The organism is Bradyrhizobium sp. S3.3.6, from assembly GCF_040546905.1.
GTDB classification, from domain to species: Bacteria; Pseudomonadota; Alphaproteobacteria; order Rhizobiales; family Xanthobacteraceae; genus Bradyrhizobium; species Bradyrhizobium cytisi.
The window spans coordinates 1-226,791 of sequence record NZ_JBEPOT010000004.1 but is presented as its reverse complement, the minus strand read 5'-3'; the positions used below and the strand labels follow the sequence as shown (position 1 = coordinate 226,791).

The following is a 226,791-nucleotide window of genomic DNA, read 5'->3' as shown; positions in this document are numbered from 1 at the left end:
ACGGAGTTGAGCGCTGCAAACAGCCATTCCGTCGCCTCGTTGCGACCGCGAGGATCGGTGGGCATCAGCTTGGCGCTGCGCTCGCCGAGATGCAGCAGGATCGCGCCGCTCTCGAAGATCGAGATGTCGCCATCGGTCAGCCACGGCACCTGGCCGAACGGCTGGTGCGCGAAGTGCTCGGCGTTTCTGGCGCGGAACGGCACGCTCGCGACGCGATAGGGCAGATCGGCCTCTTCAAGGGCCCAGCGCACGCGGAGATCGCGCACGAAACCGCGCGGGGCTTCGGGAACCCAGTCGAAGGTGGTCAGGGTGAGGTCGGGCATGCCGTGTCTCCGTGGTGTTTTGGCATAGGACGGATGGAGCGGGCGCGTTCCGACAGCGTGAGACCGTTTTTCTCCGCAGGCAAAGACCGGTAGGGTGGGCAAAGGCGCAACTGCGCCGTGCCCACCATCTGTTGGCCGGTGTCAGAAGAGGTGGGTACGCTCCGCTTTGCCCGCTCTACGGGGCACTGGGTTTTGCTTACTGCCCGAGCTTCGCCAGCTTGCCTTGCTTCGCCGCCTCGACCGCGCGCTCCGCGTCCTCGGGCAGCAGGATCCGCTCCGCCACCTGCCTTGCCGCCTCACGCTTTACCGCCGCCACATAGGCGCCGTCATCGGCATAGCGCTCCGCGATCGACAGCCTGGGATCGTGCACTTCCTTGCGCGCCGCTTCGGTCGGTGCGAACGGCACCACTGCGCCTTGCAATGGATAGAGTGCGGTCGGGCCGAATCCTGTCGCGCGCGGATTCCAGGCGGTGTAGGTCGCACGCGGTACGGCGAGCGCGAGCTGGCGAATGCCCGCGATCGCCATGCCGTCATCGTCTGCCTTGGGCACGAACACGGGATAGCGGCCGATCTCCTTCGGCGGCAGCACGCTCTGGTCGGAGAAGGCGGCCAGCGTATGGATGCCGGCATAGGGCAGGCCGGGGATGTCCGTCGGCACCGCGCCTTGCGCCGGCACCAGCGTGCCGTGGGCGCGCATGGGGACGCGGCTTGCGGGCGGTTTTGTGCCGTCATTGATCCATGCGTTGAGGTCGGTGAGCAGCGCGCGCATCGGCATGCCCGCATGCATCGGGTTTTGCGGCAGCGACATCCCAGGCAGGCCTTTGCGCATGATATCGGCGGCTTCGGCGAAATGCGGTGTGCCAGATATCATGTAGGCGCGGACATTGTCGGGGAGGTCGAGGTGATTGCCGGCGAGATCGGTGACCAGCAGCGAGGCGTGCGAGGCCCACCATTCGTGCTCGCTGTCGGTCTGCATCACCTTCGGGCAGGTCGCCGAGAGCGAGCAGCGGCGCAAGAGGCCGTCGGTCTTGCCGGAATAAGGATCGCTCAGTGTTGCGTAGGTGAAGGGGAAGAGGTCGGCCTGCCACGCCGGGTCTTGCATGTGGCGCGGGTTGCGGCCGGGCAGGCCGAAGCGGACATTGGTCGCCATGCGCCGCGTGCCGGCGACATGCGGCATCAGTCCATCAAACACCATGCGCCCCTGGAGATCCTCGTTGAAGCCGAGATAAAGGAAGTCGCGCAGGAAGCGGCCGGATTGCGAGACGCCAAAACCGATGGCGCGGCTGACCGACGGATGCAGGCCATCGAGCAGCGGATTGGCCGGCGTCTCGTCGTGGCCGAGGAAGCTGACGACGTCGCGCACGGCGGCATAGCCCATGCCGAGCGGTACCGGATCGCGCGCCGTGTAGGTGATCTCGTAGAGCGCGCCGGCGTCAAAGCCGTCGGGCCGGGAAATCTCCAGCGTCGAGGGATCAACAAGCTTGGCGGAGAGGCCGGGCGGCGTCTGCCGCGGATCGGCCCAGGCGGCGCGCACGGTGACCTTGAGGTTGGCTGCATCCGCAGCGGGCCAGGTCAGCGTCGCGCGCACCGGGCTGGTCGTGTTGTCGAACACGACTTCTTCGCGCGCGGGGCCGGTGACGCCCTTGAGCACCGGGGCGGCCATCGCGAGTTGTCCCGGCTTGGAGAGGATGTCGCCCTGCCAGCCGACCCAGAGCATCGTGTAGCCTTGCCGGTGCAGGAAGCCGATGCCGGCATCCTCGGCCTTGTCCGCATTATTGGCGCCGGGCTGGGCGGAATCGTCGAACAATTGCGGCGCGAGCTTTCTGCCACGATTGGGCACGTCCAGCAGCAGCGTGCCGTTGCCGTGGGTCGGATCGGTCGGACGCAGGATCACGACGTCGGCGGTGGCCTCGACCTTGCCGTCGGCGTTGCGCGGAGCGAGTGCGAGATCGGTGATGACGGCATTGCGGTCGTCGGCCGGGTTCAGCGCGAAGGTCGCGCGCGCGGTGATGCGCTCATAGGTGCCGACGCTGCCAAAGCTGCGCCCCGAGAAGGCGGGCACGCGTTCCGTGATGTCGAAGCGGACGATCTCGGCGCGCGCAGCGAGGGGGAAGACGCTGGCGATCGCGATGATGCCCGTGATGATCCTGCGCATGGCCGGTCCTTCCCCGATGTCGCGCGCTCCTCATGTTCCGTCGCGCGGGCTTTTTGTTGCCGGCACTATAACCAGCTATGCTCTGGCCAAACAACAGGAGGAAATCCGATGCCCGCCGCCGACTTCGTCGTCCGCGCCATTGTCGCCGATGCCAGCAAGCGCGCCGCCTTCGTCACATTGAAGCGTTCGCGCGAGACGCTGGTGCTGGCGCAGGAATTTGCGAAGTAGGACGCGCTCCCGTCGCCTTTGCAATGAACCTGAACGCGCGATTCAGCAGCAGTTCATGTCGCGAGCCCGACACTTCCTTTGCATCACTTGATCGACCAAGCGGAGGACATGTCATGGAGCGCCGGAGTTTTTTGAAGCTAGCTTTGAGTGTCGCGGCCGGTGCCGCCACGTTCACGGCCGCCGCACAGGCGGCGCCATTGGCGCCCCAAATGCTCGGTGATCCCCGCATGCCGCAAGGCAATCCGGACGCTCATCCTGCCGTCACCAGCAGCGAGGAAGCAGCCCAACTCAAGCCGGAGCAGGTGCGCTGGGGCCACGGCCACTGGCATCACCGGCACTGGGGCTGGCGCCATCGTCATTGGGGCTGGCGCCGTCGCTGGCACCGCCGCCACTGGCGTCGCTGGTAACGCCGCGCCTGGACTGAAAAAGGGGATCGCGATTGCGATCCCTTTTTTGCTATGGGCGAATTGCTATGGGCCAAGCCTCTCAACAAAAAAGGCCGCGCAGCTTTCGCCGCGCGGCCATTTCGCAAGTGCGAGAGATCAGAATGGGCGGCAGCGACCGGCGTACCAGCGGAAGCCATAGGGGCACACGCGCGGACGCACGACGACGACCGGCGGAGCGACCACGACCGGGCCGGGAGCCACGACGACCGGACCGCGCATCGGACGGCAGCCGCCATAGGGACCGCGGTACCAGCCTGGGCCGCAACCACCGGCGGCACTGGCCGCCTCGCTGAAGCCGACGACCGCGCTGGCGAGCATCACGGCGGCAAACAGATATTTCATTTGATCTTCCTTCTCGTCCTTCGGGGCAAGTTTATGGGGGTAGATTGTAGGGTTTGCGCGCTTGTGGCGCACAATGAATCAAAAGGTACGATTCGACATGTTAATTTTTGCGACATGTCGGCACGGCGCGATCCAAACCTGCCAATCATGACCTGAATGCGGCATGAATATTCGCTGCGTACGGCCTTGCGCGACATGAATGGCGCTAGCTAGCGGCCGAGAAAGCCCAGCACCAACTCCCGGTACTTCTCCGGCGCCTCCAGGAAGACGAGGTGGCCCGTGTCCGGAATGACTTCAGCCCGCGCGTTCGGCATCTTCGCCGCGAACGCTTTTGCCAGCTCGGCGTTCTGCCCCATCTTCGGCCGCAGCGCCTCCGGTGCGTTGGGCCGGCCCGGTGCGTTGTGGTCATCGGCGCCCATGATGAACAGCGTCGGCTCGGTAATCAGCGGAATCTCGTGCGCGACCGGCTCGCGATAGATCATCTGGCCCGAAGAGACGAAGGCGCGCAGCCAGCGCGGATAATCCGGGCTGCCCTTGATATTGAAGCGGGCGTCGATGAACGGCGTGATCGCATCGCCCGGCAGCTTGATCGCGTAATTGGTCTGGAGCTGTTTTCGATAGCCGTCGGCGGTAAGCTTGTCCTCGGTCTCGATCATCTTCTCGGTCGGCGTCGGCGGCACGTAGAGGCGGTAGTCTTCCAGCCCGATCGGCGCGGTCAGCACCAGATGGGCGACGCGATCAGGATAGGCGCGGGCGATGCGCACGCCCAGCATGCCGCCGAGCGAATGGGCGACGACATCTGCCTTGTTGATCTCCAAGTGATCGAGCAGCGCAATGGTGTTGCGCGCCAGCGTGTCGAAATGCAGCTCGCCCACAGGCTTGGATGATTTGCCGAAGCCGACCTGGTCCGGCACCACGACGCGATAACCGGCGTCGTTGAGCATGTTGATGACAGGCGCCCAATAGCTCGACGGAAAATTGCGCCCGTGCAGCAACACCACGGTGCGGCCGTTCGGCTGCGCCGGCGCTACGTCCATATAGGCCATGCTGAGCTGCTCGCCGTCATTGACGACCGGAAGCAGGTGCACGGGATAGGGATAGGCAAAGCCTTCGAGCGCGATGCCGTAGGGCTCGCGTTGAGGCGTGTCGGCCGCGCGGGCGGCGAGTGGGAAAACGAGCAGGGTGGCGGCGAGGGCGGCCGGGAGGATGCGGATCATGGAGGTCTCTGACGGTCACGAAATGACCATCCGCATAAGCGCGTGCATGGCCGGGTCAAGCCCGGCCATCATGAGAGTGGAAGCTCACACGCAATTGTGTGCGTGGTCACTCCTTCTCGCCGCCGAACAGCGCCGCAAACTGCTTCTCGCCGGTGCGGGTGAAATTCACCACGCGACTGCCGGGCGTGGCGTCGCGCGCGGCCCATTTCAGCTCGGCGAAACGCTGCATGATCGCGGCACCTAGTGTGCCGGCGAGATGGTGACGCCGCTCGCTCCAGTCGAGGCAGGCCTTGCACACCGGGCGGCGCGGATGGCTGAGCATATCGGTCGAGATCTGCAAATTCTTGGCGAGGAAGCGCTCGCCCTCGGCGGTCAGCTCGATCTCCTGCTTCTTCTGCTTGACCAGGTTTCGCGTGCGCAGGCTATCTAGCATCTGCACGCCGAGATCGCCGGCCAAATGGTCGTAGCAGATCCGTGCGCGCCGCAGCGCCGGATCCTTCGGCCCGGTGCGCACCCGCATGTGCCCGGTGCGCGCCGCAAGGCCGGCAAGGCCTTCGAGCACGCCGGCGACGTCGTCGTCGGTGAGGCGGTAGTAACGGTGGCGGCCCTGCTTCTCCGGCTCGACCAGCCTGCCGGCCTCGAGCTTTGAAAGATGCGAGCTCGCGGTCTGCGGCGTGATGCCGGCCTCCTGCGCGAGCTCGCTTGCGGTGAGCGCGCGGCCGTTCATCAGCGCCGTGAGCATGTTGGCGCGGGCGGGATCGCCGACCAGCGCGGCGACCATGGCGATGTCGGGGCCTGATTTCATGCTTCGATGATAGCCGAAGCATTGCGGTCGGGCAAGGGCGTAGCTTTTCACCAACTCGTCATTGCGAGGCGCGCAGCGACGAAGCAATCCAGACTGTCCCTGCAGAGGGATTCCTGGATTGCTTCGCTGCGCTCGCAATGACGGAGGAAACATCAGGAGAGCCCCACATGTCCGTCACCGTCTTCATCCGCTACCAGCTCGATCCGTTCAAGCGCGCGCAGTTCGAGGAGTACTCGAAACGCTGGCTCACCATCATCCCGAAATGCGGCGGCGACCTGATCGGCTACTTCATGCCGCATGAGGGCACCAACAATATCGCGTTCGCGCTGATCAGCTTCGAGAGTCTCGCAGCTTATGAGGCCTATCGTGCGCGGCTGCGGCAGGATGCCGATGGCATGGCGAACTTCCATTTTGCCGAGGACAACAAATTCATCCTCGCGGAAGAGCGCACCTTCCTGCGCAAGGTGGTAGTGTAGGCCATCAACGATAAGGAGCCGCCCATGATCGCCGTGATCTTCGAAGTCTGGCCCAAGCCGGAACATCGCCAGGACTACTTCGACCTCGCGGCCGATCTGAAGCCGATCCTGCAAACCATCGACGGTTTCATCTCGGTCGAGCGCTTCGAGAGCCTGACCGAGCAGGGCAAGGTCCTGTCGCTGTCGTTCTGGCGGGATGAAGCTGCCGTGCAAGCCTGGCGCAACACGATGGAGCACCGGCGCACGCAGGCCAAGGGAAGAGCGCAGATTTTTGCCGACTATCATCTGCGCATTGCCAGCGTCATCCGCGACTACGGCATGAATGATCGCGCGCAGGCGCCAAAGGACAGCCGCGCCGTGCACGACGCGCACTAGCGCTCGTGGGCGCGTGTGCCTATCTCTGCGCGGCCAACAAGGGAGAGAAACATGCATGTGACAACTGCTGACAAGCGCGCGAATTTCAGGAAGATGCACGAGAGCGGCTGCTTCATCCTGCCCAATCCGGTCGATGTCGGCGGCGCCAAGGCATTGCAGCATCTCGGTTTCAAGGCAATCGCGTCGTCGAGCGCAGGCTTTGCCTGGACCATCGGCAAGGCCGACAACCGCGTCAACGTCGAGGACGTCTGTCAACATCTGGCGGCATTGAGTTCCTCGGTCGACATTCCCGTGAATGCGGATTTCGAGGGCGGTTTTGCGGTCGAGCCGGACAAGGTCGCGGACAATGTCGCGCGCGGCGTGCGCGCCGGTGTCGCGGGCCTGTCGATCGAGGATTCCACCGGCGACAAGGACAAGCCGATCTATGATCGCGCACTTGCGATCGAGCGTATCAAGGCTTCGCGCAAGGCAATCGGCGACAGCGGCACGCTGCTGGTCGGCCGTTGCGAAGCGTTCTTATGGGGCGTGACCGATCTCAAGCTCGTCATCGATCGGCTCACGGCCTATGCAGATGCCGGCGCCGACTGTCTTTACGCGCCGGGTCTGAAGACGCGCGAGGACATCGCCGCCGTGGTGAAGGCTGTCGCACCAAAACCTTTCAACCTGCTGATCGGCGGCTCCGGCCTGTCGTTGCAGGAAGCCGAGGATCTCGGCGTCCGGCGCATCAGCGTCGGCGGCTCGCTCGCCCGCGCCGCCTGGGGCGGGTTCATGCGCGCCGCAAAGGAGATGGCGGAGAAGGGGACGTTTGCCGAGCTCGCAACCGGTTATCCCGGCGGCGAGCTGAACAAGATGTTCAGCTAGATAGAAACAAACAGCGGCGGGATGTTGTGTCCCGCCGCTCTTGCGTCCGCTCGACGTCATGCCCGCGAAGGCGGGGCATCCAGTAAGCCGAGGCCTATCGATCAATCGATACCGTCTCGGAGTACCGGATCGCCTGGTCAAGCCGGGCGATGACAGTGGTGCGTTACTTGGCGCCGTCCGACGGTGCCTGAGTATCCGGGGCCGGCTTGCTTGGCGCCGCACCGGTGGTCACGCCCGGCGCAGTGTTGTTGCGCGGGGTCGCGTCACGCATGCCAGGAGGCGCAGCCGGGTTGGTCGGCGGCGCCTGCTGTGCGGTCTGGTTTGCCGGCGCGTTACTCGCCTGGTTACTGGTGCTGGTATTATTCAGCCCGTAGAACACGGCGCCCAGTATCAAGGCGACGGCCACGGCAAACAGGGCAACCTTGCCGCTGGAGGCGGGGCCCTCGCCAAGCTCGGGATCGGCCTGCAGGTCGGCGTCCCGGCGTGCCGCGCGAAGATACTCATCGTCGGCGAAGTTCGGGCGATACGGATCGTTGGGAAAACGGTCGTCAGCCATCGATTGGGTCTCCTCGATTATTGCGGCGAGACAACCCGGAGATGCGAGATTCTGTTCCGCGTCCCTTTATGCTTTCGTCGTATGTTGCCTCGCATCGGGAATCGGGAACCTGTTCATCCGGGAACCCCGACATAGGTTCCACTGCGGGACTGAGGGAACAAAGCGATGTGGAGCCTGCCGCCGAGCGATAGCGTGCTGCATTTCCTCTCCTTGGTCGCGGTCGCCGCGCAGGCCATGACGGCTGCACTCGCGGCTGGCCGCCGCAGCATGGATTGGTTAGGTGTCTGCTTCCTCGGCTGCATCACCGCGCTCGGTGGCGGCACGCTGCGCGATCTCTTTCTCGGGCATTATCCGCTGGCCTGGGTGCAAAACCCGATCTATCTCGCGCTGGCAGGCAGCGCCGCCTTCCTCACCATCCTGTTCGCCCGGCTCGTGCACCGGTTCAAGCTCGCCTTCATCGTGCTCGATGCCATCGGCCTCGTCGTCTTCACCATGACCGGCTGCGACATCGCCTGGCAGATCGATGCTTCGCTGCCGATCGTCATCGTCTCCGGCATGGTGACGGGCTGCGCCGGCGGGGTGTTGCGCGACGTGCTCTGCAATGACGTGCCGCTGCTGTTCCGCTCGGAGCTCTACGCCAGCGTCTCGGTGGTGACGGGGCTGTTCTATGCCACCGCTTTCGGCCTCAATCTCAACGCCGAGCTCTGGACCATTTTGACCTTCGTGCTGGGCATCAGCTTTCGCCTGCTCGCGGTGCGCTACAAATGGGATATGCCGAAATTCGCGTTCACGGGGGATGAGGAGTGAGGCTGACGTCGCCCCTCTCCATCCACGTCGTCATTGCGAGCGCAGCGAAGCAATCCAGACCGCCGCCGCGCAAAGATTCTGGATTGCTTCGCTGCGCTCGCAATGACGGAGGAGAGCTACGGCTGCTGTCCGCGTGCCTTGGCCACTTGTGCGGGCGTCACCAGCGGGCCGGCATTGCCCCAGGAATTGCGGATGTAGTTCGTCACCGCCGCGATCTCGTCGTCGGACAATTGCCTGGCGTAGCCTGGCATCTCGCCGGTGTTCGGCGCCCGCGGCGTTGTCACGGTGTGGGCGCCGTCGAGGATGATGCGCAGGGTGGAGGACGGGTTGATCGATTGCAGCAGCGCGTTGGCCGGCAGCGGCGGGTAGATCCGCGGCGCGCCGGAGCCGTCGGCTTCATGGCAGGCGATGCAGAGTTTCGCGTAGATGGCCTGGCCGGCTTTCATCTCGGCCTCATCCGGCGGCGTCACCTTCGGCTCGCGGCGTACCGGCGGCAGGTCCTTCAGATACGCTGCCATGGCGCGCACATCGGCATCGCTCATCTTCGAGGTCGAATTGACGATCACCTCCGCCATCGGCCCGTCGGCGTGGCTCCTCGCATTGCGGCCGCTCTGCAGATATTCGGTGATGTCGTCCGCACTCCACGATTGCAGGCCGGTGCGGGCGGCGCCATCGAGGCGCGGCGCGTACCAGCCGCCGAGCTCGCTGCCCGCCAGCGCCTGCGCGGTCTTGTCCGCGCCAAAATAGTTCTTCGGCGTGTGGCAGGCGCCGCAATGGCCAAGCCCGGTGACGAGATAGCCGCCCCTGTTCCACACAGCGCTCTTGCTCTGGTCGGGTTCGAACAGGCCGGGTGTGAAGAACAGCAAATTCCAGGCCCGCATCAAGCCGCGATAGCCGAACGGCCAGCGCAGCTCCGGCGGCTTGTTGCGGCTGGCGACCGGCGCGAGGGTGCCGAGATAGGCCCGGATCGCCAGCGTATCGTCCTTGGTCATCCGGGTGAAGTAGGGGTAGGGGAAGGCCGGGTAGTAAAGCGAGCCGTCCGGCGCGATGCCGTAGCGCACGGCGCGGGTGAAATCGGCATCCTGCCAGGCGCCGATCCCGGTGTCGCGGTCCGGCGTCAGGTTCGGCGCATAGATCGCGCCGAAAGGCGTGTCGATGCGCTTGCCGCCCGCAAACGGTTTGGCGGGATCGGCGGTATGACAGCCGGCGCAGTTGCCGGCCTCGACCAATGTCTTGCCGTAGGCGATCAGCTCGGGCGATGGCTCAGCGGCAACGGCTGCACCCGCAACCGCACTGCACAAGACCAGGCCAACCAGAATCCTCCGCATCGTCGACCCTTCTTGCTGCGACTCATCAGCCCATTCGCATCATACGGGCGGCACGTCGTTTCGCGACGCCGGGCCATGGTGACACAAACTGAAAATCGCCATGCCTTTCCGGCCACGAAATTGCGTTTTTTTCCCGTCGCCGCCGAAGGCCCAGATTTGTGATGCGCCGCGTCAAATATCCGACATAGAGTGGCGGCGGTGGTCGGCGCGCCCTAGCTAAAAACGACGGGCAGGCAACGGCTTAATGAGCAAGGCCTGAGCAGGGCGGCAAAGAGGACAACATGGGCATCAACCAGGGTCCGATCAGTCTCGATCAAAAATACACCCAGGACACCGGCCATATCTTCACGACGGGCATCCAGGCGCTGGTCCGCCTGCCCATGGCCCAGATCCGCCGCGACCGTGCCGCTGGCCTCAACACCGCGGGCTTCATCTCCGGCTACCGCGGCTCGCCGCTCGGCGGCTACGACCAGCAGCTCGTCGCGGCGCGAAAGCATCTCGAGCAGTACAACATCAAGTTCCAGCCCGGCGTGAACGAAGATCTGGCGGCGACCGCCGTCTGGGGCTCGCAGCAGCTCAACCTCTCGCCCGGCGCCAAATACGACGGTGTCGTCGGTATCTGGTACGGCAAGGGCCCCGGCGTCGATCGCAGCGGCGACGTGTTTCGCCACGGCAACGCGGCCGGCTCCGCCAAGAACGGCGGCGTGCTGTGCCTCGCCGGCGACGACCACGGCGCAAAATCCTCCACCGTCCCGCATCAGTCCGACCACGCCTTCATCTCGGCGCTGATGCCGTATCTCTATCCCTCGAGCATCCACGAGATGATCGAGATGGGCCTGCTTGGTATCGCGATGTCGCGCTATTCGGGGTGCTGGGTCGGCATGAAGGTGATCACCGAGACGGTGGAGACCACCGCCGAGATCGACCTCACCGACGAGATGAAGCCTTTCATCATCCCACCCGATTTCGAGCTGCCGCCCGGCGGGCTCAATCTGCGCTGGCCCGACGACCGTTTCGAGCAGGACCGGCGCCTGCAGGATTACAAGGGCTTTGCCGCGATCGCCTTTGCGCGCGCCAACAAGGTCAACCGCGTCACCATGGATTCGCCGAACGCCCGCTTCGGCATCATGGCCTCGGGCAAGAGCTACGAGGACGTCCGCCAGGCGCTGCGCGAGCTCGGGATTACCGAGCAGGTCGCCGCCAGGATCGGTCTTCGCCTCTACAAGATCGGCATGCCCTGGCCGCTGGAGCCGGAAGGCGTGCGGCAATTCGCGGTCGGGCTCGAGGAGATCTTCATCGTCGAGGAACGGCGCGAGATCGTCGAGAACCAGGTCAAGCAGGAGCTGTTCAACTGGCGCGATGACGTCCGTCCGCGCATCGTCGGCAAGATGGACGAGCACGACAAGCGCTTCCTGACCTTCTCGGCCGAGCTCAGCGTCGCCTCGCTTGCGACCTCGCTCACCGAACGTCTCCTTCGACTTAATCTCAATCCTGAAATCGCGGAGATGCTCCGCGCCAAGGCTGACTGGTTCAATGGCCGCCAGGCCACCCAGATGCAGGCGACAGCGCCTGTCTCCCGCACTCCCTACTTCTGCTCCGGCTGTCCCCACAACACATCGACGAAAGTCCCCGAAGGCAGCCGCGCGCTGGCCGGCATCGGCTGCCACTTCATGGCGCTGTGGATGGACCGCTCGACCGAGACCTTTACGCATATGGGCGGCGAGGGCGTGCCGTGGGTCGGCATCGCGCCCTTCACCAACGAGAACCACATTTTCGCCAACCTCGGCGACGGCACCTATTTCCACTCGGGCCTTCTCGCCATCCGGCAGGCGGTCGCCTCCAAGACCAACATCACCTACAAGATCCTCTATAACGACGCCGTCGCCATGACCGGCGGCCAGCGTCATGACGGCGATCTCTCGCCGCAGCAGATCACCTTCCAGCTCCATGCCGAGGGCATTCGCGAGATCTATCTGGTCTCGGAAGCGCCCGACACTTATCCGGCCGACACCATCGCACCCGGCGTGAAGAAGTATCACCGCGACGAGCTCGACAACGTCATGAAGATGTGCCGGGACTACAAAGGCACCTCGGCCATCGTCTTCGTGCAGACCTGCGCCGCCGAGAAGCGCCGCCGCCGCAAGCGCGGCCTGATGGAGGATCCGGCGCGCCGCGTCATGATCAACCCGGCCGTGTGCGAGGGCTGCGGCGACTGCTCGGTGCAGTCGAACTGTATCTCGGTCGAGCCGCTGGAGACCGAGTTCGGCCGCAAGCGCGCCATCAACCAGTCGTCCTGCAACAAGGACTATTCATGCCTCAAGGGGTTCTGCCCGTCCTTCGTCACCATCGATGGCGGCGCGCCGCGCCACCGCGCGCCGGCCGAGCTCGCTGACATCGGCGCGCTGCCGGAGCCGGCCTCGCGCCCGACGCTCGACAAGCCCTACAACATCGCGGTCGGCGGCGTTGGCGGCACCGGCGTGCTCACCATCGGCGCACTGCTCGGCATGGCCGCGCATATCGAGGGCAAGGCCTCGATGATCCTCGACATGTCCGGCCTCGCACAGAAGGGCGGCGCGGTGCTCAGCCACGTCCGCCTCTCGGATCATCCGGCGGAAGTGACGTGCTCGCGCATCGTCACCGGCACCGCCGACGTCGTGCTCGCCGCCGACGAGGTGGTCGCGGTCGCCAAGGACACGATCTCGCTCTGCGACACCACCCGCACCCGCGGAATCATCAACAGCCACGTCATCCCGACTGCCGATTTCGTCCTCAACCGCGACTTCAACTTCCAGACCCGCAAGCTGAACGGACTTTTGGAAACGGCGCTACACAAGGACTCCGTCTTCTTCGACTTCACCAAGCCGGCCGAGCAGCTGCTGGGTGACAGCATCGCCACCAACATGATGATGATGGGCTTTGCCTATCAGAAGGGCCTGCTGCCGCTGTCGGCGGAGGCGATCGAGCAGGCGATCGAGGTCAACGGCGTCTCGATCAAGATGAACAAGGAAGCCTTCCGCCTCGGCCGCCTTGCGGTCGCGGACCCCGCGCGCCTCGCCGAGATGCTGAAGGGAACGGACGAGGTGGTCGCGCCCAAGACGCTGGATGCCATGACGCTGGACGAGGTCATCGCGCACCGCGCCAAGCATCTCGCCGCCTATCAGAACGGCCGCCTGGCCAAACGCTATCGCAAGTTGGTCGATCAGGTCAGCGACGCCGCCAAGCAGGGCGGCTACGACGAGGCGCTGCCGCGTGCGGTCGCGATCAACTACGCAAAGCTGCTCGCCTACAAGGACGAGTACGAGGTCGCGCGGCTCTTCACCGATGGCGCCTTCGAAAAACAGCTCCGCGACCAGTTCGAGGGCGACTTCAAGTTCAGCTTCAACCTGGCCCCGCCGATCCTCAGCCGCGGCGTCGATGCGCTCGGCCGCCCGAAGAAGCGTGCCTTCGGCCCGTGGATGCTGAAGGCATTCCGCGTGCTGGCAAAATTCAAGTTCCTGCGCGGCACGGCACTCGACATCTTCGGCCGCAGCGCCGACCGCAAGCTCGAGCGCGATTTGATCACAGGCTACGAGAAGGACGTCGCCACCGTGCTCGGCCTGCTGTCGCCGCTCACGATCGACACCGCGGTCGAGCTGTTGTCACTGCCGGACCGCATCCGCGGCTACGGTCCGGTGAAGGAGAAGGCGGTGGCGGACGCCAAGGCCCGCTACGCCCAGCTCGCCGCGGATTTGGCGAGCCCGCCGCCGGCGCCGAGGCAGATCGCGGCGGAGTAGGGGCTTCGTAGGGTGGGCAAAGGCGCAAAGCGCCGTGCCCACCATCTCACCAACATTGCGGTCTGAAGAGGTGGGCACCTTCGCTTTGCCCACCCTACGATTTCCTGTTTGAAATCAACCACCGTTCTACGGTGCATGGGGTTGTTTTCGACCAATATGGTTGTTCCGATAAAAAGAAAATCGCTTGTGCCGTCGGGCAAAACACCTTTAGGGTTTTGACTGTGGTGTCCGTCATTGCGAGCGCAGCTCCGCGCCCGTTGCCACCTCACTTGCGCCAACCCGCTACCCTCTCGCCCGACGGAATATTTCCGCGCTTGCCAATCCGCCCAGTGCGGTTCAGAAAAACGAAGCAACAAGAAACGCGAGCGGAGACCTCTGTTTTGACCATTAAGGGCAAGGCCTACATTGCCGGGATCTACGAACACCCGACCCGGCATGCGCCGGACAAATCCACTGCCCAGCTTCACGCCGAGGTCGCGAAGGGCGCGATCGAGGATGCCGGGCTCAGTAAGGACGATGTCGACGGCTATTTCTGCGCGGGCGACGCGCCCGGCGGTGCCTGGCCGATGGTCGATTATCTCGGCCTCAACACCAAGAAGCTGCGCCACGTCGACTCGACCGAGACCGGCGGTTGTTCCTACATCATCCATCTCGGCCACGCGGCTGAGGCGATCGCGGCGGGCAAGTGCTCGATCGCGCTGATCACGCTCGCCGGCAAGCCGCGCACCGGCGCGATGCCGCCGCGCGCGGCCGGCGCGGAAGCCGATTTCGAGTCCGCTTACGGCGCGACCACGCACAATGCCTATGGCATGTGTGCCATGCGCCATATGCACGACTATGGCACCACCTCGGAGCAGCTCGCCTGGATCAAGGTCGCGGCCTCGCATCATGCGCAATACAATCCGCATGCGATGCTCAAGGACGTCGTCACCGTCGAGGACGTGCTGAACTCGCCGCTGATCTCCGATCCCCTGCATCGCATGGATTGCTGCGTCGTCTCCGACGGCGGCGGCGCGCTGATCGTGACGACGCCCGAGATCGCCAGGAGCCTGAAGAAGCCGCTGGTCAAGCTGATCGGTCATGGCGAGGCGATGAAGGGTCCGCGCGGCGGCAAGGATCTCGATCTCACCTACTCCGCCGGCATCTGGTCCGGCCCGCGCGCGTTCGAGGAAGCCGGCATCACGCCGAAGGACATCAAATACGCTTCCATCTACGACAGCTTCACCATCACCGTGCTGATGCAGCTCGAGGACCTCGGCTTCTGCAAGAAGGGCGAGGGCGGCAAGTTCGTCGCCGACGGCAACCTGATCTCGGGCGTCGGCAAGCTGCCGTTCAACACCGACGGCGGCGGCCTCTGCAGCAACCATCCCGTCAACCGCGGCGGCATGACCAAGATCATCGAGGCCGTCCGGCAGCTGCGCGGCGAGGCGCATCCGAAAGTGCAGGTCAAGAATTGCGATCTCGCCATCGCCCACGGCACCGGCGGCCTTTTGGGCGTTCGCCACGCCGCCTCGACGGCCATTCTGGAGCGCGTGTGATGGTAGATGCAAAAAAATATCCGGCCCCGGTCACGAACCCCGAGACGGCGGCGTTCTGGGACGCGGCCAGCCGCGGCAAGTTCATGATCAAGCGCTGCACGGCCTGCGGCGAAGCGCATTACTTCCCGCGCTCGATCTGCCCGTTCTGCTATTCCGACAAGACGGTGTGGGAAGAGGCCTCGGGCGAAGGCACGATCTACACCTGGAGCCTGATGCGGAAGTCGCCGACCGGTCCGTATGCGATCGGTTACGTCACGCTGAAGGAGGGCCCGTCGGTGCAGACAAATTTTGTCGACTGCGATCTTGAGAAGCTGAAGATCGGCCAGAAGGTGAAGGTGGTGTTCAAGCCGACCGACGGCGCCCCGCTGCCGTTCTTCACGCCGGCCCAGCTAGCACGGTCCTCATCCTGAGGAGCTTGCGAAGCAAGCGTCTCGAAGGATGGCCACGACAAAGAAGCGTTTCGGGCATCCTCATGGTTCGAGACGGCGCAAGAGCGCCTCCTCACCATGAGGATGAGAAACCACCGGGAGGAAACCAACAAAATGTCCGCCAGATACGAAGAACTCAAAGGCCTGAAAAACATCGGCCAGAAATATGTCTACAGCGATCGCGAAGTCATGCTCTACGCCTACGGCATCGGGCTCGGCGCTGATCCCATGGACGAGAACGAGCTCGCCTTCGTCAACGAAGGCACGTTGACGCCGCGGCCGCTCAAGGTGGTGCCGACCTTCGCCTCCGTCGCCGCGTGGGGCTCGGGCCCGGGTGAGATGAATCTCAACCGCGTCATGGTCGTGGACGGCGAGCGCGACATCACCTTCCACCAGCCGCTGCCGGTCGCCGCCAACATCACCGCCGATTCCTCCGTGGTCGAGGTCTACGACAAGGGCAAGGATAAGGGCGTCGTCATCAGCCACCAGACCGTGCTGAAGAACGAGAAGGGCGAGAAGCTCGCCACGCTGGTTGCCTCGCGCTTCGCGCGCGGCGATGGCGGCTTCGGCGGTCCGAACCTGACCCAGCCCGATCCGCACAGGATCCCCTCGCGCGCGCCCGACAAGACCATCGACATCGTCACGCGCCCCGACCAGGCGCTGATCTATCGCCTCTGCGGCGACCGCAATCCGCTACATTCTGATCCGGAGTTTGCGAAGAAGGCCGGCTTCCCGCGTCCGATCCTGCACGGCATGTGCACCTACGGCATCACCTGCCGCGGCGTGCTGCAGACCTATGCCGACTACGACGCCAGCGCGTTCCGCCAGCACGTCGCGCGGTTCTCCTCGCCGGTCTATCCCGGCGAGACCGTGACCATGGAGCTCTGGAAGGACGGCAACACGATCTCGTTCGAAGCCAAGGTGAAGTCGCGTGGCGTCACCGTGATCAAGAACGGCAAGACGGTCTTAGGTTAGGGGGACTCTCATGCCCCGGACGCAGCGCAGCGCTCCTTCAGCGGTGCGCTGCTGAGCCGGGGCCCAGAGCCGCCCAAGGAAGAACTGGGTCCCGGCGCTGCGAAACAGCGTTTCACGCTGCATCGCGTCCGGGACACAAAACAACAAAAGCAGGGAGAAGCCACCATGGGACTACTCGACGGCAAGGTTGCGCTGATCACCGGCGCGGGCGGGGGGCTCGGTGAAGCCTATGCAAAGCTGTTCGCGCGGGAAGGGGCCTCTGTCGTCGTCAACGACCTCGGCGGGCCCCGCGACGGCTCCGGCGCCGACAAGTCGATGGCGCAGCTTGTGGTGGACACGATCAAGGCGGCAGGCGGCAAGGCGGTCGCGAATGGTGCCGACATCTCGACCATTGAAGGCGGCCAGTCGGTGTTCGACGACGCCATCAAGCACTTCGGCCGCGCCGACATCCTCGTCAACAATGCCGGCATCTTGCGCGACCAGACCTTTGCCAAGGCTAGCGAGTCCGACTGGGACAAGGTCATCAAGGTGCATCTGAAGGGCACCTTCTGTTGCACCATGCCGGTGTTTCGCTGGATGCGGGAGAACGGCGGCGGGGTCATCGTCAACACCTCCTCGACCTCGGGATTGATCGGTAATTTCGGCCAGAGCAATTACGGCGCGGCCAAGGGCGGCATCTGGGGCCTGTCCAATGTGCTGGCGATCGAGGGCCGGAAGTACAACATCCGGGTCTGGACGCTGGCCCCGGGCGCGCTGACCCGCATGACCGCAGACCTGCCCCGCTATAAGGAGAACCCCGGCGCGGCGCTGGGGCCGGACGGCATCGCGCCGGCCGTGCTATACATGGTCAGCGATTTGTCGGGCGACCAGACCGGCAAGGTGCTGGGCGTGTCCGGGCCCCGCGGCGTGCGCGAAATGCGGATGATGGAAATGGAAGGCTGGAAACCGCCGCACTCGGGCTGGAACGCCCAGGACATCGCCGATCATGCCAAGGAGATCTTCTTCTCCGAGGAGCAGATCAAGATGGGTGCGCGGCGGTTTTAGCCACACTGTCATTCCGGGCCTGTCCCTTCGGGCCATCCCGGAATGACGAATAGAGAGAGACAAGGTAAGACGATGAAACTCACCGCCGACGCCAAGGGCACCTTCGCAATCGCGCCGACGCCGTTCCACGATGACGGAAGGATCGACGAGCGCTCGATCGACCGCCTGACCGATTTCTACGAGGAGGTCGGCTGCGACGGCGTCACGGTGCTGGGCATCCTCGGTGAGGCGCCGAAGCTCGATGCGGCCGAAGCCGAGCAGGTGGCGGTGCGCTTCGTCAAGCGCGCCAAGACAATGCAGGTGATTGTCGGCGTCTCCGCGCCGGGCTTTGCCACCATGCGCGCGCTGGCGAAGGCCTCGATGGACGCGGGCGCCGCCGGCGTCATGATCGCGCCGCCGCCCTCGCTCCGCACCGACGACCAGATCATCGGCTATTACAAGCAGGCGGCCGAGGCGATCGGTCCCGACGTGCCCTGGGTGCTCCAGGACTATCCGCTGACCTTGCAGGTGGTGTTCACGCCGGCCGTGATCCGCAAGATCGTCACCGACAATGCGAACTGTGTGATGCTCAAGCACGAGGACTGGCCGGGTCTCGAAAAGATCTCGACCCTGCGCAATTTCCAGAAGGACGGTTCGCTCCGTCCGCTCTCGATCCTCTGCGGCAATGGCGGTCTCTTCTTGGATTTCGAGATGGAGCGCGGCGCCGACGGCGCCATGACCGGCTACGCCTTCCCCGAGCTTCTGATCGACGTCGTGAACCTCTCAAAGGCCGGCAAGCGCGATGCCGCGCATGATCTGTTCGACGCGCATCTGCCGCTGATCCGCTACGAGCAGCAGCCGGGTGCCGGCCTTGCCGTGCGCAAGCACGTGCTGCAGAAGCGCGGCATCATCGCCTCCAGCGCCCAGCGCAAGCCCGGCGCGACCATCACGCCGGCGGCGAAGGCGGAGGTCGACTACCTGCTGTCGCGCGTCGCCCGCGTCGACAAGCGCGCCAATCTCGGCCCGCAATCGAGTGCCGCAGGTTAGTTGAATGCCCGAGACATCAGCATCGCGTCCCGCGTCGACGATCCTTCTGCTGCGCGACGCAGCAAAGGAAGTTGAGGTCTTCATGATGGTCCGCCATCATCAGATCGAGTTCAACTCGGGCGCGCTGGTGTTTCCCGGCGGCAGTGTCGATGCCGGCGACAACGAGATTGTCGCCCGCGCCGACCTTTGTTCGGGCGGCGAGGGCCTGAGCGAATCCGATCGCGGCTTCCGTATCGCCGCGATCCGCGAGACGTTTGAGGAAAGCGGTATCCTGCTGGCGCGGTCGAAGGGCTCGAACACGCCCGTTGATGCCAGGCGCGCCGGCGAGATCGCCGATGCGCATCGCGTCGCGCTCAACGAGCACAAGATCAGTTTCATGAGCATCCTGGCCGACAACGGCCTCCAGCTCGCGCTCGACACGCTCGTGCCCTACGCGCACTGGATCACGCCGGAAGGCATGCCGAAGCGCTTTGACACCTGGTTCTTCCTCGCGGCAGCGCCGCCCGACCAGCTCGGCGCGCATGACGGCCGCGAGTCTACCGACTCGATCTGGGTGTCGGCACGCGAGGCTGTGGAGGGCGGCGAAAGCGGCCGCTTCAAGCTGCCGTTCCCGACCACGCGCAACCTGATCCGGCTTGCCAAGCAAGGCAGCGTGAGCGCCGCGCTAGATCATGCCAAGGGTATGTCGATCGTCACGGTGATGCCGGTAATGACCAAGACCGAGAGCGGCCGCCAGCTCCGCATCCCCCGCGAGGCCGGCTATGACGGCGAAGTGTTCGAGGTCGGCGCGGTCGGCTGACACAGTTCGACGTACGACGAACTATTGCGCCTGTGGCCGCTGTATGTTCCATCCACTGAAAGCTGGACGGAGCGCGCCATGGATAACCGGCAGGACACAAATGTCGCCGTCGAGCTGGCGCTGCTGGTCGCGCTCGCAACGCTGTGGGGCGGGTCCTACACCTTCATCAAGCTTGGCGTCGCCACCATCCCGCCGGTCACGCTGGTCGCCGCGCGCACCACGATCGCAGGCCTGCTGCTGCTCGTCGTCATGTGGGTGAGGGGCATCAGGATTCCCAGGGACGTCGCGACCTGGCAGCGCTTCGCGTTCCAGGCCGTGCTCAACAGCGTCATCCCCTGGACGCTGATCGCTTGGGGCGAGCGCCATGTCGATGCTGCGCTGGCTACCATCCTCAACTCGGCCGGCCCGATCTTCACTTTCCTGCTCACCGCGGTCGTCACCCGCCATGAGGCCACGACCCCGCGAAAACAGTTCGGCGTGGTGGCCGGCATGGCCGGCATCCTGCTGATCGTCGGCGTCGATGCGCTCCACGACATCGGCAGCGGCCTCGTCGCGGAAGCCGCGATCGTTGCCGCCACCATCTGCTACGCTTGCGCTGCGATCTTCGGCCGGAGCTTCAAGAGCCTCGATCCCTTGGCGCCCGCGGCCGGCTCGCTGCTGGCGGGCGCGGCCGTGCTGATCCCGGCCTCGCTCGTGCTCGAAGCGCCCTGGGCACTATCGCCCTCGCTGAGCTCGGTCCTGGCGCTGCTCGCGCTGGCGGTGTTTTCGACCGCAGCGGCGTTCGCCATTTACTTCCGCCTGATCCAGACCCTCGGCTCGGTCGGAACCACCGCCCAGGCCTATCTCCGTGTCCCGATCGGGGTCGCCATCAGCGTCGCCTTCCTGGAGGAAACCCTGAGCCAGACCGCCTGGATTGGCTTGGCCTGCGTCGTCCTCGGCGTTGCCGCCATGACGGTCCCGGCTCGGCGCCCGGCTGTTGTTAAACCATCATGAAAAACAACTGCTTCCCAATGTCGGAGGCATGTTCCCCCGGAGCCGCGATACAGCGTATATTAGGGGTGTATGGAGTCCGGTTCCGCCCCAATGCCCGTCGAAACGCCACCGAATCTGCCGCCGAATCGATCGTTTTCGCTGTCGATCGGTCAGATGACGTTCGGCAGCTTCATTCTGGTGCTGGCGGTAATCATCGTCACCTCGACCGCCAGCGTGATCGCGATCCGGCATATCGACGCCACCTTCGCCGAGCTGCAGCGGCTGCAAAGCGTCGGCGATCTGGCGGAAGACATCGACCGCCGCATGAACGACCTGCGGCTCGCCGCGCGTGACTTCGTCACCGATCCCGGTGCCGGAATCCAGTTCAAGCAGGTGGGCGAGGCCGCCTCGACCCTGAGCGACATCCTCAAGAAGACCCGTATCGATCTTGCCCCTGAACAGCAGGACATGATCGACGGCGTCTCCGAGCGGCTAGCGACTTACCGCAGCGGGCTGGAGCGGATCTCGACCCTGATCGATCGCCGTGCGCAGTTGCTCGCCGGGCTGCCGCCGCTGCGCGATCAGTTCGATGCGGCGGTCTCCGAAAGCGGAGACCGCGATCTCGCCGCCCGCCTGTCGGAGGCGCAGAGCCGGATCGCGCTCGGGCTGCTCGCACGCAACCCGTCCGCGGCCGAACAGGCCGCGCAGGGCATGCTGGCGATGGACATCGCAGATAGCAGGCTGAAGGCGGCCGTGAGCAACTACGCCGATGCCCTCGTCGCGGTCGCTGTCCGCGAACGGCAGATCGCCGATATCGACCGCGAGGTGCTGGGAACCGAGGGCCGGCTGATCGGCCGCGTCACCGAATTGCTCCGTGACGTCAGCGACCGCCGCGGCCACGTGCTGTCGCGCGATTTCGCCCGGACGCTTGCGGAGGCGCGCTGGCAGAGCATCGTGCTCGGCAGCATGGGTGTGTTGATCGGCATCCTCGCCGCGGGCTTCGTGGTGCGCCGGACGGTGCGTCCGCTGGCCCAGATCGCGCGCTCCATTCGTGCCCTTGCGGCGGGCGAGAAGAATACGTCGATCCCGTCGGCCGATCTCAACAACGAGATCGGCGACATCGCACGTGCGGCAGAGGTGTTCCGTCGCGCGTTGGAAGAAGCCGACACCGCACGAGAGGCAGCCGTGCGAGCGCTCACCGAGCAGCGGCTGGCCGAGGAAAGCTATCGCAAACTGTTTGAGGGTTCGGTCGACGGCATCTACGTGACGACGCCGTCCGGCGACCTACTCAACGCCAATCCGGCCCTGGCGCGGATGATGGGCTATGACAGCCCGCAGCACCTGATCGACAGCATCAACGACATCGCCCACACCATCTACGTCGATCCCGAGGCGCGCGTCGAGTATCAGCGGCTGATGCACCGCGACGGCATGGTGCGCGAGTTCGAATATCAGGTGCGCCAGCGCAGCGGCAATGTTCTCTGGCTTTCCGACAGCGCAACCGGGGTGCGGGACGAGCAGGGCAGGATCGTCCGCTACGAGGGCACACTGCGCGACATCACCGACCAGAAGCGGGCGGAAGACGCCATCGCCGAAGGCCGCCGCCTGCTCCAGCAGGTCATCGACACCGTGCCCGCCGTCATCAACGTCAAGGACCGCGACCTGCGTTACGTGCTGATGAACCGCTACATGGCCGGCATCTTCGGCATCGAGCCCGGTGACGCGCTCGGCCGCACCACCGCGGACCTGATGTCGCGCTATGGCGCCGCCAAGACCGACGAGAACGACAAGCGCGTGCTCAGTTTCCGCAAAGGTCTCGGCTTCTACGAGGAGGAGTACAAGGATTCCTCCGGCAACATGCGGCAATGGCTGGTCAACAAGCTACCGCTGCTTGATGCCGAGGGCGAGATCGAGCGGATCGTCACCGTGGCGCTCGACATCGGTGAGCGCAAGCGTGGCGAGCAGGAGATGCGGAAGGCGAAGGACGCCGCCGAGACCGCGCTGCGCAATCTGCGCGAGACCCAGGCCTCGCTGATCGAGGCGGAGAAGCTCGCGGCCCTCGGCCGCCTGGTCGCCGGCGTCGCGCATGAGGTCAACAATCCCGTCGGCATCAGCCTCACGGTTGCCTCTGCGCTGGAACGCAAGACCGCGATCTTCAGCGCCGAAGTCGAGCGCGGCGAGCTTCGCCGCTCGACACTGAACGACTATCTCAACACCAGCCGCGACGCGTCCTCGCAGCTCGTCTCCAATCTCAACCGCGCAGCCGAGCTGATCCAGTCGTTCAAGCAGGTCGCGGCCGACCGCAACTATTCGGACCAGCGCAGCTTCGATCTCGCCGACCTCACCGAGCAGGTGGTGATGAGCCTGCGCCCGGGCCTGCGCAAACAGAACCTGACGCTCAACGTCGAGTGCCAGCCCAACCTCACCATGAACAGCTATCCCGGCCCGTACGGCCAGGTGCTGACGAATCTGTTCCTGAATTCGGTGGCACACGCCTTTCCGGACGGACGTCCGGGGATCATCGACATCCGGGTGCGCGAGTCCGGCAAGGACAATGTCGAGATCATCGTCGCTGACAATGGCTGCGGCATGTCGCTCGACGTGCGTCGCCGCGCCTTCGATCCGTTCTTCACGACGCGGCGCGACCAGGGTGGCACCGGTCTCGGATTGCACATCGTCTACAGCATCGTGACGAACCGACTCGGCGGGCGGCTCGACCTCGATTCCGAGACGGGCGAGGGGACGCGCATCCAGATAATCCTGCCGCGCACAGCACCGCTCGAGCAGGCTGCGGAATAGTCGGCCGGCTAATCGATATCGGCGAGCTTGTGCAGGGTGGCGCCAAAGATCTGGCTGGCCTTTCCGACGAGAGCGGTGCCCGTCATATCACCCCGCGTATCGGTGAAGGTGCCGCTGACGCCGATGCCGACTGCCGTTGGGCCGCCGAACAGAGGATTGTCGTCGCCGCGCGGGGAGGTGTGCCGTTGCACCAGCACCTCGCCCTTGAAGGTGTTGTCCTTCACCTTGTAGCTGCCGGTGTAATAGAGATAGGCATCGCCGCCAAGAATCTGGCCGTCGCGGAAAAGAATCACGCCGCTGCCCTTGCCGACTCGACCGTCGAGCAGGGTCACGTGAATCGAATAGAGGCCGTTCTTCATAACGTCCCGTTGGCCGGCCGCCATCGCCCAATGGCGTAACCAGTGAAGCTTTTATGCCAAAGCGCAACCCCTCGCGCAACGCGGCAGTTTTGCCGGCGGTGGTGTCCCGTGCCGGCACGCGAACCGTAATTGTCCCAGCTTGTGTGTGACGCGGTTATGACGGTCTCATCCTACAGCGAGGCCAGTCGTTGCGAATCAGAGTTGGCCCGCGAAATGCATAACCATCGTTGCACTGGCCGCGGGGTGCTGGAGCAAGACGAACGTGAGCAACTGGATCGATTCCGGCGGCGATGAGCCGCATCTGTACAGTGCGCGTCCCACGAATTGCGAAACACAACGACGGCGGATCGGCCGTCCCACACGGTGGCGAAGCGCGGCAAGTCTTGCTTGCGCGCTGGCGCTGATCGCGCTGGTTGCCCCGATTGGGCACGCACGCGATCGCGGCCAGTTTGTCAACACCAGTACAGAGCTGAAAGCCTGGTTCGACGGCTTGCGCAGCGGCAAGGGGCCATGCTGCTCCGATGCCGACGGCTCCGCGATCTCGGATTCCGATTGGGAGAGCAAGGACGGGCACTACCGTGTCCGCATCCCGCGCCTCGGCTACGTGATCGAGGGCCGGGAGCAAGAGCTCGTCTGGGTCGACGTGCCCGAGGAGGCCGTGATCTCTGAGCCCAATCGGGTCGGACGCACCATGGTCTGGCCGATCTACGGCTACATGGGCGTCACGATCCGCTGCTTTATGCCAGGTAGCATGACTTAGCCGGGCGATAGCGCACCCGGCTTATCCTCGATCTCAGATGCGGCGCTGCGTCAGGTATACTTCTTGTCGCGCTCGAGCAGCTCGATGGAGATGCCTTCGGGGCCGCGGATGAAGCAGATGCGGACGCCGGGCCGGATCGTGGTCGGCTCGCGGGTGAACGCCACGCCCTTGGCCTTGATCTCGGCGGCGACGGCGTCGATGTCCTTCACCGTGAGGCCGAAATGGTCGAGGCCCTGATGGGGGTGCGGGGGCGGCGGGTTGACGGCGCTCTCGCCCTCCAGCGGCGCGATGAAGATCCTTGCGCCGCCCAGGTTCACGTCGATGCGTCCCGGCGCGCGCACGATTTCGCCGCCGAGGATATCGCGCAGCCAGGCCGCGGTCGTTTCCGGATCGGGGCTGCGCAGATGGATGTGATCCCAGGTGACGACGACTGGCATTTCAATTCCTCCCGATAGGGCCTTCGCGGTGTTGCAGCGCATGTTAGCGATCCCGATCGATGATCGCTACCGTGGCTCCTATCCGAGATTCGCGCGGTTGCGGGAACCTTAGTTCGTCTCACGGATTGAGGAAGGAGGCGAGTGACGCACCCATGAACGCAGGGTTTGGCCGGATCGGACGGGGAAGCTTCGCTGGCAATGGCGAGGACCCGCCGCGGCGCCAGCCCCCAACTAGTGTCTGGCTCAAGCGAGGCCTGTTGTGGCTGCTGGCCATGCTCGTGGTTGGCGGTGCCCTCTGGCTGCTGATGCCGCCCTCCGAAGGCGAGCCTACGAAATTGGCGCTGGCAAGCATCGATCCAGCTCCCCCGACAACCGCCTCAGATACCTCCACTGCGGAGGCGGCCGGGCTCGACCGGATGACGATCTCATCGCAGACCTGGCGGCGCGGCGGACTCGGCTCGAAGGCACTTGTTACGTTTACCGTGCGAAATGACAATGAGTATGCCGTAAGAGATGTCGAGATCGTCTGCGCCTTCATGCGGCGCGACGGCAGCCATCTGACCGACCGCAGCCGTGTGCTGGCCGATATTGTCGGCATGAAGAGTCGCAAGACCTTTGCGCGCGTCCCCGTCGGATTCGTCAACGTGAACGCCGATCAGGCGAAGTGCTCGCTGGTGACGGCGCGGCGCGCCTAAAGGGCCCCCACATTCCGCTAGCGGAAAAGTTACCGTCCTTGCCCCTTGGTGGAAAAACTTGGCGTTGCCATTTGAACCGAACGGCTGGGCCTAGGAACCAATTAAAGGATCGCCTGTTAAGGCGGTTAGTCCACGCGGGGATGCGGGGGGCGGAGCGCGGCCAATGCCCATCTTTCGCTATTTCATGTTCGTCGGTGGAGCTCTGCTCGCCCTGTTGTTCGTGGCTGATTTCGTTTGGCCGACGTCGCCGGTTGCGCAGGTCGTTGCGGGTGTAAGCTACGATCAGCCGCTGATCCGGATCCGGTCCGATCGCCATCCGCCCGAACGCGTCGTGCTCGACACCAGCCAGCCGACCGTTGCCGCGCCGGTGACGAAGACGGCTGCCGTCGCGGCACCTCAGCCGACCGCGCAGGCGGACGTATTGGCTGACATGTCGGCAAAGACGCGGGTGCGCGAGACCTTTGCTCAGTTTACGCCGAAGGGCGACGTGGCGGCGGCCAGGAAGGTCGACGCCAAGCCGCAGGGTCAGGTGGCTCAGACGACCCAGGCTCAGCAAGTTCAGGTCCCAGCCCAGCGCAAGCGCAAGGTGGCCCGGGCGCGTCCGGCGCCTCAGCGTGGTCAGCCGATGATGCTGGTCGCACAGCAGCCGCATTTCGGTCTTTTCAACACGACCTGGTAACAGCGCGCCTCTGTCCTGCCTCGATAAAGGCGGGGAGGGCTTTTTATTGTTCGACCTCTCTGCTAATTCGTACCGATCCGAGCGTCGCAGATCAGCTGGCCTCCCAGCCTATGTCCGCGACGCTTCGGTTTGTGGCCCAATACGCGGGGTCATCAGGGCGCTCGTAGCTCAGCTGGATAGAGCATCGGATTTCGATTCCGAGGGCCGGAGGTTCGAATCCTTCCGAGCGCGCCATTCAAGCGGTGTCCAGACCGTGCCAGAGCCTTCAGGTCTGACCGATTCTGCAAGTCCTCGCCCTGGGGTTGGCGGCGCATTGCTCGGACCGGCCAACGCGGCTCGAAGGAACGGGTTCCGAAGCGGCCTCACGGGCGAGCCAGGGCAGGCACCGCGCCATGTGGTTGTGATCAGTTGGCCGGAAGACCGGTTTGCCGGGCCCGCGCGAGAGTGTCCGAGGGCGCTTCGTGGAAGGTCGTCCGGTACGCTGCGGCAAACTCGCCGAGGTGATGAAAGCCCTGGGCGCGCGCGCACGAGGCGACCGACGCACCACCGCTCCTGAGAAGCTGCGTGCGGGTAGCCCACAGCCGCTTCAGGCGGATGTATTGATGCAGGCTCATGCCGCGCACTTTGGCCACAGCACCGCCGAGGGTCCGGATCGAGACGCCGAACTCACCAGCAAGCTCGGCGGTATAGATCGGGGAGGTCGGATAGGCAGCGACGTAATCGTCGATCCGCTGCACGAGCCTGGCAGATCGCGCGCCCGCATTCGGGGCGCTACGCTCCGACAGCGGATTCGTTCGAAACAGGTCATCGAAGGCGAGCAGCAGCCCCTCCTGGAGATGGGCGGCGGCTTCCGTGGTCTCGAACATCTGCGGCGCGACCGATGCGGTCCTGAGGATGTCTTGCACTAGCTGCCGCGCGTAGAGATGAGCGGCGGGGTCTGCGATGCGAAGCCGCAATGCGTCGGCTCGATCGAACCATCCGCGATCCCTGAGCGTGGGCGAGAACATGATGAGCGCATGATGATTGATCTGGGGCTCGACGAAGTGGCAGTCATGGTAGCCACGCAGGGCAATGAAGAAGCGCGAGTCGATATCCATTCCGCTTGAGCTGGCGCGCAGATCATCGCTCATCGGCAGGATCACCATGCCGCCCGGCGCGCGGTAGGCGGTGTCAAGGATACGCGCAAACGATCTCGCGACGATAATCCTGCATGCCGGCAAGTTCACGATTGCCCGCGCGGCTGCGAAATTGGCGACGTCGAGCGGAATGCTGCGGGCGTCTTCCAGCGACTCAGCCGGTCGAAACGCGTCGACGTCGGTAAACCGGGTCAGCTGGAGCGCGGAGGAGGGGGCGAGAGCGTCGAAGAACATGCGTCTGGCCGGATGCTGCAATGTGACAATAAAATGAACGTTGGTACATGGCCATCAATGGCGAAACACGACGATTCAGTAAACAGGATTCAGTGCCGTAATATTGCGGACATCATGCCACGAGGAGCTCTCAGACCGATGTCACCGTCAACGGTCTCGGCTCATCGGCTGACCGGTGGTGAGGTCTTTTCGCAAAAGCGAAGGGGCCCCGAGGGCCCCTTCAATCTTACCAGCGGCGATAGCGGGGGCCATAATAACGCGGTCCGTAATAGCGGGGACCGTAATAGCGCGGCGGCCCATAATATCCGGGGCCGTAGCCGTAGACGTTCGGCTGCCACCAGCAGCGCCCCCAGGCGTTGCAGACCATGCGGACCTGCTCGACGTCGGAGACCTGCGGCGTCGCAGGTGCAGGCGCAACGGGCATGGCCGATGCCGTCGGCGATGCCGCGATGGCACCGAACAGGGACGCGGCGACGAGGCCGATCTTCAGCTTCATGATGTCTTTCTCCACTTACGCAATACAGAATATCGAAGTTGTTCTGATCAAATTGTGGCAGAACCGAAATGTAATACTGATGAAAGGCGAGCGGCGCGCTCCGGACGATCGATGCCACGCGCTCCGGGAGCGAGGTCGGCAAGGACCCGTCAAGCTGCTGGTCTATGAAATCGAGAAGCAGGTGCTGCTGTCGAGGGGCCCTCGGTTAGACAGCCCGCCGCAAGACGCCGCCGCGGCTCCCCTCAGTAGCAGGGGTGCCGCCGGCCATCCTGGCCGACATAGGCGGCCGCGCTCTGATAGCAGTGGTTGGTCGACGGGCCATCGTAAAAGGCGAAGGTGCCGGGGGTGATACCCGGCCCGTAATTGTGCAGATAGCTGATCTGGTAGGGCAGTGGGTTGGCGTAATAGCGATGGTACCGGTGGTGTCCTCGTGCCTCCGCAAGACCAGGGGCTAGGATTGCGGCCGACAGGGCAGCAACCGCGGCTAGAAGCTTCAACTTGCTCATCTCGATTCTCCGGAACCCGCGCGACTAAGTCTGCCATCTATAGCCATTTCGGGCCGCCGGGGCACCCGTCCCAGGCCCGGAAATCGGGGCAAATCCAGCAGATTCCCCGGTGGGTGTGACAGAATTGCCGGAACTGGGCTCGAAGCCTGCCCATTTTTGGCCTTTTGGGGATGCTTAACGAATTCCCCACACAAGTATGGCCAAAGAGAATTCGGTTTAAGATTCCTTCCGCCGGCGTCCTGGGGTTTTCCTTTGGGGGCTCTTCGAGGCCGGTTCATTCCTGCAAGGTTTCGTCGTCACGCCGCCATGCGCATCACGCTCCTCAGCCTGCTGTTGCTCTTCGTCGCTGCTGCCACGCCAGCGCGCGCCGAGCTGCATATCACGCGTGACCATGGCGGTTACGTCGAGGAGTACAAGGTCAGGTACAAGCGCGTTCGCGACAAGGGCGAGCGGGTCATCATCGACGGCATCTGCAACTCGGCCTGCACGCTGGTGCTCGGCATCGTGCCGATGAACAAGATCTGCGTGACGCCGCGCGCTAGCCTCGGCTTCCACCAGGCGTATTACGACAAGGCCTTCACCTTCGGCATGAAGATCACCAGTGCGGAAGGGACGTCCGACCTGATGTCGTACTATCCTGATACGGTGAAGGACTGGATCCGCCGCAACGGCGGACTCACCACCGACATGAAGAAGATCAAGAACGGGGTCGAGCTCTGGAAGATCATCGATCCCTGTCCGGAAGAATGGTGATCGGCTGATCTGAGCCGTCGTCTTCCTCGCAGCGCAGCATCCGAAATTCGCATTGCCGCACCGCCCCCGCTCGGGCAATGAGGACGGCAATGAATCATAATCAAGATCATTTGGCCGCAAGGGCGGCACCGGTGCTGTTCGTGCTGCTCTGGAGCACCGGTTTCATCGGCACCAAATACGTCATCAACAACGCCGATCCATTGACCTACCTCGCCATCCGCATGGCGGTGGTGGTCGGCTTGATGACGATCATTGCAGGCGTTGCCCGTCCGAAATGGCCCGATCGCATCGGCATCGCGCACAGCGCGGTCGCCGGCATTCTCGTCCACGGCTTCTATCTCGGCGGCACCGCGATTGCGATCGCCCATTCGATTCCGGCGGGACTCTCCGCGCTCATTCCGGGCCTGCAGCCGATCCTGACCTCGACCATCGCCAACCGCTGGCTCGGCGAGAAGGTGACGCCGGTGCAATGGGGCGGACTGCTGCTCGGTCTTGGCGGCGTGGCGCTGATCCTGCACAACCGCCCCATGACCGGCGAGGCCGGGCTCGGCTGGCTCGCTTCGGTGGTCTCGCTGATCAGCATCACGCTCGGCACGCTCTATCAGCGCCGCTATTGCAACCACATCGACTGGCGCGCCGGCAACCTCGTCCAGTATGTGGCCGTCACGATCTTCTTCACGGTCGGCGCCTTCCTGTTCGAAGATCGTGTCGTGCACTGGACGCAGGAGTTCGTGCTCGCGCTCGGCTGGCTTGCGGTCGCCCTCTCGATCGGATCGATAGGCCTTTTGTACTGGCTGATCCGCCACGCCGCTGCGACGTCGGTTGCGAGCCTGTTCTACCTCGTGCCGGCCGTCACGGCGCTGATGGCCTATCTGCTGTTCGGCGAGAAGCTCGATGCGCTGGCGATCGCCGGCATGGCGATGTGCGCGGCCGCGGTATTCGTGGTCAACCGGCGCTTCGGCTCGTAGGCGCCGCTGCCGGAATACATCCCTGACGTGCAGGCCGCGTTCGTGCTAGGCTTGCCGCATTTCAGTTTCCCTTTCACGCGGTGATTTCCATGAAGAAGGCGAAGCGCGCACTGCTCGGCAGATCCCTGAAGCCGGTTCGGATTGCCTGCATCAACTACGCCAGGGAGTCGATCAACGACCGTGAGATGAGCCAGCTCACCGCGGCGCTCCAGAAGTGTTACGACAAGCATTTCCTGCCGGTGTGGGGCTATCCGGTCGACCTCTATGTCACGCGCAAGCCGAAGGCCACCGACTGGCAACTGGTCTATTTCGACGATGCCTTGCACAAGAACATGCTCGGGCGCCATGAGCTGACCCATCGCGGCCAGCCGATCTCCAAGATCTTCGTCAAGGCACTGGGTGAGGAGCCGATCAGTGTGGCGGCGTCGCACGAGCTGTTCGAGATGGTGCTCGACCCCATGGCCAATCTCTGGGCTGACAAGAATCCGAACACCCAATATGCCTATGAGGTCTGCGACGCCGTGGAGGAGGATTCCTTCGACGTCGACGGCTTGCCGATGTCGAACTTCGTCTATCCGTCCTGGTTCGAGCCATTCAAGCATCCCCGCGGCACCAAGTTCGACCACAAGGGAACGCTGAAGGCGCCGTTCTCGATGACCGAGGGTGGCTATGTCATCAAGAAGGTCAACGGGAGGAAGGTGATCAAGGCGTTCGGCTCACCCGCAAAGCGGCGGCGCTTCAACGCCGAAGACCGGCGCGGCCATCGCAGCGAATTTCGCGATCCGAAGGGAAAGCACCACCCGGGCCGGCGCGCGTCGAAGCGGAGAGGGTAGGGCCTGTAGAGGAGACGTCTCCGGGCGCGCCCGCACCCGGAGACGCGCTGCGATCAGCGCTTGGCCTTCTTTTTCTTCTTCGCCGTTTTCTTGGCCGTTTTCTTGGCTGCTTTCCTGGCCGTCTTCTTCACGGACTTCTTGGCTGCCTTTTTCGACGACTTCTTGGCGGCCTTTTTGGCCTTCTTCTTGGAAGCCTTCTTCGGCGCGACTTTCTTCGCAACCTTCTTGGCGGCCTTCTTCACCTTCTTCGCGGCGGTGACTGTGGCGTCCTTGGTCACGTCCACGGCGCTGGTGATCGTCTGCATCGCCTGCTCGGTGATTGGCTTATCGTCGTCCATATCGTGTCCCCCACGGTTTGCATGGAGCGATGACGATAGCGGGTTTCATAATAGTGTCAAAGCAACGCTCAACCTTTGCGGAAGCGGCGAGCGCGCGCTCGCGTCCCTTGGCATGATCGAGGATCGGTTGCTGGGGCGCGGTGGTGACCGCGGTCTCGTCAACCGCGGGTCCGTTGGTGGCGGATCGTGTGACCGGATAACGGTCCTTATTGCGGCTGCGGCACGATCCGGATGTAGGGCTTCGGTTCCTTCCAGCCCTGCGGGTAGATGGTCTTGGCCTCGTCGTTCGAGACCGAGCCCGCAATGATGACGTCCTCGCCCTGCGACCAGTCGGCCGGCGTCGCGACGCGATGCTTCGCTGTGAGCTGGAGCGAGTCGATCACGCGCAGGATTTCCTGAAAATTCCGGCCCGTGGTCATCGGATAGACCAGCACCAGCTTGATCTTCTTGTCCGGCCCGATGATGAAGACGTTGCGGACGGTCTGGTTGTCGGCCGGCGTGCGGGTGAGGGGATCGCCCGAGGTCGAGGCCGGCAGCATCTCGTAGAGCTTCGAGACATTGAAATCGGTGTCGCCGATCATCGGGTAGTTCGGGGCGGCGCCTTGCGTCTCCTTGATGTCCTCCGACCATTTCGAATGGCGGTCGACCGGATCGACCGAGAGGCCCATCAACTTGACGCCACGCTTGTCGAACTCCGGCTTCAACTTGGCGAGAGCGCCGAGCTCCGTCGTACAAACCGGCGTGAAGTCCTTCGGGTGCGAGAACAGCAGGGCCCAGCTGTTGCCGATCCAGTCGTGGAACTTGATCTTCCCTTCGGTGGTCTCGGCTTCGAAGTCGGGTGCGGTGGTGCCGATCGGAAGTGTCATGGTTCTACCTCATCGCATTGAATTTGCTTGGGAATTACTGTCTGGCCGTCAGCATCATTATAGGGCCTCGGCGAGGCCAAGTGAACGCCAAGTGAACCGCTTCAAGTAAAATGTGAATTCCTTCTCTGAAGAGCCGATCTCCTAGCATCTTTCTGTTACAGGGGCACCTGCGGCGAAGCATCTCGACCCGGGATGACGGGGCTGGATTGCCCCGATAAAGCCTTTTATGACCCGCATCACGCTCGCCCGACGCTCTCCGGAACCGAAACGGTCCTCATAGCGACTAATCGGCAACCATTGAGAAAAGTCGCGATCCCCATATCGAATCGTTAACCACCCCTTTACGCCCGCATGAAAATGCTGGTCGATCAGAAGAAATCTGGAAGTGAACTATGTCCGCCGCTGCGCCTAAATCAGTTGAGTCGCCGTCCCTCGAACCATCCTGCCGCGATACCGCGGCCCATGCGCTCTCCATCGTGCGCGACGGCGTGATCACGGGCGAAGGCCCGACCACCAAGGGCCGGGTGCACTTTTCCCGCTCGCTCGATGCCGATGACACCGCCTGGTGCGTCCGTATCCTGACCGCCACCGCCGTCAACGACCAGCCGGTCAGCCGCGCCGAAGCCGAAGCGCTGTTTGAGATCAACGAGGCCGCGACCGAGCGCACCGATGGTGGCCGGTTCGACGATCTGCTTGCCAAGGCCGTGGCCCATTACGCCGCGAGCGCCTCCGGCCTGAAGGTGCCGCCGCGCAACGTCGCGCTGGTGCAGGACATCGAGAGCTGGGCACCGGCCTATGCCTCGAAGGTCAACAGCGAGATGCTGGAGTGGATCGCCGGCCAGATGCGCGGCAAGCGTCACAACAACCGTCGCCTGATGGCGATGGTGGCGACCTTCCTGGGCGCCACCGCCTTGCCTCTGGCGGGCCAATTGCCGAACGTGTTCGACATTGGAATGTAAGAACTAAGGACCAAGACATTCCCGCGCCCCTTGCGAGGCGCGAAAAAGAGCGGCGGGGTTATTTCCCCGCCGTTTTTTGCTTGCTGGCGTCCGGCTCGAGGCCGAGCGTGCGGCCGGGGAAGCCGGCGGCGTCGAAATAGCGCTGGCTGCCGACGCGCTGGACGTTGAGCACGGTCTCGAGACCGTTCTCAGACTTCTTCTTCGACTTCTCCACGGCCTTGAATGCCTTCGGCACGATGCCGTTGGGCAGCGCCTCCGACATCACCCGGCCGACGAGGCCGCCGTTCTCCGAGCCGCGCAGGCCGAGGAGCTGCGCCGCAGTCATGCCGACGTCGGCATTGCTGACCGGCAGCTCGTCGACGAAGCCGGCTTTGAAGTCCGGACCGATCGCAGCCATGAAGTTGTAGGTGTCGCCACGGCTGAAGCTGCCGTGCATGCCCTGGCCCTGGCGCAGCACGGTGTCGGCCACCTGCACCGAGCAGTTGGTCGGCGCCTCGCCGCACTCGCTGGCATAGGAGCGGAAGTTGACCACGATCGCCGGCGTCGGCGTTGCCGCCTTGCCGCGCAGATTGATGCTCGACAGCGGCAGGGTGCCGGGGAAGCGACCGAGCTGGTCGTCGACGAACAGGCCGGAGACGTAGTCCTGCTCCATCAGCGCCTTAATGGTCTTCGCTGCCAGCTTCTTGTCCTTATTCGGCAGGTAGATCAGGTCCGAACCGCCATTGGTGGCGATGACGAGGTCGGGCTTGGTCGGATCCTTGCCGAGCACGCCGTTGCCGGCCTTCGGATGGGCGTTGCCGGTGACGGCGGCGTTCTTGTCGTTGGGGTCGAACAGCGGCAGGTCCAGCGCTTTCGCAAGGTCGATCGCCAGGAACCCCATCGGCAAAAAGTCCTTCGGCGTGTCGTCGTAGCTGAGCTTGGCCGAGGGGCTGGTCTTGCTCTCCTTGGAGATGGTCGAGAAGCCGTGGTCGGCCTGGATCATGATGTTGGTGTTGGCGGAAAGGCCAAGCTCGTCGAGTGCCTTGCGGATCTGGGCGAGGTTGTTGTCGGCGTTCTTGATACCAGCCATCGAGGTCGGCCCGTTGATGCCTGGCAGGATCTGGTTCAGGCTGTCGCCGGTGTTGTGCTGACTGCCATCGGGATCGCGCGACCAGAAAACGAGGACGAACGGCTTGTTGCGTGCCTTGAACATCGGCAGCAGCACCTTGGTGGCGACGTCGGCGAAATAAGCCTGCTGCGCGACGTTGGCGACGGTGGTGCCGGGCGTCTTGGCATCGCCCGCCTTGGCATTGTCGCCGCGCGACGGCGCGGCGAGCGCAAGGCCGGCCTTCGTCAACGCCGCCTTCACCTCATCCGACAGCGGTACGCCAATCTTGGTGCCGGTGGCGTCGTCGAACACGACCGAATGCAGGCCGGGCTTGTCGGGATGATCGGTGTGGTCCCACTGGTAGGTCGGACCGTGCTTGCCCAGCGCGGCAGTGCTGAAGCCCTTGTCGCGGGCCATCTTCAACACAGTTTCTTCGTTGAGATAGTCGCCCTTGAAATGCTCGTCGATGTCGCCGAGCACGGCGTCGTTCTCGATGAAGGGGACCACGGTGTCGCCGGCGGGCACCGAGGTGTAGTTGGTCCAGATCGTGTTGGAGAACACGCCGGTGTCGCCGAGATAATGGCCGGTCGACATCGCCGAGCCGTTGGCCATGGTGAAAGTCGGGAACAGCGAATGCGAGTTCTTGAAATTGACGCCCTTGTCGCGGACCTCGGCCATGGCCGGCGCGGTCTCGGGGGTGATCTTCAGTGCGCGCAGCCCGTCGGGAATGAACAGGATCAGGTTGCGGGGCGTGTTGTTCTGGGCGGAGACAAATCCGGTGGAAAGCACTGTCAGTCCGGCTGATAGCAACACCAGTGAACGGCGCATCAAAATCTCCTAGCGGTGAGGCGGCTTGGCCGCCGAACCGCGGCCCCCGGCAATCGTTTAGTTTTGCTGTGTGACGGTTTTGTTACAAGAGCGAAAGTACATGCAGAAGTGACGGGAAGGTGGCCACGCGTCCACGGATTTATCGTTGCTGGGTACGGACGCCCTCGTGTCCCGGACGCGCTGCAATGCGTCGCATTGCTGCGCAGAGCCGGGACCCAGAAAGCGACACAGTGCGCTGATGCATGGGCCCCGGCTCTGCCGCGCACCGCTGAAGGAGCGCTGCGCTGCGTCCGGGGCACGAGACCTCTGTTTAACGATACACATAGCTGTTTGTCCTCGCGGCTTGTTTCGCCCGAGCTTTGCTCCGTCGCCTCACCCTCATTTGAAAGAGGGCGCAGGGAAGGCCGGGAGCCGGCTGGCTCCCATTGACCGCTATGCCATGAGTAGATTGCGCTACACTGCACAGCGGGTAACAGGGCAGCCGGAGGCATCCCGGCCTTCCCTGCGCGGATGGTTGGAACGGCTTATGTCGTGCTCTCCCCGGGGAGCGATGCACTATTGCCCCCGTCGCCTTGCGGATGATTGATACGCGTGTCCGGTTGGACACAACGCATCACCGCAAGCCTTGACGCACAGGCTCCGGGCGCCAGGACCACACGATTTGGCCGTACGCAGATCGCACCGGTCGTGTGCGCGAGGTCTTCGCTCACGGTTGCCCGCCCTGCAAAACCCTTCGCGCCGATGTGACCCTCGCCCACCGCCGCCCGGCCCGCGTTCGTGACGATCGCGATACGCCCCTCTTCCTTGGGCCGGAGTGGGACCACACATACGCCGTTTCCGAATTTCGGTAAAGTGGAATATTTTTGACCGTGCGGATTGACCGAGGGCTTGGGTGTTTTGCCCGTCGGGCAACGCAAGTGTTGGGCCTCCGGGCTTCGGTCGCCGAATTCCGGGCGTTCGGTCGCACCCGGTTCCCTGTTAATCCCGTGCCTTAACCAACAATTAATTATACGTTTGCGGGTGGGCAACAGCCCGGCCTAGCGTGCGGTGGGGAGCCGTTATCCGCGAAGCCAAACGAGTTGGTGCGTATCATGATGTCCAGATCAAATGGGGCCTTGCTCGCCTCGCTCAGCGCAGCCGCGCTGCTTCTTCCCCCCAGCGACAGTTTTGCGCGACCGGGCGGTGCCGCCCCGCATGGCATGGTGAGCGCTGCCGCACCGCCGGTTGCGGCACGTCCGCCGATCGCGCCGGGGATGCGGTTCCGCGGCCGCAACAATGCTCGCAACAATCCCTGGGTTTATTGGCCGGGCGGCGGCGGGTTCTTCTACGACGGTGCGGCGTACAGCGAACCTTTCGCCGATGCCGGCCAGCCTGTCACCAACGACGTTCGCTATACCTACACCTACGACGTTCCCTGGGACTGGGCGCATCGCTTCCCGCCGAACGTCGTGCCGTCCGACCGGCCCTATGTGCCGAGCTGCCCGACGGAATCCGTGACGGTGCCCGGCCGCGGCGGCGGCGAGCACACCGTCAACATCATGCGCTGCTACTGAGCGGCGCAACTCATTTCAGAATGCACTACAAGATTCCGACAGCGGCCGCCCGGTCGCGGTCGGATTGTTTCTGCCTGACGTTTGCGAGCTCGCGGCTGCAGGCCGCAAAAGAGGTCGTCCCCGGGCGCAGCCCGAACTGACCGCAGACGTCCCGATCCTCATCGGCAATGGCGCGCACGAGCTCCGCTTCGGCGGCCTCGCGCAGCGTGGGAGCCGAGACGAGCGTGTGCATCGCGAAGGCCGCCACAACGGCGAGCAGCAACGCAGCCCCGATTCCAAGGCGCGGCAGGTCGTCGGCCGCATGCTGAGAGGGGCGAGCCTTGCTTCTGGTTTCGGTCATGAAATCCTCGCGAATGAAATATAGATAATCAGAAAAATAATGATCGAGCCGTCCGGCAAATCGGCGGATTGAACACGAATACACGCCGCGCCGCAGCGCAGACGTGAAACAGATTACAAATTCAGGCCGGCATGGGCCAAATTCAGAGGCGATACTAGCCGAGCTCAAAACTGGTTATGCCGAACACGCGGTCGAGCCGCAGTGACGGAACTGGTCCAGTGTACATTCGCGCCGTTTCGAATGTCGGCTTCAGGCCAAGGGATTCCGCAAGCGCAATACCTTCGCGGTTCACCGCGGGGATGTCGAGCACAATCTCGCTGCTTCCGGGACTGGCCAGCAAAGCGTGCACGATGGCATCTGCCGCTGCGCGGTCATCGGCTACCAGCGGACCGATCTTGCGGCCGGTTCGGCAGGTGCGGATCACGCCCCACGCGGCGAGCTTATTGTCACGCATCAACGCGCGCCCGACGTGCCCAGGCGTGCTGATCCAGGCGCGCAGAAAGGCCGCGCGCGGGGCGGGGAAGACGGTTGCATCGTCGGCTTCCACAAGTGCGAATGGGATCGCGTCGAGCGCAACGAGATCGGCGGGCGGCGGCGGAGTCACGACAGCGCCGCTGTAGCGGATATTGGCGTAAGCAAGCTGGAAGCCGGATTTGCTGTAATTGTCCTGCTGTGCGACGACGCCGTCGAGCCCGATCACGCGTGAGCCCGCATGCGCGATCGCAGCATTCCAGATGCGCAGGCCGTGGCCTCTGCCGCGAAATCCTGCCCGCACGATGTAGAAGCCGAGGAAGGCGAAACGGTCGTCGTAATTGACGCAGGAGACAGTCGCGACGGGTTCGCCGTCGATCTCGCCGACGAAGAAGCCTTTCGCGTCGGGGATTGCGAAGCAGGCAGCGTCGCGCGAGCCCGGATTCCAGCCCTCGGCCGCGGCCCACTCGATCGCGATGGAGATCTCCTCACGGCCCAAATGGCGGATCTGCAAATCGCTCATGTCGCGTGGCCTCGTGGCGATGGACTTGTTAGCAAGTCTGGTTTGCGGGCAAGTCTGGCTGTAGAAGGCCTGGTGACAGGCTGAGCCTTCGGTTCGCCTCAACGCTATCACAGGGATGATCGGTCATGGCAGCAGAGAAGGTCGCACTCGTCACCGCGGGCGGCAGCGGCATGGGGGCAGGGGCGGCGCGGCGGCTCGCAGCCGATGGCTTTCGTGTGGCGATCCTGTCGTCCTCCGGCAAGGGTGAGGCGCTCGCGGCCGAGCTCGGCGGGTTCGGCGTGACCGGCTCGAACAAGTCCAATGACGATCTGAAGCGCCTCGTCGACGGCGCGCTGGCAAAGTGGGGACGCATCGACGTGCTCGTCAACAGCGCCGGCCACGGCCCGCGCGCGGCTATCACGGAGATTACCGACGAGCAGTGGCACCTTGGCCTCGACACGTATTTGCTGAACGTGATCCGTCCGACCCGGCTGGTCATGCCGGTGATGCAGGCGCAGAAGGGCGGCGCCATCATCAACATCTCGACCGCCTGGGCGTTCGAGCCGAGCGCGATGTTCCCGACCTCGGCGGTGTTCCGCGCGGGCTTGGCCGCCTTCACCAAGATCTTCACTGACACCCATGCGGCCGACAACATCCGCATGAACAACGTGCTGCCGGGCTGGATCGACAGCCTGCCACAGCTAGATGCGCGCCGCGACAGCGTGCCGCTGAAGCGCTACGGCAAGGTCGAGGAGATCGCGGCGACGGTCTCGTTCCTCGCATCCGACGGCGCCGCCTATATCACCGGCCAGAACATCCGCGTCGACGGCGGGCTGACGCGCTCGGTCTGAGGCGCGCCTGCGGCGAGAGCAGATTCGGATCCTCGCTCTCGCGCCCTGTCCTGACGCGACGCGGGCCTGCATTTTGCGTCGCTGCAATGGGAAAATGCGTGGCACTTCGGCCACACCCGTCGCACTTCGCGCGTGGCGGACCGCACCCTTCGTCACAGTCCATGCGAACTTCGCCGCAGCCCAAGACGCCGAGCGATGTGCCGCCTATGCCTAGGTTGCGTCGGATCCACTTGGCTGGCGCATTCGAGAACGCGGCTCCGATCGCGTGGGGCAAGGAGATTGCAATGAAGAAGTTTTTGCTGGCGGTCGCGTCGGTTGTTTTAGGCACCGTGTCTGCAATGGCGGCCGACCTCGCGCCGCAGTACACCAAGGCGCCGGCGATGGCGCCCAGCTACAACTGGACCGGGTTCTATGTCGGCGCCAATGTCGGCGGACAATGGGGCAGCGCCGACCCGACCACATCGACCGTGTTTTCTCCGACCGGCTACTTCGCCGCCAGCAGCGTTCCGGCCATCGCCGCGGTCGGCGCCCAGAAATTCAACAGCTCCAGCGTGACCGGCGGTTTGACCGCCGGCTATAATTGGCAGGTCAACCAGGCCGTATTCGGCCTCGAAGGCGACATCAACTATTTCGGCTTCAAAGGGGGGGCGACCGGCTCGGCGGTCTATCCCTGCTGCGCGCCGTTCAGCTTCGCCGTCAGCTCCCAGGTCTCGGCCGACTGGCTTGCCACTATCCGTGGCCGTATCGGCTTCGTCGCGACGCCGAATTGGCTCATCTATGCGACGGGCGGCGCGGCGATCGCCGAGGTCAGGAGCAATTTCAAATTCACCGACACGTTCACGGTAACGGAATCGGCCGCGATCCGCGACACGCGCGTAGGATGGACTGCTGGCGTCGGCAGCGAACATGCCATTGGCGGTGGCTGGTCGCTCAAGGCGGAATATCTCTATGTTGATCTCGGGCGCAGCACGGCGACAAGCACTAATCTGACTGCGGGCGCGCTGCAGAACGTCTTCACCCACTCGGTCGATCTCAAGTCGAACATCGTGCGCGTCGGCGTGAACTACAAGTTCGGCGGACCGGTCGTCGCCAGATACTGAGCATTCCGTTCCTGTTCTCGCGTGGAAAGCCCTGGCTCGGCCGGGGCTTTCTGCTCCGAACCTCAGCCGCCGTGCGAGCTCACCAGATGCGCCAGCGCGGGCAGGATCTTGTAGCGGGCGATCTCGTGCGGATATTCGCCGCGATTGGCGAGCAGCACAATGCCGATCCGGTGGGCCGGTACGAGGCCGATATAACCTGACGCGTTGTTGAGGCCGCCCGGCTTGTCGACGACGGTGACGCCGGGAAGGTGCACGGTCTCCCAGGCCATGGATTGGCCGAACGTGGCTTGGGCGAACCTTTGGTCGACGCGGAAACGTTCGCGCTGTGTCATGCGCAGCGCTTCGCGCAGGCTCGGATCGATCGAACGGCCGTCGACGGCCGCCGCAACGAAGGCTGCAAGATCCCGCGCGGACGAGAACATCTGGCCGGTGCCGGGGAAGTCGAAATAGCTCTGCTGGTTGCCGATCGGGCCGATCGCGCCGCCCTGGTCGGAGTAGCCCTGCACGACGCGCCGCATCGAGGCCGCGTCCATGATCGCGCGGTTGTCGGCTCCGCATTCGGGGATGGACGTGGCTTGCATGCCGAGCGGCGTGAGCACGCGGCTCTCGATCAGTCCAGCGATCGGTGTGTGATAGCAGCGCTCGAGCACGAGCTGGAGCAGGACGTAGCCGGCATGACTGTAGATGCGCTGCTTGCCGGGCGCGACGCCGGCGGGCGGTGTCCATGCGTTGAGCATCGCGATGAATTGCGTCTGCGAGTAGGAATCATTCGGCCAGGGCGGGTGATCGGTCGGCAGCAGCAGTCCCGAGGTGTGCGTGGCGAGCTCGCCGACGGTGACGCTGCGGACATAGTCGCCGTCGAGCTCCGGCAGATATTTCGGCAGGGGATCGTCGAGCCGCAGCTCACCGCGGAGCGCGCCGAGGGCCACCAGCGTCGCCTCAAACGGTTTTCGCAAGGAGGCGAGGCTGAACAGCGTGTCCGGCGTGACCAGCCGCTTGGTGGCGCCGTCTGCGAAGCCGTAATTGAAGAATTCGATATGTTGGCCGGCGTATAGCGCGGCTGCGAGGCCGCCGGGGTGGTCCGGCGTTGCGGTCGGCGCGAGTTCCTCCGCAACGATGTCGCGCATCTGCGCGATCATGTCGGAGTCCGCCGATGCGCGACGCGGCCGGAGCGCGATCGCAACAGGAACGAGCGCGGCGCGTGCGAGGGTTCGCCGGGTGAATTGCGGTGAGATGACAACAGGCGGCACGTGATCCGGATAATATGTGTGTGCGCCCCCGGGGAATCTTCTAGCGGGGAGCGCCCGCTGTCCCAAGTCACAATTGCGCGCTCCGGGTTCCACATCGCGGTCGGGCGAAATACTTAGCTTACGAGCTAACAATCATTGACGTCGGATCGCGGCAAGCTTATAGTTAGCTACATGGCTAACCAAGTATCCCAGCTCGACCAGGTTTTTGCTGCGCTCGCCGACCCCACGCGGCGGGCCATCGTGATGCGGCTGTGCGCCGGCGAGGCCTCCGTCGGCGAGCTCGCCGAGCCCTTCGAGATGGCGCTGCCGAGCTTCATGAAGCACATCCACGTCCTGCAGCTGAGCGGGCTCGTGCAGTCGGAGAAATCCGGTCGCGTGCGCACCTGCCGCCTCAGTCCGGACGCGCTCCTCAGTGCGGAAGACTGGTTCCAGCACCAGCGCGCGATCTGGGAGGCGCGGCTCGACCGGTTCGAGGCTTACGTGATGAAGCTCAAGAAGGAGAGGGCGGCCGCCAGGCGGCCGCCCAAGACGACCGACAAGACCACCAACAAGACAAGCAAACGGAAAGGTGCCTGACGATGACGAGTTCTGCCAATGCTGCCCTGTCGCAATGGTCGATCGACCGCGAGATCGTGATGTCGCGCGTGATCGACGCGCCGCGCGACCTGGTGTTCGAGGCCTGGTCCGACCCAAAGCACCTGCCGCAATGGTTCGGGCCGAAGGGATTCAAGATCGAGACTTTCGAGATCGACGTGCGTGTCGGCGGCGTCTGGCGCTTCAACATGATCGGTCCCGACGGCACCGTCTATCCGAACCGCATGCGCTTCCGCCGCATCGAGCGGCCGTCCCTTATGGAGATGGACCACGGCGCCGACCAGGACGATGACCCCGGCATGTTCCGCTTCACCATCACCTTTGCCGAGCAGAGCAACGGCAAGACCGTGCTGATGATGCGGCAGCTGGCTGCAAGCACCGAGCAGCGCGACGGCATGATCGGTTTCGGCGCCGTCGAGTACGGCTACCAGACACTGGACAAGCTCGCGGCTTATGTCGGCGGGCTGAAGAAATAAATGCCCCGCGTGTTCCGGGGGCTTCGAAGAACGCCCCCGGGATGAACTCGGAAACGCGAGGGAAGAGCAGTCGCCGTCGCAATTATGACAGCGCGCAGGCCAATTATGACAGCGCCGTCACCCAGATTTTTGTCGCGCCTTGCTGCTGATTTATGACAGAATTGCTACCGTTGGATGTCATATTGACTACGGCGGAGCGATTCATGTTGCAGTGGCAGGCACGGTCAAATCCCCTCGCGTGGTGGTGGGGGTCCCTGACGCTGGTCAGCGCTGCCAACATTCTTGTCTGGTTCATGCTGTACCGCGAGTTCTATCCGACCGTTGCCGGCAGTGTCGGCGGCGGTTCGGATATCGGCCTGATGTTCCTGCTCTGCGCGGGCTATGTGTTCGGCTGCGCCTTCCGCTCGGTGCTGCCGCGCGCCGACGTGCAGCGTATCTGCCTGTTCGACACCTGGCTGTCGAGCGTGTTCGTCGGCCGCACGGTCGCGACCATTGCCGAGGTCTGTTTCGCCGCGCAATGGGCGATCATCCTGCATCAGCTCGGTCACATGACCGGCGCAGAGACTGCGGTGAATATCGCGCTGGTGATCGTGCCGATCATCATCATCGCGGAATGTTTTTCCTGGTACGCGGTGGTGACCACCAACTTCCTCTTCAACGCAATCGAGAACTCGCTGTGGGCAGTGACCTTCTTCCTTGCCGGCATCGCGCTGTGCCGGCTGATGCCGGAATTCCAGGGCCCGGTGCGCTGGGCGCTGATCGCCGGCATCGTCGGCATCGCCTGCTTCCTTGCCTTCCTCGTTACCGTCGACGTTCCCATGTATCTCAGCCGCTGGCGGGCCGGGCATGCCGAAGGCGGCAGGTTCCTTGGATTCCTCGAGGGCCTGCATGACGTCTCGACGCGATGGGTGGTGACCCACGACATCGCGCACTGGAAGGGCGAGCTGACCTGGATGTTCCTGTATTTCAGCGCGGCCGTCTGGTCTAGCCTTGCGCTCTGCGCCCTCTATGCCATGGAAGGCTATCTCACGCGCTATCTCGCCTGAGCGTTCACGCCTCGCCGAGATCGAGCTGCGTCAAAATTCCCTGGCGCAGCGCCAGCCGGACCAGCTCGATGTCGGAGCCGACGCCGAGCTTGTCCTTGATCAGCGAATGCAAATTCGCCACCGTCTTCGGGCTGACGTGGAGCGTCTCGGCGATCTCCTCCGTGGTGTTTTCGGCGAGCAGCAGCCGCAGCACCTCGAATTCGCGCGGCGTCAGCACGTCGGCGGCCGAGCTCTCGCCGCTGATCCGGCTCAGCGCAAGCTCGTGGTCGATATCCGGGCTGATCGCGACCTTGCCGGCGAGCACGTCCATCACCGCGCGCACCAGCGTCTCCGGCGGGCTGGTCTTGGTGACGTAGCCCCTCGCGCCGGCGCGGATCGCCTGCACGGCGAAGCCGGCATTCTCGTGCATGGTGAAGACGAGGATCTTTGCCGCCTTGTCCCATTGCCGGATGCGCCTGACAGCCTCGACGCCGCCGATGCCGGGCATGCTGAGATCCATGATGACGAGGTCCGGCGTCTCGGATTTGAACAGGCGATAGGCCTCGGCGCCGTCGCCGGCTTCGGCGATGACGCGCAGGCCCGGCTGCTTCTCGAGCACGGAGCGATAGCCTTCGCGGACGACGGAATGGTCGTCGACCAGCAAAATGGTCGCGGTCATGCCGCGTGCTCCAGCGCTGGCGGATTGGCGGCCGCGAGCGGAATGACGACGCGTAGCGCGGAGCCGCCAGCGGGGCCGGCCTCAAAACTCAGGCGGCCGCGCAGCGCCGCAACGCGCTCGCGCATGCCGAGCAGGCCCATGCCGGATTTCGCGGCGCGATCGGTCGAGCGTCCGTCATCGTCGATGGCGAGTGCGATCTCGCCGGCATGCATCGTCAATTCCATGCTGACCTTGGTGGCGCCGGCATGCTTGGCGGCATTGGTGAGCGCCTCCTGCACGATGCGGTAGAGGTTGGCGCTGATCGTGGCCGGCAGGGTCTCGAACGAGCCGTCGAAACGGATCGAAAAACGGGTCTCGCCGCGGCTGCGTCCATTCCAGCCGGCAACGAGACCTTCGAGGCTGGCGACGAGGCCGAGCTCCTCGACGTCAGGCGGGCGCAGCCGGAACAGCGTGCCGCGCAGCGTCTCCATCATGCCGGTTGCGGTCCGCGCAATGCCGTCGCACTCGCCAAGCAAGGAGGGACACTCCTGCGCGGCAGTCTGGCGGGCGGAGGCGGCGAGCGCGCGGATGGCGGCGAGCGACTGGCCGAATTCGTCGTGCAGCTCGCGGGCGAGATGGCGGCGCTCCTCGTCCTGGAGCGCGATCAGTTTCCGCGTCAGCTCGGCGCGCTCGGCCAGCGCAGTGTCGAGGCTTTCGGCGAGATGATTGAAGACGTCGCGAACCGCGGACAGCTCGGCAAGATCGAACGGCGGCAACCGGGCGGTGAGGTCGTTGGCGGCGATCCGCTCGAGGCCGGCGCGGATCATGCGCGTCGGGCGCAGCGCGCGGGCAAGCGCCGCGTAGACCAGGACGCACAACAGCGGCAGCGCGATCGCAAGCGCCAGCATCAGGCGGCCGGCCTCGTGCCAGGCCTCGGCCGTCTGCACGGCCGGATCGACCGAGACCACGGCCTCGCCGAGCTTGGTTCCGCGCAGGATTACGGGCCGCGCGGCCTCACGGCCGGGGTCGAACAGGCTGTGGTAGAACGCCGTGAAGATCTGCGGCGGCGGGTCCTCCGGGATCGGCGCGCCGCTACAGAAGCGCTGCAGCATCTCGCCGCCGACGCCACGGAAGGCCAGGCATAGGCCGGGCGTCATCACATAGGCTGAAACGGGATCGAGGTTGGGAAAGTCCGAGCGGGGGCTCGCCGCCCACAGGACCTTGCCCTGTTGCAGCTCCAGGGTCTTCGCCACGATAGCGGCAATGCCGTCGATGCGCGCATGGGCTGCGCGGTCGGCCGTGATCAGGAAATAGGCGGAGATTGCGGCGAAGCAGGCGGCCGATATGGCGGCCACGCGCAAGGTCAGGCGGACCTTGAGATCGAATCTCGGGCGGTTCCACATCGGCGGGCACCTGGCGCGAACGGAATTGTCGCCTCCGCATTAAACGGCAGAACGGGAGCCGCGCAAAGCGGCACCCTTACTGCGGTGCAACGTCGTGAAATTTTCCCGGCGCTGGCCGGGATGGCCACGGCTGCATTGCGCGAAGCGTCCGCCTAGCCTGCAGTCTTTCCGTCACGCGAGGGCTGTCATGCGCCGAACCCTGTCGTTGCTGTCTTTCGTTGTTCTTCTCGCCGCCGGGCTGGATGGCCGGGCCGTAGCCGCTGAGACCACCGTCGCGCTCGACGATTTCAGCTATGCCGATACCTCGGCCGAGCCGGCCGACCAGAGCGCCGCCCACGAGCGGCGGCTGCAGGCATTCATGGTCGCGCTCCGGCGCGACATCGCCGCCGACCCGCGCTACCGGCTTGCGCCGTCGATGCAGCAGGGGGCGGCGTTCAAGGTCATCGGCGGCATCCAGAAGACCAGCACGCTGGTGCAATGGGCCAAGGTCGCGGTGATCGACGTGGGCGCCAAAAAGGTCGTGATGGACAAGCTCTACACCTTCCGCGGCGACAATGATGAATCGTGGGAGCGTGCCGAGATCTTCGTCTCCCGCGAGGTCATGGCCGCGCTGGCGCAGCCCTGAGGCTCCGGCTGGCCTCAGAACGTCAGCTGCACCTTCATCGATTGCGCGCGGTCGCTGGCGAGCTCGAAGGCGGCGACCGCGTTCTCGAATGGCATCGTCGCCGTGATCAGCGGCTTCACGTCGATCAGGCCTTCGCCCATCAGCCGTATCGCCAGCTCGAACTCGGGATCGAAACGGAAGGTGCCGCGGAGCTGCAATTCCTTGGCGACGATGGAGTTGATCGGCAGCGTCATCTCGCCGCCGAGGCCGAGCTGCACCAGCGTCGCGCCGGGACGGAGCACCTCGAGCGCGGTGCGCAGCGCGGCCTGATTGCCAGAGGCTTCAAACAGCGTGTCGAACACGCCCTTGCCGGCGCGCCAGGGATCGAGCGCCGTGGCACTGGTCGCGACGTTGATCGCATGCGTGGCGCCGAGCTTTTTTGCGACCGCGAGCGGCGCGTCGGCGACATCGGTCACGACGATCTCGGACGCGCCGCCGAAGCGCGAGACAAGAATCATCAGCGCGCCGATCGGGCCGCAGCCGGTGATCAGCACGCGCTTGCCGAGGAGGGCGCCGGCCTGCTTGCCGGCGTGGAGACACACCGCGAGCGGCTCGGCGACCGCGGCTTCCGCGAGCGACAGCTTGTCGGAGATCGGCACCGCCTGCGTCGCATCGACCGTGATGAACTCGCGAAACCCGCCCTGCACATGCGGAAAGCGCATCGCGCTGCCGAGGAAACGCATGTCGAGGCACTGGTTGCGTAGGCCTTCCTGGCAATGCAGGCATTGGCCGCACGGCTTGCTCGGATTGACCGCAACGCGCGTCCCGGTCTTTACGCTGGTGACGCCGTCACCGATGGCCGCGACCACGCCCGCGATCTCGTGACCCAGCGCCATCGGCTGCTGGATCCGGACCACGCCGAAGCCGCCGTGATGATAGTAATGCAGATCGGAGCCGCAGATGCCGCCATTGGCGATCTTGACGCGGACCTCGCCCGGGCCGGGTGCGGGATCGGGATAGCTGTCGATCCGCAAATCCTTCGGGGCGTGAATGACGACGGCGCGCATGGTCTCGTTCCCTCAGGTTTCGCGATTACATCGCGGCGATCATGCCGCCATCGACATAGATGATCTGGCCGTTGACGTAAGTGGAGGCATCCGACGCCAGGAAGATCGCCGCGCCGACCAGCTCGTCAGGCTTGCCCCAGCGCTTTGAGGGAACGCGGCCCATCAGCCAGTTGTTGAAATCGGTGTTGTTGACCAGCGCCTCGTTCATGTCGGTGAGCATGTAGCCGGGGCCGATCGCATTGGCCTGGATGCCGTGCTGGGCCCATTCCACCGCCATCGAGCGGGTCAGGTTCTTGATGCCGCCCTTGGCCGCGGTGTAAGGCGCAATGGTCGGACGCGCCAGCTCGCTGCCGAGCGAGCCGATGTTGATGATCTTGCCGTGCTTGCGCGGGATCATGCGCCTGGCGGCTTCGCGGCCGATCACGAAGGCGCTGGTGAGGTTGGTCTCGATCACCTTGCGCCATTCGTCGGTGGTGAACTCGACCAGCGGCTTGCGGTGCTGGATGCCGGCATTGTTGACGACGATGTCAACTGCAATGCCTTGTCTGTCGAAGTCGTTGAAGGCGGCAACGATCGCGGGCTCATCGGTGACGTTGAAGGCGGCGCCTTCGGCCTGATAGCCGGCGGCGCGAAATTCGGCGACGGCCTGCTCGACGCGCTTGGCGTCGACGCCATTGACAATGATCCTGGCACCAGCCTTGGCCATGCCTTCGGCAATGGCGCGGCCGAGGCCGCGGGAGGAGCCGGTCACGAGAGCGGTGCGGCCGGAAAGGTCGAAGAGGGCAGTGCTCATCTCAAAAAATCCTCAAGCGTTGGAGCGGCGCACGGTCAGATCGGAGCGATCGAACACGGCGGGCAGAAGGTCGACGCCAAGGCCGGGGCCTTCCATCGGATAGACATAGCCGTCCTTGATCGTGGGCATCGTGGTGACGAGCTCATTGTACCAGCCCCTGTAGAAGGCGCGCACGGATTCCTGAATCAGCGTGTTGGGCTGGCTGAACGACATGTGGATGGCGGCGATGAAACCGATCGGGCCGATGCAATCATGCGGCGCGAAGGGCCGGTGATAGGTCTCGGCCATCGCCGCGATCTTGCGGCCCTCGGTGAGGCCGCCGGTCCAGCACAGATCGGCCATCACCACATGCATGGCGTCGCGGTCGAGCATGTCCTTGTAGGGGAAACGCGAGCCCAGTGTCTCGCTGGCGCAGACCCAGACGTCGGTCGAGCGCGCATATTCGGCGAGCGCCTGCGGCGAGTTCATCCGGATCGGGTCTTCGTACCAGGTCGGCTTGTAGGGCTCGAGCGCGCGGGCGATCTGCTTTGCGGTCGGCAAATTCCACAACGAATGGAGCTCGACCATGATCTCCATCTTGTCGCCGACCGCCTTGCGGATCTTCTCGAACGGCTCGATCGCGTGCTTCATCTGCGCGGCGGTGATGTAGAGGCCCTTGTTCTCCTGTGCCGCCGGATCGAACGGCCAGATCTTCATCGCGGAGATGCCGCTCTCCAGCAGGCTTTCGGCGAGCGCATCGGCGTGGTGCATGAAGCCGTCGAGGTCCTCGTAGGGACCTTTGGAGGCGCCGAGATTCCAGTTGGCGACCGGGCTGATATTGGTTGAGCGGACATATTGCGTGCCGGCGCAGGTGTTGTAGATGCGCTGCTTGTCGCGGCAGAGGCCGCCGAGCATCTGGTGCACCGGCTGATTGCAGACCTTGCCGAACAGATCCCACAGCGCGATGTCGATCGCCGACGCTGCGCGATATTCGACGCCGGTCGAGGACTGCGCCATCGGCAGGTTCAACATGTCGCGATGGATGGCTTCGATGTGGAGGGGATTACGGTCGAGCAGGCGGCCGGCAAAGGTGTCGTGGATCTGCGCTTCGACTGCACCCGCACCATAGAACGTCTCGCCGAGACCGATCACGCCCGTGTCGGTGTGGACGCGCACCCAGATGACGTTGGAAAATTCCTCGGTGCGCAGCGTCTCGATCGAGGTGATCTTCACGGCAATGTCCTCCCGTCACAGGCGCCTCGCACCGGTCGTGTTTTCATTTTGCGCTGCAGCACGTAACGCATCCGCGAAAGTCTTACGCTTGCTTGTAATATATCACAACATGTTTTAAGGGTGCCACAAATAAGGCGCCACCCGGCAACGAGAGCGCGGGCTGACGGGAGAGGACGACATGGCACGGCGCAAGCGCTCGCTCGAGGTGGTGAGAAACGACGACGGCGAGGGCAAGCCCTCGCGGCGCAACCGGCTCAATTTCTTCGAGCTGGCCTATCAGAAGATCGAGGAGCTGCTCGTTCATTGCGAGCTCAAGCCCGGCCAGTTCATGACGATGCTGGAATTGCAGCAGATCACCGGCTTCGGGCGCACGCCGGTGCATCACGCCGTCAACCGTCTCTCCGCCGATACGCTCATCATCATCCGCCCGCGCCATGGCCTGCACATCGCGCCGATCGATCTCGCGCGCGAGCGCATGCTGCTGGCCTTGCGCCGCGACATGGAGCGCTTCGTCGTGCGTCTTGCGGCCGATCGCGCCAGCCTCTCGCACCGCAATCAGGCGCTGCACATCGAGCGTTTGCTGCGCGAGCGCCGCGCCACCCTGACCCTCGACGAGTTCAACAGTATCGATCGCCGCATCGATGCGCTGGTGCTGGAAGCCGCGGGCGAGCCGTTCCTGGTGCATACGCTGCGGCCGCTGCACACGCTGTATCGCCGCATCGGCTACATCCACCATCGCTTCATGCCGGGACAGACCGACCTGTCCGGCACGATCGATCGCCATCTTGCCATTCTCGCAGCCGTTGCCGGCCGCCGCGTCGAGGACGCGGTGAAGGCGAGCGATGCCCTGATCGACTACATGGACCTGATGTTCACCGGCATGGAGGCGGGGATCGATCCGCGCCTGCTCGATTGCAGCATCGAGCCGCTGCTTGGCGCTTAAGCTACTTGGCGCTTAAGAAGTACTTGGCGCGTAAAGAGTTTTGAAGAGAGGACCAAAGATGTCAACGATGGCCATGCCACAACCGACCGCGAGCGAAGCCGCGGTCCGCTACCTCATCACCAATTACAGCCCCAAGGGCAACAAGGTCGGCTGGCTGATGATGGCCTCGATCCTGGTCGAGGCCTGGGATCTCTATTCGATCGCCTTCGTCCTGATCTTCATCAAGGAGCAGTACAATCCCGATCCGCTGATGCTGGGCCTTGCCGCAGCGGGCACGCAGGGCGGCGCACTCATCGGCGCGCTCCTTGGTGGCTGGCTCTCCGACAAGATCGGCCGCCGCGTGATGTTCCTGGTGACGATGGTGATGTTCATCGTGCTGGCACTGGCGCAGGCCTTCGTGCCCAGCGTCGGCTGGCTCGTCGTGATCCGTTTCCTGCTCGGCATTCCGCTCGGCTCGGATATCTCGACCGGCTACACCTACATCATGGAATCCATGGCCAAGGGTGAGCGCGAGGTGATGGGCAATCGCTGGCAGTTCATGTTCGCCGTCGGCGAAGTGCTGACCATCGGCGTCATCGTGATCTTCCTGCTGTTCGACATCCACCACGAGACACTGTGGCGCGTGACGCTCGGGCTCGGTGCCGTGCCCGCTCTGATCATCCTGATCATGCGCCACGACGTGCCGGAGACGGCTGTGTGGCTGGTGCAGAAGGGACGTTATCGTGAGGCCAAGCAGGTCGCGCGCGAGATGTTCAACGACGATCTCGCCATGCTGCCCGATCAGGACGTGGTGATGCCGAAGGTTTCGACCCGAGACTTCATCGCCGACCTGAGGAAGGACCCGATCCGCTGGCGCGCCACGATCTACGGCTGGATCGCCTGCTTTGCGCAAGGCAGCGAGTTCTCGACCTTCGCGTTTTACCTGCCCGTGCTGTTCGTGATGGTCGGCGTATCGAGCGTGCTCGGCATCAATCTGGTGACGATGGCGCTGTTCTGCTTCGCCGCGCTGTCCGGCTGGGTCGGTCCGCTGCTAACGCCGAAGATTGGCCATCGCGGCATCTCGATCGCCGGTTTCGGCATCGTGCTGGTCTCGCTGCTGGTTGCGGCCTTTGCGCTCTACACCGACAACAAGATCCTGCTGCCGTTCGCGGCGGCCGCGATGTTGTGGGGCCATTATTGGGACGCGTCGAACTGCATGACCATTCCGACGATGGTCGCCAAGCCCAAGTATCGCGGCACCGCCAGCGGCTTCGCCTACATGTTCGTGAAGCTGCCGTCGTTCCTGGCGATCTTCCTGTTCCCTTCGCTATTCGCCGCGATCGGGCAAGCCGGCGCCACGCTGTTCGTCGCAATCTTCCCGCTGATCGGATTGCTCGCCGCAATCTTTATCCTGCCGGAAGTGTACGGCTACGAGAACGACTGATCTCGCGAGCTACCTGATCGCGGCGGCCAAGGCCGCGATCAGGGCCGGCGGCGTCACCAGCATGCCAAGCTTGAGGAAGCGCCAGGCGCCGACCTCGATCTTCTCCCGCCGCAGGGCGACCAGCCAGAGGATGGTCGCGAGCGATCCCGTCACGGACAGATTGGGCCCGAGATCGACGCCGATCAGGATGGCACTGACGACGGGCGCCGGCAGGTGATCGCTGGCCGCGACCGAGCCCGCGACGAGGCCGACCGGCAGATTGTTGGCGATGTTGGTGGCGATTGCCGTCGCAACGCCGACGCTCCAGGCGGCCTTCGGCACCGATTGCGCCACCGCTTCGTGGAGCAGTGCGCTGAGCTGCCCGATCACACCGGTCTTCACCAGCGCTTCCACCATCACAAAGAGCCCGCCGACCAGTGGCAGCACGCTCCAGGAAACCCCCTTCAGCACGGGGAGAGGCGACTGGCGGTTGATGAGCAGCACGGCGGCCGCCGTCGTACTCCCGCAGAGGAAAGTCGGCAGACCCAATTGCAGATCGAGTGCAGAGGCCCAAATCAACACGATGCCGATGGCGCCGATGCCGTAGGCGGTCAATCGGCCGCCGCGGCCGAGCTTCGGGTGAGGGACCCGCATTTCGATCGTTTCTTCCTTGAGCTCGCGATGCAGCACGAGGCGCAGTGCGACATAGGTGAGACCGATCGAAGCAAGCGAGGGCAGGGCGAACTGGCGCAGCCACGCCCCGAGATGCGGCATGTGCTTGCCGAAGACCACGAGGTTGGCCGGATTGGAGATTGGCAGCACGAAGCTCGCGGCATTGGCGATGAAGGCGCAGACGAACAGATAAGGCAGGGGCTTGGCGCCGGCCGCGCGCGTCGCGGCGTAGACGGCCGGCGTCAGCACGATCGCGGTGGCGTCGTTCGAGAGCAGCACCGTGACGAATGTGCCGACGAGATAGATCAGCAGGAACAGCCGCTGCGGCGAGCCGCGCGCATGTTCAACCGCGAACGCGGCCAGATAATCGAACAGGCCTTCAAGCCGGGCGAGCTCTGCGATCAGCATCATGCCGATCAGGAAGAGGTAGACGTCGACGCCCTTCTCGATGCCGGTGAGCGCATCCTGCCACGGCAGGAAGCCGAGCAGGACCAGGGCGCCGGCGCCGAGCACGGCCCAGATCGCTTCGGGCAGTCGAAAAGGGCGGATGATGACGCCCGCGGTCGCGACGACGATGATGCTCCAGGCCCAGATGGCGTCAGACGGCACGTTCGGCAATTGCAGTCTCCCGGTTGCGCCCGACTATCGTATCCGCAGGCTCAAAGCTTCACCGCCAGCAGCACCGCGCCTGCGCCGATCATGGCGATGCCGACCCAGCCTTGCGCGGTCGGACGCTCGCCGAGAAAGGCAAAGGCGAACAGGGCAACCAGTACGACGCTGAGCTTGTCGATCGGCGCCACCAGTGTTGCGGGCCCGAGTTTCAACGCGCGGAAGTAACACAGCCAGGACGCGCCGGTCGCAAGCCCAGACATCACCAGGAATAGCCATGTTTTCGACGAGACCGCCGAGGGCACGGCGAATTGGCCGGTGAAGAACAGCAGCACCGAGAAGGCCAGGAGCACCACGATGGTGCGGATGAAGGTGGCGAGGTCCGGATTGATGTTCTCGACGCCAACCTTGGCGAAGATCGCAGTCAGTGCGGCGAAGCAGGCAGAGAGCAGCGCCCAGGTCTGCCAGGCGGAGAAGAGGGTGGATTTCATATCATCAGGATCCGTTGGTGCATGACGGCGCCCTAGCGCCGCCATTGCGAGCGAAGCGAAACAATCCAGAATCTTTCCGCGGAGGGACTCTGGATTGCTTCGCTGCGCTCGCAATGACGGAATGTGGGGCAACTTTCCACGGCCAAAACTCTCACCGCGCCACCGACAGCTTCTCCGTGATCGCCTTGCGCAAGATGCGCGACAGCGACTCCACCGAATATGGCTTCTGGATCAATTCAAATCCGCGATGGGCGTTTTCGGCGAGCACGTTGCTGTAGCCGCTGGTCAGCACGACGGGCAGGCCCGGATAGCGCTCGCGGATGATGCCGGCGAGCTCGACGCCGTTCATGCCGGGCATGATGACGTCGGAGAACACCAGATCGACCGCGAACTCGTTCTCACCGAGGATGACGAGTGCGGCATTGGCGTTGGCGACGCGGCGGGTGACGTAGCCGAGGTCTTCCAAAAGTTCGGTCGAGAACTGGCCGACATCGTCATTGTCCTCTACCACGAGCACGCGGTAGCCGCGCCCGGTGGTCGCGCTCTCGCTGGTGAGCGATGCGGATTCTTTCCCGGCGGCCGGGCTCTCCGCCTGTGGCAGGTAGATCGTGAAGGTCGCGCCCTTACCAGGCGTGCTCGTCACCGCGACGTCGCCCTCGGACTGCTTTGCGAAGCCGAACGCCTGGCTGAGGCCAAGGCCGGTGCCTTTGCCGACCTCCTTGGTGGTGAAGAACGGCTCGAAGATGGCGTCGATGTTTCCGGGCGCGATGCCGCTGCCGGTATCGGCCACCGAGATTGCGACGTAATCGCCGCCGCGCGCCGATTGCGTGCGCAGGCTCGGAATGCCCTGGACTTTGCGGACGGCGATGGTGAGGCGGCCTTCGCCGTCCATGGCGTCGCGGGCGTTGATGGCGAGGTTGATCAGCGCAGTCTCGAACTGGGCGATGTCGGCGACGGTAAAACAGTCGGCATCGTCGATCTCGACAGCGATCTCGATGCGGCCGCCGACCAGCGGCCGGACCAGCTGCGCCACGCCCTCGACCTGGCTGCCGACATTGAAGATCTGCGGTTTCAGCGGTTGCCGCCGCGCGAACGCCAGGAGCTGCGCGGTCAGTTTTGAAGCGCGCTCGACGGTCTCGGAGATCGCATCGACATAGCGGCGGCGGCGCTCCTCCGGCAGCTCGCGCCGGCGCAGGAAGTCGGTCGCAGAGCGGATGATGGTGAGGAGGTTGTTGAAGTCGTGCGCGACGCCGCCGGTGAGCTGGCCGATCGCCTCCATTTTCTGCGACTGCCGCAGCGCCTCCTCGCCGCGGCGGCGCTCGGTAATGTCGACGGCCTCTGGCACCGCGCCGGTGATGTTGCCGTGGCGGTCGAGCACCGGGCGCATGCCGAACTCGAAATCGCGCTCGCCGATGGGAAGGCGCAACCGCATCTCCATCCGCACCGCTTCGCCTTTCAGCACGGTATCGAAGGCCTCGCGCACGGCGGTGCTCATGCCCTCGGTCGCGCTGAACCAGGGCGTATCCCAGAACGGCTTTCCGATCACGTCCGACGCGTTCGCCGTGATGCCGTCGAGCGCGGTCTTGTTGGCGTAGAGCAATTCACCCCTAAGGTTGACCAGCCCCTGGTACTGGTTGCTGGTGCCCAAAATCGCGCGCAGCCGCGCCTCGTTGGATTCGAGCTCGGCGGTGCGCTCGACGATGCGCTCTTCCAAGGTCTCGTTGAGTTGCCGCAGCTCGATCTCGGCCCGCTTGGCGACGGTGATGTCGTGGGCAACGCCGATGAAGCCGATATGCTTGCCGGTTGGATCCCAGCGCGGCTGCGATTCCGAGCGCAGCCAGCGCCATTCGCCGGAGGCATCCTTGTAGCGCGCCTCCAGCACGAACGGCTTGAGCGAAGCTTCGCCCTGAACCGATTGCTGCAAGACATGCGGCAGGTCGTCTGGATGCAGCACCTTGCGCCAGTCGAATGCGATCGCCTGGTCGTAGGGCAGGCCGACGAAATCGACATAGGCCTGGTTGACGAAGGAGCGCGTGCGGTCGAGCTTTGTGACCCAGATCGGCACCGGCGCGCTGTCGGCGATCAGCCGAAAGCGCTCCTCGCTCTCGCGCAAGGTCTCGCGCACCAGCATCTGGTCGGTGGCGTCGATATGGGCACCGACGAGGCGGATCGCGCGGCCGTCGCCGTCACGCTCGATCTTGGCGACGACGCGGATCCAGCGGGTTTCGCCATCGCTCGGGCGGATGATGCGGTATTCGGCGGTGTAGTCCTCACTGGTCCCGGACAGCGCCTCGAAGAAATGATTGACGGTCGCGTCGCGGTCATCGGGATGGATGCGGCTGACCCAGTCTTCATGGGTCTCGTCGACGGCCTCGGGCGGCAGCCCGTGGATCATCAGATATTCCGGCGAGCGGCGGTTCTTGAAGCCTTCGCGGAAGTCGACCTCGAGCCCGCCGACCTTGCCGATGCGCTGGATGCGCGCGAGCTCGGCCTCGCGCTCCTGGAGCGCGCGATAGGCTTCATCGCGCTCGCGCGCAATGTCTTCGAGGTGCTGGCGCAGCCTTTCGGCGGCAATGGTCTCGGGCAAAGGATCGTTCAAGGCGTCGGCCGTTGTGATGCGGGAGCGCACGTGCCGAGCCGATATTCACACAGACAAAGCGTGATAGCCATTGCTCAAAAGGGAATAGACAAGGAAACGCCCTCGCCGAACGGCATGTGGCGGGTATGAGCGAACGCGGGGTCTGGCTATTTGTTCCAAACATTGGAACGATGGGCCGTCGATAGGCCTGTCCGCGAGGCGCTACAACTCCCCTATCCGAAGAGGCTAAATCTTGAAGCTCTTTGTCTGCCAGGCCTGCGGCAACGTTCTCTATTTCGAGAACCGCGCCTGCGAACGTTGCGGCCACAAGGTCGCCTTTCTGCCGGAGAAGGAGACGATGTCGGCGATCGAGCCTGACGAGGAGGCTGGAGGCGGGACCTGGACCACGCTCGCCGACAGGGGCAAGGGGCGGATGCTGTGCCGCAATGCCGAGTATGATGCCTGCAACTGGCTGACGGATGTTAGCGATACCACCGGCTATTGCCGCGCCTGTCGCCATAACGGCATCGTGCCTGATCTCTCCGACCCCGCGCAGCTGGCGGGCTGGCGAGAGCTGGAGGTGGCGAAGCACCGGTTGTTCTATTCGCTGATCCGCTGGAAGCTGCCGCTTCAGACCCGGCAGGACAATCCCGAGCACGGGCTGATCTTCAATTTCCTCGCCGACGATCCCAACAGCGGCCAGAGAATCCTGACCGGCCATGACAACGGCCTGATCACGATCGCGCTGACTGAGACCGATGGCATCGAGCGCGAGCGGCGCAGGCTGGAGATGGGCGAGCCGTACCGGACGCTGCTCGGGCATTTCCGCCACGAGGTCGGGCACTATTTCTGGGATGTACTGGTGCGCGATGGCGGGAAACTGGAGGAATGCCGCTCCGTGTTCGGCGACGATTCCGCCGATTACGGTGAAGCCCTGCAGCGTCACTATGTCGAACGCGCGCCGCCGGACTGGCAGCAGGGCTACGTGTCGGCCTATGCGACGATGCACCCTTGGGAAGATTTCGCGGAGACCTGGGCGCATTACCTCCACATCGTCGACACCCTGGAGATGGCTAGCGAATTCGGCATGGAGGTGCGCCCCAAGGTCGATCGCGACGGGGAGTTGTCGACGCGGATCCGGTTCAACCCTTACGAGGCGAAAGGCGTCGAGGCGATCGTCGACGCATGGCTGCCCTTCACCTTCGCCATGAACAGCGTGAACCGCGCCATGGGCCTGCGCGACCTCTATCCCTTCATCCTGTCATCGGCCGTGGTCGCCAAGCTGGGCTTCATCCACAGCCTGGTCCGGGACGTGGCCAAGGCCGGGAAGCCGTAGGTCATCCGAGGGCTTGGCGAGGCCCGTTCGGTCTTGCGCCGGTACGCCAGCGGGGCCGGATTTAGACCGTTGCCTCCGGCCAGTTTTGATGTACCACGGGAGCCACACGGCCCGTCCTATAGGCCCCAAACGGTCAGGGAAGGGTCCCGCCCCAGGTCGAGACTCAAGAAAAGCATGTTCAAACGCATTCTGATCGCCAACCGCGGCGAAATCGCCTGCCGGGTCATCAAGACCGCGCGCAAGATGGGAATTCAGACGGTCGCGGTCTATTCCGAGGCCGACCGCGACGCTCTCCATGTCGAGATGGCCGATGAGGCCGTGCTGATCGGCCCGCCGGCCGCGGCCGAGAGCTATCTGGTGATTGAGAAGATCGTGGAGGCCTGCCGCAAGACCGGCGCCGAGGCCGTTCATCCCGGTTACGGCTTCCTGTCCGAGCGCGAGGCATTTCCGCGCGCGCTGGAAGCCGCCGGCATCGTCTTCATCGGCCCGAACCCGGGCGCGATCGCCGCGATGGGCGACAAGATAGAATCCAAGAAGGCGGCCGCGAAAGCCAAGGTTTCGACCGTGCCGGGCCATCTCGGCGTCATTGAGGACGGCAAGCACGCGGTCACGATCGCCGACGAGATCGGCTATCCCGTGATGATCAAGGCCTCCGCAGGCGGTGGCGGCAAGGGCATGCGCATCGCGCATTCGAAGGCCGAAGTCGCGGAAGGTTTCAATCTCGCCAAGGCCGAGGCCAAGGCTTCGTTCGGCGACGACCGCGTCTTCGTCGAAAAGTTTATCGTCGATCCCCGCCACATCGAGATCCAGGTGCTGGGCGACAAGCACGGCAACGTCATCCATCTTGGCGAGCGCGAATGCTCGATCCAGCGCCGCAACCAGAAGGTGATCGAGGAGGCGCCGTCGCCGCTGCTCGACGAAGCCACCCGCCGCAAGATGGGCGAGCAGGCGGTCGCGCTGGCCAAGGCCGTGAACTACGATTCCGCCGGCACTGTCGAGTTCGTCGCAGGGCAGGACAAGAGCTTCTACTTCCTCGAGATGAACACGCGTCTCCAGGTCGAGCATCCCGTCACCGAGCTCGTCACCGGCGTCGACCTCGTCGAGCAGATGATCCGTGTTGCCGCCGGCGAGAAGCTCGCGCTCGCGCAGAAGGACGTCACGCTCACCGGCTGGGCCGTGGAAACGCGCCTCTACGCCGAAGACCCGTTCCGCAACTTCCTGCCCTCGATCGGGCGGCTGGTGAAGTATCGCCCGCCGGCGGAAGTGAGCAAGGACGGCATCACCGTGCGCAACGACACCGGCGTGCAGGAGGGCGGCGAGATCTCGATCCATTACGATCCGATGATCGCAAAGCTCGTCACGCACGCGCCGTCACGCGCGGCCGCGATCGAGGCGCAGGCGACCGCGCTGGATTCGTTCTATGTCGAGGGTATCCGCCACAACATCCCGTTCCTGTCGGCGCTGATGCATCATCCGCGCTGGCGTGAGGGCAATCTGTCGACCGGCTTCATCGCCGAGGAATTCCCGAAGGGCTTTGCGGTGCGCGTGCCCGAAGGTGAGGTCGCGCGACGGATCGCCGCGGTCGGCGCCGCCATCGATCACGTGCTCGGCGAGCGCAAGCGGCAGATCTCCGGCCAGCTGGGCGGCCGCATCGTGCAGCGCGAGCGCCGCCGCGCGGTCTGGCTCGACCGCCAGGAGATTTTGCTCGAGGTTGCCCGCGAGGGAGAGGCGATCGCGGTGCGGTTCGTCGACGCCGAGGGCAAGGCCGGCAATGCGCATCTGCTGCAGTCCGCATGGAAGCCGGGCGATCCGGTCTGGCAGGGCACCATCGACGGCCACGTGGTCGCAGTGCAGGCGCGCCCGATCGCCAACGGCATCCGCCTCGCGCATCAGGGCGTCGAGGTGCCGGTCTATGTCTGGACCGAAACGGAAGCCGCCTCGGCGAAGCTGATGCCGGTGACGATGGCCTCCGACACCGGCAAGAAGCTGCTCTGTCCGATGCCCGGGCTCATCGTCTCGATCTCTGTGACCGAAGGCCAGGAGATCAAGGCCGGCGAGACGCTGGCCGTGGTCGAGGCCATGAAGATGCAGAACGTGCTTCGCGCCGAGCAGGACGGCACCGTGAAGAAGATCCACGCCAGCGCCGGCGCGACGCTCGCGGTGGACGCGCTGATCCTGGAGTTTGCGTAAAGGTGTGAGTTGGGACGGGTGATCGTCCCATAAGCACGCGTCATTGCGAGCGCAGCGAAGCAATCCAGACTGGTCCCTGCGGAAAGATTCTGGATTGCTTCGCTTCGCTCGCAATGACGGAGTATGATGCGGCCTCCGTAACTTGACCGAGACAGCACCATGGCCTTTCGTTCCCGCCGCGAAAAACTGCGATCGATCCTGTCGGGCGGGACCTGCATCCATCCCGGCTCAGTCTATGAAGCGATCTCGATCCGCATTGCCGAGGATCTCGGCTTCCCGCTCGGCATGTTCGGCGGTTCGGTGGCCTCGCTCGCCGTGCTCGGCGATCCCGATGTTACGCTGATCACGCTCACCGAGTTGGCCGAGCAGATGCGGCGGATGTCGCGCGCCTCCGCGCTGCCGGTGCTGGTCGATGCCGATCACGGCTATGGCAATGCGCTCAACGTGCGCCGCACGGTGCAGGAGCTGGAGGCGGCGGGAGCGGCCGGTCTCACCATCGAGGACACGCTGCTACCGCCCGCCTTTGGCGAGACGAAGGCGCAGCTGGTCTCGCTGGAGGAGGGCGTCGGCAAGATGAAGGCCGCGCTCGACGGTCGCAGCGATCCCACGCTGGTCATCATGGGCCGCACCGGTGCGGCCTCGATCAGCTCGATCGACGACGCGATCCGCCGCGCCAAGGCTTATGAAGCCACCGGCGTCGATGCACTGTTCTTCACTGGCATCAAGTCGCGCGCTGAGCTCGAGGCCGTTGTATCCGCAACGCGTCTGCCGATCGTGCTCGGTGGCGCGCCGGACGAATTGAACGCAATCGACTATCTCGCCAGCCGGCGCGTCCGCATCGCGCTTCAGGGCCACGCGCCGATCGCGGCAGCGACCCAAGCCGTCTACGAAGTCCAGAAGGCATTGCGCGAGGGCACGGCGCCGAAAGCGCTGAAGGGATTGCCAGCAGCGGAGCTGACTCATCGCGTCATGCGCGAAGCCGAAGTGAAAGCGCGTGGTGCCGACCTTCTCGGACTGAAAAAATGAGCCGGGCGATCCTCCAGGTCATGATCCGCGGCCGCGTGCAAGGCGTCGGCTATCGGGCCTGGGTCGAGTCCCAGGCGGTGACCTGCGGGCTCGAAGGCTGGGTCCGCAACCGCCGCGACGGCAGCGTGGAAGCACTGTTCGCGGGTACGCCCATGCATGTCGCCGACATGGTCGCGCTGTGTCGTCACGGCCCGCCGTCCTCGCGCGTGGATAGCGTCACCAGCGAGACGGCGAGCGTGGATGGGCTGGATTTGCGCAGGGCAGGGGAAACGTTCTCGGTGCTGCCGACGGTTTAGTCGGCCATCACTTCGGAAGCTTCGAGATCGCGTCGCTGAGCTCGTGGATCTCGTACGGCTTGCGCAGGATCGGAAAGTCGCCGCGCACGCCAGCGGCGGCGTCGCTGTAGCCGCTGGCGAGCAGGATCGGCAGGTCGGGGCGGATCTGGCGCAGGCGATGGGCCAAGCCGACCCCGTCCATCTTGCCGGGCATGACGACGTCCGAGAAGACGAGGTCGACGCCGTTATTCTCGACCTCACGCAGCGCGGATTCGGCATCCGCAACCCGGCGCACGCGATAGCCGAGCTGCTCCAGCAGGCCGATGCTGACGATGGCGACATCGGGATTGTCTTCGACCAGCAGCACCGTGCCGCTGCCGCGCACCGGCGCTACCTCAAAGGCCTCGTTCGGCGTGGCCGCGGTTTCGCGCGGCAGCAGGATGGTGAAGGTGGTGCCCTTGCCAAGCTCGCTTGCGACCTTGACCGTGCCGCCGGCCTGATGCGCAAATCCGTGCACCTGCGACAGGCCGAGGCCGGTGCCTTTTCCGACCGGTTTCGTCGTGAAGAACGGCTCAAAAATCTTGTCGACGACGTCGGAGGGGATGCCGAGCCCGGTATCGGCGACGGTGATGGCAACGAATTCGCCGCTGTGAAGCGGACCGTCCAGGACGATGTTGTGCGCGCCGATCGTCACAGTGCCGCCGTCGGGCATGGCATCGCGGGCGTTGATGACGAGATTGAGCAGTCCCGTCTCCAACTCGGAGACGTCGGCGTGGATCGGCCAGACCTCGCGCTCGATGTCGAAGGCGAGGCGAACCGCGCTGCCGACGCCGGCGTGAAGCACTTCGCGGATCGCCTCGATGCGGTCGCCGAAATGGATCGCCTGCGGATTGACGCTCTGCCGCCGCGCGAAGGTCAGGAGCTGTCCCGTCAGCGCGGCGCCGCGCTTGGTCGCGGTGTCGATCGCCGAGATCGCACGCTGGAACTTGGAATCGTCGAGGTCGGCCTTCTTCAGGACGTGAAGGCTGCCGCTGATGATCATCAGCAGATTGTTGAAGTCGTGCGCGATGCCGCCGGTAAGCTGGCCGAGCGCATCGAACTTTTGCGACTCCGCGAGCTGCGCCTGCATCGCCTCGAGCTTGATCTGGGCATTGCGCCGCTCGGTGATGTCGCGGGTGATCTTTGCAAAGCCGACGAGGGCGCCGTCCTCGTGGATCGGATCGATGATGACGCTGGCCCAGAAGAAAGTGCCGTCCTTGCGGACGCGCCAGCCTTCCTCCTCGTAGCGGCCTTGGTCCCGCGCGATGCCGAGGGCCCGCGCGGGCTTGCCGTTGGCGCGGTCGGTCTCGGTATAGAAGCGCGAGAAATGCTGGCCGAGGATCTCCTCGGGCGAATAGCCCTTGATCCGCTCGCCGCCGATATTCCAGCTGGTGATGACGCCGGTGGGATCCAGCATGTAGAGCGCATAGTCCGCGACTCCGTCCACCAACAGCCGAAAACTCCGCTCGCTTTCGAACAAGCCTCTCTGTTGACTGGACTCTTTTACCATTCCTGGACCCCGCCTCGACCGGGAAAAACGCTCAAGAGGGCGGTTGGTTCCCGCTTTCTGGGACGTTTTTAGGCAAAAACTGCGGTCGGTATGCAGGACCGGCACCATGTCATCGCGATGGTCCGCAGTCCCGCAAAGATGTCAGGTGGTGGCCACACTCCGAAATGTCGCCGCCATCGCACGCAGCGCGGCAAGCTTTCCGGGATCGCTGACCTTCGAATGGAGCATCACCTTCGAGCTGCCGAGCTTCGGCAGCTTGTGCGCCGGTCCGATGTCGATCAGGCCGGGAGGCGCGATCCGCCGTGCCAGCGGCGCGATAGCGAGCCCGGCAAGCGCCGCCGCAACCACCGCGGTCACGCCGCCGCCGACAAAACGCTCGCGCCAGGCGAGGCCGGCCTTGTCGAGCGCGCGCACGGCGACGGCGCGGACGCCGCAGGGCGGGGCGAGCGTCGCAAGCGGCAGCGGCTCGCCTTTCGGCAGGATGAGGCGCCGTGATGCGAACCAGCCGAACTCGTCCTCGGTCAGCTTCTCGCCGCCGCGGCGGCTGCCCTCCTGGCGGACGATCACAGCATCGAGCTCGCCCGCGTCATAGGCATCCTGCATCTGGCGCGAGAAGCCGATGGTGACGGCGAGGGTGAGGTTTGACGACATCGCATGCAGCCGTTCGAGCAACGGCACCAGCTCGGGGCCCGCGGCGTGATCGGAGATGCCGAGCGAGAGCGATTGCGCGGCCGGTGCCTCGCCGGATAGCGCGCGGTCATGCGCCGCGATCAGCGCGCGGGCGCGCTCGAGGAAGCTGGCACCGTCGGCGGTGAGGCGGACCGCGCGCGGCGAGCGCTCGACGAGACGTTTGTCGAGCAGTGCCTCCAGCCGTTGCAGCTTGAGACTTACCGCTGCCTGCGTCGTGCCGAGTGCTTCAGCAGCACGCGTAAAACTCTGGAGGTCGGCGACCAGCAGGAAGGCCTGGACGGTGGCGATGTCGAGTGGGGCTATCATTTTGAATGCTTATCACTGGTATCAATATAGATAAGATACCAAAATGACAGGGGAAGGTCTAGCTTCTCGCCAACACCGCGCAAGCAGCGCGATATCTTGAGGAGAACGACAATGCCCCTGATCACCGTGTCCTACACCTCGTCCCGCCAGTCGCCGTCGCTGAAGGCCGACATAGCCGACGCCGTCTCCGAGCTCACCGCTGAGATCCTGCACAAGGATCCCAAGGTCACCGCCATCATCGTGAAGTCGGTCGATGCGGGTGACTGGTTCGCCGGGGGCAGGTCGCTCGCCGAGCAGAAGCTTGCCAGCTACTGGATCGACATCCACGTCAGCGAGGGCACCAACACCAAGGACGAGAAGGCGGCTTATATCGCCGCGATGTTCAAGCGCATGGCCGGGATTTTGGGCCCGCTGCATCCCGAAACCTATCTGCATGTCGACGAGGTCAAGGGCGACGCCTACGGCTTTGGCGGCCTGACCCAGGAGCGGCGCTACATTGCCGGCAAGCTCGAAGTGTCGTTGGCTGCGGCGTGAGGCCGCAAGCCGCGGGTGAGTCATCTCACCCGCGGCTTTTGTCGTCAGCTCGCTGCGCGGAACTGAACCTCGGAATTGTTCATGAAACACATCTTGTCGAACAGTGTCAGGTCCAGCGGATTTGGGAGCCTGACATCGCTGAGATCGGGGCAGGGCTTGACGGAGGGGTCATAGGACCGGTCTATCTGCGAGATGAAGACGACGATCAGTCCCTTGTCGCGCGCAAAGGATTTTAGCGCGCGCACCTGAACCGTCAGATCGGGGTTTTCCCGCCTTTGGTCGAGCAGTTGCAGATAGTCGATCACAACGACCGTGCCGCGGGGGACCGCGGCCATTTGCTTGACGATGTAGTCGGCGCTGATGGCGTCGGAGCAATCGACCTCGAAGAGTTTGTCGAACTCCACCGGCTCGACACCAATCGCACGCAAGCGGTCCAGCACGTCCTTCTCAGTGTATTCGAGTGAGAAGAATGCCGCACGACTGCCGGACTTCATGGCCTCGACGGCGAGTTCGAGGCTCATCAATGTCTTGCCCTGACCGGGCCGTGCCCCGACCAGCACGAGGTCGCCCGGCTTAAATTGCGGGAACAGCCTGTTGGCCGGCGTCACGGCGGCGGCTTTCGCTGCGAGCATGCTCCAGGCGGAAAACCCTTCCGTCGCGGCGATGCGGTCGAGGGCGGCGTGCAGCGGGATGCCTTCCTCGCGGGACAGGCGCTTCGCTTGTCGCTTCAGATGATAGATCGGTGCAGACAACTTCATGGTTAAAACCTCCCATTGCGAGCAGAAGCGCAATCCCTCCTTATGCCTGGCGCTCGAACAGTCGGTCCGACGGTTTAGTCGCCCGACATGAATTCTGCTTTCCCGGCGGAGGGGGGAGGCGCGGGCGGCACCTGGTACAAGCGTAACCGATTCCGTGGCCGCGGAGAACGCGCGCGTGGCGCGCCGCCAACAGGAAAACGTCAGGCGGCTGCTTCCGGCAGCAGCGCGCGTGTCGGCCCGAACAGCTCTTCAAAAGCCTGCCGAAGCGCGACGTCGACATCGGCCAGGGTCACCAACTGGCCGAGATCGACCAGCGAGGTCACGCCATAACGAGGATCGGCGACGCCGCAGGGGACGATGCCGGCGAAATGCGCAAGCTCCGGCTCGACATTGATGGCGATGCCGTGGAACGAGACCCAGCGCTTCAACCGCACGCCGATCGCCGCGATCTTGTCCTCGTGCTCCGGCCCCTTGTCGGACCGCTTCACCCAGACGCCGACCCGATCTTCGCGCCGCTCGCCGCGGACGTTGAAGGCCGCGAGCGTCTTCAGGATCAGCTCCTCAAGGCTTGCGACATAGGCCCGAACGTCCGGCCGTCGGCGCTTGAGGTCGAGCATGACGTAGGCCACCCGCTGGCCCGGGCCGTGATAGGTGAGCTGGCCGCCGCGGCCGGTGGCAAAGGTCGGGAATCGGGGATCGAGCAGATCGGAGTCCTTGCCCGAGGTCCCGGAGGTGTAGAGCGGGGGGTGCTCGAGCAGCCAGACCAGCTCCGGCGCCTCGCCCGCCGCAATGGCGGCGACGCGGGCCTCCATGGCGGCCACGGCCTCCGGATAGGGCACGGGCGCGTCCGAGATTCGCCATTCGACGGGCTCACCGCCGGCGACGGAAAACGACGTCAAATCGAGCTCTTGGCGAGGGTTTTGAGGCGAATTAACCATTGGCTAACCATAACGTGGTGATGATCACAGGCGCAAATGCCAAGTCCTCTGGCGTAAGTCTCCAGTTGCGGTGGTGCTGACAGTGCCTACTCTCGACAAAGTCACCGTGGATCTCATGGTCGTCCTCGGGACGACCACCATGCCGATCCATCAAGTATTACGTCTTTCCCGCGGCGCCATCATCGAGCTGGACGCAACCGAGGCCGACGAGGTCAAGGTTCTCGCCAACAATCTGCCGGTGGCCTCCGGGGTGGTGCTGGTCGACCGCAACCGGATCGCGGTCGAGGTCAAGCAGATGCTGCCGCGGACGCAAGGGACGAGATAAGGCCGATCAGGGGGCAGGGCAGGAACTTTCCTGCCAAGCTTGTGGAATTCGGGGCCTTTGCAGGCTTGTACCCCACTGATGGATTTGTTAGATCGGCGCCGTTGATCCGGCGGGCCTCAAGCCCTAAGCCGGCATCCCCAAAGCGCTCGTGGCGGAATTGGTAGACGCGCTGCCTTGAGGTGGCAGTGAGTAAAATCGTGGGGGTTCGAGTCCCTCCGAGCGCACCATAAACCCACATTTCACATTGAAATCATTAGGCTTTTTTCTGGGTGCTGCCCGGAAATGCTACGACTCCGTTCTCGCTAGGCGTTCGCGTGCCGTTCGCCCGAGGCGCTGCCAGCCAGTCTTCGAGTGACTGGCTTTGATCGAACGTGACGATCTTCTCCATCGCGCTGATTCCAAGCCGCTGTCGATTGGCCTGAGCGATGTAGTGAGCGGGCATTTTTGGGTCGGCCCAGCCGAACATCGCCATCATCTGGCTTTCGGTGCAGTCTGCATAGGCAGCCACTTCGGCTCTAGCCTTGCGGACGCCATGGCAGCTCTTTTTCGGTTCGTTCACGGCGGCCAGGACCGCGTATTTCTTCAGTTTGGCCGCCCATGCCTTCTTGTTCGTCGGGAGAACCCGCCCGCGGACGAGCTTGCCGGTGAATACCTCGGTGCCAATGATGTTTGCCGCACGGGCAGCCCTGAGACTCTCGGCGAACTCCGGATGGAGGGGCACCGTGACGGTGGTATTGCCCCGGCTCTTCTCGGTGGCAATCTGCACAGCCATTTACTTCGCTGCTGCGCTGCTCATGCCGGAGTTGGCCTTCCGGAAGGAAATGAACCGTCACGACCCGGGCCTGACGTGTATCGAAGCACTCAGAAAGGCGTGTGAGACCTCGCTGACTGCCACCGCAATTCGCAACGCCTGTCTTACGCGTGATGGCGCCGCGGTCATCCTGAGTTCGGGCGAGACCATTGAGTACTGCTTCATGTCCGAAGGCCTGAAGGAAGCGAAGGGCATTAGCTGGCAACCTTTTCGGAGGTGGCCGACGCCGGAGCCCGATCGCCTCGGCATCCGGACCTCACGTTTCGTCAGGTTTCAGATCGTGTCATTAGCCTTCAAGGAGGAGCATGCGCTGCCTGCTTTTTTCTCCCGTTAATCCAGACCCTTAACGAGGGCCAGTAGCTCCCTGCGGCTCCTGGGATTGTCTCTCTCAGCCTGACTTCAGAAAAATTTTGCAGACGTCGGCACGACTCCATGAGATGCATGAGCGGGCGCAATGCCGCGCCCACGGGGTGGCAATCGATAGGTTCAGGTTTCGGATCGGAGCCGCCGCGCTGCTCGTTTTTTAAGAATGCGTTTGAGAAGGCTGTCACGCGCCGTTGGCGATCCGTGAGCCAGGGGAGGGAGGCTTGAGATCTTTTGCGATTGACGGTTTCGGACCGTCCGCCGGGTTGTCCCGACACCAATGGTGATGACGGCCGACGATATCCTGTCGCATCCGGCGTTGGAGAGCTGCGTTCGCGGCAAGGCTCAGGCGATGCTGGCGATACACGACGCGAGTCCACGAACTACGTCGCCGTTCGCGACCCAGCAGCGCTGGCTGATGACTCAGGCGATGCTGGCGGCTTATTTTCGCAACCAGGCACAGCAGATCGATTCCGGAATTCTGCCCGCACGACTGGTCGATTCGATCGTGGCCCATGCACTCGCAAGCCGCAACACAGCGACAGCCCTCATCAACGAGATGCTGAAATACGGCACCGTGCGCCATGTCGCGGGGAGCGAAGGCCGGCGCTATCGGCCGATCGAGCCGTCGCCAATAGCGCTTGCAGCGTTGTCGCATTGGCTGGCGGCGCATCTGACGTCGCTGGACGGGCTCGATGGCGGCAACAGATCGGTCGAACTGCGTGAGCGGCCGGCTCTGCTCGGCGCGATTCTGCCGCTCATCGCCGATGGCCTGCTGGCAACGCGCGCGGTTCGGGAGCCGAACGGAACCTTCTCGCTGTTTGCCTGGATCGACGATGGCGGCGTCGTGATGGATCGTCTGATCGTCGGGTGTCAGCAGGATTCGATTGCTCTCTCACGCATTCCGACCGATGTGACGTCGGTTTCGTGGTTGGCGCGGGGGCTCAATCTGTCGCGAAGCCAGCTCGCCCGCAAAATCGCCGCCGCCGAGACGATGGGCAGTCTTGGCTGGTCCGGCGTCCGCGGCAAATCCGCGTTATGGGTATCGGGCGAATTCTGGCGCGAATATCACGCCGCGCAAGCGGTGAAGCTCGCCATTATCGAGCAGGCTTTCGAAGCCTGTCGTCCGTGTTGCGCGGGTGATTAGGCGCGCAACGTTGCGGCATCCAGAAGATGCCGGTCATCGCGAAATTCGCGAGCATCAGCCGTGCCAGAACCGATAATCAAGACCGATGCGAAACTGGTCGAACCGCTCGCCGCGCGACCAGCTGAAGCTCTGGGTGCTGCCGGCAAATCCGGCCGTCGATACCGAACTGGTGACGTTGCCGAGATCGATATGGAGCCATTCGGCGCGCGCAAACCAATTGCCGTCGATATTCCATTCGCCGCCAAGGCCAGCGACCCAACCGGACCGCGTCACCGAACTGCTCGACGTTCCCGCGGTCGCTAAGGGCGACACGCCGCAGCCGCCAACAAGACAGCTCTGTGTTGCCGTTGTATCAATGCGTCCCCAAGCGGCGCCGCCGGTGACATAGACAAGAAATCTGTCCATGGCGATGGTGCCGAACCGGCCGCGCACCGTCGAAAGCCAGGCGGTCTTGCTGCTCAGCGAATCGGTGCCGAAGCCGGTATCGCCGCAGACACCCGGCACAATGGTCCCACGGCAGAAGCCGTATTTGGCATTGGTGAAATCGCCATCGGCTTCGATGCCGACAAGCCAGCGCGGAGCGAATTGCCAATTGTAGCCTGCTTGAACGCCACCGGTGAAACCGGTCGCGTTGATCCGATTGGCAGCCGGGAATGCGAGGTTGGGGAGCGAATCCGTAAAATTCGACGTTCCCGAATTCGAATTGGTGACGCCACCGATGTTGCCGCCGATATAAAAGCCGGTCCAGCCGAGCACCGGCGGTGCGGCGACCACGGGCGCCTTGACGGCCATGTCAGCCGCAAACACTGGCGTCGCGACGAGTGCCGCAAGGCCAAGAATACTGAGCGCGACTTTGTTCAATGCCCCCTCCAGAAAAACGCTTCGTCGGCGACGGACGAATGAAAGCAATTAGTGGTTGACCCTAGCATCCGAAAATAGCGCACACCACCACTATGTGAAAGTAGTGGCTTTCTCGGCATTTCAGAATGTCGAATCAGACGATTCATCCACACCGCGCGAATTCTGCAGGACGCGATTATTGCGGGGCGTTATTGCGAACGTGCATTCACATGCAAGCTCCTCCATCTGCTCATTTTTGGGGTTCGGGCCGCCCGAATGTGTTTTGCCCCACAAATGCGGACTGAACTGCCTTGCGCACGAGACAGGTGTCAACGATACGTGCTTCAGCCGACGGTAACCGGGAGGGTGGCGGTGAAGGCGAAGGGTAAACGCACAGACAAATCGTCGAGCGGCACGACCGCCAAATTCCAGCCCCTGAGCGCGGATGACCTCAACGGCATCGTTGGTGGAAATATCACGCCGCCTCCCGGCCAATTCAATTCGATTGCGGGCTTCGATACATCGCACCTCAATCTCGATGCCAACTCGATGCTTGCCGGTGTCTCTTCTCAGGAGATCGCGCAGGCCGTCGTCAATCATCAGACGACCGAAACGCAGGCGATGCATTTGATCGAGGCCGTGGCGGCTTACGATCAGACTCACACCACCCAAGCGCTTGCTGCCTTTGCCGGCGCGATCACGCAGACTTCGGGCCACACCAATGATGGCTATGCGGTCGGTGCCGAGATCGGCCATCTGATCACCGCGGGGCAGGTGAGTGCCACGCAGGCGATATCGGACGTCGCCGGCGCGGTTACCGCGGGGCAGTCGACCGGCCATGTGGCGGTCACCATGCTCGCGGGTATGAGCGGACCGGTTTCCGCGAGCGTTCAGGCCGCGGCCGGAACGGAAATCGCGGCGCTGGTGACCGCGGGCAACCTCAGCGCCACCCAGGCCGTAACCGACATCGTCAACGCATATGGTGTGGCCGGCGCGCTGACCCTCGATCAAACTATCGATGTCCTGAACGACGCCGCTGGTACGCCGGCCATGCACGCCGCCGTGGCGAGCGAGTACAACAGCCTGATGGCGAGCGGCCTGACTACGGGCAACCACATCGCCGCCGATATCGGTGCCGCAGTGGCGCAGTCCTATTCAGGTATCAGCCACGATTCGACCGCCGACATGAATATGATCATGGTCGCGAAAACCCTGACGATGGATGCGGTTATCGCTGGCGATTATGGTGCTCTGACTGGTTTCCAGCCGTTGTTGGCCACGATGCAGAACGCCGTCGCCAACGGCAACGAGTCCGTTCTCGACAATGCGGTGGCCAATAGCGTGCTGTCGCTGGTGAATGCCGGCGGCCTCACGCTGACGACGGCCGTTGCGGATCTGGTGCAACAGATCAACAGCCACGCCCTCAGCGGCGATCAGGGTTTCGCGCTGCTGAATTCGCTGGTGAACCTCGCGCCGAACTACTCCAATCTTGCGAACAACGTCGGTAGCTCGCTCTCGATCGATGCCGTACTCAATCAATTGGCGCCGGCGAGCGCGCAGACGGGGAGTCTTTCCGACGTCGTCGCTGAAGTGAATTCCGGTCGGTTGGCAGTGGGGCAGGCCATCGCCGCATTTGGCGGCCTTGCTGCCGGCTCCACGGTCGCGCAGATCACGGCAGGTGCCGACATCGCCGGCTTTATCCAGGCCGGCTATATCACCACCAATGCGGCCATTGCCGACATCGTCAGCTCCAACTGGGCCACCACGGAGACGTTCAATTTCCTGCTCGGCATGGCGAGCAGCGGCAACACCGCGATCGCGGGCGCCGCAATTGCTGAAATGCCGAGCGTAAGTTCGCCGTCGCAGGCGGTCGCCGCCATCAATTCCGCCATTGGCCTAACCGCGATCACGCCGACGCAGGCGCTTGGTATCCTGGTCGATCTCGCCAGTTCGACCGGGATGCAGGCGGCTGTCGCTGGTGAAATCGATTCCCTGATCTCGAACCACCAACTGACCACGTCGCAGGTCATGACTGCCATCGGCAGCGCGGTGACCTCATCGGTTCTGACCGCGACGGAAGCCGTGACCTTGCTGGCGGACATCGCGGCGCCGGCTTCCACGACCGTGCAGACCGCCGTCACCGCGGAAATTGCGTCTCTTGTTACGGCCGGCAATCTGACCGCCGATCAGGTGATCACGGCGCTGACCGGTCTTGTCGCGGGCGGCGGGGCTGCGATGCAGTCATTCGTTGTGACGGAGATCGGCGCGCTTGTCGCGGCGAACGAGATCACGACGGTGCAAGCGTTCGCCGACATCGCTGCCGCAGGTGCTTCACATGTTCTGAACGCCGGTCAGACCATTACCCTGCTGGCGTCTTTGGCTGCCAACTCAACGCCTCTGCAATTCACCTTGGGGTCCGACGTCGCCACGATGATCGGGACGGGCGCGATTACGGCAAGTGCGGCGGTGACCGATATCGCCGGCCTCAACCTGTCGTCGTCGGAGGCATTCAATATACTGCTCGGCCTGGCAACCAGCGGCGACACAGCGACCGCAAGTGCCGCTACCGCGGGAATGGCGAGCCTGCTGTCGCCAACGCAGCTGGTCAACGACATCGATTCCGCCATTGCCAATTTCACGATCACCACGGCGCAGGGAGTGGGCCTGCTGATCCACCTCGCCAGCGGTGCGAACATGACGTCGGCGGTCGCCGGCGAAATCGATGCGCTGATCGCAAGCAATCAGGTCTCCACCAGCACGGCGATGGCGAACATCGGCAGCGCCGTGACGTCGTCCGTCCTCACGGCGGCGCAGGCAGTGACCTTGCTGGCCTATATGGCAGCGCTGGCGTCGACGCCGTTGCAAACCGCCGTGACGGCAGAAATCGCCACGCTGGTGACGGGCACGACCATCACGGCAAATCAAGCGGTCAACGCGCTGACGGCGCTCTTCCCCAGCGGCACCACGGCGATGCAGGCGTTCGTGGTCGCGGAGATCAACGCGCTCGTGGGCGCGAACCAGATCACGGCCATTCAGGCCGTCAGCGACATCGCGGCCGCCGTGACGGCGCATGTCCTGACCGCCGACCAGGCGGTCACTTTGCTGAACATGCTGTCGAGCTCCGGTTCGACCGCCATGCAGGCCGCGGCCGGCGCCGAGATTGCGGCGCTGATCAGCTCGGCCTCGATTTCCACCTCCAATGCGGTCGCCGCGATCACCCACTCGACCAACACGAGCAGTGTTGCGTCGATCGAGCTCGCGATCGTGCAGCTGATGAACGTCGCGGCGAGCGGCAATGCGTCGGTGCGCGCGGAGATCAACGCCGACATCGCGGCGCTGATTTCGACGACCTTCCCGGCCGATACCGCTGTGGCGTTCCTTGCGAGCCTCGCGGCGAGCAATAACGCCGCGCTCGACAATGCGGTCGCCGGCACGATTCTGTCGCTGGTCGGCGGCGGCGCGTTGTCGATCACCTCCGCGATCGCCGACGTGACGCAGGCGGTCAGCGCCCAGGCCGTCAGCGCCGACCAGGCGGTGGCGCTGTTCGCGTCGATGCTGGGCGCCGTCGGCGCCAACGCGACCAATCAGGCCGCGATCATCACGGCGCTCGGTCATCTGGTTCCTGGTTCGCTCACGCTGTCGGCCGTCATGGCGGACATCGCCACCGCCGCGGGTGCTGGTCAGTTGACCCCGGCCCAGGCCATCTCGGCTTTCGTCAGCTTGATCGCCGGCGGGTCCGTCTCCGTGCAGGCTGCAGCAGGCACGTCCATCGCCGCGCTGATTCAATCTGGCGCGATCACTGCGAGCGCCGCCATCGCCGATATCAGGAGCCTCAATCTCGCGTGGAACGAGGCCTCCACTATCCTGCTCGGCGTGGCTGTCGGTGGCAGTGCCGCGACCGCGAGCGCGGTGACTACGGAACTCACCAGCGTGTTGTCGTCGGCTGGCCAGGCACGCAGCGAGATCGCCACCTTTGTCGCCGCTTCCGGGATCGCCGCAACGCCGCTGCTTGGCTTGTTGGTCCAACTCGCCAGCAACACCGCATGGCAGGAGGTTGTTGCCGAGCAAATCGAAACGTTGTCGGTGACGCCCGCGCAAGTGACGACCGCGGTCAACAACGCCGTGATCGCTTCCGTTCTGACGGCGGTCCAGGCCGTGTCCTTGCTGACCGATATCTGCGGAATGGCTTCGGCGAGCATGCAGACCGCGGCAACGACGGAGATTCTCGCGTTGGTCACCGGCGGCCGCATTACCGCTGTGCAGGTGATCGCGGGGCTGACCGGCGTCTTCTCCTCTTCGGGCGGTGAGGGGAGCGGGGCGTCTTCGGCGGCGATGACCTTCGTCTCGCACGTCATCGGCGCGCTCGTCGCGGCCGGGCAGATAACGAACACGGCCGCGATCAACGACATCGTTGGGCTGAGCATCGCGCCGGCGACAGCAGTGGTCGTGCTCGCCGGATTTGCGTCGAACAACAGCTTGACGCTCGACAATGCGGTGGCGGCCGCCATCGTGTCTCTGCTGAACGCCCAGACGTTCAGCATGACACAGGCCGCTCATGGCGTGACCACAGCGGTGAGCAACGGGGCGATCACCGCCGCGCAAGGCATCACGTTGTTGGCGGCGATGCTCGGCATCACCGGCAACGTCAATCCGAATTCGCCGCTCGGGCCGACCGGGATCTATCAGGCGCTTGGGTTCCTCGTCCCGTCCCAGATCACCGCGACAGCGGCCTTGGCGGACATCGTCACGGCGGTCGGCAACGGCCAGCTGACGGCGGTGGAAGCGATCAACGCGTTCGCCTATGTGGCGAGCTCCATCCCGGCGCAGTTCGCCGCGGGCCAGGACATCGCCGCGCTGATCCAGTCAGGCGCCACGACCGCCAGCGCCGCCATCGCGCAGGTCGGCGGCCTCGCCCCGGGTACCATCAACACCAACGAAGCGTTCTACATCCTCGCCGGCATTGCGCTCAACGGCAGCAGCGCGACCGCAAGCGCCGCCGCCGTCGTCATGGCTGGCCTCGGCGTGCCCGGGCAGTCGACCCAATACATCACCACGGCCGTCAACAGCTCGGCAATGACGGTCACGCAGGCGGTCAGCATCCTGCTCGAGCTCGCGGCCGTCACCGGCATGCAGGCGGCGGTCGCCGCTGAACTCGGCACATTCATCTCGAACAACCAGATCACCACGGCGCTGGTGATGACCGATATCGGCAACGCGGTGACGTCGTCGGTTATGACCGCGACACAAGCCGTGGATGTGCTGGCGGATCTCGCGGCACCGGCGTCATTGGCGGTGCAAAGCGCCGCTGCGACGGAAATCACCGCGCTGGTGAGCGGGGGTTACATCACCGGCAACCAGGCGACCACGACGCTGATCGGTCTGCTGACCGGTGGCACGGCGGCGATGCAGGTCTTCGCGCTCACCGCCATCAATGCGCTCATCGCCGCGAACCAGGTCACCGCCACACAGGTGGTGGCCGACGTCGCCGCCGCGGGCAGCGCCAATGCACTGACCCCGGACCAGACGATCTCGTTGCTGACATATCTCGCCGAGTCCGGGTCCGCGACGGTGCTGGCCGCCGTCGGCACTGATATCGCCGCAATGGTCGCGGCCGGCACGGTGACCGCCAGCCACGCGGTCGCCGACATCATGGGCACCACTGACACCGTCACGCCGACCAGCATCCTGCCCGCCATTCCGGTGATGATGTTCGCCGCGGCGAGCGGCAATGTGAGCCTGCAGAACGCTGTCATTGCACAATTGTCGTCGTTGGTCGCACCGTTCTACAGCGCGAGCAGTCTCGATCAGGACGTTGTCGATGCCCTGACGGACGCCTTCGCGGTCAGCAACGTCCCGAGCATCTTGCATATGATGCGGGATTTCGGCCCCATCAACGTCTCTGCCGCCGAGGTGAATGCCGATATCGTCAGAGCTGTTGCGAGCGGCGCGCTGACCGTGAGCAATGCCATCGCGGTCCAGCAGGCACTTGCCGTTCAGCTGGGTTCTGCGTGGCCCAACACGCCTATCACCCAACCGCAGATGGCGACGGCGCTCGGGGCGCTTGCCGCGTATAACAATCCGACGCTCACTGCGCTCGTCGCCAGCACGATCTGGTCCATGGTCAATGGCGGCCAGTTCGCGTCGTTCGCTGTCGCGCTGAACCCTGCCGTCAACAACAACGCCGCGCTCAACGTCACGCAGCAGGCGGCGCTGCTGCTGGCGCTCGCGGCCGATGTGCCCAGCGGCGCGAACAGCACCATCTACCTCAACACCATTGGTGGTGTCTTCGCCAGTCTGACGGCCGCCCAGGGACTCCCGCTCACCGAGCTGACAGCCGACATCGCGGCCGCGGTTAATTTCCATCAATTGACCGGCGATCAGGCGGTTTCGGTGCTGGTCGGTGCCGGATCCATCAGCGTCGCGGCCCAGATTGCTGTTGGCGGCCAGATCGACGCGCTGATCCAGGCCGGCAGCGTCAGCGTGTCCAATGCCGTCGCGCTTGTCGCGGCACTCAATGCTGCCGACGCGTCGTTCGGCGTTCTGATCGGCATGCTGATCAACGGCAACAGCGCAAACATCAGCACCGTTGCGCAGGAGATGCTGAGCCTTACTCAGATCCAATTCCCCGCGTCAGCCTTCAACGACATCAACACCGCGATCTATGCCGGCGCGATCACCGCAGATCAGGGCCTCGCGGTGCTGGCGGCATTCGCTGCTGCAGGCAACGCCTCGACCCAGATTTCGGTCGGCGGGGCGGTTGCCGCACTGATCGGCAACAGCACCATCACGTTGACCGGCGCGATCACCGACATCGGCGCGGCCGTCACGTCGACGGTCCTCAGCGGCGCGCAGGCGGCCAACATCCTGCTCGGTCTCGCGAGCCAGGGCAGTGTGACGACGCAAATTGCCGTCGGCGGCGAGTTTGCCGCGTTGGTCACGGCGAGCGCGCTTACCGGCAACGCTGCGATAGCCGACATTACGGGCGCGGTTCCGTCGATCCTCACGGCCAGCCAGTCCTTCAACGTCCAGATCGGCATGGCATTGAGCGGCGACCCGGCGCTGCAGACGACCCTGACGCCCACGCAGGTGATGACCGATATCAACGGCGCGCTGGGTGCATCGTCGATCACGGTCACTCAGGCGCTCGCTTTGCTGGCGCAGCTCGCGAGCGGCGGGAACAGCACCATGCAGTCGGCGGTGGCCGGCGAGATCAATCTGCTGGTCGGAAACGCGACCATCACCATGGCGACGGCGGATCAGGCATTCGCCGTGCTAGCGCAACTTGCGGGTGTCGGCAGCAGCAGCGTCCAGTCGGCGGTGATCGGCGACATCAATCTGATGATCGCGGATTCGCTCATCACCACGTCGCAGGCAATGACCGACATCGCGACCGCGGTGCACGGTGCGTCGTTGACCGGCGATCAGGCGGTGGCGCTGCTGGTGGGCATCGCCGCGCAAGGCACGCTCAGTGTGCAGTTCGCGGCCGGCGGATCGATCGTCGCGCTGATCGCGGCCGGCGCGCTCTCGGCCACCAGTGCAGCGACCGACATCGGCAACGCGGTCACCGCGTCGAGCCTCACGTCCGACCAGGCGGTCGCGATCCTGCTCGGCATGGCGATCGGCACCAATGCGGCCGCCGCCTCGGCGGCGGCGCACGAGCTTGAAATCCTTGTCACGCCCGCGCAGGTCATCACCGACATCAACAACGCGGTGACGGCGTCCCAGCTCACCGCGACCCAGGCCCTGAGCGTGCTGGCCACGCTGGCGGCGACCGGATCGACCGCGATGCAGACCGCGGCCGTGGCCGAGATCAACACCCTGATCGGCGGGCTCACCGTCACGCAGGCGATGAACGAACTGCTTGCCATCGCCGCCAACGGCCTGACCGTGCAGGGCGCGGTGGCGAACGAAATCAACAGGCTGATTTCAGGCAATTTGCTCACCGCCGCGCAGGCCGTCGCCGACATCGGCGCCGCGGTGCCGTCAGTGCTGACGGCGGACGAAGCCGTCACGCTGCTGATCAATCTCGCCACCTCGGCGCCGACAGCGGTGCAGACCGCCGTCAGCGCGGAGATCTCCACGCTGATCACCGGCAGCCACATCACCGCCGACCGGGCGGTCATCGACCTGGTGGCCGTGGCGGCGACCGGCTCCGCCGCATTGCAGGCCGCGGTCGTGGCCGAGATCAACAGCCTGATTGCCGCCAACCAGACCAACGCGGCGCGGATCATCGCCAATCTTGGCACCGCGGTCGCAACTGGCTTGCTCGGCGTGGACGAAGTGATCACGTTGACGACGATCCTGGTGGCCTCGTCGCCGCAGGCGCAGGTGTATCAGGCCGGACTCGGCATCGCGAACTTCGTCAACTCCGGTCTGGCCACGGCCGCTCAAGCCGTCGCGGATATCATGAGCGCGACGTCGCAGGGTGTGACGCTCGATCAGGCCTACGCCCTGCTGGTCAATGCCGCGGGGGGCAATTCGGCGCTGGACGCTGCCCTGAGGGACCAGCTCTTCAGTGGCACCGTGCCCGATCTCCCGTCTCTCGCCGCGCTGCTGCCGGCAGCGAATTCTGCGGTCGCTGCCGAGATCGGAAAAGCGGTCCTCTGGACTGTCTATCAGACTCCTGTGACGACGCAGGCCCAAGCCAACCTCGAACCGCCAATCGCCGTCAACGCCATCGTCACGCAGCCGTGCGATCAGGCCGTAACGGCTCTGGTCGCTATGGCGGGCCTCGGCGCCCAGTTCGGCATGAACACGAGCGACTTCGGGCGGATTTTCGGCGCGGCGGTGATCAACGGAATCGGCGCGATCATCGGCCACGGCCAGGTGACCGGCGCGAGCGCGGTTGCCGATGTCGTCAACGGCCTGAACGCAGGGCTAATCTCGGCCGACCAGGCCGCCTACATGATGACGTATCTGGCGAGCTCGGGCTACGTGTCGCAAGCCGCCGCCGGCGCCGGCATGGCCGGCATCGTCGCGCAATCTTCGGCCGTTCTCACCAATCTGTACAATGGCAACTACACGTTCCTCATTCCTTCGACGTACAATCTCGACCAGCAGGTCGAGCTGTTCGCAGGAGTGATCGGCGCGCCCAGCGCCAGCGCGTCGCTGCAAGCCACAGTGGCGGGCTGGATCGCCGGCTACACGCCGTTCAACGTTTCGGGCCCGCAAGTCGTCGCCGACATCGACGCGTTGCTCACGAGCGGCGCGCTCACGCCCGCACAGGCGGCGGTCGTGTTCTATCAGCTCGGCGCCAATGTCGGCAGCGCCCAGGGCGGATATACGGATTCGCTACAGACGGCCCTCCAGGGCACGATTTCGGGGCTCGGCCCCAACGCCACCGCCGGGATCGTCGAACTGATCAGCGATCAGATCATCACCGCGGATCATGGCGTCGCCTTGTTGCTGAGCCTCGTCGGCAACGGCACCGGCTCGAACAGCCTCGTCGCCAGCGAAATTGCGAGCCTGGTGCACAACAACGCCACCACCGCCGCGCAGGTGATGACGGACATCACCGCCGCCATGGGCTCGGGTGCCACCGCCGATCAGGCGGTCACGCTGCTGGCGATCCTGTCGGTTCAGGGCAATGCGACGCTGCAATCCGCCGCCGATGCCCAGATTCTCTCGCTCATCACTGGCAACCAGATCTCCCCTGCGCAGGCGATGGCTGACATCGGCAACACCATCGCGGCCGGCACGCTCACCGGCGACCAGGCGGTGGCGCTGCTGGCGAGCCTTGCCGGAAGCGGCAATGCTGTGGTGCAGGCCGCGATCGGTAGCGAAATCGCTGGCCTCATCGGGGCCAGCAATCTCACGGCGAGCCAGGTCAACACCGATCTCGGAAATGCGATCACCGCCCATGCGCTGACGGTCGATCAGGCCGTTGTCGTGCTCGGCAGCGAAGCCCGTGCGGGCAACGCCGCGGTGCGCACCGCGGCCATCGGCGAGCTCTCGGCGCTGGTCAGCGGCAACCAGATCGCGGCCGCCCAGGTCGGCACCGACATCGGCACTGCGATCGGCACCGGCTTCACCGCCGATCAGGCGGTCGCGCTGCTGGCCAGCATCGCGGCCCAGGGCAATGCGGCCCTGCAGGGCGCCGCCGCGGCGGAAATTCTCGCCTTGATCGCCGGCCATCAGGTCACCGCCGCGCAGGCGATGACCGATATCGGCAACGCCATTACCGCCGGCACGCTGACCGGCGACCAGGCCATCGGTGTGTTCGCCCTGCTGGCGAATTCCGGCACCGCGGCCGAGCAGGCCGTCATAGGGGGCGAGCTGGCGACGCTGATCGCCGCCGCCACGATCACGGCCACCCAGGCTACGGCCGATATCAACACGGCCATCACCACCAATGCGCTGACGGCCGATCGTGCGATTGCCGTGCTCGCCAATCTCGCGGCCGCCGGCAACGCCACGGTGGTGGGCGCAGTCATCACCGAAATCGCCGCGCTGGTCGGCGCCAACAGGATTTCGGCCACCTCTGTGGCGACCGATATCGTCGGCACCATCGGTGCGTCGCTCACGATCGACCAGGCGGTCGCGCTGCTGGCTGGCGCTGGCGGACGAGGCGGGGCGGCGCTGCAAGCCGCCGCCATCAGCAACATTCTCACGCTGGTCCAGAACAGCCAGATCACCATCGCACAGGCGCTCACCGACGTCGGCGGCACCGTCGCGGCCGGTACCCTCACGGCAGATCAGGCTGTCGGCCTGTTGGCGGCCGTCTCTAATGCCGGCAGCGCGGCGCAACAGCAGGCGGTCGGCGCCGAAATTGCGGCACTGATCGCGGCGAACCGCATCACCGCCTCGCGGGCGATGACGGATCTCGATAGCGCGGTCGGAGCGGGTGCGCTCACCGCCGACCGCGGCATCGCCGTGCTGGCCGGCGTCTGGCTCGCCGGCGGCACCGGCGTGCCGGCCACCGCGGTCAGCGAAATCCTCGCGCTTGTCACCGAGGGCCGGCTCAGCGCCGCTCAGGCCGCGAGCGATATCGGCGGCATGGTGGGCGGCGTGCTCACCGGCAATCAGGACGTGACGCTGCTGGCGAGCCTGTGGCTGCAGGGTGGCACGACGGTCCGGGGCGCTGTCGCCCAGGAGCTGGTCACGCTGATCACCAACGGCAACATCACGGCCGCGCAGTTCGGCGCCGCAATTACGGCGGGCGCGCTGACGGCCGATCAGGTCATTGCCTTGATGTCGGTGGTCGCGAGCGACGGCGACACCCAGATTCAGATCGACATCGGCGCCGGCATTGCGGCGCTGATCGCCGGCAATCAGATCACCGTCACGGCGGCGATCAGCGATATCGACACGGCCATCGCCGGTGGCGTGCTCACGCCGGACCAGGGCGTCGCGGTCATGTCGGGCATGTCGGCGAACGGCAGCACGGCGGTGCAGACCGCGGTCGCCGACGAGATCGAGGTCCTGGTGCATCCGGTCATTTCGGCGAGCCAGGCGGTGGCCGACATCGCCAATGCCATCGGCAATGGCATTACGGCCGATCAGGCCATCTCGATGCTTGCCGTGCTCTGGACCGAGAACGACGCAACGCTGCAAGGCGCCGTCGTCAGCGAAATTCTCACACTGATTTCCGGAGGCCAGATCACCGCCACGCAGGCGATGACCGATATCGGCAACACGCTCGCCGCCGGCACGCTGACCAATGCCCAGGTCACGGCGCTGTTCAGCGCGCTGTCGAGTGCCGGATCGACGATCGTGCAGAACGCCGTGGCCACCGAGGTCGCGAACCTGCAGGGCGTCGCCGGCATCGATGCGCAGGTCACCAGTCACGGCATCACGGCCGCCGTCGCCATTCCGGCGCTCTTGAGCCTGCTCGCCGGCGATGCGTCGTTGCAGTCGGCGGTCACGACCGAACTTCTCAAGCTGGCGGGAGAGACGCCCAGCGTCATCCCGCTGATCGCCTCCGACATCGGCGCGGCGATCGGACAGAACTTTAGCGCGGATCAGGCGATCAACCTGCTCATCAGCGTGGGCGCGCAGGGCAACGCGGCGCTGCAAGTTGCCAGCGGCGCGGAGATCGCGTCGCTGATCACCAGCAACCAGGTCAGCATCGCTCAGGTGATGTCGGACATGCTCGGCGCGGTCGATTCGCAGTGGCAGGCGGGTCTCGACCCGTTTGCGCGCACGGGAAGTGACATTCGGACCATATCGGCGGATCAGGCGGTTGCGCTGCTGACCGTGATCGCGTCGCATTCTGGGGCCGCCGTCCAGGTTGCGGCCGGCGACGCCATCTTCGTATTTACGCAGCTGAACTGGATATCGGCCGCGCAAGCGGTCGGCGACATCACCGCTGCGGTCACGTCGGGTGCGCTCGGCGCAGGACCTGCGGTGGTCATGCTGGCGGCGGGCGCCGAATTCGCCGCCAATATCCTGCAATCGGGCTACTATACGTTCTTCAGCAACGATATCCCCGCCAACTATGTGCCTGCGACCCAGTCGGTCTTCCTGGGCGGAATCACCACCCTGATTGCCAACAATGCGTTGAGCGCGGCTGCTGCCATGGCTGACGTCGCAGCCATTGCGGGCGTTCCCACCCTCGGCTTTGTCGATCAGGCGACCCAGTACTGGATTTATCGGACGCAGTTCGGCTCCGTCACAACCACCCAGTATCAAGGGCCCGGTTACATTTACGCCTACACGATCGATAGCGTCGGGGTGAATGCCACCACCGCGCCCGCCAACGCCAGCCAGGTGTTGTCGCTGCTGGTCGGCATTGCGGAAATCGGTACAACGGCTGTGCAGTCCGCGGCCGGCACCGAAATCGCCGCGCTGATCGGACAAAATCAGATCACCGCGCCGCAAGCGGCGGCGGCGATTGGCGGCGCGATCGGCAATGGCTTGACCGCCGACCAGGTCATGGCGATGCTGGCGGGCATCGCCGCCACCGGCAATTCGACCGCGACCGCGGTGGGCAACGAAATCCTCGCGCTTGTGACCGCCGGCAAGATCACCACCACGCAGGCGATGACCGACATCGACCACGCCGTCACCAGTTCGGTCCTGCCGGCCGGCGCTGCACTCGCGGTGCTCAATGCTGTTGCGGCCGGCGGCAATGCCAGCGAGCAGACCGCAGTGATCGGCGAGGTCGGCACGCTGCTGACCGAAACCAAGATCACGTTCTCGCAGGCACTGTCGCTGTTGGCGACCGTCGCGGGCGAAGGCCCGACCGCCGTGCAGACGGCGGCCGTCAGCGAGATCGCCACACTGATCACGGGCCATCAGCTCACAGCAACGCAGGCGCTGTCGACGCTGCTCACGATTGCGGGTGACGGCAACGGCACTGTGCAGACGGCGGTGGTCAGCGAGATTACCACGTTGATCTTGAGCAACCAGCTCACCGTGACCCAAGCGATCACCGGTATCGGCACTGCGGTCGGCGCCGGTCTCAGCGGCGCTCAGGCGGTGAGCATGTTGATGTCGCTTGCGGTGCAGGATACCGCGGCCCAGAGCGCTGTCACGGCCGAATTCCTTGTCCTGCTCAACGCCAACCAGACCACGCCCGATGCCGTGGCGAACACGATCGTCAATGCGGTTCTCGCAGGGACGATCGTGCCTGCACAGGCGCTTACGATGCTGATCGGGCTTGCCGAAGGCGGCAATATCGCGCTCGCGCTCGCTGTCGGCACTGCGATGAACGCCTACACCAGCGGCAACGCCAACAACGGCAATTTGTATACTCTCGACAGCAATGCCGCTGCCGCGATCGCGTCGGCCGTCAATGCCCATGCCATGAGCGCCAATCAGGCCGTCGCCATGCTTGTCGGCATGGAGGTCACGACGCAGGTCACCAGCGCTCTCGTCGCCGCCAACGTCATCACGGCCCAACAGGCCGCCACGGCGCTGTTGCTGGTCTGGACGCAGAACGATCCGTCCCAGCACGTGCAAGCAACCGTGGCCCGCGAACTGACCGCCCTGATGGCCGGCATTGGCTCGGGCGCCCTGATCGCGCCAACTGCGCTGATGGTGGACATCACGGCTACCGTCACGTCGAATACGATGTCCAGCTCCCAGGCCGTCATCCTGCTCGGCGCGCTGCTCTGGCAAGCGCCATCGACGTCTCTGCCTGCTCTCATCAACGAGGTCGGATCGCTGGCCAATCAATTCGGCGCTGCTCAGATCATCTCGCAAATCCAGGCGATGCTGACCTCGAACCAGGCTCTGGCCGTCTTCTCGAATTTCGAAGCGTATTCTTGGCGTTTGAACGCCGACGTGGCGAAGTACATGAGCCTGCTGTTATCCGGCATTGCCACCGGCAGCGCCGCCAACACCATGCTGGCGGGCGCCGCGCTCGCCTCGATGGTCGAACAGCAGCAGATTTCGTCCTACACGTTCAACATCACGCCGCTGATCACGAGCGGCGCCCTGACCCAGGCCCAGGGCGTCAATGTGCTCGCGGCGACGATCGCCAATCTCTCGCCATCGGACATCGAGTCCGTCGGCATCGCCGGACAGCCGGGCGTCAACGCGATCAGCAACCTCGCCAACTACATCGCCGCTCTGGCGGGTGTCGCCGCGATCGGCGAGATCGACGCCTTTGTCGGCGCGTCGTCGGCGTCGATGGCCGCCTGTGGCGCGCTCGCCGGGGCGTTCGCCGATCTTCTCACGCGGGTGGATAGCCACGGCCAGCCCCTCGCCACCGTTGCGCAGATCGTGACGCAGGTGAACACCGACGTCAGCAACAACGTGCTCGGGGCCGACCGGGCGATCTGGTTGCTCTCGGGCCTCGCCGCTCACGTGACCAGTCCGCTGATCGGCACCGAAATCGCTACGCTGGTGGCCCGCGGCCGCATCACCGCCGCGCAGGCGATCAACGATCTCGATGCCGCCGTCATCGGCAATCTGTTGTCCGCCAGCCAGGCGATCGCGGTCCTTGGTGGCATTGCGGCGAACGCGCATGGCAGCGCCACGCTGCTGACCGGTGTCGCCAACGAAATCGCAAGCCTCGAAGGCGCCGTCCTCGGCACGACGCAATTCCAGGCGGCCATCACGTACGCCGCGGGTGAGTTCGTCGCGCTGGCCAGCGGCCAGAAGACCGCCGCGCAGGTGATCACCGATCTTGAAACCTATTCGACCGCCAGCGTTCCGGCGGACGTGCTGTTGAGCGTGGCGCTGATCGAGAGCCAGGGCGCCGGCCTGACGACTGCCGCCAACGCGATCGCGATCGAGATCTACAACCGCATCAGCAACGATGCCGCGGAAAGCGGCCTCGCCCAGTTGGTCTCGGAGGGCGTTCTCTCCCTGACGATGGCCCAACAGATCGTCAGCCAGGCCTTGACCGCCGCGTGGTCGAACATCCCGACGCCCGTCCTCAATCTAGGGAACGTGCCGGCGACCGGCCCCTATTCGGCCAGCGTTACCGGCGGCATCACCGCGCCCATGACCTTGCAGCAGGCCCTCGTTCCCGCGATCGATCTGCTGAACCAGGATCTCATCGCCTATACGGACGCCCCCGCTGTCGTCGCCGGAACGATGACCGCCGCGACGGCGATCGCCAACGTCGAAGCCTACAGCGGGTCCTTCCCCTATGTGGTCGACGTGGCGCTGATGCATTTGTCGACGCTGGTGAACGCCGGTGTCGGCCCGGCGCCGAACCTGACGCTTCTGCAGCAGCTGGGCGGTTACACCCCGGCAGATCTCCAGGCCGTTCAGAACGCCTACAACATCCTCACCGGGGCGAACGCCGCAATTCTGGTGGCGCTGGGCCATCGCATCGGTACCGGCGCCACCGAAATCGGCCTGGTGGGCGCGATCACCGGCGGATACCTGCCGTACACGCAGGCGATGGCGCTGCTGAACGGCGAATTGACGGCCGCGCTGGTGCATGCCTCGTCGACCGAAAACAGCACGCTGCACAGTGTGGCGTATGCCTGGATCGACATCGTCGCCAACAACATCGCCAACGGCGGTGCTCTCTCGATCCACAACACCGCGCTGGCGGTGCAGAGCCAGATCGAAAGCGGCGGCCTCACGACCATCCAGTCGTTGTTGACCGGCATTGCGACCATCAACGCCGTCGAGAGCAATGCGGCCAATTACTCCGTCGAGACCGATCTCGCTGTTCACCTCAGCCAGATGTGGACTGTCTTGATATTGCCCGCCAATGCGAGCATCACGGACGTGGCCGCGGCTGCTCACACAGCGACGGCCTGGTACCAGACCGCCTGGACCGCGGCGTGGACCAACTTCCCGCTGTCGCACATCATCGGCGGCGAGATCGCCGGCAACGCGACCAGCGCGCAAGGCTACATGGATCTGCTGTCAAGTCTGCTGGTGTCCGGACTTCCGATCGGGCAGGGGCCACTGTTGAACGCCCTGGGGCTCGGCAAGAATGTCCAGTCCATGCAGAGTGCGTTGATCAACCAAATCTTCGGCACCACGGGCAGCACTGTCGATCCCGAGGACATGGCCAACGGCTTCGGCGATGTGCTCAAAGACGCGTGGGAAAAGATCAGCTTCGGCTATGGTAAGGGTCTGACCGGAAGCGGCGCCGGCGAGGCGGGGGAATTCGAGGTGACGCTCGACTCCGGCACGCTTGTCGAGTTCAGCCCGGCCATGACATTCACGATGGTTCAGCTGGCGTCGAACGGCATGGTCGCATTGATGACCATGGATGCGGTTGCGGGTGTCCTCAACTCCAATCCGGTCATTGCGAATATCTCAGGGCCTCTGCTGGGCGCGTTTAAGCTCGTCGCCAATACTTGCAACCTCGTCACCAACCTCCTGAACACCACGGCGCTCACCTACATGAGTCAGGTCTATACGATGGGTGCGGACATGGTGAATATTTTCGCCGACGGCAGCGACACCCAGAAGATCGCTGCCGATGGGGCGGCGCTTGGCGAGGCGTTGTTCCAATATTCGGTGGGCTTCCAGTTCCCGGCCGTGCAGAACCTCGCGCAGGATGTCGGCGCCGCGTTCCAGGATCTGTTCACCGGGCATCCGCTCAGCCTCGCCAGCGACGTGCTGTCGCTTGGCGGTGACACGATCCGGCTGATCCTGAGCAATCCCTACCTGCAGGCCGCCGCGGCCGTGCTCAACACCTATGCCACGCAGGTGGAGGACGATCTTGGCCTGAACAAGGTTGCCAACGCGTTCGAGAGCCTGGGGGATTGGCTGGCCGAGGCCACTGCGCTGCCTCCGAACACCACCGTGCAGCCGCTGGGCCTCAACTCGGCGACGTTCTATCATACCCTTCAATCGACCTTCAGCTGGCTGTGAGGCAAACGTCAGGTTTGGGATTAGGAGTTCACGTGTCCGATCAGACCGAAGTGGCGGCGTCCGGCAAGGCAGCCGATCCCGCAGACCAAAAGGGGGCGGAGGCCTTGGGTACGGCGCTGGGCCTCTCCCTCCAGCAACTGGCCGCGGCCAACGACGCGCAGCAGATTGCCATCATGGCGATGACCGCGGTCCTGGCGCTGTCGCCGGGGACCGCCGCCATCGACACCGAAAAGCTCGGGGCGGTGCTGTCGATCCTGACCAAAGGCCAGCCCAATGGCGACGCCTACCGGGCGCGGATCGCCCAGTACATCTCACTCATGGTCAATATCGCGCGCAGGCTGCCTGCGGCGATGGACGAGGCGAAAAAAGCGGCCGCTCAGGCGCCCGCGGGCGCCACCGAGAGCGCGCGAAAGGACAACTGACGGCGTGGGTCAGGCAGCCGCCGCGGAATTCACCATCCGCGGCAAAAGGCTGAAGTGCCGCAAGGCCATTGGTGTAGATGTGGCAGGCCACCCGGTCAGGACGGGCGCGGCCAGGCGTAGCGAACGGGCATGGCGAACGAGGGCATTTTTCGCGAAGCGGCACTCGAGAGGTTGTCGGCGCCGGAGCGGCTCGACCAGGGGCTCCGTATTGTCGGACGTCCGACTTGGGTCGCGCTGCTGGCGCTGGCGGGTCTCGTGGTCGGCGGCCTGATCTGGAGCATCGTCCTGACGGTGCCGGTCACGGTACCGGGCCAGGGCATTTTGCTATCGCCGGGCGGCTTGCTCGACGTCACCGCCGACAATCCCGGGCGTCTGTTGAGCTTCAGCGTGGCGGTCGGCGACAAGATCAAGGCCGGTACGGCGGTGGCCCGGCTCGATCAGCCGGAGATTCGCGAAGACCTGATCAACGCGGAAGCCGAATACCGCGACGCCGTCGGCGAACGCGACCAGATCGTGAAATTCCAGGAGCGCCGCGGGCCGACGCTTGCCGCCTCGATCGCGCAGCGCCGGCAGGGCTACAAGGACGATATCGCGTTTCTTGAAAAGCAGCTCGGCTGGCTCGACGATATCGCCAAGGGCGACGCCGTCCTGATGGACAAGCAGATCCTCACGCGCAAGAGCGCGCTCGAGACCCGCGTCGAGATCGGCAAGGCGGAGGCGCAACGCGCGCAGGCCCAGGACGGCATTCGCAACCTCGATTTCGAGGCCACCAAGGCGCAGACCGACGACGAGCGCGAACGCCTCAATGTCGAACTGAAGGTCGCGGCCGCTGAGCGCAAGATCCGCACGGTGCGCGAGAAGCTCGCCCGCCAAAGCGTGGTGCTGAGCCCGTATGACGGCACTGTCATCGAACTCAAGGTCAACCCGGGCGAAATCGTCGATCGCAACGCCGCTTTGTTCTCGCTGATTCCCGACAAGGTCGCCGAGGCATTGCCGAAGGCTGACAAAGACCCGATCGGGCCGCTCTATGCGGTTGTCTATGTGCCGTCGAACGACGGCAAGAAGGTCCGTCCCGGCATGAACGTGCGCCTGTCGCCCTCGACGGTGCGGCGGGAAGAGTTCGGCTTCATCGAAGGCCGCGTCCGTACCGTGGCGGAGGTGCCGGCGACCGCGGAAGGCATGTACCGCACGCTGAAGAACCGGCAGCTCGGACAGTCGCTCGCCAAGGACGGCGCCCCCTACGAAGTCGTGGTGGATCTGTTCGCCGCCAGGGACACGCCGAGCGGTTATCGCTGGTCGTCGTCGCGCGGCCCCGATCTCAGCATCAATGCCGGCACGACGGTCGGCAGCGACATCGAGACCATGTCGTTGCCGGTCCTGAGCCTGTTGATCCCGCCGCTGCGGCAGGTTCTGGGAAGCGGTTCGTGACTACACGGCCTGAACTCAAGACCCGGATCATCGACGCGGTGCGCACGACGCCACAGGTCGCATACTCCTTGCACGCGCTGCATGAGCTGCGCGACAGGGTTGCCGGCGGCTCCGCGCACACCACGCCCACCATCCTGCAATACGAGGCGGCCGAGTGCGGCGTCGCGTGTCTCGCGATTCTGCTCGGCTATTACGGCCGATGGGTGCCGATCGAGGAGTTGCGCGAAGTCGCGGGCGTCAATCGCGACGGGACCAGTGCCAACAACCTGCTGCTCACCGCGGCGCGTTATGGCCTCGAGGGCCGCGGCTACACGGTCGCTCCCGGCGATCTGACCGGCGACGTTCTGCCCTGCATCGTGTTCTGGGAGTTCAACCACTTCGTCGTGGTGGAGCGTCGCACCAGCGAGAAGGTCTGGATCAACGATCCGGCGACCGGGCCGTGCGTGATCACCGCGCAAGATTTCGAGCGGGCCTTCACCGGGGTGATCCTCGCGCTCGAGCCAGGCGCGGATTTCGTGCCGGGCGGTGAAGCGCCAAACTTTGTGCGCAGCATTCGCCAGACCCTACCGGGCGTCAAGGCGCCGATCCTGGCCGCCGTACTCGGCGGCTTCCTGTTGGTGGTGCCGGGCCTGATGATCCCCGGCCTGCAGCGCGCGTTCGTCGACTATTACATGATCGCCGGATTGTCGCGCTGGCTGTGGTGGCTGGTCGGCGGCATCGCGGCGATCGCGCTGGCGAAGGGACTGCTGACCTTCCTGCAACAGCGCACGCTGGCGCGGTTCCAGGTCAAGCTCGGCGTCGACACCAGTGGCCGGGTGTTGTGGCACATCCTTCGCTTGCCGATGGCGTTCTTCGCCCAGCGCAACAGCGGCGAAATCACCAACCGCCTCATGGTCAGTGACCGCCTGACCGGCCTGCTTTCGGGCAGTCTCGCGGTCACGTTCATCGGCCTGCTGTCGATCGTGATCTACGCGGTCGTCATGCTGGCCTACAACGTGCCGCTGGCGCTGGTGGTGATCGCATTCGCGGCTCTCAACCTGGCGCTGCTGGTCTGGTTGTCGCGCCGGCTGTCGGACGCCAACCGGCGGATGCTGCAGGACGAAGCCCGCATGCAATCCACCATGATCCACGGCTTCGCCAATCTTGATACCTACCGCGCCAGCGGCGCCGACAACCTGTTCTTCCGGCGCTGGGCGGGCGAGCACGCCAAAGTCGTCAGCGCCGAGCAGGCTATGGCGTTCTGGCAGCGGCTGCTAGCCGGCCTGCCAATCCTGCTCGGCACGATCGCCGGTGCCTGCATCGTGTTCATCGGCGGCATGGGCGTGATGCAAGGCACCGTCAGCATCGGCATGCTGGTGGCGTTCCAGGCGCTGATGGCCAATTTCAACGCGCCCGTCACCAGCGTGATGGGGTTGACCGCGCAATTGCAGCAGGCGCGGGGCCATATCGACCGGCTCGGCGATGTCGGCCGGCAGCGCGTCGATCCAATTCTCGAGGCCCCTGATGAGTCAGGCGTAATCCCGGCGCTGCATGGCGCCCTGGATATCCAGGGCCTGACCTTCGGCTACACGACGGTGACGGCGCCGTTCCTGCGCGACATTTCGTTGAAAGCGCCGGCCGGCGGTCGCGTCGCCATCACGGGCGCCACCGGCAGCGGTAAGTCCACGCTCGCCCGGCTGATGGTTGGCCTGATGACGCCGCGCGACGGCGTGATCCGGATCGATGGCATCGATCTCGCCCGGCTGTCGGCGCCGGTGTTGCGCTCGGCGGTGGCCTATGTGGACCAGACCACCACGCTGTTCGCAGGTACGGTGCGCGAAAACCTGACCATGTGGGATCTGACCATCAGCGAGGATCGCGTGGTGGCGGCGGCCCGGGACGCGATGGTGCACGAAATGATCGCGTCGCGTCCGATGGCCTACGAGACGCGCGTCGACGACAATGGCCGCAATTTCAGCGCGGGCGAACGTCAGCGCCTTGCCATCGCCCGGGCGCTCGCGGTCGATCCGGTGCTGATCGTGTTCGACGAAGCGATGAGTTCGCTGGATTCCATCGCCGAACAGGGAATTATCGACAACATCCGCCGCCGTGGCTGCACTTGCATCCTGATCTCGCACCGCATTTCGACCCTGCGCGATTGCGACGAAATCATCGTTCTGGACGAGGGCCGCATTGTCGAGCGCGGCCGCCACACCGCGCTGATGGCGGCGCATCGCCATTACCAGAAGCAGGTCGAGGCATGATGGCGACCCGCCCGCCCGTGCTGAGCCTGGCGTCGAGTGACGGAATGCTGGCCGCGCCGTTCGCGGCCGCGCCCAGCATCAATCTCGAGCCCGGCGAGGCGCTGGCGCTCAGCGAAACCCGGCAGGGCCACATCATCGCCGCCGGGCGGGTCGAGATCTATCTCACCGTGAAGAGCGGCGACGAGCCGTCGGGACGCATGTTCCTGTGCGAACTCGGCGGCGGCGAATACATCGCGCCGATCGTGGTGGCGGACGATCTGCTGGTGACCGCGGTGGCGGTCGAGACCAGCGCGATCGCCGCCATCCGCACCGACACGCTGGCGATCCAGGCCAAAGGCTCCGAGCAGCAGCATAACGCGGTAGCCGCATCCATCGACGGGTGGCTTAGTCATCTGAGCGCCGCCGTGAGCCGCATGGTCGGCCCGGCGCCGCTCGACATCGTCACCTTCGCGCCCGGCGAACAGGAGAAGGCCGCCGGTGAAGCCGCGCTCATGACCCGTGGCGGCGTAGTCTGGTTGACGGCGCTGGGCGCCGATCTGTCGTGCTGTGGCGGCGTGCCGGTCGCCGGCATGAATAGCCGTCAGGTGGCGGCGGTGGCCGGCGGCATCTGGATCTCGCCGGCACGCTCCTGCGATGTTCATGCGGTCGGCACCGCCGATATCCTTCGCCTGTCGGAATGGCAGCGTCTGCTGGAGTTCACCCACGCCACTTTGTTCTCGCTGGTCCGGCGCGCGCACGACACCCGCCAGGACGCGTTGCGCCAGGCGGTCCAAGGCCGGATGGCACGCACCACCCGCACGGTGAATCGTGCCTTCACGCGGTTCGACGCGGTACTGGGCAAGGTCGCGCCGCAAGCGGCCGCCGAGCCTGTCGGCGACGAGCCGTTCGTCGCGCCGTTCGTCACCATTGCGAGCAAGCTCGGGCTCGATTTCACCAACCGGCAGCGCGAACAGCTGTCGCAGGCGCGCAATGTCGACGACGCGGCGCGCGCGGTGCGGTTGCGCAACCGGCAGGTGGTGCTGAGTGGCGACTGGTTGCAGCAGGATCTCGGCCCGCTGATCGGTTTCCTCGACGACACGCGGCGCCCGGTGGCGCTGATCCCGACCGACGCGAAGCGCTGGGTGATGATCGAGGCGGAGCACGCCAGGCCGAAGCCGGTCGACGCGACGCTGGCGGCCCGGCTGGCGCCGCAGGCGCACATGCTCTATCCGCCGTTCCCGGATCGGCCGATCGGGTTTGCGCAATTCATCGGTTTCGGCTGGCTGCGCAACCGATGGGATGCGGCGCTCGCCGCCTCCATGGCGCTGGCCTCCGCGCTGCTCGGCCTCGCGACACCGATGGCGATGCAGCTGGCGTTCGATCGCTTCATTCCAGGCCACCAGACGCTGTCGCTGTTCACCCTCGGCATGGGCCTCGTACTGGCCGCGTTCATCGCCGCCGGCTTTCGTTTCGTGTTTGACATCGCGAGCCTGCGGCTCGACGGGCGCGGGGCGGGCGCCTTGCAGGCCGCCTTCATGGACCGGCTTTTGCGGCTGCCCGACAGCGCGCTGCGCATGAGCCCCGGCAATATCGCAAGTCGCTTCGTCGCGGCGGATCAATTGCGCCGCGGCGCCTATTCGCTGATGCTCGGCTCGATTTCGGCGCTGTTCTTTTTCGTCAGCAACATCGGCCTGATGTTCTACTACTCGCCCGCGGCGGCGGGGGCGGCGATCGGGCTGTTCGCGCTGATCGCCGCAATTGCAGCATTCTGCGGCTATCATCAGCTCGATGCGCTACGGCGCGGGGAGGAGATCCTCTCCGATATCTACGGCATTGTGTTCCAGCTCGTGAATGGCATCACGACTCTACGCGCCACCGGATCCGAGCAGCGCGGCTTTGCGCGCTGGGCCATGGACTTCGCCGAGCTGCGCTCGCGCATGTACAAGGCGCGGACCTTCGGCACCCTGTTCGAAACCGCGCTGGTGGCCTTCGAGCTGCTGGCGCTGGCGGTCATCCTGTTGATCCTGTCGCAGCTGTCGCGCGACGAACTCTCGACCGGTGCGTTCGTGTCCTTCATCGCCGCCTATGGCGCCTACTTGGGCGCCTCGCTGCAACTGGCGCGCAGCGTCGTCGCCGCCTGGAATTCGCAACCCTCCTGGGGGCGTGTGGCGCCTTTGCTGCGCGTCGCGCCTGATGTCGCCGGATCGAAGCGTGATCCTGGTGTGCTGACCGGCAACATCGATATCACCAACGTCTATTTCCGTTACGGCCCCGATGCGCCGTTCGCGCTCCAGGGCATCTCGCTGTCGCTGGCGCCGGGCGAGCACGTCGCGCTGGTCGGCCCCTCGGGGTCCGGCAAGTCGACCCTGATGCGGCTGCTGCTCGGGTTTGAGATGCCGGCGAGCGGCACTGTGCAATACGACCGACAGGATCTGCGCTATCTCGACATCGAATTGGTGCGGCGACAGATCGGCGGCGTGTTGCAGAACACCGCGCTGTTTCCCGGCACGCTCTATGAGAACATCATGGGCACCCACGAGGGCACGCTCGACCAGGCCTGGGAGGCCGCGCGGCAGGCCAATGTCGACCAGGACATCCACGCCATGCCGATGGGCATGCACACCATCGTGACCGAAGCCGCGTCGGCGTTTTCCGGCGGCCAGATCCAGCGCTTTGTGCTCGCCCGCGCCCTAGTCGGCAAGCCGCGCATCCTGCTGCTCGACGAGGCCATGAGCGCCGTCGACAATTTGACGCAAGCCCGACTGACCGACAGCCTGCACCGGCTGGCGGTGACGCGCCTCGTCATCGCGCACCGCCTCACCACGGTTAAGAGCGCCGACCGCATCGTCGTTCTCGACCGCGGCAAAGTGGTGCAAACCGGCCGTTACGACGAGCTGATGGCGGCCAAGGGCTTGTTCGCTGATATGGTCGCGCGGCAGCTCGTTTGAAATTCATCGCGGCTTCCAGCCTGTGGGACATCCGGCGGTTGCGCATGCAAATGATGTATCGTTGGCCAAGTTGGTGTGGTGACAACAAGGAATGGTGGCCCGGCAGGACTCGAACCGGCAACCAGACCGTTATGAGCGGTGGGGCTAGCGTTACCCTCGCATGGGGCAGGGCTCTTCTTCAGCGGTTCGGCCAAAAGGCATTTTCGCGCGCGAAAAGCACCAAAACTCGTTGCCCTCAGTCGTAACCCTTTGAAATCGCAGCGAATGCGAACGCCCTCCGAGCGCGCCACCTGGGGCATAAGTCATTGATGCGAAAATATTTTCGCGATTTCTACTCCCACATTGTTACTCGCAGTGAACCTTTTCTTTGAGCTTTTCCGTCGGCTTCTCTCCGACGTGCTTCTAGTCTAGCGTTCGCTCTTGTCGTGGTCAGCGCTCATTGAACCAAAATGTCGCGAAGGAAAACCACAAGCAGCATACAAGGGGGCAGCAGCGTAGCCCATCGTAGAGATAGGCGGGCGTACGTTCATTTCGAACGATAGAACAGCACGCGTCCGGTTGGTATGAGTTGGAGTAGAATATCATAGTCGCCGACATTTGCAGTCAGGACTACGAAGCCGAGCTTTTGCGCCTGAAGGAACAGTACGCAGTCCTGAAGCGCGCGCAACTTGCCGTCCTTTTCATATCCCTGGATGCGGCAGAGGATCCCCGATAGCAGCGCGGCTCGTCCCAGCACCTCTATGTCCGGCGCAAAGATCCGATGTGGTGGCATCGCTTTGATCTGCTTCCCGATTACATCGACGACAGGGGCGGTTCGCGCGTCGGACGGATTCAGCGCGCCGACCGTGTGCATCAACTCCTGGATCGCGACAGTCGAATGGTTGACTTGTCGCTGCGCGATCAGGTCGTCCAGGACCTGATGCGAACGATCTTGCATTTGATCGATATAGACGCAGGTATCGAGCAGTAGTCCCTGTCCGGCGATCGGACTGGCGCTGACGAATGGAAGTTCATCGTCGCTGCGCCGTGCCAGCGTGTTTTCCGGATCGAATCGCGCCCAACGTCGCGCCGCGTCAAAGTCGAATTCCGCCACTTAGAAACCGAGCTTCAACGTTGGATCGACCTTGCCCCGAGACTCCTTGAAAGCTTCTGCGAAATTATCCTCAAGTGCGACCGTCGCCAATGCAAACTCGATCAAGTCCGTATCCGCCTCGATGCCCGTCTGGCGCTTGGCCTGCCGGACCAGGGCGGGACTTACCCGGCCACCGATGCGGCTGTCTTTTTCGCCCAGAAGGCCAGATTGTTCCGCAGCCAGCATGACCGCTTTGAATCGCGCCTTGCTCACGACAAGCCCGCTGGTCGCAAGCTCGCGCTTAAAGGTCTTTATCAATCCAGAGCTGCCCTTGGATGCAGCTCTCCTCTGTTTCGCCCGGAGCAGTGTGCGCTTCTTCGCTGATGCCTTCGCCATGGAATTTCGCCGTGTGTTAGACAAAAATGGACTTTGTCTAACATAGCGCTTTGCTGCTCCATCTTCAAGGCGTCTGCCGAGGGGAAGCCTGGAGGGAAGGGTGTCGGACGCAGGAATTAGTTGGATGTTTGGCCGATCCCAGTTGTCAACCGCCCTTCGCGGCGGCTTTTCCTTGACGTTGCGGTCACGCCCGGAAATGTCTTGGTAAATCGGGTAATCATTCCTCCGCCTGCTCTTGCCAAGTCACCAATGCATCGCAGAACGCGTCTTCCAGTTTCCCGATTTCATGAGGAAATTCCACCATCGCTTCCTCACGGGTAAGCCGTCGCCGTGCCCAACGGCTTAGAGAAGAAATGTCGCACTGACCAACACCCGTGAAGTCGACATAGCAAACCCTGCCTTCGTGACCGCCGAAAGCGATAACGCGACGGAGCCGACCGGGGTTCCTCTCATCATAGAAGCCAGCCTCGATCAGTGAGGGGGCACGGTGTTCTGCTTCAGCTTCATTTTGTGCCGCCTTTCTTGACGGGCGACTTCTTTTTGGCCTTTGGCAGCTTGATCACCTTGGCGTCGTCACCATCCGCCTCAACCTCGTCGTCATCCACCAGTCCATCGTCATAACTTTCGATACGATCACATTCCACCTTGTGGGTCGGAAACGAGACGTAATCCAATGCCTCCGGGTTGAGGAAAACCGTTTGGTGATAGCCCTCATATGGCAGGCGGATCAGACCGGGCTCCGGGTCGCTGTAGGGATAGTGTTCGTCCTCAAACCGCTCCCAGCATTCGAAGAGGTTGCAGTCAAAGTATTCAATCTCCCGGCGCTTGCCGTTCGAAAGCTGGATCGTCACGGTGTGGGCCAAGGCGAGAATTTCGGCGGTGTCCGCCGCTCGCGCGGCCTTCTCGGTCTCAAGTTCCTCCGGTTTGACGCGGCCATCAGCGACCAGTTTGTCCCACTGTTCATCGGTGATCATGACCGTCTCACGGACGCGCTCGACTTGCTCCTTGGGATAATCTGACGTGGAATCACCGGCCCCAATTTCCTCGTCATAGATCGCCTCGACGATATCCCAATCGCGCGTGTCGGGCATCTGGACCGGTGTACCCAGCTTGTAATTGTTATGTTCTTCTTCCGGCCCGTACCAGTCATAGGCTTCGCTGGAAAAATAGAACTCGGAAATTGCCTCGCGCCGGATTGCCACGCTGCGGTTGCCCAAGTCCTTGAACGTGATGAACCGACGGTTCTCATGTAGCTGCGAATAGGCCGATGCGCGGACAGCTTCTGAGATCGACAGCACCAATGGTTCGCTGGCGCTCTTAAAATGCACTGCGATCTCGCCGTAGTACTGCAGATCAAGCGGCGCATTATCGCTATAGAACGCTGCCTCCACAGGTGGGTGCGTGCCCAGCAGTTCTGCCGGTGTTGCCTTGAAGTATTTTGCTAGCTTTGCCAGCGCGGTTTTCGGCACCTCCGCACGGTCAGTTTCCCAGCGTTGATAGGTTGGCTGAGTCACGCCCGCCGCCTTAGCAGCATCGGCTTGCGTTTTAGCGTTCTGAACCCTGTGATATTTCAGCCGGTTTACCATCTTGGTCCCCTGTTTGCCCAAATAAAATTATGCGTATATATGCGCATAAATCTATTTTTGCAGCAAAAGGCGGCCAATTTGAAAGACATTTAATGGGCGCGTCGCCGAGAGTGTGGTTGGGCATTGTATGCTGCTCTCTGAAATGCGCTCTCAGGCCTGAAAGGCACCTTAAGGTTTGCTGGACCCCGCCAAGCTCTTGATATTAAAAGGAATGGAGACGCCCTCCGAGCGCACCAAAGGCGTAAGTAATTGACACGAAAAATGTTTTCGCGATTTCTCTGCTCCCACATTGTTACTCACAACGAATGTTAGTACTTTGCCCGCGCAAATCTCCTGTTTGATCTCGCTCGTCTTGGTGCAGCGCTTAGTTGAACCAACGCCGCGCGAAGGAAAACCACCATTTGATCGCGAGAGGGCAGTGGCGTAGCCCAGCGTAGAAATCAGTGGGCTCGTGCTCATCCGTGAGCGCTACGCGGTTTGTGTCCCATCAAACGACATGTGGGCAGGGTGCGCCCGCACGTTGCACGACTAGTAGGTCCTTGAGCACGCCTACTGCCGCATGCCGCAATCGCTCAATGACAGCCAAGTCTCGTATGACGGTTACGGCAATGGACGGTGCCGAGACCGGAAAATTCATTTGTCCCGTTGATCCGTTGCCGACGCCCTGGCCATATGCGCGAGCGCTGATGCTACGCCGGAATTTCAGTTGAACTTGGCAGCGTCCAGCTCTGCGCTATCTCCGTGATTACGCTCAAGGAAGTGTCGGACGAGCGACGCAATTTCGTCGGTTGCTTCGTCGAGTGCGAAATGCCCGCTTCCAGAAGATGAACTTCCGCGTCCGGGGCGCGTGCCCGATTTTTGATCGCGCACCGTATAGCCGGGGAAATTGACATGGCTCCTCTGCAGAATTGAGATTGGAACGAGTTCGGAGCGAATGCGTTCGCAGGCTGCGGAACGTACGTTCACAGGTTGTGTAATGTCATGGAGAACAATCATGCGTCCAGCCACCTCAGTATTGGCTCTAAGCTTAGTCGCCGCTGGTCTAACCCTGCTGCCGGTTGAATCGGATGCACGTCCCCGTGGTCGGGCGGGCGGATTTCATGCAGGCGGTTTTCATGGAGGCGGAGTAAGACCCGGCTGGCACGGCGGTGGCACCCGATGGGCTGGAGGTCGGTACTACCGTGGAGGCTATTACGGCAGAGGCTGGGGAGCCCCCGTAGCCGCGGGCGTGGCAACTGGCGCTGCGCTCGGGGCAGCAGCTGCTTACGGGTCCTGCTATCAAACTCGGTCCGTGTGGAACGGCTATGCGTACGTTCAGCAGTCAGTCAGGGTCTGCTAGAAGCAGCAGCAAGCGCGCCGTCTCCGATCTTCAGTGAGGCAGGCTAGATCGGCCTTCGAATATCCGGGCGCCGGCATTCGAAGCAATTCATCGAGGTGTGTTGGGACGCGGTCTGATGACCTCGTCTGGGCCGGATGGTTGGTCCATGCCGCGTGGAATGTGAATCGGTGTGTCGGCAACGACGGCGGGTTCGTCTATTTTCGCTTCTATGCGCCGGAGCAGGCGTTCTTCGACAAAACGTTCAAGCTGGTTGATTTCGAGATGGTCGGATCGGAACCAACGGTCGGCTCGGGCTCGCGAGCGAAGTGACGCACGGCGGGACGCACCCCCATGTCGATCACCGCGAGGCGCGTGACCTGCGCCTCGCTTCGCCAGCGAAGCATTTCCAAAAGCACGAGAGCCTCCAATCTGAACGCAAAGAGGAAAGACATGAGAACCGGAAGCTCAATCCTGACGTCTGCCCTGTTGATCTCATCTCTGTATGGTGTCGTGCCGGCATTGGCGCAACAGGATCAAACAACCCCACCCCTGCTCAAACAGATCAACAACGGAAACTGGCTTCCGCAAAAGGAAGCGGAGACGCTGCGCGACGAGTTGTTTTACCAGCAAGCGGTTCATGCCTACATGACCATGCAGCCCGCGCTGAACGTCATCGGGATGCGCGACGGTTCGGAGGCGGCATTCGGAAAGGGCTACAACGTCCTGCCGATCTGGAAGGACCGCATGGACTCGCGTGCGTGGGTACCGACGCCCAACGCTGATGTCATCTACTCCATGAGCTATCTCGACCTCAAGGAGACCGGACCGCTCGTCATTGCCGCGCCGCCCAACGTAATCGGCATGTTCACCGACTTTTTCCAGCGCACGATCACCGATGTCGGTGCGATCGGGCCGGATCGTGCGCGTGGCGGGCTCTATCTCTTGCTACCTCCAGGTTATGACGGCGAGACACCGCAAGGCTATTTCGTGTTCAAATCGAAAACCTACAACGTCTTTCTGTTCTTTCGTACCGTCATGGCGAACGGCGACAACGGACCGGACCCGAAACCGGCTGTGGCACTTGCAGAAAGAACACGCGTCTATCCGCTGTGGGCTGCGGAGAAAGACGTCAAGCCGATGCAGTTTCCCAACGGAAGCGGCAAGCGCGTGAACATGATGTATCCGGTCGACAATACCTATTGGACCAAGCTCAAGACGTTCGTCGACTACGAACCGGACTCAGCCATCGATCCTGAATTGCGCGGTGTGCTGGCTTCGATCGGCATCATCAAGGGGCAGCCGTTCAATCCGACCAGGCAGCAACAAGAGCTGTTGCAAAAGGCGGTCGAGACGGCGCCCAAGATGATCCTTGCCATGCGGCAACTGGGCAGGCCAGACGGACGTCAGCTCTATTACAACGACAGAAAGTACGAAAACACCTGGGCCGGCGGGACGTCCGAATGGCTCCAGGACGGCTATCTCGACGTGAACCAGCGGGCAAGCTATTTTCAGTTCGCCTATTCGACGGCGTCCGCAATGGTGATGAGGACGCTGGGAGCCGGGTCGAAATATCCGTTCACCGCCCGCGACGCGAGCGGCGAGTTCCTCGACGGTTCGAACACCTACAAAATGCATCTGCCGCCCCATCCGCCGGCCGCGTTGTTCTGGGCGGTGACTGCTTACAACGTCACCGACGGGACCATGCCGGAAACGCCGCAACTGCTGCCGTCGATCAACGGATTCAACAAGGTCGCGACAAACAGCGATGGATCGATCGATATCTGGTTCGGCCCCACGAAGCCCGCCGGCGCTCCTGACTCGAACTAGATACAGACCGTCAGCGGCCGAAACTTCTTGGCCGCATTGCGCCTCTACGGCACCGGCGTCGAATTCTTCGATCAGAGCTGGAAGCCGGATGACGTGGTGAAGGTGAATTGATCTGCGCTCAATGAAGCTAATACAAGCGATCGGTCGGAAAGGAACGAGTAATGAAAACCACATCGGCAAATCAATCAGGGGCCACCCGGCGCGATACGATGAAGGGCGGTATTGTCGCGGCGTCGCTCGCTGCTCTGAGCGCCAGAGCGGCTGTTCCCGCCGCGCTATCGACCGCCTCGGTCTTGGCTGTCACGGAGACCGCGCAGGCTCGACCCGCCTCCGGCGCGGCATCGCAGGTCACGGAGCCTGCGACCGGCATCACGATGCATCCAGGCTACGCCAGGACGATTGCGCAGATGGCCTACGTCTGGGGCTGGCCGATTGTGAACATGATGAACCGCAGGGCCATATTCGCACAGGCGCCGCATCCGGGCCACCTTAATGGCGTGGTCCCCGTAGCGCCGACTGGTCAAGTTGGAATGCTCTCCGATTACGTCGATCCTGCGGAGACCTTTGTTACATGCCCGAACCAGGACGTCGTCTATGGCCTTGGGTTCTTCTCACTCGACGATGAGCCGGTGGTCGCGCAGGTGCCCGATTTCGGCGATCGCTTCTGGGTTTATGCCATGTACGATGCGCGTACCGATCAGTTCGGCAATCTCGGCAAGCCTTATAACTCCAAGCCCGGCTTCTACCTGCTTGCCGGTCCGAGGTGGAGGGGCCTGAAGCCGTCCGGCATCACCGACGTCATTCGGTGTCCTACGTCGTTGGCCAATGCCATTCCGCGCATTTTCCAGGATGACACGCCCGAGGACAAAAAGGCAGTTCAGCCGGTCGTGAATCAGGTCGTCTTCTATCCGCTAAAGGATTTTACCGGCAAGATGAAGACCATCGAATGGAGCAAGGCCCCCAACATTCCTGGCCCGAAATCAACCGGGGAAGAAACGAAATGGGTGGTGCCGGAGAAGTTCTTCGATGAACTCGGTCAGGCGCTCGACACCGTTGATCCCTTGCCGGGGGAGCAGGCGATGTATCAACAGTTCCGTCTGCTGCTCGACGCGGCCGCCCAAGACCAGGAACTGAAGAAGCTGCTGGTAGCGACCGCCATCGACACGGACGAGAAGGTCATTCATCCGTTCTTCCAGTGGAAGTACAACGGACGACCGGCCGGCAACGGATGGAATCGCTCGACCAACAACGCGCAATGGGGCGTCGACTATTACAACCGGACCGGGACGGCCAGATCGAACATGTTCGACAACCGTCCGAACGAGACTCAGTATTTTTATACTGACCTGGATGGTGCGGGTGGAGAACTGACCGGCAGAGGCAATTACGAGATCACGTTCGCAAAGGGAGAGGAACCGCCGGTCAACGGATTCTGGTCGCTGACGCTCTACAACGACAAGCATTTGTTCCATCCGAACAATCTCAAGAGCTATTCGCTCGGCACCAAGAACAAGAACCTTAAACGCAACGCCGACGGCTCGCTCACGCTCTATGCGGGCGCGAAATCGCCGGGCGGGGATAAGGAGGCGAACTGGCTGCCGGCGCCCGACGGAAAATTCTCGCTCTACATCCGTGCTTATTGGGGCAAAGAGGGCATCCTCGACGGCTCATGGCAGCCGCCCGTCGTTCGGAAAGTAACGTGACACTGATGAGGTAAGGCCGGCGCAAAACACATCGGCCACATCCGGCGAGTTGGCCGCTTCCCAATATGAAAGGGTCGTACAATGACGATCAAGCGATTCCGCACACGTATCCTGTCCTTTTCCGTCCTGCTGAGCGCAACTCTCGTCGCGACCGGCATGGCTTACGGCCAATCCAGCCGCTTCGACGCCTTGGCCAATCTGCCATTCGAACAGAACCGGCCGACGCCGGAGACCGCCAAGACGTTGATGCAGGAGCTTGAATTCCAGCAGGCCACGCAAGCGTACCTGTGGGCGATGCCGCTCATCAACACGCTCGGCATGAAATTCGGCTCCGAGAAGGTGTTCGGCGCCGGCTACAACATCCTTCCGGTCTGGAAGGAGCGGCTCGATCCGAAGACGTTGGTAACGACGCCGAACTCGGACGTGATTTACGCCATGAGCTATGTGGACATGGGCGAGACCGGGCCGATCGTGTTCGAGGCGCCACCCAATCTCCAGGGCATTCTGCTCGATTTCTGGCAGCGGCCGATCCCGGTCGACGGCGGCAAGTTCTTCGGCGACGTCGGATTGCCCGGACCGGACGCCGGCAAAGGCGGCAAGTTTCTCGTTCTGCCGCCAGGCTACAAGGGCGATGTGCCGAAGGGTTACTATGTCTACCGCTCCGGCACGAACAACCTCTTCATCTTCCTCCGCGCCTTCTACCAGGATCCGAAGGATCTTTCGCCCGCGGTGAAGCTGATGGAGCAGGCGAAGATCTATCCGCTGAATCTCCCCGAGGCCGAACGCAAGCCGATGAAGTTTCCGAACGCCTCGGGCGTCGCGGCAAACATGTTGCCGCCCTCCGATATTGCAGCCTTCGAACAAATCAAATGGCTGCTCGATCGCGAGGGTGAGAACCTGGCGGGTGAAGATGGTCTGGGCCTTCTCGCGAATATCGGCATCATCAAGGGCCGCCCGTTCGAGCCCGATGCCGACACGAAGGCGATCCTGAATGCGGCAGCGAAAACGGCTTACAAGACAAGCCGTGTAATCGGCAGAAAGACCGAGATCGGCGGCCGGGACCTCAAAATCTGGAAGGACCGCGGGTGGGTCAATCCGATCAACAATGTCAGTGAGCCGGGTTCCGAGAAGACACTGGATCTGTCGTGGCGCAACAAGAAGGCCGGCTTTACCGAAATCGAGCCTCGCGTCTGGATGTTCACCGACTACTACTCAATCAGTCCAGGAATGGTGTCGTTGTCGCCCGGCAAGGGCGCATTCTACGGGATCGCCTTCAACGACGCAGACGACAAGCCGCTGTCGGGTGATTCCTCGTACAAGGTGACGCTGCCGCCCAACGTTCCAGCCGCGCTGTTCTGGTCTCTCACCCTCTACGAAGCCGAAAACGCCTCAGGCCTGGCGACCGAAACACGGCGCTTCCCCTCGCTGGGATCGCGCGACAAGCCGGAGCAGAACGCCGACGGCACGACGGACCTCTACGTCGGCCCGAAGTCTCCCGCCGCGAAAGAAGCCAACTGGCTTGCCACCGCGCCGGGACGAGGATTCTTCGCCATCTTGCGGCTCTACGGCCCGGAAGAGCCGGCCGTGAACTATAGCTGGAGGCCTGGCGACTTCGAGAAGATCGGATCGGACAGCACGGCAGGTTCAGGCACGAAAGCGAAATGACGCACGGCGCGACGCGCCCATATCGATCCTGGCGAGGCGCGTCGTGCGCCTCGCTCGCAAACCAGATTCGTGACCGCTGAAATTGCCTTCCGCGGCGATCAAGACCGACGCCTGCGAGCGGCTTTGCGTAGATCGGCGACCGCCTGGCGCCAAACGTCGCCGTCGCGTCCACCGAAGCGGCGGGCGTAGGCCGGGTGGAAGGTGATGCGTAGCGGGTAGCCTTCAAACTGGAGCTTTGCTTTGCGCATTAGGCGGATCGACTGCGATTCGCCAAACAGGCGAGACGCGGTGCTGCCAAGAGCAACGATCACGTCCGGCCTGGAACGCCGGATGTCACTCAGCACTGCCGCTCCATAATGATCGACTTCCTCTATTGTTGGGCTGCGGTTACGTAGCCTCCGGTCTTTCGAATACGCGATCGGTCGAAAAGGTATGGCGTTTGCCAAACGCGCCTGTTGGGGGGCGATCCCGGCCTCATTTAGCATCTCGCGCAATGCCCTACCGGCCGGCCCGACAAAGGGCCTACCCTGCGCGACTTCCTCGGCGCCAGGTGCTTCGCCAACCACGTATAGCCGCGGTCGTCGGAACGGGCCCTCAGGCGCGACGCGACGATGATCGAGATGTGTCCTGGCGACGCTTTCCTTAGCCATCGGTTCCTGCGTCCGGCCTGGCCTGACTATGCAAGGTTCAGGCTCTATCAACCGCGATCCCGTCCCTGATTTCCAAAAAGCGCGCGGCACATCCCGTCTCGCCTGGCGGCCGACGGGGGCGTTAGGAACAACCAACGCCTGGGGATGTTTGGCGCTTCGCGGGTCGAAGTGTGCAGGCTCGTCGACCCGGGTCGTTGTGCCGACAGCCTTTGCGCCTACAAACCTTGAGTTCGCCCGTGGAACAAGCCGGCCTTCGCAATTTCACCATCAATTTCGGCCCGCAGCACCCTGCGGCTCATGGTGTGCTTCGGCTTGTGTTGGAACTTGACGGTGAGGTTGTCCGGCGGGTCGATCCTCACATCGGTCTGCTTCACCGCGGAACCGAAAAATTGATTGAAAACAAGACCTATCTGCAGGCGATCGGGTATTTCGACCGGCTCGATTATGTCGCACCGATGAACCAGGAGCATGCGTTCTGCCTCGCAGCAGAGAGACTGCTTGGCCTCGAAGTGCCGCGCCGCGGCCAATTGATCCGCGTGCTGTTCTGTGAAATCGGACGTCTGCTCTCGCATCTTCTCAACATCACGACCCAAGCCATGGATGTCGGCGCGCTTACGCCGCCGTTGTGGGGCTTCGAAGAGCGTGAGAAGCTCATGGTGTTCTACGAACGTGCCTCCGGCGCGCGCATGCACGCAAATTACTTCCGGTTCGGCGGCGTGCATCAGGACCTTTCCCCAAAGCTGATTGACGACATTGAAGCCTTTTGTGATCCGTTCCTTCGCGTGGTGGACGACCTGGATCGGCTGTTGACGCCAAATCGCATCTTCAAGCAGCGCAATGTCGACGTCGGGAGGGTGACGCTGAAGGAAGCCTGGGAGTGGGGCTTTTCCGGCGTGATGGTGCGCGGTTCGGGCGCGGCCTGGGACCTGCGCAAGGCGCAGCCCTACGAATGCTATCCGGAAATGGAATTCGACATTCCGATCGGCAAGAATGGCGACTGCTACGACCGTTATCTGGTCCGCATGGAAGAAATGCGTCAGTCGGTGCGCATCATGAGACAGTGTATCACAAAGCTGCGCGCTTCCGACGGACAGGGTCCGGTCGCGGTGCAGGACAACAAGGTCTTTCCTCCGCGGCGCTCCGAGATGAAGCGCTCGATGGAGGCCCTGATCCATCACTTCAAGCTCTATACGGAAGGGTTTCGCGTGCCGGCCGGCGAGGTCTATGCCGCGGTGGAAGCCCCAAAGGGTGAATTCGGCGTCTACCTGATCTCGGATGGCACGAACCAGCCCTATAAGTGCAAGATCCGCGCACCCTCGTTCGCGCATCTGCAGGCGATGGATTTGCTCAGCCGCGGCCATTTGTTGGCGGACGTCTCCGCAATCATCGGCTCGCTGGACATTGTGTTCGGTGAAATCGATCGCTGACCTCTTGAAGAGGAAACCGCGATGAAAACTGACAAGCAGTGGAAGGGAAGCAGAAATGGTTCATGAAAAACGAACTTTCATCTGCCGCCGAGCGTCCATCATTGGCAGTGCGATCGCCTCCGCGATCGTGTCGGTTGTGACTGTCGAGCCGGCACTGGCCGTCAATCCCGCACAACGGGCCCTATCCGGGGACGAGTCCGTGAACTTCATACGTCAGATCGCGGACCGTGAGAGCAATGCCGGACCGGCTAACTTCGCAGATCTCGCCGAAAGAGTTGTGCCGGCCGTGGTAGCGGTCAGCTCCAAAGCTGCGACGCCCAATTCGTTGCCCGACCAATCATTCGAATTCGGTCGGCCCGACGATGACTCGCCGCAAAGCGAGAATCCCGCGCCGGATGTCCCCGATCGCGGTACCGTTCCAAGAACGACACGCACGGTGAATATCGGATCAGGTTTCTTCATTTCGCCTGACGGCTATGCCGTGACCAACAGTCACATCGTGGAGACCAGTGACATGGCGGAGATCCGCACCAGTGACAAGAAGACCTATTCCGCGAAAGTGGTGGGAAGGGATTCCTTGAGCGACATCGCCTTGATCAAGGTCGAAGGTCGCAACGACTTCAGCTACGTGCAGCTCGCCGACCAGCCGCCGCGCACCGGTGATTGGGTCCTTACCGCCGGCAATACGTTCGGGCTCGGCGGCTCGGTTACAGCCGGCATTGTTTCGGCGCGTGAGCGCAACATCGGGACTGGTTCTGCGCAGGATTTCATCCAGATCGATGCGCCGATCAACCAGGGCGATTCTGGCGGGCCGAGCTTTGACACGAGCGGCAAAGTCATCGGCGTCAACAGCATGATCATTTCGCCTTCCGGAGGCTCGGTAGGCGTCGCGTTTGCGATACCCGCCGAAGTCGTCAAGACGGTGCTACCGCAACTCAAGGACAAGGGCACGGTGACGCGCGGTTGGATGGGTGTCGAGGTTCAATCGGTCACTGCGGAACTTGCCGACAGCCTGGGCGGAAGCGATCTCCACGGCGCGATCGTGGCAGGCGTTCAAGAGAACGGTCCCGCGGCGAAGGCGGGGCTAAGAACCGGGGATGTGATTACCTCGGTGAATGGGGAGCAAATCAAGAATGCCAGCGAATTGACCAAGAAGGTCCACGGGACGGCGCCGGGCTCTCGGATTCAGGTCACTGCGCTTAGACAGGGAAAAGTGAACCCGTTGAGCGTGACCGTGGGCCAGCTGCCGAGTGAACGCAACGTATTCCCTAGCATTCCGAGATAGCGGGATTGTAGTCCGTCACTTGTGAGCCGCTCGGCACAAAGAGATCGATGGTGCAAAAATCAGGAGAGCGCGAATGACATTCAGCTTGAAAAGCCCTGCGTTCCACGATGGCGACCGAATTCCCGCAAAATACACGGCGGATGAACAAGACCTCTCACCTCCGCTGGAGTGGTCGGATCCGCCGGCGGGAACCAAGAGCTTCGCCCTCGTCGTTGAAGATCCGGACGCGCCGTCCGGCACGTTTCACCATTGGGGCCTTTACAACATCATGGGCGAACGAACGCTGCTGCCGGAGGGAATCGGCCACGGCGCGAAGACCAAAACCGAGAGGCTCGGAAAGGGCGTCAATGATTTCGGCGAGATGCGTTATCACGGACCCGCCCCGCCGAAGGGACACGGAACCCATCACTACCACTTCAAGCTGGCGGCGCTGGATGTCGAAGCGCTTTCGCGAGCGCCCAAGATGTCCGTTGCCGACATCTGGAAGTCGGCTGAGAAGCACATGCTGGGGCAGGCCGAGCTCATCGGCGTCTATAGCCGGTGACGCAAACGGCGGTTCGCGATTTGAGAGCGTCTACGACTGCGATCCGGAAGCGCCGCTCGCGCTGGCTGCAAGCACGTTGCTCGTGGCGAAGCCCACCGCTACGAGCGGCCACCCAAAGGAGCGGCGGCGCCGTTCTCGCGCATCGATCGCAGATAGTGCTCTGCGTGTTGAAAGTAGTTCTCCGCGGCAATCCGGTCGCCCTTCAAGGCTTCGGCGCGGGCTAGCGCCAGATAGCGCTCGTAGTGTCTTTGAGCATTCCGGGACGAATTGATCGCGATGCCGTTGCGGGCAGCGTGCTTGGTTTTGCGCATCTGAGACTTGCGCGGCATTTTGATGCTGAAGCGCGGCTCGACCGCCCCGCTGAGTGCAGATGTTGTCATGTCCATCCATAAGTCGCCCGGCTGAAGCCGCACGATGTTCATCTAAAGTGGGTTGGGGGCAGACGTGGATTGCGGGACGATCATACGTCACCATCCGTCGAAGCTCGCCGCGGCGAGAACCGAAGCGATCCTCATCGACTGCAAACACAGATATAGGAAACCGAGCTGCCAATTCAAGCCGCGTCCAGTCCGAGGGACCGCGCCGAACCGTCCGGTGCAGTTCGCGCGAAACATTGCTTACGAAACGAACGGTACCGCCGCCTGGACGTTGCATGAGAAGCTGCAGCACAGGAGACGCGCATGGACCGTCCGTTGATCGTGCCCGCTGGCAGAGGGCTCCTGGACCCCGGAACCGGCAAACCGACGAGCGACGAGTTTTTCGGCGCGGTCAGGGGCGATCTCGCCGACAAGGGTTTCTTTGTCACCGCGGCCGATGATCTCATCACCTGGGCGCGAAGCGGTTCGTTGATGTGGATGACGTTCGGGCTCGCCTGCTGCGCTATCGAAATGATGCAAATGGCGATGCCGCACTATGACGCAGAGCGGTTCGGATTTGCGCCGCGTGCGAGCCCAAGGCAATCGGATGTCATGATCGTGGCCGGCACGCTGTGCAACAAGATGGCGCCGGCGCTGCGCAAGGTCTACGACCAGATGCCGGAACCGCGATATGTGATCTCGATGGGATCATGCGCCAATGGCGGGGGATATTATCACTACTCTTATTCGGTGACGCGCGGATGCGACCGCATTGTTCCCGTGGACATCTACGTCCCGGGCTGTCCGCCGACTGCAGAGGCGCTCCTTTACGGCGTGATGCTCCTGCAAAAGAAGATCCGCCGAACCGGAACGATCGAGCGTTGAGCGCGAACCGCCCCGGGAGGCAGTAGCATATCGATTGCGGCATCGCTGCGCCGGTATCAATCTCTCAATAATCGAGAACCCGTGGTGACGACCGACGTTGTCCGTTCAGCTGTCTTCGAGCAAAAAGGACGTAATCATGAGTGCAACAGGCCTCGATGTATTTGACAGAACGATCCATCTCACAAACACGTGGCTGGATGAGATGATGACGTCGCTCCCGCATGACAGGCAGCTTGCATGGCATGCGTTGGGAACGGTGCTCCGAACCATTCGCGATCGGATCCCGGTCAATCTAGCGGCACACCTCGGTGCCCAGCTCCCGTTGCTGGTCCGGGGCGTCTACTACGATCAGTGGCGGCCGAGTGAAGTCCCGAAGGACTGGCGTTCTGCCGCCGAATTTCTCGGGATCATTTCCGCAGAGCTGAGCTCGTTGCGGCCGATCGGCGCAGGCGATGCCGCGCAGGCCACGTTCCAGGTCTTGAACCATCACCTTGACCCAAATCAGGTCGAGAAGGTTCGCCATGCATTGCCTGAAGAGGTGCGGGCTCTCTGGACGGCCGGTCGTCAACAAGGGCAGTCTGCCGCCTAACCGGAACGGGACCACGCCTTCCGCAGAGCCGGACGGCCCGCCGGATTCTTCACTTGGGCTTGGCGAGCCGTCCGTCGAAAGGCCGCATCGCGGTCACCAGTCTGGGCCGATGCCAAAGCTGAAGCCCGGCCCATAGACCCCGATGCCCGGCCGGTCGTAGTAGCCACGATCGTAGTAGTCGTATCGCCGCGGACCGTAATAATAGTCGTTTCCAATGATGACGCGGCGATCGCCTCTGGTGTGCCAGCATCGGCCGGCGTCGTCACAAACGAGCCGCGCCTGATGGAGCAAAGGCGAGCCGTCTCCGACTTGAAATTCGTCGGCAGCATAAGCGCTCGACGCTATGAGAGCACCAGCACCGGCGAGCAGCGTCAGGATCATTCGTCTCATGTCCGTCTCCTCTGACTGCACGCCCCGACCAGCGAACGCTCCAGCCAGATGGCCGTTCCAATGAGTTGCCGGCTGCCGATTGGACAGAATCCTTGAGCTGCCCGGGGTGGGAATGGAAACGTGACCCCGAAGTATCATTATTAGATACGCTGAATGGTGGGTATTGCGGCCGCGGACGTCCAGCCACATCACCTATTGGAACCAAGTGCCATTTGGCGACTTCAGCGTCCATATGCGACATCGGCGGAGGCGAGAGATCATGGCGACATGTGAAACCTGCGGCAATGACTATGACAAGACCTTTCAGGTCTCGATGAACGGGAAAGCGCACACATTTGACAGCTTCGAATGCGCCATTCACGCGCTAGCGCCGAGCTGCGATCATTGTGGAATCCGTATCGTCGGACACGGCCTGGAGAAGGCGGGCACTTTTTTCTGTTGCGAGCACTGCGCCCAGGGCGAGGGTGTCAAAGGCCTGCGTGATCGGATCTAGCCCGCGCCACGCGCATCATGGCCCTTCGTTCTGCATCTCGCTTTGAGCGTGCTGCGTCGGGTGGCGACAAGTGAACCGGCCGTACGCGCAACGGCAGGTTACTTAGGGAAATCGGATGTTAACATCCATTCTTGTTCATATCGAACCAGACCACGCATCGCGCAACCGCCTTGAATGCGCCGCGCAAGTTGCGCGTCGCTTTAACGCCAGGCTGATCGGTGTAGCCGCAGCTCAGCTGCGGGCACCAGTGGTCGATAACTACGGCGGGGTTGCCATCGCAGCCGAGATGGAGGCAGAAGAGGAGCGCATCCGGACGGGATTCAAAAACGCTGAGGCGGGGTTCCGGAACTCTCCAGCGGTCGGCGGCCTGCAAACTGAATGGCGCTCAGTGGTTGGGGTGCCTGAAGCGGTATTGGTACGCGAAAGCCGTGCGGCCGACGTCATTGTTCTCGGCCGAGCCCCCGCCCAGCTTGGCGTTTTCAGCTTAATGGACCCAGGCGACGTGCTGATGCACGCTGGCCGACCGGTGCTGGTTGTCCCAGACGGAACACGGAGCCTGGAGGCGAAGCGCATCGTCGTCGGCTGGAAGGATACGCGAGAAGCGCGCCGCGCGTGTCTCGATGCGCTGCCGTTGCTTCAGAGAGCCGACCTCGTATCGGTTGTCGAAGTCGTCGACGAAACTGAAATCGATGCCGCCAAAGCGAGGGTTGCGGACGTTGCGACGTTTCTTGGCCGTCATGATGTCCGCGCAGAAGCGGAAGCGCGTGTGCGCGCGGAACGGTCGGTGGCGGACGCACTCATGCTGGCGGCGGAACAACACGGTGCCGATTTGACGGTCACCGGTGCATATGGACATACGCGGCTACGCGAATGGGTATTTGGCAGCGTCACGGCCGACTTGCTGACACGCAGTCCAAAATGCTGCTTTCTCGCTCACTGATCGGTCAAGAGGCCTGGAATGATTGGCGACATCGATATGGCGCCGGGGCCGAACTGGTCGAAACCTGCAGCCGCTGAGGCGCGAAAAAAATGCGGAAAAAATTGCGCCGACAGAGGAACGGGTAACCTGCGCGCCTCGTTATTCAGTCAGTGAGCGGTCGACGGAATGACAAAGCCAAACCGAGAGGAATGGCAAAGCAAGCCAAAGATCGTTTCACAAGCCCCGTCAGCCTACTTCGGTAGCTGGCGGGGTCGTTTCGCGCGCTTTGGCGCGACCCCTCAACAGGCTATCCACAGGGATATACCGACTTGGCGCACAGCGCTGGCGGCGGTCGGAGGGGCACCGGGCAAGGCTCCCCAGTGTAGGATGGTTGATCTGTCGCGCTTGGCGCGAGCATCATGACCTGCCCTCGCTGGAGGAAGATGCTCAAATCTCCCTGGCTAGCCATATTCCTCGCCGATCCCGTATTCGCGGTAGATCTCGAGCGGATCGAGGTCGGGGAACAGGCGGCATTTGGCCTGGGCGAGATGCAGGCTCACCGCGGCTGGCTCCTTGCCGCTCGACAGCAACTTGCGAATGTCGTCCATATGCGCGCACGGCTGGTGCTTGGCCTCGAGCTGCTCCAGCGCCACCAGCGCGGTCGCGAGCGCCTCGGTCAGAACCCAGTCGTCGTGGCCCGTGATTCCCTTCTTCGGCATCGGCAGACCCCAATCCGCTGACCTCGGGTGTGGCAGCGGCAGCAGTCTACCGTAGCTTCCGTCGAATCTCCATCGAGCCGGGCGCGTGGAACACGGCGAGGGGCTGCGCTCTCGCTTGCATTATGGCGGCGCGTGGCTAAAAGGCGGCGGCACGCGGGCGATGGTATCTTTGTTGAAACGAAGTTGGGCTAGACGGGCCTCGCGCGACCTCTCTCGCCTGGAGCCAGCATGGTCTTTCTAAGCTTCGTCTACCGCTTCCTGACCAACTTCGCGTTCATGGCGCTGGTCTACTTCAGCCTGAACTTCATGGAGAAGTACCAGAACCGGGCGATCCTCGCGATCCTGGTGCTGGTCTATAGCGGCATGCGCGCGGCCTCGACGCTGCGCGCGTTCTACTTCTTCCAGAAGATCGAGAAGCTGGAAGCCGAGACCAAGCGCCTGCAGGCGCCGATCAATGACGGCTCGGGCGGAACGAATACGCGCAAGCAGGTCGTGGCCGACGTGGCCCGGCTGCGCCGCGACGGCGAGCTCAAGTCCTATATGGATCTATTCTTTCTGGCGCTGATCGTGCTGCTCTGCGTCGCCAATATCATGCGGCAGTAACGGCTTTTACTCAGGCGCGCTTCTTCACGCTGGTGGCGACGCGGGTCGGGCGGGGTGCCGTGCTCTTGGCTTGGGCCGCGTGCTTCGGGTGTGCAGCATGCGCGGTTCGCCGTGCCTGCATCTTGGCCGGCTTGCCCTTGCCGGCATGCGGCGCTTCGGCCGCGATCGCGAGCCGGGTTGCGGCGCGTCGCGATAAGGTCGCCGACAGCAGCACATCGACCGAGCCCTCGGGGATCGCGAAGAGATCGCGCCCGGGCGCGGGCAGGGTGGCGGCGACATCGGCCTGAGCCATGGTCTTGCGCGGCAACACCAGCGGTTGGTGCCCGGTCTGCGTGTTGAGATCGGCGAGGCCAGGCGCAGGCAGCGTCGCGGTCTGCGTGAACGCGAAGTTCGGCACGGAAGGCCAGCGCGCGATCGGCGTCGTTTCCGTCGGCGGATGCAGCAGCCACTCCACCGCCGTGGTCGGCGTCGCCGGCTGGTCGGCGGTCGCGGGCACCACATGAACGATGCGATAGCCGCGTGCCTTCAGGTCGCGGATGATCTTTGGCAGCGCCGCCACGGTGCGCGCCTGGATGTCGTGCAGCAGCAGGATGCCCTTGCCCTTGGCCTCCAGCCGCTGGATCGCGAGCTGGTAGACGCGATCGGACGAGATATGGCGCCAGTCGTCGGCCGGGAAGTCGGCGCTCCAGACCTGGATGCCGCGGGAGATCAGCAGGTTTTCGACGCCCTCGGCGCGCATCAGGCCGGGAATGCGGAAGAACGGCGCCAGCTTGGACGGATCGGTCATCGCAGCCGACGTCCACTCGATGCCGCCGTTGATCTGCGCCTCGGCCTTGTCGAGCGGCATCCGGTCGAAGGTCAGCGGATGGTTCATGCTGTGCGTGCCGACAGTGTGGCCCGCCGCGACCAGCTTGCGCACGCCTTCCGGGTTCGCCTTGGCCTGTTCGCCGATGATGAAGAAGGTCGCCTTGATGCACTCGTCGGCGAGGATCTGGAGCACCTGGTTGGAATTCTTCGGCAGCGGACCGTCGTCGAAGGTCAGCACCACCTCGTGGTCTTTCAGCGGCAGCGTCTCGCGGTACTGCATGGTGCCGATGCGCGGATGCTCATGCGGATCGACGACGAGCGTGCGGGAGGTGCCGAGCGCGCCCGGATGGCCCGGACATTCGGCGGCGAAGGCCGCCGGCGACGCCGTGGTCAGCAGCCCCAGGAGCAGGACGGTCCACGGTCGCGTCCGAAAAACAACGCTACTGCCGATCATGAACCCGGTCTGCCCTCATCTGCGTTTGCCGCCATAGTAGGTCGGAGCCATCAGGAAACGGTTCAGGCGCAAAGACCTTTCCCCGCCTAGGGTCCCCTCAATCTTTGCAGGGCGTAGCATGAACAGAGTGTTAATAGGGCTCAAATCACCCCATCTCGGTCAGCCGTGACATTCCGGCATCAATGCGCGTTGGCGTTCTTCTGTGATGTGACCGCCGGGACCAAATGAACCACGTGAAAGCCGTTCTCCCGCAAATACCGGAGGAAGGCCGGCATCATGGCCGCCGTACGCGCCTGGGGATCGTGGAACAGGATGATGCCCTTGCCGGCGGCGGCTAGGCGTTCGGTGACCAGCTTGAGTTCCTGCTCCGGCGTCATGTCGTTCCAGTCGCTGGCCCAGAGATCAGCCCCGAACACGACGATGCCGCGCGACTGGAGCAGGTCGAGCTGGGCTTGCGTCTGTTCGAAATAGGGGAAGCGGAAGAACGGCGTCGACGGCGTCGTCGTCGAGACCCCGTGCAGCGCCATCTCGTCGGAGGCGATGCCGCGGTCGATCTCGTACTTCGCCGCATCGGCCGGGATCCGCGCCATGTACGGATGCGACCAAGTGTGATGGCCGATGGTGTGACCCTCGCGGGCGATGCGCTTGACGAGGTCAGGATATTCGGCGGCGCTCCGCCCGACCAGGAAGAAGGTCGCGCGCACGCATTCCTGTGCCAGCGCCGCCAGCACCTTCGACGTCATCGGCGGACGCGGGCCATCGTCGAAGGTCAGCACCACCTCGTGATCTGCGAGCGGCAGCGTCTGCGGAAAGCTCTTCAGGCCGACGCGCGGCGTGGTCTTGGCATCGACGCTCAGCACCCGCGACGTGCCGAGCGCATCGCTCCGCGGGCAGTCCGCGGCCTCGACTGAACCAATCGCGGTGAGGGCGGCGAGAGCCGGGCCCACAATGATCGAGGTCCATTTCGGTCGATGCATCTTTGCCATTGCGCTCGCGATTGCCTTGTGGGTATTGCCTGACCGTCAGCCCAAACCATCAACCTGTCAACGGCGAGGCGTACCATGGATGAACATATGGATGACGCCGCTTCCACCGGGTCCTTGGTACTCGACCACGTCCCGATGCGCAATGAAGACGGCGAAATTCGGCACGAATTCGTCGAAGAAATTGCCCATGCGATCGAGGCCGCCGACAGCGCCGCGCTGCGCGCCTGCGTCGCCGATCTGCACGAGGCCGATCTCGGTGATCTCATTGCGGCGCTCGCACCCGACGATCGTGTCCGCCTGGTCGAGCTGACGGGGCGCGACTTCGACTTTTCCGCACTGAACGAGGTTGACGAGAGCGTCCGCGAGGAGATCCTCGACGAGCTGCTGCCCGAGACGGTCGCCGAGGGCGTCCGCGAACTGGAATCCGACGATGCGGTCGAGCTGCTCGAAACCCTCGACCAGGAGGAGCAGGAGGAGATCCTCGAGAAGCTGCCGCTGCGGGAGCGCGTCGCGCTCGAGCGCAGCCTGCTGTATCCGGAGAACTCCGCGGGCCGGCGCATGCAGACCGAGTTCATCGCGGTGCCGCAGGATTTCACGGTCGGGCAGGCGATCGATTACATGCGCGATACGCCCGATCTGCCGGACCGGTTCTACGAGATCTACGTCGTCGACAAGGACCAGCACTGGCAAGGCGCGGTTCCGCTGGATGTGCTCCTGCGCGCGCGCCGCCCGGTGGCGCTTGCCGAGCTGACCGACGAGGATCGCCGCCGCGTCTCCGTCCTGGAGGACCAGGAGGAGGTGGCGCGCATGTTCGGCAAGTATAACCTCGTCGCAGCACCCGTGCTCGACACCCAGGACCGCCTGGTCGGCGTCATCACCGTCGACGACGTGGTCGACGTCATCGAGGAAGAGGCGGACGAGGACCTCAAGGCGCTCGGCGGTGTCACCAGCGACGAAGAGCTGTCGGACACGTTTCTGACCATCGCGCGCGGCCGCTTCAACTGGCTGCTGATCAATCTCGCCACGGCCTTCCTGGCGTCCTCCGTGCTCGGCCTGTTCGAGGGCCAGCTCGAGCAGATGGTGGCGCTCGCCGTGCTCGCGCCGATCGTCGCGAGCCAGGGCGGCAATGCCGCGACGCAGACCATGACGGTCGCGGTGAGGGCGCTCGCGACCCGCGAGCTCGGCTCCTCCAACGCCTGGCGCGTGGTCATCCGCGAGACGCTGGTCGGTCTCATCAACGGCGTTGCCTTTGCCGTGATCACCGGTATCGCCGCGGTGGCCTGGTTCAAGATCCCGGGCCTCGGCATCGTCATCGGGCTGGCGATGATCTGCAACCTCATCGCCGGCGCGCTCGGCGGCATCCTGATCCCGATGGCGCTCGAACGCGTCAGGGCCGATCCAGCGGTGGCGTCGGGCACGTTCGTGACGACGGTGACGGATGTCGTCGGCTTCTTCTCCTTCCTCGGCATCGCCACGCTGTGGTTCGGGTTGAAGTAGGAAGCGCCTCCGTTCCGTCATTCCGGGGCGCCGCGCTCTCTCCGCTCGTCATTGCGAACGCAGCGAAGCAATCCAGAATCCCTCCGCGGCGACAGTCTGGATTGCTTCGTCGCAAGAGCTCGTCGCAATGACGGGGAGAGGGCGGCGTACCCCTCTCGCATCCCGGGCGCCGCGCCTTTAATCCCACCTTAAGCGTGCTGCCGCATGATCCCTCACGCTTGGGGGAATGAGCATGCGGTTGCGGCTGAAGGCGGACGGACGGGTGGTTGAGTTGCGGGACGGGCAAGAGTTTCCTGTCCAGCCGGTCGTCTCTGCGGTTGAGCCTCCGCCGGCGGAGGCCGGTTCGCCCGCGGTGCGCGATTTGCGCCGGCGCGCCTGTCTCACCCAGATGGAGTTCGCTGCCAAGCTCGGCGTGCCCGTCGAGACCATCCGCAACTGGGAGCAGGGCAAGCGCGCCCCGCGCGGACCCGCTCGCGCACTGCTGGCCGTGATCGCGCATGCGCCCGACACGGTATTCCAGGCGCTCGCCAAAGCCTGAACGCCTGACGCGAACCCCCCGTTAGCATTGCGCTGAAGATCCGGCCCCGAGGTCGGCGTCCTCAGTTGCACTCTGGCGGACCGGGCCCATAATGATGCCAGTGATGACACTTGGGGCTGCCGCAACAGAGAGGATTCCTCATGCTGTTCGTCGAGGCCGATGGCGCGAAAATTCCGGCGATCGGGCTAGGGACCTGGGAGCTGAGCGGCCGGACCTGCGCGCGCGTGGTCGAGCAGGCGCTGCGGCTCGGTTACCGCCACATCGACACCGCCCAGGTCTATGACAATGAGCGCGAGGTCGGCGACGGATTGCGCGCCTCCGGCGTCCGCCGCGACGACGTTTTCGTCACCACGAAAGTCTGGACCAACCATTTCGCGCCCCACGATCTCGAGCGGTCGGTCAAGGAGAGCCTGGTGCGGTTGCGGCTTCCCGCCGTCGACCTGGTGCTGCTGCACTGGCCCAATTCGCATGTGCCGCTGGAGGAGACGCTGGGCGCGTTGGCGCACGCCAAGCGCATGGGCCTGACACGCCACATCGGTGTCTCCAATTTCACGGTGGCGCTGATCGAGCAGGCGGTCGCGCTGTCACCCGAGCCGCTCGTCTGCAACCAGGTCGAATATCATCCCTATCTGGATCAGGCGAAGGTGAGGGCGGCCTGCGACCGGCATGGGATGGCGCTCGTTGCCTACAGCCCGATCGCGAAGGGCCGCATCAAGGCTGACCAGACGCTCGCCGGGATCGGCCGCGCCCATCACAAGACACCGGCACAGATCTGCCTGCGCTGGCTGGTGCAACAGAATGTGTCCGCGATTCCCAGAACTTCGCGTGTCGAGCGTCTGTCGGAAAACATCGAGATCTTCGATTTCGAGCTCTCCGATGACGAGATGGCGGAGGTCGCGGCACTCGCCAGCCCCAAGGGCCGACTGACCGATTTTGGCTTCGCGCCGAAATGGGATTGAGGGGCTGTTCCGGTATGCTAGGAGCAGGCCGGCAACCCAAAATCGGGCGATGGAACTGCGGAAGATCATACGGACGGACATTGCGGCATCAGCCATCGCGCATCTGACGCTGGTGGTGCTGATCATCGTGATCAGCGAGGTCCATCCGTTTCATTCCGGGCCGCCCGAGACTGTCGCGGTCGATATCGTCACGCCGGAGCAGGTGAAGCAGGAGGAGGCCAAGGCAGAGGAAAAGGCTGAGGAAAAGGCTAAAGAGGAGGCGAAGGAGAGGCCGCCGGAGCCGCTCCCCGAGCTGAGGCTGCCGAAGCTGGATCTCAACGACAAGCCGGACGCCGCGCTGAAGCCTGCGCAGGCCAAGGAGAAGGCGTCACCGCAATTATCGCCGCAGAAGCAGGCCTCGCACGAACCGCAGCAGAAGCAGCCGCAGCCTCAGCCATCGCAGGTGCCGCCGCAACAGCCGCCGCCTCAGCCTCAGGCGGCTCAGCCGCCACCGCCGGCACCGCAGCCGCAGGCCGCGCCGCCAGCCTATCGGGCGCCGGAGCCTGACGTCACCGTCAAATACGGCGTGATGCTGGGCCTGCCGCCCGAATTGCCGCCCGCGCCGAAAGACGCGCCCAAGGATGACGGCGGCGATGCCATGGATTCGATCGGCGCCAGATTGTCGCCCGAGGTCATTGCCGAGCTTCGCCGGCACTTGAGGAGCTGTTCGAAACTTCCGGCCGGGGTCGCGCCGACCGATGCCGTGCGCATCAAGCTGCGTGCGGTGCTCGCCACCGACGGCACGCTGGCGCGCCCGCCGATCCTGATCGAGGCCCCGCCGTCGGCGAAGGGCGTGGCCATCGTGGAATCGGCGATGAGCGCGCTGCAGGCTTGCCAGCCCTACAAGATGCTGCCCGTCGACAAGTACGAGGAATGGAAGGTGATGGACCTGTCGTTCACGCCGGTGGATTTCGGGTCGTAGGCTCGGCGTCGCCCCGACGGGCGAAACACCGCAGAGGCTGTCAATCCGTCTTTGCAAAAATATTCTACTTTACCGAAATTCGGAAATGGCGTATGTATCGCCCATCCCGGCTCATCCTCGAGGGGCGATCGTACGTCGTCACTGATTGCGAGCCGGAGTTGCGGTGGACGCGGCAGCGTCGGCACGAGAGGTGCGGGCAGGGCGGGTAGTCCCTGTGAGCCCGAAACCGCGTGTGGATGAGCGGCGCTGTCAGTTCGTCTCGCCAACATTCTTGCGGCGCGTGTGCACACTGCCGCGAGACCCTGTGGCATCAGGCGAACATGCGTACGGCAAAACCGTGTGGTCCTGGCCGTCGTCGCTACGGTCAAGCCTGTTGCGGAGGTGTGGAGCGCCCAACCGGGTCAACCGCATCGCTAATCCGCGAGGCGAGGGAGGCCAGAAGGAATTCGGCTCCCGGGAGAGCACGGCATAAGCCGTCAAACCACTGCGCAGGGAAGGCCGAGTGATTGGCACCACCTGTATGCCGCTGTGCGGTTTTCCTGCGCTACATTTTTGCGCAGCGGACCGCGGGTGCGAGGTCAGCACCCGGCCTTCCCTGCGCCCTCTTGGACAAGAGGGCGGAGTGACCAGGCAAAGCTCGGGCGAAATGCGCCGCGAGGGCGCGAAGGCGCGTCTACGATTCAAATGCGAGGGGGAAGAGCAAAGCTGTTGCCTCATACTCCGTCATTGCGAGCGCAGCGAAGCAATCCAGAGTCTTTCCGCGGAGGGATTCTGGATTGCTTCGCTGCGCTCGCAACGACGATGGGGAGAGGTCCGCGCGACAGACTCCGCTCTCGTGCCCCGGACGCAGCGCAGCGTCTCTTCGACGGTGCGCCGCAGAGCGGGGCACATGTCTCAGAGCAATCCGTGCGGCGTGGGTCCCGGCTCCGCGCGGCAACGCTACGCGTTGCAGCGCGTCCGGGACGAGAGAGCATCAATGACCTTGCTTCCGTACCTCCCCACCGTCCACCACCACATCGGGCGCCATCGCCGCCCATGCACTGGACGCAAACTGCCGGCGCCAGGTTACGATCACCACGGCGGCCGTGGTCACGAACAGCACCCAGGGGCTGACGAACCAGCCGAGATAGCCGAGCGCGAAGAAGAAGGCGCGCTGGCCGCGATTGAAGTGGCGGCCGGCGGATTCGAACACGCGCGAGGTGCGGTTGACATGGGCCTCGGCCTCCGGCGTGCCGCGCTGGGAGGCGGGCGGCATGCCGCCGAACAGGATCGCGACATAGTTGAACAGCCGATAGGCCCAGGCGAACTTGAAGAAGGCGTAGACGCAGATCAGCACCAGGCCGACGCATTTCAGCTCCCACATTGCGGGCGAGGTGCTGAGGTCGATCGGCAGCTTGCCCAAAATGGTGATGGCGTCGTTGGTCGCATGCAGCAGCGCCAGCGCGCCGCCGAGCGCGAACAGGCTTGTGGAGGCGAAGAAGGCGGTGCCGTTCTGGAGCGAGGCCATGATCTGCATGTCGACCATGCGCGCATCGCGGTCGAGCAGGCGGCGGACCCAGACCTCGCGGTAGCGGTTCATCCGCGCCGACAGGCTGTCGCGGCCATAGGCGGAATGCTCGAGGGTTGCGGCATAGACCAGCCATTCGATGATGAAGAAGCCGACGGCGGTGATGTCGACCCAATGCCTGCTCATGTCTCTCTCCTCGCGAGGATCGCAACGATTGCCACGCATGCTGGGTTGCGGCAACGATTGATTGGCGGCAGGCAATGGCGCTAAAAGCAGCCGCATGAGAGGACTTACGGAAGGATCAGGACATGGCAGCGCTCAAGCTCGCGATCGGCAACAAGAACTACTCGTCATGGTCGATGCGGCCCTGGCTTGCGCTGCGCGCCAACGACCTCCCGTTCGTGGAGACCGTAATCCCGCTCTACACCGACAATCCTGAGGACAAGGAGCAGATCCTGTCCTTCAGCCGCGCCGGCAAGGTGCCGGTGCTGGTCGATGGCGACATCACGGTGTGGGATTCGCTTGCCATCATCGAGTACATCGCCGAGCGTTATCCGGAAGTGAAGCTGTGGCCCGATGACGTCGCGGCCCGCGCGTTTGCCCGTTCGGTGTGCGCCGAGATGCATTCCGGCTTCATGGCCTTGCGCAACGAATGCGGCATGAACCTGCACCGTCCCGTGCGTCCGGTGACGCTGTCGGCGGACGCCAGCGCCAACGTCGCACGCGTGCAGGAGATCTGGCGCACGTGCCGGACCCGCCACGGCGCCGGCGGGCCGTTCCTATTCGGCCGCTTCGGCGCGGCGGATGCGATGTATGCGCCGGTCGTGCATCGCTTCCGGACCTACGCCATCGAGGTCTCACCGGAGACCAAGGCCTACATGGACACGATGATGGCGATGCCGGCGTTCCAGGAATGGACCCGCGACGGCCTCGCCGAAACGCTTGTCATCGAAAAATTCGAGACTGTGTAATCGCGAGCATGATCCGGAGAAGTGGACACCGGTTCTCCGACAAGATCATGCTCACTAGAAATGTGAATGGGCGCGGCTTGACGGCATGGCCGCTCGCAGCGCTCAATCACAGGGAATAATGGAGAGGCGACCGCTATGGGAATTCTGGACTCGCTGGAGAACAATCCCGCGCTGCGCAGCGCGCTTGGCCAGCTCGGCGCCGCCGTTCTGCCGGCCGTGATGAACGAGGTGCTCGGCAGCAACAACCAGGGCGGCCTGGGCGCGATCGTCGCAAAGCTCCAGCAGGCGGGTTTTGGCGACCAGGTCAAATCCTGGCTCGGCAACGGGCAGAACCTGCCGATCTCCGCCGACCAGCTGCGCGCCGTGCTCGGCAACGACACCGTCCGGCAGCTTGCCGCGCGCTACAATATTCCGGTCGACCAGCTGGGCGAGATCCTGGCCCAGGAGCTGCCCAAGGCCGTGGATCAGGCAAGCCCGGAGGGTCATCTGCCTCATGGCGCCTGAGGCCTGGTTCCAGCGGTCTCCAGGCCGGCTCTGTTCCCGTTATCGTCCTGAAAAGACTTCAAAATTGGTAGGTTTGCCATGCTCGCGAGGCTGGTCAAAAACGCCGCATGCGTGCTATACAGTGGCTGGGCTTCGAGCCGCCTCGCAGTGGGACCACGGGCGAGGCAGGCGTTGTTTGAGTGAATGGAGAGGGTGTTGAAGCACAAATTCTCGATTGGAACGCGCGTATTGTTCACTGCTAGCAACGTCGCGCGCCCGGCTGCGAGTGGTTCGTACGAGATCATTCGCCTGCTGCCGACGGACGGCGACGACTGCCAGTACCGGATCAAGAGCTCGACCGAAGCGTTCGAACGGGTCGCCAAGGAAAGCCAGCTCGCGCTCTCATAAAGCGCTGACGGCACCACCATTGACATCGCGGATGAATTTGCTCCGCCCGCCGTCAAAAGGCCCCGCTTCGCCTCGACAAATTGGGCCGGGGGGCAGTTGCCGACTCGCGGTGCTCGCTTGACCATTCGCTCTTTGCTCGCGTGAGGGGACATCGCGCATGAACTGGGCATGGGCCTCGTCGCTCGACCAAATCTGGCGCTTGCCGGCCTTTCCGATGTGGATGACGCTGGCGGCTGCCGGCTTCTTCGGATTGATCCTGCTGATCACGCTGCTGCGGGCCGAGAAATCGGTCGCCAACGGTGCGCTGACCGTCATCACGCTGCTCTCGATCGGCATCGCGGTGGCCGCAACCATGCGCGTCTACGGACCCGCGGGGCAGGCCGCGCCGAGCGAAGCGCGCGCGCTAGCCATGGCGAATATAAACCTGCCGGCGCTGTCCTGCCTCGACGATCTCGCCGGTGATGCCGTGGCCGTTGGCTGCGAGAAGGCGCTGTTCGGTGCGCCTGACGCGGCGGCTGCCGCCGTTGCTTATACGGCGGCCCGGATCGATCGGCTGACCGCGCTCGGCGACGTCGCGACCGCCGACATGAGCCTGACACCGGACACGAAGGTGCTGCGCAAGTCGCTGGAGCGCGATCGCTACGGCCTCGTTGCCCAGGTGCTGGTCGTGCGCGACGGCTGCACCCAGTTCGATTGCGCCGCCTTCCGCTCGCTGACCGATCAGCAGCAGGTCGCCGCCCACATGGACGCCCATCTCTACGACATGCTGGTCGCACGCTACGCGCCGACCTGGAATGCCGCCGCGGCGCCGGCGGGGGCCTCGGGCCCGGTCGCCGCGCTGCCGCCGTCGATGCCCACGGGCAAACCGACCAATGCGGAGTTCCCGAGCGCCTCGTCGACGCCGCCGGTGAGCATTATGAATCCTGAGCCGCCGACGGCGGCCACGCGCCAGGGATCGGGCGCCAATGCGGCGGCGGCACCCGCTGCGCCGCCGGCACCACGTGCCCCGGCTGCGACCTCGGCCCAGGCCGCAGCACCGGCTGCGAAGAAGCCGCCGGCGCCGAAGGCTGCGCGCGCGCCCGCGGCCCCGCCGGTTCCGCTCGCGCCGCCGCCGGGCTCGGCTCCCGCGGCTGCGGATAACAACTAGTTCGGCTTTGAAAACCTGTGGCTGGCCCGCTAATGCTGGGCCATGCCACTCCATCTGATCAAGCTTGCCGTCGGCTGTGACTCCGTCAAGGAATTGAAGGGGTGGATCGCCGAGCGGATGCAGACGGCCAAGAAAAAAGGCCTGCCGCGACACCACATCCACATCACCCGCATGGTGCCCAAGCGCGACGCCGAGATTCTCGCGGGCGGATCGCTTTATTGGGTCATCAAGGGCGAGATCGCCGCGCGCGAGAAAATCATCGGCATCGAGCCGTTCCGCGACAAGGACGGCATCGGGCGCTGCCGGATCGTGATGCAGCCGAAAGTGATCTCGGTGTCGCCGCGGCCGATGCGCCCGTTCCAGGGCTGGCGCTATCTCACCGATGATTCCGTGCCGCCCGATCTCGGCAAGTCCGCCGCAGGCACCATCGCGGCGATGCCGGAGCCGATGCGGCGCGAGCTGCGCGATCTCGGACTGCTGTAGTCGCTAGTTCCAAGAGCAATTTTGAGATCAACCTCGGCTATCGCACCGCGATATTGTCGATCAGTCGCGTCGTGCCGAGCTTGGCTGCGACCAGAATCCGCAACGGCCCGTCCCTGCGCGAGGTGACAGGTGCCAGCGTCTCGCCATGACGGAGCTCGAAATAGTCGAGCGCAAAGCCGGCGGCGTTGATCGCCTCCGCGCCGCGCGCCATCGCGCTCGCGATGGCTTCGCCGGCCTGGATCCGCCCGGCGCTGTCCTTCATGGCGCGGTAGAGGACGGTGGCGGTCTGCCGCTCCTCGAGCGAGAGGTAGACGTTGCGCGACGACATCGCGAGCCCATCGCGCTCGCGCACAGTGCGGGAGCCGATCACCTTCACGCCAAGGTCGAGGTCGCGCGCGATCTGCGTCACCACCCGCAGCTGCTGAAAGTCCTTCTCGCCGAAGATCGCGACATCCGGCCGGCATTGCGTGAACAGCTTGCCGACGACGGTGGCGACGCCACCGAAGAAGTGTGGGCGAAAGCGGTCCTCGAGGCCGGCCAGCGCCGGTCCCTCAGGCACGATGCGCGTCGCAAAGTCCTCCGGATACATCGCCTCGACGCCGGGGTGCCAGACCATGTCGACATCCTCGGCCGCAAGCTTGGCGATATCGGCCTTCCAGGTTCGCGGATAAGCGCCGAAATCCTCGGTCGGCGCGAACTGCGTTGGATTGACGAAGATCGACACAACGACGCGGCTCGCGCGTCGCTTGGCCAGGCGCACCAGCGACACATGCCCGTCATGGAGCGCCCCCATGGTCGGAACCAGCGCGACCGTGGCTTTTCGCTTGCGAAGATTGTCGACGGCGCGTCGCAGGGCGGGCACCGTGCGGGTGATCAAGGGGTGTCGTGACATCAGGACTCGGGGATCGTTGGGGAATGGGAGCGGCCTGCCGCGCTAGCGGCTAACCTTAACAAGCGGCGGTCGTGGACGCCATGCGTCGACATGCGGCACAGCATCCCCGCAACGCGGATGTCGCGCCATTGTGGGCCGGATCACAGACGCGACACCGCGACACGATTCACGATGAAGACCCGCGCACTGTGATTTCGTTATCCTGTCACGCATTTCACTTGACCGCAGACGCGGCCAACTCGAAGATATTGTTTAGGGGTGTTGAGGATCGCCATGCTTGTGCAGGCTAGCCAAAGCCAATCCGGCTCGGCGCACGTCGTCGTGCTCGGCAATGAAAAGGGCGGCTCCGGCAAATCGACCACCGCCCTGCACATCGCGGTTGCGCTCCTGAAAGCCGGCCAGCGCGTCGCCACCGTCGATCTCGACTGCCGCCAGCAAAGCTTCACCCGCTACATCAACAACCGCTCTGCCTGGGCGCGCCGCACCAAGCTCGACCTCGAGCTGCCGATGCATCGCTGCATCAAGCTCGGCGAGACCATGCAGGTCGCTGAGAACGAGAATTCGGAGTTCCTCCAGTTCATGGAGGCGGTCTCGGCGGTCGAGAGCAGCTTCGACTTCATCGTCATCGATACGCCCGGCACCGACAGCTATCTGATGCGGCTGGCCCATTCGATGGCCGATACGCTGGTCACGCCGATCAACGACAGCTTTCTCGATTTCGACGTGCTCGGCACCGTCGACCCCGCCAATTACGCGGTGACAGGTGAGAGCCATTACGCGGAGATGGTGCGCGACGTCAGGCGCAAGCGCCGCCAGCTCGACGGCTCGACCACCGACTGGATCGTGGTGCGCAACCGCCTGTCGATGCTCGGCTCCCGCAACAAGCAACTCGTCGCCGAGGGGCTGAAGGATCTGTCGCTGCGGCTCGGCTTTCGCTACGTCGACGGCTTCGCCGAGCGCGTCGTCTATCGCGAGTTTTTTCCGCGCGGCCTGACGGCGCTCGACGAGATCGACGAGGCCACGCTCGGGATGCGGCCCAATCTCGGCCATCTCACCGCGCGGGAAGAGGTGACGAGTCTGCTCCGCCAGCTCAAGCTGCCGCTCGATGAACGTGGCCGCCGCCGTGCGGCAAATCGCGCCGAGTGGTTCAGCCAGGTCGACAAGCCGCTCGAGGTTCACGACATCCTCGGCGCCTGATCCAGGCGGTATAACGCTACTTCCAGCCAACCAAAACAGCCAGTTCCCGCGGGAACCGCGGTCGTGTTCGGCCGTTTTCATCCCACGTTTACCGCGAAATTGAACCCAATCGAGACGGGTTGCGTCGGATGGTGACCTACACCCTGACGTAGCCGTACAAGAACGCGATGCCCAAGAAACGTGTGCGGCGCACAACGAAAGGGCTGCCAGTTCACAATATTTGGCCTTCCTGTCACGCGGCTGTGACATATATTAGGGAATAGGCGCGAAGGGGCCGAAGAGCTCCTCGAATAACACGATTTTCAACAGGGATCAGGTCGCAGGACCTGAGGCTGAGGACGAAAATGAAGCGTGGAATTGCCGTTCTGGTTTCTGTCGGAGCCCTCTGCGGCGTCGCCTATTTCACGGCGAGCAAGTGGGCCATCAAGCACGAGACCATCACCTTCTACGACGCTTCGCGCGACAACCGTCCCGTGCCTGTCGACATCGCGATCCGTCGCGACAAGGAAATGCAGGCCAACGCCGGCATGATCACCATGCCGGTCGCCGTGATCAATCACGGCAACACCGTCAAGAACACCGAGTACGGCTTCCTCGCCAACATCTTCGCCGCGCGCGGCTACCTCGTCGTCAGCCCGCAGCATGATTTGCCGACCGATCCGCCGATGGTGACCAAGCCCGGCGAGATCTATGTCGGCCGCCTGCCGCAGATCCTGCGTGGTGTCGCCAATATCCATCTGGCAATGCAGGAGATGAAGAAGGTTCAGCCCAACGCCGACTATTCCAGGGTGACGATGGTCGGCCATTCCATGGGCGGCGACATCACGATGTATTTCGCCAAGCAGTATCCGGACGAGGTCAAGAAGGTCGTGACGCTGGACAATCTCCGCGTGCCCTTTGTCACTGCCGGCAAGTTCAAGATCCTGTCGTTCCGCTCCAAGGATCCGCAGTTCAAGACCGATCCGGGCGTGATCCCGACCGACGAGGAGTGCGAGAAGGCCGGTATTCAGGTCGTGAAGACCGACTTCCAGCACAACGACATGCGTGACACCGGTCCGGACGGCGCCAAGAACTCGATTCAGGGTATGCTCGATAAATTCCTGAGCGACACTGACAGCGCAATCGCGCCGGTCGATACCACGTCGTCGCCGCCGAAGGTGCTCGAGCCGGGTCCCGTCGCGCTGATGTCGCCGGCCAAGAGCTGATCAGTCCGACTATCGTTCGAAACACGCTTCAAAGCCTCCGCCGGCTTATGCCTGCGGAGGCTTTGCACATTGACCGGGCAGGGCGCGCTATCCACATTGGTGGTGTGAGACCAAGTGCGACCCCAGATGTCCGGCGATCCCATTAAGCCGCGCAATAGCGATGCCGTCTCGGCGAGAGCCGAAAGCGACGGCGCGTTGCCGCAGGCAAAGACCTCGACTTCGGAGGACGTCGCCGCCTTTGTCGCCAAGGCGCGTGCACTGTCGCCGCATGCGCCCGGCGCCAAGGGCCGCCTCATCTTCGCGCTGGATGCGACAATGAGCCGGCAGCCGACCTGGGACATGGCCTGTGCGCTTCAGGCGGACATGTTTCGTGAGGCCGCCTCCCTCGGCAGCCTCGACATCCGGCTCGTCTATTATCGCGGCTTCAACGAATGCCGTGCCACCGGGTGGATTTCGGACAGCGGCAAGCTTGCGACGCTGATGAGCAAGATCGATTGCCGCGGTGGCGACACTCAGATCGGCAGGGTGCTGACCGACGCGCGGCGCGAGGCGGTCGCGTCGGGCGTGCGTGCCGTGGTCTTCGTCGGCGACGCCATGGAAGAGCAGGTCGATGCGCTTTGCGCCAAGGCCGGCGAGCTCGGCATGCTGAAGGTGCCGGTGTTCCTGTTTCAGGAAGGCCATGATGCGCTCGCCGAACAGGCCTTTCGCGAGATCGCGCGCCTGACCGGCGGCGCCTGGTGCCGGTTCGATCCGGGCGCGGCGGCGCAGCTGCGCGAATTGTTGCGGGCCGCTGCGGCCTATGCCGCTGGCGGCCGCGAGGCACTATTGAAACTGGCGAAGACGGCGAGCGGTGCGGCGCAGCTGATCGGACAGATGAAGTAGCAGATCAAGCCGGCGCTGCCTGCGGCGGAGGCGGTGCGGCGACAGGCGGCAGCAAGCGTCCCTGCACAAACGTGGCCAAGGCTCTTCTGTCAATTGCGGACGCGCGAAACGACGCCATGCTTTTCGACAAGAGGGCGACTATATTCCAGCCATGACCCTGATCGCCGGCCTTGTCGCCGTTATCACGATTTATCTGCTGCTCCAGATGTTCCGCGCCGCCAATCCGGCGGTGCTGGCACGCACCATCAAGGTCGGGGGCGGCGTGGTCGCGCTCGCTGTCGCTGCCTTCACGGGCTTGCGCGGCGAATTGGCAGTGGCGATTCCGCTTGGGCTATTCGGTGCCGGACTGCTCGGCTGGACGCCACTGGCGAATGCGGGCTTCGGGAATATCGGAGGCCTGTTCGGCGGCGGCGCGACGCGCTCGTCCGGCCAGAGCTCGCGCGTGCGCTCGCAATTCCTGGACATGCGGCTCGACCACGAGTCCGGCCAGCTCTCGGGCCAGATCGTCGCCGGACCGCACGCCGGGCGTGAGCTCGACGAGTTCGACCTTGCAAGCCTGCTGGCGATGGTCCCGGCATTCGACGCCGAGAGCGTGGCCTTACTTGAAAGCTATCTGGACCGCCGGTTTCCCGCTTGGCGTCAGAACGCGCAGGGCAACGCGGCAGGGGGGCAGCGCCGCACGGCGTCGAGCGGCAAAATGACGGCGGAGGAAGCCTATCAGATCCTTGGCTTGCAGCCTGGAGCGGGGCGCGACGACATCAGCCGGGCGCACAAGTCCCTCATGAAGAAACTGCATCCCGACCAGGGGGGCTCGACGTACCTCGCTGCCCGTGTAAACGAGGCCAAGGATACTCTGCTTCGTACGCATAACGGCTAACTCCGGCACCACGCCACAAACGCCCGTACCGTGTGAGCTCCACTTGCTCTGTTTGCCGTCGCCCCGATGCCCGCCATTGTCGGCGTGGTCGATCCCTTGAGCAAAGTTTTAACCGTAAAGTCTTGACGAGAGGTTGTCGCGGAACAGCCTCCAGCGCTACCGCTTCCCAAAAACAAGAATGCCCGCGCAGGGCGCGGGCATTTCGCTTGGAGGGGTAGGGAAGATCAGTTGCGGACGGTCATGCAGGAGATGTCGGCGCGCTTCAGCGCCTTGCACACCGCCTCGGCCTGGTCCCGCTCGAGCCCGGCGAAGCGGGCGCGGTAGAGCTTGCGATTGTCCCTGGCGACAACAGGCTCGGTGAACGGATCGGCCTTGCTGAGCAGGCCGCGGGCCGAGCTGCGCGCGGCTTCAATTCGCTGCTGGGCTTCGCCCTCGCTCTCGAGCGCGCCGACCTGGACGATCCAGCCGCTATGGGTGGCGAGCGGCTTGGTGGCGGCGCTCGTCTGGATCGGCTGCGGCGCCGGATCGGCAGAGGCGAGCCTCGCGACCGGGGCAGCGGCGGTGGCCGCCGGCAGCACGCCGAGGATGCCGTTGCCGGTGCCGAAGCCTGCCGGCTGCTGCGGCATCTCGGTCCGGGTGACCTCGGCCCGGGTGGGCTCCGGCTTGTTGATGATGTCGGCCCTGGCGACGACGGCGCCGGAAGTCTCGGCGACGTCGGTGCGGGGCGAAATCGTGTTGGTGACCTGCGGCGCGACCTGGGTCGGGGCGGCGGACGCGACTTTGACCGCGCCGGCCTTGACCTGAACCGTCTTGACCCGGACCGGCTTCATCGGCTCGGACGAGCCCGGAATGAGGGCGAGCGGCTGGCTCGAGATCACCCCATTGGTGAGCGGTGCGGGCTCGATCTTGGACTCCATGGGCTTGGCTTCGGGCTTGGGCTGGGCCGGCGGCATCGCGGCGGTCGCAGCTGCAAGGGCCGACAGGCGCGAGGCGGGTCGTGACGCGGCTGCCTCGGGGGCGGGGGCGGCCGCGACCTGAACCGGCGCAGCGGGACGGGCCGGGGTATCCGAAGCGTCGGCAACGTCGGTGCTGGTGTCGGCGCTGTTGCGCTCGGTCACCGCCACGACAGTGTGGTTGGTCGCGCCCTTCTCGAGATTTTCCGCGAGCAGATTGCGCATGATGGCATCGCGCGAGCCTCCGCTGCGGCCGCCGAGCACCACGCCGATCAGATGACGGTTGCCACGGCGCATCGAGGTCACGAGATTGAAGCCGGAAGCGCGGGTGTAGCCGGTCTTGATGCCGTCCACACCCTCGACACTGCCGAGCAGGTGATTGTGGTTGCGGATCTGCTCGCCGCGCCAGGTGAACGACGTGGTCGAGAAATAGCGATAGTAGCGCGGGAAGCGCTCCTGGATGGCGCGGCCGAGCGTGGCCTGGTCGCGCGCGGTCGTCACCTGCTCGTCGTTGGGAAGGCCGTTGGCGTTGCGGTAGACAGTCTTGGTCATGCCGAGCGCGCGCGCCTTGCGCGTCATCATCGCGGCGAAATCGTCCTCGTCGCCGCCGATCGCTTCGGCGATCACAACGGCAGCGTCGTTGGCGGAGCGGGTGACGAGACCCTTGATCGCGTCCTCGACGCGGATGGTCTGGCCGGCACGCAGATTGAGCTTGGTCGGATCCTGATCGGCGGCGTGCTGCGACACCGGCATCTCGGTGTCGAGCTTCATCTTGCCGGATTCGAGACGCTCGAACAGCAAGTAGAGCGTCATGATCTTGGTGAGCGAGGCCGGATGGCGAACCCCGTCGGGGCTGGTCGACTGGAGCACTGTGCCGGAATTGCCGTCGACGATGATCGACGCGAATTGCGGGCTGTAGCTTTCGGAAACGTCGCGATGCACACGGTGGTGCGCGTAGTGGCGCCGATAGCGCCGCGCATCGGCGGCATCGGTCGTGAAGATGACGGCTGTGGTGACCGCGAGAAGCCCGAAAATGCCGACCCGCGCCAAGCGCGAGGAAGACCAGTTGTTACGAAGCATGGAACCCCGTCCCCGTTTGTGACTTGATCACCGGCTCGTGAGGCGAAATTGTGCCCTGCGTACCCGGGATCATTACCTGCTCAGGCTGTCCCTCCGCTGGTGCTCGCCGCGGGGGACGTTGGACCTGAGCCGCTATTCTGGCTAAGGTGATGTTCTCAAACGGCTTTTGACCGTCTGCGGAAGGTGAACACGTCCAGGGAATCAGGGTAGGGGTCCGCGGTTTCCAAAAGCTTAAGGAACCCTTGCGGGAAACCCAGGGAATCTCCGTAACTTGGATTGACTTTTGTGCGTCGCACAAGATTCTTGACTTTTTTGTGCGTTGCACTAATTGTGGGCAGAGTCAGGGAGCCGGGGCTTCCGGACACGAGCCAGGGAAAAGGATTCCAAGATGTTCAAGGTTGAAGACTTTCAGAACTACGGGAAAGAGCATTTCGAGACGTGCGTTGCTTCCGCGACCTCGGTGCAGCACGGCCTCCAGGCGATCGCCAGCGCTTACGGCGACTACACCAAGAAGTCTTTTGAAGATACCAAGTCCTTCGTCGAGAAGCTCTCCGGCGTGAAGTCGCTGGACAAGGCGATGGAAGCCCAGACCGATTTCGCCCGCTCCGCCTACGAGACCTTCGTCGCGGAATCGCAGAAGATCGCCGGCCTCTACAGCGATCTCGCCAAGCAGGCGTTCAAGCCGGTCGAGACGGTCGTGTCGAAGTTCACCCCGGCCGCCCAATAACGCATTCGAAGAGTGCTGGAATCGAAAAAGCCCGGCTGGTTCAGCCGGGCTTTTTCTGCGAGTGGCGGCACGTCAAGAGGTTGGACATGAGGTACCTGGGACGGGCGGCGTCGTCCCGCTTATGATGGTAGGGACAAAGCCCGTTTGACGTGGATACAGGTAGTAGCTGTCGCTGAGCGCAACTGTCCCGCTGATCGTGTAGCCGAGGTTAGGCGTATAGAAGTACGTCGCCTCACCAAGGATAAGCCCAGCTGTCGTCGGCACCCCCGTCAGGGATGTTGGCAGGATGACAGTCGCCCCGGCGGTCCTCGCTGTGCCGTTGAGTGACTGGCTCCAGATCACCTTGGCTGTGACGTTATCGCCGGTCGGCTGCACCTCCGAGACGGTCACGAAGGCCTTGGTGACGTCATAGGGTGATAGAACTTTCGACGAGGCGTTGAGAATGCCGGTGACGTCGCTCGTCGTCACACATTTGTTCTGCGACAGGATATCGGCGATGGTATGTACCGTAGCCGTGACCTTGACGTTGATCGAGAGCGCGTTGCCGAGCTCGACTCCGCCCATGCAAAGCAGCAGCATGAACGGCAGCACGATAGCAAGCTCGATGGCTGCCACGGCATTTTCGTCGGCTCGGAATTCCCTCAGACGCATGGGCAAGCGGGTCATTGATAGGGCTCGTTCTGGAAAGCGGCGGATGCCGTGATCTGGCGATTGCCGTTGGGCAGGTTTGCCAGGGTAAAGCCGAGCGGTCCCATGAAGACCGGCCATTGGTAGATCACCGCCAGGATGACCTTGTCGCTGGGGCCTCCCGGGTTGTAGGGCCAGCTGTTGGCGACACTGCCGTCGGCATTGAAAGTTAATGTTGGTGCAGCCGCGCTCAATGCCGACCAGCTGCTCCCGGATTGAACGCTGATCATCAACTTGTTGCAGTTGAAGATGATACGGACCTGCGAGCAGACCAGGGTCGAAAATTGGGTCTGCGTCATGCCGGCTGCCTGTACCTGGCCGGTCATGACCTGGCGCGCCGACTGCTGCACGACCTGCTGAAGCAGTTGCTGGCCGAAGAAGACCAGGAATATCTGGATGATTCCAACCAGCAACGCGATGAACACCGGCGCAACCAGCGCGAATTCGACAGCGTTCGCGCCGCCTTCGTCTTTGCGGAAAGTTGCGAACAGCTCGCGAAGGCGTCGCTTTCCGGATATGGCTGGCAACTCGGGCATGACGTCAGCTCAGTTCGTCAGGTGAGGGGCCGTTTCCACGACCAACAGGAACAGTTTCTTGAGTGCATCGGTGATGTCGCCGCCCGATTGCACGCCGTAGAACAAGCCGGGGGATGCACAGGCTTGCGCATTCTGCGCGATCTGTCCGGTCTTCGAGTCAGGATTATTGAACGGCGCGATATAGCTGTTGTACCAGCTGTTGGTCGGCAGCGGCAGGTACTCGGTATAAAGCACCGCGATGCGAATTCCCCGGTTCTTGATCGTCGTGCATATCGACGTGTTGATCGGCTGCTGGCACCGATACTTGGAGCCGTTCGCAAGCGGCGTTCCGTTGCAGGACGAGCTCAGCGACACCATCTTGTCATCAACCCCGTCGGTGACGAGGAACACCACTTCCTGAGGTGTATCCCCGGTCTGATTTGACCCCCCGCCGGGGAGAGGCATGAGTCCGTTGACGTTCGTGAGCGCATTTTCGATGTCGGTGCCGTAGTCGGTGGTGCAGCTCCCCGAAACGACGCAGTTCTGATGGTCGACGGTGAGAAGCGAGATGTTGTTGGCGGCCGAGGTCGCGGCACTCGACAGGTCGGCGGATGGCAGCCCCGACGGCGCATAAACCGTGTTGAACCCGTAGTCGAATGTATAGATCGCAGCCTTGTAGGTGTTGTTCTGCGTCGCCTGTACGGTTTGCGCAGTGCTCATGAGACTTGCGGTCGCCTGAGCCACGAGGTCGATTCGCAGCGTAATATTGTTGTTGCGCGCGATGGTGAGGTTGTCCTTGGTCGAGGCGCTCGCGCCGCTGTCGAGATTGGGATGCGCTTCATGACAGGCGAACGCGCAGCTCCTCGAGCCGGAGGGCTGGCTCGCGGTCGCGGCTATCATTTTGGTGATATCGTCCGACGTCGCTGCAATTCCCATCGACGGCGAGTCGTCGAGCAGCAGATAGAAGTTGATGTTCGGCGCGCCGGAGGCGCTGGCCGTCGCTGCGCCCCTGATTGGCCACACGGGGGCGCCGAGCAACGTCGGGAAGGCGTTGCTGGAGTTCGCGGTGTAGCTGACGGTCGCAGTGCGCACCAGGCCGGTGTTGCCGACGTTGACCGTCAGGATCGGATTCCCCGTCAGGCCGCCGGCGATTGCGTTTGCCGTTGCATTGAAGATATTCGTGGCGGTCGTCTGTGCGACTGTCGTGCTTTGGGCCATCATCGACGGCGTCACGGCCGCGATTGCGGCGGCATCGGCAGCGGCGTCCAGCTGCGATTGCCGGCGTTGGGCCTGGGTGTAATCGAGCGTCATGCCCAACAAATAGATAGTCGGGAACAGCATGATCGCGAAGATGACGGCGACGTTGGCTTGCTCAGCGGCGGCAAAGCGAGCCAGTGGTCGACGAATGCACCGGGCGGCGGGCAGGCGAAACATGACTTTCCCCGAAATCTCTAGTTTGCCTGATTTCGGGGTGCGCGGTTGAAGACCAGGTAAATTTGGCCGTACAAAACCGGGGCCAATTGCGCGCAAAAGGTCGCGCCCCCGCCGCTGAAGGGGTTCCTGGTTAATGTCGGTGAAACCGAGGATGGATTATTTTGGCAAATCGGTCCGGATTGGTTAACCTTGGCCCGGATCGCCCGAACCGGGAATCGGGACCGCCGCGGCCGCATCGGCTCGGCCGTCGCACGCTTGCGGCGAGCCGGGGGCGGGCCCATATTCCCTGCAATCGATCCGGCTTCGACCGGGCCGGTTGGAAGCGGCGATCCAACAGGGCGGCGCGCCCGTGCGAGGCTCCCCGGTGCGGGACCGCGCGGCAAGCCGCCATACGCTTCCGTGGGGAATTTGAACGCCTGAGCCATGCCGCAAGTGACTTCCAGACTCGATCCGTCCGCGGCCGCCGCCGCCCACGCTCCCCGAATGAGCAACGATGAGAACCGTTCCGGTGGACCGGCGGGTCCGAACACGTCCGTCATCACCAAGGTCAAGCCAAAGACCAAGCGGCCCAACCTCTATCGCGTGCTGATCCTCAACGACGACTACACGCCGATGGAATTCGTCGTCCACGTGCTGGAGAAGTTCTTCCAGAAGGATGTCGAGGCCGCGACCAAGATCATGCTGCACGTCCATCATCACGGGATCGGCGAGTGCGGCGTGTTCACCTACGAGATTGCCGAGACCAAGGTGACGCAGGTGATGGATTTCGCCCGCAAGCACCAGCATCCGCTGCAATGCGTGATGGAAAAGAAATAACTGCGCGTTCGAGTCCCGAGCTGTCCAGACCGGTTCTGTTCGTGCGGTGTGTGATGTCAGCGGATACCGCTGCATGATCCGGCGAAAATCGGCGCCGACGCCAATCCTGCCCAAACGGGTAGTTTTGCCCAAATCGGAACGGGTTTTGCATTGAGAATGCGGTGGGGCGCGTAATGCCCACCGAGTCGCGGAACCGGTCTTTTGCCGCGGTCTTGTATAACTATATGTGACAAAGGTTGTTGTTGCCTGACCGGGCGATGGCGATCATGATGGTGGGGGCCATAGAGGACGCGAATGCCGACTTTTTCCCAAAGCCTTGAACAATCCCTGCATCGTGCACTGGCGATCGCCAACGAGCGTCACCACCAATACGCGACGCTCGAGCATCTTCTGCTCTCGCTGATCGATGATTCCGATGCAGCCGCGGTCATGCGCGCCTGTAGCGTCGATCTCGACAAGCTCCGCACGAGCCTCGTCAATTATCTTGAGACCGAATTCGAAAATCTGGTGACGGATGGCGCCGACGACGCCAAGCCGACCGCCGGTTTCCAGCGCGTGATCCAGCGCGCGGTGATCCACGTGCAGTCCTCCGGTCGCGAAGAGGTGACCGGTGCGAACGTGTTGATCGCGATCTTCGCCGAGCGCGAGAGCCATGCCGCGTACTTCCTGCAGGAGCAGGACATGACGCGCTACGATGCTGTCAACTACATCAGCCACGGCATTGCCAAGCGGCCGGGCGTCTCCGAGGCGCGGCCGGTGCGCGGCGTCGACGAGGAGACCGAGACCAAGGGGGCCGAGGACGCCAAGAAGAAGGGCGAGGCGCTCGATACGTATTGCGTCAACCTCAACAAGAAGGCGCGTGACGGCAAGATCGATCCGGTGATCGGACGCAATTCCGAGATCAACCGCGCGATCCAGGTGCTGTGCCGCCGCCAGAAGAACAATCCGCTGTTCGTGGGCGAGGCCGGGGTCGGCAAGACTGCGATCGCGGAGGGCCTTGCCAAGCGCATCGTCGACAGCGAGGTGCCGGAGGTGCTCGCGGCTGCGACCGTGTTCTCGCTCGACATGGGCACGCTGCTCGCGGGTACACGCTATCGCGGCGACTTCGAGGAACGCCTCAAGCAGGTGCTGAAGGAGCTCGAGGCGCATCCCAACGCCATCCTGTTCATCGACGAGATCCACACCGTGATCGGTGCGGGCGCGACGTCGGGCGGCGCGATGGACGCATCGAACCTGCTCAAGCCTGCGCTCGCCTCGGGCACGATCCGCTGCATGGGCTCGACCACCTACAAGGAATACCGTCAGCACTTCGAGAAGGACCGCGCGCTGGTGCGGCGCTTCCAGAAGATCGACATCAACGAGCCGACGGTCGAGGACGCGATCGCCATCCTCAAGGGCCTCAAGCCGTACTTCGAGGACTATCACCGGCTGAAGTACACCAATGAGGCGATCGAGGCTGCCGTGCAGCTCTCCTCGCGCTACATCCACGACCGCAAGCTGCCCGACAAGGCGATCGACGTGATCGACGAGTCCGGTGCGGCGCAGATGCTGGTTGCCGAGAACAAGCGCAAGAAGACGATCGGCATCAAGGAGATCGAGACCACGATCGCCTCGATGGCGCGGATCCCGCCGAAGAGCGTGTCGAAGGACGATGCCGAGGTGCTCAAGCATCTCGAGCAGACCCTGAAGCGCACCGTGTTCGGCCAGGACAAGGCGATCGAGTCGCTTGCCGCTTCGATCAAACTCGCACGCGCGGGCCTGCGCGAGCCGGAGAAGCCGATCGGCTGCTACCTGTTCTCGGGTCCGACCGGTGTCGGCAAGACCGAGGTGGCCAAGCAGCTCGCGGCGTCGCTCGGCGTCGAGCTGCTGCGCTTCGACATGTCCGAATACATGGAGCGGCACACCGTGTCGCGCCTGATCGGCGCGCCTCCGGGCTATGTCGGCTTCGACCAGGGCGGCCTTCTGACCGACGGCGTCGATCAGCATCCGCATTGCGTTGTGCTGCTCGACGAAATCGAGAAGGCACATCCTGACCTTTACAACGTGCTGCTCCAGATCATGGATCACGGCCGGCTCACCGACCACAATGGCAAGCAGGTCAACTTCCGCAACGTGATCCTGATCATGACCACGAATGCGGGCGCTTCGGATCTCGCCAAGCAGGCGTTCGGCTTCACACGCTCGAAGCGGGAGGGCGACGACCACGAGGCGATCAACCGGCAGTTCGCGCCGGAATTCCGCAACCGCCTCGATGCTGTCGTCTCGTTCGGCCATCTCAGCGTCGAGGTGATCGGCACTGTGGTCGAGAAGTTCGTGCTCCAGCTCGAGGCGCAGCTTGGCGACCGCGACGTCACGATCGAGCTGTCCGAGCCCGCCAAGGCCTGGCTGGTCAAGCACGGCTATGACGAGCAGATGGGTGCGCGGCCAATGGCCCGTGTCATCCAGGAGCACATCAAGAAGCCCCTGGCCGACGAGGTGCTGTTCGGCAAGCTCAAGGGCGGTGGCCACGTTCGCGTCGTCCTGGTCAAGGACGAAACCGACGAGACCAAGGAAAAGATCGGCTTCGAGTTCGTCGAGGGCCCGGTCACGCCGAAGCAGGAAAAGCTGCCCGGCGCCCGCAAGCGCCCGCCGGGCAAGTCCAAGCCAGGCGGCCCCGGCGGCTCCAAGGGGCCGACCTCGAAGGGGCCGCTGGTCAAAGCGTGATCGGCGCATCATGAATCGAAAAGGCCGGCTGAAAAGCCGGCCTTTTTGTTGGCATGGCGGTGCCTGAATCTAGGTGCCGGCTTCGGGCGCGGCGGCAGCCGGTGGTCGCGGTTTCCTTGGGGCGGACGGCCGCGCGCGGGGAGCGGGAGACGGCTGCATCGTGACGATGACCGGATTCGGCTTGTGATCGGTTGCGGCGCCCGTCGCGGCATCGACGCCCATGCCGACGACACCGCCAAGCAGGAGATTGCCTGCGAAGCCGGCGGCCCCTCCGGTCTGGATGTCCCGGCCGAGCGGCACGATCTGCGGTTCATAGCCTTCCTTCTGGAAGGCGATGGAGATGTCGGCGTTCCGCTTGACGACCACGGAGCACGGCGTTGTGCAGGTCGTTGGCACTTCCAACCCGCTGACGACGGCTTCAACGCCAGACGGTGTCGATGAAATGCTGATGTTCTCGGTCGTGCCGCGCGTGACAGACGCGCAGCCGCCCAGCATGACGCTGAGCGCCACTATTCCAAATGAACGCATGAAATGCCCCTTGTCCCGGCGCAAATGAAGCGCAACCGGAGCGGGAGAGCAATCCCTCATAGGTCTGGATAGTTAAGCCACGCACAGGTTGCGCCTGGGAGCAACGGGAGCCTGTGCATGAACGCCTGTCATTCGCCCCGCAGGCGCTGGTCGTCCTGGACGCGGACATGCTCGGCGCCGCGCGCACCCGCGGGCGACAGCCGCAGCATGCTCAGCATCGCGCCGCACATGGCAAAGCCAACGCCGGTGAAAAGCGCGATCCGGGTTCCCTCAACCGGATAGCGGCCGAGGAACAGCGCGACCAGCGCAGCTCCGGTGGTTTGGCCGAGCAGGCGTGCCGTGCCCAGCATGCCGCTCGCGCCGCCGGCGCGTTGGCGCGGCGCGGCGGCGATCATGGTGCGGTTGTTGGGCGTCTGGAACAGGCCGAAGCCGGCGCCCGCCAGCGCCATCCGCCAGATCACGTCGAGCGGCGCCGGGCTCGCGGGCAGGACGGCGAGTGCTGCGAGGCCACAGGCGAACAGCGTCAGCCCGATGCCGCCGAGCAGGCCGGCCGGATAGTGCTCGACCAGGCGCCCGGCCAGCGGAGCGGCGAACGCCACCGCGATTGGCCACGGCGTGATCAAGAGGCCCATATGCACGGCCGAGTAGCCGAAGCGGCTCTGCAGGTAGAACGGGATCGCGACGAAGGCCAGCATCTGCCCGCAGAACGAGGCGATCGAGGTCGCAATCGAGAGCCCGAACACCGGAATGCGCAACAGGTCGACCGGCAGCAGCGGCGACTTCATATGCGTCTCGCGATAGATGAGCAACGCGCCGGCGACGATCGCGATGGCGAACTGGACGAGCCAAGTGATCGGCGCCTCGCCGTGGCCGACGCTGTCGATCGCGGCGATGCCGACGCCGAAGGTGATCGCCGAGAGCCCCGCGCTCTGCCAGTCGAAGGAATGGCTCGCCGGAATCGTATGCGGCAGGCTGCGCAGGCCGAGGACCAGCGTGACCGCGCCGAGCGGAACGTTGATGGCGAACAGCCAGGGCCAGCTGCCGACTGCGAGAATGCCGGCGGCGAGCGTCGGCCCGACCGCGGCGGAGAAGGCGACGACGAGCGCGTTGAGCCCGATGCCGCGGCCGAGCAGGTTGCGCGGATAGGTAAAGCGAACCAGCGCCGCGTTGACGCTCATGATGCCGGCCGCACCAAATCCCTGGATGATGCGCGCGACCGTCAGCAGCGGCAGCGTATGCGCCAGCGCGCAGAAAGCGGATGCAAGCGTGAACAGCACGAGTCCGACCAGATAGACGCGACGATAGCCGACGATCTCGCCGAGCGACGCCAGCGGCAGCAGCGAGATCGTGATCGCGAGCTGGTAGCCGTTGACGATCCAGATCGAGAAGGCGGGGCTCGCATTCAGGTCGGCTGCGATCGTCGGCAACGCGACATTGGCGATGGCGCTGTCGACGACGGCCATGGTGATGCCGAGCGCAATGGTCAGGATCGCCTGATTGCGCTGGGGCTGTGGCAGGCCGTCGGCATGCTCGATCGGGACGGACGACATGGTGGAGGCGTGCTTGATTCGAGCCGTGATGATCTCCGGACTAGGAAATTGCGCGATGCATCGCAACCCGGCAGGACACGGACGGTTCCTGTGCCGGACGCAGGTCTCCCGCTGCCACTGGCATGGATCGGTCAGGCTCTCGCAGGCTCACCAGCGCGATGTCCAGCCGCTGCTGGTAAGCCAACTACACCGGCGGCGGATTGCGGTCGGAGAAGGTCCCCCGCTGGTGCCAGTACGGATAGGGCAACGTCACCTTGCTAGCCGCGTCGAGCGCTTCGATCTGGTCCTTGGTCAAGGACCATCCGACCGCGCCGAGATTTTCGCGCAACTGTGTTTCGTTGCGGGCGCCGATGATCAGCGTCGAAACGGTCGGACGCTGCAGCAGCCAGTTCAGCGCGATCTGGGAGACGCTCTTGCCCGTCTCCTTTGCGACCTCGTCGATGGCCTCGACGACCCGATAGACGTGTTCGTCCGGTACGGGCGGCCCGAAATCGGCGGTCTGGGGCAGGCGGCTCACTTCAGGCTTCGGCTGGCCGCGGCGAATCTTTCCGGTGAGGCGGCCCCATCCGAGCGGTGACCAGACCACGGCGCCGAGCCCCTGATCGAGGCCAAGCGGCATCAGCTCCCACTCATAATCGCGCCCGACCAGCGAATAGTAGGTCTGGTTGGCGACGTAGCGTGGGAAACCGTGCTTGTCGGCAACGCCAAGCGACTTCATCAGGTGCCAGCCCGAGAAATTCGAGACACCGACATAGCGGATCTTGCCGGCGCGCACGAGGGTATCGAGGGTGCTCAGCACCTCTTCGGGCGGGGTGAAGGCGTCGAAGGCATGGAGCTGGAACAGGTCGATATAGTCGGTGCCGAGCCGGCCGAGCGAGCCGTCAACGGCCGCGAGCAGATGCTGGCGTGACGAGCCGATGTCGTTGGGGCCGTCGCCAAAGCGGAACGTGGCCTTGGTCGAGACCAGCACCTTGTCGCGGCGGCCCTTGATGGCTTCACCGAGGACCCGCTCGGATTCACCGAGCGAATAGACGTCGGCGGTATCGAACATCGACACGCCGGCCTCGAGACAAATGTCCAGCAGGCGCCGCGCTTCCGTGGCGTCGGTCGTCCCCCAGGCCGCGAGACGGCCAACGCCGCCGAACGTGCCCGTGCCAAGGCTCAAAGCGGGCACCATGAGGCCGGACCGGCCCAAGCGTCGGTGTTCCATCGAATTGCTCCTCGTGGCCGCTGATTGATTGGTGCGGCCTTGGAAGCAGATCGTAATGCAAGCAGCCGCGTTGTCCTATCGCGCGCTGACATACCCGCCTTGCTTGGAAAATGGCCTAGTCGTGCAGACGCATGTCATCAAATGTTGCGTCTGCGACGCGCGCACCGACCGTCGTCGCAGGAGGTTGCGCTTCGACCCTGGCTGCTGACGATGCGACGCAGGGAGCCTCGCTGTCACGCGCCTGCCGGGGCAGGAGCGTCAAGCCCCAGCCCACCAGGACCAGCACCGCGAGCCGGATCGCGATCACACCCAGCAACAGCTCCGACCCGCTTATCGTCGCGTGAGTCCTCATGCATGCGAACCTGATGCAGACTGCACGACCTGACAATCTGGAATTGGCGAGCATTGCCTTCGCCTGAGACGAAGGCTTGCGATGATGGCTGACCGGAGTGGCTCTCAGTGCGGCAGCTGACTGTGCCGGAAGTCGCGCGGTGACATCCCGAAATGCTCGCGGAAGACGCGGCCGAAATGCGAGACATCGTTAAAGCCCCAGGCGAACGCAATCTCGCCGATGTGGCGCTGGGCGAGCACGGGCGAGGCGAGGTCGCGTTTGCACTGGGCGAGACGCTCGGCCAGCACATGGCGCTGGAACGAAGTGTCCTCGTCGGCGAGGAGATCGTTGACGTAGCGCGAGGAGATGCCGAGCGCGGCGGCGGTCTCGGTCAGCGAGAGGTCGGGGTCGGCGAGGCGTGTGCGGATATGCGCCTTGAGCCGGTAGAGCAGGGCGGAGCGATGGGTCGAGGACGGCAGCGACGTCCCGCCGAGCCGTTCGCTCAGCGCCATGGCGAGCAGGTCGACGGCTTGCGCGGAGAGGGCGGCGGCGCTGTTGGGCGCGAGCCGGTCCGCGCTCTGGCAGAGGCGGAAGATGAAGTCATAGGCGAGCCGCTCGAGCGGTACGTCGGCCCCGAATGTGATCGCGGTGAGTGTCTCGGTGCCGCCGAGCCGGCGCTGCAACATCTCGCGCGGCACCTTGAAGATGGTCTGGGAGAAGCTGTCCTTGAACTTCAGCTCATACGGACGCGTGGTGTCGTAGAGCGCGAACTCGCCGGGATGAATCACGGTCTCTCGACCATCCTGCACCACGCCGCCATCGCCGCGATGGCCGAGCGCGACGAGAACATAATCCTGATCCGAGCGCGCGATGCGCGAGGGCGTGCGGAAAACGTGCTGACGGTCTGAGCAGACCTCGGAGCAAACGGCCTTGCCGAGCGCGACTTGCGTGACCGAGCCGTGGAAGGCGCTGCCGAGGTCCGACTTGCAGTCGAGCCCGACGAAAACGTCGCAGACGATGTCCTGCCAGAGGGCCAGCCGGCGATAGCCGGGGCTGCCGTCTGTCGTGAACTGGATTGGCATCTCACAGGCCTCCCTTTCACATCCAGCAAAACCGCATGGTGGCGCAGATCCAGCCTGACCGCAGGCAAGTTCCGTACCGGGGCGGCGATCCTTCCAGTCGAGTTTTTGTTCCGCCGTGGTCGAGCGCGCGGCTGCCCGGCTTGCCTCAATAGACTGCATCGGACGTGGTCTCCGATCAACCGGCAATGGAGGCGGCAATGGGCATTGAACATCCGAAATACAAGGTCGCGGTGGTGCAGGCGGCGCCCGCCTGGCTCGACCTCGACGCCTCGATCGACAAGTCGATCGCGCTGATCAGGGACGCCGCGGAGAAGGGCGCCAAGCTGATCGCCTTTCCGGAGGCCTTCATCCCCGGCTACCCCTGGCACATCTGGATGGACTCGCCGGCCTGGGCGATCGGCCGCGGCTTCGTGCAGCGGTACTTTGATAATTCGCTGTCTTACGACAGCCCGCAGGCCGAGCGGCTACGCGATGCCGCGCGTAAGGCCAGGCTCACGGCCGTGATCGGCCTGTCCGAGCGCGACGGCGGCAGCCTTTATCTGGCGCAATGGTTGATCGGGCCGGATGGCGAGACAATTGCAAACCGCCGCAAATTGCGGCCGACGCATGCCGAGCGCACCGTCTATGGCGAGGGCGACGGCAGCGATCTTGCGGTCCATGCGCGCCCCGACATCGGCCGCATCGGCGCGCTGTGCTGCTGGGAGCATCTCCAGCCGCTGTCGAAATACGCCATGTACGCCCAGAACGAGCAGGTGCATGTCGCGGCCTGGCCGAGCTTCTCGCTGTACGACCCGTTTGCGCCGGCCCTCGGCGCCGAGGTCAACAACGCTGCCTCGCGCGTCTATGCGGTGGAGGGCTCCTGCTTCGTGCTCGCGCCTTGCGCGACGGTCTCGCAGGCGATGATCGACGAGCTCTGCGACCGGCCGGACAAGAACGCGTTGCTGCATGTGGGTGGCGGTTTCGCCGCGATCTATGGCCCGGATGGCAGCCAGATCGGCGACAAGCTGGCGCCAGACCAGGAGGGGCTGCTGATCGCCGAGATCGACCTCGGCGCCATCGGCGTCGCCAAGAATGCTGCCGATCCCGCCGGGCATTATTCGCGGCCCGACGTCACGCGGCTGCTGCTTAACAAGAAGCCGTACAAGCGCGTCGAGCATTTCGCGCTGCCGGTGGATACCATTGAGCCCACGGACATTGCCGCGGCGGCGAGCTGATCGCCGGGATCAAGGGGAGGCACGATCATGGAATCCGCAATTCCTCTGCATCTCGAGACACAGCGCACCCGCCACAAGCGCGTGCCGGAGGATTACCAGCCGCCATACCCATCGTTCGTGGCGCGCTACAGGCCCGCGGTGAGCCGCGTCGTGATGGCCTATTTCGGCCTGCAGTATCGCGGGGCGACGCCGGCGGCTGCGGCGGAAGCGCTCGCAGAAATCGCCGGGCTGTTCGCCGGCGAAGGTGGTCCCTCGCATTGGGACCGCGCGCACTATGTCGACCAGGCCGGCCACGCTAACATTGTCTCGGTGGCCTATTGGGACGACATCGCGCGTTTCGACGCCTGGTTTGTGCCGGCACGCGAGGCGTGGACTGGAAAGCACCGCGACGGCATCGGCACCTTCATCGAGGTGCTGCGTCCCACGGTGGCGCGGCACGAGACGCTGTTCTCCTCGCTCGGCAGGCCCGAAGGCGTCGCGATGATCGCCGACGGCATGAGCGGCGAGGTTCAGGAGCACGCCTATTGGGGCGGCATGCGCGACCGCATTCCGCTGTCGCAGACCGACCCGATGTCGCCGGGCGGCAATCCGGGATTGATCCGTGATGGTGCGCGGCTGCGCGTGAAGGCGAACGACAACCTGTGCCTGATCCGCTCAGGCCAGGACTGGAGCGATACCGAGGCGTCGGAGCGCAAGCTCTATCTCGACGATGTCGAGCCGGTGCTGCGTGAGGGCATGGACTTCCTGCGCGACGACGGGCTTGCGATCGGCTGCTATGCCAACCGCTACATGCAAGTGCTCTCGGCTGACGGCAAGGCGAGTGAAAAATCCTACGGCCAGAGCTGGTGGAAAAGTCTCGCCGCGCTGGAGCGCTGGGCGGAATCGCATCCGACCCACGTGAAAATCTTCGGTGCGGCGATGAAATATCTCTCCACGCTAGGGCCGTCAGCGAAGTTGCGGCTCTATCACGAGGTCACGGTGGCAACTGTCGATGAGCAGTTCTTCGAATATCTGAACTGCCATCCGAAGACGGGGATGCTTGCGGCGGTCGAGACAGTCACCGCCTAGGCAACGCAATGGCCAAGCAGCTCCGGGTGCGCGGCGCAGATGTGATGCGCGCCGGCGTCCCGCAGCTCGGCCTCGCTGCCATAGCCATAGAGCACGCCGATCGCAGTCATTCCGTTGGTGCGGGCGCCGACCACGTCATGGCTGCGGTCGCCGATCATGATGGCGCTGTTTGCATCGACGCGGGCCTCGTCCAGCGCGTAACGGAGCAGGTCACACTTGTCGACGCGCGTGCCGTCGAGCTCGGAGCCGAACACGCGCTCGAAATAGGGTTTTAGGCCAAAATGATCGACGATGCGGTTGGCGTAGACGGCGGGCTTGCTGGTCGCAACGAACATGCGCTGGCCGGTCGCGGCAATCGTCGTCAGCGTGTCGACAATACCGGCATAGGCCTCGTTCTCGAACAGGCCGATGTTGCTGAAGCGGTCGCGATAGAGCATTAGCGCCTGGTCGGCCAGTGCGTCGGTTCCGGTGAGCTTCTTCAGGCTCGCATGCAGCGGCGGACCGATGCACCAGGTCAGATCGTCCTCGCTCGGCACTGCGACGCTCAGCCGCTCGAGGGCGTACTGGATCGAGCGGGTGATCCCGGGCTTCGGGTCGGTCAGGGTGCCGTCGAGATCGAAGAAGACTGTCGCCATCAGGAGCTGGCTCGCGTTGAAATTTCCGTTCTGTTGCTAGTCGGATCGGATCTCAAGTCAAGACCCGTTGCATCATTGCTGCTTCGTCCATTCGACGATCGCGGCGGCATCCGCGCCCGCCTGCGCCTCCCAGGCAGTGATCGTGCCCGTTGCGGCCGTTCGGAGCGCCGCGACGAGGGATGGCGGCGCGGGCTCGGCGATCTTGACGCCGTTGTCGCGCATGCGCGCATAATTCTCCGAGGTGCGATGGGTCAGGAGCGCGAGCTGGCTCTGCTCGGTCTCGGCCGCGGCCGCCATCACCTCGCGTTGCGTCGGCTCCGGTAGCGCGGCAAATGCCTCGCTGCGGACGAAGGCGATCGAGACCGGCATCGCGTAGTTGATGGCTGTGAAATAGGGCAGGAAGTCCCACAGCTTGCGTCCCGCGCCGCCGTCGCCGGAGGTGAGGAACGCGTTCAGTTGATGCTCCTTCAGGCCGACAAGCGCTTTGTCCATCGGCAGGAACTGTGCGTTCGCGCCGGCCGCCTTCATCACCTCGCTGGAATTGGCATCGTAAGCCCGCAAATTGAGTTTCGGCAGGTCGTCAGCGCCTGCAAGCGACCGGTCCGACCACAGGCCCGTCGCAGGCCAGATCGTCAGATAGAGCAGCTTGAGACCGTGGGCGGCGAGGGCCTTTTCGTAAAGCGGCCGTGCGCGCGCATTGGCGGCGCGAGCGATGTCGACCGATTGCACCAGGAAGGGTAGCGTCGAGAGGCTGAGCACGGGGTCGAGGCCCGAGAGCGCGCCTGCAAAGGCGTCGCCGCCCGCGATCCGGCCGTCCAGCGCCGCGCGCGGCATTTCGCCCGAGCTGATCTTCAGCTGATTGTCGAAGGCGTTGGTCACGCTCACGAAACCGTTTGTGCGCGCGGCCACGCGATCGGCGAAAGTGCTGAGCCCGATCCCGGATATGTTGTTCTCGGGATATTCGGTGGTCATCCGCCAGTTCACTTGCGCCATGGCTGGCGCGGCGGACAGGATCAATAATGCGAGGGCAAGGATCGCGCGGATCCGTTTGGCGGGGAAGCGCATTGGGAGAAGCAGGTCAGTCAGCATTTATTGGCAACTCGTCGAACCATGGCACGACGCCACGACATGGCAGATCATCTTGTTGCATGCCGCGCCCGCGTGCGCCACGGCGATACTTGGGCACGGCTGACGCGAATTGCATCACGCATCGTCCCCGCACTGCTTGTGTCCGCGACACAGGCGATGGCTTGGGACAGCTCACCCGCAAAGACCAACGTTGCCGTTCCCAGCGTCGAAGAGCTGGCGATGCCGCCTGCGATGCCGGCGGATGGCCGCGAGAGCGACACGCGGGAATCGATCTGCCTGATCGTTGAGGCGGCCGCGCGCGATGCCAAGCTGCCGTTGGAATTCTTCGCCCGCGTGATTTGGCAGGAAAGCCGTTTCCAGGCCGATGCGGTGGGCCCGATGACGCGCAACGGCGAGCACGCGCAGGGGATCGCGCAGTTCATGCCGGGCACCGCGAGCGAGCGCGGGCTTCTCAATCCCTTCAATCCGGTGCAGGCCCTGCCGAAATCGGCCGAGTTCCTGAATGAGCTCCGCAATCAGTTCGGCAATCTCGGCTTGGCTGCGGCCGCCTACAATGCCGGGCCGCGGCGGGTGCAGGAATGGCTCGCCGGCAGTGGTAGCATGCCGGAGCAAACCCGCAACTACGTCTACGCCATCACCGGCGCGACGGTTGACGCGTGGGCCAAGGCCGGCAGCACCGGCAAGGGGCCGCCCAGCTCACCGCCCACGAGCTGCCGCGACCTGATGGCGCTGTTGAAGCGCGCACCGAACCCGTTCGTGGCCGAGCTCGAGCAGCATGTCGAGCTCGCTGCCGCCAGGATCTGGGGCGTTCAGCTCGCGGCGGGCTTCGATCGCAACAAGGCGCTGGCGATGTATTCCCGCGCCGTCACGCGCCTCAGCGCCGTGATCGGCGAGCGCGATCCCAGCCTGTTGAGCTCGGTGATGCGCAGCCGCGGTTCGCATCCCTTCTACCAGGTGCGCATCGGCACCGACACGCGCCCCGAAGCGGACGATCTCTGCAACCGCATCCGGAAAGCGGGCGGGGCTTGCTTCGTGCTGAAGAACCGCGGCGTGGCGGGGTAGGCGATAGCTGGAGCTTTCGCTTTGCGAAGAGCGGATCATAGCCTGCATTGATCTTGCGCTGGGTGCAGCCGTGTGAAAGGACAATCAAGGAGCGAACGCCCCGCGGAGGGTGGGCCTTTTGGAGCTGCTGCAGGTGATTGGGGGCGCGACACACAGAGATCCCATCGGAACGATCCACAGAATTGCTCTGGCATGCGCTTGTATGGTGAGCTTCGTGCTCTGGCTTGCATTGGATTCGGACTTCGCCAACGCCCTGTTTTGGGCTGCGAAGCTGGAGGGGCATCCGATCAGTGGGACCGTCCCGGTGAGCAAAGTCGCAATCTGCCTCGGCTGGAGCTTGTTGGCATTCGGATTAATCTGCCACCGCTACTGGATAGGGACGATCGCTATTTTGGCGCTTTTGGCGGCCACCCTTGTTGGCGAGATCGGCTCCAGCATTGTCGACATCAGGTTTTTTGATCTGCCGGTAGCCAAATCGATCGTTCAGTCGGCGCCGCATGGATTGCTTTATGCTCTCAAGCTGCCATTCATCGCGATTGCTCTTGCCTACTTCATCGTTACCAGGCGTGCCTTCGCCAATGCATATGAGCGGCTCTGCCTGGCAGCCATATTGGGCTTGTGCGCTATCATGGCGTGGACCGGCTTGTTCGATCTGATCTATCCGGGCATCGCATGGCGCTAGCCAGCATTGCGCCGCGCATGCCAGCCCCGCCGCGTGTTTCCTTGACGCGGCCGCCGGCATTGCCCGTTATGCAGGCCCGATTCCACAACCCCGACCGGCCGTCCCTTGGCGTTTCCTCCGCTCAATTCTCCTCAATGGCAAAGTCCGTGGCGCACCTTCGCCTGGGGGCTGCGTTCAATCACGCAGACGATCCTGACGCTAGTGCTGTTCGCGACCTATCTCGGCATCGGCGCGCTCGCCCATGACAGCCATTTCAGCCTGCTCTGGGCGCTGTGCTCGACACTGTTCGTCTGGGCCGGGCCGGCACAGATCATTTTGATTACCACGCTCGGTTCGGGTGCGACCGTCATCCAGTCGGCGATCGCGGTCACTGTCAGCGCGATCCGGCTGTTTCCGATGGTGGTCTCCGTGCTGCCGCTGATGCGCACACCAACGACCAAGCGGCGTGAGCTGTTCTTTGCGGCGCATCTCACGGCCGTGACGTTGTGGGTCGAATGCCATCGCTTCCTGCCGCAAGTGCCGCGCGAGCGTCGCATCGCCTTTGTGAACGGACTTGGCTTCGGTCTGGTCTCGGTATGTCTGACCGCCAACACGATCGGCTATTTCCTCGCCGCCAACCTGACTCAGACATTGGGCGCCGCGATCCTGCTGCTGACGCCGCTATCCTTCCTGTTCTCGACCGCGCGCAACAGCCGCGAGGTCGCCGATGTCGTCGCGCTCGCGCTTGGGGTTCTGCTCTATCCGCTGGCCGCGAAGATGAACTCCGGCCTCGACATCCTCGTCAGCGGCCTTGCCGCGGGCACGATTGCCTATGGCGTGCATTGGTGGCGGGAGGTGCGCGCATGAGCGCCCCGCAACTCATCGGCGACTGGCACGCGCTGCTCTTGCTGTTCGTCGCCGGCGTCATTCCCAACCAGATATGGCGCATGCTGGGCCTGTGGTTCGGCGGCGGTATCGACGAGGGCTCCGAGCTTCTGGTCTGGGTGAGGGCGGTCGCGACCGCGATCCTGGCCGGCGTCATCGCCCAGATCGTGGTCGAGCCACCCGGCGCGCTCGCCAGCGTGCCGGATGCCTTGCGCTACGGCGCGGTCGGCGCCGGCCTCGTTGTGTTCCTGCTGACCCGCCGCTCGATCTTCGCAGGCGTTGTCGCCGGCGAAGTCTTCATGCTGGCCGGCAAGTGGTGGTTGGGCTAAAACCGTCGCGAACAGCCAAGGAACTGGAAATATGGTTCGCGAACAGGAGCTCCGGGAAGGCGAGGTCGCCATCGAGCTGCCGTCGACGGAGGATGCCGGCCTCGTCTTCATCGGCCGCATCCGCACCCCCTGGACCTCGCGGCTGGAGACGCCGCGCCAGGGCCGCGCCGACGGCCCGGTGTGTCGCCTCGAGATTTTCGAGCCGTTCTTGCCCGCGATCAAGGGCGTCGATTTCTACAGCAATCTCGAAGTGCTCTACTGGCTCGACAAGTCGCGCCGCGACATCGTGCTGCAGAGCCCGAAGAACAACGACAAGACCCGCGGCACGTTTTCGCTGCGCTCGCCGGTCCGGCCCAATCCGATCGGCACCTCGATCGTGAAGCTGGTCGGCATCGAGGGCGGCACGATTCTCGTGCGTGGCCTCGATTGCCTCGACAACACGCCGCTGATCGATATCAAGCCTGATCGCTGCGAGTTCACGCCATTGGCTGCGCCGCAGCCGGGGGACTTTCAGACGGAATAACGATCAGCTCTTCAACGCCGCGATCAGCTTGATCGCATTCTCTTCCAGCACCTTGACGTCTTCCTTGCGGCTCGCGGGCGGCAGCATCGCCACGCCGTCGTGGCGGGGCATCACGTGCATGTGGAGATGAAACACCACCTGGCCGCCGGCGGCCTCGTTGAACTGCTGCACGGTGATGCCATCGGCCTTGAAGGCCTTCATCGCGGCGGCTGCGATCTTGTGCGTGCCGCGGGCGACGTGAGCATAGTCATCGGGCTTGATGTCGAGGATGTTGCGGGCAGGAGCCTTCGGGATCACCAGCGTGTGGCCGGGCACCCGCGGCATGATGTCGAGGAAGGCGAAGACATGCTCGTCCTCGTAGACCTTGTGGCAGGGAAACTCGCCGCGCAGGATCTTTGCGAAGATGTTGTTCGGATCATAGGCGGTCATGGCGGCGGCTCCCAAGAATTTTGAGCTTAGTTTTGCGCTTAGTGTCACCAGCGATGGCAAACCGTCAAGGCGCCTCGTCGATGCCTTTCCGGAACGGGCCGAGCTCGGCGAGCTCGCGTCCGGCCTCGGCGACATAGGCACGCTCGCGCTTGAGATAATCGTCGATGGCGCGACGCAGGCCAGGATCGGCGATGAAATGGGCGGAGTGGGTGGTCCGCGGCAGGTAGCCGCGCGCGATCTTGTGCTCGCCCTGCGCGCCGGCCTCGACATATGTGAGGCCGCGCTTAATGGCGAAATCGATTGCCTGGTAGTAGCAGACCTCGAAATGCAGGAACGGATGATGCTCGACCGCTCCCCAGTTGCGGCCGAACAGCGCGTCCGAACCGATGAAGTTGATCGCGCCCGCGATCCAGCGCTCGTTGCGGCGGGCCATCACCAGCAGCACGTCCTGGCTCATGGTCTCGCCGATCAGCGAGAAGAACTCGCGCGTGAGATAGGGACGGCCCCATTTGCGCGAGCCGGTCTCCATGTAGAATTCGAAGAAGGCATCCCAGGCGTCCTCGGTGATGTCCTTGCCTGTGAGCCAATGGATGGTGATGCCGGCGGGTAGCGCATCGCGTCGCTCGCGCTTGATCGATTTGCGGTGGCGCGAGTTCAGCGTCGCCAGAAAATCGTCGAAGGTGGCAAAGCCCTCATTGCGCCAGTGGAACTGCTGGTCGGTGCGCTGGAGGAAGCCGTGCTGGGCAAGCAGCTTCCACTCGGCCTCGCGCGCAAAGGTGACGTGCACCGAGGAGGCCTTGCTGACGCCGCACAGCGCCACCAGCCCGCTCGCCAGTGCCTCCGTGATCCGCTCGTGGTCGACGCCGTCGCGGACCAGGAGCCGCGGCCCCGTCGCCGGCGTGAAGGGAACAGAGACCTGCAGCTTCGGGTAATAGCGCCCCCCGGCGCGCTCATAGGCGTCGGCCCAGCCGCGGTCGAACACGTACTCGCCTTGGCTATGCGATTTCAGATAGCAGGGCACGACGCCGGCGACACGGTCGTTGATCTTGGCCACCAGATGCCGGGGTCCCCAGCCGGTGCGGATCGTGGCTGAACCCGATTTCTCAACGGCGGAAAGAAACGCGTGAGATACGAACGGGTTATAGGCGGGCCTTAAGAGGCTGAGAGAATCGGCTGGAAGCCTGGATGAGGTTCCCGTGCCATGCCCGTTGCAGGCCTTGCCAGGATTGGCGCAGGCGTCCCAATCCTCTGGCGAGACTTCGCCAATGGACGGTACGGCCTCCAGCGTGATTTCCGATGATCGCATTGCGCCCAAGATCGTGCATTGCAGCAGCGACTTCAAGGGTGGGGAACATCAAGCCTGCGGCACGAAGCCCTCAAAGATCATCTGATCGGCATGTTGCCCAACCCGCGTCCGCTGCTCCGGCGTGCGCACGGTCCAGCCGAGCAGCGCGCAGCCGAAGAGGTTGCGGGCGATCCAGGGGGCGGACGCCGGCAGGTGATCGACCTTGAAGGCGACGAAGTGGGGCTGGGTTTGGAAGCCGTGGCGAAGGTACAGCATGCTGTCGCGCTGCGCTTGCGTCAGGTAGGTCCAGTACTCGTCCTCATAGCTCCGCTGCGCGACGATGCCGCGCGGGCGGGAGGGCAGCAGCTCACGCAGCGCCAGCACCTGGTCTGGGTCGAAGGACATCCCGACCGCTTTGCCCTGATACGACGCCAGCACCTCGGCCATCCGCTTCACCAGCTTGCGGTCGCCGTCAAAATGGCTTTTCACCTCGATCACCAGCGGCACGCGGCCGGCAACCATCGCGCAGAGATCGCCAAGCGACATCATCCGCTCAGACGTATCCCTGAACCTGATGGCCTTCAGCTCCGCCGCGGTCTTTGCCACCACCGGGCCGGTGGCCTCGGTGAGGCGGCCAAGCGCGTGGTCGTGGTGGACCATGGCCTCGCCGTCGGCGGAGAGCTGGATGTCGACCTCGATCGAGAAATTGCCCGCAACCGCCGCCTGCACCGCGCCCGGCATGTTCTCGACGATACCGCGGGAGATGTCATGCAGGCCGCGATGGGCGACCGGCCGCGCTGTCAGCCAATCCGGAGCACGCACGATGCTGACCTCAGGCGACCTCGAACACGCCTTCGACCTCGACCGCCGCATCCGCGGGCAGCGAGGCGACGCCGACGGTGGTGCGGGCGTGGCGGCCCTTGTCACCGAAGGCCGCGACCATCAGGTCGGAGGCGCCGTTGAGAACCTTTGGCCCGTCCAGGAAGTCCGGCGCCGAGTTGATGAAGCCGCCGAGACGCACCACGCGCACAACCTTGTCGAGGTCGCCAAGCGCCGCCTTGACCTGTGCGAGCAGGTTGACGGCACAGCCGCGCGCGGCCGCAGCACCTCCCTCGATCGAGACGCCAGCGCCCAGCTTGCCCTTGGCGATCAGCTTGCCGGCGGGATCGAAGCAGACCTGGCCGGAGACGAACAGCAGATTGCCGGTGCGCACGAACGGCACGTAATTGGCGACGGGAGTGGGGGCCTCGTGCAGCTTGATGCCCTGTTCCGCCAGTTTCTGCTCGACCGTGCCCGCCATGTCTCGACCTCGATGTCTGAAAAATTATCCGCTCCGGCGGGTCTGGTGACCGCCGGGCGCGCCCTGTTTCGCCCATCATGCCGCCACATGCAAGCAAGCCGATAGGGCGACGGGACGCCGGGGTGAACTGGATTTTCCCGAGGCAGGTCAGGAGGTTCAACGGAGAGGCGCAACTTTACGTGAAACCGCCGCAGTTGCGACGCAATGGAACGGTCATTAAAGTGTCGAATCTGCGCGTCCCCAGGGAACAGACATGGTGCACCTTTTCCGGACTTCATTCGGTCTGATGGCGCTCGCGATGGCCGCTGTCGGCGCCGGTGGCAGCGCGCATGCCGCGAACGGTCCGTTCCTCGCACACCAGGCGCTCTATGATCTGAGGCTGGTCAAATCGCGCTCCAACTCCATCAACAGCGCGCGCGGCCGCATCCTCTACAATTTCGCCGGAAGTGCTTGCGAAGGCTACACGTCCGAATTCCGCCAGGTCTCCGAGCTCGACAGCGGCGAGGGCAAGGTCACGCTCAGCGATCTCCGCTCCAATTCCTGGGAGGACGCCACAGGGAAAAGCTACCGCTTCAAGATCGAGACGCGGATGAACGAGACCGAGGCCGGCCTGGTCGACGGCTCGGCGGAGCGCGACGGCGACCACATCAACGTCAAGCTGAAGTTGCCGGCACCGAAGAATTTCACTCTCGACGGCAAGGTCGTGTTTCCAACCGAGCAGATCCAGCGCATCATTGCGGCGGCCAAGGACGGCAAATCGCTCCTGGAGCTCTCGGTCTATGACGGCTCCGACGATGGCCAGAAGGTCTACAACACGCTGACCGTGATCGGTCAGGCCATCCCTGCCGACCGCACCGCCTCGCCCGATCCCTCGACCTCGGACGAGCACATGAAGTCGCTGAAGCGCTGGCCGGTGACCGTCAGCTATTTCGATCGCGACGTCCAGCAGAAGGAAGGCGAGCAGACGCCGGTCTATGCGATGTCGTTCGAGCTCTACGAAAACGGCGTCTCCCGCCAGCTCGTGCTCGACTACAACGACTTTGTCATTTCCGGCGCGATGGGCAAGTTCGACGTCAAGGACAGCAAGCCCTGTAATTGAGGGGCCCCGCGCTCTCTCCTTCGTCATTGCGAGCGCAGCGAAGCAATCCAGAATCTCTCGGCGGAAAGATTCTGGATTGCTTCGTCGCAAGAGCTCCTCGCAATGACGGGCTAGCCCTCAACGCCATCTCCAGTTACGCTCAACCACAAACTCCGGGAGCCAGCACCATGCCCAAGCTCGACCATCTGCGCCCCAGCGGCCTGCACCACAATCCCGCTTATTCCCACGTCGTCACCGCCTCCGGCGCGCGCACGATCTACATCTCCGGCCAGGTGTCGGTGGACGAGGAAGGGCGGATCGTCGGCGAGGGCGATCTCGCCGCACAGACCACGCAGGTGATGCAGAATCTCGGCCATGCCTTGAAGGCAGCCGGCGCGAGCTATGCCAACATCGTCAAGATCACTACCTTCGTCGTCGGCTACAAGCCGGAGCTGCGCCCGATCATCGGCAAGGCCCGCTCGGTCTTCTTCGAAGGCATGGAGCCGCCGGCCTCGACGCTCGTCGGCGTCTCCGCACTTGCGGCGCCGGAGTGGCTGATCGAGATCGAAGCGATCGCAGTCGCGGATTGATGCTGAGCCGCGCCGGCTGACGCTCCCGCAAAAAATGGAAAACTACCCCATGCACAGTAGACGGGCGGTTGCACGGGGATAGCAATTCAAGGCCAGCACAAATTTCGCATTTAGCGAATTCCATTTGACGCGTCGGGCAAAACAGTGGCACTCTGCCATGCTGGCATTTTCGAAAAGCCCGTAGCCCGTAGATGGGTTGAGCGTTTGCGAAACCCATCGCGCTTGTTTGTTGGTAACGGGCGATCAGTGTGACGATGGCCACGATTACGGAGAGCGGTGAGCGGGAAGAGATGGGTTTCGCAAGGGCTCAACCCATCCTACGGACTGACATCTCTTGCAGCAGCATCATTGCGTCGTCGGCCCGGTTGGTCGGCACGAAGAGGTGGTCGTGGTGGAAGGCCGAAACAGCGTTGACGCTGATGCCGGATTCGGCGAGCCGGGCGGTGATGGCGGCGAGAAAGCCGACCGCATCGAGCGCGGAGTGAACCGTCAGGGTGATCAGGCGGGAGGGGAATGCGTAGCTTAGTCCTGCCGCTTGCGCCTCGTCACGCAGGATGACCAGCGTCGTCCCTTCCTGCTCGCGGAACATCAGCAGCGGATTGAGCCCTGCGGGAATGCGCTCGTTTGCCGCGATGGTGCAGAACACGAAGGTGCCCGGCTGCAGCTCCGGTTTCATGTGCTTCAGTAGCACGCTGAGATCGCGTTCACCTGTCACAGCCGTTTGTCTCTCGGGAACGGGGCCCGCCGTATCCCGTCATTGCGAGCGCAGCGAAGCAATCCAGAATCTTTCCGCGGTGACAGTCTGGATTGCTTCGCTGCGCTCGCAATGACGATGTGGATGCACTCTGCCATCATTCCTGCGCTTTCTCCGGCCCGTCATACGCGATGCCCCGAATGACGGCGGCGCTGCCGAACTTCTTGCGCAGGCTGTCCACCGCGCGCTCGGCATGCGCGGCGCGGCGGTCGAGCATGTCGGTGTCGTCGGCGGGGGAGCCTTCGCGCAGCGCGCTGACGCCGGCGCCCATCAGGCGGAAGGCAGTGCCGTCGATCTCTTTCGCCAGCATCTCGCGGCAGATCGAAAAAATCTTTGCGGCGAGCTGCGTCGGCGCTGCGATCGACTGCGAGCGCGTGCGCTGACGAAAATCGGCGGTCTTCAATTTCAGCGTGACGGTCGAGCCGGCAAGCTCGCTGCTCTTGAGCCGCGACGACGTCTTCTCGCACAGCCGCCACAGGATCTTTTCCAGCGAGGCGAAGTCGCGGATGTCGGTCTCGAATGTGGTCTCGCTCGAAATCGTTTTGGCGCCGCGATCGGCCTCGACGCGGCGGTCGTCGATGCCGCGGGCGAGCCGCCACAGCCTGCGGCCGTCGCTCGGAAACTGCCGCATCAGCTCGATCTCGTCGGCCTTCTGCAGGTCGGCGATGAGGCGGAAGCCGCGCTGGACCAGGCGCTCCTGCGTCGCCGGTCCCACGCCGAAAATGAAGCCGACCGGCCTCGAAGCCAGCATCGCGCGCGCTTCCTCCTGATCGAGCGCAGCAAAGCCGCGCGGCTTGTCGAGATCGGAAGCGATCTTGGCCAAAAACTTGTTGCAGGACAGGCCGACCGAGACGGAGATGCCGACATCGCGCTCGACGTCTCGGGCAAAGCGTGCCAGCACCTTCGCCGGGATCATGCCGTGCACGCGCTCGGTGCCGGAGAGATCGAGAAAGGCCTCGTCGATCGACAGCGGCTCGACCAGCGGCGTCAGCGCCTGCATGGCCTGTCGCACCTCGCGCCCGACCCGCACGTATTTCGCCATGTCGGGCGGGATCACGATTGCATGCGGACAGGCTTCCAGGGCCTTGAACATCGGCATCGCCGAGCGCACGCCATAGGTGCGCGCGATGTAGCAGGCGGCCGACACCACGCCGCGTCTTCCCCCGCCGATGATGACGGGCTTGTCGGCGATGTCAGGATTGTCGCGCTTCTCGACCGTTGCATAGAAGGCGTCGCAGTCGATATGGGCGATGGTCAGGCTCGCGAGCGCGCGGTGGCGGACGAGGCGAGGGGATCCGCAGGCGGAACAGCGCCGCAGGCCGAAATTCTGCAAACCGATGTCCAGATCGGCCAGACAATCCCGGCAGAAGCAGCGGGGCCCGGCCGGATCGGCGGCGCTCACGGCACATCGCGCTCCCAGGTCCGGTCGCCGAGCGCATCGCCCAGCACCTGCCGCGCTGCGGCAACGTTGGTCGGATGCAGCTCCGAGGCCTTGGCAAAGGCCTTCACGGTGTCGTCATCGCGCAGCACGAAATCGAGCACGCTGAGCAGGAAATTGGGGTCCGAGGCGGCGTTCCGGAGCGTCTCCGGGCCGACCCCTGTCTCAGCCAGGAACAGGCCCAGCCTTTCGGGATCGCCCGCCACAAAGGACAGCGCCTGAATCGCAACGATTTCAGCGACTTCGCGAGGGTTGTGAACAGGCTTTTTCACGGGCCCGGTTTGCCTTTCCATTAACTTTCAGTGTCTACTTTGGATCATGCCCGAGTCTTGGGAGTGAGTCTCGTGCCTGAGTCTTGCGACCCCAGACAAGCAACTGGAAACCACATCGCAGAAAGTGGCCCCTCGGGTTTAACGAAACTCAAGCGAATCTGAGGCTAGTTTGAATCCAGTTTTCGAAGCGCCGGAAAGCGGCGCCTGAGGCGTCACATGCATCGGTCTTTGGGACCAAACAGGAGGGCGGGATGGCTAAGACCGTCCTGATCGTGGAAGACAACGAGCTCAACATGAAGCTCTTCCGCGACCTGTTGGAGGCGCACGGCTACCAGACCTCGGGAACCAGCAACGGCTACGAGGCGCTCGACCTCGTCCGCAAGATGCGGCCCGACCTGGTGCTGATGGATATTCAATTGCCGCAGGTCTCGGGGCTCGAGGTGACGCGCTGGATCAAGGACGATCCGGAGCTGCGCTCCATTCCCGTCGTCGCGGTCACGGCGTTCGCGATGAAGGGCGACGAAGAGCGCATCCGCGAGGGCGGGTGCGAAGCCTATTTGTCCAAGCCGATCTCGGTCGGCAAATTCATCGAGACGGTCCGGCGTTTTATCGGATAGGAAGTGAGTTCAAAGTGTCCGCGCGTATCCTGGTTGTCGACGACGTTCCCGCCAACGTCAAACTGCTCGAAGCCCGTCTCTCGGCCGAATATTTCGACGTGATGACTGCCTCGAACGGCACCGAGGCGCTGGCGCTGGCCCGTCGCGCCGAATGCGACATCATCCTGCTTGACGTGATGATGCCCGACATGGACGGCTTTGAAGTCTGCCGCCGCCTCAAGACCGATCCGGCCACGCACCACATTCCCGTCGTGATGGTCACTGCGCTCGACAGCCCGTCCGACCGCAATCGCGGACTGGAAGCCGGCGCCGACGATTTCCTGACCAAGCCCGTTTCCGACGTCGTGCTGATCGCGCGCGTGCGCTCGCTGACGCGGCTGAAGATGATGACGGACGAGCTGCGCATGCGCGCCATCACCTCGCTCGAGATCGGCATGCAGGCGCCCGAACGCAGCGCCATCGCCGATGCGGGCAAGGGTGGCCGCATCCTGCTGGTCGACGACCGGCAGTCGTCCTATGAGCGGCTGGCGACGATCCTCGCCGCCGAGCACACCGTCGACGTCGAGTCGAATCCGACCGAGGCGCTGTTCCACGCTGCCGAAGGCAATTACGATCTGCTGATCGTCTCGCTCGACCTGAACAATTTCGACGGCCTCCGGCTCTGCAGCCAGGCCCGCTCGCTGGAGCGCACCCGCCACGTGCCGATCCTCGCGATTGCGGAAGCGGAAAATGCCACGCGGCTGCTTCGTGGTCTCGAGATCGGCGTCAACGACTATCTGCTGCGTCCCATCGACAAGACCGAGCTGCTGGCGCGCGCCCGCACCCAGATCCGCCGCCGCCGCTACACCGATCATCTGCGCGATAACGTGCAGAACTCGATCGAGATGGCGATCACCGATGCGCTCACCGGCCTGCACAATCGCCGCTACATGGAGAGCCATCTGGCGACGCTGGCCGAGCAGGCATCCACGCGCGGCAAGCCGCTGGCGCTGATGATCCTCGACATCGACTATTTCAAGTCGATCAACGACAATTACGGCCACGACGCCGGCGACGACGTGCTGCGCGAATTCGCGGTGCGCGTGCGCAAGTCGATCCGCGGCATCGATCTCGCCTGCCGCTATGGTGGCGAGGAGTTCGTCATCGTGATGCCGGAGACCGATCTGCACGTCGCCGGCATGGTTGCCGAGCGCCTGCGCCGCTCGATCGCGGGCGAGCCCTTTGCCGTCCACAAGGGCACCAAGCGCATCGAGGTCACGATCTCGATCGGGCTCACCACGCTGGAGCAGAAGGGCGAGGCGGTGGCCGACGTCCTCAAGCGCGCCGACACCGCCCTCTACCGCGCCAAGCACGACGGGCGCAATCGCGTGGTGTCGCAGGCGGCGTAGCGCCTCAGCCTCAGTGTCGTCCCGGCGAAGGCCGGGACCCATAACCCCAGGGAGAGGTTGTGGGTACGAGCTGATAACTCCGAGTCTTCGTCAAACTACGGCCTGTGGCTATGGGTCCCGGCCTTCGCCGGGACGACAGTTATGATTGCCGCGCGGGCTTGCCTCGCTTTATGACCGGCTTCACCGCACCACCCACATCCACCCCCGCGTTCCGCAGCAGCACCTTCGCCGCTTCCTTCGCCGCGCGCGCCATGGCGGGGTCGTCGCGGACGAGGTCTTGCGCAATCGAGCCATCGACCAGCAGCACGAGCTGCGTTGCGAGCGCGTCGGCATCCGCAACGCCAAGCTCGTTCAACCGCTCGCGAAACCAGACGCGGCGGCTTTCCTTGAAGGCGATGGCGATCTTCTTCACGGCGCGGTCGGAGGGGCCGAGCTCGGCGACTGCGTTCACGAACGGGCAGCCGCGAAAATCCTTGGCCGAAAAGCGCCGCTCCAGCGAATCGAAGGTGCCGAGAATCTGCTCGGCCGGCGGCTTGTCGGAGGGGCGCTGGGCTACGAAGCGGCGTTCCAGATAGGCGGCGATCAGCGCGTCCTTGGACGGGAAGTGGTTGTAGAGCGTCCGCTTGGAGATGCCGATCTCGGCCGCGATGGTGTCGACGCCGATGGCGCGAATGCCTTGCAGATAGAACAGCTTGTCGGCGGTCTCGAGGATCCGCTCTTTCATCGTCTGTGGGGCGGGCGGGGGAGCCATGCGGCCGGATAAGTCCTGTTGAGCTTCTCTTGAGCTTCTCTTGGCTTGACAGTGCAACCCTTCTATAGACTAATTACACAGGTCTGTGTACCCAAAATCAGCGCGAATTGCAGACGCCGGCACGCGCGCCGTGCCCATGAGGGAGAACAACAATGCCCCTGTTGCAGGTCCTGCGTCCGACATTGCCGATCCTGATCGGTGCCTCGATCATGCTGACGCTGAGCATGGGGCTGCGGCAATCGCTCGGCATCTTCATGCAGCCGCTGACGCATGACATCCACCTCTCGGTGTCGGATTTCACGCTGGCACTCGCCGTGCAGAATCTCGCCTGGGGCTTCCTCCAGCCTCTCGCCGGTGCGATGACCACGCGCTACGGTTTTCGCCCGATCATGATCGTGGGCGCCTTGATGTACATCGTGGGCCTCATCCTGATGGCGACCGCGAACGGCCTTGTCGCCATCATGATCGGCGCCGGCGTGCTGATCGGCACCTCGCTCGCCTGCACTGCGGCTGCGATCGCGATGTCCGTGGCGGCACGCGCGGTGCCCGCAACGGTGCGCTCGACCGTGCTCGGCATCGTCTCCGGTGCGGGCTCGCTCGGCGCGCTGCTGTCGGCGCCGATCGGGCAGATGCTCAACGAGGGATTTGGCTGGCGCATCGGGCTCGCCGGCTTCGTCGTGATGTCGGTGCTGATGATTCCCGCGGCCTGGTACGCCGGCCGTGTCGACGCGATTCCGCTGCCGAAGCCGGCCGCCGATGACATCGGCGATGCCACGGCCACGATTGCGGCGAAGACCGCGTTCGGCAACGCCTCCTTCGTGGTGATGACCTGCGCCTATCTCGTCTGCGGCATGCAGCTCGTGTTCCTCACCACGCATTTGCCGTCGTATCTGGCGATCTGCGGCCTCGATCCGATGCTGAGCGCGCAGACGCTCGGCATGATCGGCGGCTTCAACGTGCTGGGCTCGCTGTTCTTCGGTTGGGCCGGCCAGCGCTGGAACAAGCTGGCGCTGCTCGGCGGCATCTACATCTTCCGCTCGCTCGCGCTCGCCTGGTATTTCATGCTGCCGGCCACACCGGCATCGACGCTGCTGTTCGGCGCCATCATGGGCTTCCTCTGGATGGGCGTCGGCCCGCTGGTCGCAGGCGCCGTCGCCGAGATGTTCGGCCTGCGCTGGCAGGCCATGATCCAGGGCCTCGCCTTCATGAGCCACCAGATCGGCAGCTTCCTCGGCGCCTACGGAGGAGGGCTGATCTACGACCAGCTCGGCTCCTACACCATGGCCTGGCGCATCGGCGTGGCGCTGGGCCTTGCCGGCGGCATCATCCAGGTCGCCTTCGCGCTGATCCGGCCGTCGCAGCCGCCGGCGCCGGTGTTGCGGACGGCGTAGGCGAGGCACGGGCTCATCATAGGTGTGAAGCGGATGTCGCGACGCCTCGTTGCGACTGGCCGCTTCCGCCGCCAACGTTGATGTATGCCAGCGACCCCGCAACGAACTTCTTGTCGTATGCGGGATCGCTCGTGACGGCGCTTTCGCCTGAACTGCCCGGCCTATTCGGCCAGTTCGCGCATGACCTTGATCAGATCCGACTTGCCTTCGAAGCCGATGCCCGGAATGTCCGGCATGACGATATGGCCGTCTTCAACCCGGACCGAATCCGGAAATCCGCCGTAGGGCTGGAAGAGGTCGGGGTAGCTCTCGTTGCCGCCGAGCCCCAGGCCGGCGGCGATGTTCAACGACATCTGGTGACCGCCGTGCGGGATGCATCGCGACGGCGACCAGCAATGTTGGGCCAGGACGTCCAATGTCCGGAGATATTCGACGAGACCATAGGACAAAGCACAGTCGAACTGCAGCCAGTCGCGATCCGGACGCATGCCGCCGTAGCGGAGCAGGTTGCGGGCGTCCTGGTGCGAGAACAGGTTCTCGCCCGTGGCCATCGGGCCGGGATAGAATTCCGCGACGGCGGCCTGGAGGGCGTAGTCGAGCGGATCGCCGATCTCCTCATACCAGAACAGCGGGTACTCGCGCAGCATCTTGGCATAGGCGATGCCGGTCTCGAGATCGAAGCGACCATTGGCATCGACGGCCAGCCTGGCCTGCGACCCGATCTCCTTGAGCACGGCCTCGATGCGGCCGCGGTCCTCGTCGATCGACGCGCCGCCGATCTTCATCTTCACGACGTTGTAGCCGCGGTTCAGGTAGCCGCGCATTTCCGCCTGCAGCGCGGAGTTGTCCTTGCCGGGATAGTAGTAGCCGCCGGCAGCGTAGACGAAGACCCGCGGGTTGGCCTCCTTGCCCTTCATGTCCGCGAGCAGGCGAAACAGGGGCTTGCCGGCAATCTTTGCGGTCGCATCCCAGATCGCCATGTCGAGCGTTCCGACCGCGACCGAGCGCTCGCCGTGACCGCCGGGCTTCTCGTTCGACATCATCTTCGTCCAGATGCGGTGCGGATCGAGATTGGTGCCATCGTCGTTCAGCAAGCTCGCGGGTTCGGCTTCGAGGATGCGGTCGCGAAAGCGCTCCCGGATCAGCCCGCCCTGACCATAGCGGCCGTTCGAATTGAAGCCATAGCCGACCACCCGCCGCCCATCGCGGACGACGTCAGTCACGACGGCGACGAGGCTGGAAGTCATCTTCGAAAAATCGATGTAGGCATTCCGGATCGGTGACGAGATTGGCTTGGTCGTCTCGACGACGTCTACGATACGCATGGCGGTTATCTTTCTGTGGTTGTTGATGTCTTCGGTTAGGGATCGGTCGCCAGAACTTCGGTCTCGGCCGTGGCGGGCTTGTCATGGCGCAGCCGCATGGCTTCCATCGCCTGCTTCTGATCGAAGGCGCCGTCCCACTTGGCGATCGCGATCGTCGCGATCCCGTTGCCGATGAGATTGGTCACGGCGCGGGCTTCGTTCATGAAGCGGTCGACGCCGAGCAGAAGAACGAGGCCGGCGACGGGAACGGTGTGGATCGACGACAGGGTTGCGGCGAGCGTCACGAAGCCAGCGCCGGCGACGCCTGCCGATCCCTTCGACGTCAAAAGAAGCACGCCCAGCAGGACGATTTGGTCGCCGAGAGAAAGATCCGTGTTCGTCGCCTGAGCGACGAAGACAGCGGCCATCGAAAGGTAAATGGAGGTTCCGTCGGCGTTGAACGTGTAGCCGGTGGGCAGCACCATGCCGACGACGGTCTTGTCGCAACCGAGCCGCTCAAGCTTGACCAGCATCTGCGGCATCACCGCCTCCGTCGAGCAGGTGCCCAAGACGATGAGGATCTCGTCCTTGAAGTAGCGCAAGAACTGCGGCAGCGGAAAACCGGCCCACGCCGCGATGCCGCCGAGCACCAATACGACGAAGAGGATCGTGGTAATGTAGACGCCGAGCATCAGATAGCCGAGTGACCAGAGCGTCGCGATCCCGTATTTCCCGATCGTGAAGGCGACTCCCGCTCCAGCGCCCAGCGGCGCGAGGCGCATGACCATGGCCACCACCCGGAACAGGGCGTGCAGCAGGATGTCGATGACGTTCACCAACGGCTTGCCGTAGTCGCCGAGCTGGACCATGGCGATGCCGATCAGCACCGAAACCAGGATGACCTGCAGCATCATCCCCTTGGCGAAGGCATCGACGATCGTGGTCGGGATGATGTCGAGCAGGAATTGCACGAAGCCGTGGTTGCCGTCGGCGGCCTTCACGTAGGCCGAGATCGATCCCGCATCGATGTGGCTGGCGTCGATGTTCATGCCGGCGCCGGGCTTGATCACGTTGACGACGACCAGGCCGATGACAAGGGCCAAGGTCGAGACCACCTCGAAGTAGATCAGCGACTTCACGCCAATCCGGCCGACCTCCTTGATGTCGCTCATCCTGGCTATGCCGACAACGACCGTACCGAAAATGATCGGCGACAGCAGCATCTTGATCAGCTTGATGAAGCCGTCGGCGAGCGGCTGAAGGCTGGTTCCGACCTGGGGCCAGAGATAACCGAGCAGGCCGCCCAGCACGATAGCAAGGAGGACCTGCACGTAGAGTTCGCTCAAATATCCGAAAGAAGGCGAATTTTTCAATGTTTTCTCCCTGGCGGCTACGTCTATGCCGGGCCTTGGGGGCCTCTGTCGCTGTTTGGGAAGGGCCACTCCGGTCTCCGGAACGGCTTCCGTGCTGCTGTGGTGTTGTGTAGCTTGCGACGATCCGTAGGCTTCGGCCGGAGAGAACGCCAATGCTGTTGCCGAGATTAGTCATGCCGGTTAGGCATCACCGATGGAGCTGATCTGGTTCGAGGATTATCTGGCTCTCTCGGAGACCTTGAGCTTCTCCAAGGCGGCCGAAGCCCGTCACGTGACCCAGCCGGCCTTCAGCCGGCGGATCCGGGCATTGGAGGAATGGGTGGGGGCGCCGCTATTCGTTCGAACGACACACAGCGTGACGCTCACGCCTGCCGGCGAGCATTTCCATGGCCAAGCCGAAATTCTGACCCGGGCGCTGCATCAGTTGCGCCGCGAAACCCTCGAAGTGGCCGGACGGGGCACGGGGCCGCTGTCGATCGCGGCGACGCACGTGCTGTCGTTCACGTTCTTTCCGAAGTGGGTTCGGAGCAGCGAGAAGATTCTCGCCTTGGGCAATCTCAATCTCGTCTCGGATAGCATGTTGGCGTGCGAGCGGATGATGCTCCGGGGCGACGTGTCGTTCCTGTTGTGCCACTACCACCGCAGCATGGGCAGCCGGCTCGACACCAGGCAGTTCAAGAGCATCGTCGTGGGTACCGACACGCTCGTTCCCCTCAGCATCGCTGACGCCGGCCGGAAGCCGCGATGGTCGCTGCAGAACGACGAGACCGTCCCCTACCTGGCCTACAGCCCGCAGTCGGGGCTGGGTCGCATCGTGGCAAGCCAGTTGGCGAAGAGGGACCTGAAGAAGATCTTCACGTCGCATCTCGCCGCGACGCTGCTCTCGATGGTCAGGTCCGGAGACGGTGTCGCCTGGCTTCCTCGAACGCTGGCGGAAGACGACATCGAGGCGGGTTCGCTCGTCGAGGCTGGGGACGCCAAGTCCGCGGTCCCGATCGAGATACGGCTGTTCCGCCCGGCAGCACGACAGGGGCAAGAAGTTGAAGCTCTGTGGTCGGCATTCGAAGCCGCAGAGGTCGGCTGAAGAAACACTCGGCAGCCACGCGCTGCCGGGTTGCTATTGCATCCAACGTGGGGTGGGGAGATTTTTCTGACGCAGGAAATCCGGGTTGAACAGCTTGGATTGATAGCGCTGTCCGCCATCCGCGAGGATGGTCACGATGGTCTTGCCCGGGCCAAGGTCGCGCGCGAGCCGCATGGCGCCAACGATGTTGATGGCACTCGACCCGCCGAGCACAAGTCCTTCATGCTCGATCAGGTCGAATAGAACGGGCAACGCTTCCTCGTCCCTGATCTGATACGCCGCGTCGATTGGCGTGCCTTCCAGGTTCCTTGTCACACGCACTTGCCCGATGCCTTCAGTGATCGAGTCTCCTTCGATCGTCAGCTCGCCCTTGGTGAACCAGTTGTAGAGCGCGGCCCCCATGGGGTCGCTGAGCGCAATCCTGACGGCTGGATTGCGCTCCTTGAGCGCTCGCGCAACCCCACCCAAAGTCCCCCCACTGCCGACGGCACACGTAAAGCCGTCGATTTTTCCGCCGGTTTGTTGCCAAATCTCAGGTCCCGTCGTGCGGTAGTGACCCTCGCGATTGGCGACGTTGTCGAACTGGTTAGCCCAGAACGCACCGAGCTCTTCGGCGAGCTGGCCGGAGTAGCGAGCGTAGTGACCGGGATTCGAATAGGGAACGGCGGGGACCAGTCGCAGGTCCGCACCGCACAACCGCAACATATCCTTCTTTTCCTGACTTTGCGTGTCGGGCATCACGATCACGCTTCGATAACCGCGTGCATTGGCCACGAGCGCAATACCGATGCCGACATTTCCGGCCGTGCCTTCGACGATGACGCCGCCGGGCCTGAGCTTGCCGCTCTGCTCGGCATCATTGATCATGGCGAGGGCCGCCCGATCCTTGATCGAGCCACCGGGATTGAGAAATTCAGCCTTGCCGTAGATCTCGCAGCCCGTGGCCTCCGACGCCATTCGCAACCTGATCAATGGCGTGTTGCCGATGGAGTCCAAAAATCCCGTTCGCACGCCGTTCATCGCCTGCCCACCTTCGCGCTTCCGCAACTTTAAGCTGTTCGGCGGGCAATTCCGTTCTCTAGTTCAGGCGATCCAGGCAACGATTTTGGCGTGCGGGCGGCTCAATCGGCGATTTTATTCCGTGCGGTGTTTCGTTTTCGCTTGTGGCCAGGGCAGCATGCGCTGAACTGTCCTCATCCGTCGGATACGCAGTTGAACTTTGGGCCCTTGGGGCTATTGTCCTGGGATCGCCGAGTTGGACCTGGCATCGGCGCCTGAGAGCCCATTTCGCTCCCGCCGATCGGCGGAGCGAGTTCATGCACGAAGCTGCTGCCCGTCCCGCGATAGACTGAGGCGGTTCTCACCCAGGAGAGGGCGCCAGGCAGTCGCGTGGTGCCGACGTGCCTTTCTCAGAAAACAAGCTGGAGTGGGCCCTTCGCATGAAAATCCGTGTCGGCTTCGAGATGATCTACGAGTTTCCGCAACCAACGCCTTTGATCGCGGTGATGGGCATTCACTTCACGCGGGCCTCCGACATCATCGTGCCCGATTACCTCACAAGCCAACCCTCAGTGCCGATCACGCCTTATCGCGACGGCTTCGGCAACTGGTGCAGCCGGATCGTCGCGCCCGCCGGTCGCGTGCGCCTCTCCGCCGACGGGACAGTGCGCGATAGCGGTCTGCCCGATGTGATCGTGCCTTCAGCCGCGCAACACGCGGTCGAGGACCTGCCGCCGGACACCATCGTTTACCTCCTCGGGAGCCGGTACTGCGAGACCGATCGGCTGTCCGACGTCGCATGGAAGCTGTTCGAGAAGACAACGCCGGGCTGGGCCCGGGTCCAGGCGATTTGCGACTTCGTTCACGGTCATATCGCGTTCGGCTATGAGCATGCCCGCGCAACCAAGACGGCGTGGGAGGCCTTCAACGAGCGCAAGGGTGTTTGCCGCGATTACGCGCATCTGGCCATCTCGTTCTGCCGCTGCATGAATATTCCCGCGCGCTATTGCACCGGTTATCTCGGCGATATCGGCATGCCGCCGCCGTATTCGCCCGGCGATTTTGCCGGCTGGTTCGAGGCCTATCTCGGCGGCCGCTGGTATACCTTCGATGCGCGCAACAACATTCCGCGAATTGGCCGCGTCCTGATCGCGCAAGGACGCGATGCCGCCGATGTTCCGATCACCCAGACGTTCGGACCCAACACGCTTCTCAGCTTCAAAGTGTGGACCGATGAGGTCGCGGAGACGTCCGGCGCCGCCTCCAGCCCAAGCGACCGCGATTGACCTCGCTATCGGGGGAGGGGCCTGCTACACTCTTCGCATCACCGCACGCTGCCGGGCTGTTATCGGTGACTGAGAGCATTGCGCTCCCGCCTTGATCTTGAAGGGCGGTCTGCATGGCAAACACAGCAATCATCAGGGACGCCTACGGGACTCCGGCAACCTTCGTCGGCTCAAAAACCGGCCGGGACGACGCTCCCTTCGTTTTTGTCAGGGTTGGAGACGAGGAGCGCCGGATGCGATGGTCCGAATGGGATGCGCTTCCAGCGTGGACCGGCGCGCCGCCACCCTGGGCAGGCAAGCAGAAACAATGAATGGATGCTCGACATGAAAATCGTCCGGATAAGAACGCCAATGACGACACTTGTCCTGATCTCCGCGCTTGGCCTGTTCGCGCGCGCTGCTCTCGCCGCGGAGCCAAGCTGTCGAGCCATCGAAAGCACCTCTGAGCGACTGGCCTGCTATGACGCGGCGTTTCCTCCCAAGGCGAAGAAGCCCGCCATGGCCAATATCGATGCGCCGTCCGGCTATAAGGATCCGTTCGTCGAAGAAGAAGCGCGAACCGCGGCCAAGCTGAAGAACATTTGCCGCGGCTGCTGAGAGCTCACCTGACGTTTATCTGTCAATCATTGGCGGCGCTTGCATCTGCAGCCTGTGCATTGGCGAGATCGATCGAACCGATCGAGACCATCTCCATGGAGCCGCGGACGTTCTCCGAAGGCACCGTGATCATCGTGGCGACGCGGCGATAAACCGGGAAGCTGAGACCCTCGATCGCCTCCTCGTCGGTGACGACATCATATGTGCCAGCGGGCAGCAGCCGCTCGATGCCGCGGATCCGAAACGGATGTCTGAACGTGACGGTTTCTCGCCGCGAGCGGATGGTCATGTGGGCCTGCCTTTTCGACAAGAGGGGCTCAACCGACGCTGGCGGGGCGACCATGCGCCCGTTGCCCGGCAATAGCCAGCGCTATCGTCGAGACGTGGCGCGCTGCGCCCGCCGTGCGGCGAGCTGCCTCTCGAGTTCGCGGCGAACGTCGTCCACCACGCTGGCCCAGTCGCCGCGCGTGGGCTGCCTGAACAGCTTCATCGACCGATACCACGGGCTGTCGTCGCGATTCAGCAGCCAGCGCCAGTCCGGGTTGAAGGGCAATAGCGTCCAGACGGGGGCGCCCAGCGCGCCGGCGAGGTGAGCGACGCTGGTGTCGACCGAGATCACCAGATCGAGGCAGGACATCAGCGCCGCCGTTTCGCTGAAGTCCGTCAGATGTTCCGTGATGTCGACGATGTCACGGCGTTCGGCAAGGAAGGCCCGGTCGTGATCGCGGACGCCTTTCTGCAAGGAGACGAACTGGACGTCGCAATCGAGCAGCGGCGCAAGTGCGCGCAGCGCCATCGATCGATTGTGATCGTTCTTGTGATCGGGATTACCCGCCCAGACCAGACCGACGCGGAAGCAGGTGTGGGGACCAAGCCGGTCCTCCCAGGCCTTCACGCGCGCTGCGGGAGGCGCGGGAATGTAGCCTTCCGCAAGCGGGATCGCATCCAGCCGCGTCTTGAACGCCAACGGCAGCGCTCCAAGCGGGCAGTGCAGGTCGAACGCCCGCGGAGACGACCGGCCGACACACTCTGCGACCCCGGCGATGCCGCCGAGACACTGCTGGATCGGAGGTTCGACCTCCAGGATGACCCTGGCTCCGAGCGCGGCCACCATCGGCACATAGCGGGCGAACTGAATCGCATCGCCCAGTCCCTCATCGGAGTGCAGCAAGATGGTCTTGCCTTCGAGCGGCTGGTCACCACGCCAAAGCGCTTGCGAAAAGCCGCGATCGACCAGGCCGACGGATGGAAGCCGCCAGCGCGCCTCGCGCGCAAGCCAGCCGCGCTCGAAATCGCCGGTCAGGAGCTGAAGCGTCGCCAGATAGAACAGCGTCTGCGCATCGTCGGGGGCAGCCGCCTGCGATCTCTGCAGGGTCGCGAACGCTTCATCCAGCAATTGCAGATGCAACAGGACCACGGCCTTGTTGTTGAGCACGGCATGAAAATCCGGGCGAAGCGCCAGCGCCCGATCGAAGCAGGCAAAGGCCTGTTCCAGTCGGCCAAATCGCCAATGCAGCAGGCCGAGATTGTTGTGCGTCTCCGCGAGGCTCGGATCCAGCGCAACGGATGTTTCGTAGTCCGCTTGCGCTTCGTCGAACCGGTTTACGGCCGAAAGGCAAACGGCGCGCATTTGGTACAGGGCTGCGGAATTCCGATTCAGCTTCTCGGCTGTATTGAAGCATTCCAGCGCTTCCGCATGCCGGCCGAGTTCTAGCAGCAACATGCCGCAGTTTTGCGCTGGCTCCCAATATTGCGGATTCAGCGTCAGGGCCTGCTGGTAATGCAGCACAGCTTCGTCGCCCTGCGCGACTTGCCAGAGCAAGTTGCCGACGTGATTCCATAGGCCCGCATCATCGGGCTTGAGGCGCAAGGCTTGGCTGTAATGTTGCCGTGCGTCCTCGAGCCGACCCTGCCGCTCCAGGATCGTGGCGAGACTTAAGGAATACTCTGCCCTCGGCGCCTGCCGGACCGCGCGCCCGATCCATTCCACCGCGGCGTCGGGCTGCTGCGCGTGAAAGCAAATCACGCCCAGCAAGTGGAGAGCATCCGGGTGTTGCTCGTCCAGCGTCAGGGCCTGCTGGCAGCAAAGCTCGGCCTCGGCAATTCGTCCCGATTGAAGATGCGTGAAGCCGGTCTGGCTAAGCGCCGCCGGCGTCGCTTGTCCGGATGGCCTGGCCGTGGCCCGGCGCTCGCTGCGATTCATGAACGGCTGGAAATTGTCGCGCTCCGGGCTGACGACTGAGAGCGATGGAGGTCCTAGGAGCCTCGCAATTGAAGAGCGAGGCCACCCCATCTAACCACGCCAGGATTTCGCGAGGCTGGCGGCGCCTCGCCAATGACCTCGGGGCGCGTCCGGGACATGAGGGAGCGGCCCAAACGAAAACGGGGCCCGCAAGGGCCCCGCAAACTCTTCAACGCTGCGCCGATCTTACTTGATCTTGGCTTCGCGGAATTCGACGTGCTTGCGCGCCACGGGATCGTACTTCTTCTTGACCAGCTTGTCGGTCATGGTGCGCGAATTCTTCTTGGCGACGTAGTAGAAGCCGGTGTCCGCCGAGGACACGAGCTTGACCTTGATGGTGACCGCTTTGGCCATGTTCTGAACCTCAGAATATTGGGGAATCTGGAGCCGGCCAAACGGCCCGCGTTGGCCGGCAACCTAGCCAGAAACCGCCTGATGTCAAGGTTTCACATCCCGAGAACCACTCGAATCGGGCCCATCAGGCCTCGAAGAACCGGTTTTTCGGCCGGGGAAGGCCCAGATTCTCCCTCAAAGTGGGCCCTTCATATTCTTTCCGGAAAATCCCGCGCCGCTGCAGCTCCGGGACCACCTTGTCGACGAAATCGTCGAGGCCGGCGGGCAGGAACGGGAACATGATGTTGAAGCCGTCGGAGCCGCGTCCGACCAGCCACTCCTCCATCTGGTCGGCGATGGTTTTCGCCGTGCCGACGAAGGCCAGCCCGCCGTAGCCGCCGACGCGCTGGGCGAGCTGGCGCACCGTGAGCTTGTCGCGCCTGGCGAGGTCGACCATGCGCTGCCGGCCGCTCTTGCTGGCGTTGGTTTCCGGGATGTCAGGCAGTTGCCCATCCGGATCGAAGCCGGAGGCATCGGTGCCGAGGATGACCGAGAGCGAGGCGATGGCGCTGTCATAGTGCACGCGGCTGTCGAGCAGAGCGCGCTTCTCCTTGGCTTCCTCGATGCTGTCGCCGACCACGACGAAAGCGCCGGGGAGAATCTTCAGATGCTCGGGATCGCGGCCGATTGTCTCCATGCGGCCCTTGATGTCGGCATAAAGCTTTTGCCCATCGGCAAGGCTGCCGCCGCCGGTGAAGACGGCTTCCGCCGTCTCGGCCGCGAGCTGCCTGCCGTCTTCCGAGGCGCCGGCCTGCACGATCAGCGGCCAGCCCTGCACGGGGCGGGCGATGTTGAGGGGGCCGCGCACCTTCAGATATTTGCCGTTGTGGTCGAGCACATGCATCTTCGAGGGATCGAAGAACAAGCCGCTGTCGACGTCACGCACGAAGGCGTCATCGGCGAAGGAGTCCCACAAGCCCGTGACGACGTCGTAGAATTCGCGGGCGCGCTTGTAGCGCTCGGCATGCTCCATGTGGTCGTCGAGGCCGAAATTCAGCGCCGCATCCGGGTTCGAGGTGGTGACGATGTTCCACCCCGCACGCCCGCCGCTGAGATGGTCGAGCGAGGCGAAGCGGCGTGCCACGTGATAGGGCTCGTCGAACGTGGTCGACCCGGTCGCGATCAGGCCGATGCGCTCGGTGACGGCCGACAGTGCCGACAGCAGCGTGAACGGCTCGAACGAGGTCACGGTGTGGCTGCGCTTGAGCGCATTGACCGGCATGTTCAGTACGGCAAGGTGATCGGCCATGAAGAAGGCGTCGAACTTGCCGGCCTCGAGCTTCCTGATCAGCGTCTTGATGTGGCCAAAATTAAAATTGGCGTCGGGCCAGGCCCCGGGATACCGCCACGCGCCGGTGTGGATGCTGATCGGGCGCATGAACGCGCCAAGCTTGAGTTGCCGTTGTGCCATCGCGCCCTAAATCCCGTTCTGGTGTCGTTGGAGAAAGACATAGGCACGCCGGGGAACTCCGCCATTGGGGAAGGTGGGAAGAATTTTTTGTTTTTCGCGATCTGCTCAGCACAATCCCGTCATTCCGGGGCGCCGCGTAGCGGCGAGCCCGGAATCCATCGGGCCGCAGAGACGGCAAACGAGATCGGGCGAGCGCTCAAGCTTCCCGCGCGCCGTTCCATAGAAGGCCTAGCCACGACCTGTTGCGACCTGCTCCGGAAATTGCCATCCTCGCGGCCGAACACCGCAATGGAAGGCCATGACCTCTGCGAACAATTCCATTCCCGCGATTCTATCGCGCGGCAAAGGCCATCAATTTCTCTTGTATGGCGATGCCTGTTCGGGCGTGCCGGGTGCACCGCACGAGAAGACCTTCGCCTCGGTCAACGCGGTCGTTCAACGCCTCAGACCGCAGCCTGAATTCATTTTGTTTCCGGGCGATGAGATCATTGGACTAACGCCGGATCCGGACGCTCTGCGCGCGCAGTGGCGCTATTGGCTGGACACGGAAATGGCCTGGCTCGACCGTGCGGCCATTCCGATGTGGCACACAACCGGCAATCACACGACCTACGACGTGATGAGCGAGGCAGTGTTTCGCGCGGTACTGGACCTGCCGGACAATGGGCCTGCAGGGCAAGCCGGTCTCTCCTACTTCGTGCGGCGCGGCGACCTCGTGATGGTGTTCGTCAACACGCTCTGGAGCGGCCTTGGCGGTGAGGGCCATGTCGAGCTCGCGTGGCTGGAAGCAACGCTCAGAGAACATGGCGATGCCCGACATAAGCTCGTCCTTGGCCATCACCCGGTGTTTCCTGTCAACGGCTTTACGGGGACGTATCAGCGCGAGATCGGCCACGAATACGCTCGCCCGTTTTGGGACATCCTGGTGAACGAAAACGTGCTTGCCTACCTGTGCAGCCACATCCTCGCCTTCGATGTGCAAGCGCATCGCGGTGTCCTGCAGATCTGCACTGCGGGCGCGGGAACGGCTCACAGGATGCCGGAAGGCGTCGAGTATCTGCATTGCGTTCAGGCCGCGCTTGACGAGGAGGGCATGCGTTATCAGGTGCTCGATATCGACGGAGCCGTCAGGGAGAGGATGGAATGGCCGTTGCCCGCTCCTGATGCCGCCGGATGGAGAGTGCTGCCGCCCGGAGATGTCGATGCGCCGTTTAGCGGACTTGTGACGAGCGGACGTCGGATCGAGCTGAGACTGGTGGGGCAAAGCGCCGCGACCGATGTCGCGTCAGCCCAGACGATTTTTACGGCCTTCGCGCCTGGTTCGATCGCGCCGTTCTGGCTCGGGCTCCGGGGACCGAAGCAAACCCTGACAGCCATCGTTGGTCGTGAGCCGGGGCGCAGTCCGTCCTATTGGTTCGGACCTGATCTTCCAGCAGGCGACGGTTTCGATATTCACGTGACGATCTACCCGGATATGGGGCCAGGTGGTCTCCTGTACCGCGATCACAACTCTCCTCTTTGGTCGTCCTTCACTTCTGCGTCGGCGCAAGGCCTGGAGCAGCTTTCGTGGCCCCGGCATTGGGCGATCGGCCACGGACAAGGCGGCTGCGAAGACCGTGCCTTCAGAGGTGCGGCGCTGAGCTTGCTAATCGCGTGAGTGAGCTTAGTGAGATCGGTGGCTGGATCAGCTCAAAATATCCTTGTGCATCTTGCCGCCGTAGAAATGGAAGAACGGCACCGGCGCGTCGTGGCGCAGCGGGCCGGTGGCAAGGCGGGTATCGAGCTCGTTGAGCACGTTGCGCGTCATCGGATGCAGGTCGGCAAGCGGCTTCGAGCCGAGCTCGACCCAGACCAGTTCGACCAGCTCCGCATCGGCATGGATGACGCCCTCGACGCGGTGGGTGATCGCCGACGCATCCGCCGTGAAGAAGCGCGTGTCGAACCGCTTGACGCGGCCGGGCGGGGTGATCGCGCGCGCGATCAGGAACAGGCTGGACGGATCTGGCAGCAGGCCCGCATCCGCAAACGGCTTCCAGGCGCCTTCGAGCTTGGCCTTGCCTTCGCTCTTGCGCCCCAAGCAGAGACCGGTCTCCTCGCAGGCCTCGCGGATCGCGGCGATGGCTAGCGATTTTGCGCGCGAGGCCGGGGTCTTCGGGCTGCCCTTGGCGAGATTGGTCTCTAGCTGCGTGGTGATGGGGGCCGCGACTGGCACGCGATAATCGTCCTTGTCGACGCGGCCGCCGGGGAAGACGAACTTGCCGGGCATGAACACCACCTTGTCGTGGCGCTTGCCGACCAGGACTTTTGGAACGCTGTCGCTGCGATCGACCAGGATCAGCGTCGCGGCATCCCGGGGACGGAAATAGGGATGGTGATCGGCTTCCTTCTGATCGTGGACCTCAGCCTTTTCGTCCTGCGCAATATCCGTCATGTCCTCACCCAAACCGCTTTTATTTATTTTGCTTACACCGGCGGAATACCATCCGGCGGGGTGTCGTCAAACCCGTGCATGCGCAGAGCCCATTGCAAGCCGACCACAGCTCCCTTCACGGGCTGCAACAGGGCGAGCGAGGCGAAGAAGGTGAAGGGCAAATAGGCGGCAAAGGTCAACCAGACCGGTGTCGTGTAATTGGTCTCGATCCACAAAATGCTCGGCACGGTAATGTGGCCGACGATGACGATCACGAGATAGGCGGGCAAATCGTCGGCACGATGCGGCGTGAAGTCGAGGCCGCATTTCGCGCAATTGTCCGCCGTCTTCAGGAAGGCGCGGAACAGTTTTGCTTGCCCGCAGCGCGGGCAACGGCCGCGAAAACCGCGTTTCATCGCCGCCCAGAGGTCGCGCTTTTCGACGAGGCCAGTCTCGCGCGTCCAGATCTTTGGGGCCGTGCTCATGGTCACCATGCCTTGCCCTTCTTGCCTTTGCCCTTGTTCTTTCCTTTGTCCTTCTTGCCGGGCTTTCGCTTCGGCGGCTTGTGTTTTTTGTCCGGGCTGCGTCCGGGATGTGCCTTGAACGCGGGACGGCGTTGCGGACCAGCTTGCCTGCGGTCGCGCGGCGCGGTCTCGCTGGATGACGAAAGCAGCTCGAAACGCAGCGCGCCTGCGATGGGAGCTGCCTCGATCAGGCGGACATCAACGACGTCGCCGAGCTGGTACATGGTGCGGCTGCGGGTGCCGACCAGCGCGTGGCGGCCCTCGTCATAGTTGAAATATTCCGTGCCAAGGGATCGGATCGGGATCAATCCGTCGGCGCCGGTTTCAGCGAGTTTAACAAAGAGCCCTGCGCGCGTGACGCCGGAGACGCGGCCCTGAAAACTCGCGCCGATGCGGTCGGCGAGATGGTGCGCGATCAGGCGGTCGACGGTCTCGCGCTCGGCCTTCATCGCGCGCCGCTCGGTCAGCGAAATGTGGGCGGCGACTTCGCCGAGCGATTCCGCCGTCTCGCTGTCGAGCAGGGCGCCTTCGCCAAGCCCAAGTGCGCGGACCAGCGCGCGGTGCACGACGAGGTCGGCATAGCGGCGGATCGGCGAGGTGAAATGCGCATAACGGCGCAAATTCAGGCCGAAATGACCGTAATTCTCGGATGAATATTCCGCCTGCGCCTGCGCGCGCAGCACGACTTCGCTGACCAGCGGGAAGTGGTCGTGGCCTTCGAGCTGCGCCAGCACGCGGTTGAACAGAGCGGGGCGCAACGCGCCGCCTTTGGCGAAGGGGACGTCGAGTGTCTGCAAAAACTCCGAGAGCGCGTGGACCTTCTCCAGCGTCGGCTCGTCATGCACGCGGTAGATCAGCGGCAGCGATTTCTTCTCGAGCATTTCCGCCGCCGCGACGTTGGCGAGGATCATGAACTCCTCGATCAGCTTGTGCGCATCGAGCCTGTCAGGGACGACGACGCGGTCGACCGTGCCGTCGCTCTTCAAGAGGATCTTGCGCTCGGGCAGATCGAGATTGAGCGGATCGCGCTCGTCGCGGGCGCGCTTGACGCAGGCGTAAGCCGCGTAGAGTGGCCTCAGGATCGTATCGAGCAGGGGGCCGGTGGTGTCGTCCGGCCGGCCGTCAATCGCAGCCTGCGCCTGTGCGTAGCTCAGCTTCGCGGCCGAGCGCATCAGGATGCGATGGAATGAGTGCGAACGCTTACGGCCGTCAGGCGCAATAATCATCCGCACCGCGAGCGCGCCGCGCGGCTCGCCCGGCACCAGCGAGCACAGATTGTTCGAGATGCGTTCGGGCAGCATCGGCACGACGCGGTCGGGGAAATAGACCGAGTTGCCGCGGTCGAGCGCGGCGCGGTCGAGCGCGGTGCCCGGCCGCACGTAGAAGCTCACATCCGCAATGGCGACATCGACGATGAAGCCGCCCTTGTTGTTCGGATCGGGATCGGGCTGCGCGTGCACCGCGTCGTCGTGATCCTTGGCGTCCGGCGGATCGATGGTGACGAGCGGCACGTCGCGCCAGTCCTCGCGGCCTTTGAGGTTCGCCGGCTCTGCCGCTTCGGCCTCGCGCTCCGCGGCGGAGGAGAATTGCAGCGGAATATCGTGGGCATAGATCGCGATCAGGCTGATCGCCTTCTCCGACTTGACCGAGCCGAGCTTCTCCTTGACCCGGCCGGAGGCGAGCCCAAAGGCGCGGGAGCGGACGATATCGACGCTGACGAGGTCGCCGTCCTGCGCGCCGTGCGCGTCAGCGGCTGCGATGTTCAGCTCGCGGTCGGCGGACTTCTTGTCGACCGGGATCAGCCGTCCGCCGCCTTCAGGCAGGCTGCGGAACACGCCGAGGATGCGGCTCTTGGTCTTGTCGAAGACCTTGATGATGTGGCCGCAATAGGCCGGGCCTTCGGTCTCGTTGGTTGGCTCGACCCGCAGCAGCGCGCGGTCGCCGACGCCGGCGGCCGTGCCTGGCTTTGGTCGGCGCGGCATTGCGATGAGAATTTTGGGCGGCTCGCCGCTTTCGACCTCGTCCCATTCGGTGGGGGAGGCGATCAGCTCGCCGTCAGCGTCGCGGCCGGTGATATCGGCAACCAGCGTCGACGGCAGGCTGTCCGGCTCGGAAACCTTGTGGCGTTTCTTCTTGATGGTGCCGTCGTCGGCAAGCTCGCGCAGCAGGCGCTTGAGCTCGATGCGATCGGCGTTCTTCAGGCCGAACTCGCGCGCAATCTCGCGGGTCCCGACGTTTCCATGATTTGCCTTGATGAAGGCGACGATGGCGCTCCTGTCGGGAAAGCCATGGTCATTCTTGCGTTTCACTTAACCTCTTAAGTCGTGCCGGCACTTTTCTTGGCCGGAGCTTTGGCGGCGGACACCTTGGTCGGCGACGTCTTGACTGCTGAAGTCTTGGCGGTCGACGGCACGGCGGCGCGCGCCTTGCTGGTGGATTCGGATTTGGTTTTGGCCGCCTTCTTCGCGGCCGGTTTCTTCTTCGGCGCGACCTCGGCGCCATCCGCAGTCTTCTCTGCAGTTTTCTTGGCCTTGGCCGGCTTCGCCGCCTTCCTGGGCTTCTTGCCGCCGCCCTTGGCCGCGCGCTCGTCGATCAGCGCGATCGCCTGCGGCAGCGTCACGGTGTCCTTTTCGAACTCCGCGGGGATCGTCGCGTTGACGCCGCCCGCGGTGACATAGGCGCCGTAACGGCCGCTCTTCACGGTGACGGTGCCGAGCGTCGGATGGTCGCCGATAGTCTTGCCGGGATCGGCACCGAAGCGTCGGCTTGGACCCTTGGCGACCTTCTCGGCGATCAGCGTGACCGCGCGATTGAGGCCGATGTCGAACACTTCATCGCCGGCTTCTAAGCTGGCGTAGGTCTTCTCGTGCTTCACGAACGGCCCGAAGCGACCGAGGCCGGCGGTGATCGGCTCACCGGTCTCAGGATGCTTGCCGATCTCGCGCGGCAGCGACAACAGCTTCAGCGCAAGCTCGAGATCGACATCGCCGGGCGAGGTGCCCTTCGGGATGCCCGCGCGCTTCGGCTTCTCGCCTTCCTCATAATCCTTCTGCTCGCCGAGCTGGATGTAGGGACCAAAGCGGCCGGCCTTGACCCAGACGTCGCGACCGGTGTCGGGATCCTGGCCGAGCGAACGGTCCGCGGTGGTCTCGCTGTCGGCGGCGAGCTGACGGGTGTAGCGGCACTCCGGATAGTTCGAGCAGCCGACGAAGGCGCCGAACTTGCCGGCCTTCAGATTCAGCCGGCCGTTGCCGCAGCTCGGGCACTGCCGGATGTCGCCGCCATCGGTGCGGGGCGGATAGATGTGCTGTCCGAGCAGGTCGTCGAGCACGTCCAGCACCTGGGCGACGCGCAGATCCTTGATCTCGTCGACGGCACCGATGAAGCCGGTCCAGAAATCCTTCAGCACCTGCTGCCATGAGATCTCGTTGTTGGAGATGCGGTCGAGCTGCTCCTCCAGATTGGCCGTGAAGTCGTATTCGACGTAGCGGCTGAAGAAGCTTTCAAGGAACGCGACCACGACGCGGCCCTTGTCCTCGCCATGCAGGCGCTTCTTCTCCAGCTTGACATAGCCGCGGTCCTTCAGCACCTGCAGGATCGAGGCATAGGTCGAGGGCCGGCCGATGCCGAGCTCTTCCATGCGCTTGACCAGCGACGCCTCAGAGAAGCGCGGCGGCGGCTCGGTGAAATGCTGGGTGACGGACAGCGACTGCCGCTTGAGCGCGTCTTTCGGGCTCATCGCCGGGAGGCGGCGTGAGTCTTCGTCCTCCTCGTCGTCGCGGCCTTCCTGGTAGAGCGCCAGAAAACCGTCGAACTTGACGACCTGGCCGGTGGCGCGCAGCTCCAGCGTGCGGGCGCCGGCCTTCGCTGTGATGTCGACGGTGGTGCGCTCGAGCTCGGCCGATTCCATCTGGCTCGCGATGGTGCGCTTCCAGATCAGCTCGTAGAGCCGCGCCTGATCGGCATCGAGCTTGCGGCTCATGCTGGCAGGACGGCGCGACATGTCGGTCGGGCGGATCGCTTCGTGCGCTTCCTGGGCGTTCTTGGCCTTGGCCTGGTACTGGCGTGGGGCGTCCGGCACGTAGGCGTTGCCGTAATCCTCGCCGATCACCTTGCGCGCCTGGGTGATCGCGGACGGATCGATCTGCACGCCGTCGGTACGCATATAAGTAATGAGTCCGGTGGTCTCGCCGCCGATGTCGATGCCTTCATAAAGACGCTGCGCGATGCGCATGGTGTGCGCGGGCGCAAAGCCGTATTTGCGGCTGGCTTCCTGCTGCAGCGTCGAGGTGGTGAAGGGCGCCTGCGGATTGCGCCGGGCCGGCTTCGCGTCGACCGCGGTCACGGCGTAGCTGGCTGTTTCCAGCGCCTTCTTGAAGTCTTCGGCTTCCGCGCCGGTGCCGATGTCGAGACGCTGGATCTTCTTGCCGTCGGCGCCGACCAGGCGGGCCTCGAAGGTGTCGCCGCGCGGCGTCAGCAGGGTCGCGATCAGCGACCAGTATTCGCGGGCAACGAATTTCTCGATCTCGAGCTCGCGGTCGCAGACCAGACGCAGCGCCACCGACTGGACACGCCCGGCCGAGCGGGCGCCCGGCAGCTTGCGCCACAGCACGGGGGAGAGCGTGAAGCCGACCAGATAGTCCAGTGCGCGGCGCGCCATATAGGCGTCGACCAGTGCGCCGTCGATCTGGCGCGGATGCTTCATCGCGTCCGTGACCGCCTGCTTGGTGATCGCATTGAACACCACGCGCTCGATCTTGTGGTCCTTCAGCGCGCGTTTTTCTTTCAGCACCTCCAGCACGTGCCAGGAGATGGCCTCGCCCTCGCGATCAGGGTCGGTCGCCAGAATCAGGCGGTCGGCGCCCTTCAGAGACCTGGCGATGTCGTTGAGCCGGCCGGCCGCCTTGGGGTCGATCTCCCAGATCATCTTGAAATTGGCGTCGGGATCGACGGAACCGTTCTTTGCGGGAAGGTCGCGGACATGGCCGAACGAGGCCAGAACCTCATAGGACGAGCCCAAATACTTGTTGATCGTCTTGGCTTTCGCCGGCGACTCCACAATGACGATATTCATGTAGTTCCAGTAACTTACGGGGAAATATAGGGCCGAAATCGACGAGATTCGGGTCGGCCGTTTCGATCCGAACATGGGTGGTGAGGCCCTCGCTGTCAAATCGAAGGGTGTTGAAGCCCAGCGAAATGGGAAAAGTTTCATATCGAGAAAGTTGCAAATTACCACCTTGGAGTTGCGGCCGATGTAGGCGTAATGTCCCCAGCGGGCATGGATTCGGATGGGGCTGGTGGCAAAGCCAGGAAAGAAACGCGCGCGCGCCGCATTGGGCGTGCGGGAAGGCTCGCGCAACGAGGAACCGGGGGAGGGCGGGGTCGATGAAGCCGTGGGCTTCATCGCCGAGCAGGCGGGCGCGCTGCGCAAGCTCGCCGAGCGCCACAAGCTCGATGTGCTGCATTATCTCTTAGGGATGACCAAGCTCGAGGCCGACGAGCACTTAAGGCTGCGGAGCAAGCGCAAGCTGTCGTAAGGGGCGGCGGTGCGAGACTTGAGCGCGCCGCTGTCCGACCGTCATCCCCGCGCGAGAGCGTAGCGCTCGTCGCTGGAGGCGCGAGTGGCGCGATGCGAAGCATCGCGCCGGGAGCCTCGAAGGATGAACGGCCGAGATGCAGCCGGGCCGTCGTCCTTCGAGGCTCGTCCTGCTTCGCATGACGAGCACCTCAGGATGACGGTGCGGTCAGCCGTTGCGCCCAGCCATCTTCGCCAATCGCTGGCCGAGATATGCGGCGGTGCTGATGTCGCTCTGAGGCAGGGCGCCGTCGACCAAATGTGTCGCCAGGCCAAGCTGGCTGCCCAGGCGATTGCGGCCGCTCGGATCCTCTCCGCCCGGGAGATCCAGCCCGCACCAGAGCATGCCGTGCTGGGCAGCCAGAATGGAAAAGTAGGTGAGCGTGTGGAGTTGATCGCCGCTTGCACACGCGCCGGTCGTGAATCCGCCCGCGATCTTGTTGGCCCATCGCTGCTGGCTCCATCGATCACTTGAAGCGTCTGCGAAGGCTTTGAATTGGGCTGCTGGTCCGCCCATGTAGGTCGGGCTGCCAAACGCGACTGCCTCGGCACGGTCGATCGTTTCCAGCAGGCCCTCATTCTGGAAACGGCCTGACACGATGTCGTCGCCGGTGATCTGACACAGCGCGATCTCCGTCATTCCAGCCGCACCGCGCGCCATCGCATGCGCCAGCCTCTCGGTGGTGCCGGAGATTGAAAAGTAGACGATGGCGAGCAGGGGCATGGTGGCGCCACTTTGCGGTATCTCGTCATCTTCGACGCCGTCTACCTTTTGTACAAGTCCCCCCGCGTCGTCATTGCGAGCGCAGCGAAGCAATCCAGACTGTCTCCGCGGTGGCAGTCTGGATTGCTTCGTCGCAAGGGCTCCTCGCAATGACGGGTGTGGTGACGCTGTCTGCCATCATCAAGCCGATCTTCGCCGCGGCACCGGCCGCGGTTTCAAGGTGATATCGGCCAGGCTGAGCAATCGTCCATCCTCGGCGTGCAGCTCGAGCTTCTTCACGGCGCGGCCTTTCGCGCGATCGACCATGATGGTGTCGATCTCCTCAGGCGTATCGTCGAACTCCTCGCTCCATTGCCGGAGCGCGACCAGGATCGGGAAGAGGCCGCGTCCCTTCGGCGTCAGCACGTATTCGTGGTAGGCGCTGCCGTCGGAGGCGGGGGCAGTCGCCAGAATGCCGTGCTCGACCATTGATCGCAGCCGCACTGACAAGATGTTCTTGGCCATGCCGAGCTTGTTCTGAAACTCGCCGAAGCGGCTCAGGCCGAGCATCGCTTCGCGGATGATCAGGAGCGTCCACCAATCGCCGATCGCCTCCAGCGATCGCGCGACCGGGCAACCGTCACCCTCAAAACTCGTTCGTTTCACCATCGTCGTAGTCCTGTCGCATTCGCCCGATTTTGGCGCTGATCACGCGCTTGTGTGGTTGCATAATAAAACTATCTGCCCTAGACGCAACATAGTTTTATAATGCAACCACTGGAGACGAGCGTGAGGCTGAAGAACAAGACGGCGCTGATTACCGGCGGCAATAGCGGCATTGGACTGGCAACGGCAAAGCTGTTCGTGGCCGAGGGCGCCAAGGTGATCATCACCGGGCGCAACAAGGAGACGCTGGAGGCGGCCGCGAAGCAGCTCGGTCCGAACGCGCTCGCAGTCGCGGCCGATGCGACCGACATCGCCGCGACGGAAGCCGCGATCAAGCAGGGCGCTGAGAAGTTCGGCAAGCTCGACATCGTGTTCGCCAATGCCGGCATCCCCGGCGGCACGCCGCTGGGATCGGCAACGCTCGAGACCTTCGAGAAGGTCATCAGCACCAATCTCACCGGCGTGTTCTTCACCGTGCAGTCGGCGCTGCCTTATCTCAACGACAACGCCTCGATCATCCTCAACGGCTCGGTGATCTCCGTGCTCGGGATTCCCGGTTACTCCGCTTACGGTGCTGCGAAGGCCGGCGTGCGCGCGATGGCGCGGATCATGGCCTCGGAACTGTCGCCGCGCGGAATCCGCGTGAATGTCGTTGCGCCGGGTGCGATCCGCACGCCGATCTGGGGCGCGGCGATCGCAACGCCCGAAGCGGAGAAGGCGTTCGAGAAGCGCATCGGACTATCGACGCCGTTGGGACGCATTGGTGAACCGGATCACATTTCGAAGACGGTGTTGTTCCTCGCTTCCGAAGACGCCGCGCATATTCAAGGGCAGGAGATCTTCGTCGACGGCGGCGCGGTTGCTTCGCCAGCCGGCGCGCCGATCTATCGCGGTTGATCGACGTTTGCGAAAATTGAATCGGTCGGCGCGCGAGACACGGTTGCGCCGGCCGGTTCCCACACCTGGCGAGACGTATTTTCTGAAGCTTGCGTGATGCGTTGAACCTTCGCGCGTGCTGCCAAGACATTTCTACGGGCAGAGGTCATAAGACCCATTTAAGGGAGCCCCTGATGCCAAAGGCAGCTCGCATTTATTCTTCGATTTCAGCACCGCGTATTTACACCGAACGTTCCGCAGTTCCTGCCAAGCGCTCCGACACGTCCGAGTTCATTGGGGTCGCCATCTTCTCCGGCATCGGGCTTTTCATCTCGCTCCTTGCCGTGATCCTGGGTGTGCAGGGCGCCTGGTTTTAGCTTCGCGGACACCCGCCGGTCCATCAGCCGCCGCAGACGCTTTGGCGGCTGATGGTGTCGGCATGGCCTCAGGCCGCGCGCAGGTTCGTCGCCGCCTGGAGCGCGCCGGCCAGCGCCTTCTCGCGATGCTCCGGGCCGACCTGGATGCCGTCGGCGACGATGAATTCGGGGCTCGTGATACCCATGAAAGCGAACACGCCGCGCAAATAGGTTTCGAGATGCTCGAGCGAGGCGGCGGGCGTGCCCGGGCCGTAATAGCCGCCGCGCGAGATCGCCACGATCACGCGCTTGCTGCCGGCGAGGCCCTGCGGTCCGCTCGCACCATATTTGAACGTCTTTCCCGCCACCAGGACGCGGTCGATCCAAGCCTTGAGCTGGCTAGGAATCGTAAAATTGTACATCGGTGCGCCGATCACGACGATGTCGGCATCGAGGAACTCGTTCAGCACGGCCGCGCTCGCGGCAAGGTCAGGTCCGAGTTCCGCAGGCGCCGGTGCACCTTGCGCGGCGGCGAGGTGCGACCCGGAGAGGTGGGCGAGCGGGGTCTGGGTCAGGTCGCGATAGACGAGGTCGAGCGAGGGCGTGGCCTGCCGCAGTCGGTCGACGATGGCGGCGGACACCTGCCTGGAGACGGAGTGGGGGCCGAGCACGCTGGAGTCGAGATGGAGGAGTTTCATTTGGGTCACCTATGGTATAGATTTGTAACCCGCACTACATGAGTGACTATCAAATTCCCCGCAAGAACGCACTTTTTTGAGCCATGGGCACATCTTTGAGACCTGCACACACCGATTTGCCTGAGCCCCGGAGGCCGGATCCGAACCATGCGGACTGCCGCGGGGTCGCCTCGATCCTTGCGCGCGTCGGCGACAAATGGAGCGTGTTCGTCATCATGATGCTGAGCGACGGGCCCAAGCGCTTCAATGAGCTCAAGCGCATGATCAACGGCATCTCGCAGCGGATGCTGACCTTGACGCTGCGTGGCCTCGAGCGCGACGGCCTCGTCACGCGCACGATCTTCCCGACCATTCCGCCGCGCGTCGATTACGAGCTGACCGATCTCGGTCGCGGGCTGCAGGAGCCGGTGAAGGCGCTGGGAGAGTGGGCGATCGCGCATCAGGAGCAGATCGCATCGGCACGCACGCGTTTCGACCAACGGAACAGCACCTAAAGCAGCGACACTAATCCGCCGCCGTGGCGTTCGAGCCGGCCGGCGAGCTCCAGCTCCAGCAGCACCGTGCGGACGATCGCGGGCGAGGCGCCGGACATCCGCACGAGATCGTCGATCGAGATCGGCGTAGGGCCGAGCAGGCCCGTGATCTGGTCGCGGTCATGTCCTTGCGGATCGTTCTCGAACGGCTCGCTGTCGGGTTCGCTGATCGGATGCATCGGCGGCCGCTCCATGATCGGTGCGACCGCGTTGACGATGTCGGCGGCTTCGGTGACGAGCGTCGCGCCCTGCTTGATCAGATCATTGGTGCCGGCGGCGCGTGGATCGAGCGGCGAGCCGGGGACTGCGAACACTTCGCGGCCCTGTTCGGCAGCCATGCGCGCGGTGATCAGCGAGCCCGAGCGGTGCGCCGCTTCCACCACGACCACGCCGAGCGAAGCGCCGGAGATCAGCCGGTTGCGGCGGGGAAAGTCGCGGGCGCGGGGCTCGTGGCCGAGCGGCATCTCGGAGATCGCCGCGCCCTGGTGATCGAGGATCGCGGCGAGCAGATCGCCATGCTCGGGCGGATAGATGCAATCATGTCCGCCGGCGAGCACCGCGATCGTGCCGCTTGCGACGCTGGCGCGATGCGCGGCCTGATCGACGCCGCGCGCGAGCCCCGAGATGACGATGAAGCCGGCTTCACCGAGCTCGCGCGCGAGCTGGCCGGCAAACTTCAAGCCCGCGCCGGAGGCATTTCGCGATCCGACGATCGCGATCATCGGACGCATGAGCGTTGCGTTGTCACCGCGCACGGCGAGCAAAGGCGGCGCGTCGTCGAGCGTCGCGAGCCGCGCCGGATAGCCGTTCTCGCCGGGCGCGAGCCAGGCGATGCCGAGCTTGCGGCTTGCGGCGAGCTCGGCGTTCGCTTCGTCCGCGCTACAGATGCGCCCCGATCGTGCCGCGCCGCCGCGGCGCGCCAGATCCGGCAGCCGCTCCAGCGCGGCCCGCGCGGTGCCGAAGTGATCGACCAGCGAACGGAAGGTGCGCGGCCCGACATTGTCCGAGCGGATCAGCCGCAAGCGGTCGACCCGCTCGGCCTCGGTCAGCTCCACGCTCGGATTGATGGCGTCCACGGCATCTCCTTGTGGGCGCAGCATGGAACAACCTGAGGGCGTGGGCAACAGGGGGGAGCTCGATCGCGGTCAAAAGCACAACCGGGAAGACCCGCCGCGGTCGACGGGGTCTTCCCAAACTCGTCCGGTTAGCGCGCGTGCGCCGCCTGAACGGCACCGACGCTGCCACGCAAGAGGCGTGCGTCAAGGCTGAACGCACCAGCGCCGAAGGCATAGATCTGAAGCAGTCCGCCCGCCATCATCACGTTCTTGAGGAAATGGATCATCTGATTCTGATCGGCAAAGTTGTTGTGGAACGAGACCCCGGCAGCCACCGAGAAGATGGCGAGCGCCAGCGCGACCGAGCGGGCCTGATAGCCTGCGATCAGCAAGAGACCGCCACCGAGTTCGACCAGAACTGCGATCGCATAAGCCACCGGCGGCACCGGTAATCCAGCAGAGGCGATGTAGGCGGTCGTCGCACCATAGGCGGCGAGCTTGCCGAAGCCGCTCATTGCAAACGGGAGGCCGATCATCAGCCGGCCAACGAGGGAAGCATAACGGGTCGTATCCATGGTAGTCGCTCCTGTGCTTGGTTGAGGTCCGACGGCGGTGACGCATCAGCGTCTGCCGTTTGGAAGAAGTTGCGTCGCGGGCCTTCGTTGTGGCCTCACGGTGGCGCTTTTGAATTGCGGCATAAATAGAAATGATAGAAAGTCACCGTTTCTAATTTTGGGCCTAAGGACCAGCGCGCGCGGCGACGAGTGCTGCGGCCGAGATGCCTCTCTTGAACTGCTCGACGCATTCATTCGATCGGTGTTGTCTCGCCAGACTCCACGCATGGATTGCTCGCGTCGACGTGCGCTTGCACGGCCTCGTCGCGATGCTAAAAGCGATCCCAATAAGAAGGGTTTTGCCATGATCTCACTCGCCGACCTCCAGCGCCGCGTCGCGAGCGGAGAGCTTTCGCCCGATGACGCCATCGCCCAGTCGCACGCGGCGATCGAGGCCAAGGAGAAGGACGTTCGCGCCTTCGTCCGTCACGACAAGTCGGCGAAAGCTCAGTCCTCCGGCCCGCTGCGGGGCATCGCGGTCGGCATCAAGGACATCATCGACACCGCTGATATGCCGACCGAGATGGGCTCGGAGATCTACCGCGGCTGGCAGCCGCGCTCGGACGCGCCGGTGGTGATGATGCTGAAGCGGGCGGGCGCCACCATCATCGGCAAGACCACGACCACGGCGTTCGCCTCGCGCGATCCGACCCCGACGCTCAATCCGCACAATCTGGGCCATACGCCGGGCGGCTCGTCCTCGGGCTCGGCGGCGGCCGTCGGCGCCGGCATGATCCCGCTGGCGTTGGGCACCCAGACCGGCGGATCGGTGATCCGGCCCGCCGCCTATTGCGGCGCAGCCGCGATCAAGCCGTCGTTCCGGATGCTGCCGACCATCGGCGTCAAATGCTATTCGTGGGCGCTCGACACGGTCGGCCTGTTTGGATCCCGCGCAGAGGATCTCGCGCGCGGGTTGCTGGCAATCACCGGGCGTACTGAATTCGACGGCATTGTCGCGGCGAAGACGCCGCGCATCGGCGTTGTCAGGCAGGAGTTTGCCGAGGCCGTCGAGCCGGCGGCCGAAGAGGGGTTGCTGGCGGCGATCAAGGCGGCCGGGCGCGCCGGCGCCAGCGTGAAGACCATCGATCTGCCCGAGGCGGTGCAGGAAGCCTGGCGCATCCATCCCATCATCCAGGATTTTGAGGCGCATCGCGCGCTCGCCTGGGAGTTCGACCAGCATCACGACGAGATCGCGCCGATGCTGCGCGAGAGTCTCGACGCCACTGTCGGACTGACGCCGAAGGAATATGACGACGCCCGCCGGATCGCGCGACGCGGTCGTCGCGAGTTGGCTGAAATGTTCGAGGGTTTCGACGTGCTGCTGACCTATTCGGCGCCGGGCACAGCGCCGGCCAAGGAGCTCGCCTCGACCGGCTCGCCCCGCTACAACCGGCTGTGGACGCTGATGGGCAACCCTTGCGTCAACGTGCCGGTGATGAAGGTCGGGGGCCTCCCGATCGGTGTGCAGGTGATCGCGCGCTTCGGCAACGACGCGAGCGCGCTGGCGGCGGCGTGGTTCCTGGAGGATGCGCTGGCGAAGTCAGGCTAGCGCGGGTTCGCGATCGTCCGATTTGATCTGCACCGCGGCGGCATGCGAACTCTGCCCGAGCCAGCGCTCGGCGGCTTCGCGGCCGCTTCGGTGCAACAGGCGGATGAAGCCGCGGCCGAGGTCGGTGGACGAGCGCTGCGCCAGGCCCTCGATCGAGTCTTCCGCGGCGATCTTGGAGAGCCGCAGCGCGTTGGCTGCGTGGGACTGCGCCCATGCGATTGCTGCGATCTCGGCGTTGAGCGCGGCGTTGGCCGCGATCTGGTCGAGGCGGCGATCGATCGCGGCGAGCGTGATCGGCACATAGCTGTCGCGCGTGGGCGTGACCTGGACGAGCAGCAGATCGGCGGTTGCCGATTGCTGCGCCAGCTCGATCAGCGGCGGATTGCCGCCAAGCCCGCCATCCCAATAGCCCTCGCCGTCGATCTCGACGGCGCAGTGAACCAACGGCGGGCAGGTCGAGGCCAGCGCGACGTCGGCGGTCACGGCGTCATTGCCAAAAATCTGTTGCTGCCCGTCGCGGATCCGCGTTGCCGCGATCAAAAGCCTAGGGCATCTGGCATCGCGCAAGCCGGCAAAATTGATGTCGCGTGACAGCGCCAGGCGCAGCGGATCGAGATCGAACGGATCGAACTGGCCGGAGCGCAACGTCGGCCCGAAGGCGAGCGAGCTTCCCGCCGGCGAGAAGCCGCCGATCAGCATCAGCGAGCGGAACGAGGCCTCGTGCATCAGCCGGATCCAGAACCGGTTCAGCCGGCTGCGAGCGCCTTCGCGGCCGCCTTCGGCAAGGCCGCAGGCCAGCAGCAGCGCGTTGATGGCGCCGGCGCTGGCGCCGCTGATGGTATCGAATTCAATCGACGGCTCTTCCAGCAGCCGCTCCAGCACGCCCCAGGTGAAGGCGGCAAAGGTCCCGCCGCCCTGAAGCGCTAGTGACAGTTTTCGTGGCGGCCATGGCTCGGCGCGCGGCTGGGCAGGCGCAGCACTGGTTACGACCTTGACCGTTGCAGGAGCTTGCACCACGGGAGCAGGTGGAGGTGCGGGGACAGGCTTCGGCGCGGGAGGCAGTAAGGGCACGTTGGACCAGACGTTGGTCGATGAGAGCAGCCGGCTTGCCGCAGTGCCCTGCGAGCCGCCGTCGTCATGCGTGCCGTCCATCTTCTCGCTCATTCTGAGCAACCGCGTAACACCATTTCCGCCGTCAGGATGACAGGCATGGAACCCGCTCGCCACTGTGGCCGCGAAAGGCTTCCGAGTTGCGAACAGGAATTGGCATATAATGCGGTTGCCCCGCGGCGGTATCCGGACTTTTTCCGGCCTTACGCCTTCTCGCCGATCCGGCTTTCCTTGCCTGATTGCAGCCGCTTGATGTTCTCGCGATGCGCGTAGAACAACAGCAGCGTCAGCACCACGGCCAGTGAGGCCAACTCATAGTTGCCAAAAAACCAGAGTGAGATTGGCGTTACGAACGCCGCCACGAGCGCCGAGAGCGACGAGTAGCGGGTGGTGAAGGCGGTGGCGAGCCAAAGGATACAGAAGACCAAGGCACCGGCCGGAATCAGCCCTAGCAGGATGCCGATATAGACCGCGACGCCCTTGCCGCCTTTGAACTTCAGCCAGACCGGGAAGAGATGGCCGAGGAAGGCGCCGAGGCCCGCCACCATCGCGGCATTGGGGCCGGCGATGTAGCCGGCGATCAGCACGGCCACGGTGCCCTTGAGCGCATCGAGCAGCAGGGTGCCCGCGGCGAGACTCTTGCGGCCGGTGCGCAGCACATTGGTGGCGCCGATGCTGCCGGAACCGATCGAGCGGATATCCTGCGTGCCGGCAAGCCTGGTCAGCACCAGCCCGAACGGAATCGAGCCAAGCAAGTAGCCGATGACGAAGGCCACCGGCAGGAATGCATCAAGCCCCATGGCGGTGTCTCCATGGCCGACATAGCCAGCGCCCATGATCCGGTCCTGACATATTGCCGCGACGCGAGACGGGCCCCGCATCGCCAAAAGACGGCATCCTAGACATGCTCAAAAACCGTCCGTCCGCCAACGATGGTCCGCACCACGCGACCTGTAAAGCGGGCTTCGTCGAACGGGGTGTTCTTGCACGGCGATTTGAGGTCGGCGGGATCGACCACCCAGGGCACGTCGGGATCGATCACGATGACGTCGGCCGGGCTGCCTGCGCGCAGAGTTCCGCCGGGCAGGCCCAGAATCTCCGCCGGCCGGGTCGACATCGCCCGGATCAGCGTCTTGAGGTCGAGCTCCTCATTATGAACCAGCCGCAGGCCCGCGGGCAGCATGGTCTCGAGCCCGATGGCGCCTGGAGCCGCTTCCGCAAACGGCAGGCGCTTCATCTCGACGTCGTGCGGATTGTGATCGGACATGATGACGTCGACGAGGCCGGAGGCCACCGCCTCCACCAGCGCGCGGCGATCGTCCTCGGTGCGCAGCGGCGGCGACAATTTCAGGAAGGACCGGTAGGGGCCGATGTCGTTCTCGTTCAGCGCAAGATGGTTGATCGAGACCGAGGCGGTGACGGCAAGGCCTGCGTCGCGGGCGCGCTTCAGGATCTCAAGCGACTCGATGCAGGACAGTGAGGCGGCGTGATAGCGGCCGCCGGTCAGTGCAACCAGGCGCATGTCGCGTTCGAGGATCACGGCCTCGGCGGCCTTGGGGATGCCCATCAGGCCGAGGCGCGAGGCGAACTCGCCCTCGTTCATCACGCCTTCGCCGACGAGATCGGGGTCCTCGGTGTGATGCACGATCAGCGCGTCGAAGTCGCGCGCGTAGGTCAGCGCGCGCCGCATCACCTGCGCATTGGTGACGCTGCGGTCGCCATCGCTGAAGGCCACGGCGCCTGCGGCCTTGAGCAGGCCGAACTCGGTCATCTCCTCGCCGCGCATGCCCTTGGTCAGCGCCGCCATCGGCTGGATGTTGACGATCGCGGTGTCGCGCGCACGCCGCATCACGAAATCGACGGTCGCGGAGTTGTCGATGACGGGAGACGTCTCGGGCTGGCAGATGATGGTGGTGATGCCGCCGGTCGCGGCCGCCTGGCTCGCGGACGCAAAGGTCTCGCGATGGCTGAAGCCGGGCTCGCCGACGAAGGCGCGCATGTCGATCAGGCCGGGCGCCACGATCATGCCGGAGCAATTGACGACGTCGGTGCCCTCGGGGACACCGGCGGCACCAATGCCGCGACGGGTCTCGCGGATGACGCCGTCGGCAATCAGGACGTCGCCGGGACCGTCGAAATCCCTGCTGGGATCGACGACGCGGGCGTTGGCGAGCAGGATCGGGCGGCGGTCAATCAGCATGAGCATCACGCGTTCGGCAGGTTGCGGGCGAGCGCTTCGAGCACCGCCATGCGCACGGCCACGCCCATCTCCACCTGTTCGCGGATCAGGGACTGTGCGCCGTCGGCGACCGCCGTGTCGATCTCGACGCCGCGGTTCATGGGGCCTGGATGCATCACGAGTGCGTCGGGCTTGGCGTAGGCGAGCTTCTTCTGGTCGAGCCCGAAATAGTGGAAATATTCGGAGGTCGACGGCACGAAGGAGCCATTCATGCGCTCGCGCTGCAGCCGCAGCATCATGACGATATCCGCGCCGTTGAGCCCTTCGCGCATGTCGCGCGCGACCTCGACGCCCATCCGCTCGATGCCGGGCGGCAGCAGCGTGGAGGGGCCGACGACGCGGACGCGGGCGCCCATGGCGTTGAGCAGGATGATGTTGGAGCGGGCGACGCGCGAATGCAGCACGTCACCGCAGATCGCGACCACGAGGCCCTCGATCCGGCCCTTGTTGCGGCGGATGGTGAGTGCGTCGAGCAGCGCCTGCGTCGGATGCTCATGCGCGCCGTCGCCGGCATTGATCACGGAACCGTCAACCTTGCGGGCCAGCAGTTCCACCGCGCCGGAGGCGTGATGGCGCACCACCAGGATATCCGGATGCATGGCGTTCAGCGTCATCGCGGTGTCGACCAGCGTCTCGCCCTTCTTGATGGACGAGGAGGACACCGACATGTTCATGACGTCGGCACCCAAGCGTTTGCCGGCGAGCTCGAACGAAGACTGGGTCCGGGTCGAGGCCTCGAAGAACAGGTTTACCTGCGTCCGTCCACGCAGGACGGTGCGCTTCTTGTCAACCTGGCGGTTGAGCTCGACATATTCTTCGGACAGGTCGAGGAGGCCGCTGATGTCGGCCGCGGAAAGGCCCTCGATGCCCAGCAAATGCCGGTGGCCGAGGACGAAGGTCGATTTCGATGTCATTAAAGCGAGAGCTATAGGCGCGGATGGCGGAGGGAGCAAGGGCCAATGCCGGGGCGGGGAGTTATCCCCTGATCTGTCGGCCTATTGCCGACGTTGCATGCCCAAGCCGTCTATCTCCGTCATGCCCGGGCTTGTCCCGGGCATCCACGTTCTTAGGTGCTGCCGCAGAAAAGGCGTGGATGGCCGGGACAAGCCCGGCCATGACGATGTGGAGGCATCTCGTGAGATTATTTCCGACGGCGATTGGTGCGATAACCATAATCTCATCCGCTTCAGCCCAATCGCCTCCCGGCGGCTTCGTCTATCTGCGCGACGTCGATCCCACCATCATTCAGGACATTCGCTATGCCACCGCGAACAACTTCGTCGGTCGCCCGCTCGCCGGCTATGGCGCCGGCGAGTGCGTGGTGAAGCGCGACGTCGGGCTGCGACTGAAAGCGGTCCAGCAGGATCTGGCCGCGCAGAACCTGTCGCTGAAAATGTTCGACTGCTACCGACCGGCGCGCGCCTCGCTCGACATGGTGAAATGGTCGCAGAACGGCCACGAGACATCAGCCGATCGGCGCTACAATCCGAAGATCCCCAAGACCGAGCTGTTCCGCCTCGGCTATATCGCGAGCCGCTCGCAGCATTCGACAGGTGCCGCGCTGGATCTTACGCTGGTCGATCTCAAGGCTGACAATTCCGCCAAGATCGATCCGTCAAGATCCTACGCCGACTGCACGGCGCCGGTCGAGGCGCGGCCGCCGGAAGGCAGCGTCGACATGGGCACCGGCTATGATTGCACCGATGCGAAGGGGCATACCGCAGCACCGTCGATCACGCCCGATCAGCGCGCCTGGCGCAGACGGCTGGTGGCCGCGATGGCGAAGCAAGGCTTTGTGAACTATTCGAAGGAGTGGTGGCATTTTTCCCTGCCGGGGGCGGGCGGGGCGGCCTATGATTTCCCGATCCAGCCGCGGCGGAACTGATTCCGGTCCGAGGAAGCGCAGATGACCCAGCCAAGCTTCGCGACCCATGAGGTCTTCAACCAGTCGCCGCCGTTCGAGGACGTCAACCTGTTTGCCGTCGATCGCCCGCTGGGCGACGCTGTGAAGGCCAATGGCGGCGCCGCCGCGGAGCGGGAGCTGTCCGAGTTCGGGAAACATTGGGGCTCGGCGGCGATGGCCGATCGCGGGCGCGCAGCGAACGAGAACACGCCGAAACTCCGCGCCTTCGATGCCAAGGGCAATCGCCGCGACCAGGTCGAGTTTCATCCCGCCTATCACGAGCTGATGGCGCACAGCGCGCATGCCGGCGTGCACAATTCGACGTGGACGGCGGATGGGAAATCGGTGGGAGATGCCGCCGAAGTCATTCGTGCAGCAAAGTTCTACATGGCCTCGCAGGTCGAGACCGGGCATCTCTGCCCGATGACGATGACCCGCGCCTCCGTCGCGGCGCTGGCGATGCAGCCGGACCTGCTCGCCAAGGTGATGCCGGTGTTATCGACGAAGAGCTACGATCCCAGCTTCACGCCGTGGTGGGACAAGCGCGGCATGACGCTCGGCATGGGCATGACCGAGAAGCAGGGCGGCACTGACGTGCGCGCCAACATCACGCGCGCGGTGCGCGACGGGAACGCCTACCGCATCACCGGCCACAAATGGTTCATGTCGGCGCCGATGTGCGACGCGTTCCTGGTCCTGGCGCAGGCCGAGCAGGGGCTGACCTGCTTCTTCATGCCGCGCTTCGCGCCGGATGGATCGGTCAATGCGATCCAGTTCCAGCGGCTGAAGGACAAGCTCGGCAATCGTTCGAATGCGTCCTCGGAAGTCGAGTTCGTCGGCGCCCATGCCGAATGCGTTGGTGAAGAAGGCAAGGGCATCCGCACCATTATCCAGATGGTGCAGTTGACGCGGCAGGATTGCGCGATTGCCTCGGTCGGCCTGATGCGCTCGGGCCTCGCGCACGCGCTGCATCACGCCCGTCACCGCAGTGTGTTCCAGAAACATCTCGCCGATCAGCCCTTGATGCAGGCCGTGCTGTCCGACATGGCGCTGCATGTCGAGGCGAGCACCGCGCTCGTCATGCGGCTCTGCCGCGCTTTCGACCGCACGCCGCATGACGCGGCTGACGCGGCCTACATGCGTCTGCTGACGCCCGCGATCAAATACTGGACCTGCAAGAGCGCACCGCCATTCCTTTATGAAGCAATGGAGTGCCTCGGCGGCAACGGCTATGTCGAGGACGGCATTCTGGCGCGCCACTACCGGGAGTCGCCGGTCAACGCGATCTGGGAAGGCTCGGGCAACGTGATGTGCCTCGACGTGCTGCGCGCGCTCTCGCGCGAGCCGGAGGCGGCGATGGCCGTGCTGCAATCGCTTGCGGCCGAGACGAAAGACCTGCCCGGGGCGAGCGAGGCGGTCGCTCTTATCGGGAAAGCTTTCCGTCGCGCCGACGGCGAGCGCATCGCGCGGCTCGCGGTCGAGAAGCTGGCGCTGCTGGGCGCCGCAGCCGCGCTCAACGGCGTCTCATCCCACCACGCTGAGCTGTTCGCCGCGACGCGCCTCGCCGTCAATCACGCCAGCATGTACGGTGCCGTGGAGCTCGAGAGCGGTGAGGTGCGTGGGCTGCTGGAGCGGGCGCTGCCGTGAGCCCGCCAAACGAAAGCCTTCTGATGGACACGCTCAATCCCGATCATCCGCCGCTGATCTTGAGGCCTGCGCCCCTGCGCGTCTGGAAGTTCTGGGGCACAGCGTTGTGGGGCCTGCTTGTCTTTGTCGCGATGTTCGTCGGCCAGGTTGGGGCGGTCCTGCTGCTAGGGGTCATGCGCGGGCTGCCGCTCGACATGAACTCGATCCAGTCGGTCGGCCGCGAACCGCAGGCGCTGGCGCTGTCCGTGATCATGGGCCTGCCTGCGACGCTCGCGGCGGTGTGGCTCGCCATCCGCATCAAGAAGGCATCCTTCGTTGACTATCTGGCGCTGCGCTGGCCGGCCTGGAGCCAGCTTTTGCTCGGCGCCGCCGGCCTCATCCTGGTCGTGATGGCCTGGGAGGTCGTGTCGCGATCCTTCGGCCGTGAGGCCACGCCAGGCTTCATGACTGACCTGTTGAAATCGGGCCGTGACAAGGGCGCCGCGCTGTTGCTGCTGTTCGCCTTCAGCGTGGCCGCGCCGATGTCGGAGGAGGTGCTCGCGCGCGGCTTCCTGTTCCGCGGCTGGTCGGCGAGCTTCCTGCGCGTGCCCGGCGCGATCATCCTGTCGTCGCTGGTGTGGACGGCGGTGCATCTGCAATACGATCTGTACTTTCTCGCCGAGGTGTTCTCCATCGGCCTCTGGTTCGGCTACATGCGCTACCGCGCCAATTCGCTCTGGCTCACCATCGTGCTGCACGCGTTGAACAACATGACGGCGGTGGTGCTGACGATGTGGCTGGGGGGCTGAGGCGGGGGCCTGTTGTTTCGACCGCGCTGATCCTGAGCAGGGGCAATTGCCCGTCCGACGATCGCCTACTATGTTGGGGTAGTACCTACACCCACCTTTGCTCCGACATTGTCGGGGAAAGCCCAGATGTCCGAACTCGAAAAGGCAGGCCCGTCCGCGGCCGGCTCAACCCGGCCGCCCCGGACATGGGATTTCATGCAGACGTTGCTCGTCGTCTTACTTGCTTACGGTGCATTTGTGCTGACGGGCGGGTTCGCGCTGAGGCTCTTGCTCGCCGCCTATGGCGGAACGAAGAACCTGACGCCGGCCGAGTTTCAAGCAGTGTGGGAGCAGGGTCGCTGGCAGGCGTCAGGCATCATCCTGGGAACGCCGGCTGCGATCGCTGTATTGTGGGTAGCGGTCCGGATGGCCGGAAGAGATTTCGCCGACTATCTGGCGCTGAACTGGCCGAGTCGCGACGAGGTGGTCTGCGGGTTCGGCGTCATGATCATTCTGATGACCATCGACACCTTCGTGACGATCAAGCTTGGCATGGTGGAGCCTCAGACCAATTCCGGCATCCTGGTTGGAGGGTCGATAGGGTTGTTCACTTTGGCGATCGGGATCTGCGTTGGGGCGCCGGTGTTCGAGGAGTTCGTTTTCCGAGGATTTATGTTTCGGGGCTGGTCTCAGTCGTTTCTCGGGCCGTACGGCGCCGTCGTGCTAACAGCGGCCCTCTGGGCGCTCAACCACACGCAGTACGGCTGGTATGACCGCTCCTGGCTTTTTGCAATAGGCCTCGTGCTTGGCTATTTTCGCTTGCGAGCTAATTCCACTTGGCTACCAGTGATGCTCCATTCGGGCATGAACACGGGTGTCCTCTTCCTCGGTGGGCCTTACGTTTAGGGCCCGGTGGCCACCAACGCGATCGCGATCGGCATCGTGATCGCCGCCAAAATCGTTTGCAGCGTGATGATCTGCGCCAGCAGCGGTGCATCGCCGCCCATCTGGCGGGCCAGCACGTAGGCGCTGGGCGAGGTCGGCACCGCCGCGCAGATCGCGACGATCGCGAGGTTGATACCTGACAGGCCGAACCAGACGGCGAGTGCCAGCGCGAGCACCGGCATCAACGCCAGCTTGAACGCCACGCCCAGCGTTGCACCGAGACTCGGGCGGAGCAGGCCCTTGAGCTGGAGGCCGGCGCCGGTGACGAGCAGGCCGATGGCGAGCGAGGAGCGGCCGAGCGCGTCGGCAACCTCGTGCCAGATTTTCGGCAGCGGCAGATGGGTGACGTTGATGAAGAGGCCGATCGCGCAGGCCCAGATCAGTGGATTGCGGATCACGGTCATGACGATGGCGCGCGCCGATTGCTTCTCCGGCGCGGCGTAATGCGCGAGCACGGCGACGCTGAACACGTTGACCAGCGGAATGATCGCGACCATCGCGACCGAGGCCAGCGCCAGTCCGACGTCACCGTACAAATTGGCGGAGACCGACAGCGCGACATAGGTCTGCCAGCGCGTCGCGCCCTGGAAGATCGAGGTGAAGGCGGGGCCGTCGATGTCGAGGCGCGCCAAGGCTGGCCGCAGCGCAAGGCACAACAGCGACATCGCCAGCGCCGACAGCAGCAGCGCGCCGCCGACGCCGGCGACCGGCACTTTTGTGAGGTCGGCCTTCACCAGCGTCTGGATCAGCAGCATCGGAAACAGCACGAAATAAGTCAGCCGCTCCAGCCCATGCCATTGCGTGTCGAGCCGCATCAGGCTGCGCCTGAGCACCACGCCGAGCACGATGAGGATGAAGACCGGCAGCAGCGCCGCGATCACGACGGCCATGGATCAGCCATTCTCTGAAGCCGTACGAAGATTGGCGAGCCGGTCGAGCGCGCCCTGCAGGATGAAGATCGCGGCGTGCTCGTCGATCACCTCGGCGCGCTTGGCGCGGCTGACGTCCATGCCGATCAGCTCGCGCTCGACCGCCGCAGTCGAGAGGCGCTCGTCCCAGAGGCCGATCGGAAGCGTGGTGAGGTTGGCCAGATTGCGCGCAAACGCGCGGGTCGACTGGGCGCGCGGGCCCTCGCTGCCGTCCATGTTGATGGGCAGGCCGAGCACGAAGCCGACGACCTTGCGTTCGGCTGCGATGGCGAGCAGCCGCGCGGCGTCCTGCTTGAACGCCTTGCGCTGGATGGTCTCGACACCGGTCGCGAGCCGGCGGTCCGGATTGGATACGGCAACGCCAATGGTCTTGGTGCCAAGATCAAGGCCGATCAACCCGCCGCGGTCGGGCCAGTGGGTTGCAGCATCGACGAGGGGCAGGATAAGAGCCGGCATGGACTAGCGCATATCACGCGTCGCGCCGCGGAGTGAACCCCGATCTTGGCTCCCGTTGCGCTGCGGCGGTGGTTCATCAGGCCGCGATGATGTCGTCGGCCCTGGTCAGGCATGACAAGAAGCCATGAAGCGCGCTGGTTTGATGGCCGGCGCGGCGCTGGATGAACAGCGTCTCGACGCGGGCATGCGACGGGCTCAGCGCGTGCATCGTCACGCTGCCGTTCATCGCGCTGCGCTCGACCACAGCGCGCGGCAGGAGCGTCACGCCCATGTCGGCGGCGACGCAGCCGATCATGCCGTCGAGCGTGCCGAGCTCGAAGCGCGCTGCCGAAGGCCAGCCGAATTCGACGAAGATCTGCTCGAGCCGCTGCCGATAGGTGCAACCGGTGCGGAACGCGAGCGCCGTCGGGCCGGATTCCGGGGTGCCGGCGCGCAGTTCGGCAAGCGAGGCCCAGCGCCGCGCGCTGACCAGCACCAGCTCTTCGCGAAATGCGCTTGTTACGGTGAGGTCGGCGTGCGCGATGGGGCCGGCGACGAAGGCGCCATCGAGTGTGCCTTCGAGCACGCCGGCGACGAGATCGGCGGTCGGCGACGTGCGCAGGCTGAGGCGCACGGCGGGGAAACGGCGGTGGAAATCGGACAGCAGCGGCGGCAGCCGCACTGCCGCCGTCGTCTCCATCGATCCGATCGCCAGCGGCCCCTTCGGCTCGCCGTCGTCGCGCGCGGCGAGCACGGCTTCGCGCGACAACGCCGCCATTCGTTGCGCGTAAGGCAACAGCCTCTTGCCGGCGCCGGTCAGCGTCATGCCGCGGCTGTGACGCTCGAACAGCGGTGTGCCGATCTCGGCCTCCAAGGCCTTGATGCGCTGGGTGACGTTGGATTGCACCGTGTTGAGCTCTTCGGCGGCGCGCGTGATGCCCCCGGTGCGGGCGACCGCGGCAAAGGTCTGGATGTCGCTGAGTTCCATGGTGTCGTTTCGCTTTTGTGATGGCAGCGTTCGCTACAATTCATTTTTCGAGAATGCTAGTTGGGCCTAATGTTTCTGTCCAGAGCGGGAGAACGCATGCCGATCACCACGCCGCTGACGGAGCTTCTCGGGATCAGGCATCCGATCCTGTCGGCGCCCATGGACACGATCGCGGGCAGCCGGCTCACCCGCGCCGTCAGCGAGGCCGGCGGCTTCGGGATCCTCGGTGGTGGCTACGGTGACCGCGCCCGACTTCAGGCCGAGGCCGCGGAGTTGAAGGGTTTTGCGCCGTTCGGCATCGGCTTCATCACCTGGAGCCTGTCAAAGCAACCCGAGCTTCTTGAGATCGCGCTCGACGCCCGCCCGCAGGCCGTCATGTTGTCGTTCGGCGATCCCGCGCCGTTCGCGCCGCAGATCAAGGCCAGCGGTGCGCGATTGATGTGCCAGATCCAGAGCGAGGACATGGCGAAACAGGCGCTCGATGCCGGCGCGGAGATCTTGATCGCGCAGGGGACGGAGGCGGGCGGCCATGGCGCATCGCGAACGACACTCGATATCGTGCCAGCAATCGTCGATCTCGCGGCCGGGCGCGTGCCTGTCGTCGCGGCTGGCGGGATCGCCGATGGTCGGGGCCTCGCCGCGATGATGGTGCTGGGCGCCTCCGGCGTGCTGGTCGGCACGCGCTTCTATGCGAGCGTGGAGGCCAATGCCGCTGCGGACGCCAAGGAGCGCATCCGGACAGCCGATTCGAACGACACAGTGCGCGGCGTCGTTCCCGACTGGTCGCGAAAACTGTTCTGGCCGGCGCCGTTCACTGCGCGAACGCTGGTCAACGGCCATATCAAGACCTGGACCGGCCGCGAGGTCGAGCTGATGCAGCGCGCAGACGACGTTGCCAAGGAATACGCCGCGGCAAAAATGGCGGGCGATTTCGAAGTCGCGGCCGTCTTTGCGGGAGAAGCGGTCGGCCTGATTCATGATATTCCACCGGCGGCCGAGATCGTCGAACGGATTGCGACTGAGGCCGAGCAGCTCCTTGCCGGCCGGCGCAACGCCATCGCATCGCTCGCCTGAACCAAGAGAGACACACCATGTGGCCTGACCGTCGACTGATCGATCTCTTCAAGACCGAATTTCCGATCGTGCTGGCGCCGATGGCCGGCGTGATGGACGCCGAACTGGTGATCGCTGTGGCTCAGGGCGGCGGGCTCGGCTCGTTGCCGAGCGCGATGCTGTCGCCGGAGAAGGCGCGCGAGCAGGTCAACGTCATCCGCCAGCGCGTGAAGGCGCCGGTCAACATGAACTTCTTCTGCCACACGCCGATCGAGCTCACGGCCGAGGCCGAAGCGCGCTGGAAGCGGCGGCTCACGGGCTATTACACCGAGCATGGCCTCGATCCCGCTGCGCCGATCAATGCGGCGAACCGCGCACCTTTCGATGCCTCTTTCTGCGAGGTGGTCGAGGAGCTGAAGCCGGAGGTCGTCAGCTTCCATTTCGGCCTGCCGGAGCCGACGCTGCTCAAGCGCGTCAAGGCGGCAGGCTGTCTCGTCATCTCGTCCGCCACGACGGTGAAGGAAGCGGTTTGGCTCGAACAGCGCAGCGTCGATGCCGTCATTGCGCAAGGCGCCGAGGCCGGCGGCCATCGCGGCATGTTCCTGACCGACAAGATCTCGGAGCAGCCCGGCACGTTCGCGCTGGTGCCGCAGGTCGCCGATGCCGTGAAGGTGCCGGTGATCGCGGCCGGCGGCATCGCCGACGGGCGCGGCATCGCAGCCGCCTTCGCGCTCGGCGCCTCCGGCGTGCAGATCGGCAGCGCTTACTTGCGCTGTCCGGAATCCAAGGTCAGCGCAGGCGGCCGCAAGGCGCTTGCCGAGGCGCGGGACGATTCCACCGTCATCACCAATGTGATGACCGGCCGCCCGGCGCGCGGTGTCCAGAACCGGCTGATTCGCGAGGCCGGCCCGATCTCGCCGGACGCGCCGCCGTTTCCCCATGCGGCGACGGCGCTGGGGCCGCTGAAGACGGCTGCCGAAAAGCAGGGCAGGGTGGATTTCACCAATCTCTGGGCCGGACAGGCCATCGCGCTCGGCCGTGAGGTCCCCGCGGCCGAATTGACCCGGGAGCTCGCCAAATCGGCGCTGGCCCGGCTGCGCCAGATGGCCGGGTAGCTCCCGGCGCCGGTTGCGGCGCAAAACCGGCCTCTGCTATACGGCACATAGGTTTTGCCGTGAGAGGCCTTATATAATGTCCGTCGACGCCGCTACCGTCCGCCGCATCGCGCATCTGGCGCGCATTGCAGTTTCCGAGGACGAGGTTCCGCATCTGCAGGGCGAGCTCAACGCCATGCTCGCCTTTGTCGAGCACCTCTCCGAGGTCAATGTTGAGGGCGTCGAGCCCATGACCTCGGTCACCCCGATGCAGATGAAGAAGCGGCAAGACGTGGTCAATGACGGCGAGATCGCCGACGATATCGTTGCCAACGCGCCTGCGACCGAAGGTCACTTCTTCCTGGTGCCCAAGGTTGTTGAGTAGCTTTTAGGGCCAAGTCCGATGTGCATGCTTTGCGACGATGAGAAGGCCTATCAGGCCTACATGAACTACCTCGACAAGATGGAGCGGCAGGGCAAGGCTGCCGATCCCAATGTCGCCGTCAATGCCGTGCTCGACGAGATCGAGGCCGCTGCGAAAAAAGACGACCCGGCCAACGACAAGACCCTGTCTCCCTTCTTCTGCAGCCCGATCAATAAATGACCGATTTGACATCGCTGACGCTCGCCGAGGCCCGCAAGGGTCTCGCCGACAAGACTTTCACGTCACTCGAGCTGACCGACGCGCATCTGAGCGCGATCGAAGCCGCGCGCGTGCTCAATGCCTTCGTGATGGAGACGCCCGATCGCGCGCGTGACATGGCGAAGGCCGTGGACGAGAAGATCGCCAAGGGCGACGCCGGCCCGCTCGCCGGCATCCCGCTCGGCATCAAGGACCTGTTCGCGACCAAGGGCGTGCGCACCACGGCGTGCTCGAAGATCCTCGGCGATTTCGTGCCGACCTACGAGTCGACCATCACCTCGCAGCTCTGGCGCGACGGCGCGGTGATGCTCGGCAAGCTCAACAATGACGAGTTCGCGATGGGCTCGGCGAACGAGACCTCGTGCTTCGGTCCCGTCGCCAATCCCTGGCGGCGCGACGGAAGCAACACCACGCTGGTGCCGGGCGGCTCGTCCGGCGGCTCGGCCTCCGCGGTGGCGGCGCTGCTCTGCATGGGGGCGACCGCGACCGACACCGGCGGCTCGATCCGCCAGCCGGCCGCGTTCACCGCAACCGTCGGCATCAAGCCGACCTATGGCCGTTGCTCGCGCTGGGGCATCGTCGCCTTTGCCTCCTCGCTCGACCAGGCCGGACCGATCGCGCGCAGCACGCGCGATGCGGCGATGCTGCTGCGCTCGATGGCCGGTCACGATCCGAAGGACACGACCTCCGTCGACATTGCCGTGCCGGACTACGAAGCCGCGATCGGCAAGTCCGTGAAGGGCCTCAGGATCGGCATCCCCAAGGAATATCGTCTCGATGGCATGCCGGCCGAAATCGAAAAGCTCTGGAGGGAGGGGGCGGCATGGCTGAAGGCGGCCGGCGCCGAGCTCGTCGAGGTGTCGCTGCCGCACACCAAATACGCGCTGCCGGCTTATTACATCGTGGCGCCGGCGGAGGCCTCGTCTAACCTCGCGCGCTATGACGGTGTCCGCTATGGCCTGCGCGAGCAGGGCAAGAGCATCACCGAGCTCTACGAGAACACCCGCGCCAGAGGCTTTGGCGCGGAGGTGCGCCGCCGCGTCATGATCGGCACCTATGTGCTCTCGGCCGGCTATTACGACGCTTATTACCTGCGTGCCCAGAAGGTGCGCACGCTGATCAAGAAGGATTTTGAGGATTGCTTCGCCAAGGGCGTCAACGCGATCCTGACGCCGGCGACGCCGTCGGCGGCCTTCGGCATCGGCGAGAAGGGCGGCGCCGACCCCGTCGAGATGTATCTCAACGACATCTTCACGGTCACGGTGAACATGGCGGGCCTGCCGGGCATCGCCGTGCCCGCCGGCAAGGACGCGCAGGGTCTGCCGCTCGGCCTGCAGCTGATCGGCCGTCCCTTCGACGAGGAGACGCTGTTCTCGCTCAGCGAGGTGATCGAGCAGGCCGCCGGCCGCTTCACGCCCGCGAGGTGGTGGTGAATGTCGCCGATTTCATCGCGAGCCTCGACGGCGCGGCGCCCGCGCCTGGCCTGAGCGCGCCGCTCGCCGGTCTCTGGTGGGCCGCGAAGGGCGACTGGGACCAGGCGCACAAGATCGTCCAGGACGACAATGGCCGCGCCGCCGCCTGGGTGCACGCCTATCTGCACCGCGTCGAAGGCGATCTCGGCAATGCCGGCTATTGGTACCGCCAGGCCGGCCAGCCTGCGGCAAAGGATTCATTGGAAGCGGAGTGGGAGCGGATCGCTGCCACGCTGCTCGGGAGCAAGACATGAGCACGGCCACGCACAAGCTTCTGAAGGGCTCAACCGGCGACTGGGAGATGGTCATCGGCATGGAGATCCATGCCCAGGTGACCTCGAACTCAAAGCTGTTCTCGGGCGCGTCCACCACGTTCGGCGGCGAGCCGAACAGCCACGTGTCGCTCGTTGACGCGGCGATGCCAGGCATGCTGCCCGTCATCAACGGGGAATGCGTCAGGCAGGCTGTCCGGACCGGCCTCGGCCTCAACGCAAAAATCAACCTGCGTTCAGTGTTCGACCGGAAAAACTATTTCTATCCGGACTCGCCGCAGGGCTACCAGATCAGCCAGTACAAATCGCCCGTTGTCGGCGAGGGCGAGGTCACGGTTGAATTGGGCGACGGCAAGACTGCCACGATCGGCATCGAGCGGCTGCACCTGGAGCAGGACGCCGGAAAATTGCTGCACGACCAGTCGCCGTCGCTGTCCTTTGTCGATCTCAACCGCTGCGGCGTCGCGCTGATGGAGATTGTCTCTAAACCGGACATCCGCGACGCCGAGCAGGCCAAGGCCTATGTGACCAAGCTGCGCTCGATCCTGCGCTATCTCGGCACCTGCGACGGCGACATGGAGAAGGGATCTTTGCGCGCCGACGTCAACGTCTCCGTGCGCAAGCCGGGCGCGCCGCTCGGCACCCGCTGCGAGATCAAGAACATGAACTCGATCAACTTCATCGGCCAGGCGATCGAGTACGAAGCGCGCCGCCAGATCGAGATCCTCGAGGATGGCGGTCAGATCGACCAGGAGACGCGGCTCTACGACCCCAACAAGGGTGAGACGCGCTCGATGCGCTCGAAGGAAGAGGCGCACGACTACCGCTACTTCCCCGATCCGGATTTGCTGCCGCTGGAGTTCTCGCAAAGCTTCGTCGACGAGCTGAAGGCTGAGCTCCCCGAGCTGCCGGACCAGAAGAAGACGCGCTTTGTCGCCGACCTCGGCCTGTCGGCTTACGACGCGAGCGTGCTCGTCGCCGAGCGCGAGAGCGCGGTGTTCTACGAAACGGTGCTCGACAGGCTCGCCAACCGCGCCCGCGACGGCAAGATGGCGGCGAACTGGGTGATCAACGAGCTGTTCGGCCGTCTCAACAAGGAGGGACGGGATATTACGGGCTCTCCGGTCAACGCCGAGCAGCTTGCCGCGATCGTCGACCTGATCGGCGAGGGCACGATCAGCGGCAAGATCGCCAAGGATCTGTTCGAGATTGTCTGGCAGGAGGGCGGCGACCCTCGCGCGTTGGTCGAAAGCCGCGGCATGAAGCAGGTCACGGATCTTTCGGCGATCGAAAAGGTTGTCGACGACATCATCGCGGCCAATCCCGACAAGGCCGCGCAGGTGAAGGACAAGCCGCAGTCGCTCGGCTGGTTCGTCGGCCAGGTGATGAAGTCATCCGGCGGCAAGGCGAACCCGCAGAGCGTCAACGAGCTGCTCAAGTCCAAGCTCGGCGTCTGACGTCGCGCGTTCGGACGAGACGGCGAGATGCTTGCCGTCACCTCGCGCCACGTCGAGACGAGACGCGCGCACGCATCGCAAACAGCAAACTTCATCCCGTTGAGGTCACGTTGCAGATGCGAATCGCGGCGGCGCGATTCGCATGAAACGGCGACTTGCACACGCTCTGACGAGCGCTTCCGCCGTTAAGCATGAAAATAATTTCGTTGCCAAAATTCGCGACTCAGAGTCCGCGATTCGTCCCCGCGACGCCATCGCGCGCTTTGCAGTGCGCATCATCGCACTGATCATTCGTGATGTGCGCGCGCAGAATAATACTTGCTGCATAGTGTTTTCCTGCGATCGCTGCGCTTGCCGACGGCGGCGTCACGAGAAGCATTTGCAATCGCTGACGCGTGTCTGTGCGTGCCGGCAAATCAATCGCGGCTGGCGCACGCGCGCTGCGTCGTCAACACTTCCTTAAGTGAGAAGATGTTTTTTTCGTCGTGTTGGTGTATTCGGGGTGAGTGCACATTCGATCCCCGAATGCGCGCAGCGATTAAAGCCATCTCACACATCGGAGGGCAACATGGCCAAGAAAGCGAAGAAGGCGAAGAAGGCGAAGAGCGCAGTGAAGAAGACTGCGAAGAAGACCCGCAAGGTCGCGAAGAAGAAGAAGTAACTTCGACTTCTGAAGTTGCCGGCTCCCAGAGAGCCGGCACGTCATCAGCGCCTCCTGGAGGTTCTGGTCGACGATAGAGGGTGTCGGCGAGACATCAGGTCAACGGTCGGATCGTCAGCTTTCACGGGCTCGCTCGTCAAAGTCCGGTCCGGCAGAAGAAACCAGTTTTCTTCGTTCGGTGCGGCTCCTTGAATAAGGGCTCCGCAATTCCACAGACGGCCTTCGGGCCAATTTGGAATCTGATCCTGACGTGTTCGCCGACGCCCTCGTTCCCTGAGGCCGGGGTATTGCCGGCATTCCTTTCCCGACATTGTTGATCTGACCACGACGATAGTCGCACTGCGCCGTCGCGTTGCCTTGGCCGCTTGGGTCTTGGGCCAGGCGAGAGCTGTAGTGTGATTGCGCGCCGCTTTCCCGCACGCGGTGCCCGGCTTCGACCGGGCGATCCAGTACACCGCGGCTTCCCGGGGAACGATTGCTGCCTCTGGGAATACTGGGTCCCCAGTGCGCAAGTGCGCACAAGGCGGGTGACGACAGTCGGTGGAGAAACACCACAGGACACGCACCACCGCGCGCGATGGTTATCGATGTCCGAAAATCCCAAGGTAAACCAAATCTGACGAATCGTAGAAGTGCCTGCATATCAGGGACTTCTCGAATTTCCCGCGCGTGTGGCGCGCGCATCCGTTTACGTCTGCTTCATCGCGATACTTAAACTGCCATTCAAATTTGCCCGCCATCATCGTCTCCAACAGGCCGGCAAACGGCTGGGGCAAGAAGACTTGGACAACAAGACTTGGGCAACAAGACTCGGGGATGAGTTGAACAGCGCAGGATCCCAGAAGGGATCACGCAAATCAGAGTTGGACGGGAGCCGCGCTCGGGGAACGAGGCGGCATAAGAAAAAGGGGATGCGTTATGTTTCAGGGTACTTTCGATCTCGATGCGGCAACGCCGATCGATGCAAGCGCGCTGTCGGACGTTCTGTTCGAGCGTGGGATCTATTGGGCGAGCGGCCGCTCGGGCCTGGTCGACCTCGTCGCCGCGCACAAATGGTTCAACCTCGCTGCGCTGAAGGGCCGCAAGGACGCCGTCGCGCTGCGCCAGGAAGTGGCCGGCCAGATGTCCGAGGTCGAGATCTCGGCCGCCCAGCGTGACGCGAGGGCGTGGGTATCCGCTCATTGAATTAAGAAGCGCATCCGGCCCCGTGGCCTCACGGGGCGATCCGGTCGCGCTGAATCAAGTTCCCGCGTCGTGCCGCGACGTGTGAGAAATGCGGGCTTGGCCCGCGCGGCATGAGCGATCCCAGAAGAATGGCTCAGTAGTGAGTCGCGGATCGGGCGGTCCGGCCCGCGAGATGCGGACATACATATATAAAGAGCGCGCGAATCGGGCTGAGCTCAGCCGCGCGAATCCTGGCGCCGGGCTTTCGCAGCCGTGCGACGTCGCTTTTCAGATGAATAGGCCGGGATTCTGCCGCTGGATGGCGGAGAGGGAGGGATTCGAACCCTCGATACAGCTTGAGACCGTATGACGCTTTAGCAAAGCGTTGCCTTCAGCCACTCGGCCACCTCTCCGGTGCGAGCCTTATGCATCTAATTACTTGGGCCGGTCAATTTGGAAGCGTGTGTTTTCGCTCGAATATTCCCAACGATTTCCGCGGGACTGCGCGCCAATCAGGACGGTTTGCCTTCCAGTCGAGAAACATCACGTCGGAACAGCGGACGCAGAACTGAAGCGTTTGGCAGGGGCGACATAGACAGTTTCCGTGGGCGACGCCATGTCCGCTCTATCAAGCGATTGAATTTACTAGGAATTTCACGCGGCGGTCGGCTTTGCCAGGCAGATGCCGGCTTGCTGCGCCGTTCGAGGCTTATGAAGGCATCGACGGGCGAACCCCTTAATCTCCGCCAGCAGGGAGGCCGGTGCTGATTCCCCCAGTCGGCCGCGTGACTTCAGCTACATAAATGTCTGCGCCGTGCCGGCCGTTTGCACGCGACCGGCCAGAGATCAACGAGAGTTACGGCGCGTTACACATCCTCTGAGTCTGTGGGCCGATTCCACGATTCGAGCGTGTCAAAGCCGCCTCTGTGTGTAAGTCGACCCGCGCACCATCGGGTCGGGAATTTCGGCGGCAGATGAAACCGATCAAAAAAATACAGTAAAAACAATATGTTGCAGACGTCGCGTGATCACATCTGCGTGTTATTTGTGCAACACCCGTCGGAAAACACACGCCATAGGCCCGTTTCGGAGCGTTCTGTTGTTGTGTGTGCAAGGTCGTTCGGTAATTGTGATCGGGCGACGGAGGGGGGCATCCCAAGGTCGTCCCGTTTAGGTCTTTCGCTTAAGTCCCTCGCGTTCATGCGGGTGTGTCCGAAGACGCGAAGGTGGCCAAGGCGGTGATTTAAAGGGGGTTTGGGAATTGGCCATTCGGGTCAGTGACCTTCCCTGAAGAGCAACTTGGAGGTTTAACATGAAGTTGGTTAAGAGCCTTTTGCTCGGCTCAGCGGCGGGTCTTATCGCCGTGGGCGGAGCGCAGGCAGCCGATCTCCCCGTGAAGGCCAAAGCGGTCGAATACGTGAAGATCTGCTCCCTGTACGGTGCGGGTTTCTACTACATGCCCGGCACTGACACCTGCATCAAGCTGGGTGGTTACGTGCGCGCTGACGCAGTCCTCGGCGGCGCCAACGACTACGGTTTCAACAATAGCCAGCCGGCTGCGGCGAACGGTGGTTCGAACAACCGTCTGACGAACTACTATTACACCCGCGCTCGTATGGACCTCAACGTCGATACCCGCACGGCGACCGAATACGGTGTTGTCCGCACCTACGCTGACATGATCTTCAGCTACGATACGGGTAACATCACCGGCAGCGCCCCGGCGACGTTCGCGGCTGGTGGTGCCACGCTCGGCCTCTACCATGCGTTCATCCAGTTCGCTGGCTTCACCATGGGTCGCACGGTCTCGATCTTCGACGCACCGTGGAATTCCTACCCGGCTGGTGGTCCCGATACCATTCCGGGCGGCTCCAACCACGTCACCGGTATCAACCAGTTCGCCTATACCGCTGACTTCGGTCAGGGCATCACCGGTTCGCTGGCGTTGGAAAGCCCCGATACGCAGTCCAACGGTCAGGGCAACCTGTGGAACGTTACCGCCTTCACGGCCAGCGGTTCTGTTAGTGGTGCGGGTGTCCCGCTGTTTTCCTCCGCTGCTACAAACGCTGGTAACGCTCTCGTCCTGGGCCAGTACGGCCTCAACGGTTGGGGTGGAACGCGCTCTCCCGATATCGTTGGTGCTGTTCGTGTTGACCAGGCTTGGGGTCTTGCCCAGTTCTCGGTTGCCGCGCATGACCTGCATCCCGGCTACTACGCACAAACGGAACCTTCCGGTCATCCCTCCGACAAGTGGGGTTGGGCTGTCCAGGGTTCGTTGTCGATCAAGAACATCCCGACTGGTGCGGGTGACACGATCAACTTGCAGGCCGTCTACACCGATGGCGACAGCCGGCAGAACTTCCAGGTCCTGTTCCCGCAGAGCTTCTCGATGTACAGCGGTTCGGGCATCGCCTACCAGAGCGTCGGTTTCGCTGGCATTGCTGACGGCGTCTTCGGCGCTGGCGGTAGCATCGAGACCGTCAAGACCTGGGGCGTCCGTGGTGGTTTCACCCACAACTGGAACCCCTACTGGGTGAGCGCGATCTATGGTGGCTATGCTTCGCTGAGCTACACCAGCAACGCCAAGGCCCTGATCTGCGCCAACTTTGTTGCCGCTTACGGTGCCGCTACTGCGACCTGTAACCCGGACTTCAACTTCGGCGTCATCGGCGTCAACACCGTCTGGACCCCGGTCAAGAACCTGGCGTTCACGGCTGACCTGAGCTGGTCGCGCCTGGATCAGAAGTACTCTGGTACAATCGCGATCCCGGCCATCAACGCCTTCGCGAAGCCGACTGCGACGTATGAGCTGAAGGATCAGAACTCTCTGACCCTGCTCCTCCGCGCCAACCGCACGTTCTAATATCGATCTATCAATCGATAGTGAGCCCCCGGCAGGAAACTGCCGGGGGTTTTGCTTTGTGGCGGTACGGCCATTGGTTATGCGAGGCGCAAATCGGCAGATGGGTCATCGAAGGGCAAAAGTCCGGCCCGGGTCCTGCTTTCATTTGCGCCAAGAGCGACAGCAGCAATCAGAAAGTCGTCGAACGCAGGCTCGCGTTGAACTCGACGCCGTACTTTGATGCCGGGGACGTGAGCAATCGTGAAGAGGTGGCGGACTGGTGCGGCAAGGGCCGAAGCCTAGGTACGCGTAGCAACTCAACAGGAGCAATTGCGATGCGTGCGATCTTGGCCTTGGGTATCCTTGTCGCCCTGACCGTCTCGGCCAGTGCTGGAACGACAAATCATAAGCGGCATGCCGCGTCTGCCACACAGACTTTTGCCCCCCGATTGACGCCGCGTGCGGCTAGGGGCTTTGCCTATGTTCCCCACGCGGCCCCATACTCAGCACCGGTCGGACACGGCGATCCCTACCAAAGCCAACACTGGGGCGGTTAACCTCACAAGTGCATGATCGGGAAGAGTGTGAAGCGGTTTTCCGAAAGGGATCGTGCTTCCGCTTTAGAATGGCTCCCGGCAGCCGATATAAGCGCATCAGATTCCTCGATAGCCTGATCCAAATTACTAGAGCCTTCGGACAAAGCATCGGCGGTCGGGCCGCGCGCCGAACTTCTCGCCCCGATTGAGCCTCAGGGTGCGATGGCTTCCTCGCGCCCCTCGGTCGTTCGGGACGTGCCCGCCAAGACCCTATCGCGGGGCAGCCTCTTACGGGCGAGAGAGAAGGTCGCTATTCCACGCTGCCGGCGCCGCGGCGCAAATCGGCCTCGATCTGGAGCCGCGTGCCGCCGCCGAAGCGGGCGCGGTAGACTTGGAGATTCTCCATGATCCGCTGCACGTAGTTGCGGGTCTCGGAGAATGGGATCAGCTCGACCCAGTCGACGGCATCGATCTTGGCGTCGCGCGGATCGCCGTAACGGTCGATCCACTTCTTCACGCTGCCGCGGCCGGCGTTGTAGGCGGCGAAGGTCATGATGTAGGAGCCGCGATAATCCTCGAGCAGGCCGCCGAGCTCGGCTGCGCCGAGCGTGGCGTTGTAGGACGAATCGTTCTTCAGCCGCGAGAGGTCATAGGTGGCGCCGTGCCGTTTGCAGACGTAACGCGCGGCATCCGGCGTCACCTGCATCAGGCCATAGGCCTGCGCCGGCGAGACCACGGAGGGGTTGAACGCGCTTTCCTGTCGCGCGATCGCGTAGACGATGCTGCGCTCGACCTCGGGACCGATCTGCGTGAACTGCGGGATGCCGTTGACGGGATAGGCGTAGAAATCGAACGGCAGGCCACGATTGAGCGCTGCCTTGCCGAGCAGCAGCATGCCGCGTGCGTCGCCGTAGCGCTGGGTCAGCTCGCCGAGGCCGGCAAGCGCTTCGGGATCGCCGTTCTCGCCCATATCGGCGAGCAGCGGTATTGCCATCTCGCGCTCGTCGAGCTCGTAGAGCAGTTGCGCGGCGCGCACGATCTCCAGCCGCTCGGCGCCGCGGCCGCGCGGCTGGCTGTTCAGCTCGATCTGCGGCAGGCCGAGCTTTGCGCGCGCGAGCTGGCCGTAATAACTGGTGGATTGCTCGGCAGCGCGGGCATAGGCGTTGCGCGCTTCCTGCTGGCGACCGGCGGCCTCGGCCGCGCGGCCCTGCCAGTAACCGGCACGCGCGAGCGTGGTCGGATTGACGCTGCCGACACCGATGCGGGCAAAGTGCTGGGCGGCTGCGGCGGGATCGTTGAGGAAGCGCAGCGCGATCCAGCCCGCCGTGAACTCCTGCTCGGTCTTGTAGATGTCGCGTGAGGGGAGCGCCGCGTCGCGCGCGATCAGATAGGCGCTGCGGAATTCCTCGGTGTCGATCATCTTGCGGGCCAGCAGGCGCCGCTCGATCCACCATTCGTCGAGATTGTAGAGCCGGTTTGGATCCTTCGGCGCCGACAGCATGAGCTGGGCGGCTTCGGCAAACTTCTCCTCACGGCGCAGCAGCTGGATCTTGCTGAAGATGAAGCCGGGATCATTGTGCAATTCGCGCGGCACCTCTTCGAGCAGAGCGCGCGTGTTCGGCGCCTTCTTGAAGGAGGCGATGCGGGCCTTGGCGAGCGCGACATAGCCGGCGCCGAGCCGTTTTGCCGCGCGCAGTGCCGCCTCGTGCTCGCTGCCATACAGCAGCGTGTCCATCCGTGCCTTCTGGTCGCCCGGCGTGAGCAGGGCGCCGAACTGGTCGAGCGCGTTGTTCTCGGTGTCCTCCGACATCGGATCGCTGCGCCAGGCCTCGCGCACGAGCCGCTCGGCATTGGCGCGATCGCCGCGCGCCAGCATCGCCTTGGCGAGCACGAAGCGGCCCTTGGCCGAAACGGGGGATTCGTTCTCGAACCACGACCAGCCAACGGAATCGTCGCGCCTGTCGTCCCACATCGCGGCCTCCAGGCGCCGGCGCAGGAAGGTCTGCGACGGCCAGCTCGGATTGGCGGAGAGGAAGGCGCGGTAGCGCTCGACGCTCGCGCCATTGTCCTCGCTGCGCAGGATGATCCATTCCGCGAGCTTTCGCGCAACGGGGTCCGAAATCGAATCCGCGTAACTGCTGGCGTCGCCGGGCTTGCGCTTGCGCACCAGCTCGATGACGTTCTCGAGCGTGTCCTTGTCGGCTTGCGATGTCGACGAGGTCGCAGCAACCGCGGCCGGCGTGACCGGCTTGCGCGGCGCGGCGTGCTGGCGGGTCGCAGGCGCCAGCACCGGCGTCGCGACAGGCTTGGCGGGGACCGGGGCGGAAGGTCTGACGGTGGCCGTCACCGCCGGCGCGGTCTGCGAGGCCGGAGCATTGGCGGCCGGTGGTGCCTTTGGCGCGGGGGTGGCGGCCGCGGGCTTCGGCTTGTCCTTGGCGGCATCCTTGGTGGCGGGCTTCTTCGCAGCATCCTTCTTCGCAGGATCTTTCTTCGCAGGATCTTTGGCCGGCGCGGAAGCTGCTCCCTTGCTGGCGCCTTTGGCGGTTTCTTTGCCTGTGTCCTTGGTCGATCCCTTCGTCGCGTCCTTCGCGGAGGGCTTGACCGCTGGTTTCGCGGTCCCCTTATCAGTTCCTTTGGCGGGCTGCTTGGCCGGTTCCTTCGTGGCGTCCTCGGCCGGCTCATTGGACTTGGCCAGGGCGACGCAGCCGATCGACAGGCCGGCCATCAGGCAGATGGCCAGACCGGCAGATCGCCATGCGGCGCGCGGAAAGGAGGTCACGGAGGTTCGTCGCCCCGAATCAGTCAATTGGCTCAAGACCTATCTGTACAAGATCTGGCTGTATTTGATTGAATATGCGGACAAAATACCAACAGCCGCTTACCTTCGCCCGGTTTGCACCACCACCGCGGCAAAATCGCGGCTTAAACGGTGCGTCGGCCGGCAGCAGGTCTTTTACCGGCCGGACAGACCCGATAAGAATGGGCCTTGCTCTAAATTCTCGCCGCGTACGGAGGAAGTCCATGGCAGCCAAGACGAAATTCCGGGGGTCGTTCACCGCCTTGGTCACGCCGTTCAAGAACGGCTCGCTGGACGAGGCGGCGTTCCGCTCCCTGGTCAACTGGCAGATCTCCGAGGGCACCAACGGCCTGGTCCCGGTCGGCACCACCGGCGAGAGCCCGACGCTCTCTCACGACGAGCACAAGAAGGTCGTCGAATGGTGCATCGAGGAGGCCAAGGGCCGGGTGCCCGTGATCGCCGGCGCCGGCTCCAACTCGACCAAGGAAGCGGTCGAGCTGGCCCAGCATGCCGAAAAGGCGGGCGCCAACGCCGTGCTGGTGGTCACGCCCTACTACAACAAGCCGACCCAGGAAGGCATGTACCAGCACTTCAAGGCGATTAACGATGCGATCGGGATTCCGATCATCATCTACAACATCCCGCCGCGCTCGGTGATCGACATGTCGGTCGACACCATGAAGCGGCTGTGGGAGCTGAAGAACATCGCCGGCGTCAAGGACGCCACCGCCAGCATGGTACGCGTGTCGCAGCAGCGTGCGGCGATGGGCGAGGACTTCAATCAGCTCTCCGGCGAGGACGCGACCATCCTCGGCTACATGGCGCATGGCGGCCATGGCTGCATCTCGGTGACGTCGAACGTCGCACCGCGGCTGTGCTCGGAGTTCCAGGCCGCCTGGGCGAAGGGCGACCACGCCACCGCGCTGAAGATCCACGACAAGCTGATGCCGCTGCACAACAACCTTTTCATCGAGAGCAATCCGGCGCCGATCAAGTATGCAATGACGCTGCTCGGCAAGATGGACGAGACGCTGCGGCTGCCGATGGTGCCGGTGTCCGAACCAACGCGCGTTGCCGTGCGCAGCGCCATGGTGCACGCCGGCCTGATCAATTGATGCTTTAGCCACCGGGGACGCTTGTCATGAGCGCAGTCGACGAAAAGGGCAGGCGGATCCTCACGGAGTTTCGCGAGTTCGCCATGAAGGGCAATGTCGTCGACCTCGCGGTCGGCGTCATCATCGGCGCGGCCTTCGGCGCAATCGTCACTTCGCTGGTCGGTGACATCATCATGCCGCTCATCGGCGCCGCGACCGGCGGCCTCGACTTCTCGAACTACTACGTACCCTTGTCGAAGGCGGTTACCGCCACCAACTTAGCGGATGCGAAAAAGCAAGGCGCAGTGCTTGCTTATGGCAGCTTCCTGACGCTGACGATCAACTTCATCATCGTCGCCTTCGTGTTGTTCATCGTGATCCGCGCTATAAACACGCTGAAGCGCAAGGAAGCGGCGGCACCCGCCGAGCCGCCGAAGCCGTCGGCGGAGGTGGTGCTGCTGACCGAGATCCGCGATCTCCTCAAGAAGTGACGCGCGCGCTTCATCCTAACTGTTAGCTTACGCGCGTATCCCGATCAGGTTTGCTGCCAGGTTTTGAAGGTCATGGCCGATAAGAACGAACGTCCTATCAAGGTCATGGCGGAGAATCGCAAGGCCCGCTTCAACTATGCGATCGAGGATACGATCGAGGCGGGCATTGCGCTGACTGGAACCGAGGTGAAGTCGATCCGCAACGGCAAGAGCACGATCGCTGAGTCCTACGCCGACTCCAAGAACGGCGAAATCTGGCTGATCAACGCCACCATTCCCGAATACCTCCAGGGCAACCGCTTCAACCACGAGCCCAAGCGGCCGCGAAAGCTGCTGCTGCACCGCCGGCAGATCAACAAGCTCATGGGCGCGGTCGACCGCGAGGGCATGACGCTGATCCCGCTCAAGCTCTATTTCAACGAGCGCGGGCGGGCCAAGCTGCAGCTCGCGGTTGCGAAGGGCAAGAAGCTGCACGACAAGCGCGAGACCGAGAAGAAGCGCGACTGGAGCCGGGAGAAGGGCCGGCTGATGCGGGCGAGGGGGTAGGGAATGACTCAGAGGAACCTGCTCGAGGTCGATTGGAGCCAGATCCCGGCGCCCACCGATGACGGCGCCGCCGCGCATCTGAAAGGCCTGACGCTGCCTGCTATCAGCCTGCTCGCGACCGACGATACGTCAGTGACGTTGTCGACGCTCTTCGGGCGCACCGTGGTGTTCGCCTATCCGCGCACCGGCGAGCCCGGCAAGATCTCGCTGGTCGACGATTGGGACATGATTCCCGGCGCGCGCGGCTGCACACCGCAGACCTGCGCGTTCCGCGATCTTTTCGCCGATCTCCGGGCGGCCGGCGCCTCGCACGTGTTCGGCCTGTCGACCCAGGGCAACGAATACCAGACCGAAATGGCCTCGCGGCTGCATCTGCCGTTCCCGGTGCTCTCGGACGAGAAGCTAGCGCTCACGCGCGCCCTCAATTTGCCGACCATGGAGGTCGCAGGCCTGACGCTGATCAAGCGCCTCGCGCTGATCATCGACGATGCCACGATCACGCATGTTTTCTATCCGGTGTTTCCGCCGGACCGGAACGCCGGCGACGTGCTCGACTGGCTGAAGGCCAATCCGGCCGGCGCCTAGTCGAGATCGGCCTTCACCTTCGCGAACACGCTGCGAAACATGTCCGTCGTCAGCACGCCCGTGTTCGTGTTGTAGCGGGAGCAGTGATAGCTGTCGTAGAGCTTGAACCGGCCTGCCTGGTGCACGGCGCCGTGGCCGAAGGGGGCTTGCGAAGCCTTCAGCTTCAGCGGCTTGAGCACGCTGTCGTGTGCAATCCGCCCGAGCGCCACGATCGCGCGCAGCTTCGGCATCGTCTCGAGATTCGTGACGAGGAACGGGCGGCAGGTGTTGATCTCGACCGGCAGCGGCTTGTTCTGCGGCGGCACGCAATGCACGGCATTGGCGATCCGACAGTCGACCAGCTTCATGCCGTCGTCAGGACGCGCCTGATAGGTGCCCTTGGCAAAACCGTATTCCAGCAGCGTGGCGTAGAGCAGATCGCCGGCATAATCGCCGGTGAAGGGTCGGCCCGTGCGGTTGGCGCCCTGCATGCCCGGCGCGAGGCCGACGATCAACAGGCGCGCCTTGATGTCGCCGAACGGTGGTACCGGCGCATTGTGCCAGGATGGCTCACGCGTGCGGTTCGCCTCGCGGAAGGCGACCAGGCGCGGACAGAGCGGGCAATCACGCTCGGGGACGAGGGTGGGGGCCTGGCGGCTAGACCGGGCTACCTCACTCCTCGAAGTCGTCATCGCCCCTCGGCGCCATCGTGGTCGCGCGTTGGAGGAACTGCGGGGCGTGGTGGCGCGCCTCGCGCTCGCCGCGATCACGCGGGGCGGGGCGTTCGGACGGATCGCGGCCAAGCTTGGACTGCAACTCGACGAGGTCGGTGAAAACGTCGGCTTGGCGACGCAGCTCGTCGGCAATCATCGGCGGCTGGCTGGCGATGGTGGAGATCACCGTGACCCGCACGCCGCGGCGCTGCACGGCCTCGACCAGCGAGCGGAAATCGCCGTCACCCGAGAACAGCACCATCTGGTCGATGTGCTCTGCGAGTTCCATGGCATCGACCGCGAGCTCGATGTCCATGTTGCCCTTGACCTTGCGGCGGCCGGAGGCGTCGATGAATTCCTTGGTCGCCTTGGTGACGACCGTGTAGCCGTTGTAGTCGAGCCAGTCGATCAGGGGACGGATCGAGGAATATTCCTGATCCTCGATGATCGCTGTGTAATAGAACGCACGCAACAGCGTCCCGCGGCTCTGAAATTCCTTCAGAAGGCGCTTGTAGTCGATGTCGAAGCCCAGAGTTTTCGCAGTTGCGTAAAGATTGGCCCCGTCGATGAAGAGCGCGATCTTGTTGGTAGGGGAAGGTGACATTCAGTTTGCTCGCGTAGTGTTCGTGATAAATCGTTTATTGTTGGCGCGGCGGCAGCAAGCCGCGCAATTCAAAGTCCTGCCAAAACCCGTCGAAACCGCAAATCCGGAGAAGTCGGGGCAATCAAGGTATAGTTATGGCGGACCTTCATACACCCGTCGCCGCCCTCAATGGCGGCCCGGGAAACCACCCGTCCCAGCCCCAATGTGGAGGTAGCAGAGGCGTTTGGCGAGGCCAAATCACAAATTTGCCTTGCGAAACCGCCCCGGCCCCTATAACTACCCCCAATCATCCACATATTTCGTCCCACCCACAACGGAGCGACAGTCTATGGCTCGCGTCACCGTAGAAGATTGTATCGACAAGGTCGACAACCGGTTTGACCTGGTCCTGCTGGCCGCCCACCGTGCCCGCATGATCTCGTCCGGTTCACAACTAACGGTTGACCGCGATAACGACAAGAACCCTGTTGTATCTTTGCGTGAAATTGCCGACGAGACCATCTCGCCGGAGGATCTCCGCGAGGAGCTCGTGCACTCCCTCCAGAAGTTCGTCGAGGTGGACGAGCCCGAGCCGGATACGGTGCCGCTGATCGGTTCCGCCGGCGCCAGCGTCGATGCCGACGATACCGAAGTCGCTGTGGAGCGCATGACCGAAGAGGAGCTCCTGAAGGGCCTCGAAGGCCTCGCGCCGCCCGAAGAGCAGCCCGAGGAGGACGAGTAATCGTCCTATCGTGATCGTCGACTTCTTGTGATCTTATCAAAGGCCCGAACCCGTGTTCGGGCCTTTGCTTTTGTTGGCGTTTTCGTGGTTACCATAGCGCTGCCGGATTGCGCCGCGCGCCTGTCATTGAATTGATCGGCCGTGTCCGCGATCGGAGCTTAGGATGTATACAACGGGCCGTTTCATGGTCCGTTTGAAGGCAGGACGGCATGGTGTATCGACGCCGCAGACCCACGCAGATGCAGGCCGCAACCGAATCGGTTGCCGTGGCCCCGACTGCGCCGGTGGCACGGCCAGCGAAGCCGCGCGCGCGCATGATGCGTCAATATGACCTCGTCGAACGCGTCCGGTCCTACAATCCGAGCACCGACGAAGATCTGCTGAACCGCGCCTATGTCTACGCCATGAAGGCGCACGGCTCGCAGACCCGCGCTTCCGGCGACCCGTATTTCTCGCATCCGCTCGAAGTCGCGGCGATTCTCACCGACCTGAAGCTCGATGACGCGACCATCGTCGCCGCGCTGCTGCACGACACAATCGAGGACACCGAGGCGACGCGGGCGGAGATAGATCAGCTGTTCGGCCCCGAGATCGGCGCGCTGGTTGAGGGCCTGACCAAGCTGAAGCGGCTCGAGCTGGTGTCGCGCGAGGCCAAGCAGGCCGAGAACCTGCGCAAATTGCTGCTGGCGATCGCCGACGATGTCCGCGTGCTCCTGGTCAAGCTCGCCGACCGCCTGCACAACATGCGCACGCTCGACTTCGTGCCGACCGAGTCGCGCCGGCGCATTGCCGAGGAGACGCTCGACATCTACGCGCCGCTGGCCGGGCGCATGGGCATGCAGGAAATGCGCGAGGAGCTGGAGGACCTTTCCTTCCGCACCCTCGATCCCGAAGCCTATTCGGTGGTGATGCAGCGGCTCGATGCGCTCGCCGAGCGCAACCGCAACCTGATCGGCGAGATCGAGGACCAGCTCTCCAACAATCTGCGCCACAGGGGTCTCGGCGCGCGGGTCTATGGCCGCCGCAAGAAGCCGTTTTCGATCTGGACCAAGATGGAGCGCAAGTCGGTCGGCTTCGAGCAATTGTCCGATATCTTCGGCTTCCGCGTCGTCGTCAACGACATCGAGGCCTGCTATCGCGCGCTCGGCATCGTCCACACAACGTGGCCGGTCGTGCCGGGGCGTTTCAAGGACTACATCTCGACGCCGAAGCAGAACGACTACCGCTCGATCCACACCACCGTGATCGGCCCCGGCAACCAGCGCGTCGAGCTCCAGATCCGCACCGAGGCGATGGACCAGATTGCCGAGCGCGGCATCGCCGCGCACGTCTTCTACAAGGAAGGTGTGGGCTCGCCGACCGAATTCCTCAAGCGCGAGTCCACCGCGTTCGCCTGGCTGCGCCACACCATCGGCATCCTCTCCGAGAGCGCCAACCCCGAGGAATTTCTCGAGCACACCAAGCTCGAGCTGTTCCACGACCAGGTGTTCTGCTTCACCCCGAAGGGCAAGCTGATCGCGCTGCCGCGCCATGCCAATGTGATCGACTTCGCCTATGCCGTGCATACCGACGTCGGCAACAGCGCGGTCGGCTGCAAGATCAACGGCCAGTTCGCGCCGCTGTCATCCGAGCTTCAGAATGGCGACGAGGTCGAGGTGCTGACCTCGGAAGCCCAGTCGGCGCCGCCCTCGGCCTGGGAGACGCTCGCGGTCACCGGCAAGGCGCGCGCTGCGATCCGGCGCGCCACGCGCACCGCGGTGCGCGATCAATATGTCGGCCTCGGCCGGCGCATCGTCGAGCGCCTGTTCGAGCGCGCCAAGATCGAATACGCCGATGACAAGCTCAAGGGTGCGCTGCCGCGGCTGGCGCGCACCTCGATCGAGGACGTCATGGCCGCGGTCGGCCGCGGCGAGATCAAGGCCTCCCACGTCGCGCGCGCGATGTATCCCGACTACAAGGAGGAGCGCGTCGCGCGCTACGGCGTCAAGAAGGGGCTCGCCGCCAAGCTCAAGGAGAAGGCGCTGGAGCCGTCGCGCCGCCCGGTTGCGATCCCCATTGGCGGCAACAATTCCGACCTGCCTGTGAAGTTCGCGCCGAACGGCGGCGCCGTGCCCGGCGATCGCATCGTCGGCATCGTCACGCCGGGCGAGGGGATCACGATCTATCCGATCCAGTCGCCGGCGCTGAAGGATTTCGAGGAGGAGCCCGAGCGCTGGCTCGACGTCCGCTGGGACATCGAGGATTCGGCGCCGCAACGCTTCCCGGCGCGCATCAAGGTCGAGAATGTCAACGAGCCCGGCGCACTGGCGCAGATCGCGACCGTGATCGCCGAGCATGACGGCAACATCGACAATATCAGCATGCAGCGCCGCTCGCCCGACTTCACAGAGACGACGATCGATCTCGAAGTCTACGATCTCAAGCATTTGAGCGCGATCCTGGCCCAGCTGCGCGCCAAGGCGGTCGTCGCCCGCGTCGAACGTGTTAATGGATAGGCGTCTGTCGCAATCGCCTGTACCTCCGATCTCGTGAGTCCTGAAATGCCTGCATCTCCGCTCCGCCTCGGCGTCAATATCGATCATGTCGCGACCGTCCGTAACGCTCGCGGCGGCCGCCATCCCGATCCGGTCCGCGCCGCGCTGCTTGCGATCGAGGCCGGCGCCGACGGCATCACCGCGCATCTGCGCGAAGACCGCAGGCACATCCGCGACGAGGACATGGCGCGGCTGAAGGCGGAGATCTCCAAGCCGCTGAATTTCGAGATGGCGGCGACCGACGACATGATGCGCATCTCGCTCGCCACCAAGCCGCATGCGGTGTGCCTGGTGCCGGAGCGGCGCCAGGAGGTGACGACCGAGGGCGGCCTCGACGTGGTCGGCCAGCACAATGCGCTCGCGCCCCATATCGCGCGGCTGAACGATGCCGGCATCCGCGTCTCGCTGTTCATTGCTGCGGACCCTGCGCAAATCGAGATGGCGGCGCGGCTGCGCGCGCCTGTGATCGAGATCCACACCGGCGCCTGGTGCGACGCCGTGGTCGACGGCCACGGCGACAAGGCCGAGGCTGAATGGCGGCGGATCGTGGCGGGCGTGAAGCTCGCGAAGGACGCAGGCCTCGAGGTCCATGCCGGCCACGGGTTGGACTACGCGACGGCCGAGAAGATTGCCGCGCTGCCTGAAATCATGGAGCTCAACATCGGCTACTACATGATCGGCGAGGCGCTGTTCGTCGGTCTTGCGGAGACGGTCCGCACGATGCGCGCGGCAATGGATGTCGGACGGAGCCGGGCATGATCATCGGGATCGGCTCCGACCTCATCGACATCACCCGCGTGGCGAAGGTGATGGAGCGCCATGGCGAGCGTTTCCTCGACCGCATCTTCACTGCGGCCGAGCGGGCCAAGGCGGAGCGGCGGGCCAAGAACGAGAAGATGGTGGTGGCGACCTACGCCAAGCGCTTTGCCGCCAAGGAGGCCTGCTCCAAGGCACTCGGCACCGGCATCAGGCAGGGCGTGTGGTGGCGCGACATGGGGGTGGTCAACCTGCCCGGCGGCCGGCCGTCCATGCGGCTGACCGGGGGCGCGCTGGCCCGCCTCCAGGCCCTGACGCCGGAGGGATTCGAGGCCCAGATCGACCTGTCGATCACCGACGACTGGCCGTTGGCGCAGGCCTTCGTGGTCATTTCCGCCGTGCCGCGGGCTAAGCCCTGAAGGTCGGCGTTAATTTTATAATTCGTGTTAAAAATCAACACCTTATTTGTTTTTGATGCGATCCTTGATTGCGTGGCCTGCGACAACCGTCTAAAAGTCCGCGGACGCAAATCAGGCTGGTCGAATTCGGCTTTACGCCGGAATTGGCCCTCACTATCAGAATCAGGACAATCTCCTTGGGCTGCGAATCGGTGGGCCGTTCGCGGGAGGAGGGCGTTCTGTGATCGCCGGCCGAAATTGAGAGAGCAATGAGCGTGACTTCGGGAACGAAAACTGAAAGCGGCGTCGGCGAGACGATCCGGGTCGTGATCCATGCTCTCCTGATCGCGCTGGTGATCCGCACCTTCCTGTTCCAGCCGTTCAACATCCCGTCCGGCTCGATGAAGGCGACGCTGCTGGTCGGCGACTATCTGTTCGTCTCGAAATATTCCTACGGCTACAGCCACTACTCGATTCCGTTCTCGCCGCCGCTGTTCTCGGGACGGATCTGGGGCTCGGATCCGAACCGCGGCGACATCGTCGTGTTCCGGCTGCCGAAGGACGACACCACCGACTACATCAAGCGCGTGATCGGCTTGCCTGGCGACCATGTCCAGATGAAGGACGGTCTGCTCTACATCAACGACACCCCGGTCGAGCGCCAGCGCATGAGCGAATATGTCGGCGAGGATCCCTGCGGCTCCGAAGGCAGCGGCATCTCGCGTGTGAAGCGCTGGAAGGAGACGCTGCCGAACGGTGTCTCCTACGAGACGCTCGATTGCGCCGACAACGGCTACATGGACAACACCAACGTCTACACCGTGCCGTCAGGCCATTTCTTCATGATGGGCGACAACCGCGACAACTCCACCGACAGCCGCTTCCTCGGCCAGGTCGGCTATGTGCCGCAGGAGAACCTGATCGGCCGTGCCCAGATGATCTTCTTCTCGATCGCCGAAGGCGAGCATGCCTGGATGTTCTGGCGCTGGCCGTGGGCGGTGCGCTGGAATCGTTTCTTCAAAATCGTCCGATGAAAGACGAAGCCAAGGACATCACGACCCAATCGATCGAGGCGCAAGCCGCTCCTGAGGGCGAAGCTGCAACCAAGACGCTTGCGACCAAAACGCCTGATACCAAGGCGCCTGATACCAAGACTGCTGAAACCAAGGCTCCGGCGAAGAAGAAGCGGACGCGGAGCAGCAAGGCCAAGGCGGCAGCTGATGCGAATGCGGCGCTCGAGGCGCGCATCGGCCACAACTTCGCCGATCCGAACCTGCTGATGCAGGCGATCACCCACGTTTCGGCGCTGAAGTCCGGACGCAAGCGCGGCGACAGCTATCAGCGGCTGGAGTTCCTCGGCGACCACGTGCTCGGGCTCGTCGTGTCCGACATGCTCTATCATGCCTTCCCGAATGCCGATGAGGGCGAGCTGTCCAAGCGGCTTGCCGAGCTCGTGCGCAAGGAGAGCTGCGCCGACGTCGCCAAGTCGCTCGGTCTGCTCGATGACATCAAGCTCGGTTCGGTCGGCTCCAGCGCCGATGCGCGCCTGCGCAAGTCCATTCTCGGTGATATCTGCGAGGCGGTGATCGGCGCGATCTTCCTCGACGGAGGCCATGCGGCGGCGGACGAGTTCGTCAAGCGCAACTGGACCGAGCGCATGCACAAGCCACGGCGGCCGCTGCGCGATCCCAAGACCGTGCTGCAGGAATGGGCGCAGGGGAAGGGGCTGCCGACGCCTGTCTATCGCGAGGTCGAGCGCACCGGCCCGCATCACGATCCGGAGTTCCGCGTTGCTGTTGACCTGCCGGGTTTGGCGCCGGCCGAAGGCACCGGCGGCAGCAAGCGCGCGGCGGAGAAGGTCGCGGCCTCCGTCATGATCGAGCGCGAAGGCGTTGGTGGCGGCAATGACGGCTGAAGCGAGCGGCGAGGCGCCCATTGCTACGCGCTGCGGCTTCGTTGCGCTGATCGGCGCGCCGAATGTCGGCAAGTCCACGCTGGTCAATGCGCTGGTCGGGGCCAAGGTCACGATCGTCTCGCGCAAGGTGCAGACCACGCGCGCGCTGATCCGCGGCATCGTGATCGAGAACAACGCGCAAGTAATCCTGGTCGACACGCCTGGCATCTTCCTGCCCAAGCGCCGGCTCGACCGCGCCATGGTCTCGACCGCCTGGAGCGGGGCGCATGACGCCGATCTCGTCTGCGTGCTGCTCGACGCCAAGGCCGGGATCGACGAGGAAGCCGAGGCGATCCTCGGCAAGATTGCCAGCGTGAAACACGAGAAGATCCTGGTCATCAACAAGGTCGACCTGGTCCAGCGCGAGAAGCTGCTGGCGCTGGCGCAGGCCGCCAACGAGCGCATGCCGTTCGCGAAGACCTTCATGATCGCGGCAATCTCGGGCGACGGCGTCGATGACCTCAGGCAGACGCTGGCCGCGATGGTGCCGCCGGGTCCGTTCCTCTATCCCGAGGACCAGATGTCGGATGCGCCGATGCGGCAGCTTGCGGCCGAGATCACGCGCGAGAAGATCTATCGCAAGCTGCACCAGGAATTGCCCTACCAGTCCACGGTCGAGACCGACAAGTGGGAGGAGCGCAAGGACAAGTCGGTGCGCATCGAGCAGACGATCTTCGTGGAGCGCGAAAGCCAGCGCAAGATCGTGCTCGGCGCTGGCGGCGCTACCATCAAGTCGATCGGCGCGGACTCGCGCAAGGAAATCGCCGAGATTCTGGGCGTGCCGGTGCATCTGTTCCTGTTCGTCAAGGTGCGCGAGAACTGGGGCGACGATCCCGATCGCTATCGCGAGATGGGCCTGGAATTTCCCAAGGAATAAGCAAGAACAGATCGGTATTTGATGAGTGTGCCCCGTAACGTCCAGCGCTTCGAAGCGTTGCTCTATGCGTCGCTGATGCTGGATGCGCTGTCTGTGGCGGTGCAGGACCGCACGCCCACCACCGAGATGACCGAGCAGATGATCATGACGTCGACGCTGCTCGCCGGCGTGATGATTTCTCTGCTGATCTATTTCGTCTGGCTGGCGGCGCGCTGGCGCAAGAACTGGCCGCGCTGGGTGCTGGCCGCAGCGCTGGTGCTCTCCGTGATCTCGCTCGGCCAGATCATCGGCGAGAGGGGCATGGAGCTCGACAGCGCCATCGAGATCGTCTCCTGCGTGCTGACGGTGTTCGGGCTATATTTCTCGTTCACCGGCGACGCGCAGGGCTGGTTCAACGCGTGAGGTCTCGCGCGGTGCCGTAGGTTTGCAAAGGCGCGCCCTGGCGCGCCGTGCCCACCATTGATCGTCCGCGTCGCGTGGATCAAATTGGTGGGCACGCTTCCGCTTTGCCCACCCTACAAGCGCTCGAATTGCGCTACAATCGATCCCATGGAATGGACCGACGAAGGCATCGTGCTGGGCGTGCGGCGGCATGGCGAAAGCAGCGCCATCGTCGAGCTCTTGACGCGCCAGCACGGCCGGCATCTCGGTCTCGTGCGCGGCGGTGCCGGCTCGCGGATGCGGCCGCTCTTGCAGCCGGGGAACAGCGTCAGCGCGGTGTGGCGGGCGCGGCTCGACGAGCATCTCGGCACCTACGCGATCGAGGGATTGAAGTTGCGCGCGGCGACGCTGCTGGAATCGTCCCATGGCGTCTACGGCGTCACGCATCTGGCCTCGATTGCGCGGCTGCTGCCGGAGCGCGATCCGCACAACGACATCTTCGCGCTACTCGAACATTCGCTCGACGATTTCGACGACATCGGCAGCGCGGCCGTGCATCTCATTCATTTCGAGCTGGCGATGCTCGCAGAGCTCGGCTTCGGGCTCGCTCTTGAGAATTGCGCGGTGACCGGAGAGACCACAGACCTGATCTACGTCTCGCCCAAATCCGGCGGCGCGGTGTCCCGCGGCGCGGGCGAGCCGTGGCGCGACCGGCTGCTGCGGCTGCCATCCTTCCTGCGCCGTGGCGAAACCGCGAGCGAGCTTACCGATCAGGATCTCCAGGACGGCTTTCGGCTGACCGGCCTGTTCCTGCTGCGCCATGTTCTGGAGCCGCGGGGGCAGGTCCATTCCGACGCGCGCGCCGGCTTCATCAATGCGCTGACGCGGCAGCAGGCCAAAACCGCCCTTCCTGCGTCCTGAAAAGGGGGCAAACTCGTCGCCATGACGTCAGCGCGGCTCTGTATTGCCCAATCAGGCAGCTCTTGGCGGAACCAAAGCGGGTTTCCCGGATTGGCCCTTGGGTTCCAACCCCCGGGGGATAAACCTGATGCTGATCAAGGGACTTATCGTATCGGCAGCGCTGATGGCGCTGGCGCCGGACGCCCTCGCAGGCGAGCAACCAAGCGTGCTTCGTCGCGCTTCCTGCACGGTCGTCAGGTTCTATGTCGCCAAATATTCCGCTGCGGCCGCAGAGGCCTGGGCGCGGTCCAAGGGCGCAACGGAGGCCGAGATCGAGGCCGCCCGGCGTTGCCTGGCCAATGCGCCTGTCACCGCTCAGGCGAAGGTCCAGCCAACTGTAGCCGCCGGCTGGGCAGGGCAGTAGAAGCCCGCACGGAACCAATCCATCCTTGCCCGATTCGCTTCCACGGTTTAACCGGGCGGCATGGGAAAACGAATCGTTCCGCCGGAAGAACCGGCCGAAATTCATGATGTGCCGCTGCGTGAAGCGCTGGAAGAGCGCTATCTTGCGTACGCGCTCTCTACCATCATGCATCGCGCGCTGCCCGACGCGCGCGACGGCCTGAAGCCGGTGCACCGGCGCATTCTCTACGGTATGCGCCTGCTCAGGCTGGACCCGGGGTCCGGTTTCAAGAAGTCCGCCAAGATCGTCGGCGACGTGATGGGCTCGTTCCATCCGCACGGCGACCAGGCGATCTACGACGCCATGGTGCGCCTCGCGCAGGATTTCTCTTCGCGCTACCCGCTGGTCGACGGCCAGGGCAATTTCGGCAATATCGACGGCGATAATCCGGCCGCCTACCGTTACACCGAAGCGCGCATGACTGATGTCGCGCGGCTTCTGCTCGACGGCATCGACGAGGACGGCGTCGAGTTCCGTCCCAACTATGATGGCCAGTCCAAAGAGCCGGTGGTTCTGCCGGGCGGCTTTCCGAACCTGCTCGCCAACGGCGCGCAGGGCATCGCGGTCGGCATGGCGACCTCGATCCCGCCGCACAACGCCGCGGAGCTTTGCGATGCCGCGCTGCATCTGATCGAGAAGCCCGACGCGAAATCCAAGGCGCTTCTGAAGTGGGTGAAGGGTCCGGATTTCCCGACCGGCGGCATCTGCGTCGATTCCAAGCAGGCCATCGCTGAAGCCTACACCACCGGCCGCGGCTCGTTCCGTGTTCGCGCCCGATGGGAGCAGGAGGAGGGTACGCGCGGTACCTGGGTCGTCGTCGTCACCGAGATTCCCTTTCTGGTGCAGAAGTCGCGCATGGTCGAGAAGATCGCCGAGCTTCTCGACCAGAAGAAGCTGCCTCTGGTTGGCGAGGTCCGCGACGAATCCGCCGAAGACGTTCGTCTTGTCATCGAGCCGAAGTCGAAGAATGTCGATCCGGCCTTGATGATGGAATCGCTGTTCCGGCTGACCGAGCTGGAAAGCAAGATCCCGCTCAACCTCAACGTGTTGATGAAGGGCCGTATCCCCAAGGTGGTCGGCCTCGCGGAGTGCCTGCGCGAATGGCTCGACCATCTGCGCGACGTCCTGATCCGCCGCAGCAATTATCGCAAGACGCAGATCGAGAACCGGCTCGAGATCCTCGGCGGTTATCTGATCGCCTTCCTGAACATCGATGAGGTGATCAGGATCATCCGCACGGAGGACGAGCCGAAGCCGGTTCTTATGAAGACATTCAAGCTTACGGAGGTGCAGGCCGAGGCGATCCTCGATATGCGCCTGCGTCGCCTGCGCAAGCTTGAGGAAATGGAGATCCGTACCGAGGACAAGGATCTGCGCAAGGAACTGAAGGGCATCGAGGGACTGCTCGCGTCCGAGCCCGAGCAATGGAAGAAGGTCGGCGAGCAGGTCGCCAAGGTCCGCGACATGTTCGGACCGAAGACGCCGCTCGGCAAGCGCCGCACCACCTTTGCGGATGCGCCCGAACACGATCTTGCCGCGATGGAGGAAGCGCTCGTCGAGCGTGAGCCGGTGACGGTCGTCGTCTCCGACAAGGGCTGGATCCGCACCATGAAGGGCCATGTCGAGGATCTCTCGGGGCTCGCCTTCAAGCAGGACGACAAGCTCGGCTTCGCCTTCTTCGCGGAGACGACCTCGAAGCTGCTGCTGTTCGCGACCAACGGAAAGTTCTACTCGCTCGATGTCGCGAAACTGCCGGGCGGCCGCGGTCATGGCGAGCCGATCCGCCAATACATCGACCTCGAGCCGGAGGCCGCTCCTGTCACGCTGTTCGTCAACAAGGGCGGACGCAAATTCCTGGTCGCGAGCCACGAGGGCCAGGGCTTTGTCGTCAACGAGGACGATTGCGTCGGCACCACCAAGAAGGGCAAGCAGGTCCTCAACGTCGACATGCCGAACGAGGCGCGCACGGTCACCGAGGTGATCGGCGATACCGTCGCGGTCATCGGCGAGAACCGCAAGATGCTGATCTTCCCGCTCGACCAGGTGCCGGAGATGGCGCGTGGCCGCGGCGTGAGGCTGCAAAAATACAAGGACGGCGGCCTTTCTGACATCGCTGTCTTCGAGGCCAAGGCGGGCCTTACGTGGAAGGACTCGGCGGGGCGCGAATTCTCGGCGACCATGAAGGAGCTCGCCGAATGGCAAGGCACCCGCGCCGACGCCGGCCGCCTGCCGCCGAAGGGTTTCCCGAAGTCGAACAAGTTCGGCAAGGTGATCGGGTAGGGCGGCTCTCGCCTCGGGGGGGGGGGGGGGGGGGGGGGGGGGGGGGGGGGGGGGGGGGCCGGGCGGGGGGGGGGGGGTGGGGGGGGGGGGCGGCGACGCCGGGCGCGGGC

The 226,791-nt window shown here is 64.0% G+C and carries 206 protein-coding genes, 3 tRNA genes and 2 pseudogenes (1 of these 211 only partly in view); 122 read left to right on the top strand and 89 right to left on the bottom strand.

Annotated features, from left to right (window positions below; all coding sequences use genetic code 11):
• Together ABID59_RS13720 and ABID59_RS13715 are read right to left on the bottom strand one after the other, a co-directional pair.
• Positions 1-323: the 5' end (the start) of a glutathione S-transferase family protein gene (locus ABID59_RS13720; protein ID WP_354083736.1), read on the bottom strand. It extends 325 nt beyond the left edge of the window; 323 of the gene's 648 nt are visible here — the first part of the coding sequence; the start codon lies at positions 321-323; its stop codon lies beyond the left edge, outside the window.
• 196 nt (positions 324-519) lie between these two features.
• Positions 520-2,478, bottom strand: a complete 1,959-nt coding sequence (locus ABID59_RS13715) for an alpha/beta hydrolase domain-containing protein (protein ID WP_354083735.1) — start codon at positions 2,476-2,478, stop codon at positions 520-522.
• A gap of 341 nt (positions 2,479-2,819) precedes the next feature.
• Between ABID59_RS13715 and ABID59_RS13710 the strand changes: the two genes are divergently transcribed.
• On the top strand, positions 2,820-3,113 hold the full coding sequence (locus tag ABID59_RS13710) for a twin-arginine translocation signal domain-containing protein (RefSeq protein ID WP_148750435.1): 294 nt from the start codon (positions 2,820-2,822) through the stop codon (positions 3,111-3,113).
• Positions 3,114-3,248: 135 nt separating this feature from the next.
• Here the strand turns inward: ABID59_RS13710 and ABID59_RS13705 are convergent, their stop codons facing one another.
• From ABID59_RS13705 to ABID59_RS13695, 3 genes are all read right to left on the bottom strand, one after another.
• Positions 3,249-3,494 carry a GCG_CRPN prefix-to-repeats domain-containing protein gene (locus tag ABID59_RS13705; protein WP_128966804.1) on the bottom strand — a complete coding sequence of 82 codons (246 nt, stop codon included), beginning with the start codon at positions 3,492-3,494 and terminating at the stop codon, positions 3,249-3,251.
• A gap of 209 nt (positions 3,495-3,703) precedes the next feature.
• Complete coding sequence (locus tag ABID59_RS13700; protein WP_354083734.1) at positions 3,704-4,711, bottom strand: alpha/beta fold hydrolase; 1,008 nt, start codon at positions 4,709-4,711, stop codon at positions 3,704-3,706.
• Between the two features lie 106 nt (positions 4,712-4,817).
• Positions 4,818-5,516 (bottom strand): ArsR/SmtB family transcription factor, encoded by a 699-nt coding sequence (locus ABID59_RS13695; protein WP_187434741.1) that lies wholly within the window; start codon positions 5,514-5,516, stop codon positions 4,818-4,820.
• A 167-nt stretch (positions 5,517-5,683) separates the two neighbouring features.
• Here ABID59_RS13695 and ABID59_RS13690 point away from each other — a divergent pair, with 167 nt between their 5' ends.
• Genes ABID59_RS13690 through ABID59_RS13680 form a run of 3 tightly spaced genes read left to right on the top strand, consistent with a single transcriptional unit; the run spans position 5,684 to position 7,228 of the window.
• Positions 5,684-5,992 carry an NIPSNAP family protein gene (locus ABID59_RS13690; RefSeq protein ID WP_209959875.1) on the top strand — a complete coding sequence of 103 codons (309 nt, stop codon included), beginning with the start codon at positions 5,684-5,686 and terminating at the stop codon, positions 5,990-5,992.
• Between the two features lie 24 nt (positions 5,993-6,016).
• Positions 6,017-6,367, top strand: a complete 351-nt coding sequence (locus tag ABID59_RS13685) for an antibiotic biosynthesis monooxygenase family protein (protein WP_148750371.1) — start codon at positions 6,017-6,019, stop codon at positions 6,365-6,367.
• A gap of 51 nt (positions 6,368-6,418) precedes the next feature.
• Positions 6,419-7,228, top strand: a complete 810-nt coding sequence (locus ABID59_RS13680) for an isocitrate lyase/PEP mutase family protein (RefSeq protein WP_354083733.1) — start codon at positions 6,419-6,421, stop codon at positions 7,226-7,228.
• Positions 7,229-7,391: 163 nt separating this feature from the next.
• Here ABID59_RS13680 and ABID59_RS13675 read toward each other — a convergent pair whose 3' ends face one another.
• A complete protein-coding gene (locus tag ABID59_RS13675; RefSeq protein WP_148750373.1) occupies positions 7,392-7,784 on the bottom strand; it encodes a hypothetical protein in 393 nt (130 codons plus the stop codon).
• 165 nt (positions 7,785-7,949) lie between these two features.
• On the opposite strand from ABID59_RS13675, the gene ABID59_RS13670 reads away from it, so the two are divergent.
• Complete coding sequence (locus tag ABID59_RS13670; RefSeq protein ID WP_354083732.1) at positions 7,950-8,591, top strand: trimeric intracellular cation channel family protein; 642 nt, start codon at positions 7,950-7,952, stop codon at positions 8,589-8,591.
• A 116-nt stretch (positions 8,592-8,707) separates the two neighbouring features.
• Here ABID59_RS13670 and ABID59_RS13665 read toward each other — a convergent pair whose 3' ends face one another.
• Positions 8,708-9,919: a cytochrome c gene (locus ABID59_RS13665; RefSeq protein WP_354083731.1), complete on the bottom strand. Its 1,212-nt coding sequence runs from the start codon at positions 9,917-9,919 to the stop codon at positions 8,708-8,710.
• Positions 9,920-10,200: 281 nt separating this feature from the next.
• On the opposite strand from ABID59_RS13665, the gene ABID59_RS13660 reads away from it, so the two are divergent.
• From ABID59_RS13660 to ABID59_RS13620, 9 genes are all read left to right on the top strand, one after another.
• Positions 10,201-13,692: an indolepyruvate ferredoxin oxidoreductase family protein gene (locus ABID59_RS13660; protein ID WP_354083730.1), complete on the top strand. Its 3,492-nt coding sequence runs from the start codon at positions 10,201-10,203 to the stop codon at positions 13,690-13,692.
• A 380-nt stretch (positions 13,693-14,072) separates the two neighbouring features.
• Complete coding sequence (locus tag ABID59_RS13655; protein WP_354083729.1) at positions 14,073-15,230, top strand: thiolase family protein; 1,158 nt, start codon at positions 14,073-14,075, stop codon at positions 15,228-15,230.
• Entirely contained in the window at positions 15,230-15,640 is a 411-nt protein-coding gene (locus ABID59_RS13650) for a Zn-ribbon domain-containing OB-fold protein (RefSeq protein WP_354083728.1), read from the top strand. Before ABID59_RS13655 ends, ABID59_RS13650 begins: the two co-directional genes overlap by 1 nt.
• Positions 15,641-15,772: 132 nt before the next feature.
• The gene (locus ABID59_RS13645; protein WP_354083727.1) at positions 15,773-16,633 is read left to right on the top strand and encodes a MaoC family dehydratase; all 861 of its coding nucleotides are present in this window, start codon (positions 15,773-15,775) and stop codon (positions 16,631-16,633) included.
• A 165-nt stretch (positions 16,634-16,798) separates the two neighbouring features.
• Positions 16,799-17,677 carry an SDR family oxidoreductase gene (locus ABID59_RS13640; protein WP_354083726.1) on the top strand — a complete coding sequence of 293 codons (879 nt, stop codon included), beginning with the start codon at positions 16,799-16,801 and terminating at the stop codon, positions 17,675-17,677.
• Between the two features lie 72 nt (positions 17,678-17,749).
• On the top strand, positions 17,750-18,703 hold the full coding sequence (locus ABID59_RS13635; protein WP_354083725.1) for a dihydrodipicolinate synthase family protein: 954 nt from the start codon (positions 17,750-17,752) through the stop codon (positions 18,701-18,703).
• 4 nt (positions 18,704-18,707) lie between these two features.
• Positions 18,708-19,502, top strand: a complete 795-nt coding sequence (locus ABID59_RS13630) for an NUDIX hydrolase (protein WP_354083724.1) — start codon at positions 18,708-18,710, stop codon at positions 19,500-19,502.
• Positions 19,503-19,580: 78 nt separating this feature from the next.
• The gene (locus ABID59_RS13625) at positions 19,581-20,495 is read left to right on the top strand and encodes a DMT family transporter (RefSeq protein WP_354083723.1); all 915 of its coding nucleotides are present in this window, start codon (positions 19,581-19,583) and stop codon (positions 20,493-20,495) included.
• A 90-nt stretch (positions 20,496-20,585) separates the two neighbouring features.
• On the top strand, positions 20,586-23,273 hold the full coding sequence (locus ABID59_RS13620) for a PAS domain S-box protein (protein ID WP_354083722.1): 2,688 nt from the start codon (positions 20,586-20,588) through the stop codon (positions 23,271-23,273).
• Positions 23,274-23,281: 8 nt separating this feature from the next.
• Here the strand turns inward: ABID59_RS13620 and ABID59_RS13615 are convergent, their stop codons facing one another.
• Positions 23,282-23,632 (bottom strand): GrlR family regulatory protein, encoded by a 351-nt coding sequence (locus tag ABID59_RS13615; protein WP_354036594.1) that lies wholly within the window; start codon positions 23,630-23,632, stop codon positions 23,282-23,284.
• A gap of 262 nt (positions 23,633-23,894) precedes the next feature.
• Here ABID59_RS13615 and ABID59_RS13610 point away from each other — a divergent pair, with 262 nt between their 5' ends.
• Complete coding sequence (locus tag ABID59_RS13610; RefSeq protein ID WP_148750386.1) at positions 23,895-24,392, top strand: hypothetical protein; 498 nt, start codon at positions 23,895-23,897, stop codon at positions 24,390-24,392.
• Between the two features lie 50 nt (positions 24,393-24,442).
• Here the strand turns inward: ABID59_RS13610 and ABID59_RS13605 are convergent, their stop codons facing one another.
• Entirely contained in the window at positions 24,443-24,829 is a 387-nt protein-coding gene (locus ABID59_RS13605) for a VOC family protein (protein ID WP_148750387.1), read from the bottom strand.
• Between the two features lie 152 nt (positions 24,830-24,981).
• Here ABID59_RS13605 and ABID59_RS13600 point away from each other — a divergent pair, with 152 nt between their 5' ends.
• From ABID59_RS13600 to ABID59_RS13590, 3 genes are all read left to right on the top strand, one after another.
• Positions 24,982-25,524, top strand: a complete 543-nt coding sequence (locus tag ABID59_RS13600) for a hypothetical protein (RefSeq protein WP_354083721.1) — start codon at positions 24,982-24,984, stop codon at positions 25,522-25,524.
• Between the two features lie 163 nt (positions 25,525-25,687).
• Positions 25,688-26,203 (top strand): hypothetical protein, encoded by a 516-nt coding sequence (locus ABID59_RS13595; RefSeq protein ID WP_354036591.1) that lies wholly within the window; start codon positions 25,688-25,690, stop codon positions 26,201-26,203.
• Positions 26,204-26,360: 157 nt separating this feature from the next.
• Positions 26,361-26,437 (top strand) — tRNA-Arg (locus ABID59_RS13590).
• Positions 26,438-26,607: 170 nt separating this feature from the next.
• Here ABID59_RS13590 and ABID59_RS13585 read toward each other — a convergent pair.
• The 3 genes from ABID59_RS13585 to ABID59_RS13575 form a co-directional block, all read right to left on the bottom strand.
• A complete protein-coding gene (locus ABID59_RS13585; RefSeq protein ID WP_354084052.1) occupies positions 26,608-27,573 on the bottom strand; it encodes an AraC family transcriptional regulator in 966 nt (321 codons plus the stop codon).
• Between the two features lie 226 nt (positions 27,574-27,799).
• The gene (locus tag ABID59_RS13580; protein WP_354036588.1) at positions 27,800-28,069 is read right to left on the bottom strand and encodes a hypothetical protein; all 270 of its coding nucleotides are present in this window, start codon (positions 28,067-28,069) and stop codon (positions 27,800-27,802) included.
• Positions 28,070-28,311: 242 nt separating this feature from the next.
• Positions 28,312-28,575 (bottom strand): hypothetical protein, encoded by a 264-nt coding sequence (locus ABID59_RS13575; RefSeq protein ID WP_354036586.1) that lies wholly within the window; start codon positions 28,573-28,575, stop codon positions 28,312-28,314.
• A gap of 306 nt (positions 28,576-28,881) precedes the next feature.
• On the opposite strand from ABID59_RS13575, the gene ABID59_RS13570 reads away from it, so the two are divergent.
• The 3 genes from ABID59_RS13570 (at position 28,882) to ABID59_RS13560 (ending at position 31,129) form a co-directional block, all read left to right on the top strand.
• The gene (locus ABID59_RS13570; RefSeq protein WP_148750393.1) at positions 28,882-29,328 is read left to right on the top strand and encodes a hypothetical protein; all 447 of its coding nucleotides are present in this window, start codon (positions 28,882-28,884) and stop codon (positions 29,326-29,328) included.
• Positions 29,329-29,417: 89 nt separating this feature from the next.
• On the top strand, positions 29,418-30,296 hold the full coding sequence (locus ABID59_RS13565) for a DMT family transporter (RefSeq protein ID WP_148750394.1): 879 nt from the start codon (positions 29,418-29,420) through the stop codon (positions 30,294-30,296).
• 89 nt (positions 30,297-30,385) lie between these two features.
• The gene (locus ABID59_RS13560) at positions 30,386-31,129 is read left to right on the top strand and encodes a hypothetical protein (RefSeq protein WP_354083720.1); all 744 of its coding nucleotides are present in this window, start codon (positions 30,386-30,388) and stop codon (positions 31,127-31,129) included.
• A gap of 53 nt (positions 31,130-31,182) precedes the next feature.
• Here the strand turns inward: ABID59_RS13560 and ABID59_RS13555 are convergent, their stop codons facing one another.
• Both ABID59_RS13555 and ABID59_RS13550 read right to left on the bottom strand, forming a co-directional pair.
• Complete coding sequence (locus tag ABID59_RS13555; RefSeq protein WP_354083719.1) at positions 31,183-31,467, bottom strand: histone; 285 nt, start codon at positions 31,465-31,467, stop codon at positions 31,183-31,185.
• 206 nt (positions 31,468-31,673) lie between these two features.
• Complete coding sequence (locus ABID59_RS13550) at positions 31,674-32,333, bottom strand: peroxiredoxin (protein ID WP_354083718.1); 660 nt, start codon at positions 32,331-32,333, stop codon at positions 31,674-31,676.
• 392 nt (positions 32,334-32,725) lie between these two features.
• On the opposite strand from ABID59_RS13550, the gene ABID59_RS13545 reads away from it, so the two are divergent.
• Positions 32,726-33,292: a hypothetical protein gene (locus ABID59_RS13545; RefSeq protein ID WP_354083717.1), complete on the top strand. Its 567-nt coding sequence runs from the start codon at positions 32,726-32,728 to the stop codon at positions 33,290-33,292.
• A gap of 58 nt (positions 33,293-33,350) precedes the next feature.
• Here ABID59_RS13545 and ABID59_RS13540 read toward each other — a convergent pair whose 3' ends face one another.
• Positions 33,351-35,207: an alkaline phosphatase family protein gene (locus ABID59_RS13540; protein WP_354083716.1), complete on the bottom strand. Its 1,857-nt coding sequence runs from the start codon at positions 35,205-35,207 to the stop codon at positions 33,351-33,353.
• Positions 35,208-36,298: 1,091 nt separating this feature from the next.
• Between ABID59_RS13540 and ABID59_RS13535 the strand changes: the two genes are divergently transcribed.
• The gene (locus tag ABID59_RS13535) at positions 36,299-36,760 is read left to right on the top strand and encodes a hypothetical protein (RefSeq protein WP_187434745.1); all 462 of its coding nucleotides are present in this window, start codon (positions 36,299-36,301) and stop codon (positions 36,758-36,760) included.
• A 25-nt stretch (positions 36,761-36,785) separates the two neighbouring features.
• Here ABID59_RS13535 and ABID59_RS13530 read toward each other — a convergent pair whose 3' ends face one another.
• Positions 36,786-37,100, bottom strand: a complete 315-nt coding sequence (locus tag ABID59_RS13530; RefSeq protein WP_148750401.1) for a hypothetical protein — start codon at positions 37,098-37,100, stop codon at positions 36,786-36,788.
• Positions 37,101-37,254: 154 nt separating this feature from the next.
• Positions 37,255-38,094, bottom strand: coding sequence for a GNAT family N-acetyltransferase (locus ABID59_RS13525; protein ID WP_354083715.1), 840 nt, complete (start codon positions 38,092-38,094; stop codon positions 37,255-37,257).
• A 125-nt stretch (positions 38,095-38,219) separates the two neighbouring features.
• Here ABID59_RS13525 and ABID59_RS13520 point away from each other — a divergent pair, with 125 nt between their 5' ends.
• Both ABID59_RS13520 and ABID59_RS13515 read left to right on the top strand, forming a co-directional pair.
• A complete protein-coding gene (locus ABID59_RS13520; protein WP_354083714.1) occupies positions 38,220-38,924 on the top strand; it encodes an SDR family oxidoreductase in 705 nt (234 codons plus the stop codon).
• A gap of 284 nt (positions 38,925-39,208) precedes the next feature.
• A complete protein-coding gene (locus ABID59_RS13515; RefSeq protein WP_354083713.1) occupies positions 39,209-40,024 on the top strand; it encodes an outer membrane protein in 816 nt (271 codons plus the stop codon).
• 62 nt (positions 40,025-40,086) lie between these two features.
• On the opposite strand, the gene ABID59_RS13510 is transcribed toward ABID59_RS13515, so the two are convergent.
• A complete protein-coding gene (locus ABID59_RS13510; protein WP_354083712.1) occupies positions 40,087-41,163 on the bottom strand; it encodes a serine hydrolase in 1,077 nt (358 codons plus the stop codon).
• Positions 41,164-41,445: 282 nt separating this feature from the next.
• Here ABID59_RS13510 and ABID59_RS13505 point away from each other — a divergent pair, with 282 nt between their 5' ends.
• The 3 genes from ABID59_RS13505 (at position 41,446) to ABID59_RS13495 (ending at position 43,390) form a co-directional block, all read left to right on the top strand.
• Positions 41,446-41,850, top strand: a complete 405-nt coding sequence (locus ABID59_RS13505) for an ArsR/SmtB family transcription factor (protein ID WP_354083711.1) — start codon at positions 41,446-41,448, stop codon at positions 41,848-41,850.
• Positions 41,851-41,852: 2 nt separating this feature from the next.
• Positions 41,853-42,344 carry an SRPBCC family protein gene (locus tag ABID59_RS13500; RefSeq protein WP_354032572.1) on the top strand — a complete coding sequence of 164 codons (492 nt, stop codon included), beginning with the start codon at positions 41,853-41,855 and terminating at the stop codon, positions 42,342-42,344.
• A 203-nt stretch (positions 42,345-42,547) separates the two neighbouring features.
• Positions 42,548-43,390: a hypothetical protein gene (locus ABID59_RS13495; protein WP_354083710.1), complete on the top strand. Its 843-nt coding sequence runs from the start codon at positions 42,548-42,550 to the stop codon at positions 43,388-43,390.
• 4 nt (positions 43,391-43,394) lie between these two features.
• Here the strand turns inward: ABID59_RS13495 and ABID59_RS13490 are convergent, their stop codons facing one another.
• Positions 43,395-44,048: a response regulator gene (locus ABID59_RS13490; protein WP_354083709.1), complete on the bottom strand. Its 654-nt coding sequence runs from the start codon at positions 44,046-44,048 to the stop codon at positions 43,395-43,397.
• The gene (locus ABID59_RS13485; RefSeq protein WP_148750410.1) at positions 44,045-45,430 is read right to left on the bottom strand and encodes a sensor histidine kinase; all 1,386 of its coding nucleotides are present in this window, start codon (positions 45,428-45,430) and stop codon (positions 44,045-44,047) included. The genes ABID59_RS13490 and ABID59_RS13485 overlap by 4 nt, the downstream gene beginning before the upstream one ends.
• Before the next feature lie 187 nt (positions 45,431-45,617).
• Here ABID59_RS13485 and ABID59_RS13480 point away from each other — a divergent pair.
• A pseudogene (locus ABID59_RS13480) lies at positions 45,618-46,052 on the top strand (DUF2380 domain-containing protein); the annotation flags it as partial.
• Between the two features lie 17 nt (positions 46,053-46,069).
• Here the strand turns inward: ABID59_RS13480 and ABID59_RS13475 are convergent.
• The 3 genes from ABID59_RS13475 to ABID59_RS13465 are packed head-to-tail and all read right to left on the bottom strand — an operon-like array spanning position 46,070 to position 49,106.
• Positions 46,070-47,101, bottom strand: coding sequence for an L-idonate 5-dehydrogenase (locus ABID59_RS13475; protein WP_354083708.1), 1,032 nt, complete (start codon positions 47,099-47,101; stop codon positions 46,070-46,072).
• Between the two features lie 25 nt (positions 47,102-47,126).
• Positions 47,127-47,894 (bottom strand): SDR family oxidoreductase, encoded by a 768-nt coding sequence (locus tag ABID59_RS13470; protein ID WP_354083707.1) that lies wholly within the window; start codon positions 47,892-47,894, stop codon positions 47,127-47,129.
• A gap of 12 nt (positions 47,895-47,906) precedes the next feature.
• Positions 47,907-49,106, bottom strand: a complete 1,200-nt coding sequence (locus ABID59_RS13465; protein ID WP_354083706.1) for a mandelate racemase/muconate lactonizing enzyme family protein — start codon at positions 49,104-49,106, stop codon at positions 47,907-47,909.
• 178 nt (positions 49,107-49,284) lie between these two features.
• On the opposite strand from ABID59_RS13465, the gene ABID59_RS13460 reads away from it, so the two are divergent.
• Entirely contained in the window at positions 49,285-50,049 is a 765-nt protein-coding gene (locus tag ABID59_RS13460; protein ID WP_148750414.1) for a GntR family transcriptional regulator, read from the top strand.
• Positions 50,050-50,107: 58 nt separating this feature from the next.
• Positions 50,108-51,472, top strand: coding sequence for an MFS transporter (locus ABID59_RS13455; protein ID WP_354083705.1), 1,365 nt, complete (start codon positions 50,108-50,110; stop codon positions 51,470-51,472).
• Between the two features lie 9 nt (positions 51,473-51,481).
• On the opposite strand, the gene ABID59_RS13450 is transcribed toward ABID59_RS13455, so the two are convergent.
• The 3 genes from ABID59_RS13450 to ABID59_RS13440 all read right to left on the bottom strand — a co-directional run bounded on the left by ABID59_RS13450 (position 51,482) and on the right by ABID59_RS13440 (position 55,852).
• Positions 51,482-52,732, bottom strand: coding sequence for an arsenic transporter (locus ABID59_RS13450; RefSeq protein WP_148750437.1), 1,251 nt, complete (start codon positions 52,730-52,732; stop codon positions 51,482-51,484).
• Positions 52,733-52,782: 50 nt separating this feature from the next.
• Positions 52,783-53,223, bottom strand: coding sequence for an EamA family transporter (locus ABID59_RS13445; protein WP_148750416.1), 441 nt, complete (start codon positions 53,221-53,223; stop codon positions 52,783-52,785).
• Between the two features lie 151 nt (positions 53,224-53,374).
• On the bottom strand, positions 53,375-55,852 hold the full coding sequence (locus tag ABID59_RS13440; RefSeq protein ID WP_354083704.1) for a PAS domain-containing hybrid sensor histidine kinase/response regulator: 2,478 nt from the start codon (positions 55,850-55,852) through the stop codon (positions 53,375-53,377).
• Between the two features lie 202 nt (positions 55,853-56,054).
• On the opposite strand from ABID59_RS13440, the gene ABID59_RS13435 reads away from it, so the two are divergent.
• The 4 genes from ABID59_RS13435 (at position 56,055) to ABID59_RS13420 (ending at position 60,649) form a co-directional block, all read left to right on the top strand.
• Positions 56,055-57,137 carry a zinc-binding metallopeptidase family protein gene (locus ABID59_RS13435; protein WP_354083703.1) on the top strand — a complete coding sequence of 361 codons (1,083 nt, stop codon included), beginning with the start codon at positions 56,055-56,057 and terminating at the stop codon, positions 57,135-57,137.
• A 174-nt stretch (positions 57,138-57,311) separates the two neighbouring features.
• The gene (locus tag ABID59_RS13430) at positions 57,312-59,327 is read left to right on the top strand and encodes an acetyl-CoA carboxylase biotin carboxylase subunit (protein ID WP_354083702.1); all 2,016 of its coding nucleotides are present in this window, start codon (positions 57,312-57,314) and stop codon (positions 59,325-59,327) included.
• A 159-nt stretch (positions 59,328-59,486) separates the two neighbouring features.
• The gene (locus tag ABID59_RS13425) at positions 59,487-60,353 is read left to right on the top strand and encodes an isocitrate lyase/PEP mutase family protein (RefSeq protein ID WP_354083701.1); all 867 of its coding nucleotides are present in this window, start codon (positions 59,487-59,489) and stop codon (positions 60,351-60,353) included.
• On the top strand, positions 60,350-60,649 hold the full coding sequence (locus ABID59_RS13420) for an acylphosphatase (RefSeq protein WP_354032582.1): 300 nt from the start codon (positions 60,350-60,352) through the stop codon (positions 60,647-60,649). The genes ABID59_RS13425 and ABID59_RS13420 overlap by 4 nt, the downstream gene beginning before the upstream one ends.
• A gap of 7 nt (positions 60,650-60,656) precedes the next feature.
• On the opposite strand, the gene ABID59_RS13415 is transcribed toward ABID59_RS13420, so the two are convergent.
• The gene (locus ABID59_RS13415; RefSeq protein WP_354083700.1) at positions 60,657-62,177 is read right to left on the bottom strand and encodes a PAS domain-containing hybrid sensor histidine kinase/response regulator family protein; all 1,521 of its coding nucleotides are present in this window, start codon (positions 62,175-62,177) and stop codon (positions 60,657-60,659) included.
• A 141-nt stretch (positions 62,178-62,318) separates the two neighbouring features.
• The gene (locus tag ABID59_RS13410; protein WP_354083699.1) at positions 62,319-63,173 is read right to left on the bottom strand and encodes a LysR family transcriptional regulator; all 855 of its coding nucleotides are present in this window, start codon (positions 63,171-63,173) and stop codon (positions 62,319-62,321) included.
• Between the two features lie 111 nt (positions 63,174-63,284).
• On the opposite strand from ABID59_RS13410, the gene ABID59_RS13405 reads away from it, so the two are divergent.
• Positions 63,285-63,707 carry a tautomerase family protein gene (locus ABID59_RS13405; RefSeq protein ID WP_354083698.1) on the top strand — a complete coding sequence of 141 codons (423 nt, stop codon included), beginning with the start codon at positions 63,285-63,287 and terminating at the stop codon, positions 63,705-63,707.
• A gap of 44 nt (positions 63,708-63,751) precedes the next feature.
• Here the strand turns inward: ABID59_RS13405 and ABID59_RS13400 are convergent, their stop codons facing one another.
• Together ABID59_RS13400 and lipB are read right to left on the bottom strand one after the other, a co-directional pair.
• The gene (locus ABID59_RS13400) at positions 63,752-64,465 is read right to left on the bottom strand and encodes a DNA helicase (protein WP_354084051.1); all 714 of its coding nucleotides are present in this window, start codon (positions 64,463-64,465) and stop codon (positions 63,752-63,754) included.
• 200 nt (positions 64,466-64,665) lie between these two features.
• The gene (gene lipB / locus ABID59_RS13395) at positions 64,666-65,403 is read right to left on the bottom strand and encodes a lipoyl(octanoyl) transferase LipB (RefSeq protein WP_354083697.1); all 738 of its coding nucleotides are present in this window, start codon (positions 65,401-65,403) and stop codon (positions 64,666-64,668) included.
• 82 nt (positions 65,404-65,485) lie between these two features.
• Between lipB and ABID59_RS13390 the strand changes: the two genes are divergently transcribed.
• On the top strand, positions 65,486-65,728 hold the full coding sequence (locus ABID59_RS13390; protein WP_008141759.1) for a FliM/FliN family flagellar motor switch protein: 243 nt from the start codon (positions 65,486-65,488) through the stop codon (positions 65,726-65,728).
• Between the two features lie 142 nt (positions 65,729-65,870).
• Positions 65,871-65,955: transfer RNA gene (locus tag ABID59_RS13385), tRNA-Leu, on the top strand.
• Positions 65,956-65,981: 26 nt separating this feature from the next.
• On the opposite strand, the gene ABID59_RS13380 is transcribed toward ABID59_RS13385, so the two are convergent.
• Positions 65,982-66,500, bottom strand: coding sequence for a hypothetical protein (locus ABID59_RS13380; protein WP_354032586.1), 519 nt, complete (start codon positions 66,498-66,500; stop codon positions 65,982-65,984).
• Between the two features lie 49 nt (positions 66,501-66,549).
• Here ABID59_RS13380 and ABID59_RS13375 point away from each other — a divergent pair, with 49 nt between their 5' ends.
• Together ABID59_RS13375 and ABID59_RS13370 are read left to right on the top strand one after the other, a co-directional pair.
• Positions 66,550-66,873, top strand: a complete 324-nt coding sequence (locus ABID59_RS13375; protein WP_354032587.1) for a hypothetical protein — start codon at positions 66,550-66,552, stop codon at positions 66,871-66,873.
• A gap of 315 nt (positions 66,874-67,188) precedes the next feature.
• Positions 67,189-68,049, top strand: a complete 861-nt coding sequence (locus ABID59_RS13370; RefSeq protein ID WP_354083696.1) for a hypothetical protein — start codon at positions 67,189-67,191, stop codon at positions 68,047-68,049.
• Between the two features lie 54 nt (positions 68,050-68,103).
• Here ABID59_RS13370 and ABID59_RS13365 read toward each other — a convergent pair whose 3' ends face one another.
• Complete coding sequence (locus ABID59_RS13365) at positions 68,104-68,910, bottom strand: outer membrane protein (RefSeq protein WP_354032589.1); 807 nt, start codon at positions 68,908-68,910, stop codon at positions 68,104-68,106.
• Positions 68,911-69,261: 351 nt separating this feature from the next.
• Here ABID59_RS13365 and ABID59_RS13360 point away from each other — a divergent pair, with 351 nt between their 5' ends.
• The 5 genes from ABID59_RS13360 (at position 69,262) to ABID59_RS13340 (ending at position 93,144) form a co-directional block, all read left to right on the top strand.
• Positions 69,262-86,124: a beta strand repeat-containing protein gene (locus ABID59_RS13360; RefSeq protein WP_354083695.1), complete on the top strand. Its 16,863-nt coding sequence runs from the start codon at positions 69,262-69,264 to the stop codon at positions 86,122-86,124.
• 32 nt (positions 86,125-86,156) lie between these two features.
• Positions 86,157-86,546 carry a hypothetical protein gene (locus ABID59_RS13355; protein WP_354032591.1) on the top strand — a complete coding sequence of 130 codons (390 nt, stop codon included), beginning with the start codon at positions 86,157-86,159 and terminating at the stop codon, positions 86,544-86,546.
• A 129-nt stretch (positions 86,547-86,675) separates the two neighbouring features.
• A complete protein-coding gene (locus tag ABID59_RS13350; protein WP_354083693.1) occupies positions 86,676-87,974 on the top strand; it encodes an NHLP bacteriocin system secretion protein in 1,299 nt (432 codons plus the stop codon).
• A complete protein-coding gene (locus tag ABID59_RS13345) occupies positions 87,971-90,217 on the top strand; it encodes a cysteine peptidase family C39 domain-containing protein (RefSeq protein ID WP_354083692.1) in 2,247 nt (748 codons plus the stop codon). Before ABID59_RS13350 ends, ABID59_RS13345 begins: the two co-directional genes overlap by 4 nt.
• Positions 90,214-93,144: an NHLP bacteriocin export ABC transporter permease/ATPase subunit gene (locus tag ABID59_RS13340; RefSeq protein WP_354083691.1), complete on the top strand. Its 2,931-nt coding sequence runs from the start codon at positions 90,214-90,216 to the stop codon at positions 93,142-93,144. Before ABID59_RS13345 ends, ABID59_RS13340 begins: the two co-directional genes overlap by 4 nt.
• A 526-nt stretch (positions 93,145-93,670) precedes the next feature.
• Here the strand turns inward: ABID59_RS13340 and ABID59_RS13335 are convergent.
• From ABID59_RS13335 to ABID59_RS13320, 4 genes are all read right to left on the bottom strand, one after another.
• A complete protein-coding gene (locus ABID59_RS13335; protein WP_354032595.1) occupies positions 93,671-94,237 on the bottom strand; it encodes a type II toxin-antitoxin system VapC family toxin in 567 nt (188 codons plus the stop codon).
• Positions 94,238-94,612 carry a hypothetical protein gene (locus tag ABID59_RS13330; RefSeq protein ID WP_354032596.1) on the bottom strand — a complete coding sequence of 125 codons (375 nt, stop codon included), beginning with the start codon at positions 94,610-94,612 and terminating at the stop codon, positions 94,238-94,240.
• A 503-nt stretch (positions 94,613-95,115) separates the two neighbouring features.
• On the bottom strand, positions 95,116-96,198 hold the full coding sequence (locus ABID59_RS13325) for a helix-turn-helix domain-containing protein (RefSeq protein ID WP_354083690.1): 1,083 nt from the start codon (positions 96,196-96,198) through the stop codon (positions 95,116-95,118).
• Between the two features lie 702 nt (positions 96,199-96,900).
• On the bottom strand, positions 96,901-97,194 hold the full coding sequence (locus ABID59_RS13320; RefSeq protein ID WP_354083689.1) for a hypothetical protein: 294 nt from the start codon (positions 97,192-97,194) through the stop codon (positions 96,901-96,903).
• Between the two features lie 481 nt (positions 97,195-97,675).
• On the opposite strand from ABID59_RS13320, the gene ABID59_RS13315 reads away from it, so the two are divergent.
• From ABID59_RS13315 to ABID59_RS13300, 4 genes and pseudogenes are all read left to right on the top strand, one after another.
• Positions 97,676-97,846, top strand: coding sequence for a hypothetical protein (locus ABID59_RS13315; protein ID WP_354083688.1), 171 nt, complete (start codon positions 97,676-97,678; stop codon positions 97,844-97,846).
• A gap of 120 nt (positions 97,847-97,966) precedes the next feature.
• Positions 97,967-99,454, top strand: a pseudogene (locus tag ABID59_RS13310) (DUF1254 domain-containing protein).
• A gap of 50 nt (positions 99,455-99,504) precedes the next feature.
• Positions 99,505-101,046 carry a DUF1254 domain-containing protein gene (locus ABID59_RS13305; RefSeq protein ID WP_354083687.1) on the top strand — a complete coding sequence of 514 codons (1,542 nt, stop codon included), beginning with the start codon at positions 99,505-99,507 and terminating at the stop codon, positions 101,044-101,046.
• A gap of 81 nt (positions 101,047-101,127) precedes the next feature.
• A complete protein-coding gene (locus ABID59_RS13300; protein ID WP_502916798.1) occupies positions 101,128-102,711 on the top strand; it encodes a DUF1254 domain-containing protein in 1,584 nt (527 codons plus the stop codon).
• Positions 102,712-102,809: 98 nt separating this feature from the next.
• Here the strand turns inward: ABID59_RS13300 and ABID59_RS13295 are convergent, their stop codons facing one another.
• The gene (locus ABID59_RS13295) at positions 102,810-103,361 is read right to left on the bottom strand and encodes a uracil-DNA glycosylase (RefSeq protein ID WP_354032599.1); all 552 of its coding nucleotides are present in this window, start codon (positions 103,359-103,361) and stop codon (positions 102,810-102,812) included.
• Positions 103,362-103,597: 236 nt separating this feature from the next.
• On the opposite strand from ABID59_RS13295, the gene ABID59_RS13290 reads away from it, so the two are divergent.
• From ABID59_RS13290 to ABID59_RS13280, 3 genes are all read left to right on the top strand, one after another.
• Positions 103,598-104,788 carry an NADH-quinone oxidoreductase subunit D gene (locus ABID59_RS13290; protein WP_354032801.1) on the top strand — a complete coding sequence of 397 codons (1,191 nt, stop codon included), beginning with the start codon at positions 103,598-103,600 and terminating at the stop codon, positions 104,786-104,788.
• Between the two features lie 55 nt (positions 104,789-104,843).
• Entirely contained in the window at positions 104,844-106,073 is a 1,230-nt protein-coding gene (locus ABID59_RS13285) for a S1C family serine protease (protein ID WP_354032600.1), read from the top strand.
• A 73-nt stretch (positions 106,074-106,146) separates the two neighbouring features.
• Positions 106,147-106,617 (top strand): YbhB/YbcL family Raf kinase inhibitor-like protein, encoded by a 471-nt coding sequence (locus ABID59_RS13280; RefSeq protein WP_148754831.1) that lies wholly within the window; start codon positions 106,147-106,149, stop codon positions 106,615-106,617.
• A 98-nt stretch (positions 106,618-106,715) separates the two neighbouring features.
• Here the strand turns inward: ABID59_RS13280 and ABID59_RS13275 are convergent, their stop codons facing one another.
• Positions 106,716-107,003: a DUF4167 domain-containing protein gene (locus ABID59_RS13275; protein ID WP_148754932.1), complete on the bottom strand. Its 288-nt coding sequence runs from the start codon at positions 107,001-107,003 to the stop codon at positions 106,716-106,718.
• Positions 107,004-107,297: 294 nt separating this feature from the next.
• Here ABID59_RS13275 and ABID59_RS13270 point away from each other — a divergent pair, with 294 nt between their 5' ends.
• On the top strand, positions 107,298-107,858 hold the full coding sequence (locus ABID59_RS13270) for a NuoB/complex I 20 kDa subunit family protein (protein WP_148754832.1): 561 nt from the start codon (positions 107,298-107,300) through the stop codon (positions 107,856-107,858).
• A gap of 136 nt (positions 107,859-107,994) precedes the next feature.
• Entirely contained in the window at positions 107,995-108,447 is a 453-nt protein-coding gene (locus ABID59_RS13265) for a DUF2267 domain-containing protein (protein ID WP_354083686.1), read from the top strand.
• Between the two features lie 93 nt (positions 108,448-108,540).
• Here ABID59_RS13265 and ABID59_RS13260 read toward each other — a convergent pair whose 3' ends face one another.
• The gene (locus ABID59_RS13260; protein WP_148754833.1) at positions 108,541-108,837 is read right to left on the bottom strand and encodes a hypothetical protein; all 297 of its coding nucleotides are present in this window, start codon (positions 108,835-108,837) and stop codon (positions 108,541-108,543) included.
• A gap of 259 nt (positions 108,838-109,096) precedes the next feature.
• Between ABID59_RS13260 and ABID59_RS13255 the strand changes: the two genes are divergently transcribed.
• Positions 109,097-109,330, top strand: a complete 234-nt coding sequence (locus ABID59_RS13255; protein WP_148754834.1) for a metallothionein — start codon at positions 109,097-109,099, stop codon at positions 109,328-109,330.
• Between the two features lie 115 nt (positions 109,331-109,445).
• Entirely contained in the window at positions 109,446-110,270 is an 825-nt protein-coding gene (locus ABID59_RS13250) for a universal stress protein (protein ID WP_354083685.1), read from the top strand.
• Positions 110,271-110,710: 440 nt separating this feature from the next.
• Here ABID59_RS13250 and ABID59_RS13245 read toward each other — a convergent pair whose 3' ends face one another.
• Positions 110,711-110,968: a hypothetical protein gene (locus ABID59_RS13245; RefSeq protein ID WP_148754836.1), complete on the bottom strand. Its 258-nt coding sequence runs from the start codon at positions 110,966-110,968 to the stop codon at positions 110,711-110,713.
• A 228-nt stretch (positions 110,969-111,196) separates the two neighbouring features.
• Between ABID59_RS13245 and ABID59_RS13240 the strand changes: the two genes are divergently transcribed.
• Positions 111,197-111,571: a hypothetical protein gene (locus tag ABID59_RS13240; RefSeq protein WP_148754837.1), complete on the top strand. Its 375-nt coding sequence runs from the start codon at positions 111,197-111,199 to the stop codon at positions 111,569-111,571.
• Between the two features lie 10 nt (positions 111,572-111,581).
• Here ABID59_RS13240 and ABID59_RS13235 read toward each other — a convergent pair whose 3' ends face one another.
• The gene (locus tag ABID59_RS13235) at positions 111,582-112,832 is read right to left on the bottom strand and encodes a polysaccharide deacetylase family protein (protein WP_354083684.1); all 1,251 of its coding nucleotides are present in this window, start codon (positions 112,830-112,832) and stop codon (positions 111,582-111,584) included.
• 179 nt (positions 112,833-113,011) lie between these two features.
• Entirely contained in the window at positions 113,012-113,818 is an 807-nt protein-coding gene (locus tag ABID59_RS13230) for a polysaccharide deacetylase family protein (protein ID WP_354083683.1), read from the bottom strand.
• 75 nt (positions 113,819-113,893) lie between these two features.
• Between ABID59_RS13230 and mgtE the strand changes: the two genes are divergently transcribed.
• From mgtE to tolA, 4 genes are all read left to right on the top strand, one after another.
• A complete protein-coding gene (gene mgtE / locus ABID59_RS13225; protein ID WP_354032603.1) occupies positions 113,894-115,315 on the top strand; it encodes a magnesium transporter in 1,422 nt (473 codons plus the stop codon).
• A 226-nt stretch (positions 115,316-115,541) separates the two neighbouring features.
• Positions 115,542-115,853, top strand: coding sequence for a helix-turn-helix domain-containing protein (locus tag ABID59_RS13220; protein ID WP_148754841.1), 312 nt, complete (start codon positions 115,542-115,544; stop codon positions 115,851-115,853).
• Between the two features lie 140 nt (positions 115,854-115,993).
• A complete protein-coding gene (locus tag ABID59_RS13215; protein ID WP_354083682.1) occupies positions 115,994-116,812 on the top strand; it encodes an aldo/keto reductase in 819 nt (272 codons plus the stop codon).
• Positions 116,813-116,861: 49 nt separating this feature from the next.
• A complete protein-coding gene (gene tolA / locus ABID59_RS13210; RefSeq protein WP_354083681.1) occupies positions 116,862-117,773 on the top strand; it encodes a cell envelope integrity protein TolA in 912 nt (303 codons plus the stop codon).
• Positions 117,774-118,746: 973 nt separating this feature from the next.
• Here tolA and ABID59_RS13205 read toward each other — a convergent pair.
• The gene (locus ABID59_RS13205; RefSeq protein WP_148754845.1) at positions 118,747-119,466 is read right to left on the bottom strand and encodes a DUF599 domain-containing protein; all 720 of its coding nucleotides are present in this window, start codon (positions 119,464-119,466) and stop codon (positions 118,747-118,749) included.
• 122 nt (positions 119,467-119,588) lie between these two features.
• Here ABID59_RS13205 and ABID59_RS13200 point away from each other — a divergent pair, with 122 nt between their 5' ends.
• The 5 genes from ABID59_RS13200 to ABID59_RS13180 all read left to right on the top strand — a co-directional run bounded on the left by ABID59_RS13200 (position 119,589) and on the right by ABID59_RS13180 (position 122,772).
• Entirely contained in the window at positions 119,589-120,251 is a 663-nt protein-coding gene (locus tag ABID59_RS13200) for a glutathione S-transferase family protein (RefSeq protein ID WP_354083680.1), read from the top strand.
• Positions 120,252-120,386: 135 nt separating this feature from the next.
• Entirely contained in the window at positions 120,387-120,755 is a 369-nt protein-coding gene (locus ABID59_RS13195; protein ID WP_148754847.1) for a YidB family protein, read from the top strand.
• A gap of 183 nt (positions 120,756-120,938) precedes the next feature.
• A complete protein-coding gene (locus ABID59_RS13190) occupies positions 120,939-121,142 on the top strand; it encodes a hypothetical protein (RefSeq protein ID WP_148754848.1) in 204 nt (67 codons plus the stop codon).
• Positions 121,143-121,299: 157 nt separating this feature from the next.
• Positions 121,300-122,289 (top strand): hypothetical protein, encoded by a 990-nt coding sequence (locus ABID59_RS13185; protein WP_354083679.1) that lies wholly within the window; start codon positions 121,300-121,302, stop codon positions 122,287-122,289.
• Between the two features lie 42 nt (positions 122,290-122,331).
• Positions 122,332-122,772: a DUF1489 family protein gene (locus ABID59_RS13180; protein WP_354032608.1), complete on the top strand. Its 441-nt coding sequence runs from the start codon at positions 122,332-122,334 to the stop codon at positions 122,770-122,772.
• A 37-nt stretch (positions 122,773-122,809) separates the two neighbouring features.
• On the opposite strand, the gene panC is transcribed toward ABID59_RS13180, so the two are convergent.
• Positions 122,810-123,664, bottom strand: a complete 855-nt coding sequence (gene panC / locus ABID59_RS13175; protein ID WP_354083678.1) for a pantoate--beta-alanine ligase — start codon at positions 123,662-123,664, stop codon at positions 122,810-122,812.
• 273 nt (positions 123,665-123,937) lie between these two features.
• On the opposite strand from panC, the gene ABID59_RS13170 reads away from it, so the two are divergent.
• The 4 genes from ABID59_RS13170 (at position 123,938) to ABID59_RS13155 (ending at position 127,825) form a co-directional block, all read left to right on the top strand.
• Complete coding sequence (locus ABID59_RS13170) at positions 123,938-124,861, top strand: division plane positioning ATPase MipZ (protein WP_354083677.1); 924 nt, start codon at positions 123,938-123,940, stop codon at positions 124,859-124,861.
• A 344-nt stretch (positions 124,862-125,205) separates the two neighbouring features.
• Positions 125,206-126,066 (top strand): alpha/beta fold hydrolase, encoded by an 861-nt coding sequence (locus tag ABID59_RS13165; RefSeq protein WP_148754853.1) that lies wholly within the window; start codon positions 125,206-125,208, stop codon positions 126,064-126,066.
• A 126-nt stretch (positions 126,067-126,192) separates the two neighbouring features.
• Positions 126,193-126,948, top strand: a complete 756-nt coding sequence (locus ABID59_RS13160) for a VWA domain-containing protein (protein ID WP_354084049.1) — start codon at positions 126,193-126,195, stop codon at positions 126,946-126,948.
• Between the two features lie 151 nt (positions 126,949-127,099).
• Positions 127,100-127,825, top strand: coding sequence for a DnaJ domain-containing protein (locus ABID59_RS13155; protein ID WP_354032610.1), 726 nt, complete (start codon positions 127,100-127,102; stop codon positions 127,823-127,825).
• A 224-nt stretch (positions 127,826-128,049) separates the two neighbouring features.
• Here ABID59_RS13155 and ABID59_RS13150 read toward each other — a convergent pair whose 3' ends face one another.
• Positions 128,050-129,858 (bottom strand): serine hydrolase, encoded by a 1,809-nt coding sequence (locus ABID59_RS13150; RefSeq protein WP_354083676.1) that lies wholly within the window; start codon positions 129,856-129,858, stop codon positions 128,050-128,052.
• 388 nt (positions 129,859-130,246) lie between these two features.
• Here ABID59_RS13150 and ABID59_RS13145 point away from each other — a divergent pair, with 388 nt between their 5' ends.
• Positions 130,247-130,585 carry a phasin family protein gene (locus ABID59_RS13145; RefSeq protein WP_148754857.1) on the top strand — a complete coding sequence of 113 codons (339 nt, stop codon included), beginning with the start codon at positions 130,247-130,249 and terminating at the stop codon, positions 130,583-130,585.
• A gap of 72 nt (positions 130,586-130,657) precedes the next feature.
• Here ABID59_RS13145 and ABID59_RS13140 read toward each other — a convergent pair whose 3' ends face one another.
• From ABID59_RS13140 to ABID59_RS13130, 3 genes are read right to left on the bottom strand one after another with little or no spacing between them, the layout of a single operon-like run.
• On the bottom strand, positions 130,658-131,251 hold the full coding sequence (locus ABID59_RS13140; protein WP_354032612.1) for a TadE/TadG family type IV pilus assembly protein: 594 nt from the start codon (positions 131,249-131,251) through the stop codon (positions 130,658-130,660).
• A complete protein-coding gene (locus ABID59_RS13135; RefSeq protein WP_354083675.1) occupies positions 131,248-131,808 on the bottom strand; it encodes a TadE/TadG family type IV pilus assembly protein in 561 nt (186 codons plus the stop codon). The genes ABID59_RS13140 and ABID59_RS13135 overlap by 4 nt, the downstream gene beginning before the upstream one ends.
• A 9-nt stretch (positions 131,809-131,817) precedes the next feature.
• On the bottom strand, positions 131,818-133,221 hold the full coding sequence (locus ABID59_RS13130) for a TadE/TadG family type IV pilus assembly protein (RefSeq protein ID WP_354083673.1): 1,404 nt from the start codon (positions 133,219-133,221) through the stop codon (positions 131,818-131,820).
• A gap of 483 nt (positions 133,222-133,704) precedes the next feature.
• On the opposite strand from ABID59_RS13130, the gene clpS reads away from it, so the two are divergent.
• Both clpS and clpA read left to right on the top strand, forming a co-directional pair.
• Positions 133,705-134,037: an ATP-dependent Clp protease adapter ClpS gene (gene clpS, locus ABID59_RS13125; protein ID WP_027530069.1), complete on the top strand. Its 333-nt coding sequence runs from the start codon at positions 133,705-133,707 to the stop codon at positions 134,035-134,037.
• 294 nt (positions 134,038-134,331) lie between these two features.
• Complete coding sequence (gene clpA, locus ABID59_RS13120) at positions 134,332-136,740, top strand: ATP-dependent Clp protease ATP-binding subunit ClpA (protein ID WP_148754862.1); 2,409 nt, start codon at positions 134,332-134,334, stop codon at positions 136,738-136,740.
• A gap of 69 nt (positions 136,741-136,809) precedes the next feature.
• On the opposite strand, the gene ABID59_RS13115 is transcribed toward clpA, so the two are convergent.
• From ABID59_RS13115 to ABID59_RS13100, 4 genes are all read right to left on the bottom strand, one after another.
• Positions 136,810-137,268, bottom strand: a complete 459-nt coding sequence (locus ABID59_RS13115) for a peptidase associated/transthyretin-like domain-containing protein (protein ID WP_187435277.1) — start codon at positions 137,266-137,268, stop codon at positions 136,810-136,812.
• 128 nt (positions 137,269-137,396) lie between these two features.
• Positions 137,397-138,818 (bottom strand): MFS transporter, encoded by a 1,422-nt coding sequence (locus tag ABID59_RS13110; RefSeq protein ID WP_354083672.1) that lies wholly within the window; start codon positions 138,816-138,818, stop codon positions 137,397-137,399.
• A 184-nt stretch (positions 138,819-139,002) separates the two neighbouring features.
• On the bottom strand, positions 139,003-140,028 hold the full coding sequence (locus tag ABID59_RS13105; protein WP_148754865.1) for an aldo/keto reductase: 1,026 nt from the start codon (positions 140,026-140,028) through the stop codon (positions 139,003-139,005).
• Positions 140,029-140,484: 456 nt separating this feature from the next.
• Positions 140,485-141,441, bottom strand: a complete 957-nt coding sequence (locus ABID59_RS13100) for an AraC-like ligand-binding domain-containing protein (protein ID WP_354083671.1) — start codon at positions 141,439-141,441, stop codon at positions 140,485-140,487.
• Between the two features lie 197 nt (positions 141,442-141,638).
• On the opposite strand from ABID59_RS13100, the gene ABID59_RS13095 reads away from it, so the two are divergent.
• Together ABID59_RS13095 and ABID59_RS13090 are read left to right on the top strand one after the other, a co-directional pair.
• Entirely contained in the window at positions 141,639-142,655 is a 1,017-nt protein-coding gene (locus ABID59_RS13095) for a carbon-nitrogen hydrolase family protein (protein WP_354083670.1), read from the top strand.
• A gap of 27 nt (positions 142,656-142,682) precedes the next feature.
• Complete coding sequence (locus tag ABID59_RS13090) at positions 142,683-143,723, top strand: phenylacetaldoxime dehydratase family protein (RefSeq protein WP_354083669.1); 1,041 nt, start codon at positions 142,683-142,685, stop codon at positions 143,721-143,723.
• Here the strand turns inward: ABID59_RS13090 and ABID59_RS13085 are convergent.
• On the bottom strand, positions 143,720-144,358 hold the full coding sequence (locus ABID59_RS13085; protein WP_354083668.1) for an HAD family hydrolase: 639 nt from the start codon (positions 144,356-144,358) through the stop codon (positions 143,720-143,722). The two genes, ABID59_RS13090 and ABID59_RS13085, sit on opposite strands and share 4 nt — an antisense overlap.
• Before the next feature lie 72 nt (positions 144,359-144,430).
• Positions 144,431-145,447 carry a TRAP transporter substrate-binding protein gene (locus ABID59_RS13080; protein WP_354083667.1) on the bottom strand — a complete coding sequence of 339 codons (1,017 nt, stop codon included), beginning with the start codon at positions 145,445-145,447 and terminating at the stop codon, positions 144,431-144,433.
• A 39-nt stretch (positions 145,448-145,486) separates the two neighbouring features.
• Between ABID59_RS13080 and ABID59_RS13075 the strand changes: the two genes are divergently transcribed.
• The 5 genes from ABID59_RS13075 to tsaA all read left to right on the top strand — a co-directional run bounded on the left by ABID59_RS13075 (position 145,487) and on the right by tsaA (position 148,907).
• Positions 145,487-146,509 (top strand): lytic transglycosylase domain-containing protein, encoded by a 1,023-nt coding sequence (locus ABID59_RS13075; protein ID WP_246230271.1) that lies wholly within the window; start codon positions 145,487-145,489, stop codon positions 146,507-146,509.
• Positions 146,510-146,627: 118 nt separating this feature from the next.
• Positions 146,628-147,191, top strand: a complete 564-nt coding sequence (locus ABID59_RS13070) for a hypothetical protein (protein ID WP_354032621.1) — start codon at positions 146,628-146,630, stop codon at positions 147,189-147,191.
• A gap of 105 nt (positions 147,192-147,296) precedes the next feature.
• A complete protein-coding gene (locus ABID59_RS13065; protein WP_148754874.1) occupies positions 147,297-148,037 on the top strand; it encodes an AzlC family ABC transporter permease in 741 nt (246 codons plus the stop codon).
• Positions 148,034-148,384 (top strand): AzlD domain-containing protein, encoded by a 351-nt coding sequence (locus ABID59_RS13060; RefSeq protein ID WP_354032622.1) that lies wholly within the window; start codon positions 148,034-148,036, stop codon positions 148,382-148,384. Before ABID59_RS13065 ends, ABID59_RS13060 begins: the two co-directional genes overlap by 4 nt.
• 31 nt (positions 148,385-148,415) lie before the next feature.
• Complete coding sequence (gene tsaA, locus ABID59_RS13055; protein WP_354083666.1) at positions 148,416-148,907, top strand: tRNA (N6-threonylcarbamoyladenosine(37)-N6)-methyltransferase TrmO; 492 nt, start codon at positions 148,416-148,418, stop codon at positions 148,905-148,907.
• Between the two features lie 3 nt (positions 148,908-148,910).
• On the opposite strand, the gene ABID59_RS13050 is transcribed toward tsaA, so the two are convergent.
• The 4 genes from ABID59_RS13050 to ABID59_RS13035 form a co-directional block, all read right to left on the bottom strand.
• A complete protein-coding gene (locus ABID59_RS13050; RefSeq protein WP_148754877.1) occupies positions 148,911-149,336 on the bottom strand; it encodes an HIT domain-containing protein in 426 nt (141 codons plus the stop codon).
• 64 nt (positions 149,337-149,400) lie between these two features.
• The gene (locus ABID59_RS13045; RefSeq protein ID WP_354083665.1) at positions 149,401-150,642 is read right to left on the bottom strand and encodes a GNAT family N-acetyltransferase; all 1,242 of its coding nucleotides are present in this window, start codon (positions 150,640-150,642) and stop codon (positions 149,401-149,403) included.
• Between the two features lie 48 nt (positions 150,643-150,690).
• Positions 150,691-151,443 carry a glycerophosphodiester phosphodiesterase gene (locus ABID59_RS13040; protein ID WP_354083664.1) on the bottom strand — a complete coding sequence of 251 codons (753 nt, stop codon included), beginning with the start codon at positions 151,441-151,443 and terminating at the stop codon, positions 150,691-150,693.
• A 10-nt stretch (positions 151,444-151,453) separates the two neighbouring features.
• Positions 151,454-151,921, bottom strand: a complete 468-nt coding sequence (locus ABID59_RS13035) for a RidA family protein (RefSeq protein ID WP_354083663.1) — start codon at positions 151,919-151,921, stop codon at positions 151,454-151,456.
• A gap of 253 nt (positions 151,922-152,174) precedes the next feature.
• On the opposite strand from ABID59_RS13035, the gene ABID59_RS13030 reads away from it, so the two are divergent.
• Entirely contained in the window at positions 152,175-153,020 is an 846-nt protein-coding gene (locus tag ABID59_RS13030; protein ID WP_354083662.1) for a cell envelope integrity EipB family protein, read from the top strand.
• 167 nt (positions 153,021-153,187) lie between these two features.
• Positions 153,188-153,589 (top strand): RidA family protein, encoded by a 402-nt coding sequence (locus ABID59_RS13025; RefSeq protein WP_354083661.1) that lies wholly within the window; start codon positions 153,188-153,190, stop codon positions 153,587-153,589.
• Positions 153,590-153,896: 307 nt separating this feature from the next.
• On the opposite strand, the gene ABID59_RS13020 is transcribed toward ABID59_RS13025, so the two are convergent.
• From ABID59_RS13020 to ABID59_RS13010, 3 genes are all read right to left on the bottom strand, one after another.
• Positions 153,897-154,304: an ACT domain-containing protein gene (locus tag ABID59_RS13020; RefSeq protein ID WP_354083660.1), complete on the bottom strand. Its 408-nt coding sequence runs from the start codon at positions 154,302-154,304 to the stop codon at positions 153,897-153,899.
• A gap of 136 nt (positions 154,305-154,440) precedes the next feature.
• Positions 154,441-155,745, bottom strand: a complete 1,305-nt coding sequence (locus ABID59_RS13015; protein ID WP_354083659.1) for a DNA polymerase IV — start codon at positions 155,743-155,745, stop codon at positions 154,441-154,443.
• Complete coding sequence (locus ABID59_RS13010) at positions 155,742-156,053, bottom strand: DUF3572 domain-containing protein (protein ID WP_008130066.1); 312 nt, start codon at positions 156,051-156,053, stop codon at positions 155,742-155,744. The genes ABID59_RS13015 and ABID59_RS13010 overlap by 4 nt, the downstream gene beginning before the upstream one ends.
• A 251-nt stretch (positions 156,054-156,304) precedes the next feature.
• Between ABID59_RS13010 and ABID59_RS13005 the strand changes: the two genes are divergently transcribed.
• The gene (locus tag ABID59_RS13005) at positions 156,305-156,670 is read left to right on the top strand and encodes a response regulator (RefSeq protein ID WP_008130064.1); all 366 of its coding nucleotides are present in this window, start codon (positions 156,305-156,307) and stop codon (positions 156,668-156,670) included.
• A 14-nt stretch (positions 156,671-156,684) separates the two neighbouring features.
• Positions 156,685-158,058, top strand: coding sequence for a PleD family two-component system response regulator (locus tag ABID59_RS13000; protein WP_354032630.1), 1,374 nt, complete (start codon positions 156,685-156,687; stop codon positions 158,056-158,058).
• 139 nt (positions 158,059-158,197) lie between these two features.
• Here the strand turns inward: ABID59_RS13000 and ABID59_RS12995 are convergent, their stop codons facing one another.
• A complete protein-coding gene (locus ABID59_RS12995; RefSeq protein ID WP_354032631.1) occupies positions 158,198-158,809 on the bottom strand; it encodes a TetR/AcrR family transcriptional regulator in 612 nt (203 codons plus the stop codon).
• A gap of 152 nt (positions 158,810-158,961) precedes the next feature.
• On the opposite strand from ABID59_RS12995, the gene ABID59_RS12990 reads away from it, so the two are divergent.
• A complete protein-coding gene (locus ABID59_RS12990; RefSeq protein WP_354083658.1) occupies positions 158,962-160,200 on the top strand; it encodes an MFS transporter in 1,239 nt (412 codons plus the stop codon).
• A 161-nt stretch (positions 160,201-160,361) separates the two neighbouring features.
• Here ABID59_RS12990 and ABID59_RS12985 read toward each other — a convergent pair whose 3' ends face one another.
• Positions 160,362-161,525: a mandelate racemase/muconate lactonizing enzyme family protein gene (locus ABID59_RS12985; RefSeq protein ID WP_354083657.1), complete on the bottom strand. Its 1,164-nt coding sequence runs from the start codon at positions 161,523-161,525 to the stop codon at positions 160,362-160,364.
• Between the two features lie 35 nt (positions 161,526-161,560).
• On the bottom strand, positions 161,561-162,850 hold the full coding sequence (gene dctA / locus ABID59_RS12980; RefSeq protein ID WP_354083656.1) for a C4-dicarboxylate transporter DctA: 1,290 nt from the start codon (positions 162,848-162,850) through the stop codon (positions 161,561-161,563).
• A 220-nt stretch (positions 162,851-163,070) separates the two neighbouring features.
• On the opposite strand from dctA, the gene ABID59_RS12975 reads away from it, so the two are divergent.
• Positions 163,071-163,961 carry a LysR family transcriptional regulator gene (locus tag ABID59_RS12975; RefSeq protein WP_354032635.1) on the top strand — a complete coding sequence of 297 codons (891 nt, stop codon included), beginning with the start codon at positions 163,071-163,073 and terminating at the stop codon, positions 163,959-163,961.
• A gap of 33 nt (positions 163,962-163,994) precedes the next feature.
• On the opposite strand, the gene ABID59_RS12970 is transcribed toward ABID59_RS12975, so the two are convergent.
• Positions 163,995-164,981, bottom strand: a complete 987-nt coding sequence (locus ABID59_RS12970) for a cysteine synthase A (RefSeq protein WP_354083654.1) — start codon at positions 164,979-164,981, stop codon at positions 163,995-163,997.
• 419 nt (positions 164,982-165,400) lie between these two features.
• Between ABID59_RS12970 and ABID59_RS12965 the strand changes: the two genes are divergently transcribed.
• The gene (locus ABID59_RS12965; RefSeq protein WP_148754891.1) at positions 165,401-166,246 is read left to right on the top strand and encodes a transglutaminase-like domain-containing protein; all 846 of its coding nucleotides are present in this window, start codon (positions 165,401-165,403) and stop codon (positions 166,244-166,246) included.
• A 324-nt stretch (positions 166,247-166,570) separates the two neighbouring features.
• On the top strand, positions 166,571-166,843 hold the full coding sequence (locus ABID59_RS12960) for a type VI secretion system-associated protein TagO (RefSeq protein ID WP_354083653.1): 273 nt from the start codon (positions 166,571-166,573) through the stop codon (positions 166,841-166,843).
• A 22-nt stretch (positions 166,844-166,865) separates the two neighbouring features.
• Here the strand turns inward: ABID59_RS12960 and ABID59_RS12955 are convergent, their stop codons facing one another.
• The 4 genes from ABID59_RS12955 to ABID59_RS12940 form a co-directional block, all read right to left on the bottom strand.
• The gene (locus tag ABID59_RS12955; RefSeq protein ID WP_148754893.1) at positions 166,866-167,132 is read right to left on the bottom strand and encodes a hypothetical protein; all 267 of its coding nucleotides are present in this window, start codon (positions 167,130-167,132) and stop codon (positions 166,866-166,868) included.
• An 81-nt stretch (positions 167,133-167,213) separates the two neighbouring features.
• On the bottom strand, positions 167,214-169,046 hold the full coding sequence (locus tag ABID59_RS12950) for a tetratricopeptide repeat protein (RefSeq protein WP_354083652.1): 1,833 nt from the start codon (positions 169,044-169,046) through the stop codon (positions 167,214-167,216).
• Positions 169,047-169,271: 225 nt separating this feature from the next.
• Positions 169,272-169,439, bottom strand: coding sequence for a 50S ribosomal protein L33 (gene rpmG / locus ABID59_RS12945; RefSeq protein WP_007603295.1), 168 nt, complete (start codon positions 169,437-169,439; stop codon positions 169,272-169,274).
• Positions 169,440-169,563: 124 nt separating this feature from the next.
• Positions 169,564-170,889, bottom strand: a complete 1,326-nt coding sequence (locus ABID59_RS12940) for an LLM class flavin-dependent oxidoreductase (protein WP_354083651.1) — start codon at positions 170,887-170,889, stop codon at positions 169,564-169,566.
• Positions 170,890-171,187: 298 nt separating this feature from the next.
• Here ABID59_RS12940 and ABID59_RS12935 point away from each other — a divergent pair, with 298 nt between their 5' ends.
• Positions 171,188-172,546, top strand: coding sequence for a metallophosphoesterase family protein (locus ABID59_RS12935; protein ID WP_354083650.1), 1,359 nt, complete (start codon positions 171,188-171,190; stop codon positions 172,544-172,546).
• A 27-nt stretch (positions 172,547-172,573) separates the two neighbouring features.
• On the opposite strand, the gene ABID59_RS12930 is transcribed toward ABID59_RS12935, so the two are convergent.
• The 4 genes from ABID59_RS12930 to topA are packed head-to-tail and all read right to left on the bottom strand — an operon-like array spanning position 172,574 to position 178,897.
• Positions 172,574-173,320, bottom strand: a complete 747-nt coding sequence (locus ABID59_RS12930; RefSeq protein WP_354083649.1) for an NUDIX hydrolase — start codon at positions 173,318-173,320, stop codon at positions 172,574-172,576.
• Positions 173,321-173,352: 32 nt separating this feature from the next.
• Entirely contained in the window at positions 173,353-173,793 is a 441-nt protein-coding gene (locus ABID59_RS12925; protein WP_354083648.1) for a DUF983 domain-containing protein, read from the bottom strand.
• Positions 173,787-176,132: a ribonuclease R gene (gene rnr, locus ABID59_RS12920; protein WP_354083647.1), complete on the bottom strand. Its 2,346-nt coding sequence runs from the start codon at positions 176,130-176,132 to the stop codon at positions 173,787-173,789. The genes ABID59_RS12925 and rnr overlap by 7 nt, the downstream gene beginning before the upstream one ends.
• 8 nt (positions 176,133-176,140) lie before the next feature.
• Positions 176,141-178,897, bottom strand: coding sequence for a type I DNA topoisomerase (gene topA / locus ABID59_RS12915; RefSeq protein ID WP_354083646.1), 2,757 nt, complete (start codon positions 178,895-178,897; stop codon positions 176,141-176,143).
• A gap of 217 nt (positions 178,898-179,114) precedes the next feature.
• Between topA and ABID59_RS12910 the strand changes: the two genes are divergently transcribed.
• Entirely contained in the window at positions 179,115-179,363 is a 249-nt protein-coding gene (locus ABID59_RS12910; RefSeq protein ID WP_354083645.1) for a hypothetical protein, read from the top strand.
• Between the two features lie 207 nt (positions 179,364-179,570).
• On the opposite strand, the gene ABID59_RS12905 is transcribed toward ABID59_RS12910, so the two are convergent.
• Positions 179,571-180,125 (bottom strand): flavodoxin family protein, encoded by a 555-nt coding sequence (locus tag ABID59_RS12905; protein WP_354032645.1) that lies wholly within the window; start codon positions 180,123-180,125, stop codon positions 179,571-179,573.
• A 180-nt stretch (positions 180,126-180,305) separates the two neighbouring features.
• Positions 180,306-180,773 carry a winged helix-turn-helix transcriptional regulator gene (locus ABID59_RS12900; RefSeq protein ID WP_354083644.1) on the bottom strand — a complete coding sequence of 156 codons (468 nt, stop codon included), beginning with the start codon at positions 180,771-180,773 and terminating at the stop codon, positions 180,306-180,308.
• Positions 180,774-180,893: 120 nt separating this feature from the next.
• Between ABID59_RS12900 and ABID59_RS12895 the strand changes: the two genes are divergently transcribed.
• The gene (locus ABID59_RS12895) at positions 180,894-181,667 is read left to right on the top strand and encodes an SDR family oxidoreductase (RefSeq protein WP_354083643.1); all 774 of its coding nucleotides are present in this window, start codon (positions 180,894-180,896) and stop codon (positions 181,665-181,667) included.
• Between the two features lie 173 nt (positions 181,668-181,840).
• Complete coding sequence (locus tag ABID59_RS12890; RefSeq protein WP_354083642.1) at positions 181,841-182,023, top strand: hypothetical protein; 183 nt, start codon at positions 181,841-181,843, stop codon at positions 182,021-182,023.
• Positions 182,024-182,091: 68 nt separating this feature from the next.
• Here ABID59_RS12890 and ABID59_RS12885 read toward each other — a convergent pair whose 3' ends face one another.
• Positions 182,092-182,700: an FMN-dependent NADH-azoreductase gene (locus ABID59_RS12885; RefSeq protein WP_354083641.1), complete on the bottom strand. Its 609-nt coding sequence runs from the start codon at positions 182,698-182,700 to the stop codon at positions 182,092-182,094.
• An 83-nt stretch (positions 182,701-182,783) separates the two neighbouring features.
• On the opposite strand from ABID59_RS12885, the gene ABID59_RS12880 reads away from it, so the two are divergent.
• A complete protein-coding gene (locus ABID59_RS12880) occupies positions 182,784-183,194 on the top strand; it encodes a winged helix-turn-helix transcriptional regulator (protein ID WP_354083640.1) in 411 nt (136 codons plus the stop codon).
• Here the strand turns inward: ABID59_RS12880 and dprA are convergent.
• Both dprA and ABID59_RS12870 read right to left on the bottom strand, forming a co-directional pair.
• Positions 183,191-184,333, bottom strand: a complete 1,143-nt coding sequence (gene dprA / locus ABID59_RS12875; RefSeq protein WP_354083639.1) for a DNA-processing protein DprA — start codon at positions 184,331-184,333, stop codon at positions 183,191-183,193. The genes ABID59_RS12880 and dprA overlap by 4 nt on opposite strands.
• 104 nt (positions 184,334-184,437) lie before the next feature.
• Positions 184,438-184,863, bottom strand: a complete 426-nt coding sequence (locus tag ABID59_RS12870) for a DoxX family protein (RefSeq protein ID WP_148754908.1) — start codon at positions 184,861-184,863, stop codon at positions 184,438-184,440.
• A gap of 343 nt (positions 184,864-185,206) precedes the next feature.
• Here ABID59_RS12870 and ABID59_RS12865 point away from each other — a divergent pair, with 343 nt between their 5' ends.
• Complete coding sequence (locus tag ABID59_RS12865; protein WP_354083638.1) at positions 185,207-186,451, top strand: amidase; 1,245 nt, start codon at positions 185,207-185,209, stop codon at positions 186,449-186,451.
• On the opposite strand, the gene ABID59_RS12860 is transcribed toward ABID59_RS12865, so the two are convergent.
• From ABID59_RS12860 to ABID59_RS12845, 4 genes are all read right to left on the bottom strand, one after another.
• Positions 186,443-187,615 carry a patatin-like phospholipase family protein gene (locus ABID59_RS12860; protein ID WP_354083637.1) on the bottom strand — a complete coding sequence of 391 codons (1,173 nt, stop codon included), beginning with the start codon at positions 187,613-187,615 and terminating at the stop codon, positions 186,443-186,445. The two genes, ABID59_RS12865 and ABID59_RS12860, sit on opposite strands and share 9 nt — an antisense overlap.
• A 149-nt stretch (positions 187,616-187,764) precedes the next feature.
• The gene (plsY, locus tag ABID59_RS12855) at positions 187,765-188,361 is read right to left on the bottom strand and encodes a glycerol-3-phosphate 1-O-acyltransferase PlsY (RefSeq protein WP_354084048.1); all 597 of its coding nucleotides are present in this window, start codon (positions 188,359-188,361) and stop codon (positions 187,765-187,767) included.
• Positions 188,362-188,459: 98 nt separating this feature from the next.
• A complete protein-coding gene (locus ABID59_RS12850; protein ID WP_148754936.1) occupies positions 188,460-189,761 on the bottom strand; it encodes a dihydroorotase in 1,302 nt (433 codons plus the stop codon).
• 5 nt (positions 189,762-189,766) lie between these two features.
• On the bottom strand, positions 189,767-190,714 hold the full coding sequence (locus ABID59_RS12845) for an aspartate carbamoyltransferase catalytic subunit (RefSeq protein WP_148754911.1): 948 nt from the start codon (positions 190,712-190,714) through the stop codon (positions 189,767-189,769).
• A 221-nt stretch (positions 190,715-190,935) separates the two neighbouring features.
• Here ABID59_RS12845 and ABID59_RS12840 point away from each other — a divergent pair, with 221 nt between their 5' ends.
• The 4 genes from ABID59_RS12840 (at position 190,936) to ABID59_RS12825 (ending at position 195,023) form a co-directional block, all read left to right on the top strand.
• Entirely contained in the window at positions 190,936-191,685 is a 750-nt protein-coding gene (locus tag ABID59_RS12840) for a M15 family metallopeptidase (protein WP_502916797.1), read from the top strand.
• A 21-nt stretch (positions 191,686-191,706) separates the two neighbouring features.
• Positions 191,707-193,350 (top strand): acyl-CoA dehydrogenase family protein, encoded by a 1,644-nt coding sequence (locus ABID59_RS12835; RefSeq protein WP_354083636.1) that lies wholly within the window; start codon positions 191,707-191,709, stop codon positions 193,348-193,350.
• Between the two features lie 23 nt (positions 193,351-193,373).
• Entirely contained in the window at positions 193,374-194,138 is a 765-nt protein-coding gene (locus ABID59_RS12830; protein WP_148754937.1) for a CPBP family intramembrane glutamic endopeptidase, read from the top strand.
• Positions 194,139-194,264: 126 nt separating this feature from the next.
• Positions 194,265-195,023: a CPBP family intramembrane glutamic endopeptidase gene (locus ABID59_RS12825; protein WP_354083635.1), complete on the top strand. Its 759-nt coding sequence runs from the start codon at positions 194,265-194,267 to the stop codon at positions 195,021-195,023.
• On the opposite strand, the gene ABID59_RS12820 is transcribed toward ABID59_RS12825, so the two are convergent.
• From ABID59_RS12820 to ABID59_RS12810, 3 genes are all read right to left on the bottom strand, one after another.
• Positions 195,020-195,952 (bottom strand): AEC family transporter, encoded by a 933-nt coding sequence (locus tag ABID59_RS12820; protein WP_354083634.1) that lies wholly within the window; start codon positions 195,950-195,952, stop codon positions 195,020-195,022. The genes ABID59_RS12825 and ABID59_RS12820 overlap by 4 nt on opposite strands.
• Positions 195,953-195,955: 3 nt before the next feature.
• On the bottom strand, positions 195,956-196,447 hold the full coding sequence (gene ruvX / locus ABID59_RS12815; protein ID WP_148754915.1) for a Holliday junction resolvase RuvX: 492 nt from the start codon (positions 196,445-196,447) through the stop codon (positions 195,956-195,958).
• 76 nt (positions 196,448-196,523) lie between these two features.
• On the bottom strand, positions 196,524-197,414 hold the full coding sequence (locus ABID59_RS12810) for a LysR family transcriptional regulator (RefSeq protein ID WP_354083633.1): 891 nt from the start codon (positions 197,412-197,414) through the stop codon (positions 196,524-196,526).
• A 96-nt stretch (positions 197,415-197,510) separates the two neighbouring features.
• Between ABID59_RS12810 and ABID59_RS12805 the strand changes: the two genes are divergently transcribed.
• From ABID59_RS12805 to ABID59_RS12770, 8 genes are all read left to right on the top strand, one after another.
• The gene (locus tag ABID59_RS12805) at positions 197,511-198,488 is read left to right on the top strand and encodes an NAD(P)H-dependent flavin oxidoreductase (RefSeq protein ID WP_354083632.1); all 978 of its coding nucleotides are present in this window, start codon (positions 197,511-197,513) and stop codon (positions 198,486-198,488) included.
• Between the two features lie 17 nt (positions 198,489-198,505).
• Complete coding sequence (locus ABID59_RS12800; RefSeq protein ID WP_354083631.1) at positions 198,506-199,582, top strand: NAD(P)H-dependent flavin oxidoreductase; 1,077 nt, start codon at positions 198,506-198,508, stop codon at positions 199,580-199,582.
• Positions 199,583-199,658: 76 nt separating this feature from the next.
• On the top strand, positions 199,659-199,946 hold the full coding sequence (gatC, locus tag ABID59_RS12795) for an Asp-tRNA(Asn)/Glu-tRNA(Gln) amidotransferase subunit GatC (RefSeq protein WP_354083630.1): 288 nt from the start codon (positions 199,659-199,661) through the stop codon (positions 199,944-199,946).
• 18 nt (positions 199,947-199,964) lie between these two features.
• The gene (locus tag ABID59_RS12790; protein ID WP_354083629.1) at positions 199,965-200,165 is read left to right on the top strand and encodes a hypothetical protein; all 201 of its coding nucleotides are present in this window, start codon (positions 199,965-199,967) and stop codon (positions 200,163-200,165) included.
• The gene (gene gatA, locus ABID59_RS12785; protein ID WP_354083628.1) at positions 200,162-201,637 is read left to right on the top strand and encodes an Asp-tRNA(Asn)/Glu-tRNA(Gln) amidotransferase subunit GatA; all 1,476 of its coding nucleotides are present in this window, start codon (positions 200,162-200,164) and stop codon (positions 201,635-201,637) included. The genes ABID59_RS12790 and gatA overlap by 4 nt, the downstream gene beginning before the upstream one ends.
• A complete protein-coding gene (locus tag ABID59_RS12780) occupies positions 201,628-201,930 on the top strand; it encodes a hypothetical protein (protein WP_354032661.1) in 303 nt (100 codons plus the stop codon). Before gatA ends, ABID59_RS12780 begins: the two co-directional genes overlap by 10 nt.
• The gene (gene gatB, locus ABID59_RS12775) at positions 201,927-203,405 is read left to right on the top strand and encodes an Asp-tRNA(Asn)/Glu-tRNA(Gln) amidotransferase subunit GatB (protein WP_354083627.1); all 1,479 of its coding nucleotides are present in this window, start codon (positions 201,927-201,929) and stop codon (positions 203,403-203,405) included. The genes ABID59_RS12780 and gatB overlap by 4 nt, the downstream gene beginning before the upstream one ends.
• A gap of 1,579 nt (positions 203,406-204,984) precedes the next feature.
• Positions 204,985-205,251 carry a hypothetical protein gene (locus tag ABID59_RS12770; RefSeq protein WP_148754922.1) on the top strand — a complete coding sequence of 89 codons (267 nt, stop codon included), beginning with the start codon at positions 204,985-204,987 and terminating at the stop codon, positions 205,249-205,251.
• A gap of 299 nt (positions 205,252-205,550) precedes the next feature.
• Here the strand turns inward: ABID59_RS12770 and ABID59_RS12765 are convergent.
• Positions 205,551-205,643 (bottom strand) — tRNA-Ser (locus tag ABID59_RS12765).
• 899 nt (positions 205,644-206,542) lie between these two features.
• Here ABID59_RS12765 and ABID59_RS12760 point away from each other — a divergent pair.
• Entirely contained in the window at positions 206,543-208,093 is a 1,551-nt protein-coding gene (locus ABID59_RS12760) for a porin (RefSeq protein WP_354032663.1), read from the top strand.
• Positions 208,094-208,918: 825 nt separating this feature from the next.
• Here ABID59_RS12760 and ABID59_RS12755 read toward each other — a convergent pair.
• Positions 208,919-211,333, bottom strand: coding sequence for a lytic transglycosylase domain-containing protein (locus tag ABID59_RS12755; protein WP_354084046.1), 2,415 nt, complete (start codon positions 211,331-211,333; stop codon positions 208,919-208,921).
• 296 nt (positions 211,334-211,629) lie between these two features.
• Here ABID59_RS12755 and dapA point away from each other — a divergent pair, with 296 nt between their 5' ends.
• From dapA to ABID59_RS12735, 4 genes are all read left to right on the top strand, one after another.
• Complete coding sequence (gene dapA / locus ABID59_RS12750; protein ID WP_187435282.1) at positions 211,630-212,520, top strand: 4-hydroxy-tetrahydrodipicolinate synthase; 891 nt, start codon at positions 211,630-211,632, stop codon at positions 212,518-212,520.
• A 26-nt stretch (positions 212,521-212,546) separates the two neighbouring features.
• Positions 212,547-212,990 (top strand): large conductance mechanosensitive channel protein MscL, encoded by a 444-nt coding sequence (gene mscL, locus ABID59_RS12745; RefSeq protein ID WP_148754926.1) that lies wholly within the window; start codon positions 212,547-212,549, stop codon positions 212,988-212,990.
• A gap of 72 nt (positions 212,991-213,062) precedes the next feature.
• A complete protein-coding gene (smpB, locus tag ABID59_RS12740; protein WP_061847806.1) occupies positions 213,063-213,536 on the top strand; it encodes an SsrA-binding protein SmpB in 474 nt (157 codons plus the stop codon).
• A 3-nt stretch (positions 213,537-213,539) separates the two neighbouring features.
• Complete coding sequence (locus tag ABID59_RS12735; protein ID WP_354083626.1) at positions 213,540-214,121, top strand: peroxiredoxin; 582 nt, start codon at positions 213,540-213,542, stop codon at positions 214,119-214,121.
• Here the strand turns inward: ABID59_RS12735 and ABID59_RS12730 are convergent.
• Together ABID59_RS12730 and ABID59_RS12725 are read right to left on the bottom strand one after the other, a co-directional pair.
• Positions 214,118-214,792 (bottom strand): uracil-DNA glycosylase, encoded by a 675-nt coding sequence (locus ABID59_RS12730; RefSeq protein WP_354083625.1) that lies wholly within the window; start codon positions 214,790-214,792, stop codon positions 214,118-214,120. The two genes, ABID59_RS12735 and ABID59_RS12730, sit on opposite strands and share 4 nt — an antisense overlap.
• On the bottom strand, positions 214,773-215,417 hold the full coding sequence (locus ABID59_RS12725; protein ID WP_148773836.1) for a LabA-like NYN domain-containing protein: 645 nt from the start codon (positions 215,415-215,417) through the stop codon (positions 214,773-214,775). Before ABID59_RS12725 ends, ABID59_RS12730 begins: the two co-directional genes overlap by 20 nt.
• Before the next feature lie 328 nt (positions 215,418-215,745).
• Here ABID59_RS12725 and rpoZ point away from each other — a divergent pair, with 328 nt between their 5' ends.
• From rpoZ to parC, 11 genes are all read left to right on the top strand, one after another.
• Positions 215,746-216,138 (top strand): DNA-directed RNA polymerase subunit omega, encoded by a 393-nt coding sequence (gene rpoZ / locus ABID59_RS12720; protein WP_014494742.1) that lies wholly within the window; start codon positions 215,746-215,748, stop codon positions 216,136-216,138.
• 209 nt (positions 216,139-216,347) lie between these two features.
• Entirely contained in the window at positions 216,348-218,633 is a 2,286-nt protein-coding gene (locus tag ABID59_RS12715) for a RelA/SpoT family protein (RefSeq protein WP_354083624.1), read from the top strand.
• A 45-nt stretch (positions 218,634-218,678) separates the two neighbouring features.
• Positions 218,679-219,431 (top strand): pyridoxine 5'-phosphate synthase, encoded by a 753-nt coding sequence (locus tag ABID59_RS12710; RefSeq protein ID WP_354083623.1) that lies wholly within the window; start codon positions 218,679-218,681, stop codon positions 219,429-219,431.
• Positions 219,428-219,847, top strand: coding sequence for a holo-ACP synthase (gene acpS / locus ABID59_RS12705; RefSeq protein WP_354032669.1), 420 nt, complete (start codon positions 219,428-219,430; stop codon positions 219,845-219,847). The genes ABID59_RS12710 and acpS overlap by 4 nt, the downstream gene beginning before the upstream one ends.
• Before the next feature lie 248 nt (positions 219,848-220,095).
• Complete coding sequence (gene lepB, locus ABID59_RS12700) at positions 220,096-220,860, top strand: signal peptidase I (RefSeq protein WP_354032670.1); 765 nt, start codon at positions 220,096-220,098, stop codon at positions 220,858-220,860.
• Entirely contained in the window at positions 220,857-221,741 is an 885-nt protein-coding gene (gene rnc, locus ABID59_RS12695) for a ribonuclease III (protein WP_148753498.1), read from the top strand. Before lepB ends, rnc begins: the two co-directional genes overlap by 4 nt.
• Positions 221,731-222,657 carry a GTPase Era gene (gene era / locus ABID59_RS12690; RefSeq protein ID WP_354083622.1) on the top strand — a complete coding sequence of 309 codons (927 nt, stop codon included), beginning with the start codon at positions 221,731-221,733 and terminating at the stop codon, positions 222,655-222,657. Before rnc ends, era begins: the two co-directional genes overlap by 11 nt.
• Positions 222,658-222,678: 21 nt before the next feature.
• The gene (locus tag ABID59_RS12685) at positions 222,679-223,059 is read left to right on the top strand and encodes a hypothetical protein (RefSeq protein ID WP_148753500.1); all 381 of its coding nucleotides are present in this window, start codon (positions 222,679-222,681) and stop codon (positions 223,057-223,059) included.
• A gap of 147 nt (positions 223,060-223,206) precedes the next feature.
• A complete protein-coding gene (recO, locus tag ABID59_RS12680) occupies positions 223,207-223,959 on the top strand; it encodes a DNA repair protein RecO (RefSeq protein ID WP_148753501.1) in 753 nt (250 codons plus the stop codon).
• Between the two features lie 127 nt (positions 223,960-224,086).
• Positions 224,087-224,362 carry a hypothetical protein gene (locus ABID59_RS12675; RefSeq protein ID WP_354032672.1) on the top strand — a complete coding sequence of 92 codons (276 nt, stop codon included), beginning with the start codon at positions 224,087-224,089 and terminating at the stop codon, positions 224,360-224,362.
• A gap of 60 nt (positions 224,363-224,422) precedes the next feature.
• On the top strand, positions 224,423-226,681 hold the full coding sequence (gene parC, locus ABID59_RS12670; RefSeq protein WP_354083621.1) for a DNA topoisomerase IV subunit A: 2,259 nt from the start codon (positions 224,423-224,425) through the stop codon (positions 226,679-226,681).
• The last annotated feature ends 110 nt before the right edge of the window (positions 226,682-226,791 follow it).

Excerpts from the sequence above, each read along its gene's own strand:
- ABID59_RS13715 (WP_354083735.1), bottom strand. The coding sequence starts at position 2,478 with ATGCGCAGGATCATCACGGGCATCATCGCGATCGCCAGCGTCTTCCCC.
- ABID59_RS13710 (WP_148750435.1), top strand. The coding sequence starts at position 2,820 with ATGGAGCGCCGGAGTTTTTTGAAGCTAGCTTTGAGTGTCGCGGCCGGT.
- ABID59_RS13705 (WP_128966804.1), bottom strand. The coding sequence starts at position 3,494 with ATGAAATATCTGTTTGCCGCCGTGATGCTCGCCAGCGCGGTCGTCGGC.
- ABID59_RS13700 (WP_354083734.1), bottom strand. The coding sequence starts at position 4,711 with ATGATCCGCATCCTCCCGGCCGCCCTCGCCGCCACCCTGCTCGTTTTC.
- ABID59_RS13695 (WP_187434741.1), bottom strand. The coding sequence starts at position 5,516 with ATGAAATCAGGCCCCGACATCGCCATGGTCGCCGCGCTGGTCGGCGAT.
- ABID59_RS13690 (WP_209959875.1), top strand. The coding sequence starts at position 5,684 with ATGTCCGTCACCGTCTTCATCCGCTACCAGCTCGATCCGTTCAAGCGC.
- ABID59_RS13685 (WP_148750371.1), top strand. The coding sequence starts at position 6,017 with ATGATCGCCGTGATCTTCGAAGTCTGGCCCAAGCCGGAACATCGCCAG.
- ABID59_RS13680 (WP_354083733.1), top strand. The coding sequence starts at position 6,419 with ATGCATGTGACAACTGCTGACAAGCGCGCGAATTTCAGGAAGATGCAC.
- ABID59_RS13675 (WP_148750373.1), bottom strand. The coding sequence starts at position 7,784 with ATGGCTGACGACCGTTTTCCCAACGATCCGTATCGCCCGAACTTCGCC.
- ABID59_RS13670 (WP_354083732.1), top strand. The coding sequence starts at position 7,950 with ATGTGGAGCCTGCCGCCGAGCGATAGCGTGCTGCATTTCCTCTCCTTG.
- ABID59_RS13665 (WP_354083731.1), bottom strand. The coding sequence starts at position 9,919 with ATGCGGAGGATTCTGGTTGGCCTGGTCTTGTGCAGTGCGGTTGCGGGT.
- ABID59_RS13660 (WP_354083730.1), top strand. The coding sequence starts at position 10,201 with ATGGGCATCAACCAGGGTCCGATCAGTCTCGATCAAAAATACACCCAG.
- ABID59_RS13650 (WP_354083728.1), top strand. The coding sequence starts at position 15,230 with ATGGTAGATGCAAAAAAATATCCGGCCCCGGTCACGAACCCCGAGACG.
- ABID59_RS13645 (WP_354083727.1), top strand. The coding sequence starts at position 15,773 with ATGTCCGCCAGATACGAAGAACTCAAAGGCCTGAAAAACATCGGCCAG.
- ABID59_RS13640 (WP_354083726.1), top strand. The coding sequence starts at position 16,799 with ATGGGACTACTCGACGGCAAGGTTGCGCTGATCACCGGCGCGGGCGGG.
- ABID59_RS13635 (WP_354083725.1), top strand. The coding sequence starts at position 17,750 with ATGAAACTCACCGCCGACGCCAAGGGCACCTTCGCAATCGCGCCGACG.
- ABID59_RS13630 (WP_354083724.1), top strand. The coding sequence starts at position 18,708 with ATGCCCGAGACATCAGCATCGCGTCCCGCGTCGACGATCCTTCTGCTG.
- ABID59_RS13625 (WP_354083723.1), top strand. The coding sequence starts at position 19,581 with ATGGATAACCGGCAGGACACAAATGTCGCCGTCGAGCTGGCGCTGCTG.
- ABID59_RS13620 (WP_354083722.1), top strand. The coding sequence starts at position 20,586 with ATGCCCGTCGAAACGCCACCGAATCTGCCGCCGAATCGATCGTTTTCG.
- ABID59_RS13615 (WP_354036594.1), bottom strand. The coding sequence starts at position 23,632 with ATGAAGAACGGCCTCTATTCGATTCACGTGACCCTGCTCGACGGTCGA.
- ABID59_RS13605 (WP_148750387.1), bottom strand. The coding sequence starts at position 24,829 with ATGCCAGTCGTCGTCACCTGGGATCACATCCATCTGCGCAGCCCCGAT.
- ABID59_RS13600 (WP_354083721.1), top strand. The coding sequence starts at position 24,982 with ATGAACGCAGGGTTTGGCCGGATCGGACGGGGAAGCTTCGCTGGCAAT.
- ABID59_RS13595 (WP_354036591.1), top strand. The coding sequence starts at position 25,688 with ATGCCCATCTTTCGCTATTTCATGTTCGTCGGTGGAGCTCTGCTCGCC.
- ABID59_RS13585 (WP_354084052.1), bottom strand. The coding sequence starts at position 27,573 with ATGTTCTTCGACGCTCTCGCCCCCTCCTCCGCGCTCCAGCTGACCCGG.
- ABID59_RS13580 (WP_354036588.1), bottom strand. The coding sequence starts at position 28,069 with ATGAAGCTGAAGATCGGCCTCGTCGCCGCGTCCCTGTTCGGTGCCATC.
- ABID59_RS13575 (WP_354036586.1), bottom strand. The coding sequence starts at position 28,575 with ATGAGCAAGTTGAAGCTTCTAGCCGCGGTTGCTGCCCTGTCGGCCGCA.
- ABID59_RS13570 (WP_148750393.1), top strand. The coding sequence starts at position 28,882 with ATGCGCATCACGCTCCTCAGCCTGCTGTTGCTCTTCGTCGCTGCTGCC.
- ABID59_RS13565 (WP_148750394.1), top strand. The coding sequence starts at position 29,418 with ATGAATCATAATCAAGATCATTTGGCCGCAAGGGCGGCACCGGTGCTG.
- ABID59_RS13560 (WP_354083720.1), top strand. The coding sequence starts at position 30,386 with ATGAAGAAGGCGAAGCGCGCACTGCTCGGCAGATCCCTGAAGCCGGTT.
- ABID59_RS13555 (WP_354083719.1), bottom strand. The coding sequence starts at position 31,467 with ATGGACGACGATAAGCCAATCACCGAGCAGGCGATGCAGACGATCACC.
- ABID59_RS13550 (WP_354083718.1), bottom strand. The coding sequence starts at position 32,333 with ATGACACTTCCGATCGGCACCACCGCACCCGACTTCGAAGCCGAGACC.
- ABID59_RS13545 (WP_354083717.1), top strand. The coding sequence starts at position 32,726 with ATGTCCGCCGCTGCGCCTAAATCAGTTGAGTCGCCGTCCCTCGAACCA.
- ABID59_RS13540 (WP_354083716.1), bottom strand. The coding sequence starts at position 35,207 with ATGCGCCGTTCACTGGTGTTGCTATCAGCCGGACTGACAGTGCTTTCC.
- ABID59_RS13535 (WP_187434745.1), top strand. The coding sequence starts at position 36,299 with ATGATGTCCAGATCAAATGGGGCCTTGCTCGCCTCGCTCAGCGCAGCC.
- ABID59_RS13530 (WP_148750401.1), bottom strand. The coding sequence starts at position 37,100 with ATGACCGAAACCAGAAGCAAGGCTCGCCCCTCTCAGCATGCGGCCGAC.
- ABID59_RS13525 (WP_354083715.1), bottom strand. The coding sequence starts at position 38,094 with ATGAGCGATTTGCAGATCCGCCATTTGGGCCGTGAGGAGATCTCCATC.
- ABID59_RS13520 (WP_354083714.1), top strand. The coding sequence starts at position 38,220 with ATGGCAGCAGAGAAGGTCGCACTCGTCACCGCGGGCGGCAGCGGCATG.
- ABID59_RS13515 (WP_354083713.1), top strand. The coding sequence starts at position 39,209 with ATGAAGAAGTTTTTGCTGGCGGTCGCGTCGGTTGTTTTAGGCACCGTG.
- ABID59_RS13510 (WP_354083712.1), bottom strand. The coding sequence starts at position 41,163 with ATGATCGCGCAGATGCGCGACATCGTTGCGGAGGAACTCGCGCCGACC.
- ABID59_RS13505 (WP_354083711.1), top strand. The coding sequence starts at position 41,446 with ATGGCTAACCAAGTATCCCAGCTCGACCAGGTTTTTGCTGCGCTCGCC.
- ABID59_RS13500 (WP_354032572.1), top strand. The coding sequence starts at position 41,853 with ATGACGAGTTCTGCCAATGCTGCCCTGTCGCAATGGTCGATCGACCGC.
- ABID59_RS13495 (WP_354083710.1), top strand. The coding sequence starts at position 42,548 with ATGTTGCAGTGGCAGGCACGGTCAAATCCCCTCGCGTGGTGGTGGGGG.
- ABID59_RS13490 (WP_354083709.1), bottom strand. The coding sequence starts at position 44,048 with ATGACCGCGACCATTTTGCTGGTCGACGACCATTCCGTCGTCCGCGAA.
- ABID59_RS13485 (WP_148750410.1), bottom strand. The coding sequence starts at position 45,430 with ATGTGGAACCGCCCGAGATTCGATCTCAAGGTCCGCCTGACCTTGCGC.
- ABID59_RS13475 (WP_354083708.1), bottom strand. The coding sequence starts at position 47,101 with ATGCGCGCCGTCGTCATTCACGCCCCGAAGGATTTGCGGATCGACAGC.
- ABID59_RS13470 (WP_354083707.1), bottom strand. The coding sequence starts at position 47,894 with ATGAGCACTGCCCTCTTCGACCTTTCCGGCCGCACCGCTCTCGTGACC.
- ABID59_RS13460 (WP_148750414.1), top strand. The coding sequence starts at position 49,285 with ATGGCACGGCGCAAGCGCTCGCTCGAGGTGGTGAGAAACGACGACGGC.
- ABID59_RS13455 (WP_354083705.1), top strand. The coding sequence starts at position 50,108 with ATGTCAACGATGGCCATGCCACAACCGACCGCGAGCGAAGCCGCGGTC.
- ABID59_RS13445 (WP_148750416.1), bottom strand. The coding sequence starts at position 53,223 with ATGAAATCCACCCTCTTCTCCGCCTGGCAGACCTGGGCGCTGCTCTCT.
- ABID59_RS13430 (WP_354083702.1), top strand. The coding sequence starts at position 57,312 with ATGTTCAAACGCATTCTGATCGCCAACCGCGGCGAAATCGCCTGCCGG.
- ABID59_RS13425 (WP_354083701.1), top strand. The coding sequence starts at position 59,487 with ATGGCCTTTCGTTCCCGCCGCGAAAAACTGCGATCGATCCTGTCGGGC.
- ABID59_RS13420 (WP_354032582.1), top strand. The coding sequence starts at position 60,350 with ATGAGCCGGGCGATCCTCCAGGTCATGATCCGCGGCCGCGTGCAAGGC.
- ABID59_RS13415 (WP_354083700.1), bottom strand. The coding sequence starts at position 62,177 with ATGGTAAAAGAGTCCAGTCAACAGAGAGGCTTGTTCGAAAGCGAGCGG.
- ABID59_RS13410 (WP_354083699.1), bottom strand. The coding sequence starts at position 63,173 with ATGATAGCCCCACTCGACATCGCCACCGTCCAGGCCTTCCTGCTGGTC.
- ABID59_RS13405 (WP_354083698.1), top strand. The coding sequence starts at position 63,285 with ATGCCCCTGATCACCGTGTCCTACACCTCGTCCCGCCAGTCGCCGTCG.
- ABID59_RS13400 (WP_354084051.1), bottom strand. The coding sequence starts at position 64,465 with ATGAAGTTGTCTGCACCGATCTATCATCTGAAGCGACAAGCGAAGCGC.
- lipB (WP_354083697.1), bottom strand. The coding sequence starts at position 65,403 with ATGGTTAATTCGCCTCAAAACCCTCGCCAAGAGCTCGATTTGACGTCG.
- ABID59_RS13380 (WP_354032586.1), bottom strand. The coding sequence starts at position 66,500 with ATGGCTGTGCAGATTGCCACCGAGAAGAGCCGGGGCAATACCACCGTC.
- ABID59_RS13375 (WP_354032587.1), top strand. The coding sequence starts at position 66,550 with ATGAACCGTCACGACCCGGGCCTGACGTGTATCGAAGCACTCAGAAAG.
- ABID59_RS13370 (WP_354083696.1), top strand. The coding sequence starts at position 67,189 with ATGACGGCCGACGATATCCTGTCGCATCCGGCGTTGGAGAGCTGCGTT.
- ABID59_RS13350 (WP_354083693.1), top strand. The coding sequence starts at position 86,676 with ATGGCGAACGAGGGCATTTTTCGCGAAGCGGCACTCGAGAGGTTGTCG.
- ABID59_RS13340 (WP_354083691.1), top strand. The coding sequence starts at position 90,214 with ATGATGGCGACCCGCCCGCCCGTGCTGAGCCTGGCGTCGAGTGACGGA.
- ABID59_RS13330 (WP_354032596.1), bottom strand. The coding sequence starts at position 94,612 with ATGGCGAAGGCATCAGCGAAGAAGCGCACACTGCTCCGGGCGAAACAG.
- ABID59_RS13325 (WP_354083690.1), bottom strand. The coding sequence starts at position 96,198 with ATGGTAAACCGGCTGAAATATCACAGGGTTCAGAACGCTAAAACGCAA.
- ABID59_RS13320 (WP_354083689.1), bottom strand. The coding sequence starts at position 97,194 with ATGATTGTTCTCCATGACATTACACAACCTGTGAACGTACGTTCCGCA.
- ABID59_RS13305 (WP_354083687.1), top strand. The coding sequence starts at position 99,505 with ATGAAAACCACATCGGCAAATCAATCAGGGGCCACCCGGCGCGATACG.
- ABID59_RS13300 (WP_502916798.1), top strand. The coding sequence starts at position 101,128 with ATGACGATCAAGCGATTCCGCACACGTATCCTGTCCTTTTCCGTCCTG.
- ABID59_RS13295 (WP_354032599.1), bottom strand. The coding sequence starts at position 103,361 with ATGGCTAAGGAAAGCGTCGCCAGGACACATCTCGATCATCGTCGCGTC.
- ABID59_RS13285 (WP_354032600.1), top strand. The coding sequence starts at position 104,844 with ATGGTTCATGAAAAACGAACTTTCATCTGCCGCCGAGCGTCCATCATT.
- ABID59_RS13280 (WP_148754831.1), top strand. The coding sequence starts at position 106,147 with ATGACATTCAGCTTGAAAAGCCCTGCGTTCCACGATGGCGACCGAATT.
- ABID59_RS13275 (WP_148754932.1), bottom strand. The coding sequence starts at position 107,003 with ATGGACATGACAACATCTGCACTCAGCGGGGCGGTCGAGCCGCGCTTC.
- ABID59_RS13270 (WP_148754832.1), top strand. The coding sequence starts at position 107,298 with ATGGACCGTCCGTTGATCGTGCCCGCTGGCAGAGGGCTCCTGGACCCC.
- ABID59_RS13265 (WP_354083686.1), top strand. The coding sequence starts at position 107,995 with ATGAGTGCAACAGGCCTCGATGTATTTGACAGAACGATCCATCTCACA.
- ABID59_RS13260 (WP_148754833.1), bottom strand. The coding sequence starts at position 108,837 with ATGAGACGAATGATCCTGACGCTGCTCGCCGGTGCTGGTGCTCTCATA.
- ABID59_RS13255 (WP_148754834.1), top strand. The coding sequence starts at position 109,097 with ATGGCGACATGTGAAACCTGCGGCAATGACTATGACAAGACCTTTCAG.
- ABID59_RS13250 (WP_354083685.1), top strand. The coding sequence starts at position 109,446 with ATGTTAACATCCATTCTTGTTCATATCGAACCAGACCACGCATCGCGC.
- ABID59_RS13245 (WP_148754836.1), bottom strand. The coding sequence starts at position 110,968 with ATGCCGAAGAAGGGAATCACGGGCCACGACGACTGGGTTCTGACCGAG.
- ABID59_RS13240 (WP_148754837.1), top strand. The coding sequence starts at position 111,197 with ATGGTCTTTCTAAGCTTCGTCTACCGCTTCCTGACCAACTTCGCGTTC.
- ABID59_RS13235 (WP_354083684.1), bottom strand. The coding sequence starts at position 112,832 with ATGATCGGCAGTAGCGTTGTTTTTCGGACGCGACCGTGGACCGTCCTG.
- ABID59_RS13230 (WP_354083683.1), bottom strand. The coding sequence starts at position 113,818 with ATGGCAAAGATGCATCGACCGAAATGGACCTCGATCATTGTGGGCCCG.
- mgtE (WP_354032603.1), top strand. The coding sequence starts at position 113,894 with ATGGATGAACATATGGATGACGCCGCTTCCACCGGGTCCTTGGTACTC.
- ABID59_RS13220 (WP_148754841.1), top strand. The coding sequence starts at position 115,542 with ATGAGCATGCGGTTGCGGCTGAAGGCGGACGGACGGGTGGTTGAGTTG.
- ABID59_RS13215 (WP_354083682.1), top strand. The coding sequence starts at position 115,994 with ATGCTGTTCGTCGAGGCCGATGGCGCGAAAATTCCGGCGATCGGGCTA.
- tolA (WP_354083681.1), top strand. The coding sequence starts at position 116,862 with ATGGAACTGCGGAAGATCATACGGACGGACATTGCGGCATCAGCCATC.
- ABID59_RS13205 (WP_148754845.1), bottom strand. The coding sequence starts at position 119,466 with ATGAGCAGGCATTGGGTCGACATCACCGCCGTCGGCTTCTTCATCATC.
- ABID59_RS13200 (WP_354083680.1), top strand. The coding sequence starts at position 119,589 with ATGGCAGCGCTCAAGCTCGCGATCGGCAACAAGAACTACTCGTCATGG.
- ABID59_RS13195 (WP_148754847.1), top strand. The coding sequence starts at position 120,387 with ATGGGAATTCTGGACTCGCTGGAGAACAATCCCGCGCTGCGCAGCGCG.
- ABID59_RS13190 (WP_148754848.1), top strand. The coding sequence starts at position 120,939 with ATGGAGAGGGTGTTGAAGCACAAATTCTCGATTGGAACGCGCGTATTG.
- ABID59_RS13185 (WP_354083679.1), top strand. The coding sequence starts at position 121,300 with ATGAACTGGGCATGGGCCTCGTCGCTCGACCAAATCTGGCGCTTGCCG.
- ABID59_RS13180 (WP_354032608.1), top strand. The coding sequence starts at position 122,332 with ATGCCACTCCATCTGATCAAGCTTGCCGTCGGCTGTGACTCCGTCAAG.
- panC (WP_354083678.1), bottom strand. The coding sequence starts at position 123,664 with ATGTCACGACACCCCTTGATCACCCGCACGGTGCCCGCCCTGCGACGC.
- ABID59_RS13170 (WP_354083677.1), top strand. The coding sequence starts at position 123,938 with ATGCTTGTGCAGGCTAGCCAAAGCCAATCCGGCTCGGCGCACGTCGTC.
- ABID59_RS13165 (WP_148754853.1), top strand. The coding sequence starts at position 125,206 with ATGAAGCGTGGAATTGCCGTTCTGGTTTCTGTCGGAGCCCTCTGCGGC.
- ABID59_RS13160 (WP_354084049.1), top strand. The coding sequence starts at position 126,193 with ATGTCCGGCGATCCCATTAAGCCGCGCAATAGCGATGCCGTCTCGGCG.
- ABID59_RS13155 (WP_354032610.1), top strand. The coding sequence starts at position 127,100 with ATGACCCTGATCGCCGGCCTTGTCGCCGTTATCACGATTTATCTGCTG.
- ABID59_RS13150 (WP_354083676.1), bottom strand. The coding sequence starts at position 129,858 with ATGCTTCGTAACAACTGGTCTTCCTCGCGCTTGGCGCGGGTCGGCATT.
- ABID59_RS13145 (WP_148754857.1), top strand. The coding sequence starts at position 130,247 with ATGTTCAAGGTTGAAGACTTTCAGAACTACGGGAAAGAGCATTTCGAG.
- ABID59_RS13140 (WP_354032612.1), bottom strand. The coding sequence starts at position 131,251 with ATGACCCGCTTGCCCATGCGTCTGAGGGAATTCCGAGCCGACGAAAAT.
- ABID59_RS13135 (WP_354083675.1), bottom strand. The coding sequence starts at position 131,808 with ATGCCCGAGTTGCCAGCCATATCCGGAAAGCGACGCCTTCGCGAGCTG.
- ABID59_RS13130 (WP_354083673.1), bottom strand. The coding sequence starts at position 133,221 with ATGTTTCGCCTGCCCGCCGCCCGGTGCATTCGTCGACCACTGGCTCGC.
- clpS (WP_027530069.1), top strand. The coding sequence starts at position 133,705 with ATGAGCAACGATGAGAACCGTTCCGGTGGACCGGCGGGTCCGAACACG.
- clpA (WP_148754862.1), top strand. The coding sequence starts at position 134,332 with ATGCCGACTTTTTCCCAAAGCCTTGAACAATCCCTGCATCGTGCACTG.
- ABID59_RS13115 (WP_187435277.1), bottom strand. The coding sequence starts at position 137,268 with ATGCGTTCATTTGGAATAGTGGCGCTCAGCGTCATGCTGGGCGGCTGC.
- ABID59_RS13110 (WP_354083672.1), bottom strand. The coding sequence starts at position 138,818 with ATGTCGTCCGTCCCGATCGAGCATGCCGACGGCCTGCCACAGCCCCAG.
- ABID59_RS13105 (WP_148754865.1), bottom strand. The coding sequence starts at position 140,028 with ATGGAACACCGACGCTTGGGCCGGTCCGGCCTCATGGTGCCCGCTTTG.
- ABID59_RS13100 (WP_354083671.1), bottom strand. The coding sequence starts at position 141,441 with ATGCCAATCCAGTTCACGACAGACGGCAGCCCCGGCTATCGCCGGCTG.
- ABID59_RS13095 (WP_354083670.1), top strand. The coding sequence starts at position 141,639 with ATGGGCATTGAACATCCGAAATACAAGGTCGCGGTGGTGCAGGCGGCG.
- ABID59_RS13090 (WP_354083669.1), top strand. The coding sequence starts at position 142,683 with ATGGAATCCGCAATTCCTCTGCATCTCGAGACACAGCGCACCCGCCAC.
- ABID59_RS13085 (WP_354083668.1), bottom strand. The coding sequence starts at position 144,358 with ATGGCGACAGTCTTCTTCGATCTCGACGGCACCCTGACCGACCCGAAG.
- ABID59_RS13080 (WP_354083667.1), bottom strand. The coding sequence starts at position 145,447 with ATGCTGACTGACCTGCTTCTCCCAATGCGCTTCCCCGCCAAACGGATC.
- ABID59_RS13075 (WP_246230271.1), top strand. The coding sequence starts at position 145,487 with ATGGCAGATCATCTTGTTGCATGCCGCGCCCGCGTGCGCCACGGCGAT.
- ABID59_RS13060 (WP_354032622.1), top strand. The coding sequence starts at position 148,034 with ATGAGCGCCCCGCAACTCATCGGCGACTGGCACGCGCTGCTCTTGCTG.
- tsaA (WP_354083666.1), top strand. The coding sequence starts at position 148,416 with ATGGTTCGCGAACAGGAGCTCCGGGAAGGCGAGGTCGCCATCGAGCTG.
- ABID59_RS13050 (WP_148754877.1), bottom strand. The coding sequence starts at position 149,336 with ATGACCGCCTATGATCCGAACAACATCTTCGCAAAGATCCTGCGCGGC.
- ABID59_RS13045 (WP_354083665.1), bottom strand. The coding sequence starts at position 150,642 with ATGCGATCATCGGAAATCACGCTGGAGGCCGTACCGTCCATTGGCGAA.
- ABID59_RS13035 (WP_354083663.1), bottom strand. The coding sequence starts at position 151,921 with ATGGCGGGCACGGTCGAGCAGAAACTGGCGGAACAGGGCATCAAGCTG.
- ABID59_RS13030 (WP_354083662.1), top strand. The coding sequence starts at position 152,175 with ATGGTGCACCTTTTCCGGACTTCATTCGGTCTGATGGCGCTCGCGATG.
- ABID59_RS13025 (WP_354083661.1), top strand. The coding sequence starts at position 153,188 with ATGCCCAAGCTCGACCATCTGCGCCCCAGCGGCCTGCACCACAATCCC.
- ABID59_RS13005 (WP_008130064.1), top strand. The coding sequence starts at position 156,305 with ATGGCTAAGACCGTCCTGATCGTGGAAGACAACGAGCTCAACATGAAG.
- ABID59_RS12995 (WP_354032631.1), bottom strand. The coding sequence starts at position 158,809 with ATGGCTCCCCCGCCCGCCCCACAGACGATGAAAGAGCGGATCCTCGAG.
- ABID59_RS12990 (WP_354083658.1), top strand. The coding sequence starts at position 158,962 with ATGCCCCTGTTGCAGGTCCTGCGTCCGACATTGCCGATCCTGATCGGT.
- ABID59_RS12985 (WP_354083657.1), bottom strand. The coding sequence starts at position 161,525 with ATGCGTATCGTAGACGTCGTCGAGACGACCAAGCCAATCTCGTCACCG.
- ABID59_RS12975 (WP_354032635.1), top strand. The coding sequence starts at position 163,071 with ATGGAGCTGATCTGGTTCGAGGATTATCTGGCTCTCTCGGAGACCTTG.
- ABID59_RS12970 (WP_354083654.1), bottom strand. The coding sequence starts at position 164,981 with ATGAACGGCGTGCGAACGGGATTTTTGGACTCCATCGGCAACACGCCA.
- ABID59_RS12965 (WP_148754891.1), top strand. The coding sequence starts at position 165,401 with ATGAAAATCCGTGTCGGCTTCGAGATGATCTACGAGTTTCCGCAACCA.
- ABID59_RS12960 (WP_354083653.1), top strand. The coding sequence starts at position 166,571 with ATGAAAATCGTCCGGATAAGAACGCCAATGACGACACTTGTCCTGATC.
- ABID59_RS12955 (WP_148754893.1), bottom strand. The coding sequence starts at position 167,132 with ATGACCATCCGCTCGCGGCGAGAAACCGTCACGTTCAGACATCCGTTT.
- ABID59_RS12950 (WP_354083652.1), bottom strand. The coding sequence starts at position 169,046 with ATGAATCGCAGCGAGCGCCGGGCCACGGCCAGGCCATCCGGACAAGCG.
- rpmG (WP_007603295.1), bottom strand. The coding sequence starts at position 169,439 with ATGGCCAAAGCGGTCACCATCAAGGTCAAGCTCGTGTCCTCGGCGGAC.
- ABID59_RS12940 (WP_354083651.1), bottom strand. The coding sequence starts at position 170,889 with ATGGCACAACGGCAACTCAAGCTTGGCGCGTTCATGCGCCCGATCAGC.
- ABID59_RS12935 (WP_354083650.1), top strand. The coding sequence starts at position 171,188 with ATGACCTCTGCGAACAATTCCATTCCCGCGATTCTATCGCGCGGCAAA.
- ABID59_RS12930 (WP_354083649.1), bottom strand. The coding sequence starts at position 173,320 with ATGACGGATATTGCGCAGGACGAAAAGGCTGAGGTCCACGATCAGAAG.
- ABID59_RS12925 (WP_354083648.1), bottom strand. The coding sequence starts at position 173,793 with ATGGTGACCATGAGCACGGCCCCAAAGATCTGGACGCGCGAGACTGGC.
- topA (WP_354083646.1), bottom strand. The coding sequence starts at position 178,897 with ATGAATATCGTCATTGTGGAGTCGCCGGCGAAAGCCAAGACGATCAAC.
- ABID59_RS12910 (WP_354083645.1), top strand. The coding sequence starts at position 179,115 with ATGGGGCTGGTGGCAAAGCCAGGAAAGAAACGCGCGCGCGCCGCATTG.
- ABID59_RS12905 (WP_354032645.1), bottom strand. The coding sequence starts at position 180,125 with ATGCCCCTGCTCGCCATCGTCTACTTTTCAATCTCCGGCACCACCGAG.
- ABID59_RS12900 (WP_354083644.1), bottom strand. The coding sequence starts at position 180,773 with ATGGTGAAACGAACGAGTTTTGAGGGTGACGGTTGCCCGGTCGCGCGA.
- ABID59_RS12890 (WP_354083642.1), top strand. The coding sequence starts at position 181,841 with ATGCCAAAGGCAGCTCGCATTTATTCTTCGATTTCAGCACCGCGTATT.
- ABID59_RS12885 (WP_354083641.1), bottom strand. The coding sequence starts at position 182,700 with ATGAAACTCCTCCATCTCGACTCCAGCGTGCTCGGCCCCCACTCCGTC.
- ABID59_RS12880 (WP_354083640.1), top strand. The coding sequence starts at position 182,784 with ATGGGCACATCTTTGAGACCTGCACACACCGATTTGCCTGAGCCCCGG.
- dprA (WP_354083639.1), bottom strand. The coding sequence starts at position 184,333 with ATGCTGCGCCCACAAGGAGATGCCGTGGACGCCATCAATCCGAGCGTG.
- ABID59_RS12870 (WP_148754908.1), bottom strand. The coding sequence starts at position 184,863 with ATGGATACGACCCGTTATGCTTCCCTCGTTGGCCGGCTGATGATCGGC.
- ABID59_RS12865 (WP_354083638.1), top strand. The coding sequence starts at position 185,207 with ATGATCTCACTCGCCGACCTCCAGCGCCGCGTCGCGAGCGGAGAGCTT.
- ABID59_RS12860 (WP_354083637.1), bottom strand. The coding sequence starts at position 187,615 with ATGAGCGAGAAGATGGACGGCACGCATGACGACGGCGGCTCGCAGGGC.
- plsY (WP_354084048.1), bottom strand. The coding sequence starts at position 188,361 with ATGGGGCTTGATGCATTCCTGCCGGTGGCCTTCGTCATCGGCTACTTG.
- ABID59_RS12850 (WP_148754936.1), bottom strand. The coding sequence starts at position 189,761 with ATGCTGATTGACCGCCGCCCGATCCTGCTCGCCAACGCCCGCGTCGTC.
- ABID59_RS12845 (WP_148754911.1), bottom strand. The coding sequence starts at position 190,714 with ATGACATCGAAATCGACCTTCGTCCTCGGCCACCGGCATTTGCTGGGC.
- ABID59_RS12835 (WP_354083636.1), top strand. The coding sequence starts at position 191,707 with ATGACCCAGCCAAGCTTCGCGACCCATGAGGTCTTCAACCAGTCGCCG.
- ABID59_RS12830 (WP_148754937.1), top strand. The coding sequence starts at position 193,374 with ATGGACACGCTCAATCCCGATCATCCGCCGCTGATCTTGAGGCCTGCG.
- ABID59_RS12825 (WP_354083635.1), top strand. The coding sequence starts at position 194,265 with ATGTCCGAACTCGAAAAGGCAGGCCCGTCCGCGGCCGGCTCAACCCGG.
- ABID59_RS12820 (WP_354083634.1), bottom strand. The coding sequence starts at position 195,952 with ATGGCCGTCGTGATCGCGGCGCTGCTGCCGGTCTTCATCCTCATCGTG.
- ruvX (WP_148754915.1), bottom strand. The coding sequence starts at position 196,447 with ATGCCGGCTCTTATCCTGCCCCTCGTCGATGCTGCAACCCACTGGCCC.
- ABID59_RS12810 (WP_354083633.1), bottom strand. The coding sequence starts at position 197,414 with ATGGAACTCAGCGACATCCAGACCTTTGCCGCGGTCGCCCGCACCGGG.
- ABID59_RS12805 (WP_354083632.1), top strand. The coding sequence starts at position 197,511 with ATGCCGATCACCACGCCGCTGACGGAGCTTCTCGGGATCAGGCATCCG.
- ABID59_RS12800 (WP_354083631.1), top strand. The coding sequence starts at position 198,506 with ATGTGGCCTGACCGTCGACTGATCGATCTCTTCAAGACCGAATTTCCG.
- gatC (WP_354083630.1), top strand. The coding sequence starts at position 199,659 with ATGTCCGTCGACGCCGCTACCGTCCGCCGCATCGCGCATCTGGCGCGC.
- ABID59_RS12790 (WP_354083629.1), top strand. The coding sequence starts at position 199,965 with ATGTGCATGCTTTGCGACGATGAGAAGGCCTATCAGGCCTACATGAAC.
- gatA (WP_354083628.1), top strand. The coding sequence starts at position 200,162 with ATGACCGATTTGACATCGCTGACGCTCGCCGAGGCCCGCAAGGGTCTC.
- gatB (WP_354083627.1), top strand. The coding sequence starts at position 201,927 with ATGAGCACGGCCACGCACAAGCTTCTGAAGGGCTCAACCGGCGACTGG.
- ABID59_RS12770 (WP_148754922.1), top strand. The coding sequence starts at position 204,985 with ATGTTTCAGGGTACTTTCGATCTCGATGCGGCAACGCCGATCGATGCA.
- ABID59_RS12760 (WP_354032663.1), top strand. The coding sequence starts at position 206,543 with ATGAAGTTGGTTAAGAGCCTTTTGCTCGGCTCAGCGGCGGGTCTTATC.
- ABID59_RS12755 (WP_354084046.1), bottom strand. The coding sequence starts at position 211,333 with ATGGCCGGCCTGTCGATCGGCTGCGTCGCCCTGGCCAAGTCCAATGAG.
- dapA (WP_187435282.1), top strand. The coding sequence starts at position 211,630 with ATGGCAGCCAAGACGAAATTCCGGGGGTCGTTCACCGCCTTGGTCACG.
- mscL (WP_148754926.1), top strand. The coding sequence starts at position 212,547 with ATGAGCGCAGTCGACGAAAAGGGCAGGCGGATCCTCACGGAGTTTCGC.
- smpB (WP_061847806.1), top strand. The coding sequence starts at position 213,063 with ATGGCCGATAAGAACGAACGTCCTATCAAGGTCATGGCGGAGAATCGC.
- ABID59_RS12735 (WP_354083626.1), top strand. The coding sequence starts at position 213,540 with ATGACTCAGAGGAACCTGCTCGAGGTCGATTGGAGCCAGATCCCGGCG.
- ABID59_RS12730 (WP_354083625.1), bottom strand. The coding sequence starts at position 214,792 with ATGACGACTTCGAGGAGTGAGGTAGCCCGGTCTAGCCGCCAGGCCCCC.
- ABID59_RS12725 (WP_148773836.1), bottom strand. The coding sequence starts at position 215,417 with ATGTCACCTTCCCCTACCAACAAGATCGCGCTCTTCATCGACGGGGCC.
- rpoZ (WP_014494742.1), top strand. The coding sequence starts at position 215,746 with ATGGCTCGCGTCACCGTAGAAGATTGTATCGACAAGGTCGACAACCGG.
- ABID59_RS12715 (WP_354083624.1), top strand. The coding sequence starts at position 216,348 with ATGGTGTATCGACGCCGCAGACCCACGCAGATGCAGGCCGCAACCGAA.
- ABID59_RS12710 (WP_354083623.1), top strand. The coding sequence starts at position 218,679 with ATGCCTGCATCTCCGCTCCGCCTCGGCGTCAATATCGATCATGTCGCG.
- acpS (WP_354032669.1), top strand. The coding sequence starts at position 219,428 with ATGATCATCGGGATCGGCTCCGACCTCATCGACATCACCCGCGTGGCG.
- lepB (WP_354032670.1), top strand. The coding sequence starts at position 220,096 with ATGAGCGTGACTTCGGGAACGAAAACTGAAAGCGGCGTCGGCGAGACG.
- rnc (WP_148753498.1), top strand. The coding sequence starts at position 220,857 with ATGAAAGACGAAGCCAAGGACATCACGACCCAATCGATCGAGGCGCAA.
- era (WP_354083622.1), top strand. The coding sequence starts at position 221,731 with ATGACGGCTGAAGCGAGCGGCGAGGCGCCCATTGCTACGCGCTGCGGC.
- ABID59_RS12685 (WP_148753500.1), top strand. The coding sequence starts at position 222,679 with ATGAGTGTGCCCCGTAACGTCCAGCGCTTCGAAGCGTTGCTCTATGCG.
- recO (WP_148753501.1), top strand. The coding sequence starts at position 223,207 with ATGGAATGGACCGACGAAGGCATCGTGCTGGGCGTGCGGCGGCATGGC.
- ABID59_RS12675 (WP_354032672.1), top strand. The coding sequence starts at position 224,087 with ATGCTGATCAAGGGACTTATCGTATCGGCAGCGCTGATGGCGCTGGCG.
- parC (WP_354083621.1), top strand. The coding sequence starts at position 224,423 with ATGGGAAAACGAATCGTTCCGCCGGAAGAACCGGCCGAAATTCATGAT.